This is a genomic window from Gardnerella sp. DNF00550 (assembly GCF_049262685.1).
Lineage (GTDB): Bacteria > Actinomycetota > Actinomycetes > Actinomycetales > Bifidobacteriaceae > Bifidobacterium > Bifidobacterium leopoldii.
Genome location: NZ_CP058397.1, coordinates 1,095,758 through 1,326,443, shown reverse-complemented (window position 1 = coordinate 1,326,443; position 230,686 = coordinate 1,095,758). Strand labels below are relative to the sequence as shown.

207 protein-coding genes, 10 tRNA genes and 3 pseudogenes (2 of these 220 cut by a window edge) are annotated in these 230,686 nt (G+C 43.2%); 180 read left to right on the top strand and 40 right to left on the bottom strand.

The window, feature by feature from the left end; all coding sequences use genetic code 11:
* Both HXT29_RS05355 and HXT29_RS05350 read left to right on the top strand, forming a co-directional pair.
* Positions 1 to 305, top strand: the end of a protein-coding gene (locus HXT29_RS05355; RefSeq protein ID WP_422118335.1) for an ABC transporter ATP-binding protein. 823 nt of this gene lie to the left of the window's left edge; 305 of the gene's 1,128 nt are visible here — the last part of the coding sequence; its start codon lies beyond the left edge, outside the window; the stop codon is at positions 303 to 305.
* 248 nt (positions 306 to 553) lie between these two features.
* A complete protein-coding gene (locus HXT29_RS05350) occupies positions 554 to 1,969 on the top strand; it encodes a DUF4032 domain-containing protein (protein ID WP_064621994.1) in 1,416 nt (471 codons plus the stop codon).
* Positions 1,970 to 2,122: 153 nt separating this feature from the next.
* On the opposite strand, the gene HXT29_RS05345 is transcribed toward HXT29_RS05350, so the two are convergent.
* Positions 2,123 to 2,195, bottom strand: a tRNA-Lys gene (locus HXT29_RS05345).
* A 71-nt stretch (positions 2,196 to 2,266) separates the two neighbouring features.
* Entirely contained in the window at positions 2,267 to 2,527 is a 261-nt protein-coding gene (locus HXT29_RS05340; RefSeq protein ID WP_004105832.1) for a glutaredoxin domain-containing protein, read from the bottom strand.
* Positions 2,528 to 2,714: 187 nt separating this feature from the next.
* Here HXT29_RS05340 and ftsY point away from each other — a divergent pair, with 187 nt between their 5' ends.
* The 6 genes from ftsY (at position 2,715) to HXT29_RS05310 (ending at position 11,383) form a co-directional block, all read left to right on the top strand.
* On the top strand, positions 2,715 to 3,896 hold the full coding sequence (ftsY, locus tag HXT29_RS05335; RefSeq protein WP_101885826.1) for a signal recognition particle-docking protein FtsY: 1,182 nt from the start codon (positions 2,715 to 2,717) through the stop codon (positions 3,894 to 3,896).
* 162 nt (positions 3,897 to 4,058) lie between these two features.
* Positions 4,059 to 5,840, top strand: a complete 1,782-nt coding sequence (locus HXT29_RS05330; protein ID WP_162720543.1) for an ammonium transporter — start codon at positions 4,059 to 4,061, stop codon at positions 5,838 to 5,840.
* A gap of 418 nt (positions 5,841 to 6,258) precedes the next feature.
* A complete protein-coding gene (locus HXT29_RS05325) occupies positions 6,259 to 7,620 on the top strand; it encodes an MATE family efflux transporter (protein WP_422118334.1) in 1,362 nt (453 codons plus the stop codon).
* A gap of 65 nt (positions 7,621 to 7,685) precedes the next feature.
* Entirely contained in the window at positions 7,686 to 9,146 is a 1,461-nt protein-coding gene (dnaB, locus tag HXT29_RS05320; RefSeq protein WP_422118333.1) for a replicative DNA helicase, read from the top strand.
* 15 nt (positions 9,147 to 9,161) lie between these two features.
* Positions 9,162 to 10,580, top strand: coding sequence for a Mur ligase family protein (locus HXT29_RS05315; protein WP_064340665.1), 1,419 nt, complete (start codon positions 9,162 to 9,164; stop codon positions 10,578 to 10,580).
* 5 nt (positions 10,581 to 10,585) lie between these two features.
* Entirely contained in the window at positions 10,586 to 11,383 is a 798-nt protein-coding gene (locus HXT29_RS05310) for a type 1 glutamine amidotransferase (protein ID WP_422118332.1), read from the top strand.
* A 126-nt stretch (positions 11,384 to 11,509) separates the two neighbouring features.
* Here HXT29_RS05310 and upp read toward each other — a convergent pair whose 3' ends face one another.
* The 4 genes from upp to HXT29_RS05290 all read right to left on the bottom strand — a co-directional run bounded on the left by upp (position 11,510) and on the right by HXT29_RS05290 (position 16,827).
* The gene (gene upp, locus HXT29_RS05305) at positions 11,510 to 12,148 is read right to left on the bottom strand and encodes a uracil phosphoribosyltransferase (protein ID WP_004119581.1); all 639 of its coding nucleotides are present in this window, start codon (positions 12,146 to 12,148) and stop codon (positions 11,510 to 11,512) included.
* Positions 12,149 to 12,439: 291 nt separating this feature from the next.
* Positions 12,440 to 13,093: a hypothetical protein gene (locus HXT29_RS05300; protein ID WP_032842423.1), complete on the bottom strand. Its 654-nt coding sequence runs from the start codon at positions 13,091 to 13,093 to the stop codon at positions 12,440 to 12,442.
* A gap of 46 nt (positions 13,094 to 13,139) precedes the next feature.
* Complete coding sequence (locus tag HXT29_RS05295; RefSeq protein ID WP_422118331.1) at positions 13,140 to 14,300, bottom strand: NUDIX hydrolase; 1,161 nt, start codon at positions 14,298 to 14,300, stop codon at positions 13,140 to 13,142.
* 289 nt (positions 14,301 to 14,589) lie between these two features.
* The gene (locus tag HXT29_RS05290) at positions 14,590 to 16,827 is read right to left on the bottom strand and encodes an RNA degradosome polyphosphate kinase (RefSeq protein WP_422118330.1); all 2,238 of its coding nucleotides are present in this window, start codon (positions 16,825 to 16,827) and stop codon (positions 14,590 to 14,592) included.
* A gap of 663 nt (positions 16,828 to 17,490) precedes the next feature.
* Here HXT29_RS05290 and HXT29_RS05285 point away from each other — a divergent pair.
* From HXT29_RS05285 to HXT29_RS05275, 3 genes are all read left to right on the top strand, one after another.
* The gene (locus HXT29_RS05285; RefSeq protein WP_032842372.1) at positions 17,491 to 18,222 is read left to right on the top strand and encodes an MIP/aquaporin family protein; all 732 of its coding nucleotides are present in this window, start codon (positions 17,491 to 17,493) and stop codon (positions 18,220 to 18,222) included.
* A gap of 150 nt (positions 18,223 to 18,372) precedes the next feature.
* Positions 18,373 to 19,422 carry a glutamyl-Q tRNA(Asp) synthetase gene (locus tag HXT29_RS05280; protein ID WP_422118329.1) on the top strand — a complete coding sequence of 350 codons (1,050 nt, stop codon included), beginning with the start codon at positions 18,373 to 18,375 and terminating at the stop codon, positions 19,420 to 19,422.
* 33 nt (positions 19,423 to 19,455) lie between these two features.
* Positions 19,456 to 20,256, top strand: coding sequence for a YggS family pyridoxal phosphate-dependent enzyme (locus HXT29_RS05275; RefSeq protein WP_422118328.1), 801 nt, complete (start codon positions 19,456 to 19,458; stop codon positions 20,254 to 20,256).
* A 38-nt stretch (positions 20,257 to 20,294) separates the two neighbouring features.
* Here the strand turns inward: HXT29_RS05275 and HXT29_RS05270 are convergent, their stop codons facing one another.
* Complete coding sequence (locus HXT29_RS05270; RefSeq protein WP_422118327.1) at positions 20,295 to 21,110, bottom strand: fumarylacetoacetate hydrolase family protein; 816 nt, start codon at positions 21,108 to 21,110, stop codon at positions 20,295 to 20,297.
* A gap of 315 nt (positions 21,111 to 21,425) precedes the next feature.
* Here HXT29_RS05270 and clpB point away from each other — a divergent pair, with 315 nt between their 5' ends.
* From clpB to HXT29_RS05240, 6 genes are all read left to right on the top strand, one after another.
* Entirely contained in the window at positions 21,426 to 24,020 is a 2,595-nt protein-coding gene (gene clpB / locus HXT29_RS05265) for an ATP-dependent chaperone ClpB (RefSeq protein WP_410295710.1), read from the top strand.
* Between the two features lie 144 nt (positions 24,021 to 24,164).
* The gene (gene rmuC, locus HXT29_RS05260) at positions 24,165 to 25,505 is read left to right on the top strand and encodes a DNA recombination protein RmuC (protein ID WP_004105862.1); all 1,341 of its coding nucleotides are present in this window, start codon (positions 24,165 to 24,167) and stop codon (positions 25,503 to 25,505) included.
* Positions 25,506 to 25,563: 58 nt separating this feature from the next.
* Complete coding sequence (locus HXT29_RS05255) at positions 25,564 to 26,493, top strand: hypothetical protein (RefSeq protein WP_174164305.1); 930 nt, start codon at positions 25,564 to 25,566, stop codon at positions 26,491 to 26,493.
* A gap of 57 nt (positions 26,494 to 26,550) precedes the next feature.
* Complete coding sequence (locus tag HXT29_RS05250; protein WP_116971232.1) at positions 26,551 to 27,357, top strand: TrmH family RNA methyltransferase; 807 nt, start codon at positions 26,551 to 26,553, stop codon at positions 27,355 to 27,357.
* Between the two features lie 145 nt (positions 27,358 to 27,502).
* Positions 27,503 to 28,495 carry an ABC transporter ATP-binding protein gene (locus HXT29_RS05245; RefSeq protein WP_004105867.1) on the top strand — a complete coding sequence of 331 codons (993 nt, stop codon included), beginning with the start codon at positions 27,503 to 27,505 and terminating at the stop codon, positions 28,493 to 28,495.
* On the top strand, positions 28,492 to 29,466 hold the full coding sequence (locus HXT29_RS05240) for an ABC transporter permease subunit (protein ID WP_004574206.1): 975 nt from the start codon (positions 28,492 to 28,494) through the stop codon (positions 29,464 to 29,466). Before HXT29_RS05245 ends, HXT29_RS05240 begins: the two co-directional genes overlap by 4 nt.
* A gap of 196 nt (positions 29,467 to 29,662) precedes the next feature.
* On the opposite strand, the gene HXT29_RS05235 is transcribed toward HXT29_RS05240, so the two are convergent.
* Both HXT29_RS05235 and vly read right to left on the bottom strand, forming a co-directional pair.
* On the bottom strand, positions 29,663 to 31,762 hold the full coding sequence (locus tag HXT29_RS05235; protein ID WP_422118326.1) for an ATP-binding cassette domain-containing protein: 2,100 nt from the start codon (positions 31,760 to 31,762) through the stop codon (positions 29,663 to 29,665).
* A gap of 138 nt (positions 31,763 to 31,900) precedes the next feature.
* Positions 31,901 to 33,451, bottom strand: coding sequence for a cholesterol-dependent cytolysin vaginolysin (gene vly, locus HXT29_RS05230; protein ID WP_004574203.1), 1,551 nt, complete (start codon positions 33,449 to 33,451; stop codon positions 31,901 to 31,903).
* Positions 33,452 to 33,951: 500 nt separating this feature from the next.
* On the opposite strand from vly, the gene gatC reads away from it, so the two are divergent.
* From gatC to rho, 7 genes are all read left to right on the top strand, one after another.
* Positions 33,952 to 34,248, top strand: coding sequence for an Asp-tRNA(Asn)/Glu-tRNA(Gln) amidotransferase subunit GatC (gatC, locus tag HXT29_RS05225; RefSeq protein WP_004105888.1), 297 nt, complete (start codon positions 33,952 to 33,954; stop codon positions 34,246 to 34,248).
* 3 nt (positions 34,249 to 34,251) lie between these two features.
* The gene (gene gatA / locus HXT29_RS05220; protein ID WP_004105890.1) at positions 34,252 to 35,793 is read left to right on the top strand and encodes an Asp-tRNA(Asn)/Glu-tRNA(Gln) amidotransferase subunit GatA; all 1,542 of its coding nucleotides are present in this window, start codon (positions 34,252 to 34,254) and stop codon (positions 35,791 to 35,793) included.
* A gap of 33 nt (positions 35,794 to 35,826) precedes the next feature.
* Positions 35,827 to 37,326: an Asp-tRNA(Asn)/Glu-tRNA(Gln) amidotransferase subunit GatB gene (gene gatB / locus HXT29_RS05215; RefSeq protein WP_064340578.1), complete on the top strand. Its 1,500-nt coding sequence runs from the start codon at positions 35,827 to 35,829 to the stop codon at positions 37,324 to 37,326.
* Positions 37,327 to 37,582: 256 nt separating this feature from the next.
* Entirely contained in the window at positions 37,583 to 38,491 is a 909-nt protein-coding gene (locus HXT29_RS05210) for a GNAT family N-acetyltransferase (protein ID WP_064340577.1), read from the top strand.
* Positions 38,491 to 38,805 (top strand): DUF2469 domain-containing protein, encoded by a 315-nt coding sequence (locus HXT29_RS05205; protein WP_004105898.1) that lies wholly within the window; start codon positions 38,491 to 38,493, stop codon positions 38,803 to 38,805. Before HXT29_RS05210 ends, HXT29_RS05205 begins: the two co-directional genes overlap by 1 nt.
* Before the next feature lie 91 nt (positions 38,806 to 38,896).
* Positions 38,897 to 40,516: an NAD(P)/FAD-dependent oxidoreductase gene (locus tag HXT29_RS05200; protein ID WP_032835339.1), complete on the top strand. Its 1,620-nt coding sequence runs from the start codon at positions 38,897 to 38,899 to the stop codon at positions 40,514 to 40,516.
* 339 nt (positions 40,517 to 40,855) lie between these two features.
* Complete coding sequence (rho, locus tag HXT29_RS05195) at positions 40,856 to 42,826, top strand: transcription termination factor Rho (RefSeq protein ID WP_004574201.1); 1,971 nt, start codon at positions 40,856 to 40,858, stop codon at positions 42,824 to 42,826.
* 96 nt (positions 42,827 to 42,922) lie between these two features.
* Here rho and HXT29_RS05190 read toward each other — a convergent pair whose 3' ends face one another.
* Positions 42,923 to 44,128 (bottom strand): pyridoxal phosphate-dependent aminotransferase, encoded by a 1,206-nt coding sequence (locus tag HXT29_RS05190; protein WP_415705762.1) that lies wholly within the window; start codon positions 44,126 to 44,128, stop codon positions 42,923 to 42,925.
* 282 nt (positions 44,129 to 44,410) lie between these two features.
* Here HXT29_RS05190 and HXT29_RS05185 point away from each other — a divergent pair, with 282 nt between their 5' ends.
* The 24 genes from HXT29_RS05185 to nucS all read left to right on the top strand — a co-directional run bounded on the left by HXT29_RS05185 (position 44,411) and on the right by nucS (position 67,567).
* Positions 44,411 to 44,872, top strand: coding sequence for an Lrp/AsnC family transcriptional regulator (locus HXT29_RS05185; protein WP_004105907.1), 462 nt, complete (start codon positions 44,411 to 44,413; stop codon positions 44,870 to 44,872).
* A gap of 5 nt (positions 44,873 to 44,877) precedes the next feature.
* Positions 44,878 to 45,219, top strand: a complete 342-nt coding sequence (locus tag HXT29_RS05180) for a chorismate mutase (protein ID WP_004574199.1) — start codon at positions 44,878 to 44,880, stop codon at positions 45,217 to 45,219.
* 147 nt (positions 45,220 to 45,366) lie between these two features.
* Positions 45,367 to 46,422 carry a class II fructose-bisphosphate aldolase gene (gene fbaA, locus HXT29_RS05175; protein WP_422111983.1) on the top strand — a complete coding sequence of 352 codons (1,056 nt, stop codon included), beginning with the start codon at positions 45,367 to 45,369 and terminating at the stop codon, positions 46,420 to 46,422.
* Between the two features lie 116 nt (positions 46,423 to 46,538).
* A complete protein-coding gene (locus tag HXT29_RS05170) occupies positions 46,539 to 47,840 on the top strand; it encodes an adenylosuccinate synthase (protein WP_421789090.1) in 1,302 nt (433 codons plus the stop codon).
* 68 nt (positions 47,841 to 47,908) lie between these two features.
* Complete coding sequence (locus tag HXT29_RS05165; protein WP_004105915.1) at positions 47,909 to 48,439, top strand: fluoride efflux transporter FluC; 531 nt, start codon at positions 47,909 to 47,911, stop codon at positions 48,437 to 48,439.
* Complete coding sequence (locus HXT29_RS05160; RefSeq protein ID WP_004574195.1) at positions 48,439 to 48,849, top strand: fluoride efflux transporter FluC; 411 nt, start codon at positions 48,439 to 48,441, stop codon at positions 48,847 to 48,849. Before HXT29_RS05165 ends, HXT29_RS05160 begins: the two co-directional genes overlap by 1 nt.
* Before the next feature lie 39 nt (positions 48,850 to 48,888).
* Entirely contained in the window at positions 48,889 to 50,256 is a 1,368-nt protein-coding gene (locus HXT29_RS05155; RefSeq protein WP_174191473.1) for a ClC family H(+)/Cl(-) exchange transporter, read from the top strand.
* 123 nt (positions 50,257 to 50,379) lie between these two features.
* The gene (locus tag HXT29_RS05150; RefSeq protein WP_101891389.1) at positions 50,380 to 51,555 is read left to right on the top strand and encodes an ATPase; all 1,176 of its coding nucleotides are present in this window, start codon (positions 50,380 to 50,382) and stop codon (positions 51,553 to 51,555) included.
* Entirely contained in the window at positions 51,542 to 52,618 is a 1,077-nt protein-coding gene (locus tag HXT29_RS05145; protein ID WP_112928849.1) for a CpaF family protein, read from the top strand. Before HXT29_RS05150 ends, HXT29_RS05145 begins: the two co-directional genes overlap by 14 nt.
* A gap of 29 nt (positions 52,619 to 52,647) precedes the next feature.
* Positions 52,648 to 53,223, top strand: a complete 576-nt coding sequence (locus HXT29_RS05140) for a type II secretion system F family protein (RefSeq protein ID WP_101885838.1) — start codon at positions 52,648 to 52,650, stop codon at positions 53,221 to 53,223.
* 3 nt (positions 53,224 to 53,226) lie between these two features.
* Positions 53,227 to 53,874, top strand: coding sequence for a type II secretion system F family protein (locus HXT29_RS05135; protein WP_004574190.1), 648 nt, complete (start codon positions 53,227 to 53,229; stop codon positions 53,872 to 53,874).
* A gap of 138 nt (positions 53,875 to 54,012) precedes the next feature.
* Entirely contained in the window at positions 54,013 to 54,288 is a 276-nt protein-coding gene (locus HXT29_RS05130) for a DUF4244 domain-containing protein (RefSeq protein ID WP_004574189.1), read from the top strand.
* A gap of 29 nt (positions 54,289 to 54,317) precedes the next feature.
* Complete coding sequence (locus HXT29_RS05125; RefSeq protein ID WP_032835337.1) at positions 54,318 to 54,698, top strand: TadE/TadG family type IV pilus assembly protein; 381 nt, start codon at positions 54,318 to 54,320, stop codon at positions 54,696 to 54,698.
* Positions 54,695 to 55,099 carry an Rv3654c family TadE-like protein gene (locus HXT29_RS05120; RefSeq protein WP_004574187.1) on the top strand — a complete coding sequence of 135 codons (405 nt, stop codon included), beginning with the start codon at positions 54,695 to 54,697 and terminating at the stop codon, positions 55,097 to 55,099. The genes HXT29_RS05125 and HXT29_RS05120 overlap by 4 nt, the downstream gene beginning before the upstream one ends.
* A gap of 105 nt (positions 55,100 to 55,204) precedes the next feature.
* On the top strand, positions 55,205 to 57,610 hold the full coding sequence (dnaX, locus tag HXT29_RS05115) for a DNA polymerase III subunit gamma/tau (protein WP_116971225.1): 2,406 nt from the start codon (positions 55,205 to 55,207) through the stop codon (positions 57,608 to 57,610).
* 6 nt (positions 57,611 to 57,616) lie between these two features.
* Positions 57,617 to 58,225 (top strand): recombination mediator RecR, encoded by a 609-nt coding sequence (gene recR / locus HXT29_RS05110; protein ID WP_004105782.1) that lies wholly within the window; start codon positions 57,617 to 57,619, stop codon positions 58,223 to 58,225.
* A 129-nt stretch (positions 58,226 to 58,354) separates the two neighbouring features.
* Positions 58,355 to 59,119 (top strand): aspartate kinase, encoded by a 765-nt coding sequence (locus HXT29_RS05105; RefSeq protein ID WP_116971224.1) that lies wholly within the window; start codon positions 58,355 to 58,357, stop codon positions 59,117 to 59,119.
* Positions 59,120 to 59,182: 63 nt separating this feature from the next.
* Complete coding sequence (locus HXT29_RS05100; RefSeq protein ID WP_004105778.1) at positions 59,183 to 59,752, top strand: ACT domain-containing protein; 570 nt, start codon at positions 59,183 to 59,185, stop codon at positions 59,750 to 59,752.
* A 93-nt stretch (positions 59,753 to 59,845) separates the two neighbouring features.
* Positions 59,846 to 60,913, top strand: a complete 1,068-nt coding sequence (locus HXT29_RS05095) for an aspartate-semialdehyde dehydrogenase (protein ID WP_422118325.1) — start codon at positions 59,846 to 59,848, stop codon at positions 60,911 to 60,913.
* 52 nt (positions 60,914 to 60,965) lie between these two features.
* On the top strand, positions 60,966 to 61,586 hold the full coding sequence (locus tag HXT29_RS05090; protein WP_004105772.1) for a DUF5701 family protein: 621 nt from the start codon (positions 60,966 to 60,968) through the stop codon (positions 61,584 to 61,586).
* Between the two features lie 109 nt (positions 61,587 to 61,695).
* Positions 61,696 to 62,397, top strand: a complete 702-nt coding sequence (locus HXT29_RS05085; RefSeq protein WP_004105770.1) for an ABC transporter ATP-binding protein — start codon at positions 61,696 to 61,698, stop codon at positions 62,395 to 62,397.
* A gap of 85 nt (positions 62,398 to 62,482) precedes the next feature.
* Positions 62,483 to 65,164 (top strand): ABC transporter permease, encoded by a 2,682-nt coding sequence (locus tag HXT29_RS05080; protein WP_415696298.1) that lies wholly within the window; start codon positions 62,483 to 62,485, stop codon positions 65,162 to 65,164.
* Positions 65,165 to 65,389: 225 nt separating this feature from the next.
* Positions 65,390 to 66,823, top strand: a complete 1,434-nt coding sequence (locus tag HXT29_RS05075) for an amino acid permease (RefSeq protein WP_100066591.1) — start codon at positions 65,390 to 65,392, stop codon at positions 66,821 to 66,823.
* Positions 66,824 to 66,859: 36 nt separating this feature from the next.
* Entirely contained in the window at positions 66,860 to 67,567 is a 708-nt protein-coding gene (nucS, locus tag HXT29_RS05070; RefSeq protein WP_004105764.1) for an endonuclease NucS, read from the top strand.
* A 97-nt stretch (positions 67,568 to 67,664) separates the two neighbouring features.
* On the opposite strand, the gene HXT29_RS05065 is transcribed toward nucS, so the two are convergent.
* Positions 67,665 to 68,651 (bottom strand): FKBP-type peptidyl-prolyl cis-trans isomerase, encoded by a 987-nt coding sequence (locus tag HXT29_RS05065; protein ID WP_064340281.1) that lies wholly within the window; start codon positions 68,649 to 68,651, stop codon positions 67,665 to 67,667.
* Between the two features lie 79 nt (positions 68,652 to 68,730).
* Here HXT29_RS05065 and HXT29_RS05060 point away from each other — a divergent pair, with 79 nt between their 5' ends.
* Genes HXT29_RS05060 through HXT29_RS05050 form a run of 3 tightly spaced genes read left to right on the top strand, consistent with a single transcriptional unit; the run spans position 68,731 to position 72,651 of the window.
* Positions 68,731 to 70,527 carry a hypothetical protein gene (locus HXT29_RS05060; RefSeq protein ID WP_415705767.1) on the top strand — a complete coding sequence of 599 codons (1,797 nt, stop codon included), beginning with the start codon at positions 68,731 to 68,733 and terminating at the stop codon, positions 70,525 to 70,527.
* A complete protein-coding gene (locus HXT29_RS05055) occupies positions 70,520 to 71,584 on the top strand; it encodes a hypothetical protein (RefSeq protein ID WP_254596775.1) in 1,065 nt (354 codons plus the stop codon). The genes HXT29_RS05060 and HXT29_RS05055 overlap by 8 nt, the downstream gene beginning before the upstream one ends.
* A 41-nt stretch (positions 71,585 to 71,625) precedes the next feature.
* Positions 71,626 to 72,651, top strand: a complete 1,026-nt coding sequence (locus HXT29_RS05050) for a tetratricopeptide repeat protein (protein ID WP_004574175.1) — start codon at positions 71,626 to 71,628, stop codon at positions 72,649 to 72,651.
* A 99-nt stretch (positions 72,652 to 72,750) separates the two neighbouring features.
* Here the strand turns inward: HXT29_RS05050 and HXT29_RS05045 are convergent.
* Positions 72,751 to 72,824, bottom strand: a tRNA-Met gene (locus tag HXT29_RS05045).
* 155 nt (positions 72,825 to 72,979) lie between these two features.
* Here HXT29_RS05045 and HXT29_RS05040 point away from each other — a divergent pair.
* The 20 genes from HXT29_RS05040 (at position 72,980) to HXT29_RS04945 (ending at position 92,966) form a co-directional block, all read left to right on the top strand.
* The gene (locus HXT29_RS05040; protein WP_422118324.1) at positions 72,980 to 74,011 is read left to right on the top strand and encodes a homoserine O-succinyltransferase; all 1,032 of its coding nucleotides are present in this window, start codon (positions 72,980 to 72,982) and stop codon (positions 74,009 to 74,011) included.
* 199 nt (positions 74,012 to 74,210) lie between these two features.
* The gene (gene atpB, locus HXT29_RS05035; protein ID WP_004105753.1) at positions 74,211 to 75,065 is read left to right on the top strand and encodes a F0F1 ATP synthase subunit A; all 855 of its coding nucleotides are present in this window, start codon (positions 74,211 to 74,213) and stop codon (positions 75,063 to 75,065) included.
* 100 nt (positions 75,066 to 75,165) lie between these two features.
* Positions 75,166 to 75,399: an ATP synthase F0 subunit C gene (gene atpE, locus HXT29_RS05030; RefSeq protein WP_004105752.1), complete on the top strand. Its 234-nt coding sequence runs from the start codon at positions 75,166 to 75,168 to the stop codon at positions 75,397 to 75,399.
* Between the two features lie 60 nt (positions 75,400 to 75,459).
* Positions 75,460 to 76,002 carry a F0F1 ATP synthase subunit B gene (locus tag HXT29_RS05025; protein ID WP_004105751.1) on the top strand — a complete coding sequence of 181 codons (543 nt, stop codon included), beginning with the start codon at positions 75,460 to 75,462 and terminating at the stop codon, positions 76,000 to 76,002.
* A gap of 98 nt (positions 76,003 to 76,100) precedes the next feature.
* Complete coding sequence (locus HXT29_RS05020) at positions 76,101 to 76,682, top strand: F0F1 ATP synthase subunit delta (RefSeq protein WP_004105743.1); 582 nt, start codon at positions 76,101 to 76,103, stop codon at positions 76,680 to 76,682.
* Between the two features lie 16 nt (positions 76,683 to 76,698).
* Positions 76,699 to 78,360: a F0F1 ATP synthase subunit alpha gene (gene atpA / locus HXT29_RS05015; RefSeq protein WP_415707394.1), complete on the top strand. Its 1,662-nt coding sequence runs from the start codon at positions 76,699 to 76,701 to the stop codon at positions 78,358 to 78,360.
* A gap of 3 nt (positions 78,361 to 78,363) precedes the next feature.
* Complete coding sequence (locus HXT29_RS05010) at positions 78,364 to 79,368, top strand: F0F1 ATP synthase subunit gamma (RefSeq protein ID WP_004574170.1); 1,005 nt, start codon at positions 78,364 to 78,366, stop codon at positions 79,366 to 79,368.
* Between the two features lie 6 nt (positions 79,369 to 79,374).
* Entirely contained in the window at positions 79,375 to 80,862 is a 1,488-nt protein-coding gene (gene atpD / locus HXT29_RS05005; RefSeq protein ID WP_004105740.1) for a F0F1 ATP synthase subunit beta, read from the top strand.
* Positions 80,863 to 80,864: 2 nt separating this feature from the next.
* Entirely contained in the window at positions 80,865 to 81,179 is a 315-nt protein-coding gene (locus tag HXT29_RS05000) for a F0F1 ATP synthase subunit epsilon (RefSeq protein ID WP_032835331.1), read from the top strand.
* 893 nt (positions 81,180 to 82,072) lie between these two features.
* Positions 82,073 to 82,258, top strand: coding sequence for an antitoxin VbhA family protein (locus HXT29_RS04995; RefSeq protein WP_004105736.1), 186 nt, complete (start codon positions 82,073 to 82,075; stop codon positions 82,256 to 82,258).
* A 20-nt stretch (positions 82,259 to 82,278) separates the two neighbouring features.
* A complete protein-coding gene (locus tag HXT29_RS04990) occupies positions 82,279 to 82,998 on the top strand; it encodes a Fic/DOC family protein (protein WP_415705771.1) in 720 nt (239 codons plus the stop codon).
* Positions 82,999 to 83,124: 126 nt separating this feature from the next.
* The gene (locus HXT29_RS04985) at positions 83,125 to 83,334 is read left to right on the top strand and encodes an ATP-binding protein (protein ID WP_004574165.1); all 210 of its coding nucleotides are present in this window, start codon (positions 83,125 to 83,127) and stop codon (positions 83,332 to 83,334) included.
* Positions 83,335 to 83,678: 344 nt separating this feature from the next.
* The gene (locus HXT29_RS04980) at positions 83,679 to 84,710 is read left to right on the top strand and encodes an FAD:protein FMN transferase (protein ID WP_422118323.1); all 1,032 of its coding nucleotides are present in this window, start codon (positions 83,679 to 83,681) and stop codon (positions 84,708 to 84,710) included.
* 256 nt (positions 84,711 to 84,966) lie between these two features.
* The gene (locus tag HXT29_RS04975) at positions 84,967 to 86,685 is read left to right on the top strand and encodes an FTR1 family iron permease (protein ID WP_112928856.1); all 1,719 of its coding nucleotides are present in this window, start codon (positions 84,967 to 84,969) and stop codon (positions 86,683 to 86,685) included.
* A gap of 95 nt (positions 86,686 to 86,780) precedes the next feature.
* The gene (locus tag HXT29_RS04970; protein ID WP_422118322.1) at positions 86,781 to 87,461 is read left to right on the top strand and encodes an iron transporter; all 681 of its coding nucleotides are present in this window, start codon (positions 86,781 to 86,783) and stop codon (positions 87,459 to 87,461) included.
* 72 nt (positions 87,462 to 87,533) lie between these two features.
* The gene (locus HXT29_RS04965; RefSeq protein ID WP_101885848.1) at positions 87,534 to 88,805 is read left to right on the top strand and encodes a DUF2318 domain-containing protein; all 1,272 of its coding nucleotides are present in this window, start codon (positions 87,534 to 87,536) and stop codon (positions 88,803 to 88,805) included.
* A gap of 12 nt (positions 88,806 to 88,817) precedes the next feature.
* Complete coding sequence (locus HXT29_RS04960) at positions 88,818 to 90,152, top strand: ABC transporter permease (protein ID WP_410297479.1); 1,335 nt, start codon at positions 88,818 to 88,820, stop codon at positions 90,150 to 90,152.
* Positions 90,142 to 91,425, top strand: a complete 1,284-nt coding sequence (locus HXT29_RS04955) for an FtsX-like permease family protein (RefSeq protein ID WP_422118321.1) — start codon at positions 90,142 to 90,144, stop codon at positions 91,423 to 91,425. The genes HXT29_RS04960 and HXT29_RS04955 overlap by 11 nt, the downstream gene beginning before the upstream one ends.
* Positions 91,426 to 91,475: 50 nt before the next feature.
* The gene (locus HXT29_RS04950) at positions 91,476 to 92,321 is read left to right on the top strand and encodes an ABC transporter ATP-binding protein (protein WP_004105693.1); all 846 of its coding nucleotides are present in this window, start codon (positions 91,476 to 91,478) and stop codon (positions 92,319 to 92,321) included.
* A 45-nt stretch (positions 92,322 to 92,366) separates the two neighbouring features.
* The gene (locus tag HXT29_RS04945; protein WP_410297148.1) at positions 92,367 to 92,966 is read left to right on the top strand and encodes an FMN-binding protein; all 600 of its coding nucleotides are present in this window, start codon (positions 92,367 to 92,369) and stop codon (positions 92,964 to 92,966) included.
* A gap of 56 nt (positions 92,967 to 93,022) precedes the next feature.
* On the opposite strand, the gene HXT29_RS04940 is transcribed toward HXT29_RS04945, so the two are convergent.
* Positions 93,023 to 93,634 carry a hypothetical protein gene (locus HXT29_RS04940; RefSeq protein WP_004105689.1) on the bottom strand — a complete coding sequence of 204 codons (612 nt, stop codon included), beginning with the start codon at positions 93,632 to 93,634 and terminating at the stop codon, positions 93,023 to 93,025.
* 193 nt (positions 93,635 to 93,827) lie between these two features.
* Between HXT29_RS04940 and HXT29_RS04935 the strand changes: the two genes are divergently transcribed.
* Both HXT29_RS04935 and HXT29_RS04930 read left to right on the top strand, forming a co-directional pair.
* Complete coding sequence (locus HXT29_RS04935) at positions 93,828 to 94,568, top strand: LuxR C-terminal-related transcriptional regulator (RefSeq protein ID WP_415705777.1); 741 nt, start codon at positions 93,828 to 93,830, stop codon at positions 94,566 to 94,568.
* A complete protein-coding gene (locus HXT29_RS04930; RefSeq protein WP_415705779.1) occupies positions 94,562 to 95,779 on the top strand; it encodes a histidine kinase in 1,218 nt (405 codons plus the stop codon). The genes HXT29_RS04935 and HXT29_RS04930 overlap by 7 nt, the downstream gene beginning before the upstream one ends.
* Before the next feature lie 81 nt (positions 95,780 to 95,860).
* On the opposite strand, the gene HXT29_RS04925 is transcribed toward HXT29_RS04930, so the two are convergent.
* The 5 genes from HXT29_RS04925 to HXT29_RS04905 form a co-directional block, all read right to left on the bottom strand.
* A complete protein-coding gene (locus HXT29_RS04925; protein WP_004105682.1) occupies positions 95,861 to 96,034 on the bottom strand; it encodes a hypothetical protein in 174 nt (57 codons plus the stop codon).
* Complete coding sequence (locus HXT29_RS04920) at positions 96,031 to 96,324, bottom strand: DUF2089 family protein (RefSeq protein WP_004110367.1); 294 nt, start codon at positions 96,322 to 96,324, stop codon at positions 96,031 to 96,033. The genes HXT29_RS04925 and HXT29_RS04920 overlap by 4 nt, the downstream gene beginning before the upstream one ends.
* A gap of 448 nt (positions 96,325 to 96,772) precedes the next feature.
* A complete protein-coding gene (locus HXT29_RS04915; RefSeq protein WP_101885855.1) occupies positions 96,773 to 97,945 on the bottom strand; it encodes an exodeoxyribonuclease V in 1,173 nt (390 codons plus the stop codon).
* Positions 97,946 to 97,979: 34 nt separating this feature from the next.
* A complete protein-coding gene (locus HXT29_RS04910; RefSeq protein WP_415705781.1) occupies positions 97,980 to 98,633 on the bottom strand; it encodes a LuxR C-terminal-related transcriptional regulator in 654 nt (217 codons plus the stop codon).
* Between the two features lie 34 nt (positions 98,634 to 98,667).
* Positions 98,668 to 99,129 carry a hypothetical protein gene (locus tag HXT29_RS04905; protein ID WP_004574152.1) on the bottom strand — a complete coding sequence of 154 codons (462 nt, stop codon included), beginning with the start codon at positions 99,127 to 99,129 and terminating at the stop codon, positions 98,668 to 98,670.
* 570 nt (positions 99,130 to 99,699) lie between these two features.
* On the opposite strand from HXT29_RS04905, the gene HXT29_RS04900 reads away from it, so the two are divergent.
* Together HXT29_RS04900 and HXT29_RS04895 are read left to right on the top strand one after the other, a co-directional pair.
* A complete protein-coding gene (locus HXT29_RS04900) occupies positions 99,700 to 99,912 on the top strand; it encodes a hypothetical protein (RefSeq protein WP_004105675.1) in 213 nt (70 codons plus the stop codon).
* A gap of 190 nt (positions 99,913 to 100,102) precedes the next feature.
* The gene (locus HXT29_RS04895) at positions 100,103 to 100,363 is read left to right on the top strand and encodes a hypothetical protein (protein WP_004105674.1); all 261 of its coding nucleotides are present in this window, start codon (positions 100,103 to 100,105) and stop codon (positions 100,361 to 100,363) included.
* Between the two features lie 177 nt (positions 100,364 to 100,540).
* Here the strand turns inward: HXT29_RS04895 and HXT29_RS04890 are convergent, their stop codons facing one another.
* The 5 genes from HXT29_RS04890 to nrdH all read right to left on the bottom strand — a co-directional run bounded on the left by HXT29_RS04890 (position 100,541) and on the right by nrdH (position 105,745).
* Positions 100,541 to 101,134, bottom strand: coding sequence for a hypothetical protein (locus tag HXT29_RS04890; protein WP_004105672.1), 594 nt, complete (start codon positions 101,132 to 101,134; stop codon positions 100,541 to 100,543).
* A 353-nt stretch (positions 101,135 to 101,487) separates the two neighbouring features.
* On the bottom strand, positions 101,488 to 102,582 hold the full coding sequence (gene nrdF / locus HXT29_RS04885) for a class 1b ribonucleoside-diphosphate reductase subunit beta (RefSeq protein WP_004105670.1): 1,095 nt from the start codon (positions 102,580 to 102,582) through the stop codon (positions 101,488 to 101,490).
* A 97-nt stretch (positions 102,583 to 102,679) separates the two neighbouring features.
* Positions 102,680 to 104,905 (bottom strand): class 1b ribonucleoside-diphosphate reductase subunit alpha, encoded by a 2,226-nt coding sequence (gene nrdE, locus HXT29_RS04880; protein ID WP_415705783.1) that lies wholly within the window; start codon positions 104,903 to 104,905, stop codon positions 102,680 to 102,682.
* 75 nt (positions 104,906 to 104,980) lie between these two features.
* Positions 104,981 to 105,481 carry a class Ib ribonucleoside-diphosphate reductase assembly flavoprotein NrdI gene (nrdI, locus tag HXT29_RS04875; protein ID WP_064621463.1) on the bottom strand — a complete coding sequence of 167 codons (501 nt, stop codon included), beginning with the start codon at positions 105,479 to 105,481 and terminating at the stop codon, positions 104,981 to 104,983.
* A gap of 3 nt (positions 105,482 to 105,484) precedes the next feature.
* The gene (gene nrdH, locus HXT29_RS04870; RefSeq protein ID WP_004574150.1) at positions 105,485 to 105,745 is read right to left on the bottom strand and encodes a glutaredoxin-like protein NrdH; all 261 of its coding nucleotides are present in this window, start codon (positions 105,743 to 105,745) and stop codon (positions 105,485 to 105,487) included.
* A 427-nt stretch (positions 105,746 to 106,172) separates the two neighbouring features.
* Here nrdH and gndA point away from each other — a divergent pair, with 427 nt between their 5' ends.
* The gene (gene gndA, locus HXT29_RS04865; RefSeq protein WP_004574149.1) at positions 106,173 to 107,627 is read left to right on the top strand and encodes an NADP-dependent phosphogluconate dehydrogenase; all 1,455 of its coding nucleotides are present in this window, start codon (positions 106,173 to 106,175) and stop codon (positions 107,625 to 107,627) included.
* 100 nt (positions 107,628 to 107,727) lie between these two features.
* Here the strand turns inward: gndA and pgl are convergent, their stop codons facing one another.
* From pgl to HXT29_RS04845, 4 genes are all read right to left on the bottom strand, one after another.
* Positions 107,728 to 108,552 carry a 6-phosphogluconolactonase gene (gene pgl, locus HXT29_RS04860; protein ID WP_004574148.1) on the bottom strand — a complete coding sequence of 275 codons (825 nt, stop codon included), beginning with the start codon at positions 108,550 to 108,552 and terminating at the stop codon, positions 107,728 to 107,730.
* 54 nt (positions 108,553 to 108,606) lie between these two features.
* A complete protein-coding gene (locus HXT29_RS04855) occupies positions 108,607 to 109,548 on the bottom strand; it encodes a glucose-6-phosphate dehydrogenase assembly protein OpcA (protein WP_004105661.1) in 942 nt (313 codons plus the stop codon).
* Complete coding sequence (gene zwf / locus HXT29_RS04850) at positions 109,545 to 111,125, bottom strand: glucose-6-phosphate dehydrogenase (protein ID WP_004105660.1); 1,581 nt, start codon at positions 111,123 to 111,125, stop codon at positions 109,545 to 109,547. Before zwf ends, HXT29_RS04855 begins: the two co-directional genes overlap by 4 nt.
* A gap of 103 nt (positions 111,126 to 111,228) precedes the next feature.
* Positions 111,229 to 113,637 (bottom strand): acyltransferase family protein, encoded by a 2,409-nt coding sequence (locus HXT29_RS04845; protein ID WP_112928861.1) that lies wholly within the window; start codon positions 113,635 to 113,637, stop codon positions 111,229 to 111,231.
* Between the two features lie 321 nt (positions 113,638 to 113,958).
* Between HXT29_RS04845 and HXT29_RS04840 the strand changes: the two genes are divergently transcribed.
* Positions 113,959 to 114,453, top strand: coding sequence for an inorganic diphosphatase (locus tag HXT29_RS04840; protein WP_004105658.1), 495 nt, complete (start codon positions 113,959 to 113,961; stop codon positions 114,451 to 114,453).
* A gap of 151 nt (positions 114,454 to 114,604) precedes the next feature.
* Here HXT29_RS04840 and HXT29_RS04835 read toward each other — a convergent pair whose 3' ends face one another.
* Positions 114,605 to 115,396: a hypothetical protein gene (locus HXT29_RS04835; RefSeq protein WP_004574144.1), complete on the bottom strand. Its 792-nt coding sequence runs from the start codon at positions 115,394 to 115,396 to the stop codon at positions 114,605 to 114,607.
* Positions 115,397 to 115,637: 241 nt separating this feature from the next.
* On the opposite strand from HXT29_RS04835, the gene HXT29_RS04830 reads away from it, so the two are divergent.
* The 8 genes from HXT29_RS04830 to HXT29_RS04795 all read left to right on the top strand — a co-directional run bounded on the left by HXT29_RS04830 (position 115,638) and on the right by HXT29_RS04795 (position 128,182).
* Positions 115,638 to 116,429, top strand: a complete 792-nt coding sequence (locus tag HXT29_RS04830) for a response regulator transcription factor (protein ID WP_032835323.1) — start codon at positions 115,638 to 115,640, stop codon at positions 116,427 to 116,429.
* 20 nt (positions 116,430 to 116,449) lie between these two features.
* Positions 116,450 to 117,103 carry an endonuclease III gene (gene nth, locus HXT29_RS04825; RefSeq protein WP_032835362.1) on the top strand — a complete coding sequence of 218 codons (654 nt, stop codon included), beginning with the start codon at positions 116,450 to 116,452 and terminating at the stop codon, positions 117,101 to 117,103.
* Between the two features lie 112 nt (positions 117,104 to 117,215).
* Entirely contained in the window at positions 117,216 to 118,721 is a 1,506-nt protein-coding gene (locus HXT29_RS04820) for an ABC transporter substrate-binding protein (RefSeq protein WP_422118468.1), read from the top strand.
* A gap of 48 nt (positions 118,722 to 118,769) precedes the next feature.
* Positions 118,770 to 121,535: a valine--tRNA ligase gene (gene valS / locus HXT29_RS04815; protein ID WP_116971206.1), complete on the top strand. Its 2,766-nt coding sequence runs from the start codon at positions 118,770 to 118,772 to the stop codon at positions 121,533 to 121,535.
* 130 nt (positions 121,536 to 121,665) lie between these two features.
* The gene (gene argS / locus HXT29_RS04810; RefSeq protein ID WP_004105648.1) at positions 121,666 to 123,462 is read left to right on the top strand and encodes an arginine--tRNA ligase; all 1,797 of its coding nucleotides are present in this window, start codon (positions 121,666 to 121,668) and stop codon (positions 123,460 to 123,462) included.
* Positions 123,463 to 123,718: 256 nt separating this feature from the next.
* A complete protein-coding gene (gene brnQ, locus HXT29_RS04805) occupies positions 123,719 to 125,200 on the top strand; it encodes a branched-chain amino acid transport system II carrier protein (RefSeq protein WP_174164266.1) in 1,482 nt (493 codons plus the stop codon).
* A gap of 555 nt (positions 125,201 to 125,755) precedes the next feature.
* Positions 125,756 to 126,505, top strand: a complete 750-nt coding sequence (locus HXT29_RS04800) for a hypothetical protein (RefSeq protein WP_004574138.1) — start codon at positions 125,756 to 125,758, stop codon at positions 126,503 to 126,505.
* A 12-nt stretch (positions 126,506 to 126,517) separates the two neighbouring features.
* Positions 126,518 to 128,182: an InlB B-repeat-containing protein gene (locus HXT29_RS04795; RefSeq protein ID WP_004574136.1), complete on the top strand. Its 1,665-nt coding sequence runs from the start codon at positions 126,518 to 126,520 to the stop codon at positions 128,180 to 128,182.
* A gap of 168 nt (positions 128,183 to 128,350) precedes the next feature.
* On the opposite strand, the gene HXT29_RS04790 is transcribed toward HXT29_RS04795, so the two are convergent.
* Positions 128,351 to 128,698: a phenylpyruvate tautomerase MIF-related protein gene (locus HXT29_RS04790; RefSeq protein ID WP_116431950.1), complete on the bottom strand. Its 348-nt coding sequence runs from the start codon at positions 128,696 to 128,698 to the stop codon at positions 128,351 to 128,353.
* A gap of 84 nt (positions 128,699 to 128,782) precedes the next feature.
* Between HXT29_RS04790 and HXT29_RS04785 the strand changes: the two genes are divergently transcribed.
* The 10 genes and pseudogenes from HXT29_RS04785 (at position 128,783) to HXT29_RS04740 (ending at position 140,526) form a co-directional block, all read left to right on the top strand.
* Complete coding sequence (locus tag HXT29_RS04785; RefSeq protein ID WP_033888629.1) at positions 128,783 to 129,289, top strand: GtrA family protein; 507 nt, start codon at positions 128,783 to 128,785, stop codon at positions 129,287 to 129,289.
* 34 nt (positions 129,290 to 129,323) lie between these two features.
* A complete protein-coding gene (locus tag HXT29_RS04780) occupies positions 129,324 to 130,028 on the top strand; it encodes a histidine phosphatase family protein (protein WP_422118320.1) in 705 nt (234 codons plus the stop codon).
* Positions 130,029 to 130,056: 28 nt separating this feature from the next.
* Complete coding sequence (locus HXT29_RS04775; protein ID WP_422118319.1) at positions 130,057 to 131,031, top strand: hypothetical protein; 975 nt, start codon at positions 130,057 to 130,059, stop codon at positions 131,029 to 131,031.
* 56 nt (positions 131,032 to 131,087) lie between these two features.
* A complete protein-coding gene (gene gltX / locus HXT29_RS04770; protein ID WP_004105625.1) occupies positions 131,088 to 132,650 on the top strand; it encodes a glutamate--tRNA ligase in 1,563 nt (520 codons plus the stop codon).
* Between the two features lie 190 nt (positions 132,651 to 132,840).
* Positions 132,841 to 132,913, top strand: a tRNA-Glu gene (locus tag HXT29_RS04765).
* A gap of 40 nt (positions 132,914 to 132,953) precedes the next feature.
* A tRNA-Gln gene (locus HXT29_RS04760) sits at positions 132,954 to 133,025 on the top strand.
* 549 nt (positions 133,026 to 133,574) lie between these two features.
* Entirely contained in the window at positions 133,575 to 134,867 is a 1,293-nt protein-coding gene (locus tag HXT29_RS04755; protein ID WP_004105623.1) for a metallophosphoesterase, read from the top strand.
* 91 nt (positions 134,868 to 134,958) lie between these two features.
* On the top strand, positions 134,959 to 136,320 hold the full coding sequence (gene murA, locus HXT29_RS04750) for a UDP-N-acetylglucosamine 1-carboxyvinyltransferase (RefSeq protein ID WP_004109784.1): 1,362 nt from the start codon (positions 134,959 to 134,961) through the stop codon (positions 136,318 to 136,320).
* Positions 136,321 to 136,471: 151 nt separating this feature from the next.
* Positions 136,472 to 138,423: pseudogene (locus HXT29_RS04745) on the top strand (serine/threonine protein kinase).
* A 27-nt stretch (positions 138,424 to 138,450) separates the two neighbouring features.
* Positions 138,451 to 140,526: a hypothetical protein gene (locus tag HXT29_RS04740; protein ID WP_422118318.1), complete on the top strand. Its 2,076-nt coding sequence runs from the start codon at positions 138,451 to 138,453 to the stop codon at positions 140,524 to 140,526.
* A 363-nt stretch (positions 140,527 to 140,889) separates the two neighbouring features.
* Here HXT29_RS04740 and HXT29_RS04735 read toward each other — a convergent pair.
* Together HXT29_RS04735 and HXT29_RS04730 are read right to left on the bottom strand one after the other, a co-directional pair.
* Positions 140,890 to 140,962, bottom strand: a tRNA-Ala gene (locus HXT29_RS04735).
* 115 nt (positions 140,963 to 141,077) lie between these two features.
* A complete protein-coding gene (locus HXT29_RS04730) occupies positions 141,078 to 141,764 on the bottom strand; it encodes a DedA family protein (RefSeq protein WP_004105614.1) in 687 nt (228 codons plus the stop codon).
* Between the two features lie 227 nt (positions 141,765 to 141,991).
* Between HXT29_RS04730 and HXT29_RS04725 the strand changes: the two genes are divergently transcribed.
* From HXT29_RS04725 to HXT29_RS04615, 23 genes are all read left to right on the top strand, one after another.
* Entirely contained in the window at positions 141,992 to 142,735 is a 744-nt protein-coding gene (locus HXT29_RS04725; RefSeq protein WP_112928870.1) for a teichoic acid transporter, read from the top strand.
* A 130-nt stretch (positions 142,736 to 142,865) separates the two neighbouring features.
* The gene (gene rpsO / locus HXT29_RS04720; protein ID WP_004109774.1) at positions 142,866 to 143,135 is read left to right on the top strand and encodes a 30S ribosomal protein S15; all 270 of its coding nucleotides are present in this window, start codon (positions 142,866 to 142,868) and stop codon (positions 143,133 to 143,135) included.
* Between the two features lie 364 nt (positions 143,136 to 143,499).
* Complete coding sequence (locus tag HXT29_RS04715; RefSeq protein ID WP_004105607.1) at positions 143,500 to 146,262, top strand: polyribonucleotide nucleotidyltransferase; 2,763 nt, start codon at positions 143,500 to 143,502, stop codon at positions 146,260 to 146,262.
* Positions 146,263 to 146,509: 247 nt separating this feature from the next.
* Positions 146,510 to 147,373 (top strand): aldo/keto reductase, encoded by an 864-nt coding sequence (locus tag HXT29_RS04710; RefSeq protein WP_064340693.1) that lies wholly within the window; start codon positions 146,510 to 146,512, stop codon positions 147,371 to 147,373.
* A gap of 14 nt (positions 147,374 to 147,387) precedes the next feature.
* A complete protein-coding gene (locus HXT29_RS04705) occupies positions 147,388 to 148,353 on the top strand; it encodes a polyphenol oxidase family protein (protein WP_004105603.1) in 966 nt (321 codons plus the stop codon).
* Positions 148,354 to 148,529: 176 nt separating this feature from the next.
* Positions 148,530 to 149,963: a hypothetical protein gene (locus HXT29_RS04700; protein ID WP_004574116.1), complete on the top strand. Its 1,434-nt coding sequence runs from the start codon at positions 148,530 to 148,532 to the stop codon at positions 149,961 to 149,963.
* Between the two features lie 111 nt (positions 149,964 to 150,074).
* Positions 150,075 to 151,409, top strand: a complete 1,335-nt coding sequence (locus HXT29_RS04695) for a C1 family peptidase (RefSeq protein ID WP_101885870.1) — start codon at positions 150,075 to 150,077, stop codon at positions 151,407 to 151,409.
* A gap of 266 nt (positions 151,410 to 151,675) precedes the next feature.
* Positions 151,676 to 152,857 (top strand): 3-deoxy-7-phosphoheptulonate synthase, encoded by a 1,182-nt coding sequence (locus tag HXT29_RS04690; RefSeq protein WP_004574114.1) that lies wholly within the window; start codon positions 151,676 to 151,678, stop codon positions 152,855 to 152,857.
* A gap of 113 nt (positions 152,858 to 152,970) precedes the next feature.
* Positions 152,971 to 153,468, top strand: coding sequence for a hypothetical protein (locus HXT29_RS04685; RefSeq protein WP_004105595.1), 498 nt, complete (start codon positions 152,971 to 152,973; stop codon positions 153,466 to 153,468).
* A complete protein-coding gene (gene mtnN / locus HXT29_RS04680; RefSeq protein WP_004105593.1) occupies positions 153,461 to 154,171 on the top strand; it encodes a 5'-methylthioadenosine/S-adenosylhomocysteine nucleosidase in 711 nt (236 codons plus the stop codon). The genes HXT29_RS04685 and mtnN overlap by 8 nt, the downstream gene beginning before the upstream one ends.
* Positions 154,172 to 154,377: 206 nt before the next feature.
* Positions 154,378 to 155,604: a phosphate ABC transporter substrate-binding protein PstS gene (pstS, locus tag HXT29_RS04675; protein ID WP_064340545.1), complete on the top strand. Its 1,227-nt coding sequence runs from the start codon at positions 154,378 to 154,380 to the stop codon at positions 155,602 to 155,604.
* Positions 155,605 to 155,710: 106 nt separating this feature from the next.
* Complete coding sequence (gene pstC, locus HXT29_RS04670) at positions 155,711 to 156,658, top strand: phosphate ABC transporter permease subunit PstC (protein ID WP_410295785.1); 948 nt, start codon at positions 155,711 to 155,713, stop codon at positions 156,656 to 156,658.
* Entirely contained in the window at positions 156,659 to 157,711 is a 1,053-nt protein-coding gene (pstA, locus tag HXT29_RS04665; protein WP_004574111.1) for a phosphate ABC transporter permease PstA, read from the top strand.
* A gap of 77 nt (positions 157,712 to 157,788) precedes the next feature.
* Positions 157,789 to 158,568, top strand: a complete 780-nt coding sequence (pstB, locus tag HXT29_RS04660; RefSeq protein ID WP_410294590.1) for a phosphate ABC transporter ATP-binding protein PstB — start codon at positions 157,789 to 157,791, stop codon at positions 158,566 to 158,568.
* A gap of 253 nt (positions 158,569 to 158,821) precedes the next feature.
* The gene (locus tag HXT29_RS04655; protein ID WP_004105579.1) at positions 158,822 to 160,225 is read left to right on the top strand and encodes an NCS2 family permease; all 1,404 of its coding nucleotides are present in this window, start codon (positions 158,822 to 158,824) and stop codon (positions 160,223 to 160,225) included.
* A gap of 391 nt (positions 160,226 to 160,616) precedes the next feature.
* A complete protein-coding gene (gene rplJ / locus HXT29_RS04650) occupies positions 160,617 to 161,138 on the top strand; it encodes a 50S ribosomal protein L10 (RefSeq protein ID WP_004105577.1) in 522 nt (173 codons plus the stop codon).
* 97 nt (positions 161,139 to 161,235) lie between these two features.
* Entirely contained in the window at positions 161,236 to 161,616 is a 381-nt protein-coding gene (rplL, locus tag HXT29_RS04645; RefSeq protein ID WP_004105575.1) for a 50S ribosomal protein L7/L12, read from the top strand.
* Between the two features lie 587 nt (positions 161,617 to 162,203).
* A complete protein-coding gene (locus HXT29_RS04640; protein WP_422118317.1) occupies positions 162,204 to 162,971 on the top strand; it encodes a hypothetical protein in 768 nt (255 codons plus the stop codon).
* A gap of 475 nt (positions 162,972 to 163,446) precedes the next feature.
* The gene (locus HXT29_RS04635) at positions 163,447 to 164,337 is read left to right on the top strand and encodes an Abi family protein (protein ID WP_422118316.1); all 891 of its coding nucleotides are present in this window, start codon (positions 163,447 to 163,449) and stop codon (positions 164,335 to 164,337) included.
* 533 nt (positions 164,338 to 164,870) lie between these two features.
* Positions 164,871 to 166,079: a hypothetical protein gene (locus tag HXT29_RS04630; RefSeq protein ID WP_004574108.1), complete on the top strand. Its 1,209-nt coding sequence runs from the start codon at positions 164,871 to 164,873 to the stop codon at positions 166,077 to 166,079.
* Positions 166,080 to 166,518: 439 nt separating this feature from the next.
* On the top strand, positions 166,519 to 167,859 hold the full coding sequence (locus HXT29_RS04625) for an FHA domain-containing protein (RefSeq protein WP_422118315.1): 1,341 nt from the start codon (positions 166,519 to 166,521) through the stop codon (positions 167,857 to 167,859).
* Positions 167,860 to 167,876: 17 nt separating this feature from the next.
* Positions 167,877 to 171,635, top strand: coding sequence for a helicase (locus HXT29_RS04620; RefSeq protein WP_422118314.1), 3,759 nt, complete (start codon positions 167,877 to 167,879; stop codon positions 171,633 to 171,635).
* Complete coding sequence (locus tag HXT29_RS04615; protein WP_004105564.1) at positions 171,632 to 171,835, top strand: hypothetical protein; 204 nt, start codon at positions 171,632 to 171,634, stop codon at positions 171,833 to 171,835. Before HXT29_RS04620 ends, HXT29_RS04615 begins: the two co-directional genes overlap by 4 nt.
* 121 nt (positions 171,836 to 171,956) lie before the next feature.
* Here the strand turns inward: HXT29_RS04615 and HXT29_RS04610 are convergent, their stop codons facing one another.
* Positions 171,957 to 172,736 carry a hypothetical protein gene (locus HXT29_RS04610; protein WP_422118313.1) on the bottom strand — a complete coding sequence of 260 codons (780 nt, stop codon included), beginning with the start codon at positions 172,734 to 172,736 and terminating at the stop codon, positions 171,957 to 171,959.
* 112 nt (positions 172,737 to 172,848) lie between these two features.
* Complete coding sequence (locus HXT29_RS04605) at positions 172,849 to 173,025, bottom strand: FmdB family zinc ribbon protein (RefSeq protein WP_004574103.1); 177 nt, start codon at positions 173,023 to 173,025, stop codon at positions 172,849 to 172,851.
* Between the two features lie 309 nt (positions 173,026 to 173,334).
* Here HXT29_RS04605 and HXT29_RS04600 point away from each other — a divergent pair, with 309 nt between their 5' ends.
* The 10 genes from HXT29_RS04600 (at position 173,335) to fdxA (ending at position 180,622) form a co-directional block, all read left to right on the top strand.
* Positions 173,335 to 174,417 carry a hypothetical protein gene (locus HXT29_RS04600; RefSeq protein ID WP_422118312.1) on the top strand — a complete coding sequence of 361 codons (1,083 nt, stop codon included), beginning with the start codon at positions 173,335 to 173,337 and terminating at the stop codon, positions 174,415 to 174,417.
* Between the two features lie 173 nt (positions 174,418 to 174,590).
* The gene (gene groES, locus HXT29_RS04595; protein ID WP_004114319.1) at positions 174,591 to 174,884 is read left to right on the top strand and encodes a co-chaperone GroES; all 294 of its coding nucleotides are present in this window, start codon (positions 174,591 to 174,593) and stop codon (positions 174,882 to 174,884) included.
* Positions 174,885 to 175,182: 298 nt separating this feature from the next.
* Complete coding sequence (hisC, locus tag HXT29_RS04590) at positions 175,183 to 176,280, top strand: histidinol-phosphate transaminase (protein ID WP_174164243.1); 1,098 nt, start codon at positions 175,183 to 175,185, stop codon at positions 176,278 to 176,280.
* Positions 176,281 to 176,391: 111 nt separating this feature from the next.
* Positions 176,392 to 176,473 (top strand) — tRNA-Tyr (locus HXT29_RS04585).
* 1 nt (position 176,474) lies between these two features.
* Positions 176,475 to 176,546: transfer RNA gene (locus HXT29_RS04580), tRNA-Thr, on the top strand.
* A 4-nt stretch (positions 176,547 to 176,550) separates the two neighbouring features.
* Positions 176,551 to 176,624 (top strand) — tRNA-Met (locus HXT29_RS04575).
* Positions 176,625 to 176,677: 53 nt separating this feature from the next.
* Entirely contained in the window at positions 176,678 to 176,848 is a 171-nt protein-coding gene (gene rpmG / locus HXT29_RS04570; protein WP_004105548.1) for a 50S ribosomal protein L33, read from the top strand.
* 124 nt (positions 176,849 to 176,972) lie between these two features.
* The gene (locus HXT29_RS04565; RefSeq protein WP_101885880.1) at positions 176,973 to 178,244 is read left to right on the top strand and encodes an FAD-binding protein; all 1,272 of its coding nucleotides are present in this window, start codon (positions 176,973 to 176,975) and stop codon (positions 178,242 to 178,244) included.
* Positions 178,245 to 178,534: 290 nt separating this feature from the next.
* Positions 178,535 to 180,166, top strand: a complete 1,632-nt coding sequence (locus HXT29_RS04560; RefSeq protein WP_064340729.1) for an APC family permease — start codon at positions 178,535 to 178,537, stop codon at positions 180,164 to 180,166.
* A gap of 123 nt (positions 180,167 to 180,289) precedes the next feature.
* The gene (gene fdxA / locus HXT29_RS04555; protein ID WP_004105541.1) at positions 180,290 to 180,622 is read left to right on the top strand and encodes a ferredoxin; all 333 of its coding nucleotides are present in this window, start codon (positions 180,290 to 180,292) and stop codon (positions 180,620 to 180,622) included.
* Between the two features lie 35 nt (positions 180,623 to 180,657).
* Here fdxA and dinB read toward each other — a convergent pair whose 3' ends face one another.
* Complete coding sequence (gene dinB, locus HXT29_RS04550; protein ID WP_032835315.1) at positions 180,658 to 181,968, bottom strand: DNA polymerase IV; 1,311 nt, start codon at positions 181,966 to 181,968, stop codon at positions 180,658 to 180,660.
* A gap of 109 nt (positions 181,969 to 182,077) precedes the next feature.
* Here dinB and HXT29_RS04545 point away from each other — a divergent pair, with 109 nt between their 5' ends.
* From HXT29_RS04545 to HXT29_RS04340, 42 genes are all read left to right on the top strand, one after another.
* Positions 182,078 to 183,010, top strand: a complete 933-nt coding sequence (locus HXT29_RS04545; RefSeq protein ID WP_004105538.1) for an EamA family transporter — start codon at positions 182,078 to 182,080, stop codon at positions 183,008 to 183,010.
* A 111-nt stretch (positions 183,011 to 183,121) separates the two neighbouring features.
* A tRNA-Ser gene (locus tag HXT29_RS04540) sits at positions 183,122 to 183,208 on the top strand.
* 295 nt (positions 183,209 to 183,503) lie between these two features.
* Positions 183,504 to 186,458 (top strand): peptidase, encoded by a 2,955-nt coding sequence (locus tag HXT29_RS04535; RefSeq protein ID WP_116971291.1) that lies wholly within the window; start codon positions 183,504 to 183,506, stop codon positions 186,456 to 186,458.
* Positions 186,459 to 186,640: 182 nt separating this feature from the next.
* Positions 186,641 to 186,934, top strand: a complete 294-nt coding sequence (locus HXT29_RS04530) for a metal-sensitive transcriptional regulator (protein ID WP_004574096.1) — start codon at positions 186,641 to 186,643, stop codon at positions 186,932 to 186,934.
* A gap of 15 nt (positions 186,935 to 186,949) precedes the next feature.
* Complete coding sequence (locus HXT29_RS04525) at positions 186,950 to 187,618, top strand: YigZ family protein (RefSeq protein WP_422118311.1); 669 nt, start codon at positions 186,950 to 186,952, stop codon at positions 187,616 to 187,618.
* 10 nt (positions 187,619 to 187,628) lie between these two features.
* The gene (locus HXT29_RS04520) at positions 187,629 to 188,255 is read left to right on the top strand and encodes a hypothetical protein (protein WP_004105530.1); all 627 of its coding nucleotides are present in this window, start codon (positions 187,629 to 187,631) and stop codon (positions 188,253 to 188,255) included.
* Positions 188,256 to 188,263: 8 nt separating this feature from the next.
* The gene (gene malQ, locus HXT29_RS04515) at positions 188,264 to 190,438 is read left to right on the top strand and encodes a 4-alpha-glucanotransferase (protein WP_100209130.1); all 2,175 of its coding nucleotides are present in this window, start codon (positions 188,264 to 188,266) and stop codon (positions 190,436 to 190,438) included.
* 268 nt (positions 190,439 to 190,706) lie between these two features.
* The gene (gene rplM / locus HXT29_RS04510) at positions 190,707 to 191,156 is read left to right on the top strand and encodes a 50S ribosomal protein L13 (protein ID WP_004574093.1); all 450 of its coding nucleotides are present in this window, start codon (positions 190,707 to 190,709) and stop codon (positions 191,154 to 191,156) included.
* A gap of 17 nt (positions 191,157 to 191,173) precedes the next feature.
* Positions 191,174 to 191,662, top strand: a complete 489-nt coding sequence (gene rpsI / locus HXT29_RS04505) for a 30S ribosomal protein S9 (RefSeq protein ID WP_004105525.1) — start codon at positions 191,174 to 191,176, stop codon at positions 191,660 to 191,662.
* 367 nt (positions 191,663 to 192,029) lie between these two features.
* On the top strand, positions 192,030 to 194,735 hold the full coding sequence (gene adhE, locus HXT29_RS04500) for a bifunctional acetaldehyde-CoA/alcohol dehydrogenase (RefSeq protein WP_004105523.1): 2,706 nt from the start codon (positions 192,030 to 192,032) through the stop codon (positions 194,733 to 194,735).
* Positions 194,736 to 195,057: 322 nt separating this feature from the next.
* The gene (rpsJ, locus tag HXT29_RS04495) at positions 195,058 to 195,366 is read left to right on the top strand and encodes a 30S ribosomal protein S10 (protein WP_003808013.1); all 309 of its coding nucleotides are present in this window, start codon (positions 195,058 to 195,060) and stop codon (positions 195,364 to 195,366) included.
* 16 nt (positions 195,367 to 195,382) lie between these two features.
* The gene (rplC, locus tag HXT29_RS04490; RefSeq protein WP_004105519.1) at positions 195,383 to 196,033 is read left to right on the top strand and encodes a 50S ribosomal protein L3; all 651 of its coding nucleotides are present in this window, start codon (positions 195,383 to 195,385) and stop codon (positions 196,031 to 196,033) included.
* Positions 196,034 to 196,038: 5 nt separating this feature from the next.
* A complete protein-coding gene (rplD, locus tag HXT29_RS04485; RefSeq protein WP_004105517.1) occupies positions 196,039 to 196,704 on the top strand; it encodes a 50S ribosomal protein L4 in 666 nt (221 codons plus the stop codon).
* 5 nt (positions 196,705 to 196,709) lie between these two features.
* Positions 196,710 to 197,006, top strand: a complete 297-nt coding sequence (gene rplW, locus HXT29_RS04480) for a 50S ribosomal protein L23 (RefSeq protein ID WP_004105515.1) — start codon at positions 196,710 to 196,712, stop codon at positions 197,004 to 197,006.
* 34 nt (positions 197,007 to 197,040) lie between these two features.
* Positions 197,041 to 197,871, top strand: a complete 831-nt coding sequence (rplB, locus tag HXT29_RS04475) for a 50S ribosomal protein L2 (protein ID WP_004574091.1) — start codon at positions 197,041 to 197,043, stop codon at positions 197,869 to 197,871.
* A gap of 15 nt (positions 197,872 to 197,886) precedes the next feature.
* A complete protein-coding gene (rpsS, locus tag HXT29_RS04470) occupies positions 197,887 to 198,165 on the top strand; it encodes a 30S ribosomal protein S19 (protein WP_004114357.1) in 279 nt (92 codons plus the stop codon).
* 16 nt (positions 198,166 to 198,181) lie between these two features.
* Positions 198,182 to 198,541: a 50S ribosomal protein L22 gene (gene rplV, locus HXT29_RS04465; RefSeq protein ID WP_004105510.1), complete on the top strand. Its 360-nt coding sequence runs from the start codon at positions 198,182 to 198,184 to the stop codon at positions 198,539 to 198,541.
* Between the two features lie 2 nt (positions 198,542 to 198,543).
* Complete coding sequence (gene rpsC, locus HXT29_RS04460) at positions 198,544 to 199,362, top strand: 30S ribosomal protein S3 (RefSeq protein ID WP_004574090.1); 819 nt, start codon at positions 198,544 to 198,546, stop codon at positions 199,360 to 199,362.
* Between the two features lie 4 nt (positions 199,363 to 199,366).
* Positions 199,367 to 199,786 carry a 50S ribosomal protein L16 gene (gene rplP, locus HXT29_RS04455; protein ID WP_004109684.1) on the top strand — a complete coding sequence of 140 codons (420 nt, stop codon included), beginning with the start codon at positions 199,367 to 199,369 and terminating at the stop codon, positions 199,784 to 199,786.
* On the top strand, positions 199,786 to 200,037 hold the full coding sequence (gene rpmC / locus HXT29_RS04450) for a 50S ribosomal protein L29 (protein WP_004105502.1): 252 nt from the start codon (positions 199,786 to 199,788) through the stop codon (positions 200,035 to 200,037). Before rplP ends, rpmC begins: the two co-directional genes overlap by 1 nt.
* A 2-nt stretch (positions 200,038 to 200,039) precedes the next feature.
* Entirely contained in the window at positions 200,040 to 200,306 is a 267-nt protein-coding gene (rpsQ, locus tag HXT29_RS04445; RefSeq protein WP_004114365.1) for a 30S ribosomal protein S17, read from the top strand.
* Between the two features lie 91 nt (positions 200,307 to 200,397).
* The gene (gene rplN, locus HXT29_RS04440; protein ID WP_004574089.1) at positions 200,398 to 200,766 is read left to right on the top strand and encodes a 50S ribosomal protein L14; all 369 of its coding nucleotides are present in this window, start codon (positions 200,398 to 200,400) and stop codon (positions 200,764 to 200,766) included.
* A gap of 1 nt (position 200,767) precedes the next feature.
* Positions 200,768 to 201,103, top strand: a complete 336-nt coding sequence (rplX, locus tag HXT29_RS04435; RefSeq protein ID WP_004105501.1) for a 50S ribosomal protein L24 — start codon at positions 200,768 to 200,770, stop codon at positions 201,101 to 201,103.
* Positions 201,100 to 201,672: a 50S ribosomal protein L5 gene (rplE, locus tag HXT29_RS04430; protein WP_004109679.1), complete on the top strand. Its 573-nt coding sequence runs from the start codon at positions 201,100 to 201,102 to the stop codon at positions 201,670 to 201,672. Before rplX ends, rplE begins: the two co-directional genes overlap by 4 nt.
* 1 nt (position 201,673) lies before the next feature.
* Positions 201,674 to 201,859 carry a type Z 30S ribosomal protein S14 gene (locus tag HXT29_RS04425; RefSeq protein WP_003808046.1) on the top strand — a complete coding sequence of 62 codons (186 nt, stop codon included), beginning with the start codon at positions 201,674 to 201,676 and terminating at the stop codon, positions 201,857 to 201,859.
* Between the two features lie 86 nt (positions 201,860 to 201,945).
* Complete coding sequence (rpsH, locus tag HXT29_RS04420) at positions 201,946 to 202,344, top strand: 30S ribosomal protein S8 (RefSeq protein ID WP_004105495.1); 399 nt, start codon at positions 201,946 to 201,948, stop codon at positions 202,342 to 202,344.
* Positions 202,345 to 202,360: 16 nt separating this feature from the next.
* Positions 202,361 to 202,900, top strand: coding sequence for a 50S ribosomal protein L6 (rplF, locus tag HXT29_RS04415; protein ID WP_004105494.1), 540 nt, complete (start codon positions 202,361 to 202,363; stop codon positions 202,898 to 202,900).
* A 1-nt stretch (position 202,901) separates the two neighbouring features.
* Positions 202,902 to 203,273 (top strand): 50S ribosomal protein L18, encoded by a 372-nt coding sequence (gene rplR, locus HXT29_RS04410; protein ID WP_004109670.1) that lies wholly within the window; start codon positions 202,902 to 202,904, stop codon positions 203,271 to 203,273.
* Positions 203,270 to 203,998, top strand: coding sequence for a 30S ribosomal protein S5 (gene rpsE / locus HXT29_RS04405; RefSeq protein ID WP_004574087.1), 729 nt, complete (start codon positions 203,270 to 203,272; stop codon positions 203,996 to 203,998). Before rplR ends, rpsE begins: the two co-directional genes overlap by 4 nt.
* Positions 203,998 to 204,180 (top strand): 50S ribosomal protein L30, encoded by a 183-nt coding sequence (rpmD, locus tag HXT29_RS04400; protein ID WP_004105491.1) that lies wholly within the window; start codon positions 203,998 to 204,000, stop codon positions 204,178 to 204,180. Before rpsE ends, rpmD begins: the two co-directional genes overlap by 1 nt.
* A gap of 2 nt (positions 204,181 to 204,182) precedes the next feature.
* Positions 204,183 to 204,638 carry a 50S ribosomal protein L15 gene (gene rplO / locus HXT29_RS04395; RefSeq protein WP_004105490.1) on the top strand — a complete coding sequence of 152 codons (456 nt, stop codon included), beginning with the start codon at positions 204,183 to 204,185 and terminating at the stop codon, positions 204,636 to 204,638.
* Between the two features lie 195 nt (positions 204,639 to 204,833).
* On the top strand, positions 204,834 to 206,177 hold the full coding sequence (secY, locus tag HXT29_RS04390; RefSeq protein ID WP_004574086.1) for a preprotein translocase subunit SecY: 1,344 nt from the start codon (positions 204,834 to 204,836) through the stop codon (positions 206,175 to 206,177).
* A gap of 28 nt (positions 206,178 to 206,205) precedes the next feature.
* Positions 206,206 to 206,766 carry an adenylate kinase gene (locus tag HXT29_RS04385; protein WP_004574085.1) on the top strand — a complete coding sequence of 187 codons (561 nt, stop codon included), beginning with the start codon at positions 206,206 to 206,208 and terminating at the stop codon, positions 206,764 to 206,766.
* 142 nt (positions 206,767 to 206,908) lie between these two features.
* Positions 206,909 to 207,127, top strand: a complete 219-nt coding sequence (gene infA, locus HXT29_RS04380; RefSeq protein WP_004105485.1) for a translation initiation factor IF-1 — start codon at positions 206,909 to 206,911, stop codon at positions 207,125 to 207,127.
* Positions 207,128 to 207,147: 20 nt separating this feature from the next.
* Positions 207,148 to 207,261, top strand: a complete 114-nt coding sequence (gene rpmJ / locus HXT29_RS04375) for a 50S ribosomal protein L36 (protein ID WP_003842636.1) — start codon at positions 207,148 to 207,150, stop codon at positions 207,259 to 207,261.
* A gap of 144 nt (positions 207,262 to 207,405) precedes the next feature.
* Positions 207,406 to 207,783 (top strand): 30S ribosomal protein S13, encoded by a 378-nt coding sequence (rpsM, locus tag HXT29_RS04370; RefSeq protein WP_004105472.1) that lies wholly within the window; start codon positions 207,406 to 207,408, stop codon positions 207,781 to 207,783.
* A gap of 83 nt (positions 207,784 to 207,866) precedes the next feature.
* Positions 207,867 to 208,265, top strand: coding sequence for a 30S ribosomal protein S11 (gene rpsK, locus HXT29_RS04365; protein ID WP_004105468.1), 399 nt, complete (start codon positions 207,867 to 207,869; stop codon positions 208,263 to 208,265).
* A gap of 79 nt (positions 208,266 to 208,344) precedes the next feature.
* Entirely contained in the window at positions 208,345 to 209,340 is a 996-nt protein-coding gene (locus tag HXT29_RS04360; protein WP_004574084.1) for a DNA-directed RNA polymerase subunit alpha, read from the top strand.
* A 77-nt stretch (positions 209,341 to 209,417) separates the two neighbouring features.
* Positions 209,418 to 209,852, top strand: a complete 435-nt coding sequence (gene rplQ, locus HXT29_RS04355) for a 50S ribosomal protein L17 (protein WP_004129014.1) — start codon at positions 209,418 to 209,420, stop codon at positions 209,850 to 209,852.
* A gap of 129 nt (positions 209,853 to 209,981) precedes the next feature.
* Positions 209,982 to 211,220, top strand: coding sequence for an Mbeg1-like protein (locus tag HXT29_RS04350; protein ID WP_004105456.1), 1,239 nt, complete (start codon positions 209,982 to 209,984; stop codon positions 211,218 to 211,220).
* Positions 211,221 to 211,248: 28 nt separating this feature from the next.
* Positions 211,249 to 212,154, top strand: coding sequence for a tRNA pseudouridine(38-40) synthase TruA (gene truA / locus HXT29_RS04345; RefSeq protein WP_421789152.1), 906 nt, complete (start codon positions 211,249 to 211,251; stop codon positions 212,152 to 212,154).
* 92 nt (positions 212,155 to 212,246) lie between these two features.
* Positions 212,247 to 212,332, top strand: a tRNA-Ser gene (locus HXT29_RS04340).
* Between the two features lie 269 nt (positions 212,333 to 212,601).
* Here the strand turns inward: HXT29_RS04340 and HXT29_RS04335 are convergent.
* Positions 212,602 to 213,603 (bottom strand): hypothetical protein, encoded by a 1,002-nt coding sequence (locus tag HXT29_RS04335; protein ID WP_004105452.1) that lies wholly within the window; start codon positions 213,601 to 213,603, stop codon positions 212,602 to 212,604.
* Positions 213,604 to 213,774: 171 nt separating this feature from the next.
* Between HXT29_RS04335 and nusA the strand changes: the two genes are divergently transcribed.
* The 6 genes and pseudogenes from nusA to ribF all read left to right on the top strand — a co-directional run bounded on the left by nusA (position 213,775) and on the right by ribF (position 221,044).
* The gene (gene nusA, locus HXT29_RS04330; RefSeq protein ID WP_004105450.1) at positions 213,775 to 214,857 is read left to right on the top strand and encodes a transcription termination factor NusA; all 1,083 of its coding nucleotides are present in this window, start codon (positions 213,775 to 213,777) and stop codon (positions 214,855 to 214,857) included.
* 319 nt (positions 214,858 to 215,176) lie between these two features.
* Positions 215,177 to 215,324 (top strand): annotated as a pseudogene (locus HXT29_RS04325) (translation initiation factor IF-2 N-terminal domain-containing protein); the annotation flags it as partial.
* 176 nt (positions 215,325 to 215,500) lie between these two features.
* Positions 215,501 to 218,032, top strand: a pseudogene (gene infB, locus HXT29_RS04320) (translation initiation factor IF-2); the annotation flags it as partial.
* A gap of 2 nt (positions 218,033 to 218,034) precedes the next feature.
* A complete protein-coding gene (rbfA, locus tag HXT29_RS04315) occupies positions 218,035 to 218,577 on the top strand; it encodes a 30S ribosome-binding factor RbfA (RefSeq protein ID WP_422118310.1) in 543 nt (180 codons plus the stop codon).
* Positions 218,578 to 218,625: 48 nt separating this feature from the next.
* On the top strand, positions 218,626 to 219,729 hold the full coding sequence (gene truB, locus HXT29_RS04310; protein ID WP_422118309.1) for a tRNA pseudouridine(55) synthase TruB: 1,104 nt from the start codon (positions 218,626 to 218,628) through the stop codon (positions 219,727 to 219,729).
* Positions 219,730 to 219,799: 70 nt separating this feature from the next.
* A complete protein-coding gene (gene ribF / locus HXT29_RS04305; protein ID WP_180946745.1) occupies positions 219,800 to 221,044 on the top strand; it encodes a riboflavin kinase in 1,245 nt (414 codons plus the stop codon).
* Between the two features lie 59 nt (positions 221,045 to 221,103).
* On the opposite strand, the gene radA is transcribed toward ribF, so the two are convergent.
* Positions 221,104 to 222,573 carry a DNA repair protein RadA gene (gene radA / locus HXT29_RS04300; RefSeq protein WP_422118308.1) on the bottom strand — a complete coding sequence of 490 codons (1,470 nt, stop codon included), beginning with the start codon at positions 222,571 to 222,573 and terminating at the stop codon, positions 221,104 to 221,106.
* A gap of 107 nt (positions 222,574 to 222,680) precedes the next feature.
* Here radA and HXT29_RS04295 point away from each other — a divergent pair, with 107 nt between their 5' ends.
* Entirely contained in the window at positions 222,681 to 223,337 is a 657-nt protein-coding gene (locus tag HXT29_RS04295) for a hypothetical protein (protein ID WP_422118307.1), read from the top strand.
* Positions 223,338 to 223,440: 103 nt separating this feature from the next.
* Positions 223,441 to 223,530: a 30S ribosomal protein bS22 gene (locus HXT29_RS04290; protein ID WP_004268639.1), complete on the top strand. Its 90-nt coding sequence runs from the start codon at positions 223,441 to 223,443 to the stop codon at positions 223,528 to 223,530.
* Between the two features lie 136 nt (positions 223,531 to 223,666).
* Here the strand turns inward: HXT29_RS04290 and rpiA are convergent, their stop codons facing one another.
* From rpiA to HXT29_RS04270, 4 genes are all read right to left on the bottom strand, one after another.
* Positions 223,667 to 224,365, bottom strand: a complete 699-nt coding sequence (gene rpiA, locus HXT29_RS04285) for a ribose-5-phosphate isomerase RpiA (RefSeq protein WP_004105437.1) — start codon at positions 224,363 to 224,365, stop codon at positions 223,667 to 223,669.
* Positions 224,366 to 224,503: 138 nt separating this feature from the next.
* Positions 224,504 to 225,622, bottom strand: a complete 1,119-nt coding sequence (locus HXT29_RS04280; protein WP_422118306.1) for a ribonuclease H family protein — start codon at positions 225,620 to 225,622, stop codon at positions 224,504 to 224,506.
* A 34-nt stretch (positions 225,623 to 225,656) separates the two neighbouring features.
* Complete coding sequence (pgm, locus tag HXT29_RS04275; protein ID WP_174191492.1) at positions 225,657 to 227,330, bottom strand: phosphoglucomutase (alpha-D-glucose-1,6-bisphosphate-dependent); 1,674 nt, start codon at positions 227,328 to 227,330, stop codon at positions 225,657 to 225,659.
* A 30-nt stretch (positions 227,331 to 227,360) separates the two neighbouring features.
* Positions 227,361 to 228,461: a diacylglycerol/lipid kinase family protein gene (locus HXT29_RS04270; RefSeq protein ID WP_004105433.1), complete on the bottom strand. Its 1,101-nt coding sequence runs from the start codon at positions 228,459 to 228,461 to the stop codon at positions 227,361 to 227,363.
* A gap of 382 nt (positions 228,462 to 228,843) precedes the next feature.
* On the opposite strand from HXT29_RS04270, the gene HXT29_RS04265 reads away from it, so the two are divergent.
* Both HXT29_RS04265 and HXT29_RS04260 read left to right on the top strand, forming a co-directional pair.
* Complete coding sequence (locus HXT29_RS04265; protein ID WP_112928497.1) at positions 228,844 to 230,661, top strand: L,D-transpeptidase; 1,818 nt, start codon at positions 228,844 to 228,846, stop codon at positions 230,659 to 230,661.
* A protein-coding gene (locus HXT29_RS04260; RefSeq protein WP_004105429.1) for an App1 family protein crosses the window boundary here: on the top strand, positions 230,658 to 230,686 show its 5' end (the start). Its footprint extends 1,456 nt past the window's final position; the window shows 29 of its 1,485 coding nt (coding positions 1–29); it begins with the start codon at positions 230,658 to 230,660; its stop codon lies off the right edge, out of view. The genes HXT29_RS04265 and HXT29_RS04260 overlap by 4 nt, the downstream gene beginning before the upstream one ends.

Sequence of the window (230,686 nt, the reverse complement as noted above, 5' to 3'; positions counted from 1 at the left end):
ACGGACAGATTATTGTTGGCTTCCGTCCAGAAGATGCAAGCTTGGCAACATCCGATGATCCAAATGCGTTCTCCTTGAAGGTAATGAACGTGGAAGATCTCGGTTCCGATGGCTATATCTACGGCAATATCATCACCGATGGTTCTCCTGAGGAAGCATCTACGATGATGTCTGATCAAAACAAGCTCACTACTATTCGCGTGAACCCACGTGCTCTTCCAAAGGTTGGCGACACCGTGAAGATCAAGATTGATCCATCTAAGATGCATCTGTTCGCACCTTCTACGGAGTTGCGTTTGAACTAAAAGTGTTGGTTTGCCTGCTTATATGAGCTAGTAAGCAAACTTTCGGTATAAGGTATAGCGGGGTTCGCAGTATGACGCGAACCCCGTTTTTGGCACAAAAAAGCAGCATAATAAGTGTGCAATAATACATCATTACAATGCATCGCTTATTATATATAGTTGTTATCAATAATTCGTCGGTGGTTGAGCTGTGTTTATCTGGAATGCAGTGATATCGTTGGCATGAGCTTGATTGGTAAATAAACTTTATGGAATGGAATGACGCTCCTCAATTAGACCCGCGTGCTGTGCAAGCAACTTCGGTATCTGCACAGGACGAGAATGCGTCGTCTCAAGAGCCGCAGGCACTGAAGATTACTGCGGCTAGTTCAGATCCAAAAATGTTTACACTGCCTTGGGAATTACCACTTTCTCAATGGCCTGCTGATTTATTCGTGAATTTGCCGCGTGGTATTTCTCGTCACGTTGTGCGATTTGTTCACGTTGGCGATGAAGTGTATGCAATGAAGGAAATTACTCGTCAAGTTGCAGAACGTGAGTATGAGCTTTTGCGTAGGCTTCGTAAACTTGAGTTGCCTACAGTTACTCCTATAGCTGTTGTTGCAGGACGCCATGACGCTAATGGTGAAAAGCTTGAGGCAATGTTAGTTACGAAACATTTAAAGTTCTCACTACCATATCGTGCATTATTTGCTCGTACGTTGCGTCCGGATACTGCAGAGCGCCTTATCGATGCGCTTGCTGTTCTTATGGTGCGCTTGCATCTTTCTGGCTTCTATTGGGGCGATGTATCGCTTTCCAACGTGCTGTTTTTGCGAGATGCAGATGCTTTTTCTGCATTCCTAGTTGACGCAGAAACTGGTGATTTGCATGGAAGTTTAACAGAAGGTCAACGAGAATACGATATCGATTTAGCTCGAACCAACATTATTGGTGAGCTTATGGATTTGAGCTCCGGTCAGCTTTTACCGACAGAAGTAGATGAAATCAGTATAGGCAATCGTCTAGTAGATCGCTATCATTCGCTTTGGAGTACGCTTACTGACGTTGATAAGTTCAGTCCTGATGAGATGTGGCGAATTGAACGTCGTGTTAATCGTCTAAATGAGCTTGGTTTCGATGTTGATGAGTTGGAGATGAAGACTTCAGAAGATGGTCGAAGGGTTTTGGTTCGACCTCGCGTTGTGGATGCTGGTTATGCTTCCCGCAAGCTTCTTCGTCTTACTGGATTGGACGTTCAAGAGAATCAGGCTCGAAGGCTTCTGAACGATTTGGATGCGTATCGCACTTCTACATGGCGTCAAGGTGAAGAGCTGGAAATCGTCGCAACTGATTGGATGCGTGAAATTTTCGAGCCAACAGTTCGTATGATTCCTCCTGAGTTCCGTTCGCAAATTGAACCAGCTCAGTTCTTCCATGAAGTGTTGGATCATCGTTGGTTTATGGCAGAAAAAGTTGGCCATGACGTTGCTATGCAAGATGCTGTAACTAGCTATATTAAGAACGTATTACCACAGTACAAAATGGATAAGCATGTTCTTGCTGCTATTAATGCAGATGCTGATTCTGGCGTTGTGGATGATGAATACACGTATTCTTCTCCAACACCTGTAGGTCACGATATAGTTGAAGATGATCAAGATGCTAGTGTTTGGGCGAGTTGAGTATTGCGTTATATAAGTAATTAGCTAATTCTCAACAAGTATGGCATTGATTGTCGTTTTTGATCTTAAGTGAATTTTTCGTAGGGGGAGCTTCGACTTCCCCGTTTTTTTATTGCAGTTTACTCGCTTACCCTAAATTTGGATATAAAAAAGTGCCCCCTGTGGGACTCGAACCCACAACCCAAGACTTAAAAGGACTCTGCTCTGCCAATTGAGCTAAAGGGGCAACAAATGCCAAGTATACTACATTCAATCGACGAAGTGAATATCGTGTGAACTTATGCGTGTTATATATATTTATTGCAGTATTCCGAGTGACTCCAGTTTTGCTTTTATTTGTGTTGCAGATGGCTCAACCATAAAAGTATTATCCGCAAAAGTAACAACTGGAATGTGCTTTTGATTGCTAATTTCAATCGCTTTTTCTTCAGCACCTTCTTCTGTTTCAATATCGTGCCAAACGAATGCCACACCATACTGGGTTAGCGCAGCTTTTGCGCGTTTGCAATCTCCACACCAATCTGCACCGTATACATTTACGGTAGGCTGATCTGACATAAAATCCTCCTTAATGATTTTGTGAATTCAAATTTTGCGTAATAATAGCTCGTGCTATTTATTACTACTTTTATTAGTGTAATAGATGCAGATGTACTTAAGCATATTGACGTTGAAGTGTGACAAAGATGAGAAAAAATAGTGAAATGTATTGCTAGTGTCCCTTGACTTTCATAGTCTTGATGTCATGAATATGGTTATGGATATGAACATGCTAATTTGGTTTGCGGCTGCGGCTGTTGTTATTGCCATCTTATTAGTAACAGTTGCAGTGATTTTGCGCATTCACAGCAATAGTCATGGACCAGTAATTCCTGAAAGCGTTGATAGTTCAATCGATACAGGCAAAACTAAAGCGCGTGGAACAAAAAAATCTGGAAAACAGATAGAAAGTAACATAGCTGTTATACCTAATGAAGAAGTAAAGTCTGAATTATTGCCAGAAAGTACTTCTTCGCGTATTAAACGTCTTCGCGAACGTTTGGCTCATAGTGCAAATCCATTTGGTCGTGCATTGTTTAATATCATAAGCAAGGACCATCTTTCGGAAGAAGATTGGGAAGATGTAGAAGATACTCTTCTTATGGCCGATGTTGGCTCTCGAGCTAGTGAAGAATTAGTAGAAGATCTACGCAAAGATGCACGCATTGCTGGTACTTCTAGTTCAGAAGATGTGCATTCAGCATTGCGTACGAAACTATTGAAAATAGTAGATGAAGACGCTGATCGACGCTTAAATGCAGATAAATCAGATGCGCATCATCCTAGCGTTATTATGATGGTCGGCGTTAATGGCACCGGTAAAACCACTACTGCTGGTAAATTAGCGCGATTGTTTATTGCCCAAAAACGTTCAGTAATGTTTGCTGCAGCAGATACTTTTCGTGCGGCTGCAGCTGATCAACTTGAAACTTGGGCGTCTGCAGTAAGCGTGCCAGTTGTTCGTGCAGATAAAGATGGTGCTGATCCTGCTTCTGTTGCTTTTATTGCTGCGAATAAGGCAAAAGAAGAACAAACTGATTTATTGATTGTAGATACTGCTGGTCGTTTGCAGAATAAAGCAAATTTAATGGAAGAGCTTGGCAAAATTCGTAGGGTTATAGAAAAAACTATGCCTGTTGATGAAGTATTGCTGGTATTGGATGCTACTACTGGTCAAAATGGCATGTCTCAAGCAAAAGTATTTGCTGAAGCTATTGGCATTACGGGCGTAGTCCTTACTAAGCTTGATGGTTCCGCTAAAGGTGGAATTGTTATAGCTGTACAGCGTGAACTTGGTGTGCCGGTTAAGCTAGTAGGTCTTGGCGAAGGACCAGATGATTTGGTCCCGTTTGATGCTCAAAGCTTCGTAGACGGTCTGCTCGCTTAATGCTGAGCATTGATGTAGCTGCATGAGTGGTAGTTGTTAATCTTCCGCTAAAGTCTTTATGAGTTTTGGCTATAAGAGTTTCTCGGTACAATAGTTATATAAAGTAATACTTAAGCTGCAATGATGTTATTGTTGCGCTGTTTCAAATAATTGAGGTGAAAAATGACCACAATGGATCCGCAATGGGCATTGTTGGCTGGCGCGTTGGTGTTTATTATTACGCCGGGTATTGCCCTGTTCTATGGAGGCCGTGAACGCGCTACTTCCATGGTGAATATGATGATGCTTTCAGCTGGCGCTATTGCTGTAACTACACTGGTTTGGACGCTGTGGGGATGGTCGTTAGCTTTTGCTGGCAAAGATATGGCTGGTGGTGTTATAGGTGATCCATTGAGTGGTTTGCTATTCCGTGATTCGATGGTGGCAGATCATGGTGTGTTTACGTCTATGGACGCAAATTCCGGATTATCTGGCGGCATTCCTGCAGCTTTTCGCTTAGCATGTGCTGTTGTTGCAGTAGCGCTTATTACTGGAGCTCTAGCCGGTCGAGTGCGTTACGCTATTTGGCTTATTTTCGTAGCTGTGTGGATTACTTTAGTATTCGCTCCGTTAGCGCATATGGTGTGCGGTGGTGGATTGCTTTCGCCTAATGGTGCTATTTCACAGGCGTTAGGTATTTCAGTGCATGACTTCGCGGGTGGCTCTATATTGCATATTGCTGCGGCTGTTTCGGCTTTTGCGATTGTTATGATCATTGGCGGACATGCTCACTTCCCTCTTAAGCGTTTTGTTTTGCATATTAAGAATGTTGCGCATACGAGTGGCAACGCTAATTCTGGAGCTACTAATTCGCGTAATCCTAAAAGTCGTTTATCGCGCGCATTGTGGGCTGATGTTGAGCATGCTAAAAATGCCGCTAGTGAGACTGTTGTCTCTCCAGTTGCTACAGTAACTGAAGTTGCTGCAGAATCCACTGCAACGCAGTCAGCAGTTGAAAATGGTGTTGCTGCTCGCCAACCGCATAATGTTCCTTTCGTTATGCTTGGCGTTTTCTTGATTTGGTTCGGTTGGCTTGGGTTAATGATTGGTTCTTCTGCAGGCGTTCCTGGAGTTGCAGGTTATGCTTGGGTGAGTTCCACAATAACTGCTTCTGCTTCAATGCTTGCCTGGGGTGTGACTGAACGTTTACACTCTGGATGCTTTACTGCTTTGGGAGCTGCGTCTGGTGTTATGGCTGGATTAGCTGCAAGTGCTGCAGCCGCGGATGTTATTGCTCCATTGTGGGCTTTAGTTTTGGGTGTTCTTTCTGGTGTTATTACTTCTCTAGTGACTCACTCTCGTACTTTTGTGCGCTACGATGGTGCCTTGCATGTAGTTAGCGTGAATGGTGTTGCTGCGCTTATTGGTGTGCTTGCAGTAGGCTTATTTGCTGATGGCTCTGGATTACTCGCTGTTGGTGATTGGCATCAGTTAGTTGCACAACTGTGCTTGATTGGGATTACGGTGCTTTATGCAGGTGCTGTAACTGCAGTGCTAGCTTTTGTTCTTGAAAAGCTTTTTGGATGGCGAATCTCGGAAGCTAAGGAACGTAAGGGCGTTGATTTAGCTGATCAAGGAGAGCGTGCTTACGATTTTTCTTCTATTGCACAAAGTCATGATGGCGCTGTAGTTGCTGTTGCAGATGATGATGCAAATAAAACTCAAATGGCTGTTCTTACTTCTGTTGATATTGATATGAGTGAAAACGAGGTTGAACAATCTGATTTTATGGTTGATCAATCTGAGGCAAATCCTGAGCAAGGCGATTCTGAGGTTGATGATACTAAATCTGAAGTTGAGCAGAAAGAGTCTTCTTCTGAAGAAGAGTCTGAAACTGTAGAAAAAGATAAATCAGCGCAGAATAATAAGAAAACAGGAAAACGAAATAATAGTGCTAAAGAATAGACGTATGTGCGTAAGCGCTATTGTTTAGCAACAAGTTCTAGTTATTTTGATATAAACCGCATGTCTTATCTAAGATATGCGGTTTTGTTATTTTTGCTAATTTAAAATCAAGTTTTTTAATGAATAACTTATTTTTAGTGAATAAGTTATTCATATGACACGCACGAATTGCTTGATGTGGATAAAAAAGACAAGTTATCCACATTTTAGGCGTGTCTACGTGGATATCACACAAATTTATCCACATAGTGGGGATAACATTGTGGATATCCTGCGGATAACTTTTTAAAATAATATTTTTATTTGCGATTTACGCATATTTGTGTTACTGCACTTGCAATTGTTTTTGCATAAAATTGTTAGCAATTGCAATCTTCTTTTATACAAGCGTGACAAAGTAGCGGTAGAATGAAGCATTATGACAAATCAAAAGTTGGACAACCAGAACAAAAAAGACGTATTACGCAATATTTGGCTACTAGCCGTACCAACTTTTGGACAGCTCATATCTGAGCCAGCATTTGTACTTATTGACACTGCTATTATTGGCCATATTGGCAAAAGTGCTCTAGCAGGTCTTTCTATCGGATCAACGGTACTTCTTACTACTACAGGTCTTTGCTTATTTTTGGCTTACAACACAACTTCACAGGTTGCGCGTCTTTTAGGCGCAGGTAAGCGTCGAGAAGGTTTTAGCATTGGCATGGATGGATTGTGGCTTGCATTATTGCTTGGCATAATTCTTACAGTCATACTTATTTTTGCCGCTGAACCGTTATGCTACGCAATAGGCGCGCGTGGCTCTACGTTGCAAAATGCTATTGTGTATACACAAATGGTTATGCCTGGATTGCCTGCGATGCTACTCGTATATGCAGCAAATGGCATATTTCGCGGTCTTTGCAACGTGCGCATAACATTATTTGCTGCTGTAAGTGGAGCTGTTCTAAATACAGTTCTCGATATAATCGCAGTATTTGGTCTCAACATGGGAATTGCTGGCTCTGGTATTGCAACAATGATTGCGCAATGGTATATGGGACTTGTTCTCACTATTCCTGCAATTATTTGGGCTACTCAAAGTGGTGCGCGTCTCAAACCGCATTTCCAGCATATTCTACATTCTGCTGGAACTGGTATGCCTTTGTTTGTTCGTACACTTGCATTGCGTGTGTGCATGGTAGCTACGGTTGTTACTGCGACTCATCTCGGTACCAATACTCTCGCTGCGTATCAGGTTGCTAATTCTTGCTGGAATTTTGTTATGAATATTTTAGATGCAATTGGTATTGCTGCGCAGACTATTGTTGCTGCAGCGCTAGGTGCAGGCTGTCGTAAGCGCGCAGGAATGATTACGCGTATTTGTGCTCAAGTGGGAGCTGTAAGCAGCGTAGGAGTCGGTTTATTCATGATTTTCGTGGGTTGGAGTTGCGCGCCACTATTTAGTCAGCATACAGATATTCAGTTTTTAATTTCTGTAGGTATGACAATATTAGGATTGTTCTTGCCTCTTGCTGGATGGATGTGGGCACTAGATGGCGTATTAATTGGCGCAGGCGATCACCGTTACTTAGCAAAAGCTTGCTCAGTAATGGCTGCCGTGTATTTAACATTTTTGGCGCTCACAAGCGTTTTTGATGTCGTCGTTGATGCTAATGACGTGGTAAGAACTATTACTTTATGGGTTGTTTTAAATGCTGTTTATATTGGGGGACGTGCAATAGGCAATAGTTTGCGCATAAGAAATGATACGTGGATGGATTCTGCGCTAAAAATGTAAATAAAGTTTTGTGTTAATACATTTACGTTTTTTCATAATACGTGCGCGCGTTTATACTCGTTTTTATGGCAGATAATGATATGTGGCAATCTACTAAAGGCAATGTTATCCGCGCAGGTAGCAATCGTGGTGGCAATGGTGACGCCTCTGCATATGGTTCTGGCGTTGCAAATCGTGGTGCCGAAGTAGGTGCTACGTTGTTTGATCGTGTGCCTCCTCACGATGCTGATGCAGAAATGGCTGTGCTTGGCGGAATGCTCATGAGCAAAGATGCTATTGGCGAAGTGTCTCAATTACTTGAAACATCAGATTTTTATTTACCGCAGCACCAAACAATTTACGATGCTATTCTTACGCTTTTCGCTGGCTCACAGCCTGTTGACATTGTGCTTGTAGCTAACGAATTAATGAAAGATGGAAATCTCGATAAAGTTGGCGGAGCTGACTATTTGCACAGCCTAGTAGCTTCTGTGCCAACAGCCGCAAACGCAATGTACTACGCAGATATTGTGCATCAAAATGCTGTTCTTCGTAACGTTATTACTGCTGGCACAAAAATTGCACAAATGGGCTATTCTGCTTCCGGAGCGCAAGCAGAAGATATTGTAAATCTTGCGCAATCAGAAGTGTATGAAATGAGCGCCGGTAAAGTGCGTCAAGATTACGTTGCTATTGGTCCAGTTTTGCAAAATACACTTGATCAGTTAGATAAAATGCAAAATCATGAACTTGAACAAGGTGTGCCGACTGGATTTAGAGATATTGACGAAGTTACGCAGGGTTTGCAGCCTGGTCAAATGATTGTTGTTGCTGGTCGTCCGGCTATGGGTAAGTCAACACTTGGCATTGATTTTGCGCGCTCAGCAGCACTACACCACAATATGACGTCTATTGTGTTCTCTCTAGAAATGAGCAAAGTGGAATTAGCTCAGCGCATTATTGCTGCAGAAACTAATATTCCGCTCGCTGCTATGCGAAGAGCGGAAGATATTACTCCAGATCGTTGGAATACTCTTAATACTTTTTGGACAAAAATGCAAAACGCCCCGCTTTTTATTGATGACAGTCCAAATATGAGCTTGATGGAGATTCGCGCAAAATGCCGCCGTTTGAAGCAAACAAATGATTTGAAGCTAGTAGTTATCGATTACCTTCAGCTGATGAGTTCTGGCAAGCGTGTGGAAAGTCGTCAGCAGGAAGTTTCGGAATTCTCGCGTGCGCTGAAGCTTCTTGCTAAAGAGCTTGAAGTGCCAGTTGTGGCTTTGAGCCAGCTTAATCGTGGACCGGAAATGCGAAACGACAAGAAACCACAGCTTTCAGATTTGCGCGAATCTGGTTCTATTGAGCAGGATGCTGACGTTGTGTTCCTAGTGCATCGCCCTGATTTTTACAATAAGGAAGATCGCCCAGGCGAAGCAGATATTATTATGGCAAAGCATCGTAACGGCCCTACTGACACGTTTAATCTTGCCTTCTTGGGTGCAACTTCCAAGTTCATGGATATGCCGCAAGACTACCAGCAATAAGGGGTGTGATTTAGTATGTCAAGCCGCGACCATGAATCGCATAAAAAGTTGCGCCAAAATTTGCATAAGCATTGGTACAGTTTTGCCATGCCTGCTGTAGGAAAGCTTGTTTGCGCTCTTTCTAGGGTGCTTCACCATGGCGGAAGCGCATTGCCTGGGAAAGTTATTGAGAGCCTCGATTCTGGCTTTTTAGCGCGCACTCTTGCCGCATTGCCGTACGGAATAGTGTTGATTTCTGGCACCAATGGCAAAACTACCACAACGCGTATGGTAACTTCTATGCTGCGCGACGCAGGACTTAACGTATTTACTAATCCAACCGGTTCAAACTTTACTAGAGGAGTAGTGGCAGCCCTTGCAAAAACAATGCCTGCTTTTGGCACAAAACTAAATGCGGATATTGCAGTTTTAGAGCTCGACGAAGCGTACGCAGTGCATTTTGTAAATCAAATCAAGCCTCGCTACTCTTTATTGCTAAACGTTATGCGAGATCAGCTTGACCGATTCGGCGAAATTGACACAACTGCAAAACTATTAAGCAACGTGGCTGAAGCAACCGAAGGAACGGTAGTGCTAAACCGTGAGGATCCACGTATTTGCGCGCTTGCAAAAGTTGTTCCTTCCGGGACTTGTGTGCGGTATTTTGGTTTGGATGACGCTGTAAAAAGCATGTTCCCGACGGATGATGATTTGCACAATAGTTCCGAAAAAAGCGAAAATTGCGAAGATGCTGCAGAAAGCAAGGCTAACAATCTTCCTAAAGCAGACGTTGTGCTTTCAAAAGTTGGAGACCATGAGGCTGAGTTTATACTTGATGGCAAGCGTAAAACCACATCTGTAAAACTTGACGGTGCTTACAATATTTTCAACGCTGCTGCTGCAGCAACAGTAGTTCGCGCTATCTTGGCGGACGCTGCAAAACAAAATTCTGCGCTGCAAAAATTTGATGACGATGCGCTTATGGAAGCGATTTCGCACGTAACTCCTGCTTTTGGTAGAGGCGAAGTAATTGAAGTTAATGGTGCTCCTGTTGAGCTTGTTTTAGTGAAGAATCCTATTGGTTTTAGGCTTGCAATCGCTTCGGATCATCCGCAAAATCACGATACTATGATTGCAATTTGTGACGAATATGCGGACGGTAGAGACATGAGCTGGCTGTGGGACGTTGATTTTGCAAGCTTTAGCGGCACTGGAGTTGAGTGCGTTTCTGGTACTCGCGCATGGGATATGGCTTTGCGTCTGCAATACGATAAAGTCTCGGCTCGCAATGTGAATACGGATTTGGAAGAAGATGCTAAAGCTTTTGTAAACGGCGATTTTAGTGGCAACGCTAAAAATGCTAAACGCATATATTGCACATATACTGCCATGCTTCGCGTGCGCGCGGCTTTAGCGCAACTTGCGGAAGTTAAAGACGTTGGAGTTGGGAAGTAATTGTCATGAATGGTTCCAGTGATATTAGTAAAGCAAATGCTACTTTTGAAAACGAAAATCGCGTGCTACATATTGTGTCGCTATATCCGAAAGACATGAATATTTACGGCGACTACGGCAATGTGCTTACGATTATGCGCCGAGCGGAATTGTACGGTTATAAGCCAGTGCTTCACGAGTACAATGTTGGCGATTTATGGCCAGAGCGCGTGGATATGATTCTTGGCGGCGGTGGTCAAGATCATGGGCAAAGCAGAGTTACTGAAGATTTATTTGCGCGCGCGGGCGCGATTCGTGAGCTTGCAAAAGATGGCGTTCCAATGCTTATGATTTGCGGACTTTACCAGCTTTTTGGAGAGTATTTTGAAACCGTTGAGGGTCAAAAGCTTAAAGGAATTGGAATACTTGGCGAGCATACGGTTGGTCAAGATGTGCGCATGATTGGAAATCTTGTGGAACATAGCGACGATTTTGGCGATATTGTTGGCTACGAGAACCATTCTGGGCGCACAAGTTTGGAAGATGGAACGCAGCCACTTGGCTCGGTTGATGGAGAAAATTGCGGTAATAATGGCAAGGATCACACGGAAGGAGCGCGCAAATACAATGTCATTGGAACGTATATGCACGGCTCAGTTTTGCCGAAGAATCCGCGTCTGGCTGACTTTTTAATCCGTACTGCTGCGCAAAATCGTTACGGCGAATTTTCGCCAAAGCAGACTGATTCTCAAATTGCAGAGCTTGCTAAATTAGACGAATTAGCCGATCGCGCTCGCGAAGTGGCCGTAACTCGTCCGCGGTAAAGAGATTTATCTGCGCAAAATTTGTCAACGCTAAACACAAAAGCCTGCTGAACTTGCAAAGTGTTGCAAAATCAGCAGGCTTTTTGTAGTTTTTGATTCTAGCTTTCGCTTGATTTGGTAAGTATATTAGTCAATCAAGCCATACAAGCGATCGCCGGCGTCGCCAAGACCTGGAACGATATAAGCTTTGTCGTTCAAATGCTCATCAACAGCGCAAACAACAACCTTAAAGTCAATAGAAGGATCAATCTCCTTCTCCAGGCGTTCCAAGCCTTCTGGAGCTGCCAAAATGTTAATAGCAGTAACGTCCTTAGCACCGCGCTCAGCCAAATAGTGTGTAGCAGCAATAAGAGTGCCACCAGTGGCAAGCATTGGGTCAAGAAGGAAGCACTGACGGCCAGTTAAATCTTCTGGTAAACGGTTGGCATAAGTGATGATATCGAGCGTCTGCTCGTCGCGCTTCATGCCAAGGAATCCAACCTCAGCGGTTGGAAGAAGGCGAGTCATGCCGTCGAGCATGCCAAGACCAGCGCGCAAAACCGGCACAACCATTGGGCGTGGGCGGTTCAAATGCTTGCCAGTCATCTTGCAAATAGGAGTTTCAATCTCGCGATCGCTAACTTCCAAATTGCGGGTTGCTTCGTATGCTTCGAGGGTTACCAATTCGGAAACCAACTCGCGGAAAATGTTAGAAGGTGTATTCTTATCTCGCAAAACGGTGAGCTTGTGGTCCACCAGCGGATGATGTAAAACATGAAGATCCATACCTTCTAGATTAGTGCAAGCATTGCACGTTAAGCTAGCGGCGTGCCGTTATTTTTGCGCGAAATATAAACAAATGTTGAGTAAAAATATATTTTATTTAAACTTATCTAACAAAATTAAAATCTAAAATTCAAAAACAGAAACGATACTGACTTGCGAAAGCGCCTGTCGGCGCAAACGCCGCTCGCAGCGGCAAAAAATGGAGCCCGGGGCTTAAGCACAAGTCAGCATCATTTTGAGTATACCTTGTTTTCTGTTTTCACGCGCCGCACAATTTTAATCGAAAATAATTTATTCCAACTTTCCTGCGCGCCACAATTTCGCTCCATGAGCAAAAGATAACGAGAGTGCGTGCATATTAGCGGATACGTGCAAAACTTTTGCAATTTTCTGCGTGTGTATTTTATTTTCCTGCTCGTCTAACTTTTCTGCGTAAACTCGCATTCCGCGTGCAATAATCGAAGTAAAAGCTGAAGATCGGTAAAGCGCTACAGCAAAATCGCCTGTAAAAGCACCGGAAAGAATAGAATCTGCAAGTCGTGCAATATCCTCTCCTGTAGGAGCTTCGTCAATTCCTGTAATAGCTGAAGCGCTCGTTGCTTCAGGCTCGCCAAAGCGCCAATACTCAGCGTAAGCTTCGCGCTGTTTTCGTAGCGACATGCGCAATAAATACAGTCGCCACAACATTCCAGGAAGAGACTCAGCCTCCGCGTGACTCCACAAATCTGCAATAACTTCAATGCCTTCATTCTCAACCAAATTCAGCACGCGCTCAACGATTTCCGGCGACTGCGTTTTATGAACGCGGTTAAGTAAAACAGCGGCTGAAGTGTGGCTAATTTCGTTTACAACCTGCGGATCTGTGCCACCTTCAATCTGCGCGAGCATCGCAGGATCCATTTGTGCAGGTCTGCTAGGACGGGCGGCTCCTGTGGGGCTTGGCATAAAAGCAGATCTGCTTGAATGAATAGAACTCGATTGTGAATTTAAACTAGTAGACACTTGGAAGAACCTTTTCAATATCGATAATGCGAGCGCCTTTAGGGGTATTAATTATGTGCAAAACTATTGCGCTTCCTGTAGGCATGTATGGAGATTTTTGGCTGAGTATGCGTTTGTGTGCTCTAGGTTTTGTTATTTCGCGCAAATAATCGAAGAAAGTGCCGATAACCGGGCGATGCAAGCATATGACTGTTGCATTGTTGGTTGTGCTTACATTGCTAGTTTCGCTTGTATTTTGTGTGTTGCACTCAAGATTTTGTATTTCGTTTATAAGCACAGACAATGTAGATTTTGGTTTTTTCTCGTGACAATCTTCTGTAAGTTCCGCAACCTGTTCGATAGAAAGCGAAGAGTCATGCGCAAAAGCCGCAACTGTTTCTAAGCAACGCTTCCAAGGAGACGATATGATTTTATTCGGCGCGTAGCAGGCAAGCTCGCGGCCTAAAGCGTATGAAGCGGCAGCACCTAGAGGCGTGATTGGTCGAGTCGCTTCGCTTCCTTGCCAAGTTTTTCGAGACTCAGCTTTTCCGTGACGCACTAAAAGCAACGTGCTATATTCTGCTTGACCTTCGTGTAGCTTCTCTAAGAAAGCATCTAGCACTTCGCGGTCACTATCGTGCGTAAGCTTTTTTCGTGCTTGAGAAGGAGTAAGCCATAACACATTGCCGATTTCAGTGGGTTTAGCAGGCTTAATTGGTCCGAAAGCAGGAAGACGCTTTGCTGCGGTTGGCTTATCGATTAAGCGCATCATCCAGTAGTGGATTCGCTTTATTACTTCCGGCTGAGAATTGCGATTTTGGTTGCTATTTGATGAGCTGTTCTTGGAAGATTTTTTGCCTTCGCGCTCAAGCGGATACTCTATTTTGGCGATGTGCGGACCTAGTGTGACTGAATATCCTGTTTCTTCTCCAACTTCGCGCACTGCTGTGTGGCGATGTGATTCTTTTGGCTCATTCTTTCCTTTTGGCCAGCTCCAATCGTCATATTTAGGACGGTAGACTAGGCAAAGCTCAAAATCATCGTCGCTAGACTTTATTGAGTCGCTGCTTGTTTTTGCCTCTCCACTTGCATTTGAGCTGTTTGTAGTATTGCGCTTGCGATAAATAATTCCGCCAGCTGCTTCAACGTATTGCGTCGTTACTGCACTCATATTCACTATTTTAGCGGTTTTCTTTCGCAACTTTTAGTTGTGCCGTAATCTTTTACTTTTGTCACAGTCATAACAGTAACAAATTGTTTTATAATCCTTAAATTTGCCAAAACTGACAAATAATTACTTAAAAAACTTCCTAAAACTGGCAAATGGTGCTGTAGAAGATTTCGACTATTGCTGGAACGCTTGAGATTTAGTCAGATTAGAAGTGGTAATAAACACAAAAAGAGCCAGAAACATGTTACTGAATCTGGCTCTTACTTATCGTTTATTTAGTTGCTTGCGATTAGTTCGCGCCGCGAGGCTTACGCGTGTGAGTATGAATCAAGTAAGCCTGGCTGTCAACGAGCGGACGACCTTCCTTATCGCGAGAATGCAAGGTATACGTGCCGTCACCATCCATCCACCACGAAACAGTAGAATCAGCCATTTGCAAATCAATGTACTGGATTAAAGCTTCAACCTGATCAGGCGCACTGATACGAACCAGCGTCTCAACGCGGCGGTCAAGATTGCGGTGCATTAAATCAGCCGAACCAATCCACACTTCTGGGCCGCTTGCAGGACCGTCGCCAATCTGCGGACCGCAAGAGTTAGCAAAAGCGTAAATGCGGCTGTGCTCAAGGAATCGACCAAGAATAGATCGAACGCGAATATTCTCGCTCAATCCCTCAATTCCAGGCTTAAGCGAGCAGATTCCGCGCTCAACGATATCAATCTTTACTCCAGCTTGCGAAGCACGATACAAAGCGTCAATAGTCTTCTCGTCAACCACAGAATTGACCTTAATCTTAATCCAAGCTTCCTTTCCAGCAAGAGCTGCAGCTTCCTCGCGCTGAATTCGCGCAATAATACCTGTGCGAACTGTACGAGGGGCAACAAGCAGGCGGTGGAAACTAGACTTCGGCGCGTAACCAGAAAGCTGGTTAAACAAGCGAGTCAAATCCTGACCGACTACAGGATCGCAAGTAAGCAATCCCAAATCTGTGTAAAGGCGAGCAGTTTTAGAATTATAATTACCTGTACCAACGTGGCAGTAGCGGCGCAACCCTTCTGCTTCTTGGCGGACCACGAGCGAAAGCTTGCAGTGAGTCTTCAAGCCAACAATGCCGTACACAACGTGAACGCCTGCGCGCTCAAGCTTACGAGCCCAAGCAATATTTGCGTCCTCGTCAAATCGTGCCTTAATCTCAACTAGCGCAAGTACCTGCTTGCCGGCGTGAGCTGCGTCAACAAGAGCATCGATAATCGGCGAATTGCTAGACGTTCGATACAAAGTCTGCTTAATTGCAAGCACTTTTGGATCCGCAGCAGCCTGCGCGAGGAATGCCTGTACAGAAGTAGAGAACGAATCGTAAGGATGATGCAACAAAATGTCATGCTCGCGAATAGAAGCGAAAATATCTTGCGCGTGGCTAGTTTCAACTTCCGCAATCTGACGGTTTGTAGTAGGAATGAACGGACGATACTTCAAATCAGGGCGGTCAAGCGCTTGCAATTCAAACAGTACCGTCATATCAAGCGGCGAAGGCAAGCGATATACTTCCTCAGGGCTTACGCGAAGCTGATTTGCAAGAAGCTGAGAAAGGAATGGGCTGGCCTCGTTAGAAATTTCCAAACGAATTGGCGGTCCAAAGCGGCGGCGAAGAAGTTCCTTCTCCATAGCGTTGAGCAAGTTTTCTGCGTCATCTTCCTCAACGTCAATATCTTCGTTACGCGTAACTCGGAATGAGCGGGCTTCCTTAATAATCATGCCTGGGAAAAGCGATTCCAAGTGTGCTGCAATCAGCTTTTCCATAGTAATGAAGCCGTAACGCTCTTCGCGACCTTCCTCGTCTGTTAAATCGTCAACTGGTACAAGGCGATTCAAATTATCTGGAATCTTTACACGAGCAAAATGCGACTTTCCAGAATTTGGATTTTCGACGATAACAGCCAAGTTAATAGACTTGCCGGAAATGTACGGGAATGGGTGAGCAGGATCCACTGCAAGAGGCGTAAGAACAGGGAAAACTTGCTTTTTGTAGTAATCAGACAAACGTGCTTTTTCTGATTCTGTAAGCTTATCCCAGCTGAGCAAAACAATGCGCTGTTTGGCAAGCTCGGGAAGAATGTGCTCAATAACATAGTGAGCGTGCTCATCTTGACGGCGGTGAGTTACCTCACTAATAGCGCGCAACTGCTGGCGAGGGCTTAAGCCGGATGCTGCAGTTACTGCTATTCCAGAATCTATTCTGCGCTTTAATCCTGCAACTCTAACCATAAAGAATTCGTCGAGATTTGACGCAAATATAGCAGCAAAATTAGCGCGTTCAAGAAGTGGCAAATCTGTATTCTGAGCCAACTCAAGCACGCGACGATTGAACTTCAACCAGCTTAATTCTCGGTCGAAGAAACGATCTTTTGGCAACGGTAGCTCACCCTCACGAGCTTCACGCTTTTCTGCCTTTTCATCTTCGGCGATATGCTCTGCAATTTGACCGCGCAGAATCGCCTTTGAGGGAGCGTCAAAAATTTGTACCATATTCTGTAATTGTATGCGTTGTAAGGGAAGTGCGCGAATGAGTGTCGATTTTATTTGCTTGCTTCGCGCTCGAAAAATATCTTGCGACACGCCGGAGTGTGTCTCATGCGAACGTAATTTAACATGATAACCTTTGCATGTTCACAGAAGGCCGCAAGAGTTACGATTTTTCGTGTGCAATTGAACAGTAGTGACAATATGTTAACAAAGGCTAATTTGCTCTTTACTATTAGGTAAAAAACGATGATAATAATAATTACAAAAACAAAAAAGAGATAGCGGTAACCCACAAAAGTGTATGGATATGAAATCCGTGGACGTTGGACGGGATATTTAAGACTTTAACCGTTGCAACGAGGATGTTGTGAAGATGAAACCGCAGATATTGTTTTTGTAGATAAGAGGCTCGCCAAAGTGGCGGGCCTCTTTTGATGTGAGGGCGATTTTACTATTTACGCAGACTGTCGCGCGTATAAGGGAAACTATCAAAGAATAAATGTTGGAATTCATTTTCTTAGCTTCTTTGAAAATGAGAATATATTGTGTTCCATGCTGTGCTAATCGCAATTGCGAGTTGTTGGACGATTGTTAAGTGACGAGTCGTTATTTATGCGCGTGATTACGTGTGTGGAGTTTGAAACAGGTAAGAAGGATCGAAGGACCATGCAACATTCGTTTATGGCAATGTTGGCTGCAGAATTTATTGGCACTGCTATTCTCATGATTTTCGGAAACGGTGCTGTAGCAAACGTTGAATTAAAAAATACTAAAGGGCACCATGCTGGCTGGCTAAATATTGCTATGGGCTACGGTTTTGGTGTTATGTTCCCAGTGCTCATGTTTGGCGGAATTTCCCACGCGCATATCAATCCTGCTATGACAATTGCGCAAGCTGTAAACGGCATGTTCCCATGGGCTAACGTTGTGCCTTATATTGTAGCTCAGCTTTTAGGTGCGCTGGTTGGTCAGCTTATTGTGTACGTAACGTATTTGCCACACTACAACGAAACTGAGGAGCCAGAAGCAATTCTTGGCACTTTCTGCACTACGGATGCGTATAACAACAAGCTTAACTACTTCCTTAACGAGTTCTTCGGCACACTTGTGCTTGTTCTGGCTGCTCTTTGCTGCCTTACCTCTCCATGGGGTGAGAAGAATTTGGCTGGCGCTTCAATCGTTGTCGGCTTCGTGGTTTGGGGTTTGGTGACTTCTATGGGCGGACCAACTGGTCCTGCTTTGAATCCTGCTCGTGATCTTATGCCGCGTTTACTTCACGCAATTTTGCCAATTCCGCACAAGGGATCTTCTCGCTGGGGTGAAGCGTGGATTCCAGTTATTGCTCCTATTGCCGGCGCAATCTTGGGTGTGGTTATGTATAAGTCGTTATTTGCATAAACATTGCTTTTAACTGTGCTTGATTGCGGTTGGTTGCGATTGTAAGAAGCGCGTAATGCTAGTATGAATGCGTTACGCGCTTTTTATTTTGTAAGCTTATGTTTTGCAAGTTTATGCTTATTAATTAAAGATATTAAGAAAGACTAAATCATGTTTTCGAAGTCAACTATTGCAATTGGTCGTTTTGCGCCTACTCCTTCCGGGCGTATGCATATTGGCAATATGGTAGCAATGTTGGCTGCGTGGCTCTCTGCAAAATCGCAAGGCGGACACATGCTTTTACGTCTGGAAGATCTTGATATTGCGCGCATGCCAAAGGATGCTAGCGCGCGAGTTATTGACGATTTGAAGTGGGCTGGGCTTGATTGGGTCGGCGAGCCGACTTATCAGCATGAACGCACCGCAATTTACCAAGAAGCTCTTGAGGCGCTAGAATCTTTGCAAGACGACGACGGAAAGTCGTTGATTTACCCTTGCTTTTGCTCGCGTTCCGATATTCGCGCGATTGCAGCTCCGCAAGAAGGCGACGGTTTTATACGCTACCCGGGTACGTGCAGAAATCTTCGCAAAACTGCGGAAGGTTTGGCGCAAATCGAAAAGCGTTTGCAAAATAATCAGCAACATTCTTTAAGGCTTGCTGTTCCCTCGGCTGATTCGAGGCAAGCAAATATTGATTTTGAAGACGCGATTTTTGGTGCGCAATCGTTTAACATTAATCGTGATTTGGGGGATATGGTGATTCGCCGAGCGGATGGCGTTTTTTCTTACCAGCTTGCGGTTGTTGTTGACGACGTGCTTTCGGGAGTAAATGATATTGTGCGCGGCCGCGATTTGCTTCGTTCGGCGGCGCTTCAAATTTGGATTGGTGAGCTGCTTGAAAAATCAGGATTTTTTGCGGCTCACGGTACGCATTATGTGCGTCCGCAATTTGCGCACTTGCCGCTAATTGATAACGCTCAAGGTGAGCGGCTTGCAAAAAGTAAGCACTCGCTAGACGTCGGTGCGCTTCGAGAATCTGGCTGGAGTGCCGAGCGCATGATTGGCTATTGTATGTATCTTCTGGGATACAAAAAGCATGGTCAAAATCAATCGGTAGATATGAGTGCTGCCGATGCGCTTGCGTTGTTTGAAAGCCTTGACACGCCGTGGGATTCTGTTCGCGCAAACCTAGCCGACAAATCCGTGCCCTTCCTCGACTAAACTATGTATTTAGATTGATAGATTGGGGCATAAATGGCATATATGACGCAAAAAGATTTAGCGAATACTGAGGTTGATTGTGTTCGTGCGCGTCAAATTGCCGACGGCGTGCACAGCGTGCAAGACGCCATTGCTCAAGCCGAATCGCATTATGGTCGCAAAGCTGAGTCGGTTACACTACTTGCCGCAACTAAAACGCGAGATGTTGGCGAAATCATGGCAGCGCTCAGAGCAGGAGTGCGAGTAATTGGGGAAAATCGCCCACAAGAAATCGTTGCAAAAGCCGAAATTTTACGCGCGGAAGCTGCTAGAGAAGGTTTAAGCGTTGGTGTAAACGGTGAAATTCCACTCTACTTAATCGGTCAGCTGCAAAGTAATAAAATAAATAAAGTTTTACCACTTGCAAATGGTATTCAGTCGGTTGACGGCATTGAACTTGCGCAAAAAATATCTACACGCACGCAAAATTTGGGACTTTGCACAGACGTTATGTTGGAAGTGAACGTTTCGGGAGAAGCTACAAAATCGGGGTGTGCGCCAGAACGCGCGATTGACGAAGCTCTCGCTGTATCTAGCTTGCCTGCGCTTAATTTGCGCGGATTTATGACGCTCGGAGCGCGCGTGGATGATGAAAAAATAGTGAGAAGCGGTTTCGCAAAATTGCGAGGAATTAGAGATTGTGTGAGTGAACAACTTGCGAAAGATTATGATGGAAACTCTGCAAAACTAGAGCTTTCGATGGGAATGTCTGGTGATTTTGCGTGGGCGATTGCCGAAGGTTCAACAATGGTTCGAATCGGTTCGGCAATCTTTGGCCCACGCGCATTCGTGTAGTTTTAAGTCAAAGTTTTAAGTCAAATTGATGATTTTAGTTACGCATGCACAATCACATTGCGCAGCGAACCAATGCCATCTACGTGCACGATAGCTTCGTCACCAGCGCGTAAAGTTCCAGCTGGGTATGGAGTTCCTGTCAAAATCACGTCTCCTGGAAGAAGCGTTGAGAAGCTTGAGATCGCAGCAATTTGCTCAGGAATACTGTGAATAAGTCGAGCTGTAGTGCCGTCGGCTTCTGGCACATTTTCACCATTAAGCGTAAATGAAATATGTGCATCGCGCCAATTTAGCTCGGTTGCAATCCAAGGTCCAAGTGGGCAGGAAGTGTCGAAGCCCTTTGCGCGCGTCCACATTGGGTCGCTACCTGCGCAATCTCGCAAAGTTACGTCATTTACGCAAGTAAAGCCAAAAACGTAATTCATTGCGGTATCTGCAGTCACATTTTTGGCGATTTTGCCCATAACAACTGCCACTTCTGGTTCAAAATTCATGTCGTTTGAGCAAGCAGGAATCACAATCGGATCGTCCGGACCAATTACAGAAGTGCTCGGCTTTGTAAAAATCACCATATCTGCGGCGGTATGCGATTCGGATGCAGGAGAAGCAGCGCGCTCGTCATCAGAACGCGTATCGTAATTTTTTGCCAATCCGTAAACTTTTGAAGGAATTACAGGCACAAGCAAGCGCACGCCATCCGCATCCAACGCGTAACGTTTACCAGTTGGCTTAACTCCTTGCGGACTTAAAGGATGTCCTTCAAGGGCTACTAAATAATCTTTACCGTCGGTTTCGTCTTTTTGGACGAAAGCGTATTGCGGAACTTCATTATACGAAAAACGTGCAATTATCATGTTTTTAAGATTACGACATATTTGCTACTTAATTAAGCATTGCTCGATACTTAACTAAACTTTGCTTACTACTTAATTAAATTATTTGTGTAAATTATTTGCGATTGAAAGTTCTTGAAAACAAAACTTGAGTCTAGTACACTCAAGTTTTAGGAATAAAGTTATAGGAAAATCTGTTATACGTATCAGATACATGAAAGTGAAAGCTCGTTAGAACTCAAAAGTATCGTCAAAAAGCTTGAAATTGCAATAAAAGTTGCAGCGATTTGACTTAACTGAAATGTGTTTTAGAGCTTTCGTGGAAATGAGGTAGATATGGAACAAAAGTTTACAACCTTAGCGCAAGACGCATTAAGCGACGCTGTGCAAAGTGCAGCGGCTGCTGGCAATGCGCAAGTTGACACTCTGCATTTGGCGGATGCTTTACTTCGCCAAGAGCAGGGCGTCGTTCGCGCGCTTATTGCTCAGGCGGGGGCGGACGCGCAACAAATCGGTGCTGAAATTCGTAATGCATTAGTGGCATTGCCTTCATCTACTGGTTCAACTACAACTAAGCCAGATGCAAGTCGTCAGCTTTTGGCTGCCTTAAGCCAGGCAGAAAAAGAAATGCGCGCAATGGGAGACGAATACGTTTCTACGGAACACATGCTTATTGGCATGGTTGCTAGCGAACCAAACGCTGTTGCGGATATTTTCAAAAAGCACAACGTTTCCGCAGACGTGTTGCGTAAGGCTGTGCCAACTGTGCGCGGTGGCGCAAAAGTGACAAGTCCGGATGCTGAAGGCAACTACAAAGCGCTCGAAAAGTATTCTGTTGATATGACTGCGCGCGCTCGCGAAGGAAAGCTCGACCCAGTAATTGGGCGCGATCAGGAAATTCGTCGCGTGATTCAGATTCTTTCTCGCCGCACGAAGAACAATCCTGTGCTAATTGGCGAGCCGGGCGTTGGAAAAACGGCAGTTGTAGAAGGATTGGCTCAGCGAATTGTGGCAGGAGATGTGCCTACGACTTTGCAAAACAAGCGTCTTATAAGCCTCGATTTGGCTTCGATGGTTGCAGGTTCGAAGTATCGCGGCGAGTTTGAGGAACGCTTAAAGGCAGTGTTGAAGGAAATTCAGCAATCGGACGGTCAAATTATTACGTTTATTGACGAAATTCACACTGTTGTTGGCGCAGGATCTGCAGAAGGTTCAATGGATGCTGGCAATATGCTTAAACCAATGCTTGCGCGCGGTGAGCTGCGCTTGGTTGGTGCAACTACGCTTAACGAGTATCGCGAGCATATTGAAAAGGATTCGGCGCTTGAACGCAGATTCCAGCAAGTGTTTGTTGGCGAGCCTTCTGTTGAAGACACGGTGACGATTTTGCGCGGACTTAAGCAACGTTACGAAGCACACCACAAGGTGACGATTAGTGACGATGCAATCGTAGCCGCAGCAACGCTTTCAAACCGCTATATTACTGGCAGACAACTTCCAGATAAGGCGATTGATTTGGTGGATGAAGCGGCAGCTCACTTGCGCATGGAGCTTGATTCACAGCCAGAAGAAATCGACGAATTGCAGCGCAAAGTTACGCGTCTTGAAATGGAAGAAATGCAATTAAAGAAAGCGGAAGATGCTGCTGCGCGCGAACGCTTAGAAAAGTTGCAGGAAGAATTAGCTAACTCGCGCGAAAAGCTTACTGGATTGAAAGCGCGTTGGGATGCGGAAAAGGCTGGCCATAACAAGGTTGGTGATTTGCGAGCGCAACTCGACGCTAAGCGCGTAGAAGCCGACAAATTCACGCGTGAAGGCAACTTGGAACAAGCAAGCCGTATTTTGTATGGCGAAATTCCAAGCATTCAAAAAGCTTTGGAAGAAGCGGAGTCTGAGGCCTCTAACGCTAAGAGTGAAGCGAAAGAGCCAATGGTTCCAGACCAGGTTGATGCTGATTCTATTGCAGGAGTTGTTAGCGAATGGACGGGCATTCCTGTTGGTCGCTTGATGCAAGGCGAAAATGAGAAGCTGCTCAACATGGAAAAGGAGCTTTCTAAGCGCGTTGTTGGCCAAAGCGAAGCAATCCAGGCTATAGCGGATGCTGTGCGCAGAAGTCGTGCTGGAATTGCAGACCCTAATCGCCCAACTGGTTCCTTCTTGTTCTTGGGTCCTACTGGCGTTGGTAAGACGGAGCTTGCTAAGGCTCTTGCCGACTTTTTGTTTGACGACGAGCGTGCAATGGTTCGCATTGATATGAGCGAGTACATGGAAAAGGCTTCCGTTTCGCGTCTAATCGGTGCTGCTCCTGGTTACATTGGCTATGAGGAAGGCGGCCAGCTTACTGAAGCTGTGCGTAGACGTCCGTATTCTGTAGTGCTTTTTGACGAAGTTGAGAAGGCGCATCCAGAAGTATTCGACGTTTTGTTGCAGGTTTTGGACGATGGTCGTTTGACTGACGGTCAGGGTAGAACGGTTGATTTTACGAATACGATTTTGATTATGACATCAAACTTGGGTTCGCAATTCCTTGTGCAAGAGGGCTTGGACGATGCTGCTAAACGTAAGGCTGTTATGAACGCTGTTCACGCTGAGTTTAAGCCAGAGTTCATCAACCGTTTGGATGAGCTTGTTATGTTCCATCCGTTGAGCCGCGAAGAGCTTGGTGGAATTGTGGATATTCAAGTTCGTCAAGTGGCTGCACGCTTGAGCGACCGCCGCATTAGCTTGGATGTGAGCGGTTCTGCTCGCGCTTGGCTTGCGGAGCATGGCTATGATCCAGTTTATGGTGCTCGTCCGTTGCGTAGATTGGTTCAAACGGAAATTGGCGATCAGCTTGCTCGATTGCTGCTTTCTGGCGATGTGCATGATGGCGCTCGCGTAGTTGCGGATTGTGAGAATACTAGCGACCATGTGACCCTAAAGATTGCGTAGTTCCTGCATTCTTCAATGTAGTCAAATAAAAAAGCGTGCTGTTTATTGGATTATTTTCCAGTAGACAGCACGCTATTTTGTATTAGGTAATGCACGTGTTTAATTATGTTTCAAAAGTCAACTCAATAGTGTTTAATAGAACGTATGTTCGATAATATTGTGATGTTTGTTTTGATGGTGGTTGCTGTTGTAATAACCGCCATTGTTGTGCTGGCTATTGTTAAGCACAACTCTGGAACGCAAGGCGCTAATGGCGTAAACCAACGCGAATTTAACGAATTGCGCTCGCAGTATGAACAAGCGCGCGCTCAAGCTCAAGAAAATGGTAATCAGGCTATACGGTATCGCACGCAAGCAGAGCAGCTTGCTGAGCGATTAAAGTTTGTTGAAGCAGAACTTGCTAAAGCGCAGCAAGCAGAGCAATTGCGAGTGAATCGCGAAGAACAATTGCGCGCAGAGCGAGAAGAACGCGAACGGTTAAATCGTGAAAAAACTTTGAAAGAACAAGGTAAAGTTTTGGAAGCGCTTGCTCCAGTAAAAGACAATCTCGAAGCATTGAAGAATAAAGTTTCGCAGATTGAAGAAGGGCGTAAACAAGAAATGGGTGTGCTGAGCACTCAGCTTAAAGGCTTAAGTGAGCAGCAAACAAGGCTTGACCGCGAAACAAGTTCGCTTTCTGCAGCATTGCGAAATAATAAGGTTCGCGGAGCTTGGGGCGAGGCTCAACTAAAGAATATTGTTGAATCTGCGGGCTTGCTTGAGCATGTTGATTTTGATACGCAGGTTGTTGTAACTGGAGTAAATGGCGAACAGCAGAGGCCAGATATGGTTGTGCATCTGCCAGGAGGCAAAACAATTCCAGTTGATGCAAAAGTTCCGTATGCGGATTATCAGCGTGCTTGTGAAATCCCAGATAACGCAAGTGACGAAGAATTAGCTAGAAGGAGCGAGCTTCTAAAAGCGCACGCTAAGGCTCTGCGAGAGCATGTTAGAGTATTAGGAGCTAAAGCGTATTGGCAGGCTTTTGAAACAGCACCAGACTTTGTAGTTGCATTTATTCCAAACGAAGCATTGCTTCAGGCGGCTCTTGAAGCGGATCCAACGCTTATGGATGATGCTTTTGCACAAAAAGTAGCACTCACTTCACCAGTTACTTTGTGGGCTGTGCTTAAGTCTGTTGCGTACGCATGGCAGCAGCAAAGTCTTACAGATGATGCAAAAGAACTTTTCGATTTATCTAGAGAATTGTACGATCGCTTTGCGGTTCTTGGAGAAAATGCTTCAAAACTTGGCGTATCTTTGGCAAGAACAGTTGCAGCTTACAATAAGTTTGCTTCCTCACTTGAGTCTAGAGTGTTGGTAACAGCGCGTAAACTTCAGAAGTTAGATCAAAGTAAGGTTATTGCTTCAATAGATCTTATAGATTCCGATAAAGCTGATGTTAAAGAGCTGAGCGCTCCAGAAGTATCAGTAGAAGATCGTTAAGCATAAAAACATCAAAGCGTCAAAAATTGGACAGCTCTAAATGCTAAGGAGTGCAAAAATGGCAGAATTACAAGAGGAACGCGCGGAACTTAAGCGCATGCTTTGTGCGGATATGAGTGCGAAACCATTTAGCGAACTGTTTTCTGTTACATTTGCTCAGCGCGGCTCTAAGCTGGTTGGAGATGTTCTTTTTGATGCAATTGAGAAAGCTGGGTATTCGTTAGAACGCGATGTTGACGCTATTGGTGCGTTAACTGCTGCTGCAGTGCCGATGGTTTTTGCGCTTATTCATGCTGCAGAACGTAAAGGAATTGCACTCGACGGCTTTGTTATGGATTTTGTTTTTCCTGCAACAAAAGGTCCGTCAGTTAAAGGCAAGCGAGTATTGTTACTTGACTCTTGGCTTTCTGAAAAATCGTATGTTCAAACTTCTTCGCTTGTTACTTTACGACACGGCAATGAATTAAGTCTTGATTTTGGCATTGTTCATCAGCAAGGCGCGCAAATTCTTGCTATAGTTGCATTAATTGGTGGTGTTGACGCCGACGAACAAGGCATGAGGCATCTTCAATTAGTAAATCCAATAAGTGAGGAGAGTACTAAAATGGCATTTGTTCAAGCTTTCGGTGAAGAAGAATTACGTGCAGATGCAGATCACGAAGATTGCTGCAACGACAATTGCTGTGGCGGCCATTGTGAGGTTAAATGCACGGGAGATTGTGCTAACGATGGTTGCACTGAGCCTTGCTGCGAAGATAACTGCTGCGGTGGCCATTGCAAAGTAGAGTGCACGGGAGATTGCGCTCATGACGGTTGCACTGAGCCTTGCTGTGAAGATAACTGCTGCGGTGGCCATTGCAAAGTAGAGTGCACGGGAGATTGCGCTCATGACGGTTGCACTGAGCCTTGCTGCGAAGACGATTGCTGTGGCGGTCATTGCAAGTCAGGTTGCACAGGCGATTGCGCAACTGACGGCTGCCAAGACTAGTTGTAATTACTAGCTGCCAATACTAAGCAAAAGTATTAAACGGAGCAAAACTCACACATGCACGAACCGAATCCAATTACTTTGGCTGCAAAAGCTTCCGATGAACCAGAATTTCGACCTATAGGAGTTGGCCCGTGGGAAGAAGAGCATCCAGGTGAGCCTCGTCCAGATAATCCAGAATCGCCAAATTACGATGCGCGGTTTAGCGCTGAATTACTAGACGAAGGTGACCAGCGCAACGTCCTAGACCGCTACCGATACTGGAAAGTAGAAGCTATAAAAGCGGATCTCGATTCTAAAGGACGCCACGAGTTTGAAGTAGCTGTAGAAAATTGGACTCACGATTTCAACATAGGCTCTATGGTTCGCACTGCAAATGCGTTTACAGCGAAAAAAGTGTATATTGTAGGGCCTCATAAATGGAATCGTAAAGGCTCGTTAATGACTGAGCTTTACCAATACGTTGAGTGCTGCCCAACTATTGAAACTCTAGTAACTAATTGGCGCGAAAATATAGTACGAGAAGCAGAAGAAGCGCATCAACTTTTGCTTAAAGCACAAGCAGAAGGCAACAAAGAAGCTGAAAAAATCGCAAATATAAAGGAACACGACGCTAAAAACGCGCGCGTTATAGCGCTCGATATTATTCCAGGTGCTGTTGCTATGGAAAACTACAAGTTTCCTAAACGTTGCCTTATGCTTTTTGGTGCAGAAGGTCCGGGTCTTTCTAAAAAAGCGTTAGAAATGGCGGATGACGTTGTTTATATTTCGCAATTTGGCTCTGTTCGCTCGCTAAACGCAGGAGCAGCTGCGGCTGTTTCCATGCACGCATGGATTGCGCAACATGCAGCACCAAATTGCTGAATCTTAATAAAATATTAATTAGAATTTCGGTAGCAGAATTTTGTCAGCAGAATCTCATCAGCAATATTAGTTAAAACGCAGTAGCTTGTACTCATAAACGCTTACATTTGATGTTTATTTTTTTTATTTGTGATATTGTTAATTTATGTTAGAATTTCAACATATTACAAAGCGTTTTGGTGCAAAGACAGCGCTTAACGATGTTTCTTTCGTCGCCGAAGACGGTAAAGTCACGGGCTTTTTAGGACCTAATGGCGCTGGTAAATCTACAACCATGCGTTGCGCGTTAAATCTTATTCATGCAAATAGTGGCACTTCTCTTATTGACGGCAAACCTTACGCAAAAATTGCATCCCCAATGACGGAAGTTGGCGCAGTTCTTGATGCAAAGTCTGCTCACAGAGGTCGAACGGCTTACAATCACCTGTATTCATTGGCTTTAACTCACGGAATATCAAAGAAACGTGTCGATGAAGTCATTGATATTACTGGTTTAACTAGCGTAAAAAATCGCAAGGCAGGTTCATTCTCGCTTGGCATGGGTCAGCGTCTTTCCATTGCTGCGGCTCTTTTAGCAGATCCACATAATCTCATACTTGACGAACCGGTTAATGGTTTGGATCCGGAAGGTGTTAAGTGGGTTCGCGAATTATGCAAGTATTATGCAAGCCAAGGTCGTGCAATACTACTTAGTTCTCACTTAATGAGCGAAGTCGCGCTTACTGCAGATAATCTTGTGATTATTGCGCACGGAGAAATTTTGGCGCGCACAACAGTACAAGATTTTGTTAATGCACATTCTCAGCATGCTATACGTTTAGTGACACCTGAAGGCGAAAAACTAAAGTCTGTGCTCACTCAGAATCATCCGGAATGTAAGATTTTGTCTGATAATCGCACACCTCAAGATGTTCAAGAGGGCGAACTTTTTAAGGTAACAGGTTGTGAGCTTAATCAACTTGCTCGCGAAATTGCAGATAATCAAATTATGGTTTACCAGCTAAATCAAGAGCATGCATCGCTTGAGGAAGCATATTTGGCTCTTACGCACGGCCAAGAGCAGTACGTAACAAAAGCATTGCCAAATGCTACTGCTGCGACTGGAACGCAATATGCGGATGGAGGAAATGCAAAATGAGTGAGCAAATTAATCAATCTGTTGATCAATCTGTTAATCAAGAAACAAGCAACTCTTACAAAACCGGCAGAAGCATGAACGCTCAGCATCTACGTCTTACATTTATGCACTCGCTTAAATCTGAGATGGTTAAGTTGCGTGGACTTGCATCAACCTGGTGGTGTATGGCATTGGCCATTGTTTTGCCTGTAATTTTCAGCTTTATTATCGCGATTGTGCAAAAAACAATATCTAAAGTTGACTTTACTAAACATGGTGCGTCTGCTGGCAAATCAAGCGGTGTAGTCACCATGGGGCCGAGCGATAAAAGCAGCCTCATTTCTTCTCAAGAAGGTATTTTCAACTTAGTTATTAGTTTTGCCTCTATATCTTTGATTATTATTGCGATTTTTGCAGTGCTTGCTATAACAGCTGAGCATTCCACAACTTCAATTCAAGCTTCGCTTACGTCTGTACCACGCAGGGGTATGTTCTTTACTGCTAAGTTTGTTGCAATCACAATCTACGTTTTTGTTGTGCAACTTATTGCAATGGCAGTTTCGTTAGTTGCTGCAGAATTAGCATTTATGGGTGAGAATATCTCAGGCTTGTCTGGAAGTAGAACATGGCAATTACCTCTTACTCTGTTCCTTGGCTCACCTGTAATTATGGTTGTTGTGGCAGCAATGGCGTACGGTTTCGGCATGATTTGCAAGTCAACTGCTGGCGGAATTATGTGCGTTATTGGAGCCGTGATGATTTTGCCTACTTTTGTTAGCATTATTATGATTACGAGCAATTTCGCGAAGTGGACTTCAATACTTATGCAGCTTTTGCCAGCCAAGGCTGTGAGCCGATTCTTAGGAACGGGCGAACAACTTCCGCCAGACGCAACTGCTTTCGAATGGTGGCAGTCCGGTTTAGTGGTTCTCGCTTGGGCTGTAGTCATGTACGCAATTGGCTACGTTATTGAAAAGCATCGCGATATTTAAACATAGTAAGTATAAATAAAAAATAAGCCCCGTTCGATTGCAATCATTACTGAGCAAACGAGCGGGGTTTATTTATTGCAACTTTTGCCGATACTAGTTTTAATTCTTTTTGCTAGAAGTAAAGCGCCCACTGCAAATAGCATAACGCCCCGAGCAACCATAGCAATAATAGATGGCACTAATTCTGGCACTAAGCTCATTGTGCATTTTCTTGAGAATCCTGATCGTTTTGTTTCTTTTTAGCAAATTGAGGATGAGCATACTCTGGCCCAATATATGAAGTATCAGGCAATGGTAGCTCGGTAGTAGGCTTAGCATACTGAGGTTGCGCATACTGCTGTTCACAATGCTGTGGTTCAGGATACTGATCTTGTTGCGCATACTGCTGCTCATAGTATGGTTGCTGACTGTATTGCGGATTGTAATATTGTGGCTGCGCGTACGGCTGTTGTCCGTACGGCTGTTGTGCATACGGCTGACCGTATTGGATTTGTTGCGGTTGCTCATATTGTTGTTGTGCATACTGATTTTGTTGCGCGTATGATTGTTGTGCGTACGGCTGCTGTGCGTACGGTTGTTGAGCGTACGGTTGTTGAGCGTACTGCTGATCGTATTGTATTTGTTGTGGCTGTTGAGCGTACGGTTGTTGCTCATATTGCTGTTGAGCATACGGTTGCTGTGCGTACGGCTGCTGAGCATACTGATTTTGTAAGTATTGTGGAGTCTCCTGCTGCGGTTGAATAGGTTGTGCCTTTTGAGCTGGCAAGTCAGTTTGAGAGGCTTCCTCTATTACGTTGGCGTGTAGCACAGGTGCAGGTTGTGGTTCAGTCTCAGGCTTGGCTTGAGGCTCAGGCTTGGCTTGTGGTTCAGGTTCAGGTTCAGGTTGTGGCTCGGGTTGTGGCTCAGGTGTTACTTGCACAGCAGTCTCAGGCGCTACCTTTGTTTCATGCTCTGTCATTTGCTGCGTATCAAGCTCAGGAAATACCTGTGCTTCAGGCTCAGTAGTCACATGCGTTTCAACCGCAATTGTTGCCTGAGGTTCAACTGCCTTAGGTTCTGCAACTGCTTGAGGTTCTTCCGCCAGCTGAGGCTTTACTTCTTCCTTTACTGCTGTCTCTACTTCTGCCTTTACTGCTGTCTCTACTTCTGCCTCCACAGTTGTATTCTCTGTTGTTAGTTGAGGTTCAGGAGTCAATTGTGGCTCAGGCTCATTTAACAATTGAGTATCTACTGCCGCATCTTGCGTTAATTGTTGTATTGAATTTAGCTGAGTCGTTTCATTGTTGACATTATTAGGGATGTGTTCCTGAGCATATGCTTCTGTAGAATTTTGGTATTTTTGTACATTGTTATAAACATATGGAGGTTTGGACACATATGCTGCGTTGTCTCCTATTGCCGCCATATACGCATCTTCGAGTGAAACACATTCTTTACTCAACTGATATGTAAGTAATTGTTTATCGTTAAAGAATTGCGCCAAATCTGCAATATTTGCATTATTTATAACGAAAGCTGCGCCTTCCTGTACGTCTTCGTTTTTGTGCTCAACTTGCATAATAGAGCATTCACTATGCTGCGATTGCATAATGTCAAATAGCTTTTCTGGTTCAGGAGTAACAACTCGTACAGTGTTCTGAGAATATGCAGTAAGCAAATCTGTCACGCTTGTTTTTTGTAGAATTTTACCATGTGCAATAATAACAAGATCGTCTGCAATAAGAGAAAGCTCACTAATGTTATTAGTGCTGATAAGTACCGCACCACCGCGTTCTGCATAGTATTTGCAGATATCGCGCATCCATCTAACTCCTTCAACGTCTAAGCCATAGAATGGATTATCGAGAATAAGATTATGAGGATCTGTGAGAAGTGCTGCAGCAATCTCAAGTCGTTTGCGCATGCCGGTTGACATTTCTTTAATTTTCATATTTTGTATAGAGTTGATTCCGGCAATATCCATAATCTCTGATACGCGCGTTTTTGGAATTTTGCAATACTTCGCGACGAATGTGAGCTTTTTTATAGCACTAGTATTTCTATAATTAGCTTTTAAATCTAATACTGTGCCGACTGTTTCTATTGGGGAATTAAGTTTTTTGTATGGGACGCCGTCGAATAATGCTTCACCTCCATTGGCTTTTATGAGTCCCAATGCGCAATATAGTGCAGTTGATTTTCCGGAACCGTTAGGTCCAACAAAACCTGTAACTTTACCATCTTCTGCTACAAAAGAAATATTATTTAGTACTTGCTGTTTTTTATAGTACTTAGATATATTTTGTATCTCTAACATAACTAAATCCTACTGCTAAAAATGTAATAAAAAAATCCTATTTGTGTAAAAAATTAAGGACTTCATCTCATAACTGGCTATAAGATAAAGTCCTTAATTTTTCAGTTTTATTTATTTATGCTCAATTGCAATATGAGTTCAGTCATTCTTTACAGTTTCAGCAACGCGAGGCCACAAGGTTGTGCCCCAGTTCTTGATTGTGCGCTGGCGAACCAACGGCAAATCAGTACGGTTGTACACTGTACGCCATGGTTCCCATACTAAGCCGGTCTTTTCTTCCAACTTAATGCGAAGATTGCGCACATTGCCCTTGAACTGAATCGTTGTGCTGAAGTGAGCGGTACGATACTTGCCGTTTCCTTCCCAAGCGCGAGAACGTACGTATGGAGTTCCGTCGATATCAGTGCCGTACTCATCCCAGTAGACGTAGTAGCGAGCTACATAAGCTCCACGGTGATCCAAGGTCAAATAACCGTCACGGTAAGCAGAAACCTTAGTCTCAACATAATCGCTGTTGCTCTGGAGAGTTGCTACTTCGTTATCTTTTACGAAGGAAGTAGTGTAAGCGATTGGAACAGCTGGGCTAGAGGTGCTCAAATTTGCACCTTCCTGAATCAAAGCCTTTAGCGTATCGATATTGCCGGTAATAACCTTTGCTGCACCGTTAGCGCTGCCGCCGAGAATCACTGCAGTAACAGAAGTATTCTGGAGAATGCGATGGAATTCGGTGTTTGGCTTGATTTCTACGCCCTTAATTGCTGCTTCTACTGCAGCCTGGAAATCAGTGCTCTTGCTGGTGGTATCGAACTTTACGTACATTGAGCGACCATAAGCTACGTTTGACACGTAAACTGGTGGACGTTTGCTGTCAACGCCACGGTTCTTCAAGCTTTCTGGCGTGGTGCATGGAGCAAAGAAATCTGCTGGGCTATCTGGAGCGTCGACGCTTACTGTGTAGTAAGTTTGCTTGAAGTTCACAATTTGAGTCTGCTTCTCACCCTTGTGTACCGCATCGAAATCAATCTTCAGCGGTACGCCAATCTTTGCAAAATCAGCACCAAACTTAGCCTTGAGCTGGTTCATGCTTTGTGCGCTTGCGGAATCATACTGCATACGAGCTGCTACATGATGGCTTGCTGCATATTGTGCATTCCATTTAGAAACTAAACCGTTAACTGCTGAAGTAACGGAGCTCTTGGTTGGATGTTGCACAGTTACAGCACTCTCGCCGCCGTGGAAGCCTGGCAAATCAATGCTCAAAGTTAATGGTGCGCGATTTGCTGAAATCAAGCTTGGCATGTTATCCATCAAATTCTGGTCAGCGCGGAATAATGCACCAGGATACACGCGATCATTGTTGGCCGAAGTTACCGACAAGTTTGACGTTGTATTGGTGATGTTCTTCTTCTGATGCTCAACAACAACGAATTCGCCGTTCTTGTTGAAGCTGTCGCTGGAGAATTTATTGTTAATTGTTTCGCCGTGACGTGCGAGAATATTTGTTTTATCGTAATGCAAATCCCACAAGTAGTTGTTCAGCGAGTCCTTGCTAGCTGCGCAAGATGCAGCTGGTGCAGAAGGCTTTGTGGAAGAATCTGCCATTGCTGGAACTGCTAAGCATTGTGGAATAATAGTCGCGCCCGCGAGCAACAACATTGCTGCATTACGGTAGAACTTTGTGCTCTTCATATGTATCCTTCGATTTTTATTAGATTTTATTTCAAATTATTTTTCAGTGAGATGCCGCAAAATACGTGCTTCAGTGCATATATATGCTTCAGTGCATCAGCTTCAGCTTCTCACATCACATGATTATTACACACTTTTTATTTATGCGATAATTGTTTAAAATAATTTTTTTAAGTTTCAAACAAAAGTTTAAATAATGCTGAAATACCAACACTTTTTGGTTACGTCAGTTTTGTTGTTTCGGCGTGTTGACAGATAAAATGAACGGATTTTACGTATTTTGATTCGTGATAATTTTGTGAAAATATATGCAAAATATTTGTGCAAGTATTATTTAGTGTTACGCATGCGCAATTTTTAATTGCTTCAGTCTTAAAAAATTAATTTGTAGTACTTTCTCAATAAAACAAAAATAATCAACAAATAACTCTCGTAAAGCTTTTATCCACATTGCTTTTTTCTACTAACGAAGGTCACGTATCACACATATAGTTGAGGTTATGCCTACATTCACACGCGAAGAAATTGAGCATTTGGGCGTTTTGTCCCAGATTGCTTTAAGCGACGAAGAAATCAGTCGCTTGCAAGGCGAATTAAACGTCATTGCAGAATCTATTAATAAAGTGCAGGAAGTTGCTGGCGAAGATGTGCCACCTACTGCAAATCCAGTGCCTTTGGAAGCTTATTTGCGTCCAGATGAGCCTGCTACACCTTTGACTCAAGAAGAAGCTCTTTCGGATGCTCCTAGAAGTGAGTCTGGCATGTTTGTAGCGCCTCGAATTTTGGGGGAGGAATAAAACATGACTAATACTCAAGATTTGGTAAAACTTTCTGCTGCCGATATGGCAAAGGCTGTAAAAGCTAAAGAAGTTTCTAGCCGTGAACTTGTTGAAGCTCACTTGGCAGTCATTGAATCTGCAGAGCCAGAAATTAAGGCATTTTTGCATGTTTCTGCAGATATTGCTCTCGAGCAGGCAGATGCTTTTGATGCTAAGAACGCTAAGGGTGAGACTGAAGGATTGCCTGAGTTGGCTGGTGTGCCAATTGCCATTAAAGACATGATTGTCACTAAGGGCATTCCTACTACTGCAGCATCGAAGATCCTCGAAGGCTGGGTTCCACCTTACGATGCTACTGTTATTGAAAAGCTCAAAGCAGCTGGCATGCCAATTCTTGGCAAGACTAATTTGGATGAGTTTGCTCAAGGTTCTTCTACAGAACATTCTGCTTATCAAACTACTTGCAATCCTTGGGATACTGAGCGTGTCCCTGGCGGTTCTGGCGGCGGCTCTGCAGCTGCTGTTGCTGCATTCGAAGCTCCTATTGCTTTGGGTACAGATACTGGTGGTTCTATTCGCCAGCCAGGTGCTTTAACTGGTACAGTCGGCGCAAAGCCAACTTACGGTGGTGTTAGCCGTTTTGGTGCAATCGCTATGGCAAGCTCTCTCGACCAGATTGGACCTGTTTCTCGTACCGTTCTTGATTCTGCGCTTTTGCAGGAAATTATCGGCGGTAACGATAGGCGCGATTCTACTTCTATTCCAGCTCCTGTTCCTCCAATGGCTCAAGCTGCTCGTGAGGGCGCTCGCCGTGATTTGAAGGGCTTGAAGGTTGGTTTAGTTAAGGAGCTTAGCGGTGAAGGCTTCCAGCCAGGCGTTGAAGCACGCTTTAATGAAGCTGTGCAATTGCTTAAGGATATGGGCGCAGAGGTTACGGAAGTTTCTTGCCCTCACTTCCCTTACTCTTTGGCTGCTTATTACATTATTATGCCTTCAGAAGTTAGCTCTAATTTGGCTCGCTACGACGGTATGCGCTACGGTTTGCGCGTCATGCCACCAGCAGACAAGCCTCAGACTGCTGCAAATATGATGGCTGCAACTCGTGAAGCTGGCTTTGGCGACGAAGTAAAGCGTCGTATTATTCTCGGCACTTACGCACTTTCCGCTGGCTACTACGATGCTTGGTATGGCTCTGCACAAAAAGTTCGTACGCTTATTATTCGCGATTTTGAAGAAGCGTTTAAGAAAGTAGATGTTCTTGTTTCTCCAACAAGCCCTACAACGGCATTTAAGTTTGGCGAGAAGATGGATGATCCACTTTCTATGTACATGAACGATATTGCTACAATTCCTGCAAACATGGCTGGAGTTCCTGCTTTGAGCCTCCCAGCTGGCTTAAGCGACGACGGTTTGCCTGTTGGCATTCAGATTATTGCTCCGCAATGCCACGATGAAAAGATGTACAAGCCTGCAGCAGCGTTGGAAGCAGCGCTCGAAGAGCAGTGGGGCGGTCCAATTTGGAAGTCGCTTAAAGCTGGTTGGCTCGATTCATTGGCTAAGTAAAGTGAAGTAAAGCTTAAGTAAGAAGGATATCTAATGGCTGAAAAACTTATGAAATATGCCGATGCTGTTGAGCAATTCGATCCAGTATTCGGTTTGGAAACTCACGTTGAGCTTTGCACTCGTACGAAGCTGTTCTGCCCAGCAGAAGTATCTTTTGGCGGTGAGCCAAATACTCAGCTAACTCCTGTAAGCCTTGGTTTGCCAGGCTCTTTGCCAGTTGTAAACAAGACTGCAGTTGATTATGCAATTAAGCTTGGTTTGGCTTTACATTGCGAAATTGCTGAGTGGAGCCAGTTCGCTCGTAAGAACTACTTCTACCCAGATATGCCTCGCGATTATCAGATCTCCCAGTACGATAAGCCTACTAATGGCAACGGTTACTTGGATGTTGAGCTGGAAGACGGCACCGTGTTCCGTGTGCCGATTGAACGTGCTCACATTGAGGATGATGCTGGTAAGAATACTCACGTTGGCGGCGCTGACGGCCGTATTGAAGGCGCAAATCACTCTTTGGTTGATTACAATCGTGCAGGTGTGCCTTTAATCGAGATTGTAACTAAGCCAATCGAAGGTGCAGGTAGCCGCGCTCCAGAAATTGCTGGTGCTTATATGCGTGCTATTCGCGATATTGTTCGCGCTCTCAACATCTCTCACGCTCGTATGGAGCAGGGCAATATGCGTGCTGACGTGAACGTTTCGCTCCGTCGCAAGCCAACCGATCCATTTGGTACGCGTTCAGAAACTAAGAATGTGAACACATTCCGCGGTATTGAAAAGACGCTGCAATATGAGATTCGTCGTCAGGCTGCTATTTTGAGCGAAGGCGGCGAGATTTTGCAGGAAACTCGTCACTGGGATGAGGCAACTCAGACCACTGCTGGTGGTCGTGTGAAGTCGGATGCTGACGATTATCGCTACTTCCCAGATCCTGATTTGGTTATGCTTCACATCACTAAAGAGCATATTGAGCGAATGAAGGCGCAAATGCCGGAAATGCCTCGTGAGCGCCGTAACCGTTTGCAAAGCGAATGGGGTATTAGCGATCTTGAAATGCGCGATATTTTGAACGCAGATGCTCTTGATTTGGTTGAAGAAACCGTTAAGGCTGGCGCAAGTGCGGCAGGTGCTAAGAAGTGGTGGCTTGGTGAGCTTGCTCGCGAAGCAAACACTCGTGGCGTGACTTTGGAAGAATTGCCTATTACTCCGCAAGATGTGGCTGAAGTTGAAAAGCTAATTGCAGACGGCAATCTTAACGATAAGCTCGCTAAGCAAACTGTTGCATGCGTTTTGGCTGGCGAGGGTAAGCCTGATGAAGTTGTTAAGAAGCACGGATTTAAGGTTATGAACGATGACGGTGCTTTGGAAGCTGCTGTTGACGCTGCTCTTGCTGCTGATCCTGAAGTTGCAGAAAAGCTTAAGGCTGGAAATATGAAGCCGATGGGTGCAATTATTGGTGCTGTTATGCGTGCAACTAAAGGTCAGGCTGATGCTAAGGCTGTTACTAAGATTGTGATGGCAAAAATCAAAGGCTGAAAAGTGCCGTAAAGGCTGAAAAATTTAATATTTGATAACGCTAATGTATAAACGTAAAAGCGTAATCAATATTCAAAAGTAAGTGCTGCGTACTTGCTGCATACTCAAATCAGATTTGTTTGTGTAGCAGGTGCGCAGAATTTACTATTTATCAACATTGCGAGGCATTTTTCGTCTTCTGGATTATCATATATTATGCGATGTGAGAATTATGCGAAGGGCTTAATTTTCAAAGGCACAATACAAGTAGGTGACTATGCAACAAACCAATGATGGTGTTATTAACTCTCGCGAGTTACCAAAATCTATAGTAATTCCTCAAATTCGTGGAGAGATGGCGCACCTTCGTCCAGCTACGTGCGATGATTTTCAAAGAATGGATGATTTGTGCGCATTTGATGGTGCTGCAGTTATTACTGGAAAGGATGCTAATTCAGAGCGTTCTATGGTTCATTCGTGGGTTGAAAGCTCTATGCAATGGACTAAAGATAGTCTTATTGGCGAAAATCCTTCTGAATCTTGTCGTTTTGCTGGCGATGTTCAGTTGCGTCACACTATTGCGTGGGCGATTGTTCCTGATGTTTTGGATGATTCAAATAACGCTTCCGGCGATATTATCGGCATGATTTTCCTTATAGATATTGACGGATGGTCTCGCAGTGCTCGAATTCAAGTTGTTTTAGGCAAAAATTATCGAGGAAGAGGCTATTCGCGCGACGCAATGCCTAGGGTTATGACTTATGCTTTTGCATCAGAGCCGACTGGTCTAGGGTTGCATAGAATTTGGGTAGGAGTTCCGGCAACTAATACTCGCTCACTTTCTGTATATCAATCTCTTGGATTTGTAAAAACCGGCACTGCGCGCGACGCATTATGGGATGCTCAAAATCAAAAATATCAAGATTTTGTTGTAATGGACACTCTTGTAGATGAATATGATGCCATTCGTTCGCTGGATGCGTTTGGTCTACACGTTATTGAAGAAAATCCTGGTGTAATCGAAGCTTTGAGCGCGCATGAACATTCTGTGGCTATACCTGTGCATCGTGATAATCTTGATGAAGCATGGCCGTACAATGCAAACGTCTCTGAAGGAAGTTCATCAAAAAAAGCTTGGTGGCGCATTATAGGTCGTGGACGCAAACGTAATACGGAAGGTAAGTAATGAGCGCCGAAGATCTCGACAACTATGAAACCGATGCAGAACTTGCGTTATATAAAGAATACCGTGATGTTATTAAGCTTTTTACTTATGTCGTAGAAACAGAGCGACGATTTTATTTAGCCAATAAAGTCGATTTTAATGTGCGTTCAGCAGGTCAGGATGTTTATTTTGATGTTCAACTTACAGACGCTTGGGTATGGGATGTTTACCGCCCTTCGCGTTTTGTTAAAAATGTCCGAATAGTAACTTTTAAAGATGTAAATGTTGAAGAAGTACAGAAAACAGACATTGACATTCCTGAATCTATCGCGTGATGCGCGTATGCTCAATAAGGATATATAGAAATTGCTTACCTAGCACGCAAAGTGTTTTCGTAAAAATTTGATGTATTAAGATGGAGGACAAGTGACGGATACACAATCCCCAAAGGAATCTGTGGTAATTATTGGTGGCGGTCCGGCAGGGTTGACGGCAGCCTGGGAACTCGTTAAGGATGGTGGATCTAGCCGCTACGACGTAACAGTGCTCGAAGCCACGCGTGAATTTGGCGGTATTTCGCGTACTGTGAAGTATAACGGCAATCGTATGGACATCGGCGGTCATCGTTTCTTCTCAAAAGATGACCGTATTATGCAATGGTGGCGTGAAATGCTGCCTCTCCAGGGTGCGCCTTCATATGATGATAAAAAGCTTGGTCGTCATCACGATTTGGAAGCAGGTGGACCTGATCCTGAAGTTGAAGATGAAGTGATGTTGAAGCGTCATCGCGTTTCTCGTATTTTCTGGAATCATCATTTCTTTGATTATCCAATTTCTCTTTCTGCAGCAACCTTGCGCTCTATGGGCTTTATTTTGACAATGAAAGTTGGCTTCAGCTATTTGTGGTCTATGATTCACAAATTGCCAGAAACTAATCTTGAGAATTTCTACATTAATCGTTTCGGCAAGAAACTTTATTCCATGTTCTTTGAGGGCTATACAGAGAAGCTTTGGGGTAGGCATCCAAGCCAGATTTCTGCCGATTGGGGTGCTCAGCGCGTTAAGGGTTTGAGCATTGTGGAAGTGTTGAAGAATGCTTTTTCCAAGCTTTTCCCTAAGAAAAAAGGCAAAAAGAAGGAAGTAGAGACCTCATTAATTGAGGAATTCTGGTATCCAAAGCTTGGTCCTGGTCAGTTATGGGAAACAGTTGAGCGCCGTTGCCGCGAAAACGGTGCTACTGTGCGCACAGACGCAAAGGTAGTTGCTATTAAGCAAGCAGACGGAAAGATTTCCAGTGTTGTAGTTGAAGATGCAAATGGAGAGCGTTCAGAATTGCACGCCGACCAGTTTATATCTTCTATGCCAATTAAGGATTTGGTAGCTGCTCTTGAGCAGGGTGCAGATGGTGACGAAAAGGCTGAAGTTCCAGCAGAAATGCAACGCGTTGCCAAGGGTTTGCCTTATCGCGATTTTGTGACTGTAGGCTTGCTTGTTAAGCGCGTGCGTCTGCGTAATACTACCACTATTCCAACGCTTGGTAATCCTCCTATTGTTCCTGATTGCTGGATTTACGTGCAGGATCCTGGATATAAAGTCGGACGTTTGCAAATCTTCAACAACTGGAGCCCATATCTCGTTAAGGATGTTGATAACACTGTTTGGATCGGTCTTGAGTACTTCTGCGAAGAAGGCGACGACTTCTGGAATATGAGTGATGATGATGCTCGTAAGATGGCTATTGACGAGTTGACTCGTATGCAGGTTATCAATGGTGAGGAAGACGTTCTTGATTCTCATCGTGAGCGAGTGCCAAAGGCATATCCTGCTTACTTTGACACATACGCTCAGATGCCTGAATTGATTGATTATCTTGATGGCTTCGGCAATTTGTATTGTGTTGGTCGCAATGGACAGCATCGTTATAATAACCAAGATCATTCAATGGCAACTGCTATTGAGGCTGTAGAAGATATCCGAACTGGAGAAACTTCTAAGAAGAACGTGTGGTCTGTTAACACTGAAAAGTCGTATCACGAAAAGAAGTAGTAATTAATTCTCGTATAAATTTGAGCGTTTGATTTTAAAGCGCAAATAATTTAGCGATATAGCGTCAATAATACTGGGTGTTACCCATATTATTGGCGCTTTTTGTTTATTCTAATATCGCTTTAAAAGCTTTATAAAAATTGTAATAAAAAATACTAAATACTATGGCGCGTCGCGTTGTACAGCGTCGTATAGCTGTAGTAGCATACATAATGTTCGTTGTTATGTACATATGAATTGTTATGAAATGGCAGCGAGTTCGTGACGGATTTTTCCGTAATCTTCCATGTAAAGACTTGCCGGGGCTCTATTCCGTGTGAGTTAAGGAAAGGTAAAATTGTGGCAACAGGCCAGAATCTTGAAAAAATGAAGCTTTCAGAATTGAAAGATCTTGCAAAACAGATGGGTTTGCGCGGAACATCTACAATGCGTAAGCCTGAGTTGGTGGCTACACTGACGGCTGCTCGTAATGGGGGAGAAGCGCCTGCAGGTGTAAGTGTTCGTGTTCCTCGTGATGTTGTAAATCCTAATAAAACTGCAGATACTAGTACAGATATAGAAGATGCTGGATCATCGAAAGACAATAGTGATTTAGAAGCATTAGAAGTTTTGGTTCCCAATGCTACTTCAGATCGTCGCTATAGAGACGAAGAAGATTTTGGGAATAAAAATTATCGACGCGATGCGAATCGTAATAATACATTCCAGCGTCGTCGTTCCTCAGAAGATCGTAATGATAATCGCGATCGTAGAGAAGATGGTATGGACTCGCATGAGTTGGATCAAATTTTGGCAACATTGCCTGGTGAAGATTCTCATGCAGAGGGTGAACCGCGTCGTCAGCGTGTAGCTTCTCGTGACTTTGATAGAGAAGAACAACAAAATCGTGCTGATCGTTTCCAGCGTCGTATGCGCGGTCGTGCACGTGATTACGATGAGTCTCGTTCAGATTATTCAGATCGGCAGAATCGTTCAGAACGCATGGATCGAGTAGAACGTGAAGATCGTGATGAACGTCGTGCTGAGCGTGGAGAACGTCAAGATCGTAACGATCGCAATGTTCGTCTTGATCGCGATGCACGTGATGCGCGCGATGCTCGCGAAGAGCATGATTTACGCGAGCCTCGTCGTGAAGAGCCTCAGGAAGAGCTCGTGCCAGTAGCTGGAATTGTTGATGTCTTAGAATCTTACGCATTCGTGCGCACTTCTGGTTATTTGCCTGGTCCTAACGATGTTTATGTTTCAATGAGCCAAATTAAAAAATATGGCTTACGTAAGGGTGATGCAGTTCAAGGCTCCATTCGTGCTCCTCGCGAAGGCGATCGTCGAAATCAGCGCCAAAAGTTTGTTCCTTTGCAAACAATCGATAGCATTAATGGAATGAGCGTTGAAGAAGCTCAGTCTCGACCGCAATTTGCTAAGTTGACGCCGTTATATCCGCAGGAGCGTTTGAAGCAAGAAACTACTCCGAATCGCATGTTGGGACGTGTTATTGATTTAGTTGCCCCAATTGGTAAAGGCCAGCGCGGTTTGATTGTGTCGCCACCAAAGGCTGGTAAAACCATTACTCTTCAGAATATTGCAAATGCAATTACTACAAATAATCCTGAAGTGCATCTTATGGTTGTGCTTGTAGATGAGCGCCCAGAAGAAGTTACCGACATGGAACGTACTGTGCAAGGCGAAGTGATTTCTTCTACATTCGATCGTCCTGCAACAGATCACACTACTGTTGCTGAGCTTGCTATTGAGCGCGCTAAGCGTTTGGTTGAGCTTGGCCAGGATGTTGTGGTTTTGCTTGATTCTATGACTCGTTTGGCTAGAGCTTACAATATTGCAGCTCCTGCTTCTGGTCGTATTCTTTCCGGTGGTGTTGATGCTCAAGCGTTGTACCCACCAAAGAAGTTCTTCGGTGCTGCTCGAAATATTGAAGACGGCGGCTCTTTGACGATTATTTCTTCTGCATTGGTTGAAACTGGCTCTAAGATGGATGAAGTAATCTTCGAAGAGTTTAAGGGCACTGGAAATATGGAATTGCGCTTGAGTAGAGATTTGGCTGATAAGCGTCTCTTCCCAGCGGTAGATATTAATGCTTCTGGAACTCGTCGCGAGGAGTTAATTACTCCAGCTGCAGATTTGCCAGTTATTTATCGTTTGCGCCGTCTCTTTGGTGGTCTTGAGGCAGAGCAAGCGTATCAGACTTTGATTCCTCGATTGAAGAAAACTGCTTCAAACCGTGATTTCTTAGCTGCTATAACTCAACAAACTGGCACTGCTACGAATAATTCTTCTTCTACGACTATTGCGTAGTTCTTATTTCGTAAGGAATTAAAATTATTGCCCTTTGGATTATCTACCAAGGGGCAATAATTTTATTTATATTTATATTTATTAATAACTAATATTTTATGCAGCATGTAAAGCTTGTTGCGCAAGTGCAAATTTGCTTATGCGCGCTACGCCTTCTTTAAGTTCTTCTGCTCTTCCAGCGTAAGATAGTCGCACGAATCCGCTTCCTTCTGCGCCAAAGGCTTCTCCTGGTACAACAGCAACTTTTTCTTCATCTAAAAGTTTTTTGCTAAATTCTTCTGAACTTAAACCAGTTGGTCGAACGTCAACAAAAACGTAGAATGCACCTTGAGGCTCTATAAGACGCAATGCATTGCAATTTGCCAATCCGTCTATAACAAGCTGACGTTTTGCGCGATATTCTTCTCTCATTTCGCGCACGTGATCTTGCGGACCTGTTAATGCAGCTACGCCGCCATATTGTGCGGTAGAATTTACAGAAGAATGCATCATTTCTGCAATTTTGCTGGTTTGCTCAATAACTTGACTTGGTGCAAGAATATATCCAATTCTCCAGCCTGTCATGGCGTAAGTTTTCGATAAACTTTCTACAATAATGGTTCGTTCGTGCATTCCTTCAGCTGCTGCAATAGATGGTGCTACAGCATTTCTGCAAGGTTCAGTTTCTGGATTGCTTGCGAATACGAATGGATGGTAGACTTCGTCAGAAATTACCCAAAGATCAAATTCTTGGCATAATTTTGCAATTTTTTCGAGTTCTTCTGCGGTTGTTACTGCACCGGTTGGGTTGCATGGAGAATTGATAATGATGGCTTTAGTGCGTGGTGATATAGCTTTGCGTATTTCTTCTGCATTAATATGCATTCCATGTTCTGGCTTAAGGGCTACAGTTACTGGAATTCCTTCGCACATTAGCACTTCTGCATCGTATGATGTGAAGTATGGAGATGGAATAATAACCTCATCTCCCGGATCTATTACTGATTTAATAGCTAAATATAATCCAATAGTAGCGCCGTCAACGGCTTGAATTTCTGTGTCTGCGTTGTAGTTTAAACCTTTTACTCTATTCGTATAATTTGCAGCTGCCTCGCGGAATTCTGGTATGCCTAAAACGTCTGTGTATTTTGTTTTTCCCTCTCGTAATGAGTTGCACGCGGCTTCAACAATGTGTGAGGAAGCAGTTTCGCCTGGTTCTCCTAGGCATAGTGAAATAGCGTCTGGTATTTGTTCTACACGGTCAAATACATCTCTAATACCTGAACGAGGTATTGAAATTGCATGTTTCGCTACTTTTGCCATGCTGTGCTCCTTTTTGATTGTTGGTTTTGATTTTATAAGAATAATCTTTAAAGGTTATAGGTTTCGTTTATACGCTTATTATGCGAATTGTACAACACTATTACGGCTGATGTTAAAAGAAAAAATTATTTTTAACGTAATAATTTGTATTTTTTATTATTTTTTGAATAAATTTGTTCTTTTTCTGTAAAAAATACTGTACCATAAAAGAGACTGCAATGTGGCGCTACATAGATTCGTTTTAGATTCTCAATTCAGCGTCGACTGGAGAATGGAGGACGTATGGCTGGAAATCCTCATAAAGCTGAAACTAGTATAGCTATGGATTCAACTGATGCAATCATTGTTGATATTCTCGAGCATGATGGCCGAGCGACGTTAACTCGTTTGGCTAAGGCTTCGGGTTTGTCTGTTTCTGCGGTTCAATCTCGAGTGCAAAAGCTTGAGCGTAAAGGTGTTATTACCGGTTATCGCGCGTTAATTGACTATGAGCGTCGTGGTTTACCTGTAAGTGCATTTGTGTCTGTTACGCCACTTGATTTTGGGCAGGAAGCTACAATACCTAACAAATTGCGTGATATTTCTGGTATTGAAGCTTGCTATTCGATTACTGGTAGTCCAAGTTTTATGCTGGTAGTGCGTGTTGCTACGCCAAGCAAATTGGAAGAACTTATTAATACCATTCATCGCATAGTCCCTGTCAGTACAGAAACAACTATGGTTCTGCAAACATATTTCGATTAAATAATATGTGTGATTTTTCTGAAACAACGGTTGACGCGCGCGATACATCTCTTACGACATGTTGCAAAGTTGCTGCCGAGGAGATTATTGTGTTGCGTCAATCTGTTGATAATTTTGATAATGCAATAATTGCGCTGCTTGCTGAGCGGTTTAAAACTACGAAACGAATTGGTGAGTTGAAGGCTGAAGCTGGATTTGCTCCTGAGGATTCTAAAAGAGAGCAGCAGCAAATAGAAAGTTTGCTAAATATTGCGGAAAATGCCGGATTAGATTCTTCGATTGCGTTGAAATATCACGAGTTTGTTGTTACTGAGGCTAAAAAACGTCATCAGCAAATGCAGTTTTGAGATTAGATGTTTCTGTTATTTTAATTGAGCTGAACTATAGAATCACAATCAGTTTGTAGATTTTGAAGATAGATTTTCGCATACCAGTATGTAATGTTTTTGTGCATATGCATAGCTATCTGAGTAATAAAGGCGGATAATACAAGTATGACTATTGCAACTGTTGAACGTTATGCGCATATGCTTGATGCTGCAAGTCGAGGTGGCTACGCATACCCTGCTATCAATGTTACTAGTACGCAAACTCTTAATGCAGCTTTGCAGGGGTTCGCTCAAGCTGAATCTGATGGCATTATTCAAGTTTCTGTCGGTGGTTCTGCTTATTTTTCAGGTCAATCTCTCAATAATCGTGTTGTTGGTTCAATAGCATTTGCAAAGTTTGCGCACGAAGTGGCAGCTCAATACCCTAATATTACTATTGCGCTTCATACAGATCATTGTGCTGAGCGATATTTAGATGGTTGGATTAAACCACTAATTTCTTATGAAACAGAACAAGTCAAAAAAGGCGAAGAGCCGTTATTCCAGTCGCATATGTGGGATGGTTCAACAGTGCCTTTGCAACATAATCTAGACGTTGCAGAACAGTTGCTTGACGCTTCGCAAAAATCTCGCACAATTCTTGAAATTGAGATTGGTGCTGTTGGCGGAGAAGAAGACGGGCATCGTGCTGATATTGACGAGAGATTGTATTCTACGCCTGAAGATGCTTTGCGTGTTGTAGATAAGCTTGGCTTGGGTGAACGTGGCAGGTATATGGCAGCGTTTACTTTTGGCAACGTTCATGGAGCCTATAAGCCTGGCGTTGTAAAACTGCATCCTAAATTATTGCAAGAAATCCAAAAAACTGTATATCAGAACTATCAAAATATTTGTGATACTCGCACCTTTGGCGCTTCTAAAAAGCCGTTCCTGCTGGTATTTCATGGCGGATCTGGTTCTACTGCTCAAGAAATTGCTGAAGCTGTGCGCTACGGCGTAATTAAAATGAATATAGATACTGACACTCAATATGCTTTTACTCGTGCAATTGCTGGTCACATGTTCAGTAATTATGACTCTGTTCTTAAAATAGACGGAGAAGTTGGCGAAAAGAAGTTATATGATCCTCGATCTTGGGGTCGTGAAGCCGAAAAAGCCATGGCTCAGCGTGTAGTAGAAGCTTGTGTGCAGTTAGGTTCTGCTGGTAAAGCACTGAAATAGTAAATTTTTTAATTTTATATATTTCTTTTTCTTATTCGGTAGTGGCATAGAGATAGTCTTAACAGGTAAGAATTGTGCTTATTTGAGCAGCGTTAGCTCAAAAATGGAGGTGCGGCATGCCTGGTATTGTGCTTATTGGAGCTCAATGGGGTGACGAAGGTAAAGGCAAAGCAACAGATTTAATTGGTTCAAAGGTTGATATTGTCGCACGTTTTAATGGCGGTAATAATGCCGGACACACTGTTGTTGTTGGCGATAAATCTTATGCATTACATTTACTTCCAAGCGGAATTATCAGCCCTAATGTTACGCCTGTAATTGGTAATGGTGTTGTTGTTGACCCAGAGGTATTGCTTGAAGAAATTGACGCTTTGGAATCTCGCGGTGTAGATTGCTCGCGCTTGCTTGTGAGCGAAGCCGCGCATGTTATTACTCCGTATCATCGAGTTATTGATAAAGTAACTGAGCGTTTCCTTGGTAAACACAAGATCGGCACGACTGGTCGTGGTATTGGACCTACTTACGCGGATAAAATTAATCGTGTTGGTATTCGAGTGCATGATTTATTTAATGCTGATCACTTGCGCGACAAAGTTGAAGCAAGTTTGCATCAAAAGAATCAAATGCTTATAAAACTTTATAATCAACATCCTATTGATATTGATGCAGTTACTGCTCAACTTGTGGAGCTTGGCAAACGCTTGAAGAAATATGTTGCTGATACTTCATTAGTATTGAATGAAGCAATGGATGAAGGCAAAACTGTGCTGTTTGAAGGTGGGCAAGCCACAATGCTTGACGTCGATCATGGCACTTATCCGTTTGTAACTTCTTCAAACCCTACTGCTGGTGGCGCTTGCACGGGTACTGGTGTTGGTCCTACTCGTATTACGCGCGTAATTGGAGTAGCGAAAGCGTATATTACTCGTGTTGGTGAAGGTCCATTCCCAACTGAACTTTTGGATGAGCAGGGTGACTGGTTGCGTGAGCAAGGCCATGAATATGGTGTTACAACTGGTCGTCCTCGTCGTTGTGGATGGTTTGATTCTGTAGTAAGCCGTTATGCAACTCGCGTAAATGGTTTGACGGATATTGTTCTTACTAAGCTTGACGTTTTGACTGGTTTGAAGGAAATCCCAGTTTGCGTGGCTTATGATGTGGCTTTGTCTGATGGAACAGTTCAGCGTATGGAAGAAATGCCTGTAGATCAATCACTATTTGCTTCTGCGAAACCAGTATACGAGATGCTTCCAGGCTGGAATGAGGATATTTCTCAAATCCATAAGTTTGAAGATTTGCCTCAAAATACGCAAAGTTATGTAAAGCGTTTGGAAGAGCTTTCTCATTGCCGTATTTCTGCTATTGGAACTGGTCCGCAGCGTGATCATATCATTAGTGTTCACTCACTAACTGACTGAAATTGTTTATTATTTTATGATCAACTTAGCAAAACGGCACTTCTCGATTGGGAGTGTCGTTTTGGTTTATGACGATAATTTCAAAAAGAGTGAAAATGAGTAAAATAAGCGGAAAAAATAAAAAAAATAATTGTCGATTATACTTTTTAGTTTTTATTGGTGGTACATGTGGAGCTTTCGTGCGCGCAGTAATTTCTTCTTATGCGCACACGATTCACCAAGTAGACGGACAATCATTTATATTTGGCCAGCTTACTTTAGGGACTTTTTTGTCAAATATGATTGCATGCTTTATTTTTGCTCTTGTTACTGCAATATCTGTTAAAGCTTTAACGCAAGAAAAGCAAACTTTGTATAAATATGCGCTAGGAACAGGCTTTTGTGGCGGATTGTCGACTATGTCTACTTTCGCGTTTGAAAGTGCAATGTCTTTTATGGCTCCACGCATGACGCTTGTTGTTTTGGGTATGCTTTTTTCGCTGCTTTTTGGCGTTTTTATGGCTTTTGTTGGTAATTGGGTTGGAGCAGGAATTGCGAATTGCATGAATAAAAAGCAAAGTCGATCTGTTGCAGAAGCTAATACTAAGGTGATGAAGTGATGAATTCTTTATACGTTTTTATTATGTTTATTTTGCCTTGCTTTTTTGGCGGTTTAGGTGCTGTTTTAAGATGCGCAATGACTAAAAAAATTTCAGCTGCTCATAAAAGCGAAGTTCCAGTTGCAACGCTATTTATCAATTGCGTTGCTTCATTTGCTATAGGTGTTGTGTCTAATGTTTTCATGGTTGCAGCTGCAATATGTGGAGTACGTTTTGCTTATTTGATGATTTTGGGATTTTTGGGTGGATTTTCCACGTTTTCTACTGCAATTTTTGAAGGTGTGGATCTTATTCAAAGAAAGCGCATAAAAGATGGAGTGTTCTTGCTTTTTGCAGAACTTATTGTTCCATTCTTTGCTGCTTCTGTTGGGTATATTGTTTCGCAAATATTGTTACTGCACGTAATTTAGTATTTAGAAGTTAAGTGTTGTGCGCAGAATCGAGTTGTAGTGAAGTTTAAGAATGCATTGAGCTTTTTAAGCAATAAGTTAAAGCAAATATCAAAAACTTTTTGCCAGCTTCGTTGGAAAGTAATATTAGCTGGGATATTTGTCGGCGCTGTTTCTGGTTCATTAGTAGCTTCTTACAGGCTTGGTATTGAATACGGTACGGATTTTGCGCGTTGGATGTATTTACAAATCCGGCATAACGCATGGTGGATTTTGCCATGTTTAATTTTTGCTGTAATTGCAGGTCTAATTATTGGCTGGATGAGTCGTAAAGAAAGTATGGCTTCTGGAAGTGGTATTCCTCAAGTCGTGGGGTATGTTAATCGCGGTTTGAATATGCGATGGCACACGATTCTGCCAGTGCGTTTTGTTGGCGGTTTACTTGGTTCTTTATTTGGATTGTCTCTTGGACGTGAAGGTCCATCTATTCAAATAGGTGCATGTGGTGCTCAGATGTTGTCTCGAATTTTCCGTAAAGGTAGGCGTGACGATATTAAAGAGCATTATGTGGTAACTGCTGGAGCTGCAGCCGGCTTATCTGCTGCGTTTTCTGCGCCACTTTCTGGAGTTATGTTTGCTATGGAGGAGATTCAGCACGGCTTAACTTCAATTGTTCTTATAGGAGCTGCTGCAGCTGCTTTATGTGCTGATTTTGTTTCGCAAACTTGTTTCGGATTGCGTCCAGTTCTTGATTTTGGTCAGATTCCAGATTTGCCGATGAACTTGCATATTTGGATTATTCCTCTTGGTATTTTTGCAGGTTTTGTAGGCTCGATAATGAATCGTTCGTTACTTGGTTTGCAAACATTATACGGATATTTGCCAAAGTGGATGCCTGTTGCTATTGCTTGCTTAATTGCAATATCAGTTGGCTTGTTCCTGCCTGAAGTTCTTGGTGGCGGATCTAATTTAGTGCGACTTTCTGAATATGGAAAAGCAAGTCTTGCAATGCTTTGTTTGCTATTTGTGGCAAAAATGTTGTTTACTTCTACAAGTTTTGGCTGTGGTGCTCCTGGCGGTATTTTTATGCCTATTCTTGCAGTAGGTGCGCTCGCAGGTGGTGTTGCTGCGCGCTGGATTACTAGCGTTTCAGCATTTGGCATTGATACAAAATTTGTATCTGTGTTTGCAGTTTGCGTTATGGCTGGTACGTTGTCTGCATCTGTAAAAGCTCCACTCACTTCGATTTTGCTTACTGTTGAAATGTCTGGAACTATGATTCATACGCTCCCAGTTGCAGCTTCTGCATTTATCGCATTGCTTATTTCAGATATTCTAAAAACTAAGCCAATTTATGGTGAGTTACTTGAACGCTATATGAAAGTTAATAAAGATTTAGTATTGCCATCTGTAAATTCTGTAAAATAGATGTTTTTATAGATAATTTTTGTGCAATATTTGCTTATTCTTAATATTTCCTGAGCTTTTAACCACATTGCATGAATATTGTTGAAAACTCATTGCTATATGCGTTTCAATAGGCGCATGAGTATGAATATGAGTGTAAACAATAAATCAATTGGCGTTAAGCAGATTGATAAGAATTATAACAATGGCGAAGCTGTAGGCGCATTTAGAGATGTTAAACGTTATGTTTATCCTCCTCAAGTTGCAGATAAATCTATATACGAATCTGTGTCTAATGGTGTAAAAATTGCGCCATGTATAGCTGACGATCATACTGTGATGACTCTTTTGCCTAAGAGTTCTCAAGATGTGGAGAGTTTTCAAAATACTGAACGCTCGCAAGATATTTCTATTAAGCATAAATCTCGTATGTTTAATAATGCTGAAGAAGATAATCTTATTGCGCGTGATTCTTTAGATCCATTGCCTAAAAATATTTTGGTTGGAATGTCTGCTGCAGATGGCATTGGGCTAAGCACTTCTCTATCTATTCTTTCTCGCTATATAAGTGAACAAGGCCATAGTGTTGCTCTTGTAGATGCTGATTTGACTCATGGCGGTTTAGACGTTCTGCTTGGTTTGGAATCAGATGAAGGTCGCAGGTTGCAAGAAGTTGATGCTCCCTTAGGTAGATGCGATGGCTATGTGTTGCGCAATGAGCTATTGCATTGGGATAATGTGGATGTTTTAGCATTTTCTCCATGGCATGGTAAATATCCTGAACCTTGGGTTTTAGAGGCTGCTATTAGAGGTCTAGCTGATGCTGTTGATGTAGTTATTGTAGATATAGGTTCTGGCGAGACTGCTATGAAGTCTTACCGTAATATTCCGCAATTTATTGACAGTGCAACTCTTGCTGCTGTTGAGCTATCTGTGCTTGATTTGGCAAGGTTTAGAGCGTTGCTGCAAAAATTAGATACTTTGTGTGATTCTGGCGTAAAGTTCAACAAATTTGCTGTTGTGGGATTGTCTCCTCGCGGTTTAACGCAAAAATCTTATGTTTTAAGTATCGATGAAGCTTCTGAATATCTATCAACTACATTTCTTGGTTCATTGCAACATGATGCTCGCATGCACACCGACATTATAGGGGGCTACGGTATTCGAAATGTGCCATCTTCAATGAAGGAAACCATGCAATGCATAAATAATTGGCTTATTGGAGATGTTATATCAAATACAAAAAATGCTGTAACTAAATATCGTCGTTCGCAATATCGTCGTTCGAAATATTCAAGAGGTAAATATGATCGTAAATAATATTCGTGATATCGATTTTGGAATTCTGCAGGAATTTGCCAATGACGTAAGAGTCACAGACATGGTTGTAAGCGAGTCTGGTCGTGTGTGGGTAGATTGTGGGCAAGGTCTTAAGGAACGCGCAACTCGAGTTCCGCTTAACAACCCTGCTTTGTTAAGAGAATATGCTGTATGGCTTTGTGCACAATTAGGCAAAAGACTGGATGATGCGTGTCCTATTGCTGATGCTTCAAGTACTTCTGGCATTCGCATACATGCTGTTTTAGCGCCACTTGTATCTCAAGGAGCAGCATTGTCAATTCGTTTTCCTTCAATTAATCGTTATGATCTTGTTTCTTTGAGTGATCAAGGCATGTTTCCAAAAGAATTGTCTTGTATTCTAAGCGTTCTAGTTAAAAAGCGAGCAAATATAATGATCACTGGAAGTACTGGATCTGGGAAAACCACACTTATGAAGGCTTTGTTGGCTGCTGCTGATTGCGAAGATCGTATTGTATCTGTTGAAGAAATTAGAGAGCTTGGCGAGTTGACACAAAATCATGTTTCGTTAAGTGCGCGAGAAGCTAATGTAGAAGGTGTAGGAGAAATTGGCTTATCTCAATTAGTAAAAGCAACATTGAGAATGCGTCCGGATCGCATTATTCTTGGTGAATGTCGTGGGGAAGAAATTGCTGATTTGTTGAGAGTGTTTACTTCCGGGCATAAGGGTGGAATGACAACTCTTCATGCAGATGAAATAGAAAAAGTTCCCGCTCGTCTTATGGCATTAGGGTTATTGGCTGGGTTGGAGCCTGCAGCTTTATGTGCTTTAGCTGCTGGAGCATTCGATGTTGTTATTCATGTAGAGAGATCCTCTAACGGGCGTCGAATGATCAAAGAACTCGGTATTTTGCAATACGCTTCTAGCGCTTCGTTGCTGTGCGGCGTTCCCGTTTTGCAATTATCTTGTGGAATTGACGGCAGTATTGTCATGAAATTTTTGCCTGCATGGGTTAAGTTTTCAAATTATTGGAATCTTCCCGAAAATATGACCAGCATATGTGTTGACAGTTCAAATAATTAGTAGTCGATTGTGTTGCTTGGAGCGTAAAAATGGATATTGAAGAAGTTCTTGCTGGAATGATTGCTGCATTACGTTCTGGTTCTACTTTTGCAATGATTGTTCACAGTGACTCTAAGTCTCAACAATGTATTTGCAGTAATGCAGTTAATACAAAAATTATTTATAAATGGCTTTATGAACGTTGTTTTCCAAAGAAGCGCAATATGAATAAGACTCAACGTCGTCAGCTTGAAAAACATATGCATACTGTTTCTGAAAGTCTTATGGCTTCATATGAATTGAGTAATACTCTTGGTTGCGCTATGGCAGAATGTGTGGAAGCTACGGCAGCGTCATATCATGCTCAGAAGCGTGCAGAAGATTTACGTGCTGACGTAGCTGCAATGCCAAAAGCAACAATAAAATTACTTACTGCTCTACCTATTTTGGCTCTTTTTGCTGGTGAATTACTAGGTGGGCACCCTATTTTGATGTTAATTACAACAGTAAATGGATGGATTTTATTAACAATAGGTGGAATATGTTATGGATTGGGTTTGGCGTGGGTTAGTTCTATGTTGCAAATATCTCAGCATGCAATGGATGCTGCTTCTCTGGAAGGATGATTTATGGAGTCCACAAAGCAGCTTTTGTTTATTGTTCCATTGTTTGTTGTAATTGTTTGGCAATGGGTGAGTTTGAAATTAGAGTGCGATTCATTAGATAATCGTATGCGCTTTAACAGTAAAATTATGCTATTTAAATACGAATGGCGTAATTCAAAAGTTTCATATGTAGATCCTCTTCTTGGTTTACATATGATTATTGTTTCACTTCGTAGTGGTGTTGCTATTACTAGGGCTCTTAGTGCTGTTGGGCAAGTGTTTCCTTGCGGTCAAGGCATGTGGCTTTGCTCTGTTTCCAATGCTTTACTTGCAGGAGATACGTGGCATGAAGCATGGTCTTCTACTTATACTAGACAAGATAATTTTGAATTAGAAAATAAATCAAAATTTACTAATCGTAAAAACTTAGATTCTTCAGAAATATTAGCTAGATGGTTAATGACATCTTTAAAAGAATCATGGTGTTATGGTTCATCTCCAGTTCCTGTATTGTCTGCACTTGCTCAACATTATGAGAGAAATATGGCCAATATTGCTAGACAAGAAAGTTCTAGGTTGTCTGTGCGATTGCTGCTTCCTGTTGGATTATGTTTTTTGCCGTCTTTTATATGCATAGGAATTTTGCCAACAGTTATGTCGCTTATGCGCTAGCTTTTTAAAAATAAATTTCTAGAAAAATAAATTAGCTTTTATCCACAATGCAATTTTTTTATTTTCATTCGCAAAACAAGTTGTAATAATATTTCTATCCGAAAATTTCGGATAGTTTGAAGTGAAAGGTACAAGATGATGGTTGGGATAATGCAAAAACTTGTTGCACGATGCTCTGTGTCTATGCTTCAAGTAAATGAACAATTAGTGAATATTGAGTCATGTTTGTGTCAAAAAAGAAAATTGTACGCTGACGGTCTTAAAAATAAGGATTCTGGAGCTGTAACAGCTGAATATGCAGTAGTTATTATTGCTGCCACTGGTTTTGCTGCACTGCTAGTTGCTATTTTGAAATCAGATACGGTTCGCACAACGTTGACAGATTTAGTTAAAAAAGCATTGAAAATCGGCTAACGGCATGCTTTAGCGGATGAAATGAGCTTATGATGCGGAAAGTTATTGTGTGCAAAAGGTTGTTGCGCAAAATTAGTGATTATGACAGAGGGACGGTAACTGCTGAATTTTCTATTGTTTTACCTTGTGCATTAATACTGTTATTTGTATTGATTGGCATAGGTAGAGCAGTTGTATGTACTATGAATTGTCATGATGCTGCTGCGCAAGTTGCGTATTATCTTGTGACTCATAAGGACGATAAAGCTGCCGCAAGTATCGTGCAGTCGGTCGCAGGTCAAGGAGCGTCGGTGAAAATAAGTCGTAGCAATAATATGGCGAATATTGTTGTTAAATGTCCTCTTATTCCTGATCCTCTTCATATTTTGCCGCCTCTAGTGGAAAGTCATGTAAGCCAGGTTTTAGTATGAGTAGGCGCAAGAATTTTGTGAAGCATTCAATAAATTTCATTCATAAGCGATGTAAGGGCATCGACTGCGGTTCTGGCACTATGCTTGGCATTATGCTAGTGATCGCAGTCTGCTCAATACTAGTGCTTTCTGCTATTTTATGTAATGTTCTCGGAGCTAAACATCAAGCTTATGCTGTTGCAACTTCTGCTGCTTTATCCGGTGCTTCTGCGTTGCAAAGGATGGAGGATAATGCGTGTGAGGTTGTTGCGCGTACTGTTGCTTCAAGCAATGCTTTTTTGAAATCTTGCAACTCTACTAGTAATGATGTAACTGTTCGTGTTTCTGTTGGGCTGAATATTCCATTTGCTTCTAACGTGGAAGTTTCTGCTAGAGCAGGACTAGAAGATTGCAATAAGTAGTAAGTAGCAAAAACGAATATAAATATCAGCAGTCGGGTGGCGGCTGCTGATAGTCTTAACTAAGATATATCGGGGAAATAGTTAGGTCGCGGTAGGTTAGGAAACATGGCACTTGCACTGTATCGTAGATATCGTCCTGACACGTTTGATGGTGTTATTGGGCAGGATCAGGTTACCATACCTTTGTCTAGAGCATTAGACCAAGGGAAAATAACGCATGCATATTTATTTTCTGGACCACGTGGATGCGGTAAAACAAGTTCTGCGCGAATTTTAGCTCGCTGCATTAATTGCGAAAAAGGACCAACTTCGCACCCATGCGGAGAGTGCCAAAGCTGTAAAGATTTAGCTACTGGCGGTGCAGGTTCTATCGACGTTGTAGAGATTGATGCTGCAAGCCATAACGGTGTCGATGATGCTAGAGAGTTGCGTGAGCGTGCTGGTTTCGCTCCTGCTCGTGACCGTTATAAGATTTTCATTCTCGACGAAGCTCATATGGTTACACAGCAAGGTTTTAATGCTTTGCTTAAGATTGTAGAAGAGCCTCCTGAGCATGTAATGTTTATTTTTGCTACCACTGAGCCGGATAAAGTTATTGGCACTATTCGCTCGCGTACACACCATTATCCTTTCAGACTTGTGCCTCCAGAGGTAATGTCTCCATATCTTGAAGATATTTGCAAAAAGGAAGGTATTCTGCCGCAGCCGGGAGTTCTTCGCCTTGTTATGCGCGTTGGTGCGGGATCAATGCGAGATACGTTATCTGTGCTCGATCAGCTTATGGTGGGTGCTGTTGATGGTTCAATTTCTTTGGATTCTGCGGTTGCTTTATTAGGTTTTACGCCTAATTCATTGATTAGCGAATTCATTGACGATCTTATTAATCATGATGGTGCTTCGATATACGATGTAGTTCGTCGCGTTATTGTTGGAGGTTACGATACTCGTAAGTTTGTAGAAGATTTATTAGGTAGAGTTCGTGATTTGTTGCTTATGGTATCTGCAGGTCCTAAAGCGGCTTCAAGCTTACTTAATGATGTTTCTCCAGAAGATTTGGAAATATTGAATAAGCAATCTGCAAGCATGACATTGCATGATTTAGCACGTATGGCTCAAACAATTAATGATGCTTTAAGTGCAATGGCTAGTGCAATTTCTCCTCGCATGAATTTGGAAATTTTAGTTGCTCGTTTGCTTGCAGACAGCGAAACTTCAAATACTGTTGCAACTAATTTGCGCATCAATAACGTGCAACAACAAAATATTTCCACTTCTAAGCAGAATATTCAAAATAAAGTATCTTCTGGTGCTCATTTCGTAGGTTCTACAAGCAATAAGAAATATGTTTCTGCAGATAGTGAGAATAATAGTACTTCAAATTCTTCACTACCTTCTGAAACTACAGCATCTCCTATTGCTAAAGCAGAAACGCAATCTGCTACAAACACAAAAGAAACGGAATCTAAAAAAGTGTTTTTGAATGATGCGCATAATGCTAATTCAAAGAATGATTCCATGGATACTGATGCAATGTGGGATAAAGTAGTTTCAAAATTGCCTGATGACGTACGTGAGTATGTAACTCGTGAGTATGTTCCTACAGTGCAACTTACTTCAGCACAATCAGGTCGACAGCGTCTTATTTTGACTTTTAATGAGCCTATGAGTCAACATGCGTTTGCGCTCGCAGTATGCACTACTTCTCCATATGATGGACAAAAAGTGCCAAAAGTAGTAATGAATGAAGTGCATGAGATATTTGGCACGCAAGTAATGATTGCTCCTGCACCAGTTGCTGCTAATGGTGAACAAGTAGAATCTGTTGCTCGAATGGATCCGCAGAAGCTTGCAAAAGTTAAGCGCGATATTTTATTGCGTAAAACAGGTATATCTGCTGGTTTTAGTAATAAAACTGATTCTGATAGCAGCGGAATAAATAAAAATCCTACTAAAAAAGAATCTTCGGGTTTTAGTGGCGCTGATGGCTCCGCAGCATCAGTAGCTTCTGAAAATACTGCGGATGAGTTAAGTGATGTTGCGAATGCGGATGATGATGTTTGGGCAGACATGTCGTCTATGCCTATGTCGGATGTGATTGCAATGCCAGAAAACTCTTCTTCTGAAGAGTCTTCTTCTAAAGACTCTTCTATTGAAGATGAGCCTATGAATCATGATGACGAGATTACAATACATAAGAGTTCGCATTCTCATAACCGAGATGAAGCTATTTCTGGTGTCTTGGATCAGGCTAAACTACAGTCTCAAGTTCAGAATGCAACTAATACTTCAGAATTGTCTGCTGAATCAATTCAGACTACTGTTTCTCCTACGAATGGAGCTACTGCTGACGAATGTTCAATGGACGATGCTTCATTAGAATCAGCAACATCTGTAAGCACTGATGAGCTTAAACAAATTTTTGAAGTTAAATCTGTTGAAGAATTTGCTTCTACTGATCCTAAAAATCCTAAAAATGCGATTATGAGCGTTAAGAAAAAGCAAGAGGAGTAGTTTACAGTGCATAATTCATCGTCATATGATGGAGCAATTGGTCGCTTAATTGAAGCATTTTCAAAGCTTCCAGGGATTGGACCTAAAGGCGCTCAGCGTATTGCGTTTTACTTACTTTCTTCCTCGGATAAAGATGTTCAAGAGCTAATAGACGCAATTAATAACATGAAAGAAAGTGTGCGTTTTTGTGATGTATGCGGAAACGTATGCGAGCAGAGTCCTTGCATAGTATGCGCAGATCCTCGGCGTGATCATAGCAAAATTTGCGTAGTTGAAGAACCTAAAGACATTATGAGTATTGAGCGAACTCATGAGTATTCAGGTGTTTATCATGTTCTTGGTGGTGCAATTAACCCAATGGCAAATGTTGGGCCTGGGGACTTAGCAATTACGCAATTACTTGAACGTCTTAAAGATGCAAAAGTTCAAGAAATTATTCTTGCGCTTGATCCTGATATAGAAGGTGAAGCGACTGTTACGTATTTGGCTCGATTGCTCGATCCTCTAGGAATTAAAGTTACTCGCTTGGCAAGTGGATTGCCTGTTGGTGGAGATTTAGAGTATGCGGATGAGATCACTTTAGGTCGTGCATTTTCTGGCCGTCAATCTGTGTAATTTTGAATATTGTTTTTATGTGCACAAATCATTATCAATAAATAGGGCATAGTTGGTAGTCTGATATCGAAGCCATTATTCGGCATATCCTGTGCGTTTATCAATATTGACATGAGCAAGGGGTAAAAATTGGCGCTTATCGTACAGAAATACGGTGGTTCTTCTGTAGCGGATACGGATTCCATACAACGTGTTGCCAAACGCATTCTTTCTACAAAAGCAGAAGGCAATGATGTTGCTGTTGTAGTTTCAGCGATGGGAGATACAACTGACGATTTAATTGATCAAGCAATGAGTGTAAATACTAATCCTCCTGCTCGCGAAATGGATATGCTTATGACAGCAGGCGAACGAATTTCTATGAGTTTGCTTGCAATGGCTATTCATGCTCAAGGATCTCATGCTTATTCTTTTACTGGTTCTCAAGCTGGATTTATGACAGATACTCAGTTCGGAGCTGCGCATATTCGTGCGGTTAAGCCTGATCGTGTCAGAAGAGCTCTTAGCAAAGGCAGTGTTGCAATTGTTGCCGGGTTCCAAGGAATTAACGAAGTTGGAGATGACACGACTCTCGGTAGAGGTGGTTCGGATACTTCCGCTGTAGCGCTTGCGGTTGCTTTAGGTGCTGATGTATGTGAGATTTACACGGATGTAGATGGAGTATTTACTGCAGACCCACGTATTGTGCCAACTGCAAAACGTATTCCTGTAATTGATTATGATTCAATGCTTGAAATGTCATCTTGCGGTTCGCGCGTGCTTGCTTTGCGTTGTGTTGAGTACGCTCAGCGTTTTGGCATGCCTCTTCATGTTAGAAGTTCATTCTCGCATAGGAACGGAACGCTTATAGTTCCAAATAATATTAATCCGAACGATTTGCCTAATCTGAGTTAGAAAATACAAAACTAAATATTAATAGATAATGTCAAATAATCTTCGAGCTTAAAGGCGGTAACAATGGTAAACCACGATATTCTTTCGACTATGGGCGATTTATTTCCTGATTTAGGTCCGGAAACTCCCGTTATTTCTGGCGTTGCTCATGATCGCAGTGAGGCAATGATTACGGTTCGCGGTATTCCAGATATTCCTGGTATGGCTGCGAAAGTATTTACAACTCTTGCAAAAGCAAATGTAAATATTGACATGATTGCGCAAGCAAGTGCTTCTACTGGTACAGCAGATATTTCTATTACTGCTCCAGGAGCGTCAATGGAAGCAGTCCGTAAAGTTCTAGAAGAAGCGCATGATGAATTGAAATTTACTTCTATGGATGTCGTTCCAGTAGTAGGAAAAGTAGCTGTTGTTGGCGTTGGTATGAAAACACATTCAGGTCTAGCTGCTACCTTCTTCACTGCGCTAAGTGAACATGGTATAAATACTTTGATGATTTCTACTTCGGAAATTCGTATTGCTGCCATGGTTCCTGTTGAACAAATTGATGAAGCTGTTCGTGCTTTGCATACTGCTTACGGTTTGGACGCAAGCCAAGTTGAAGCAGTAGTGTACGGCGGAAGCGGGCGCTGAAGCAATTTAAATTATTAAATTAACTAAATTATTTAAATTGTAGAATTGTAAAAACTGTAGAAATTATACGTACTTACTTTTAAGGGAGTCTCGATGACAATTATCAACGAAAAAGGCGTGAACGTGGCAGTACTTGGCGCAACTGGCCAAGTTGGTATGGTAATGCGTCGAGTGCTTGAAGAGCGTGATTTCCCAATAAAAGATTTACGTTTTATGGCTTCCGCTCATTCTGCTGGCACAGTTTTGCAATATCGTGGCAAAGACGTAGTCGTAGAAGATGTAGAAAAAGTAGATTTGCGCGGAATTGACATAGCTATTTTTTCTGCAGGCGGCGGAACTTCAAAAATTTGGGCTCCGAAATTCGCTGAAGCTGGCGCAATTGTAGTAGATAATTCTTCGCAATGGCGTATGCATAACGATGTGCCTTTGGTAGTTGCGGAAGTAAACCCTGAAGATTTAGATACTATTCCAAGAGGAATAGTAGCAAATCCAAATTGCACAACTATGGCTTGCATGCCTGTATTAAAGCCGCTTGCTGATGCTTTTGGATTAAAACGTTTAATAGTTTCGTCTTATCAAGCTGTTTCTGGCGCTGGTCGAGCCGGTGCTTTGCAACTCATGAATGAGGCTCAAGCTGCATTAAACCAAGGAGCAGATAAACTCGTTTTCGACGGTAGCGCAATAGATTTCCCTGAACCTACAAAAGTTGCTCGTACTATTGCTTTTAATGTAGTGCCTTTTATTGGTTCAATAGTTGATGACGGTTCTGAAGAAACTGACGAAGAACAAAAATTGCGCAATGAAAGCCGTAAGATTTTGCATTTGCCAAATCTTGCGGCCTCATGTACTTGTGTGCGCGTAGGTGTTTTCACTGGTCACGGCATGAGTGTAAACGCTGAGTTTGAGCATGATGTAACTCCAGACATGGCTCGCGAAGTATTGAGCAAGGCTGAAGGAGTTGAGCTTAACGATATTCCTACTCCTCAGCTAGCGGCAGGAAAGTCTGCAAGTTATGTTGGCAGAATTAGGCAAGACCAAGCGATCGATGGAAATAAGGGATTGGCACTTTTCATCACTAACGATAATTTGCGAAAAGGTGCTGCACTAAATGCTGTGCAATTGGCTGAAATTATTGCTAAAAAGCGTAATTCCCTAAACTAATTATGGTTATATTGCGCTCGCGATTATGTAAGATTTTGCGTAAACTGGAATTATGTCAATAGCATCTGAAGAAATACAGCAGCAACTCGATCGTATAGTGGCACTTGGATATCCAGATGTGGCTGATATGAGTGCCGATGCTTTTCGTAAGTTGGCAAATCCTATATTGTGTGCGCTTGAAAATAGTAGTTTAGGTGCGAATATTTTATTGGTTCCTACGCGTGAATTAGTTTCGCCTGAATCGTTGATTTCTCGTACGAGTATTAATCGCATGGCTGGATTCACAACTATGCCTCCGCGAGATATCATAAGTTTTCTTCCTAAAGACGGGTATGAGTTTCCTAAAGGCCCGTTCTATATAGTCGTCGATCCACATACTGGCTCATCGTATTTGAATCGAGAGCCTGATGTCGCTCGTAAGCTTATTGATTCTGATGAGCGTTTGCCTCTTACTCTTGAGGAAGGGCTTGCTATTGCAACACAGCATCCAGATTGGCTTGAAAGCAAGAATGGATTTAATTTGCTTGGTTCGCAAAGCGCAGATGGGCGTGTGCCAAGTATATGGATGAGTCAGTGTGCTCCGCGTTTAGGTGCTGTTTGGCCAAATTCTCGTCATACTTGGCTTGGTAATGCATATTGCATGGAAAGATGTGGAGTGTCGTCGCTGAAGTAAGTTAGCGAATTTTGCGCTCATTTAGTAGAATAGTACGAAATATAACGGTAGATAATACAAATAAAGAGAAGTTGAATTTTTATAGTTTCTCATATTGTGAAGGTGCATTGTGGCATATATAACTTTTGATCATGTAGTGAAAGAATACCCATCAGGTTCTGGTGCTGTGCGAGCTTTAGATGATGCCAGTTTTACTGCACAAAGCGGTGAGCTTACAGTAATCTTAGGTGCATCTGGCGCTGGAAAAACTACAGCATTAAATATTTTGGGCGGTATGGATACTGCGACAAGCGGTCGTGTTGTTGTTGGCGATTGCGATGTTACTAAGCTAAAAGGTCGTAATTTGGTTCGCTACCGCAGAGAAGACATTGGTTTTGTTTTTCAATTTTATAATTTAGTTCCAAATTTAACTGCTCTTGAAAACGTAGAGCTAGCTTCGCAAATTTGTGCAGATCATTTTGACCCTGCTCAAACGCTTATTGATGTTGGCTTGAAAGAAAGGCTTCATAATTTCCCAGCGCAACTTTCTGGCGGTGAGCAGCAACGCGTATCTATTGCGCGCGCTCTTGCTAAAAAACCTAAACTATTGCTATGTGACGAGCCTACTGGTGCTTTGGATTATGAAACAGGTAAGGCAGTATTGCAATTATTGCAAGATATTTGCCGAACTGAAGGCATGACAGTGCTGATTATTACTCATAATGCTGCCATTGCTCCGATGGCTCACAAAGTTGTTCGTTTCCGTTCTGGGAAAGTTGTAGACGAAACTGTGCAAGAACATCCTATGGCTATAGCCGATATTGAGTGGTGATTAGGTGGTTGTTATGCGGAAAGTAGCAGCAGTTTCAAAGCAATCTGATAATAAAAATGCCAATAATGGTGGTGAAGTTAAGCGCATGCATTCGTTGCTGCCAATAGTATTTATTAGCGCAATTAGAATGTGGGTTCGCGAATGGCGCCGCTTTTGCGTTCTTGCGGTTATTGCAATGCTTGGCGTTGCTGTTATGACTGGTATTTATGCAGGATGCAACGACATGTTTCTCGCTACTAACGATATGTATGCGAAATTGCATGCTTATGATTTGCAAATCGTATCTACTCTTGGTTTAACTAAAGACGATGTTGCAGCATTACGCGCGTTGCCAAGTGTGAGTGAAGTTGAAGCAGAGCGTTCTTGGAAAGCAACAGCGCACGCAACAGATGATGCAAAGTCTTCATACGCAATGAATTTCGTGCATTATGTAGAATCACAAAAAAATCTTAATCGCTTGCATTTGCTTAAGGGCAACATGCCTAAAAATAATAGTGAAGCTGTTGTAACTCAGCGATTTTTACACGATAGTGGATTGAGCATTGGCAATGTGATAGTAGTCAACGTGCAGCAAAATGCAGGCGTTGGAAGTCTTGGTTCTTCTAATTCAAAGTCTAAAACTTATCGTTTGCGCATAACTGGTAGCGTGCTAGATAGCAACGATTTAAACAATCCTGATGGCTATCAATCTAAAGCATTTCGTAACTCTGTGACGTCTAGATATCCAATATTTACTTCTGCTGCTCCTGATAACGTGACTAGCTTGCCGTATACAGCAATATCGGTGCGTTTGAATGATGCTCAACGTGTCAATGTTTTTTCTAAAGATTATCGTGGCATCGTCGACGATGCATCTGAACAGATTCAAGAACGCGTGCAATCTAAACGCGAAACAGCTCGACGTAATCAAATTATCGACAAACAAGTTAATTTAGAATTAAAAAATATTATTGCAAACGATCCCAGGCTTCAGCGCGCTCCAAATTTTGTTAAAGAGCAAGCAAAAAAGCAAATTCGTAAACAAATTAAATCAGAGATTCAAAAACGTGTTCCGCAAGCTCAATGGCATATATCTACTCGCATAGCTAACGATAGTTATGCGAGTTTGCGTTCTGACGTTGCTTCAATACAGTCACTTGGATACGCTTTCCCAGCAGTATTTCTTGTTGTAGCAATGATGATGAGTTTAACTGCTATGGCTCGTATGGTTGAAGAAGAGCGAGGGCTTATTGGCACATACTTAAGTTTGGGATACGGTCGTTCTACTGCAGTAACAAGACATGCTTTCTTCGCGATATTTGCGTGCTTTGTTGGCGGCGGAATTGGCGATATTATGGGTTTTCTTGCAATCCCTTCACTTTTACTAAAAATCTTGCGTGGTTTATACGCTGTGCCAGACGTTAGGTTGAAGTATGACTGGCTATATGGCTCTTTGTGTGTGCTAGCATTTGTGATTCCTGTTGCAATATGCACAATCGTTGTTAGTTGGCGAGAAACAAAGCAAGTTCCTGCAGCTTTGTTAAGACCAAAAGCTCCAAAAGCTGGTTCTCGCGTTCTTCTTGAAAGGTTGCCTTGGATTTGGAAGCGAATGAGTTTCTTAAATAAGGTTACCGTTCGCAATTTGGCGCGATTTAAAGGCAGATTGTGCATGACTATTGGTGGAGTTGCTGGTTGCACAGCGCTTATTGTTTGCGGTCTTGCTTTGAACGATACTGTTGCGACCTTGGGTATTCGCCAATACGAGGGAATTTATCGATACGATATGATTTCTATCTCGGCTCCAGGATCTTTCCAAAATATGAAGAAAAGCGTTGAGCAAGACAAGTCAAACAATAAAGTAGAAACTATACTTCCGGCTTATGTGGGCTCTGGAGAAATAGCTAAAAGCCAATCAAATAAGTCGAATAGTCGTCATGTTGAGGATGCGGAAAGCGTGCAGTTGATTGTTGTAAAAGACACAAAAGCTTTGTCTCATCTTGTAAATTTGCAGGATGTGAACAATAATTTGCAAACTATTAAACTTACGGATGAAGGTCCGTTGCTTTCTCAAAGCGCTGCTGCATCTCTGGACATTACTCGTGGTAGCGAAATTAATGTGACGAATACTAGTTTTAAACGTGCGAAGGTTAAAGTTAAAGCTATTGTTCGTAATCTTATCGGTTCTAATATTTACATGACTGAACGTTGCTACGAACGCTTATTTAATGGTGAAAACAGTAAGCTTCTGAAACATAATGCGTTAATTTTGCGTTTGCGCGGTAGCGATAATAATAAAATTAAATATGCTGACAAGGTTTCTGAACGTGACGGTGTGCTTGCTGTTATGAATATTACGCGTATGAAGCATGCTTTTAGTTTTGATCTTATGAATGCTGTTGTTGCTTTAATCGTAACTTTGGCTGCTGGCTTAGCTTTAGCTGTGCTTTTTACTCTTGCAAGTACTAATATTTCGGAACGTACTCGCGAAATGGCTACGCTGAAAGTTCTTGGTTTTTATCGTAGAGAAGTTCATTCCTATGTGCATAAAGAAATGCTTACCTTAACTGTTATCGGTATTGCAGTTGGATTGCCATTAGGAAGGCTTATTGCAGGATTGTTGACTAGCGCGCTTCGTATGCCGTCTTTGTATTTTGAAGTTGAAGTAGCTCCTTTAAGCTATTGCATTGCTGGCGTTGCAACACTAATTTTTGCGTTAATTGTGCAATGGGCTACCAACCCAGCTTTGGATCGCATAGATCCAGTAAGCTCACTTAAAAGTGTGGAATAGTTGCGCGAATTGTGGAATGCGTAATGAATAGTTAAGGGTTCCTATAAAATTAGAAATTCGTGGCTATTAAGGAACGGAGTTGTAATAATGAGTGAGACTGTGAATAGTGACATTAATGTAGGTTCTAAACAAACAGAATCTACAGAGACGCACAATAGCACATCTTCTCATAATCAATCTTCTAGCGTATCTGCGCAAGAAAATGCAAGTAGCAATACAAACCAAATGGAGCGTAGTCTTACCAAGCGTCATGTGCAATTTATTGCTATTGGCGGCACAATTGGAACAGGTTTGTTCCTTGGTTCTGGAAAATCAATTAGCTTAACAGGTCCGAGTATTGTATTCGTTTACATTATTGTGGGCTTGATTATGTTCCTGCTGATGCGTGGTATTGGTGAGCTAATGTACAAGGATCCAAACCAGCATACTTTTATTAGTTTTATTACGCGTTATCTTGGCAGAGGTTGGGGTAATTTTGCTGGATGGTCGTATTGGTTTGTGCTTGTACTTATTGGTATGAGCGAAATTACGGCAGTTAGTACGTATTGCGTCACATTCTTCCAAACTTTCGATATTGACGTAAGTCATTGGAAATGGCTTATAGAAGTAGTATTTTTAGCGGCTTTAGTGTGCATAAATTTGGTAGCTGTAAAGCTATTTGGGGAAACTGAGTTTTGGTTCTCAATGATTAAAATCACGCTAATTGTTGCTCTTATTGTTACAGCCGTAGTTATGGCTTTAGTTGGTTACCATTACTCTGCAGCTCCTTTGCATGGTGGCGTAATAAGTCCTGCTGGTCACGCTGGATTAGATAATATTTTCAACAATTTTTCGCTTATGCCAAACGGATGGCTTTCTTTCTTAATGAGCTTCCAAATGGTGTTTTATGCGTACCAGCTTATTGAGTTTGTTGGTGTGACTGTTTCGGAAACTAAGAATCCTCGTCAGGTTTTACCAAAGGCTATTAACGAGATTATTGTGCGCGTACTAGTTTTCTATGTTGGCGCTCTTATAGCGATTATGCTTATCGTGCCGTGGCAACAGTTTAAAGCTACGAATGCGGAAGGCGTATTTATGTCACCATTCATTATGGTGTTCCAATACGCAGGATTGCATTGGGCTTCTGCGCTTGTGTTCTTTGTGGTTATTACAGCTGCTTCTTCTGCGCTTAATTCTTTGCTGTATTCTGCTGGTCGCCACATGTATCAGATTGCGCTTGAGTCACCTTCGCCTCTTTTGGGTAAGTTGCGTAAGGTTTCACGCACGAAGGTTCCTGCTCGCGCGATTTTGTTCTCGTCTGCTTTGATTCTTCTTTCGCCAATTATTAATTCGATCCCTGGCATTCATGGTGCGTTTATTTTGTTTGCTTCGGCTTCTTCTGCAGTGATAATCATGATTTATATTTTGATTATGGTTACGCATCGTAAGTACCGTGAATCTGCTGATTTTATGCCAGACGGTTTCGTTATGCCGCATTATAAGCTTTTGAATTCTATTACTATAGCGTTCTTTGCTTTTGTGTATGTGACTTTGTTTATTAGTGACGATACACGAGCTTCTGCAATTGGTGGACTAGTGTGGCTCGTATTGTTCGGCGGATACTGCGCCTTACATCAGCATTGGCAGAATCGCGATTTAGCTGAAGCTTTGGGGAAGTAGGGTACTTCTTTACTTGATTTCTGTTATGCTTGCTGTGTGCGAATTATTGTTGCAGATTGCAGTGCAGAGTATACAGGTAGGTTAAATGCCACGCTTCCTTTAGCTAAGCGAGTGTTGCTTATTAAAGCAGATGGCAGCGTACTTATTTTTTCTGAGCTTGGTGCGTATAAACCTCTTAATTGGATGGTAGCTCCTTGTACTATGCGTGTTTTACGTAAAGAAGATAGCGGCGAATCCGATGCTGGCATTGTTGTAGATGGCTGTATTTTGCGTGTTGCTGCTGCTAAAAGCGATGATTTGCTTATGATTTCGCTTGAGCATGTTTATAGTGATAATACTTACGATTTGGGTGAGGATCCTGGCTTAGTTAAAGATGGTGTTGAGGATCATTTGCAACGTTACTTGGCTGAGCAGATTGAACGAATCGGCGATGGTGCCACGTTGGTGCGCCGTGAATATCCTACGGCTATCGGCCCAGTGGATATTATGGCTCAGGACGCGGATGGTGTACATGTCGCTATTGAGATTAAGCGGCATGGCGGTATCGACGGCGTTGAGCAACTTACGCGTTATTGTGAGTTGCTGAATAGAGATCCGTTACTTAAGCCGGTTAGAGGTATTTTTGCTGCGCAAACTATTAGTCCACAAGCCCGTGTTTTGGCTGAGGATCGTGGATTTACTTGCTTAATATTGGATTACGATGAAATGCGTGGAGTCGAGTCCAACGATCTTCGTCTGTTCTAAATATGTGTTCTAAATATGTAAAAACCCCTCGGGAAGGAGGGGTTTATTATTTATGAATCGCTAGTTAATTTTGTAACAGTTTGCAAAATTACAAATCTCACGAAGCATAAAGAATATCGACTACAAAGTACAGTGTGGCATTTGCAGGAATAGTTACGTTTCCGCGCGCATCCTTCTTTTCTTCTTTACCATAGCCATCTTCTGGTGGAATTACCAAAAGAACTTGGGAACCAACTTTCTTTCCAGTTAAGCCTTTAGTCCAACCAGGGATTACTCCTCCAGCAAGTTGGAAGTCTGCAGGTATGCCACGAAGCCAAGAAGAATCAAACTGATGAAGTTTGCCGTCTTTATCGGCAGTCCAACCAGTGTAATGAGCGGAAACTGTGTCTTTTGCAGTTACTTTTTTGCCGGTTCCTTCAATCAAAGTCTGAGAAACAAGCTTTCCGTCTGGAACGTAGTTATTTTTATCTAAGGTTGGTGCTCCAGATTTATCAAGAGTTACCTTCGGCAAATTTGCGGGAATATTCGTAACAGCTTTGCCTGTTGCTCTAGTTAGAGATTTTGATCGCGAAACCATTGTAAGAACCATAATATATGAAGGATTTTTGGCTCCTCCGCTTACGCCCAAAGCAATAGTCGTATTAATTTTTTTGCCCTTAATTAAAGCGTAATATGGTCGGCTTGTAGAGTTTTTATTAATGGAAATTGAGCAATCAACTTTGCCTTCTTTCCAAGTATTCATAAGCTCTTTGCCGGTTTTGGAGTCGAACACAATGCCCTGAGAGCATACGCGATCGCCTTCTTTAATTGTTTCTCCGTTGCCTCGTTGCAAAACGGCATAAGTATTTTGCTTTACTTTTACAGGCGTTTTCAGCGTTATTTTAGGCTTTTTGCCCAGCTCTCCCGATGCGCTTACGCCTTCCAGCAACTGCATTCCAGCTTTTTGAGCGTTTTCATCAGTTAAATTGTTATTGTCAGAATTTTCTCCGCATGAAGCAAGCACTACGCACATTGCTACTGCGCTAATAGTTGCGAAAGCGCGAAGTAAAAGAGATTTTTGTCCTAATGTTTTGATTTTTTTCATAGCCTCACATTACCGCTTGACGCTGATTTTTACATCAAAACATGCAAGTAATATTAAAAGACTGTAGAATGGTATCGTTATGACAAATATAGAAGATGCTTCTGATACAGAAGGACGACCAATGCGACGACCAATGCGACGGCTCACTTTGCGCAGTAAAATCATGCGCGGCGTTGTAGCTCCATTTTTTGCTTTGCTTGCAGTATTAAGTGTTGTTCTTGGTGTTGCCAACTCAACATTTTGGAAGCCTAGTAATGTGGTTATTGCGTACGCTAAAGTATCTGGAACTCGTTATATTGTCACTGATCCTGGTGTTTTGAATCTTGTAGATAACAGGGTTCGTATTAGTGTCGCTGCTTTGCATACGCGTAAGCCTATTTGTGTTGCTGTAGGTTTAACGAAAGACGTAAGAGGCTGGGTGGCAGGTTCTCCAGTACAAAGAATTACTGGTTTGCGTGATTGGAATAATCTTTCAGTTTCTGAAGTGTCTGGTAGAACCTCTGTGCAAGCGGGTGACTCTGTGGACATTAAGGATCCTGACGTAAAATTCCAAGAATCTAATTTATGGCCTATAGTTACATGCCAGCTTGGTTTAGCGAAATTGGCAATAAATACTGCAGATTATGTTCAATCTTCTGGTTCTGCGTCATACGATCATGCTGTTGCAAACGGCACAATGTCTAAATCAGGCACTCGCTCTAGTAAGTCAAATAGCTCTGATACTGCTTCTTCTGCACTGCGTTCGCAGGCTGCTAGACGTGTTTTGCTAATTGATTTGGGGGATAATGTACCGGAAGCTTCCATAGAATTGCGGTGGCGTCGTAATCAAATTCCAGATTTTGCAACGCCTTTATATTTTGTAGGAGCACTTTTTGCAGTATTAGCTATACTTTCTGCAACTATTTTTGCAATGGCTCCGCATCGTCGTCGTAATAAGCAATTAATAGCTAGCCGTTCAGGAGCGTTGGCAGTAAAGTCTGCACAGCGTGACGAAGTCACCTTTGCTGAGGCGATTTCTGGAACCATGTCTGGTATTTTTGGTCACAAACGACACAAGAAGGATTCTGGAAGTCACGCAAGGCATGGGGGTCATGCACGTCGTCGCAAAGATTCAATGCAAAGCGGCGACTCAAATGGTATGCAAACTCGAATTGCGTCTGCTTCTACAGCGGTTGCATCTACTGATTCTTTGGCTGAAACTACTGTTATTGCACAAGATGAAATGCTTGCGTTTGCCGCGCGCTTTATGCAGCAACATGACGATAATTCTTATTTAGATGACTTAGGCAATGTTGATGATGAATTTAATGATTTGCACAATCAGGATGCTGCGGCAAACGGGGAAGATTTAGCAAATGCGGAAGATATAGGAAATGCGAAATATTCTGGAAATTCAGCAGAATCAGCAAATTCAGAAAATAAGCAATATAAGCGGAATTCTCAGAATATTAAGACTCCGCGAAATAAGAAAAAATCTTACGAAAGCGCGTCGGATGGCAATAGTCTGAACGATCATAAGGATAAGCATCAGCAGCAAAATAAGTATGCACAGCAGAATAACAAGAGGCGTAACCGTCAGAACGATAGAAACAATGCTAATAATTCTGAAAAGTTTGCAAAGAAACGTTTAGAAACGGTCAAGCCTTCAGATAGTAATAGCAAGATTTCACATGAATCTAGTAAGAAAAAGCTTAATGATCACGAAAACTATCGCAACTCAGAATCAAACAAACGTCAAAATTCGTCTAAAAATAGCAACGATAAGCAGTCTCACATGAAACGAAATGGGTTTAGAGGAGACGGTGGTAACGGTCGTTACAGAAAAAATGGGAAAGGCTACCGCGGTAATTCTTCAAGTGAGCGAGGAAATGAGTAAAATGCGTAATACTAATGTCGATATTCACCGCGTAAACAGTAAAAATAGAGGCGTATTGCGCAACAACATAGTCACATTAATAGCATGTGTTGTATCAACGGTTATGGTAACCGGATTATCTGCTTGCGATGGGCAGGTGCCGAAACCTGCTGAAGCGCGTAGTAATCAAGAGTTGCCTAATGTGACTATGCTGCAAGAAAAAGATATCCGCTTGGGGTTGCTTCGCACTCTAGAAAAGGCAAACGACGAAAAAGATGTGGATTCATTATCTCAAGCAGTTTCTGGACCTGCTCTCGATATTCGCACGAGCGAGCTTACGATTGCAAACAAAACTGGAAACTTAGATCCTAAGACCACTATTCCGCGTGAAGCCGCGCAAACTATTGTGCCAACTAATTCTGGTTGGCCAAGAGATTTAATGACTATTACAACTACTACTAAAGATCAACAGTCAAAACGTTTGCTGGTTTTACGTCAACAGAGAGCGCGTTCGAATTATAAACTTTGGGCTGTTGCGCGCTTATTCCCTGGAGTGCATCTTCCTAAATTTGCTGTGCCAAGTATTGGTTCTTCAATGGGTAAATCTAATGATACTGGTTTGGTGATGACTCCAGATGAAGCGGTAGCTGCGTATGCAGACGTTTTACAAAATGGTGAAAACAGCAAGTACGCGAAGCATTTTGCTGACGATTATTTGCGTAAAAAGTTAGTTGAACTTTCTAAAGCAGTGCAAGCTGGAATGGAGCGAAATAAAGGCTCTCAAGAACAAATCTTTACACCAAATCTCAAACAAATAAGCATTATGCGTTCAAGCGATGGAAGCGATTTGGTTGTTGCGCGCATAGATTCTGTGTGGACTCGTAAAGCTGGTGAAGGGCGTGAATCTCGTCCTGCTTCTGATGAAGAAAAAGCATTATTTGGCGATGGTAAAGCAAAAGGTACTATGCGAGTAACTTACGTAAATGTTATTGCTCTAGTAGTTCCTCCAGCTAGTTCTCATATGAAGATTATTCCTGTTGGTGCTGAGCGTCAGCCTATTAAGGTAGAAGCTTTATAAATTTTGTAAGTACAATTTAGTGTGCTTGGAAAAGAGGAAAAATGGTGAGTAGTAAAGCGCAAGGCATGAATCCTGGCGGATTTTCGCTTGCTGGGGCTGTAGATTTAGAAGGCGTAAAGCGTCGCGTAGAAGCTCAAGCTAAGCAAGCTGCTAAAGCTGCATCGGGCTCTACTGGTTCTTCTGCTCCAAAAGCTGGCGGCTATGTAATCGATGTTAATGAGCAGTCTTTTCAGGCGATGGTGCAAACGTCTGTAAGTTTCCCAATTGTTATTTTGCTTTGGCAAGCTAATGACGAGGCCTATTATGATGTGGCACAGAAATTAGCGGATGCTGTTAACGCGCTTGACGGTCGTATGCAGTTAGCTCGTATCGACTCTGATGAAAGCCCAAGTATTGCTCAAGCATTGCAAGCGCAGCAGCTTCCTGCAATTTACGGTTTAATTGGCGGACGTCCTATGCCTATTGCGCAAGGTTTACCTAGCGACGAGGAATTACAGCAGATTTGTGGCACTATTTTGCCGCAATTGGTTCAGGTTGCTGAACGCTCTGGTGTTGCTGGAACTGCTCCTTTTGTGGAATCCTCGGTTGAGAAAAAGTCTGAAATGTCTAAAGACTCAGATCAAGATAGTTCCGGGAATAACTCTGTTGAGAATGTTCCGCCTGCTCATGAGCAAGCTCATTCGCTTGCTATGAAGGGTGATTATGAAGGTGCTGCACGCGAGTATGCAAAAGTAATGGAAGCAGATCCTCATGATGTGCTTGCATCGCGTGAACATGCAAAAGCTTTGTTGCTTTCGCGTAATACTAATACTGATGTTGCTGCGGTTAGAAAGGCTGCTGGCGATAATAAGGATGATTTAGATTCGCAGCTTGCAGTAGCAGATGTAGATATGATTGACGGTCATATTGATGACGCTTTTGGGCGACTGCTTGACTTCCTTGCATCTGGTCATAAGAGTGATGCGGATGCTATTCGTTCTCGTATGCTTGAGTATTTTGCCATACTTCCTGCAGATGATGAGCGTCTTGCGCGCGCTCGTCGCCGTCTTGCAATTCTTCTTTATTGATTATTGCGCGATGACGCTTTTGGGCGACTTATGTAGTATTAAACAAAAAAGCCAAGAACCACAACAATCGTGAGAAATTTGTGTGATTCTTGGCTTTAGTAGCGGGGCATGGATTTGAACCATGGACCTCTGGGTTATGAGCCCAGCGAGCTACCGAGCTGCTCCACCCCGCGTCGGCTACTTTTAGCAGCTCTATCTACGATAGGTGCAAATTTAAATTTGTCAACTTTCGGGCGTGTCTCGCTGTATTTGGTTAGAATTTTACGATTCGTGCACATGAGTGGCATAGACACAATAAACATAAACAAGTGTGGGGTATAATAAACACATGCCTATTAAGATTCCTGAAGGATTGCCAGCGCGAAGCATATTAGATGCTGAGCGAATTTTTGCATTGGAACGCCCAGAAGCAGAACAGCAGGATGTTCGACCACTTCGTTTGTTGATTTTGAATCTTATGCCCAAAAAAATCGAGACAGAAACTCAGCTTTTGAGACTCATCTCTAAGTCTCCTTTGCAAGTCGACGTCGATTTTATGAAAACTTCTACGCATGTATCGACACACGTTAGCGCTGATCATTTAGTAAAATTCTATGAAAATCTTGACGCACTTCGTAACAACTACTACGACGGATTTGTTGTGACGGGCGCTCCTGTTGAGCATATGGAATTTGAGGATGTCGATTACTGGCACGAATTTACGCAAATTCTTGACTGGGCATCAACACACGTCTTCTCAACAATGTATTTGTGCTGGGGCGCAATGGGTGCGCTTTACTATCGATATGGCGTAAAAAAGCATATTCTCAGCAAAAAAGTTTTTGGCGTGTTCCCGCAATATTTGCAGGATGAGTACTGTTTTCTTACAAATGGTTTTGATGAAATCGCTTTACAACCGCATTCTAGAATAGCGAGTGTTGATGTTGACAGCATTTCTGCAGATCAGCGTTTACAAATTCTTACGTATGGTCCCGAATCTGGTCCGGGCTTAGTTGCTACGCGTGATTTTTCTGAAGTTTTTGTGCTAGGACATTGGGAATATGGCAAAATGACTCTTGCGCAGGAATATGAGCGTGACATGTTAAAAGGTTTGAGCAACGTGCCATTTCCTTACAACTATTTCCCTCATGACGATCCAAAATTAGAGCCATTATTTTCTTGGCGCGCGCACGCGAATTTGCTTTGGCGCAACTGGCTTAATTGGGTGTACGAAACTACGCCTTACAATCTTTCTGATATTCCTCATTTAAGAACTGCTGGAAGGCTTGGAACTGAACGTTCTATAAGGCGTGAGCCGGCTTCTCCGCGCTCCGATAATTTTTATCCATTTGACGGCATTAAGTACGGTATGAACAAATAAATTTTGAAGTTGCGTAATTATGTACAAGCAAAGAGTACAATCAGCAATTAGATATATTTTTCGTTTCGTGCCCCGCGCCTTACGAAATATGAAACATATGATCTAGTTGATATATATGCCGCGAGAATGATTGAATTGAGTATGTGAGTGAGCGGCACTGAATTGAGGCGTGTGAACGGATTGCTATAAGGAGGCACTTATGGATGTGATGGTTGATGTTTTACAGAAGACCACGACTGTAGCTTCTACTGTAGCTTCGAATAAACCAGAGCTACCTGATATTAGTGAGTTTTTGCCTCCAGAGATTTTGTTCCAAGGCACTCCATTTGCCATGAACCGAATTGTTATGGTGCGTATTATTATGGCCGTAATCGTTATGATTATTTTTGGCATTGGAGCAGCTCGCGCAAAAGTGGTTCCAGGAAGATTCCAAAGCGTGCTAGAAATTCTAATGGACTTTGTGCGATTTAACATTGTGTACGAAATGATTGGCGAAGAGCGCGGCAAGCGTTATGTGCCAATGATAACAACTCTTTTTATAACAATATTTTTCTTTAATCTTTGCTCAGTTATTCCAGGCTTAAATATGGCTGCAACCGCAACTATTACAGGGCCATTAGTGTTTGCTCTTTGGGTTGTATGCCAATACTTAATAACTGGAATTAGAGAAAAAGGATTCCTAACGTTCTTCCGTGAATCCTTGTTCCCAGCAGGCGTGCCATGGCCAATTTACTTTATTCTTACGCCATTGCAGCTTCTGGAATTGTTGATTGTGCGACCACTTTCGCTTACAATCCGTTTGTTTGCGAATATGATTGCTGGCCATTTGCTGGTGGCCACTTGTCTAGTATTCACCAACTTCTTTGTGGTGGATTCCAGCAATAAACTCCTTGCCTTAGGCGGTGCATTATGGCTGCTTGGTGGCATTCTGTTTACAGTATTCGAAGTAATAGTCGCAGGCTTGCAGGCGTTTATTTTTACCGTTCTTGCATCTGTGTATATTTCGGAAAGTTACCCCGAGAAAGAAGAAAAATCTGCTGTTGCTATTGCATAAATAGGTAAAACTAATTAAAGCTAGTTAAAGCAAACAGATAAAACAGGTTTAATAATCTTAGGGTTTATAACTGGTTACTGTTCCTAAAGAAAGGAAACCAATGAATAGTATCATCGCTCTCGCAGGATTGACGGGCAACCTTAGCATTCTCGGCTTTGCCGTTGCTACTCTTTCCCCTGCTATCGGAATGGCAATGGTTGTATCCAAGGCTATGGAATCCACTGCACGCCAGCCAGAAGTCGGCAACCGTATTCAGTTGTTCATGTTTATTGGCTTGGCATTCATTGAGGTTCTGGGCTTGCTCGGATTCGTTGCCTACATTATGGGAAGCTGAACCGAACGAAACAACTCGTTCCAACGCATACAAGTGTTGAAAGAATAGAAAGGACAAGCCATGGCATATGCAGCCGAAACTAATAAACTGGCGTTGTTCTTGCCGGAGCCTTACGACGTTATATGGTCGCTGGTTGTTTTAGTTGTTCTTGCAGTGTTTTTCTACAAGTTCGTTATGCCTAAATTCCAGGCAATTCTTGATGAGCGTGCAGAAAAAATTGAAGGTGGAATGGCTAAGGCTGCTAATGTTCAGCGTGAAGCAGACGAGTTAAAGAGCCAGATTGAAAACGAACTTTCTCAAGCTCAAACTGATGCTGCAAATACTCGTGAAGAGGCTCGATCGGAAGCTTCAAAAATTATTGGCGAAGCTAGACAACGCGCTGAAAAGGATGCTGCGAAGATTATCAGTGAAGCACAGCATTCTATTGAGGCTCAGCATAAGCATGCCATGTCCAGCCTCCAAGGAGAAGTATCGGTTCTTGCAGCAGCTTTAGCTGGCAAGATTCTTGCATCCAAATTGGATGACGATACCGTCAGTTCCAAGATTATTGATCATGTGATCGATGAAGTTGGAGACACTAAAAATTCGGATCAAAGCAAGTAAAGTAATGTGCAAAACTGAATAATCGCAAAATAAAATTACGGTTATTTCGTTTTGTATTATTTGCGTTACTTCGTTTTTACAGAAACGAGGAGGTAAGAATGCCAGAAAAGGCAGCGCGAGTAAACGATAGTTTGTCGCGTTCTTCGCTTGCTCAGGCCATCTCAGATGCGCACGATGAAGCGCAGCGCATTTCGGACGAGCTTTCGTCAATGATGGACATGATTGATAAGTATCCTGAGCTTTCTGATGCGATTACTGATCCGAATAGGTCTTCGGAAGATAAGTCTCGCCTTATTGACGAGCTTATTGGAGGTAAGGCGCACCCTGTTGTATTGCGCATTATGCATTATCTAGTAGGAACTTGGCACGGAGGTGCCGAAAGTGGTAAAACAGGTAGCTTCGGCGGCGCTTGGTCAGGATTTGAGCGTGAAGCTGGAGAAACATTGGTTACAGTCACTACTGCTCAGCCGCTTACAGATAAGCAAATTAAGCGTTTGATTGAAATCTACAGCGATAAGTTGGGTCATCGTGCATACATTAACCCAATTGTGGATCCAAATGTGCTTGGTGGTATGCGTATACAAATCGGTGATCAAATAACCGATCGCACCATGTTGATGCAGCTTAAGCAGTTGCAGCGTTCTGCGCGAAATGGTGCTTGGACACAGGCAGTGAAGTAGTAAATTAAGGAGAATTATGGCGGAACTATCTATTGATCCCGCCCTGATACGCAAGGCACTCGACGGGTTCGTTGACTCGTATAAGCCTGCAGACATGCCAACGCAAGAAGTTGGCTATGTTGTTACGGCTGGTGACGGCATTGCGCACGTAGCTGGATTGTCCGGCTGCATGGCAAACGAGCTGCTCACATTCGAGAACGATACCTTGGGTCTTGCGTTCAACCTTGATGCACACGAAATCGGCGTTGTTATTCTCGGCGATTTTACAGGCATTGAGGAAGGGCAGGAAGTATACCGCACAGGCGAGGTGTTGTCTGTGCCGGTTGGTGACGCTTATCTTGGTCGTACCGTTGATCCGTTGGGTAATCCAATCGATGGTTTGGGTACGATTGAGTGCAATGAGCGTCGTATTCTTGAAGCCCAGGCTCCAGACGTTATTCACCGTCATCCAGTCGATGAACCATTGTCTACTGGTTTGAAGGCTATTGACGCAATGACGCCAATAGGTCGTGGTCAGCGCCAGTTGATTATTGGTGATCGTCAAACAGGTAAGACTGCAATCGCAATAGATACGATTATTAACCAGCGGGCTAACTGGGAAACTGGAGATCCAAAGAAACAGGTTCGCTGCATTTATGTAGCAATCGGTCAAAAGGGTTCCACTATTGCTTCAGTGCGTCAAAGCCTTGAAGAAGCAGGAGCTATGAAGTACACCACAATCGTGGCAAGCCCAGCTTCTGATTCTGCAGGTTTTAAATACATTGCACCTTACACTGGTTCTGCAATCGGTCAGCACTGGATGTACAACGGCAAACACGTTTTGATTGTTTTCGATGATTTGTCGAAACAAGCAGAAGCATACCGTTCAATTTCCCTGCTTTTGCGTCGTCCACCTGGGCGTGAAGCTTACCCAGGCGACGTGTTCTACTTGCACTCTCGTCTGCTTGAACGTTGTGCTAAGCTTTCTGACGATTTGGGTGGCGGTTCTATGACCGGTCTTCCAATTATCGAAACCAAGGCAAACGATGTTTCTGCATACATTCCAACCAACGTGATTTCTATCACCGATGGTCAGATCTTCTTGCAGTCTGATTTGTTCAACGCAGGTCAGCGTCCAGCAGTAGACGTTGGTATTTCCGTGTCTCGTGTTGGTGGCGCAGCTCAGGCTAAGGCTTTGAAGAAAGTCTCCGGCATGTTGAAGATTTCCTTGGCTCGTTACAAGTCTTTGGAATCCTTCGCAATGTTCGCTTCCGATTTGGATGCAGCCTCAAAGGCACAGCTTACTCGCGGTGCTCGTTTGACTGAGCTACTTAAGCAGAAGCAGTTCTCTCCTCGAGCAATGGAGCAAGAAGTTGTTTCTGTGTGGGCTGGTACTCATGGCAAGCTTGACGATATTCCTGTGAAGGATGTGTTGCGTTTCGAAAGCGAATTGTTGGATTACTTGGATAAAGGAACCGACATTTTGCAAGTAATTCGCGATACTGAAGACTTCACTAAGGAAACTGAAGCTAAGCTTGATGCAGCCATTGATGATTTCCGTAGGACGTTTAAGACATCTGCTGGCAAACCTTTGATTGTAAAGGATTCTTTGCCGCCGGCTGAAAACCCTGCTCCTGTTGAGAAGGAACAGCTTGTAGCTAAGCCAAAAGCAGACAGTCGCGAGCCTGAGGGGAAGTAGCGTATGTCCTCCCAACTTGCATTGAAATCGAGAATTATTTCCACACAGTCTTTGGGTAAAATCTTTAAGGCTCAGGAAATGATTGCGTCTTCTCATATCGCTAAAGCGCGAGATATTGCGCTTAATGCTAAGCCTTATAGTGACGCAATTTTCGATGCCGTGCAGGCGTTGGTAGCTCATCACGAAGCAAATATTAAGCATCCTATTTTTGGTAAAGAGCATGCCGGCAATCGTGTAGCAGTTTTGGCTCTTACTTCTGATCGTGGTATGGCAGGTGCGTTTACGTCTTCGATTATTCGTGAGACTGAAGCACTTCTTGCAAAACTCGATGCAGAAGGTAAGCATGCAGAACTGTACGTGTACGGTCGACGTGGTGCAACTTACTACAAGTATCGCAATCGCGATGTGGCAGGTACTTGGGAAGGTTCTACTGACCATCCTGACGTTACTATTGCTGAAAAGATTTCCGATACTTTAATGGACGCTTATATGACGCCGGAAGCGGAAGGCGGAGTTTCGGAACTGTATATTGTGTTCACTGAATTTATAAATATGGTGAGGCAAAAAGTTCGTACGTTACGCATGCTGCCAGTTGAGCTGGTTCCTTTGAAGGACGGTGAAGAGTTTTCTATGCATCGTCCTGACTATGAAGCAGCATCTGGTCCTTCAGCAGCGTTGTCGTCTACGAGCGCAGTTTCGGCTCGTGAAGAAGCAGTTAGCCGCAGTAATCCAGAAGCTGTGGAGTATTGCTTCGAACCAAGCCCGGATGAAGTATTGGATGCTGTTTTGCCGAAGTATATTCAGTCTCGTATTCACGAGTGCTTACTTACTTCTGCTGCTTCCGAAACGGCAAGCAGACAGAACGCTATGCATACGGCTACAGATAACGCCCGCAATTTGGTGGATGATTTGACAAGAAAGCTTAATGCTTCTCGTCAGGCATCCATTACTCAAGAACTTACCGAGATTATCGGCAGCGCTGATGCGCTGAATAATGAGGAGGATTAGGAGCATATGGCTGAAAATCAGACCACAGCGCCTCCAGAAGCTGAGCAGGAGGTCGATCCAACAGCTGGTCGCGTAACCCGCGTTCAGGGTTCCGTGATTGACGTTGAATTCCCGGTCGGCTATCTGCCGGATATTTACAATGCTCTCAAAGTCGATATTGCTACCGTTGGTAACACGGAAGGTGATACCGTTCACGAGATCACGCTGGAAGTTGAGCAGCACCTTGGTGATTCGACTGTGCGTGCAGTTGCGTTGAAGCCTACTGACGGTTTGGTTCGTGGTGCTTTAGTGCGAGATACTGGCGGTCCAATCTCTGTACCTGTTGGTGACGTTACTAAGGGTCACGTGTTCGATGTTACAGGCAACATTTTGAATGCTAAGCCTGGCGAGCACATTGAAGTAACTGAGCGTTGGCCAATTCACCGTAACCCACCTGCTTTTGATCAGCTTGAGTCTAAGACTCAGATGTTCGAAACTGGTATTAAGGTTATCGATTTGCTTACCCCTTACGTTCAGGGCGGTAAAATTGGTTTGTTCGGTGGTGCAGGCGTTGGTAAAACTGTGTTGATTCAGGAAATGATTCAGCGCGTTGCACAGAATCACGGTGGTGTGTCTGTGTTTGCTGGCGTTGGCGAACGTACCCGTGAAGGTAACGATTTGATTGGCGAAATGGCTGATGCTGGCGTTTTGGAGAAAACAGCGCTTGTCTTTGGTCAGATGGATGAGCCTCCTGGGACTCGTCTTCGTGTGCCTCTTACCGCTTTGACTATGGCTGAGTACTTCCGCGATGTGCAGAATCAGGATGTGTTGCTGTTCATCGATAACATATTCCGCTTTACTCAGGCTGGTTCTGAGGTGTCCACTTTGCTGGGTCGTATGCCTTCCGCAGTTGGTTACCAGCCAAACTTGGCAGATGAAATGGGTGCATTGCAGGAGCGTATTACTTCTACGCGCGGTCATTCCATTACGTCACTTCAGGCTATTTACGTGCCTGCAGATGATTACACCGATCCTGCACCTGCAACAACCTTTACGCACTTGGATGCAACTACTGAGCTTTCACGTGATATTGCAGCTAAGGGTATTTACCCGGCTGTGGATCCTTTGACTTCTACTTCTAGAATTTTGGATCCGCGTTACGTTGGTCAGGCTCATTATGATTGTGCAAACCGCGTTAAGGCTATTTTGCAGCGTAACAAGGAGCTTCAGGACATCATCGCTTTGATTGGTATCGATGAGCTTGGTGAGGAAGATAAGACTACTGTGAGCCGCGCTCGTAAGATTGAGCAGTTCCTTGGTCAGAACTTCTATGTGGCTGAAAAGTTCACTGGTCGTCCAGGTTCTTATGTGCCAGCAGACGAAACCATTGAGGCATTCACTCGCATTTGCGATGGTGTTTACGATGAGATTCCTGAGCAGGCATTCTCTGGTATTGGCGGCATTGATGATCTTGAGCGTCGTTGGCACGATATGCAGCAAGAGTTTGGTGCGTGATTATGTCGGAGAAGCAAGTAAAATCGCTGCACGTTAGTGTGGTGGCAGCCAGGCATCCTGTTTGGGAAGGTGACGCCAAGTTCGTGGTTATTCCTTCTGTGAATGGCGCTATGGGCGTGCTTCCTGGACATGAGGCTGTGCTTGCGTTGATTGATCACGGTTTTGTGAAGGTTGACGATTTGAAGGGTGTGCGTCACGTTTTTAAAGTGACAGACGGCTTCTTCTCTGTTGATTCTGATCATATTACTATTGCTGTTGAGCATAGTTGTAACGTTGATAAAGACGGCAACGTGCTGCCTAACGCTAAGGTGATTTAGGCTTACGTATAAGTGAAGTAAGCGAAAAGGCAGGAGTTTGGGTATCCCGAGCTCCTGCCTTTTGTTTTTGGCGCGCGTTGTAAAGTTTCTGACGTTTTTTGGTGTGTAGACGACTTTTTCTTTACTCGCGTGTAAAGTTTCTGCCGTTTTTCTGCTATTTCGCGACTGTTTCTTTACATGACTGTAAAGTTTCTGACGTTTTTTGGTGTGTAGACGACTTTTTCTTTACTCGCGTGTAAAGTTTCTGCCGCGCAGTGGTGCGAGGTTTGTTATGAGCTTTGGCTTAGTTTCGGTTTGAGCTTTGGTTTGGGTTTAGGCTTTGTTTCGGTTTGAGCTTTGGTTTGAGTTTAGGCTTTGGTTTGGGTTTTGGGATTGTGTTGGCGATAGTAGCAGTATCGCGCTCCAATTTGGGATCATCGTTAATTTTGTTTTCAGAATCGCAGTATGCAGTATTTTTCACTTTTGAAAATAGATGCGTATTTTCACTTTCAAAACTGTAATATTTTTTCACTTTTGAAAGTGAGTGCCTATTTGCGTTCGCGTTCGCTTATTTGTTTTCTTGCTTGCGTTCGCGCGAAGGCTCTTTTCTTTATGCATTTTCCGATTGCGTTCTGTTTTTTGTGTTTTGCGGCTTGTGCAAATATCATCTGACTTCGCAAAATTAAAAAATTTTCAAATTTGCGAAGTGGGATTTGCTTAGTTTTAAAGTGCGTAAATCATGTTGCACCGAAACTAGTGGCGTTATGTTGCCGATGCTGGATTCGTCAAATCGCAAAATGTGCTGTAAGTAAAATGTGTTGTAATTGAATATGCTGTAATCAAAATGTATTGCACATAGTAAAATAGTTAATAGTTGTTTTTGATTTGGGTGCGTGTGTTGGCAGGGAGAAGAAATGATTGATAAAGAAACGCAACGTAGGCGTCAAGAAAATTTGGGTCTTGCAATAGCTTCAGGCAGACTTGAAGGCAATTCGCCTTCAAAAGAGTTTCTTTATGACGCAAATCAATATGCTAAAGGTCTTATAACCAGTGACGAATTTGTTGCTAGAATGCGTTCTAGATATGGCGTAATGGATTAAGTTATTGGGTTGTGTGCGTCGTGGAAACAGTTTTTGACCCTTATCTTATTCCTCACACAAGGGTATTGAAGAACAAATCTAATATAAATAATCAGATTGAATTAGATAAATATGAGAACGATGCTGTTCTCACAAGATGTTCTATTTTGTACGAAAATTTGCCGCATGCTGAAGGAACTGTTAAGCAATTGCAGTGGATTCATCATTATCTTTTCCAGGATGTTTACGATTGGGCTGGTCAGATTCGCACTATTGACATGTCTAAAGGCGGTGGCGAGCCGTTTCATCCGCTTGAATATATGGGCGTTGGAATTCGCTACTGCGAGCAAACGCTTAAAAATGATAATTTATTACAAGGTTTATCTATTGACGAGTTTATTAGTAAGCTAAGCGTAAATTACAATAATTTTAATGTTTTACACCCATTTCGTGAGGGCAATGGTAGAACGCAACGCGTTTTTTGGGATATAGTTGCGCGAGATGCTGGATACCATTTCGATTGGGGATTAATAACGCAGCGTGTTAACGACGAAGCTTCGATCCAGGCTAAAGATACTAACAAGACAAAGCTTCTTGAAGATATGTTCCACATTATTACAAAGCCTTTGCAGGTTGAGCTTTTAGCTCAACAGCAGTTTGCTCATCTTGTTGAAGAAGAATACGAATACGCGCCGAATGTGGCTAGTGTTTTGCAAGATAAGGATTACGCTGCGTATAAAACGCGTTATGGTATAGATTGAATCTAGCAATTATGTATCGCTATAGTGTGCAATCTAAACTTGCAAAAATACAAAGTTTGAGTTATCAATAACTTAAACTCACGAAAAAGAAAAGTTTAGGTCATGAATGACTTAAACTTGTAAAAGGTGGATTTTGTTGCGACTTCTGCTTGCGAAAAGCTTTATATTCAAGTAACTGAAAGCATGATGGATGAGTCTATGCGCGAGCGAGAGTTAAAGCCGCTTCGGAAGATTCAGAATAATTATGAAAAGCTGGTTATTACTTTGAGTAAGGCTTTAGATGATGATTACGACGGCATTCGTGTTGAAAACATTGTTGATTGGTTGCTTAAGTAGCGTTGTTTATTTGTTTCTTAGCTAGTTGTTATGGGTATTCATTAAAACGCGTAAATCGTGCTACGCAGAAACGAGTTGCGTTATGTTGCCAGTGCCATAAATATTTCTATAATGCGTTTTTGCAAAAATTTTGGTATAGATGAATATTTTTTGCACGCTATGCCTTCATTTTGCCAGAATGTAGGTATAGGCGAATGTTTTTGTGTGCTATGCTGCTATTTTTTAAAAATGTCGGTATAGAATGAGACTGTCTGTAAACTATGTCGACATTTTGCTGTTTTTGTTGTTTTGTTGCGGATTTTGACGAGTAACAGAGAGTTTTGACTTAGGGATTGAAGCAAGCGATGTTTGAAAATGTTACTGCGATTGCGCGCGCGCTTGGAACGGGGATTATTATCTCTAGCAGCAAGCCGATTTCGCAGCGCGTGCAGAAGCGGATTCGCGCTTTTGTTGAAGAGTATGAATCGGTGCTTTCGCGCTTTCGTGAAGATTCGCTTGTTTCGCGTATGGCTTGTGCGGAGCATGGCGGCGATTTTGAGTTTCCGTCGTGGGCTGGGTCGCTTTTTGCAATTTACGACGAGTTTTACGATGCCACTCGCGGAGCTTTCGACGCTTGTATTGGCGCGGATCTGCTTGCGCTTGGCTACGATAATTCTGTGCAATTCGTTCCGGAATCTACTGTTAGCGCGAGCGAGAATAGTGGCAGTGTCAGCGGCAGCTGGAGCAAATATCGCCGCGCTTTGCCAGTTAAGTGGGCAGATATTTCTCGAGATGACAGCGGCACAACGCTTCACACAAATCAGCCAGTGCAGCTTGATTTTGGGGCAGCTGGGAAGGGTTATTTTGTAGATCTTGTAACGAATATTCTTAAAGACGAGCTTGGTGACGATTCGCTTTCGGATTGCGATTTTTTGGTAAATGCCGGCGGTGATATGCGCGCTTGCTTTAGCGATGAAGATTACCAAATAAAAGTTGCGCTGGAAAATCCTTTTGATACAACGCAAGCAGTTGGAGTGGCATCAATTGCAAGCGGAGCGTTGTGTGCTTCGTCTGCTGCAAGAAAGCGTTGGAAAGTAAAAGACGCAAATTGCCTTGCAGACAATGCTTTTGAGTCTAATTTAATTGCGACTCACTTAATCAACGCTTTAGATGGAACTCCTGCGCAAAAACTTTCTGCAAGCTGGGCGTATATTCCTGCTAAAACTTGCGCTTTTCCAACTGCTTATGCCGACGCGCTCGCAACTGCGCTTTTTGTTTCGCAAGAAAGCGATTTGCAAAAAATCGTGCAAACTACCGGCTCTGAGTTTGCTGTAATCTCGCCAAATTATGCGCTTCGCAAAACGGCCGCCTTTCCAGCGTATTTTTTTGCTGCATAATCGCAAAAAGATTGATAATTATCGTTATCAATATCATTTTTGTAATATTTGCGTGTTTTTTGCGTAGAACTATATCAATCTACATGATATGTCGATATTATGTACCTGTGGGGCCTTTGTAATGGCAAGTTTTAGTTGGGTGCGCTCAATTTGGGGTAGAGCGCGTAGATATGCAGAAATGCGTTAACGCAAAAGGCGTAAAACGCGTGAGAAGTGCGGAATCGCAAGAAGACGCGGAAGAACGCGAGGAGATGTTATGCGCGCGTATGTAAAAGTGCGCCGAATTATTCGTGACTCGGCTGCACTGATTCTGGCTGTGTGCATGTTGGTAGGTTGCATAGTGAGTTCGTTCGCTACAACTATTCCAGCTTTCGCAACAGATGCGGATCGTTCATATACTAGCTGGACAGAAGTTTCTAAAGCAATTAATAAAGAATTGCTACAAGGTCAATCAGAATACAATAGTGGCAATAATTCTGGAGCTGCAACTCGATTTGAAGCAGCATACAATTCCGTTTATGTTGCTTCTAACATGATTACGGTTGTGCGAGATGCAATCGGGCAGAATAAAGTTCAGGCACAAACTGATCAATTCCAGCAGCTACAAACGCTTGTATACCAGCAAAATCAAGGTTCACAAATAAGTGCTGTTTCAACGGCTCTTTCAGTGGATGTTGCACAAACTGCATCTAGTCTCGATGCCAACTTAAAAGTGGATAAGCCAAATGTTTATGCACAAAAGTTGCGTGCGCAAATTAAAGCAGAGCGCAAAAAGCTTGATGCTGCAAAAAAGAAAAACCTCGGGCGCAATGGTCGTACGTGGGGTCAAGTTGCTCGAGAAATGAACGTTATTCTCGACAAGTCTGTTGCAAAATACAAGTCTGCAAAAGGTAATAAAACTCAAGTAGCATCTGCAGTTGATTTAATTAATGAAGCCTATTACCAGTATTACGAAAAGCTTGGTTTCGAGAAGAACGTGATGAATGCAATAAGCGGAAGTCGCGTTTCGACTGTCGAGTATCAATTCAAAGAGTGCCGCCAAACAATGAACAACGGCGGAACTATTGAGCAAGCTAAAAAGTTCGTAACGGATCTTAAAGCGATGCTTATTGAAGACGCAGCAAAATTAGACAAAGGCGCATCTTCAAGCGCAAATCCATTTATGCAATTCATAACTAGCTCATTCGGTCAGGCTTTCGTAATTTTGCTTCGTGAAGGTTTGGAAGCGTTGCTAGTTGTTGCAGCAATTATTGCTTACCTTGTTAAATCCGGTCACAAGAATATGGTGAAGTATATTTACCTAGGTATTGCGGCTGGAATTGTGGCATCTCTTGCTGTAGCTGCACTATTCGGCTTGCTATTTAATGGTTCTGGTCCGCAGCAGGAGATTACGGAAGGCGTTGTTGCATTGTTCGCAATGCTTATGCTGCTTTACACGAGTAATTGGATGATTTCTAGATCTTCAGTGCAAGCATGGAATAAGTATATTAGTGAGCAAACAACGGCAGCAGTTTCTAAGGGAAGCTTGGTTTCTTTAGCGTTATTGAGTTTCCTTGCGGTGTTCCGCGAAGGTGCTGAAACTGTAATCTTCTATCAAGCAATCTTTGCAGTTTCAAACGGAGCTGACTCTATGATTTGGGGAGGCTTCATTTCCGCTGCTGCAGTTCTTGTAGTGATATTCTTGCTGATTCGTTTCGCATCTGTGCGCATACCAATTCGCCCATTCTTTACTGGAACAAGCGCTCTTATGTCTGTTCTCGTAGTAATTTTTGCGGGCGGTGGCGTGCACGCGTTAATCGAGGGCGATGCTCTCGAAGGAATGTATATTCAAGGCTTGCCAACTAACGATTGGCTTGGGTTCTATCCGTATGTTGAGACGATTGTTGCTCAAATTGTGGCAGCAATTGTTGTGATTTCACTGCTTTGCGTATCTATTGCGCGGAGTCGTGGGAAACGCGCGATAGAAAATAAATAAGCAAAACAACAAATAACCAACTAATAAATAATTAATAAACAACCAATAACAACAATTAAATAAAAGTAACTAACAACAAATACAGAAGGTTAGATATGAAGAATAATAAAATGACAGCAATTGCAGCTTTAGCTCTTGCTGGACTGCTTGCGCTCGCTGGATGCGGTTCCAATGGCAATTCAGCTAAAACTGATGCTAAGTCACAAGCAACCGAGCAGAAGTCTGATAACAAGTCTGATAACAAGTCTGATAACAAGTCTGATAACAAGTCTGATGACAAGGGCGGCGATAAGGGCTTTGAGGAGGTTCCAGTTGGTCCTCACCAAGATCAGAACATTGGACCTCTTACTATTGGTGCCGTGTACTTCCAGCCAGTTGATATGCTCCCAACCGGTATGGGTTTGAAGGCAAGTGAAGCAAGCTTCCACCTTGAAGCCGATATCCACGCTAACCAAAAAGGTACAAAGCTTGGCTACGGTAAGGGCGAGTTCATTCCAGATTTGACTGTGAATTATGAGATTGTCGATAAGGCAAGCGGTGAATCCGTTGGCAAGGGTACTTTTATGCAGATGAACGCTTCCGATGGCCCTCACTACGGTGCAAACGTTAAGCTTGACAAGGCTGGAAATTACAAGCTCGTGCTTTCTATTGAATCCCCAGAAAAGAAGGGTTGGATGCTTCATGTCGATCCTGCTACCGGCGTAACCGGTCGCTTCTGGACTGAGCCAATTAAGGCAACCTTCGACGATTGGAAGTACACTCCTCGTCAATGGTAGTGATAGCTAGTTAATAATTAGCGATTAATTAATAATTTTAGTAAATAATAAGTAATAGCAAAGGAGGGAGTTATGCTCAGACTGTTTGTGGCAGTTATGCCTGGGCTGCTCCCTCTTGCGCTACTCACAATGGGATTAAGCACATCGCTTACTGTTGGCGAGGGGCGAGATAAGCCTCTAAGCGCACGTTGGAGATTGTATGGGCTGTCTGCAGGCACAGTTGCAGCTCTTATTTTTGCTATACTTCGCGCATCTGTGGTAATTAATCAGCGAAACTTTATTAATATGCCGGCGTTGTGCATTGCAGTTCCGCTTGATATTGCTGCAATTATTGTGGTTATCTTTTCACACAAAATAGTAAGAAATTGGCGTAATTGCCCGCTTTTAATGCACATAAGTAACGCAATTGGTGCATGTTGCTTAGCGTTTACTGTGTTTTATGCTTTGCCAGATGTTATTTTGCAGCTTACTATTTTCGTAGATTCAAGCACTCCGCCTTTTACATCAGACATGTTGCTTCGCGCGCTTGGTTTTGTACTTGGCGTTATTGCTGCTATTTGCTTAAGCCTTATGGTTCGTTCTTTGCGCACTACATCTAACGCTATTTGCTTCAAAATTGCTGTAGTTTTAAGCATGATTATTTTGCTAGTGCAACACATAACTTCACTTTTGCAGATTATGCAAGGAAGCATTCTGCTTTATATGGATGACTTTTCTTTCAGCGTGCTTGTTTGGCTAATTAATAACGCTCCATTAATGATTATGGCGCAAATTAGCGTGTTCATGATTCCTGCTGCTGCATCCGTAATAATCGGCTTTAAAACGGCTGTAGTTGGTGAAAATGCTGCAGAAATTCGCACGAAGCGAGCGTTTAAAAGGAAATCTCGAAAGTCTGCGCTCGCAGCTCTTTTGGCTGCTATCACAGTAATACTTACGCTTACTGTAGGCGTATCTATTATGAATATTAAACCAACTCTTACGCCTCCAGAACCGTACGAATTGCACGATGGTGTTGCGACTATTAATTACGTTCAAGTTTCAGATGGTCATTTGCATCGCTTCCAATACAAAGCAAAAGACGGCACTGTTATGCGCTTTATAATCATTAAAAAGAATGGTGGAGCGTATGGCGTTGGCTTGGATGCTTGCGAAAACTGTGGAGATGCAGGCTACTATGAAAAAGACGGTAAGATTATTTGCCGTAAATGTGACGTAGCAATTAATTTGGCAACTATCGGTTTTAAAGGTGGTTGCAATCCGATTCCGTTCCCGTATAAGGCTGGGCATGGCAAAATCACAATTCATACTGCTGATTTAGACGTGCTCAGTTCGCATTTTAAGTAAGGGAGAGTTGCTATGTTTATGATGCGCATGGTTGCTCGATCTCTTGTGCGGCAATTGAAAAAGCGTGTGTTAATTGCTCTCGTAGTGTGCTTAAGTGCGTGCGTTAGTGTGTCAATGCTTAGCGTTGTGTATGACGTTGGAGACAAAATTAACGCAGAGCTCAGCTCGTACGGTTCGAATATTGTGGTTCAGCCAAAATCAAGTGCTGTTGTAAATGATTTGTATGCTTCTCGCGAGCAGATTGATACTAATGGTTCTGGGAGTTTAAAGGCTGCGGAAAGCCACGAGTCTACTGCTTCGCTAAAAGAATCTGATGCTGCAAAAATAAAAATGATTTTCTGGGCGTTTAATATCACTAATTTTGCGCCAAAAATAAAAGTTCACGCAAATCTTGAAGCGAAATCTTCTGGCGATTTGGTAGTGCCTATTATTGGAACTTGGTTTAATCGTAAGCTTGCGCTCGCTTCCGGGGAAACAACGGTTGTTGGTGTTAGGGGTTTGCGCTCTTGGTGGAAGATTAATGCAGGTCGTTGGGCAAAAGATAATAAATCTGAAGCAATGGTAGGTGCGCAGCTAGCTGAGCATTTGCACTTAAAAATTGGTCAGCGTTTGCGTTTGATTCGTGACGGGCGCGAGGTTTCGTTGCGCTTGGTTGGTGTATACGATTCTGGCGACGACGACAATAACGCAATCTACGCAAGTTCTAGTGATGCTCAAAGCCTTGCAAATAAACCGAATAAGGTTGATTCGATTGAAGTAAAGGCTCTTACTACTCCTGAAAATGATTTAGCGCGCAAGGCTGCTAAAAATCCGGCAGCGCTCAGCCAGGAAGAGTGGGAAACTTGGTATTGCACGGCTTACCCGAGTTCGATTACTTACCAAATTGAGGAGGTAATTCCTGGAGCTGTTGCAAAGCAGGTTCGTCAAGTTGCAGCTCTTCAGGGTAACGTATTAAATAAGACGCGCGCTGTTATGGTTTTGATGACTGCGTTGAGTTTAATTGCTGCGGCTGTTGCTGTGGCGAATCTTATGGCTGCTTCAATTTCTGAGCGTTCCGGTGAGCTTGCATTGCTTAAGGCTTTGGGTGCGCGTGATGGTGCTGTTGCTCGTCTTATGCTTATGGAAACTGCGGTTATTGCGTTTGGTGGAGCGTTACTCGGCATGGCTTTGGGATTTGCTGTTGCGCAGATTATTGGTTTCACAGTGTTCGGCTCTGCGATTTTGTTCCGACCGATGGTATTTGTTCTGGTATTCGTGCTGCTTGCGTTGACTGTGCTTGCGGCTGCAGGCTCGTCGATTCGTTCGATTTTGAGTGTGCGTCCTGCGGAGGTGCTTCATGGCAGGTAAATCTTATATGACTTCCAACAATTCTATGTTTATTACCATGCTATTTAGCGCGGTATTTCGTAGAAAATCGCGTGCTTTGATGGCTGTTATTGCAACGCTTGTTGGTGCTGCCACGCTGTTTTGTTTAGCTGCAATCTGCCTTGTTGTGCCTCAGCAAATGAGTGATGAAATGCGTGCGTATGGAGCGAATATTATCGTAACTCCAATTGAGGGCGAGTGGAAAAACGGTATTGATCGCGCAATGGTTTTGCACACAAATGATATGGTTCTTGCAAAAGGTGCTATGCGCTCTGCTACGTATCGTTACGAAAACGTGCGTATTAACGCAGCTCCGTATGTTTTAGCAGGAATAGACGTTCGTTCAGTAAAGTCGCTTAATAAGCATTGGAATGTAGACGGCTCTTGGCCTAGCAGTGGAAATGTTATGGTTGGGCGAGATGTAGCTCTTGTGATGGGCTTAAAAATAGGTTCTCGAATTGCGATTGCGTATAGATCCTCGGATAATACTGCCGGCTCGCATAAGCCAGCAGATAAATCTCTAGATAAGTCTGAAAATAAGTCTGCAGATAAGCCAGCGCAAAATTCATCTCAACAAAAGCTCGTTGAAGGCAGAGTCTCAACAGATATTATGGATACTCACGGCACAACTTTCCGAGTTTGTGGCATTTTGGACACAGGCGGCGCAGAGGATTCCATGTTATATGCGCTAAACGCAGATGTAAATTCTCTTACAGGAGTTAAGCGTGGTACGGATGTTATTGCTTACTCGTCTTCTGCTCCTAGTGTTGATGCTGTTGTGAGAAGTATTAACGACATGACTTCTATGCGTGTGCGCGCTCAGCAAGTTACTAAAGTTACTGCTGCTGATACGGGCATTATTACTATGTTGCGCAGCCTGTTCTGCATTGTGTCGCTAGTTGTTCTAGTGTTGATGATGGTTGGCGTGAGCACTACGATTTCTTCGATTGTGCAACAGCGTCGAAATGAAATTGGTTTGCGCAAAGCTTTGGGTGCGAGCGCACGGAGTATTGGCGTGGAGTTTACTGCTGAAGCTGGATTATATGGCTTCGTTGGTGGCGTTGCTGGTACCGCAGTAGGGTATGTGTTTGCACGTTTGCTTGCAGCAATGGTGTTCTCTAGAGATTTGGGCGTGAATTGGTGGCTTGTTGCGTTCTCGGTGGCGTTTAGCATTATTGCATCTTGCGTTGCTGCGTTGCCGCCTGTTTTGCGCGCTTCAAAGATCGATCCTGCGATTGTGCTTCGAGAAGAATAATTTTAAGCGTAAATTTAGAGATTGTTTAAGATTTGAGTTAAGGATTTAATATGACAGAGAATGTAGAAAATAAGTTGGAAGGCGCGGAGTCTAAGCCAAAAATGCTGTTGACTTTGGATCATATTTCCAAGATTTACGGATCTCTTCGCGCGGTTGACGATTTGTCGCTTACTGTGCCAGAAGGCGAGTGGCTTTCTATTGTTGGCTCGAGTGGCTCTGGCAAAACAACACTTATGAACATTATTGGCTGCATGGATTCGCCTTCCAAGGGTTCCGTGTCTTTGCAAGGTCGCAAACTTGAGGATTTGAATGCCGGTCAGCTTGCTGACGTTCGTAAAAACGTAATTGGCTTAGTTTTTCAAAAGTTTTATCTTGTGCCGCATTTAACGGCAGTTGAAAACGTGATGGTTGCGCAATACTATCATTCTGTTGTTGACGAAGCTCAGGCAATGGATGCTTTGGATCGAGTTGGCTTGAAGGACCGCGCTCACCATTTACCAAGCCAGCTTTCTGGCGGCGAGCAGCAGCGTGTGTGCGTTGCTCGCGCGCTTATTAACTGTCCGAAGTTGCTGCTTGCGGATGAGCCGACTGGTAATTTGGATGAAAAAAATGAGCAGATTGTGCTCGATTTGTTTAAGCAGCTGCACAATCAAGGGACTACGATTATTGTTGTAACTCACGATTCTCTGGTTGCTCAATGCGCGGATCGCGAAATTATGCTTAATCACGGTGTGCTTGTTGGTGAGCGTTGGAATAATGAGAGTGCGCGCAAAGCGTACGAGGCGATTGGTGGCAAGCCTGCGTTTACGAGTGCTCACGTTGATGAAAGTGTTGTGGAAGCTTTGCAAGACCATGAGCCTACTAAGTCGCCTAAATTAGCGAATTTAGATGATTAGTTGCGCAAGATTTTAAAATATACAAGATTTAAAGGCGATGATTTTATGATTTCAGATAATATGTTTCACGATGTTTCACGCGATGATTTGAAATCCAAAAAAGTTGCAAAAACCGTTGCTACGCTTGCAATTGTAGCTGCATCTTCTGCTATGTTGTCGGCTTGCGGTGAACCTAGTGCTGTGCCAATGAATGATGAGTTTGCAGGAAACTCTGGTCAAAGCTCGGATGATGGTGGTAATCCTTCTGGAAAGTACGATGCTGGCGCTCAGCAATCTAAGTCTTCAGCTCAAAGTGAAGATTCTGGGGATTCTAAAAACCAGTCTAAAACTGATACTGGCAATTACAAAGATGGTGACTACAAAATCAAATCCACGTATGGTCCGGTTTCAGAAGACAGTTTTGATGTACGCTTAAGCGTTGCAAATGGAAATGTTAGCGATGTGCAAATAACGCCTCATCCGTTTACGCCGATTTCAAGAGGTCATATGGATGCATTTTCAAAGGCTATACCTGGAAAAATTGTTGGAAAGTCGTTGAAAAATTTGCATATTTCGGTTGTTGCTGGAGCAAGTTGGACTAGCGATGCCTTCAACAAAGCGCTTGATGTTGCTCGCCAAGAGGCCTCAATTCAATCCGTGCAATAAATGTACTCAAAAGTTAGTGCTCAACGTAATGGTAGATTGCCAATAAGTTTAAATCCTTAAAAATCGCTTTTATCCGTAGGGTGACCTTGTGGGCGCTTTATGACTCGACACAAAATCACTAATGCTAAGACACCATTTGCAATTCCGTAGTAATAAATCCAAGGAACGTGAATAAGCCCACAAATAAAGCATGTAATAATATTTGTTAAATTATTTGAGTAATTGTTAAGTATTTGCTTATTTTGCAATTCGACTTTTTTGCGTTTTAGTGCGACAACTTTGTTTTCTTCGGCACTTTCGCTTTTGTCGTTTTCTGAGCCGTAGCTGTTTTTAACATTGTTGTCATAGTTATCGCAATTATCGCAGCTATCGTAATTTTCAGTATCGCAAGCCTTTTTGCTGCCTGTGCTCTTAAGTTCACTATCTCTACTTATACTGTTAGTGTTATCGCTATCAAGCTCAGCTATATTATTTGTGTTACTTGCATTTTCGCCTTCAAGAACATTCTTGCGCAAGAAAAAATATGCATAAGAATACATTGCAACAGAAAGAAGTCCTAAAACAAGCCACAAAACAAAAAAGCCAAAACTACGCATAAAAGCAGCTGCCGAGGCAAACGCCATCGCAGCTACTTCTGCGGAGTGCAATACTACTAATCGTTTTGTCATATAATCCTGCTGCAATCATTATTGAAAATGAGTTTTCAACGCAACCAAAAGTCGCATACTGTCACTTATTATAATCACATTTGACTTACATGCATTACTTGTAATCATTTCTTGCTACACAATTTGCTCTATTTTGTGCGCACTTATAAAGTAAAATATAAGAAAAGTAGCGTGAAATTGCAAGAAAGCCATTATGCCAAAAACGTATGCAATAGTAGATAACGATCCATTAGTTTTAGCGGTTATGCGAAACGTGCTCAGCAAGCTTTTGCCAAGCGAGTACGCGTGCAAATGGTGCGTAAAATCTGGAGCGCAAGCTTTGGAATACTGCCAAGTAGCAAAAACTACTCCGGATTATATTTTGATTGATATGTCAATGAAAGACATGTCTGGAGTAGACGTAATACGCGCAATTCGTGAGAAAAACAATAGCATTATTTTAATTGGTATGACTTCGTATGACTGCAGATCCTATGCTTCGTCAGTAGCGCAAGTTGGTGGGCAGGCAATGGTTGCTAAAGACAATTTCAAAGGTTTGGCAGAAGCTTTGCAATATTGCGATAATCAGCACGTGTATGGCTGCCGTTGCGTTAAAGACGTTGCTTACGATTTTGCTACACCGCAAGAATCTTTTATTAGGCTTTCTAAATCAAGATCGCGTAGCGTTTTGCCGCCTCAAGAACTAAAAATCATGGATCTGCTTGCTAAAGGCTACACAACGAATCAGATTGCGGCTCAACTTGGTCTTATGCCAAACACTATTAACACGCATATTCATAGAATTTACAAAAAATTGCATGTTTCTAACCGAGTGCAAGCAATATCCGCATTTGCTGCAATGCAAAATCGTGAGCAAAATAGCAATCTGTCGTATGCTTATAATTCGCCGCAGAATCATCCGAATTTTTTGCAAGAAACGGATAGTGCATGTTAATGAACACATTTTCGCGCGTTATTGAGTTGGTTAAAAGCTGGAAAATTCAGCGAACTTTATTCATAATATTGGCGATTCTTGTAGTATCAATGGACGTGCAATCTTGCAATACAGCTGGTTTGTGGCACAATCCATTACAATCTGCGTGCCAATACGTTTGGATGTTTGCAACTTTTCTTATGATTGCTTTTCCGCGTCAAATATCACTCGTAACTCCGATTTTTTATTGCGTAACGTTAGCAGTACCAGGCGTAAATGCAACTTGTGTGCTTTTTGCGCTGCTCGCTGGCATGCTTGTTGCAGGCTTTTACGATTCGTGGAAGTATTTGCTTTGCGCTTACATAGTTTCGCTTAATATTATGTACTTTGCAAAAATGGCGTACATTCCGCTTACTTTTCCTTGTTTTGTTCTTATTTCTATGATTTGTGGCTACGCTTTGCACAAATATTTGAACATGTTGGAAGAAAATAATCGCGCAAAAATGGATATTGTACGAAGTAAGTTCCAGTCTTATATTGCGTCTGTTGCGTTGCAATTGCATGACGATGTGAACAATGAGATTACTGATATTACGTTGCTTGCGACAGATGCTTTATATGTTGAGAACAATGAACATACAAAAGAATCGTTAGAGCAGATTATTGAACATTCGCGTAATGCACTTTCCAAAGCGAGACTTGTTATCAGCCTGCTTGAGCAAGCTGAACAAAAGTATGATGATTCTTTAGATTCAAATATTGCTAGTACGCAGTTTGTTTATGGTTCTAATAGCAATGATTGCATGAATTTGACTGATTTTTTATGCAATATTCGTGCGCGTTTACAGGCTGAACGGCAAATTTGTGAGCAGCTTGGGTACTATGGCTCTTTAATAGTGGTTGATAAAAGTTCGGGGAGTGGTGATTTTGCTGCATCTGCAACTGTTAGTACTGAAAAAGCTCAATGTGCTATTCGCATGTGCAGTGAGTTGCTTACTAATATTCGTAAGCATTGCAGTACTAGCGTTGACTTTTCTATGAACGTTACTGTTGATGAGCGAGAATGCAAAATAATGTGCATGAATTCGTTGTCGAATAAGTTTGGTGGAAGGCTTGTTTTTGGCAAAGGGTTACTATTCCACAAAAAATCTGTGGAACGTTTAGGTGGATCTTTAAACGCGCAAAAAGATGATGACACTTGGCTGGTCAATGTTGTTATTCCACTAAACTAGCAGCACTTAAACTCTCGAGTTATCGTGGCAGTTTTTGCGAATTTTGCAATTTTTGCCACGATAACGTGTGATTTTTGTGTTTTATAAGTCTTGTAATACAATTCTTTTATCTTCTGCAGACTGCTTAGATGACTTATCGTCTTTCTTAAGAGAATGCGCATATCGAATAAGACTTCTTGCAATAAAGAACACTAATACGCATATAACAAGTGCAATAAGAATGTCAATTATTGGACCAAATAATGCATAGCTCATGATTCATCCTTTCTTTTTCTATATTCGTTTATGAGTGTTCGAGCTGTGTCAACATCGTATTTATCGTCAATAGCAAGACTCTTTACTAAAAGAACGAACGGGTCTTCTGGTTCATTGTCGCTTATGCGCAGCTTTTCAATGAGTCGGTTAAGCCTGATTCTCATCGTTGGGTAAGAGACTTGATACATTTGCGACATTTCTTTTAACGATCCAGACGATAATACAAAGTTCTTTATAAACGACATATCTTCGTCTGTGAGATTAGCCATCCATTTTGGAATATGATCCATATCACCCCTTTCGTCAACCTATAAAACTTTAATTAAATTAAACTTTTATTAAAAATATTAAAGTTGTTGTATGAGTTTGTCAAGAATAAACATGAGAGATATGACACAAAGCGGCATTTTTATGTCGCCAAAATTGTCGCTTTGTCGCCAATGGATACAAAATTTAGTCATTTTGCTTAGAGCTAAGAACGTTCAATAAGTTTATAATTTCATCAAGTTCGCTTGAAAATGTTATTCCTTTTGTATAACTATATTTTTTAAGCAAGTTATCGTGGCAAAAATTGCAAATCTAACAAAAACTGCCACGATAACGTGTATGACATAGCAACGAAACAGCATTCTGCATTGCAAATTAACCGCTTACTTGCATCTTCTGTGCAAAGCTTCGTCCAAATACTCGATTAAAACGTGTCCAAATACTCGATTAAAGCGCAAGAAAGCACAATGACTATTTCTCTACATGAAGTGGAACATGTACATTAATAATCCACGAATCGCCATCTTCAATAACTTTAAAAGTTCCGCCAACTCGTTCCGCAAGCATCTTATGAAAACGCAGTCCATATCCTAATTGCAAGTTAGCAAGAACGCCTCGTTGCGCACTATTTATACACGTAATATGACATTCATGGTCATTAAGCATTACATTCATGGCGTATTCTTTAGGTTTTGCAGCATGCTTTTTTACATTCGCAAGCAGTTCTCGGCAAATATACTCAATCTGAGCACATTCTTCAAAAGGCAAATGTGCTGATCTCGAATTTTCAGTAGCTAAATCACTACTCAAATCAATGGAACCAATATAGCCAAGCTTTTCAAATGACTTTTGTTCACCGTCAAATAAAACACGTAAGCCTGTGCAAAAATCTTTATAACATGTAGTCGATTGCATAACATCGCCAGTGCCTGCAGTTGCAGCATTGTCAAGAAGAGAAATAATATTACGTGCTCTATGAACAGTTGTAGTAGCACGTTGAAGAATCTCTCGCGAATTTTCATGCTCTTGTTCATGAGTTGTTTGAGGTTCAATAGATTGTTGAGCCATCATCATAATGCTGGAAAGCTCATTAGTTACTTCATCGTGCATGCGAATTGCTGCAATAGTGGCATATTTTTGAAAAACGTTGTAACGCTGTGCAAATAACTGTTCCTGCTGTTGGTGAATAGTGGAAATATAGTATTTTACGATTGCGCTAGAAATAAGAGTGATAAGAAGCCACCACGCTAACACATAAGCGTTTTGAAAATCGCAGATAATAAAGAACCATGAAGAAACTCCGCAAGAAGAAAGCACAGTGTACCAAGGTTGAGTAATTACAGCTATTGCTAAACAAATCAATATGGTAAGCATCATAGATGAGTAGTTGATATTTGGCGCAATAATTACCAACGGCATCCAAATAAGCACAATAAAAGATGCTTTACGAGGCCATATTGCAATACATAAGCAGATTACAATCCATACTATTTCAACCGTAATTGCATGCCAATTAGAGTAGTAATGAAGATTATTATAGGAACAAATTTCAAGAATCAAAGTACAACTTATGATTGCGCCAATTCCAATTTTCTGCCAGGCATCATGCGGCAAAAAATTGATCATACGCGTTAATAATTTCATAACTACCTACTTTTACATGTTAATTTCTTACACGTTATATGTCATGCGAATATTTTGCGAGCGCAGCGAGCGCTTGCATACGACTTTTAACTTGAAGTTTTCCATAAATACGCCGTAAGTGCGTGTTGACTGTTGAAACTTTCACATTAAGCTGATCTGCAATCTCTTTCGTAGAAGATCCCTGTTTGCACAAGCGCATAATTTCCGATTCTTGAGGAGACAAAACTGAAGTCTTCGGAAGTTGAGAAATCATATTGAATGATTCTTGCGGAGTGTGAAAATAGTCAATATATTGTGGCAATTCTGGGCAACCGTAGCTTGTTGTGCGCGATTGAATAGCTGCAACTATGTCTGCTAAATTGTCTTTATGTACTAGCGCTTGACCACCCGACTTAGCAACTTGCAATACGTATTCATCCAGCATGTAGGAAGTAATGCCAATCAAAACAATATTGCTATTGCGCTCGCGAATTGCCTTAATTACATCAACACCACTCATTTCTCTCATTGACATATCTACTAAAAGTATGTCAGGAGTATTTTCTGTAACGCAACGATGAATAGCTTGTTTTGCAGAAAAACACATCCATGCACAAACAAAGTTTTCAGGCAAACGACTTTTCAGAAGAAGTTGCATATATCGCAATACAAGCGTGTCATTATCAACAATTGCGTAAGTAGTGTTCATACAATATATGGTATCTTGTTTTGGAATCCGCTTATCAAGAGATGTGCGATTGTATTGTTTTTCTCAAATTATCAAGATTGTACACATTAAAGTGCCATACGCTAGCACTTTCCGTTGGCACACTCCATTCTTCGGTTTTACCATTCGCAGTAAAGCGAATTATTTGAGTTGTTGGCTTATTTATAACTTCAAAATTAGTGAGTTGATTCCACGGAATGCGATGAAGATGCTTATCGTCTAATTTAGCTAGATTACCCGAGCCTAAAATGGTATTCGGATTAACAACAATAAACTCATTATTAGTGGCAGCAACAATACGCGCATCAACACTTTGCGCTACATAGAATAATTTAGGTAACAAAAATAGTTTGAGTAAATCTTTCCACCAAGGGTCGTATTTCATGGTAAATACATACGTCTTATCAACTGAAAGATTGTGATCTTTAAAGTACTTGACGATATCTTCTTCTCGTATACCGCGCAAAGGATTGGTCATAATAAGCACCTCCTTGTGATTCTTGTTTTGTAAATTACCAACATACTAACGTTCAAATTTTATCTACACAAATAGGCGTACTTATTTTTAACGATAGCGTTTTTAGAAAACTTTTTAAAACTTTTACGATTAGCAGTTTGTATGTTCTCAACAATCAACATTTAAGAACATTTCCGTTTTGGAACCATTCTTAAATAAAGACATATTTATGGAGTTATCGTGGCAAAAATTGCAAATCTAACAAAAACTGACACGATAACGGATGTGTTTGGGTTGATTTTTGCAGCATAAAAATTTCTACTGAGCCCAAAAATAACAATCACAAGTATTGCCAATTTTACTGTGTCACTAAATATAGTTACAGCTGATTACATGACAGTATTTTTTTATTACACTGAGAGCCATTGCACAATTTATTTGTACAGCAAAATAACGTTTTAAGGAAAGGAATTATGCGGTGAAGCGCTTAGCAAAGACAGTGTTAAAGAAACTCGGTGGTTCTGTTGGTATTGCATTTCAATTGGGTATTGCGCATGGCAATGTCGTGACCAGTGGGGTAGGTGAATCATTATGAAAAAGCAAATTTTGGCTTATTTTAAGCGACTTATCAAACGAGAAGCTACTTATATGCCGTTGACATTTATTGGCTTGCTTGGAATTTTTGCAATATTTAGTGGCAATACAATTGCTTACATTTCATCTCCAAATAGGTGGATTGAAACATTTGTTTTTACACTTATTGTTGCTTTTGCACGTGCCTTCATACCTGATGATCGTTATTGAACAATTTATTTCATAAAGATTAGCGAAATGCACACAGCACTTCGCTAATCTTCTATTTCATATTTTCTAAGTTATATTACGGTAGATTTTAATCCTATTTAGTTGTTTTTTATTTATCAGTAACTTTTTGGTTGCTGTCTAGGATGCTAATATGCAATATTCATAGATTACATTAAGAAGAAGGAATATCATGAGTCAAGATTTTGGAGTAAAAAATTGGAATCCATCTGCTGCAGCAAATACTAGTGACGATGACGATGAGCTTTCTGAAGAAGATTTTGATAAATTGGCTGCAGAGCTTGAGCAATTCTTTACCAAGTATGTAGTGTTAGAAAATAATAAGTTTGTAGTTCATGACGATGCGATTATTGCCGATGGTTATGGAGAATATTTAGAAGGCTTTCACATCTTAGCAGAAAAATTCACTGCTGGTCTTGAAGAGGACAGATAGCGTAAATTAACCACGATAACGCGTATAACATAGCGACTGTGCAATTAAAGTTATACGATACAGTCGCGTAATCAGTTAAAAAATATTGCCTGTTCATCAACGATATTGATTAACAGGCAATATTTTCAAAACAACAAAATTTGGCAAATAGCCTAAATTTTGTGGCTAAACCATTTACTATTTTGCTACGTCAAGAACTACTAAACGTTGTCCGCCATAAGTTCTGGCATCAAGACAGGTTTGAATAAAGTAAGCAGATTTAGGGAATTGCTCAACATATCCTTTGAACTGGCTTAACAATTTATCCGCGCTGCCTCCTCCTTCAAAGTCTTTATAATCTGCCACTTTATAGTCTTTGCCGTTTAATTTAACTGGTGTGCCCTTTTGAAGTTTCTTTAATAACATTCCTGAAGTATTTAAACGGTCGACGACCATGTAGTGACCAGTAATGACTTGGAACCAGTCGTCTTGAAGTGTCCAATGATAAAAAGCATCTTTCACGTAGGCCAACTTATCAGGATAAGCGTCCCAAATAACGGGTTTAGTTTCACCTAGTGCTTCAAAAGTTCCTTTTTCGCCTTTCACAAAAGCCTCAGGAACGTTCTTTTCTGAAGGTTTTTTGATTGATTTTGAATGTTTTTTAGTTGACTGATGGGTTATTTTCGTAGACGCTGAATTGTTTGCTTTGGAGCTACCGCAGGCCGCTAGCCCCACCAGCGAACTGAATAGCACTACAACACAAAGTACTTTTTTATAAGTCATTTTCCCCATAACTGACCTTCTTTCTTCGTATAGATGTGACTAACAACTGCTAGGCATCCTTATCAATTTGGATTCCAAACTTGAGCGCCTGCTCAGTTCAGCCCAAAACGCTTAGTTTAAACGGAGGATGAATTGATAGTCACTGCTGATTTTTGCATAAAGGGATTAACAAAACCAGTTTCTTTTCCATAGTGTACCATAAAGGCTGAGGGGGCTCATGTTACTTTCTAATTTTTCAGTTTTTATGTATACGATATTTTGGTTCAATAATTGACTTAGATAAATTAAATTGGTTAACTAATTAAATTAATTAGTTAACCAATCGAACAGTCAGTTAATCAAATAAACAATCAATTATGCGACTAGAAGTCCCAATCGTCGTCGTCGGTTTCAACAGACTTTCCCATGATGTAGCTGGAGCCAGAGCCGGAGAAGAAGTCGTGATTTTCGTCGGCAGCAGGAGATAGAGCTGCGAGAATTTCTGGGCTTACGTGAGTTTCTTCTTCGCTGTACTTAGCAGGATAGCCAAGATTCATCAAAGCCTTGTTAGCGTTATAACGAACGAAGTCAAAAACGTCATCGTGGAAGTCAAATCCTTCGTAAATCTGACCAGAATACTCAACTTCCAAATCGTACAAAGTATCGAGCAAGTTCATAGTGAACTTTTCAAGATTCTTCTTATCGTTCTCGCTTCTAAGCTCCAAACCGCGCTGGAACTTGTAACCAGAATAATAGCCGTGAATCGCCTTATCGCGCAAAATCAAACGAATCATATCGGCAGTGTTCATCATCTTTCCGCGAGAAGCAAAATAAAGCGGAAGGTAGAATCCCGCGTAAAGAAGAAGTGAAGAAAGCATAGTTGCAGCAATCTTGCGTTTAAGCGGATCTTCGCTCTCGTACTCGCAAAGCACAGTGGTGACGCGCTGCTGCAAAACATCGTTGCCAACAGCCCAACGGTAAGCTTCGTCAATTTCCTCGCTAGAGCAAAGAGTAGAGAAAATAGAGGAGTAGGAGCGCGCGTGAATCGACTGCATAAAAGCAATATTCGTGTAAATAGCCTGCTCGTGCTCAGTGCGAGCGTGCTCAATCTGGCAAAGCTCGCCAATAGTTGCCTGGCTAGTATCAAGCAAAGTCAAGCCCGTAAAAACGCGAGTAGTGGTCTTGCGTTCAAGATCGGTGAGGGAACGCCAAGAAGGAATATCGTTGCTCAGCGGCACTTTTTCAGGAAGCCAGAAGTTAGCAATAAGACGATTCCAAACGTCCAAATCCTTGTCGTCAACAATATTATTCCAATTAACTGGGCGTACACGCGATCCGTGATGGTAGCGGTACTGAGATGGTGTGATAGAAGCTGCCATCATAGCGTCATCTGCGATTACGCGATTTGTGCCGAAAGGCTTATCGAGGCTACTGCGCAATGCTGTTGGATCGAGCGCAGTTGTATCGAGTTCTGTCATAATTACTCCTGATCTTGTGTTTACGTTTTACAAAATTTTTAAGTTTTTTTATTTAATTTGGAAATATCTACGTAGCTAAAATTTTTATCACTACTACTTATAGTGTGCAGCTTACGCAACCTTCAATTTCCGTACCTTCCAAAGCTTTCTGGCGAATACGAATGTAGTAAAGAGTCTTAATGCCCTTGCGCCATGCGTAAATCTGAGCCTTATTCAAATCGCGAGTAGTCGTAGTGTCTGGGAAGAACAAAGTAAGCGACAATCCCTGATCCACATGCTGAGTTGCTTCAGCGTAAGTATCAATAATTGCCTTCCAGCCAATCTCGTAAGCATCCTTAAAGTACTGCATATTGTCGTTCGTCATGTATGCTGCAGGGTAGTAGACGCGACCAACTTTGCCCTCTTTACGAATCTCAATGCGAGAAGCAATTGGGTGGATTGAACTCGTGGAATGGTTGATGTAAGAGATTGAGCCAGTTGGAGGAACAGCCTGCAAATACTCGTTGTAAATGCCGTCGCGCAAAATCTCGTCGCGCAGTTGCTCCCAGTCTGAAACACTTGGAATCGCAACATTGAAACGAGCAAACAAATCGCGAACCGCTTGAGTGCGAGGCTCAAGAGAACGACTTCCATCAGTGTATTTATCGAAATAGTTGCCTTTTCCTGCAGGCTTAGCGTAGGCACTCGTTTTAAAGCTTGCAAAAGCGTGTCCGCGCTCTACAGCCAAAGCGTGAGAAGCCTTATAAGCGTGGTAAGCAACAGTCATAAAGTACATGTCTGTAAAGTCAAGAGCTTCCTCGCTTCCGTACTGCATGTGCTCGCGAGCAAGGAAACCGTGCAAATTCATTTGACCCAAGCCAATAGCGTGACCTTCTGCGTTTCCGCGACGAATCGAAGGTACAGAATCAATCGAAGTATGCTCAGAAACAGAAGTGAGCGCACGTACCGCCAAATCAACGCTTGCACCCAAGTCACCATCCATTGCCTTAGCAATATTAAGAGAGCCGAGATTGCAAGAAATGTCGCGGCCAACGTGACTATAAGATAAGTCAGCGTTATAAGTGCTTGCTTCCTGAGTTTGCAAAATCTCGGAGCACAAGTTGCTCATAGTAATGCGACCCTTAATAGGATTTGTGCGATTCACAGTATCCTCAAACAAAATGTAAGGGTAGCCAGACTCAAACTGAATTTCCGCAAGTGTCATAAAGAATTCGCGAGCGTCGATGTACTTCTTGTGAATGCGAGGATTTGCAACCATCTCGTCGTAATGTTCAGTAACAGAAATGTCTGCAAAAGGCTTGCCATATTCGCGCTCAACATCGTAAGGGCTAAACAAAGCCATCTTTTCTTTGCGCTTAGCAAGCTCAAAAGTAATATCTGGAATAACAACGCCTAAAGAAAGCGACTTAATACGAATCTTCTCGTCCGCGTTCTCGCGCTTAGTGTCGAGGAAACGCATAATATCTGGGTGGTGAGCGCTAATATACACAGCACCAGCGCCCTGACGAGCGCCAAGCTGATTAGCGTAAGAGAATGAATCTTCCAAAAGCTTCATAACAGGTACAACGCCACTCGACTGATTTTCGATGCGCTTAATAGGAGCGCCAAGCTCGCGCAAATTCGTAAGCAAAAGAGCCACGCCGCCGCCTCGTTTAGAAAGTTGCAAAGCAGAATTAATTCCGCGCGCAATAGACTCCATATTATCTTCCAAACGCACGAGGAAGCAGCTCACAGCCTCTCCGCGCTGAGCTTTACCAAGATTCAAGAACGTTGGAGTGGCTGGCTGGAAGCGACCTGCAAGCATTTCGTCCAAATAGTTGAGCGCTGCTTTTTCGTCGCCGTCTGCGAGTTCCAAAGCGACTGCAGCTGCGCGTTGAGCGAAGTTTTCCAAATACTGTTTGCCGTCGAAAGTCTTTAAAGCGTAAGAAGTGTAGAACTTAAAAGCACCTAAGAATGTGCCAAAAGTGTGGTGAGCGGCTTCTGCATGCTCGTAGAATTTATCGAGAAACTCATCGCTGTATTTGTTGAACACGTTGCCGTTGTAGTAATAGTTGTCAATCAAATAGTTCAAGCGTTCGCGAGTTGAAGCAAACTTCATGCTGTGTTCTTGCACGTAATCCGAAACGTAAAGCTTTTCTGCTTCCTGATCTTTATCAAACTGAATGCCTTTTTCTGGGTCAAAAAGACCGAGCATAGCGTTAAGAACGTGGTAGTCGCGGCTGTTGCGAATGCGCTCTGCTGTTGTGCTGGCAGTTGTGCTTGCAGAATCAGTGTGATCAAGATTAAGCGAAGTAGATTCGTTCATCGGATCTGTGCTATTCATGGGGTTTGTTCCTTTCTTCATGCGTTATTTTTGTTTTTCAAACGCTGTTTGTTTTGTTTCTTTTACTTATTTCGTTTATTTCGTTTGTTCTGTTTCTTTGAGTTGTTTTAAAAATCTCGGTATCCCATGCGCTACTTTTTCTATATCTTCTGCAGTTCCCGTGAGTTCAAACGAGTACATATTTGGGATTTTGCACTTTCCTGCAATTTGACCGCCTGCAGCGCAATATGCTTCTCCAAAATTTGTATTTCCGGAAGAAATTACCCCGCGAATAAACGAACGATTTTCGCGATTATTTAAGAATTTGCGAACTTGCATTGGTATTGCTTTCGCAATATTTCCACCGCCGTAAGTTGGAACAATCAAAACGTACGGTTCGCGCACGTTTAATTCCGGCTCTTTAGGGCGAAGTGGTATGCGGTACACGTTTACGTTATTGCTTGGAAAATCGCAATTTTGCACAAATCTTAACGTGTTTTCGGAAACTGAGGAAAAGTAGACTACAGCTCCGATTGATTCGCCTTGTGCGCGCGATTCAGGCTCGCTTTGTTGTGTTATATTTTCTTGCTCACACATTTCTTATGCTTCTTTTGCTGCCTCTGCGGAAGTTCCGAGTTTATCCGCAATTTGCGCAATTAGATCTGGACGGTACCCACTCCAGGATGCGTCGGGAGCAATGACTACTGGAGCTTGACGGTATCCGGCATTTCTTAACTGTTCGAGTGATTCAGGGCTTTTTGACAAGTCTACTGTTTCAAAGTTCACGCCAAGTTTTGTGAACTGTCGCTTAGTTGCATCACACTGTGGGCAATGAGGTTTAGTAAACACTGTGATAGTCATTTCAATCTCCTCTGGTGATGGGGGAATTTTGCAATTCCGTGTTGTATCGACAAAAGCCAAGTAGTTAGCTTACTCTGAATAAGCACTATTTATAGTGGTGTGTCGACTGTGTAAACACTATATATAGTTATTATTTAAAATAGCTAAAAATAGCGTGTTTGTAAGCGTGTCGTGTTTTATGAAGTGAATATGAGCTTAGTTTTAACGATTAAAAATGTAATCTATTTCACAGAATTTATATTTGGAACTACTTAACTTGCATATTGTTAAGCCTTGTGCATATCCGCCTATAAAATTATTAAGTGCGTTTCTTGAAGGGGCGTAACGCAAAATAAAAAGTTGTGCATTTTGTAGATAATGCAGATTGCTTGGGTGCGCAAAGCATGCGTGCAAATAACAAAACAAGTACAAGATAAGAGGTGTCATTATGACTCAAGCTCAGGCAAATATTGGTGTTGTTGGTTTGGCTGCCATGGGTTCGAATTTAGCGCGTAATCTTGCGCATCATGGAAATACAGTAGCTGTTTATAATCGTCATTATTCGCGCACTGAAACTTTAATGAATGAGCATGGCAGTGAAGGTGCTTTTGTGCCTTCAAAAACTGTTGAAGAATTTGTGGCTTCTCTAAAGCGTCCGCGCACCGCAATAATTATGGTAAAAGCTGGTGCTCCTACTGATGCTGTGATTGAAGAACTTGCAAATGCTATGGAGCCTGGAGATATTATCGTCGACGGCGGAAACTCTTATTTTGAAGATACGATTCGCAGAGAGCGTGACATTCGCGCGCGTGGTCTTCATTACGTTGGTTGCGGTGTTTCTGGCGGCGAAGAAGGTGCTTTGCGTGGTCCTTCGATGATGCCTGGTGGCACTGAGGAATCTTGGAAGACTCTTGGTCCTATTTTGAAGTCTATTGCTGCTGTTGCTGAAGGTGAGCCTTGCGTAACACATATTGGTACTGACGGCGCTGGTCATTTTGTGAAGATGGTTCACAATGGCATCGAGTACTCGGATATGCAGCTTATTGCCGAAAGCTACGATTTAATGCTTCGCGGCTTGGGCATGAAATCCGACGAAATTGCAGACGTGTTTAGCGAGTGGAATAAGGGCGAACTTGATTCTTATTTGATTGAGATTACGGCTGATGTGCTTCGCCAGAAGGATGCTAAAACTGGTAAGCCTTTGGTTGAGATGATGGTGGATCACGCTGGCATGAAGGGCACTGGTACTTGGACTGTACAGTCTGCGCTTTCTCTCGGAATACCAGTTACCGGTATTGCTGAAGCCGTGTTTGCTCGCGGACTTTCCAGCCAGGTTGCTTTGCGAGAAGCTGCTGAAAGCCAAGGTTTGACTGGTCCGGATGTGCATTTTGATTTGAACGATGCTGAGCGTAAGGCGTTTATTGAGGATATTCGCCAAGCTTTGTACGCTTCTAAGATTGTTTCTTATGCTCAGGGATTCGACGAGATTGCTGCTGCTGCAATTGAGCATGATTGGAAGATTGACCAGGCTGCGGTTGCTCGCATTTGGCGTGGTGGATGCATTATTCGCGCTCAGTTCTTGAACCGCGTTTCTGAGGCTTTTGAGTCCGGTGAAGCGAGCGTTTCTTTGCTTTTTGCACCGTACTTTAAGGATGCTATTGAAAAGTCGCAGGCTGCTTGGCGTCGTGTTATTGCGCGTGCAGTTGAGCACGGGGTTCCTGTGCCAGCATTCTCTAGCTTGCTTGCATACTACGATGGATTGCGTTCCAAGCGTTTGCCAGCTTCGCTTATTCAGGCTCAGCGTGATTTCTTCGGCGCTCACACTTACGGTCGCATTGACGAGCCAGGCGTATTCCACACTTTGTGGGCAGAGCCTAATCGCCCAGAAGTAAAGCAAGATTAAAACAAATAATATTTAGAGATAACAGACCTTTGCATTATTATGCAGAGGTCTGTTATTTATTGTTCTGAGTATTATGCATGTTGCTAGAAAGCTATACAAGTTACTTAATAGCAGCTTGCAAAGTTTCCGCGGTGGTTAGCCAAGAGATTTCGTCAGTTCCGTTTGCAAAAGACGCAGGATATTCTGGATTATTATCACCAGAAAGTACATTCATTAAAGCAGCGCCTTTTTCTACTCCGGCAGTCAAGAACCAAGTGCGGTGGCTGTGAGCCAGCACAGGAACTGTAAGAGACAATCGCATTGGCGGAAGTTTAGGGGAGTGATTTACTCCAACAACAATGCGATCGCGATTATTAACCTGCGGTAATCCTGGGAAAAGTGAAGCCATATGCGCATCCGGCCCCATGCCAAGAATTGCTAGATCAAACACTGGCTCTTTGCCAAGTATGCTCACGATTTCTTCCTCATAGTCGCGCGCTGCAGCGTCTAAAATAGCGTCATTTTCAGCGTCGCTGGCTGCTACAATTTCCTCCGCATTACGCTCATCTGCAGGCATTTCGTGAATATGAGATTCTGTCAAAGCTTTGTTAGAAGTAAGTAAGTTAAGAAACATTTCGCGAGCCTTGCGCGCATTGCGATCCTCGCTATCATAAGCTACGAAACGCTCATCTGCCCACCAAATATGCACTAAATTCCAATTAATTGCTGGTAAAAGCGGGTTATTAGCAAGCATTTGGAACATGCGTATTGAATCTGTGCCACCAGTAAGTAATAAATGAAATGGTTTATTGAGATTTTGCACATCATTCTGTGATTCCATAATAAGCGTTACTAGACGTTGGGCTGCAACGGCTGCAAGCACATCGCGATTATCGTATCCGTAAATACTTGCGTTATGTGCAAAAGTAACTTCATTATTTGTCATAGTTGTTCCTTTTATGCAATTAAAAATATTTCACGAATTGTTTCACGTAATGTTTCACGCATTTTCTGAAGGATTATCTCGCACCAGCTGCGCATAAATTTCGTCAGGATCAATGCGTCGCAATTCTTCGCTTAAGCAATCATCCAGAGTGCGAATAGGAAGCGCAATAGGTTGTGCAGCCTGTCCAGGCAGGCTAATCAAAGCTTGATCTCCGCCAGCAGGGCGAGTGAGTGACAATGTGCCATCCTTGCGTTCTAAAGTTACGGAAGTAATAGCTTGAGCTTCAGGATTTTCAACTATTTCTACAGGAACGTGCAAGCTACTCTTAATCCAAGCTGCTAGTAAATGCAGAGATACGTAATGAGTAGGACCCACAACCTTCGCGCTAAGAATAGGCAAATGTGGAGGTTGATCGAGCATAGAAGCAAGTAACGCGCGCCAAGGAGTTAAACGCGTCCAAGACAAATCTGCATCTTGCGGAGACCAGTTTTTACGCAAGTTTTGCACAGTTTTAAGAGTATCGTCTGCTCGCTGTGCGTCAGTAATTCTGCTACTTGCCATAGCTCCAAGCAAATCGTGAGCAGGATCTTCCGGAGCGTTTGTTGGCCACCATGCAACAACCGGTGCATCTGGCACAAGTAGTGGAATGACAAGCGTATCCGGATGACGAACTAAACCGTTGTGCGGATACAAAATAATAATTTCGCCAGCTCCAGCATCTGCCCCAAAACGTACTTGAGCATCGAGATTCGGCACAACCTCACCGCGCTCAGCAGCGTGCTCGCTAGACCAATCTCGAACCATTGCAATAACTCGGCAAGGATGCTCGCGGCTAGCTGTGTTTGCTGCATCAAGTGCATGCTCTAACTCTTTAAGAGTTGTATCAATAAGCAAAGTGAGCACTCGACCAGTAGCAGATTCGCCGCGCTCTTCGTGCAATTCGTCGATTTTTGCTGCAATTTTGCTTGTATTAGTATCAGGAAGGTTGATAATCATGGCAGCCTCCAATGGCGATTATCTCGAGCAAGCATAGCATCAGCTTCTGCTGGACCCCATGTTCCAGCGCGATATGGTTGCGGTTGTGTGCCAAGCGAACTCCAGAATTCCTCAATAGGGTCAAGAATTTTCCAACTTAAATCTACTTCTTGCGTAGTTGGGAATAGCGGTGGTTCGCCAAGAAGTACGTCAAGAATCAAGCGCTCGTAAGCTTCAGGGGAACTTTCAGTAAAAGAGCGTCCGTAACTAAAGTCCATAGAAACGTCTCGAACTTCCATAGCAGTTCCGCCAGGGACTTTCGCACCAAAGCGCATAGTAACGCCCTCGTCTGGTTGCACTCGAATCACAATAGCATTGCTACCAAGCTCTCGAACTGCAGTAGACTCAAACGGCAAATGCGGAGCACGCTTAAAAATAACAGCAATTTCCGTAACGCGCTTGCCTAAACGTTTTCCGGTTCGCAAGTAGAACGGAACTCCAGCCCAACGGCGAGTATCAACGTCAAGTCGCACTGCAGCGTACGTTTCAGTAGTGCTTTTAGGGTCGATTCCTTGCTCTTCCAAGTATCCAACAGCTTTGTAAGAGCCTTGCCATCCTGCTGCATACTGTCCTCGAGCAGTATTGGCAGCCAAGTCTTGAGGTAGTCGGATTGCGGATAGAACTTTCGTTTTTTCAGCAGTCAAATCGCTAGCGCGGAAACTTACAGGCTCTTCCATAGCAGTAAGCGCCATAAGTTGAAGCAAATGGTTCTGAATCACGTCACGTGCAGCACCGATTCCGTCGTAGTATCCGGCTCTTCCGCCAATGCCAATATCTTCAGCCATCGTAATTTGCACGTGATCGACGTAATTTGCGTTCCAAATCGGCTCATACATTGCGTTAGCAAAGCGGAAAGCCAGCAAATTTTGCACAGTTTCCTTGCCTAAATAATGGTCAATTCGGAACACAGAATTAGGATCAAAAACTTCAGAAACGACGCGATCCAATTCTCGTGCGCTCGCTAAATCGTGGCCAAAAGGCTTTTCAATAATTACGCGTCGCCAAGCATGCTCAGAAGAGTGCGAAAGACCTGATGCTGCAAGCTGTTGGGCAACAACTGGGAAGCTGGAAGGCGGAATAGACATGTAAAAAGCGTGATTTCCGCGAGTACCTCTGTCTCGATCAAGTTCGTTCACTGTTTTGCTTAAACGCTCAAACGCGGACGCATCGTCAAAGGTGCCGCGTACGAAACGTATGCCTTTAGCGAGATTAATCCAAGTTGACTCACGAAATGGCGTTCTGCAATGCTGCTCAATATTTTCGCGCACAAAGTTTACGAAATGTTCATCCGTCCAATCGCGTCTCGCAAAACCAGTTAAACCAAATCCTGGAGGCAAAAGCCCGCGATTAGCTAAATCATATACTGCTGGCATAAGTTTTTTGCGTGCTAAATCGCCAGTAATGCCAAAAATTACTAGGCTGCACGGACCCGCAATGCGAGCTAAACGCAAATCACGTGGATCGCGCAAAGGATTCGTCCAAGTAGATACGCTTTCCCCAGCGTCTTGCAAATCACGTAGTGTCCTCAACTCAGTCATAGATACTATCGTAATATTTCGTAGCTATTTTCACCACGCAAAACACAATTTATTATGCTTAATAACAGTATTAAAAAGTTTTAGCGCGTTATAACTCTAATTTTCAGCCGCCGCATACAGCTAAACGAATCATCTTCGCGTATTGTGGACCGCCAATTGGAGTTAAGTGAACTCCATCGTCAGTCAAATATTCCGAGTGACCATTACTCAAACCATGCCAGTCTATAATGCCAACATTATGATGAGTTGCTGCGAACTTGCGTAAGCTATCGTTCGTTGCATCCTGCCAAGGTTGCGGAACTCGTGTGGTAACGAAATAAACAGGTCTACCTTTTGCGACATCAACCATGTGTTGAAGCACGCTATCGTCATGAGGAGGACCGTTGGTTCCAAGAGCGAAAATCACCACATCTCCAGCGTGTTTTGCCGAAATATCTTTCTCGTATTCATCAGCTCCGTGGAAAATTTGTCTACTCACTTTTCCATCTATATAAGCGTTAGGCATAACTTGCATCAAATATGGTTTAGCGCCTTCAGTAATGGAATCTCCAACCATAGTTAAGTTTACGGAACAAGTATTGCGTCGTTTGTCGATCCGCGTATGAGTAGTAACAAGATTTCGTGGAACTTTTTCTGCAATAGGGAAGAGAATACGATACTTCGATGGTGTAGGTGGAAGAGACTGTTTTACTACATTCTTTTGCACACCTTTTGGAACTGCTTTTTCTTTTGTTTCTTGCTTAGAATTAGTTTTGTCAAAAGCAGTAGGTTTTTTATTTGACGATGAAGATTGCTCTACTTGTGCTGTCAATTCTGGGCGAAGCTGCATTGACCTATGCTTGGCTATATCCTGCCAATTTACTGGCAAGATAATTAACGACACAATAATTATGCAGCACAAAGTTAGTGAGACAGAGCGAATAAGCTTAAATAATTGTTGATCTTTTATTGGCTTTTCAAATAACTGATACAAGCATTCTGCAAGTGCAACTATTACTAGTGCTTGCAAGATTTGCTCTCCTGTAGAAATAGCAGTTGTTCTATTTGCTGGGTTGAATAATTCAAGAACAGGGAAGTGAACTAAATAAATTGCAAAAGAGCGTCTGCCGATATAGGCGAGTGGAGTCCATGCAAATATTCTTGAGCAAATATTATCAGTTTGCGTGCAAGACCATAGTATTAGTGTGCAAGCGGCTGCTGTTATTGTGTATCCGCCAAAAACAAATACTGAAGATGTGCCTTCTGCATACACGAAGCAGTAGCACAACACAATTGTTGCCAATAACCCAACGCAAGATCGCTGCCATGCACGAAGTGGATTATAAAAAACAGTTTTTGGCTTATTGAATGCGTTATTTGGAAGTTCTTGTATATCTGGAGTTACGCCATTATCTGATAAATCAATTTGTAATCCTTTACGCAAGTCAGCAGGTATTCCATCTTCAATAAACTCTTTTTCTTTATTTGCGCAGGATTTATCTGATTTTTTCGTTAGTGCTGAATTATCTACACTACTGTCTAACTTAACTGATGAAGCTAAGCTGACCGATATGTTCTTTTTGCCCATTAGCAAATGTAATGCATGAATAAGCCACGCGTGGAATGAATGTTTGACAAACCAAGCACCGTACATTGCTAGCATTGCACCCATTAAGAATTCTGATGCTCTCGTATCTAGAGAATAGTAGACGCGAGCTGGAGTTGTGTAATTGTTAAATAAGTAGGCAAAAGTAAAAGTAAGAATAGAAGAAAGTATGGCTAAGCCTGCTGTGATATACATGCGTATTAGCTTGCTACGCACGAATTTAATAAGTGCAGCAAGGATAATAGGCCATATAACAAAAGCCTGCATTAAAAGTCCGAGATACCAAAGATGTTTGATAGGAGAAGGTAGTCCGGACTGTTCAAAATATGAAAGTTTACGGGCAACATACATTATATTGCTAAAGAATCCGGAGCCTGAAAGAGCATCCGCTTGTAACTTTGGTAGTAGACTTGGCGAAAAAAGCCACATAATTGGTGCTGTTATAGCGATAATTCCAAGTGTTGACGGCCAAATTCTTTTTACGCGCTTTAGTAAATACTCCCAGTAATGCTTGATTCCTTGAGTATTTTTATTATTATCTCCGATATTTTTTGTATTTTTTGCGTTTTCATCTGCGTTTAAATAGCGCAGAACTGATCTCGTACAAAAATATCCTGCCAATACCAAAAATAGTGTTACTCCAAGGAATCCTCCCATAAGAAGGCTTGGACGCATATGAAAGCATACAATACCAATAATTGCTAAAGCTCTTAAACCGTCTATTGCTTTATTTCGCTTCGAAACAGTATTTGTAGGTAAAGTAGATGATTGTTTATTTTCAGCTTTTGCGCTATGAATAGTTTTTTCTACGGTATTATTTGCGTTTGCTGAAAGATTAGTTGAGGTCGTTTTACTAGCATTTTTTTCTGCAGGAACCTTCTTTGTTTTGAAGGATTGATCTGCTTGTGAAGCAGTGGAAGTGTTCACGCATCTCTTTTTTGTCATCTTGCCTACGCTTCGGTAACCATACTGGTATGTATGCAACATATCGTGTGTAAAACGTAGCAATAGTAACTGTGTATTAAGACACTTTTATAGCTTAAAGCGTGTCTTGTTGCTATGCCTAGGATGTGCTAGAAATATGTGATTTTATGCTACTTCTGTAAGTGATACAAAACGTTTATCATTTAACGAAATTTGTTAACAAAATTTTGTTTTATATGCTCTATTGCTGTCGTTCGTCGGTGCGCGCTAAAGTGAGATAGAACAGTTATATGAATTGTTATTAAAGTTATCAAAGGAGCCAATATGGCAGAAACTTTTAACGTTGTGGTAGAGATTCCACGCGGTTCTAAGAACAAGTATGAAGTGGATCACGAAACTGGTCGCGTATTCTTGGATCGCACCCTTTTCACAGCTATGGGTTATCCAGATGATTACGGTTATATTGATGGCACTTTGGGCGAAGATGGCGATCCACTTGACGCTCTTGTTATGATTCCAAATTCTGTGTTCCCAGGATGCGTTGTTGAGTGCCGCGCCGTTGGCTTGTATCACATGGTTGATGAAGCTGGCGGAGACGACAAGGTTTTGTGCGTTCCAGCAGACGTTCGTTTTGACGACATCAAGGATATCGATGACGTGAACGAGTATCATAAAGCTGAAATCAAGCACTTCTTCGAGCAGTACAAGGCTTTGGAGCCAGGTAAGGAAGTTCTTCCTGGTGACTTCTGGGCTGGTGTAGAGCAGGCTGAGAAGGAAATCGTCGCAGCTCGCAAGCGCTTGGAAGAAAGCGAAAAATAAGTTTCGCTTTTAATGAGTAAAACAATAAAGATTAAAAGCTAATAAATAAAACGTCGAAGACACATACCGTGTTTTTCGACGTTTTTATGTAAGTGCGTGCTGCTTTCAAAAGTAAATTAAAATGTAACGTTGCATACGCTTTTAAATAATTTTAAGCAGCTACTAGCATTCCAAGGCCTGCAATATACACGAGCATTCCTGAAAGCATTATTGGCAATATAGAAATGGCGATATCGTGCGAAACTATTCCAGTTTCGTATTCTTCATAATTGTTGCGAACCCACAAATATGAAAGTCCTGATAGCGCGATTAGCATAAATATGCACAGTACTATAACGAGTATTCCACCGTCTAAATTGCGAAGCGATGGCATAAAGCTAATAATTGACGGCAAAAATAGCCAACCCGGAAGTGCTGCACAAGCAATACTTGCAGTAAGCGTGTGCGAAAGATTTCGTACTAAATTTGTGCGATTCTCGCGCAGCATTTGCCTCAAGAATGTTACAAATGTTGCTGCTACAAGAATTAGAGCAAAAGATACAGCCCAGCGTTCGTAAGGGTGAATTGCAGCAATGAACTTACTCATCGACACAGTTTCGTTATCAATAATGACGCTTTTTGGTAGCCATCCCTTTAATACTCCGGTTGCAAACCATGTAGAAGCAATTCCTGCGCATAATGCAATAGCTCGGTCAATTACATTTCCGTGCAGTGGCCACAACGCTATAAATGTAAGCATTATGATAAGGCATAATATAAGTGTTATTTTTGCTGTTGCGATTGGCAATATTGCTGCAATTGCGAGAAGTACTACAACAAAAATTTGGCTTACAAACATCGCTAATGCGTTCATGCTAGGTATACGGGTATGTTTTTGAACATTTACGCAAGAATTATCATTTTTCTGCATCTTATTATTGCAGATACGTGTTTCATTGCTCATACACACTCCCTAGTGCTGTAAGTTTTATATTTATAAAGCGTAATATGTCCATAAAATATTAACAAATTACTTTGTTTATTTACTAATGTAGCCTATAACCTGCACTGCGCTTTATTGTGTTGATATTTTTTATCTTTAGAAGATGCAAGTGTTGCAGTTGTCGCTATTTTTCGCAGTATGGTTTACAATTCCTGTAAAGGCTGAATTTGCTACTACATCAATTGTTTGTTGGAGGCATCATATGACTGATATCACATTGATGACTTCGTGTGCTTCTCCTTCTTCAGTTTTACCTTCACTTACTTTGTTATCTCATAAAGTGCGTTTACTTTCTTTGGATACGTCAAGTTTGGCAAAACTGCCCGCACAAACCATTCTTTTGCTTGATGCGCGTGAGGATTTAGCTCTCGCTAAATCAATGTGTTCTTCTCTGCGTGTTGCAAATATTACGGTTCCTGTCATATTAGTTATAACTGAGGGTGGTTTTACTGTAGTAAATCCTTCGTGGAACATTTCTGATGTTGTGCTTACTAATGCTTCTCCGGCGGAAGTAGAGGGTCGTTTGCGTTTGGCTTCTTTGCAACACGGATCTTCTGATGATTTGTTTGTGCATTCGCAAGGCTCTGAAATTGATGATTCTTTCAATTCAGACAATGGAACTATGCGTTCTGGAGATCTTGTTGTAGATATGCGTAGCTACACAGTGAGTTTGCATGGTCATCCTGTTGATTTAGCTTATAAAGAATTTGAATTGCTGAAATACTTTGTGCAGCATCCGCGCAGGGTGTTTACTCGTGCTCATTTGTTGCAAGAAGTATGGGGTTACGACTACTACGGTGGCACTCGTACTGTAGACGTTCATATTCGTAGGCTTCGTGCAAAACTTGGTGTTGAATATGAACATCTAATTGGCACAGTGCGTAATGTTGGCTATCGCTTTGATCCTTCGGAGTCTGATGAGAATAGCGAAATTTCCGAAAGCAGTGTTGAAGATGATTCTGAAAATGATGCAGATAAGCAGTCTGCGCAATAATGATTTATCGAAGCTCTAATATGCGAGAATCAAAACAAGCGAAATTAGCTCGTATTTATGCAGAGTACGATTTATTGTGCAAAGAAATACCGGAGCCGAAGTGTGCATTAAATTTCAAAAATCCATTTGAGCTACTAATCGCTACTGTATTAAGCGCGCAAACTACGGATAAGCGCGTGAATATCGTGACGCCTGAACTCTTTTCTATTTTTCCCAACGCGAGTTCCTTAGCTGCTGCTCCTGTATCTCAAGTTGAGTCAATTATTTACCCTCTCGGATTTTATAGAGTAAAAGCACAGAATATTATTTCATTATCTGCATGTTTGCTTAATAATTTTTCTGGTATAGTGCCATCAAATATGGAAGATTTAATATCGTTGCCGGGTGTTGGTCGTAAAACTGCCAATGTTGTTCTTGGCAACGCATTTGGATTACCGGGGTTTCCTGTAGATACTCACGTAATACGTGTTACAGGTCGTCTTGGTTGGCGTAAGGTTCAGAATCGTCCAAATCCTGTTGCTATTGAGCGCGAAATAACTGCTTATTTTGCTCCTAAAGAGTGGACTAATCTTTCTCATAGACTTATTTTGCATGGCAGAAAAATTTGCACTGCTCGGAATCCAAAATGTGTTTCATGCCCTTTAAATACAACATGTCCGTCGGCAATTATTTAAAGCGTGTTGTTTCCAATTCAGATATTGATATAGACTGTAGGTTATGTCAAGAACAGGCAAATATGCGTATCGCACTTCCAGGTCAGCTCATGCTCGCACTAATGCAGACTGGATGCCATGGGTTGTGTTTGTAGTTGTGTCTGTAATAATGAGCGGCATTTTGTGGTGTGGATGGCAAATATACCAGGGTCATTCGCCTTTTGCTGCAATAATGCATCCAGCTAGTAACTCAGTGCTAAAAGTTGGTTTACGTACTGCTCCTGAATCTCTTGATATTAGAAACGACGACAGTGACGCTTTACAGCAAGCTTTAATTGGTAATGTTTACGAAACTCTTGTTAAACGTGGCGATGATAATAGTTTGCAACCAGATCTCGCGAAGTCATGGGATATTTCGAAAGACGGCTTAACATATCGTTTTAATTTGCGTCAAGGTGTGCGTTTCTCTAACGGTAGTGAGATGACTTCGACTTCCGTATTACAATCTTTGAAACAAGGCATCACAAATAATTATCCTGGTTATAGCGCACTTACAAATATTAAAACTGTTAATAATCCGGATGATTACACTTTAGTAATTACACTTAATAATCCAGATGCGTTACTTTTACGTCGTCTTGCTGGACGTGTTGGCATTGTCTATGACACAAAATCGATGATCGACTATGCAAGTGCTGCTCTTGGCACAGGTCCTTTCACTGTAAGTGACTACAATAAAGGCAATTCTTTAGTATTACTTCGCAACGATAAATATTGGGGAACCCCTGCTTCTTGTGCAAGTATTACTTTGCAATATTTCAATAGCGATACTGCTCTAGCTGAGGCAATGGAAAAGGGCAATATTCAAATGGCAGTTCCGCTTGAAGGTAACGAAAATAAGCGTCTTGCTGCTGTTGCTAATACGCAAATGGTAGAGGGTCAGAGCACAAGAGTGCGATTTATTGCAATAAATACAACAGTTTCATCGATTTTCTGCGATGAGCAGGCTCGTAAAGCTGCGAGATACGCTTTGAATGCGCAAACTGTACTTGCAGCTGATGGCAATGGTGGTGTTCCAGTAGGAGGACCTATTGATCCTCTTTCAACTGGTTATGAAGATTTAAATGGATTGTATCCTTATAATCCAGGCAAAGCTGCTCCCTTGTTCCATTACTTTAGCGCAAACTATTTAGGAACTATTAATTTTCTTGTTCCACAGGGCGAAGGTGGAGTTGGGCGCGAGCTTTCAAAACAGATTAGTTCCGTGAGCGGTTTTAAGGTCAATCTTGAAGAAGTTGATCAACAAACTATGCGTAAGCGTATTAGTGAAGGTAAGTATGATCTTGCGCTTACTACGAGCAATCGTACTTTAGATGAAGGCATGTTTGCAGAAAGCGGTTCTCCGTTCGTTTTGCAAGACGCGCGTGCTCAACAAGCTTGGGCCGATGCGGTTCATTCTAAGAATGCAAACGAATATGAGGCAAATGCTCGTGCATATGCGCGCGAAGTAAGCAATAATGCTGCAGCTCACTGGTTATATGCTCGAAAGAGCATTATGGCTGTAAAGTCTAATGTAAGCGGCTATACGAAAAATATGACGGATCAGCTTCTGCCATTGCAGAGCGTAGTGGTGAAATAGAAAAGCGTAAGATTTGCGTTGTCGCGCTGAGTTTCTAATATTCAGTTCATGAGTGAACAGGATAATAACACAGTAAAGCACGCACATTTAACGCCTCTTCCTAACAAAGTTGGCGTTGATGGTCTTGAAGACAAGTGGCGTAGCAATTGGGACGAAGCTAAAACTTACGCATTCCATAATTCTCGCGACCGTAAGGCCGTATATTCTATCGATACTCCACCTCCAACCGTTAGTGGCCACTTGCACGTAGGTCACGTATTCTCTTACACGCATACGGATGTCATTGCGCGATATAAGCGAATGCAAGGCTTTGACGTGTTCTACCCAATGGGTTGGGACGATAACGGCTTGCCAACAGAGCGCCGCGTACAAAATTATTACGGTGTGCGAGTGGATACTTCGTTGAAGTATGACCCTGATTTTAAGCCGCCTTTTGAAGGCACTGAAGGTAAGAAGATTGAAGCTAAAGATCAGGTTCCTGTAAGCCGACAGAACTTTATTGAGCTTTGTGAGCGTTTGACTTCTCAAGATGAGAAGCTTTTTGAAGCATTATGGCGCAGACTCGGGCTTTCTGTAGACTGGTCGCAAACTTATCACACTATTGGCGAGCAGCCTCGCCGAGTTGCACAAAAAGCATTCTTGCGCAATCTTGCTCGCGGAGAGGCTTATCAGAAGGATGCTCCTGGTTTGTGGGATGTGACTTTCCAGACTGCAGTTGCACAAGCAGAGCTTGAATCACGCGAATATCCTGGTTTCTACCATAAGATTGCGTTCCGTTTTGAAGATGGTACGCCAATTTATATTGAAACTACGCGTCCAGAATTGCTTGCTGCATGCACTTCTTTAATTGCAAATCCAGAAGATGAGCGTTACAAGAAGTACTTTGGTCAGGAAGTTTATTCGCCACTGTTTAAGGTGAAGGTTCCGATTTTGGCGCATTCTGCTGCTCAAATGGACAAGGGTGCTGGCATTGCAATGTGCTGTACTTTTGGTGACGTAACAGACGTTGAGTGGTGGCGCGATTTGAATTTGCCAACTCGACCAATTATTCAGCGTAACGGTCGCATCGTTATGACGACTCCTGATTGGATTACAGATGAATCCGGCCGTGAAATGTTCGAGAAAATTGCCGGCAAAACCACGTTCTCTGCTCGTAAGGAAATTGTTGAAGCTTTGCAAGCAGCTGGAGACATGGAAGGCGATCCAAAGCCAACAAAGCGTATGACGAACTTCTACGAAAAGGGCGATAAGCCTTTGGAAATCGTCACTTCTCGCCAGTGGTATTTAAAGAATGGTGGCACAGACGAAAAGTTGAATGCTGAGCTTATTGAGCGTGGCAAGGAACTTAACTTCCACCCAGACTTTATGCGCGTGCGCTATGAGAATTGGGTTCACGGTTTGAATGGTGACTGGCTTATCTCTCGCCAGCGCTTCTTCGGTGTGCCATTCCCACTGTGGTATCCAGTAAACGAAAATGGGGAAGTGGATTACGAGCATCCTTTGACGCCTAGCGAAGATCGTTTGCCAATCGATCCAACTATTGACGTTCCAGAAGGATTCGATGAATCGCAGCGAGACCAGCCAAATGGCTTTACTGCTGAGCAAGACATTATGGACACTTGGGCTACATCTTCCTTAACTCCACAAATTGTGACTCGTTGGGAAGAGCCAGGTGAGGAAAATCAAGCTCTGTTTAAGGCTACTTTCCCAATGGATTTGCGTCCACAAGGCCAGGATATTATTCGTACTTGGCTGTTTAGTACTGTTGATCGCGCACATCTTGAAAACGGCTGCTTGCCTTGGAAGCATGCTGCACTTTCTGGCTGGATTCTTGATCCTGACCATAAGAAGATGTCTAAATCTAAAGGCAACGTGGTTGTGCCAAATAAGCCAATTGAAGAGTTTGGTGCTGATGCTGTGCGCTACTGGGCAACTTCAGCAAAACTTGGCTTGGATGCAACTTACGACGAAGGCCAAATGAAGATTGGCCGACGCTTAGCGATTAAGCTTTTGAACGCTACAAAGTTTGCGCTCGCAATTGGTCGTGAAGATGATGAGCATCAGGTTCTTGAGTCTGCTAGTGCGGATTGGGATTTTGCAGACGTTACGGAAGTTTTGGATCGCTCTGTTATGGCAAAGCTCGCATCCGTTATTCGTACCGCAACTGATGCGCTTGAATCTTACGAGCATTCCAAGGCTTTGGAAGCAATCGAAACATTCTTCTGGGAGTTCTGCGACGACTATATTGAGCTTGCAAAGAATCGCGCTTACGGTACTGCAGAATCAACTGGACGCACTCCAAGCGAAGCTGCTGTAAAGTCTGCTCGCACAACTCTTGGCCTTGCACTCGATGCTTTGGCTCGCTTGCTTGCTCCTTACTTGCCTTACGCTACTGAAGAAGTGTGGAGCTGGATGCATGACGGCGAAGGCTCTGTGCATCGCGCTAGCTGGCCATGCGCTAAGGCGTATGAGGCTGCTGCAAACGGTGTTTCTGCAGATACTTTGGCTTACGCGGGTGAAGCTTTGGCTACTTTGCGCAAGATTAAGTCTGAAGCAAAAGTTTCTATGAAGACTCCTATTTTGCAAGTGACTTTGAACGTAGCAGAAAATGCTTACAAGGCTGTCGAGGAGACTTTGGATGACGTTGCTGAAGCTGGACGCGTTACTGGAGAAGTAAATCTTAACGCTGTTAAGGCAGCAGTTGCTGGAGATTCTTCTGATTCTGAATCTGATTCCGCGGAATCTGATGCAGCTAACGTAAACGTTTCTGTTGCTCAAAGCGAACTCGGCGAAGCTCCTGCAAAAAAGAAGTAGCTGTAAGTAGTTGCAAGTAATCGAAAATAATTAATCGCAAAACAAAAGCGCTGGAAGTCAATCTTCGACTCCAGCGCTTTTTGTGTATTGTAATCGCGAAGCATCGCGCGGTAACGCTAGACTGTAAACCATGAATCCAGAAAGCTTAAGTGAATTAATTGAAAAAATTGCTAAAGATTTAGTAGCAAGCGGTAAAGCTGGCAGTCTAACAGAAGATTTGATTCCTGCTGCCGAAAAACTTGCAGTTATGCGACCAAAGGATCGCGCACACGGTGATTGGGCTACGAATGTTGCTATGCAGCTTGCTAAAAAAGCTGGTATGAAGCCTAGTGATTTAGCCGAGCTTTTTGCTGAGAGTTTGCAAGAAGCGGAAGGTATTGCGTCTGTAGAAGTTGCAGGTCCTGGCTTTATTAACATAACGCTTGATTCTGCTTCTGCAGCGGCAGTCGTAGACGAGGTCTTAAAGCAAGGTGCTGATTTTGGCAAAAATACGCACTTAAGCGGCAAAACTTTGAATCTTGAGTTTGTTTCCGCAAACCCAACTGGTCCAATCCACATTGGTGGAACTCGCTGGGCTGCAGTTGGTGATTCCATGGCTCGAGTCTTGGAAGCGAACGGCGCAAAAGTTGTGCGTGAATACTACTTCAACGATCATGGCGAGCAAATTAACCGTTTTGCAAAGTCTTTAGTTGCTGCAGCTCATGGCGAAGAAACGCCTGCAGATGGTTACAAAGGCGCGTATATTAACGAAATCGCAGACGCTGTTATAAAAGAAGCGCAAGCAGACGGCGTTGATGTTCTTTCTTTGCCAAGAATTGATCTTGGAAAAGACGAGGAAGGTTTGCCTCTTGGCGAAGGCGATTCCGAGCAGCGCGAAGAGTTCCGCAAGCGCGCAGTGCCAATGATGTTTGCCGAAATCCGTAAGTCCATGCGCGATTTTCGTGTTGATTTCGACGTGTGGTTCCACGAAAACAGCCTGTACGAGGATGGCGAAGTTGAGCGTGCTATTGCAGATTTGCGTTCTCGCGGAGACATTTTTGAAAAAGATGGCGCAACTTGGTTCGAATCCACTAAGCATGGCGACGACAAAGATCGCGTAATTATTAAGTCTGACGGCAATTACGCTTACTTTGCTGCAGATATTGCGTACTATCGCAACAAGCGCCATCGCGAACAGAATCCTGCGGACGTAGCGATTTACATGCTTGGTGCGGATCATCACGGCTATATTGGCAGAATGATGGCAATGTGCGCGGCTTTTGGAGACAAGCCAGGCGAAAACATGCAGATTCTTATTGGTCAGCTTGTAAACGTTATGAAAGATGGCAAGCCTGTACGCATGAGCAAGCGCGCAGGAAACGTTATTACGATTGACGATTTAGTTGATGCAATTGGTGTTGATGCTTCACGCTACTCGCTTGCTCGCACAGATTACAATACGAGCGTTGATATTGATTTGGATTTGCTTGCTTCTCACAGCAACGATAATCCTGTGTATTACGTGCAATACGCTCACGCACGCAGCTGCAATGTGGCTCGCAATGCTGCGGACGCTGGAATTACGCAAGATGGTGCTGATTTAAGCTTGCTTAATACCGAGGCTGACGGCGAAGTGTTGGCTGCTTTGGCTCAATGGCCTGCTGCTTTGGCTCAAGCTGGCGATTTGCGCGCTCCTCACAGAGTTGCGCATTACCTTGAGGATTTGGCTGCAAGCTATCACAAGTGGTACAACCTTGAGCGCGTTGTGCCAATGGAGTTAACCGACCCTGAAAATCGTTTGCCAGAAGCCGAGCGTGAAGCTCAGCGCATTGCAAAGTGCCCAGAGCCAGCTCGTGCTGCAGCTCGCTTAAAGCTTAACGCTGCTGTGCGCACAGTTATTGCAACTGGTCTTGATTTGCTTGGAGTTTCTGCTCCAGAAAAGATGTGATTTTGCTTATTTTATATAAGATTTAGAGCAAAGCTATAGAGCATTTTTGATTACATAGGACGTTGGTGGTTTGCCAGCGTCCTTTTTATTTTTTATTAGAGACACGCACGAATTATAAGTTTCTATCGATTAAGTACATGCAATTTATTAATATACCCTCTAATATTATTTTCGCTTTAAATCCACAAAATTACAAAGTAAGAGATTTAGCTGAATAGTATATAAATACAAATTTATCCTTATGGGAGGTGTAAGCATGAGCGTCACAACACAAAGTGTCAGCACAGATAGTGCCCCGAAAAAAAGGAACTTGACCATTATTGAGTCCGCGTACGTGGCGGTCATGTTGTTTGGTATGTTCTTTGGCGCAGGAAACCTGATTTTCCCTGTGTTCCTTGGAGCTAATGCAGGAAACAATTCCGCTCCTGCAGCATTAGGCTTTATTATTACCGGCGTTGGTTTGCCATTGCTTGGTGTTACGGCTCTTGCGATGAGTCGCGCAAACGGTCTTTTTGAACTTTCTAGTAAGCCGAGCAAAAAATACGGCATGTTCTTTACCTGTGTGCTGTATTTAACAATCGGACCATTCTTTGCAATTCCTCGCTGCGCAACAACTTCGTACACTGTTGGTTTGGAGCGCGTTGTTCCACAAGACGGAAACGGTCAATTGTATTTGTTCTTGTTCTCTGTGGTTTTCTTCGCGTTAGCATTCTTCTTTGCTATGAAGCCTAGCGGAATACTTACATGGGTTGGTAAAGTTCTTACGCCGATATTCCTGGTTTTCTTAGGTATTCTGGTATTTACTGCACTGTTTTCTCCTGTAAGCGGCGCTTCTGCGGATGCTGCTCCTATAGGGAAGTATGTTAATGAATCATTCTTTACAGGATTCTTAGATGGCTACAATACAATGGATGCTTTAGCTAGCTTGGCTTTTGGCATTATAGTTGTTAGTACTATTCGATCCTTTGGCGTAAAAGACCCTAAAGATGTGGCAGTGAATACTGTGCGATCTGGATTCTTTAGCTGCTTGCTTATGGCGTTGATTTACGTCGCAATTGTTGTTGTCGGTGTGCGTAGCCGTGCACTGTTTAAGCCTGCTGAAAACGGTGGCGTAACTTTGGCGCAAGTTGCACGCTACCATCTTGGAAACGTTGGTTTGCTTGTTCTTGCTGCAACTGTTACTCTTGCATGCTTAAAGACGGCAGTTGGTTTAATTGTAAGCTGCTCGGAAACCTTCTCTAAGTTATTCCCTAAGGGTCCTAGCTATCGCGTTTGGTCTGTGTTGATTACGCTTGTTTCGTTTGGCCTTGCAAACTTTGGTTTGAGCACAATCATCGAATATGCAGTTCCAGTATTGATGTTCTTGTATCCACTGTCAATCGTATTGATTCTTTTGGCTTTGTGCGGTCGACTTTTTGGAAATTCCAAAGTCGTGTACGCTTGGACACTTGGTTTTACTGGTGTTGCAGCTGTATTTGACTTTTTGAATAGTTTGCCAACAGCTTTGCGCAACGCATTGCATATGAACGATATGTTGGTGGTTGCTCAAAACTGGTTGCCGTTCTCGGAATTTGGCATGGCTTGGGTTTGCCCTGCTGTTGTTGGATTTGTTGTTGGCTATGTCCGCATGGTTTTATTTGAAAACAAGGACATGGAAGAGGTGGCTCGTCTAGCTGCTGGTCCAGATCTTGAAGGCAGTGTTGCTAGTAGCGATGATTCTATTACTGATGAGTCATAGTCTTGTGCGTAATTCTCGAGAGTAATATTTACTTGTATTGAAAAAGCCTACAGTATGTTTTCGCGTACGGTAGGCTTTTGTTTTGGTTATTTGTTAAAAAAGATGCGCAAGTGTGACGATCAGTTAGCTGCCTACGTGGGGACAAATTGTCCCCTGGTGTATATTGGTGATAGCCTGCATGGTTTGAAGTTGTGTTAGGAAACGCTTGCAGGAAAGATTGATGTGATCTATATAGACGAGTAAGTAACGGATATACAATATATAAAGGCTAGTCAATATAGATTTTTTCTTGTACAATTAACATGAAAGAGATTAGCATAAAAGGTTGACAAGCCATGAAAAAACTGACAAAATCCTTGACAGACAGACAGACAGACAGACAGACAGACAGACAGACAGACAGACAGACAGACAGCATAGTTCTGTCTCTTTTCACGTAGACTTTTTTAATTGGCAGAAATACATGCCTGATGGATAGGTATGTGTTTCTGCCTATTTTTATTCAATTTTTCAAAACAATAAAAAGAACATTATTAGATTAATAAGGAGGAAAATATGAAAACATTAGTAAAAAAGACAATGGGTCTATTGATGGCAACATTAGTAGCATTTGGTGTAATGGCTGGAACTACACAGGCATTTGCGGCTGGAAGTAATGTAACAAGTGAATATGATCAAGTTGCAAAAGATAAGATTGTAGGAACAATTACTATAACAGATGCATTACAAAATGCAGGTAAGGATGTTAATAAAGACGGTAATCTTTACTATGAGGGTGTTGTTTCAGGATCTGTCGAAACAAGCGATCTGTTAGAAGGTGCATACCAAAAATATATTAAAGACTTTAAGGGGAAGACTGATTCTCATGGTAGAGCTTTTGAGAATTTGGTTATGTTTGATAAGGGACAAAATTTCCCAACAGCTAAATATACTGTCACTTTCCCTAAAAATTTCAACGTTAATTTAGAAAAGGTTTCTTGCTCTGCAAACACTTCTATGATTAGTGAAATCAAAAAATCATACGATAAAGACGCCAATTCGGTAACTTTTACTTTTAGTCTTGGAAACTGGAACGACTACAAGGGCTTCTTTAATCTATACGAAAATGAAAGAAAAGCAGGTATGACAGGGCATCCTATTTCTATCAGCATTCCATATTCTGTAGAAGTTAAAGACGATTCTGTTAAGAATTTAGGACAGATAACAGCTGAAGGCAAATGTGAATTATTTTATAAGAAGTTCATTTTCCAAAAGCAAATTGTTGATATTAAGACTAATAAGGCAACCGTTAATGTTGTGCGCTAATAGGAGTATTTTATGAAGAAAGTTTTAAGCATACTATTTTCAGCGTTGCTCCTTTCCACATTCTCATCGGGTGTAGCGCATGCGGAAGTGGCTGAAGATTTTAGCTCCATGAAATCAGGAAATACTTGGATTGAACTTGAAGAAGCGAATACAGATATTTTTGGCGATTCAAAAATTGCAGCCGTCCCTAAAGGTGTTTTGAAACCTGAAGGAACTAAAATTCGTGATGCAATTAAAAAAATAGGTGGTCAGGATGCTGTTGATCAAACTCAGTATTTTAGCTATTCAACAGGCATTCATTCAGATGATGGAAAACCTGCACTTTCTCCGCTTTTGAAGATGCTTAAAGAGTATAAGCCTGAAAGTGCAACGGATGATCCAGCTGTTCCGATGACAGATAATCCAATGTTTTATGGAGATCTTTCCTATAATGATGACACAACGTCAAAAAATGTAAAGATTTCTGCTGGTGATAATCTGTCAAGTTTGAAATTAACGCTCTCAAACATGAACTGGTTATCTCAGCCGATTTTCTCTGAACTTTCTGGTCATGACATGTATAGGAGCGAAAAGGCTAACGGAACATTACGCTTTTTAACGGATTCACAGCTTGTTTACACCATCAAGTTTCCTAAGGGATTTGATATATCTAAAGCAACGGCAACATCTGATGCATCTTCTGATTTGCTAACGCTCTCCACTTCTGTAAGCGGAGAAGTTAAAACCGGTATGACACTTACCGTTACGCTAAGAAGAAAAGGTGCTGGAGAAACGTTCTTAACGGAAGACCAATTTAAGAATGAGTTAAATTCTCTCAATACAATCTCTGTATCTATGAAGGATATAGCTATTACTAAAGATGCCGTGCAAGGTAAGAATGTTGTTACTGGTTCCATCGGTGGTTTCCTTGAGTATATGAATGTTGGAGGATCCACCTATGACGAAGTTAGACAGAATAAAGGTCTGACGTGGACATATATACATTACTTTGCAGCCCCTCAAGAAGCTAGCGGTAAAGATAGCAATTTAACTGCTAACGACAGTCAGTATAAAATCCAATATACATTTAATGTTGTTAAGCCTGCTCAAAGCACGGTTACTTTCAAGGACGGCGATAAGACGCATGCAACTGTGAAAGTGGAAACTGGTAAGGCTATTGATACTGATGCGTTGACTGATGAGTCTATGCCGAAGAATCCAACGAAGGCCGGTTATACCTTCAAGGAATGGAATACAAAGGAAGACGGTAAAGGTACTGCGTTTACGGGAGCAAGCATAGTTAATAGCGATATGACTGTGTATGCTATTTACACGAAAGATCCTGTACCAACTCCGGATCCAACTCCGAATCCTCCGGCACCAAATCCGGATCCAACTCCAAACCCACCAGCTCCAACACCGGAACCAACGCCTAATCCACCGACTCCGGAACTTAAGCCAAATCCTCAGACACCGGCTCCTGGGCCTGAAACGCAGCCAGAATCTACACCGACACCGGATTCTGAGCCTGAATCGCAGTCAGAATCTGTGTCAAATACTCCTGTAAAGAAGCATGGTGAAATTCCTAAGGCGGGTGAATCAACAACTCTTCCGTTCGCATTAACGGCATTAGGGCTTGGTGTTGCAGGCTTAGGAATTCTTCGCAAAAAGAGAATGATGAAAGAAAACATCAAGTAATTTTTGCCGATTGCCCTAACACCTATTGGGTGTGACAAAGCCTACCGTGCTTGTTTGCGGTAGGCTTTTGTTTAGGTTATTTGATGGAGATTTTATGCGACTTTCGACTTGCGATCAGAAGTTAGTTGCCTCGTGGGGACAAATTGTCCCAAGCTCGGAGGCTTGCGACTAGAAGTTGCCGCCGTTCCAACCCCAGTCAGTAGTTGCAGTGTAACGAATATAAGTGCGGTCTTGAGGTACGCCAAGCTCGCGCTCTAAAGCTGCCATAATCTGCTCAGTTAACTTTTCCCAAGCAGACCCTGGCACGCTGGAACCAAACACGTTCACCTCAACGTAAGCTGCAGGCTTAGTATTGTCTCCTGCAAAATAAATCGGCATATTGTCCTCGAATGGGCACATGAGCCAATGCTCGCTTTTTCCTGGAACTGCGCTAATTGCTTTGCCATAAGCAGCTTTTAATGCGTCGCGCTGGGCAGGTGTTGTGCTTACAGAAACGTGAGTATGAATAACTGGCATAATCGCTCCTTTGCTAAATTTAGTAAGCTTTATTACGTAACAATTATATGTTATTTGTTAGCAGCCGCGTGTTTAATGGATATTATGAAAAAGCTTATTGAACAGGTTGTAAAGTTTGGAATTGTGGGCATTATTGCCCTTATTATTGACGTTGCGCTACTCAATTTATTAATGCTTGCGCACTTAAATAATGTGGTTGCGGGTACGATTTCTTTCGTAATCTCACTTATCTTCAACTATATTGCCAGTATGAAATACGTCTTTAAACATCGTGAAGATATGGCAAAGTGGATGGAGCTTCTGATTTTTGTTATTTCCGCAGTTATAGGTTTGCTTATAAATGATTTGATTATTTGGGCTAGTACGTTAGGAATGGTTGAAAGCTTACGCGGATCTGCAGTATACGTTTTGCGCACAAATATAGGAAAACTTGTAGCTACTGTTGTTGTTGCTGTATGGAATTTTGTTATACGAAAGTGGCTGCTCGATGATACTAAATCTCAACAGCCTGGGTATGTTGCGCAAGAAGATACGAGTTTTGCTCACCGCTTGGGAATGTGGTCGCTTAATCATACAAAAAACCGCAAGTAATTGGTTTAATCTTTTAAACAGAAAGTAGAACGCAATGCCAGCTACGACAATTCATTTTGTGCGTCATGGAGAAGTTGATAATCCAAATCACGTGTTGTATGAGCGTCTTCCTGGATTTCATCTTTCGGCTCGCGGAGTGAGGATGGCGCAAGCTACAGCAAAATATATTGCCACTGTTCCACAAATGCGCGGAATTACTGCAATTTATTCGTCTCCTCTTGAGCGGACTCGTGAAACAGCGCGTGAAATCGAAAATGCTTTGCGCAAGATTGCAGATTCTTCCTATGTAAAAGCGCACTGTGACGAAGATTCTGTGCAATCTTCTGTGCAATCTCAAGAAAGCGACATTATTTTAGATAAACGCTTAATTGAAGCTGGAAATAATTTCCGCGGAAAACGCATAGGCTACGGTGAAGGCGCACTGTGGAAAAACGACAATTGGAAGCTTGTTGCGAATTTGTGGAAGCCAAGTTGGGGAGAAAGCTACCGCAGTATTGCTACTCGCGTTGGTGATTTTGCGCGCGAGCAGGTTCGTAAGCATCCTGGTGAGCAAATCGTTGCAGTTACTCATGAGTCGCCAATCTGGTCTTATAGACACCTACTGGAAACTGGTCATGCTGAACATAATATGCTTCTTCGTCACACGGCTTTAGCTTCGATTACTTCTGTTACTTACGATTGTGAGACTTTGCGTGTGCTTTCAATTACGTATGTTGATCCTGCTGGGCGAGTGAAGTAAGTAACATATAATGCGAAGGAGCATTGAAATGGTTGATTCTGTTGATTCTGTTGATTTGGTTAGTTCTGTCAAAGATTCTGAAGATGTTAAAAATAATGAAAAAAGTATGCTAATGCTGAATGATGCAGCGCAATCTGCCGCAAAACTAACAGAATTATGGCCATTGACGGAAGCGCGACACTTAGATAACGACGCAAAATATGCGGAAAATCTTGAGGTGCGCTCGATGCGAGCAATAGCACGAATACTCACGAATCTTGACGTTACCGTTCCGGATGCTGAATTTGTGTATGAAGGCGCGGATGAAATTCCTGGACGTCCGCAAGAAATAGTAGACGCGCTACTTGCTGCCGCCGATGCTTACGACAATATGGATTCATGCTATGAGCCTAACTATGATGAAGCAGAAGAAGAAATACTAGAAAATAGTAATAATATAAATTCTATTTTTAGTAAGATTGCATCTCATTCTGCCGAAGATTCTAATGCAATAAATGCAGCAGCCGATACGTTAAATGTTGAAGGTAATTGGAGTATTAACAATATCGACTTTGCAATTAATTATGCGAAACAAATGGTTTCTTGTTATGAAAATAAATCATTGGAAACGCAAAAAATTATTGTAGTTTTAAGCTTATTAACAAATCTAATTAAAAAAACTAACGAGATTTGCGAAACTTTACCAATCTTCTTATATATTAACGAAATATGTGAGTGTGCTGGTTTGCCGCGAATGATGTTCAAGGATGCTCAATGGCGTGAGATTGTTGATTGTGTGCGTAATTCTAGTGATAAGTGTAATTGTGATATAAGTGCGTTGGTCAATTTTATTTCGCCGCTGCTTATTTCAGAGTGGGAAAAGCATCGTGAAGACGTGCTGTGGGATCCTGAAGTTGCGAAGAAGCTCGCAAAAGAAGAGGATGATAGAAAGTCCCGCGAGGCTCTTGCTGCGAAGTTTGCGCACGTTGAGGGTAATAAAGAATCTACGCAGGCGCTTGATTAGTTTTTAGGTTGACTTATGTTTGATGCGAATGCTGCACGTCCGTAACGCGCGGCACAATGGAACCTATGACTGATATCGAGGAAACTCAAGAAGTTGCTAATAATGCAACAAAATCCGCAAAGCCTGAACTTCCAAAGAATGTTCGCGTGCGTTTTTGCCCTTCGCCAACCGGTACACCTCACGTAGGTATGGTTCGTACCGCGCTATTTAACTGGGCGGAGGCTCGCCATACTCACGGCAAATTGCTGTTCCGTATTGAAGATACCGATAATGAGCGCGATAGTGAGGAAAGCTACCAGCAGATTATTGAGGCTCTTCGTTGGCTCAATATTGATTGGGACGAGGGCATTGATGTTGGTGGAGGTAACGGACCGTATCGCCAGTCCCAGCGCATGGAAATTTATAAAGACGTAGCACAAAAGCTTTTTGAAGCAGGATACGCTTATGAATCCTTCTCTACTCCTGAAGAAATTAAGGAGCGTAATATTGCTGCTGGTCGTCCTGCTGAATTTGGTTACGATGGCTACGATCGCAATCTTACGGAAGAACAGAAGCAAGCTTTCCGCGACGAAGGTCGCAAACCTGCACTTCGCTTGAAGATGCCAAATGAAGACATTACTTTTAACGATTTAATTCGTGGCGAAATCACCTTTAAAGCTGGATCTGTTCCAGATTATGTGATTGTGCGCCCGAATGGCGATCCACTTTATACGCTTACAAACCCTGTTGACGATGCGTTAATGGATGTGAACGTTGTTTTGCGCGGTGAAGATATTCTTAGCTCCACGCCTCGTCAGATTGTGCTTTACCGTTACCTTATGGAGATGGGCATTGCTAAGGAAACTCCACTTTACGGCCATATGCCTTACGTTATGGGCGAAGGTAAGAAGAAGCTTTCCAAGAGAGACCCTGAGTCCAACTTGTTCTTGCATAGGGATAACGGATTTATTCCAGAAGGCTTACTGAACTACTTGGCTTTGCTTGGCTGGTCGATCGCTCCTGATCGTGACGTGTTCACTATGGACGAAATGATTGAAAAGTTCGATGTGCGAGACGTTAAGGCAAATCCTGCACACTTTGACTTAGACAAGGCGATTTCCATCAACGCTGAGCATATTCGTATGCTCGATCCGCAAGATTTCTTGAATCGTTCTGTGCCTTACTTGCATAAGGATGGCGTAGTTAGCGCAGATAATTGGGATGCGTTAACTGACCGTGAGCGTGAAGTACTCACAGCTGCAGCTCCTCTTGTACAGCCTCGCGTGCGTTTGCTTGGTGAAGTCGCTGGAATGGTTGGAAGCCTGTTAAGCGAAGATGGCTACATTGCTCCAGATGACGACGCTCGTAAACAGTTGAAGGAATCTGCAGGCGAGGTTCTTGACGCTGCGCTCGCTGCTTTGAAGGGTGTTGATGCCGCTGATTGGCACACTGATTCCTTGCATGAGCTTTTGAATAAGAAGCTTGTTGAGGAAGCTGGTTACAAGCCGCGCTTGGCATTTGGTCCTGTGCGAGTTGCACTTTCTGGCCGTCGCGTTTCTCCGCCACTGTTTGAGTCCATGGAAATCGTGGGCAAAGACGTGACTTTGGCGCGTTTAGCTGGATTGCGTGAGCATTTGTAAATCACCAATAATTTATAAGCTCAAATAAAATTTGAACAAGGTGGGAACGTGGCACTATTGCTACGTTCCCACCTTTTTATTTGTTTTATGTTTCGTTTAATATATTTTCGACACGCCGCGGTTGCGTATTGAGTTGTTATGTTGTAAAGTCGCTATTTGTTGCGTCAAGAGGCGTAGCTGATAAATGAAAGCCCCCGTCGTCTAGCGGTCTAGGACTACGCCCTCTCACGGCGCCAACACCGGTTCAAATCCGGTCGGGGGTACGAAGACGGAACGGTCCCAAGAGCCGCGAAGCCTGCCAATTGGGGTATGGTGTAATTGGCAACACAGGTGATTCTGGTTCATCCATTCTTGGTTCGAGTCCAGGTACCCCAGCGAATAGCTCTCGTAGAACGAGGGCTTTTTTGTTATCTATCTGTATTCCTGCGATTTGCCTCAGCGCGCGGCTGTTTCTTTACGCGGCTGTAAAGTTTTTGTCGGATTAAGGCGATGAAACGGCAGTTTCTTTACATGCGTGCTCAGTTTTTGCCGTTTACCGCGCTTGTACACGCTTATCCCGTTTACTACGCTTGCCGCACGCTTCTTATGCAGCCTTAAAATCAAAAACCCCGGTGCGTGACCGGGGTTAGAGAAAGAAGAGAAGAAGAGAGGTTTAAGTTATTAAAGTCAAATTCAACTACTTGCTTGTAGTTTATTTCCTTTTGATGTATATATAATAACCACCTTATGCTGAGTGCAGTAATGCGATTACCTGTGAATTGTCTGTGAATTTGTAACTATTTTACTGAAATTGCACGTTTTTATCGCTTTTGGGTTATTTCTTATCAGTATTTGCTTAATTTAGTATTTTTGAATGTAAATAATTTATGTAAACTTGCGAACAAAATTGAGTGAGTCGCGGCATATCTGCCGTATGCTTAAAGTATGACTGATTCTGCACAATCCGAAGCTAATGCATCTGCGGCACTTCCTTTATCTGTTTCGGCGCGTTTAGGACGTTTGCAGTTCCATCTTTCTGGTAAATTCCGAGTGCTTCAGTGTGCAGATGTTCAAGATGGGTTACGTATTTCACAAGACACCATTCGACTTATTGCTTCTGCTTGCGATGCTGTGCGACCAGATCTTGTAGTTTTTAGCGGAAACCAGATTGCAGGTTATGAAAAAGTATTTGCAAAAACTTTTCAGCGTAGACGCTGGCAGGAATCTTCCAATATTTCGTCTTCTGATAAGAAGCAATTGGTTGATAAAGTGCATGAATTCGTTGCTAAGTTAATGAAGCCACTAGAAGATCGCAGTATTCCATGGGTTGTTACTTATGGTAATCATGATTTCCAGTGCGGTCTAAATAATGAAGAGCTTGATAAGATATATCAAGATTTTCCATGTTGCATGAATCGTAGTGCTTCTAGTACATCTTCTGCAAGTGCTATGCAATCGACAAAATGTGTGTTGCCAAAGCAGATTATTTTTACATGCGAGCCTGGTACTTTTGCCTTGCCTGTTATGGATGAAAAGCATGAAAAGGTTGTTTTTTCAATAGTTTTAGTTGATTCTGGAGATTATGCTAAATCAGGCGGCTATGGTAGCCCTTCTAAAAAAACTATCGAGTTTATTTCTGGTCTTTCTTCTTATTTGCCTGAGCATATTTGCGTTTTTCAGCATTTTCCATTGCCGCAATATTATCGTGTTCTTCGCGAAGTTCCGCAAGAACTTGCTGCGCGCGAACATGCTATCGAGGGGTATCGTACTTTTGCTGGCCGCTATTATGCTCTTGACGAAAAACATGTTCTGCCAGATGGGTATTTAGGTGAAGGAATTAGCTGCCCTGACGTCGATAGTGGCGAATATGCTGCTTTGCTTGATGCCGGAGCTTTTGCGCTAATTGCCGGTCACGATCACCGCAATTCTTTCGCAGCTAAAGATCCCGAGAGTAATATGCTATTTGTTGCTACTCCTACATGTGGTTTTGGATCTTACGGTCCTGAACCTGCTAAAAGAGGCGTGCGCTTGCTCGAATTTGATATTCGTCATCCGTTTGAACCGCGTACGCAAATGCTTGAATTTGGGAATCTTGTTGGCAAACCTTCTTCCAAAAAAGCCTATACTTATGCTCTTACAGCTGAGTCTGAGCATGAATTGCCAGAAGTAGATTTATTGCGTAAACCATCATTGCTTACTAGATTGATTCGTCGATGGCGTCAACGATCTACGCGCTAATTTAATCAGTTTTAATAGATTGCATGAGCGCGTTGGCAAATATGCCGGTATTATAGTGAATAGTGTTTTAGCGCGAACGAAAGAGGTAAATGTGTCCGCACACAATACGGCTGAACAGAACAACAATAGTGGCATTGACGCTGCAGATGTGTTGCATGTAGAAGGTGGTAAGCCGCTTAATGGCACTATTAAAGTGCGTGGCGCAAAAAACTTTGTTAGCAAAGCTATGGTTGCAGCTTTGTTGGCACCAGGTAAGTCTGTTCTAAAAAACGTTCCTGAAATTCGCGATGTTCATGTAGTTTCTGATCTGTTGCGTTTGCATGGTGTTGACGTTGAGGTTAATGGGCCTGAAGGCATTGTGACAATTGATGCCACAAAAGTGCAGCTCGCAGATGTAGCTGACGTCGACACTCTTTCTGGTTCGTCTCGTATTCCAATTCTTTTTTCTGGTCCTCTTCTTCATCGTCTTGGAGAAGCGTTTATTCCTGCGCTTGGAGGATGCAATATTGGTGGTCGTCCAATTGATTTTCATCTTGAGACGTTGCGTAAACTTGGTGCAAATGTAGATAAAGATCATGAGGATGGTATACATATTACTGCACCTAATGGCTTACATGGCACTAAAATTCATTTGCCTTATCCTTCTGTCGGTGCAACCGAGCAGACTTTGCTTGCAGCGGTTCTTGCAGAAGGTCGTACAGAGCTTTCCGGAGCTGCAATTGAGCCAGAAATCATGGATTTGGTAGCCGTTTTGCAAAAGATGGGTGCGATTATTTCTGTAGACGTTGACCGTACTTTCCGTATTGAAGGAGTAAAAGAGCTTCAAGGATACACTCATACGTCATTAACTGATCGCATTGAAGCAGCTTCTTGGGCTTCTGCTGCTCTTGCAACACACGGAGATGTGTTTATTAAGGGCGCAACTCAGCCAGAAATGATGACTTTCTTAAACGTGTTCCGTAAAGTTGGCGGACAGTTTGATGTTACAGATAAAGGAATTCGTTTTTGGCATCCGGGTGGGGATTTGCATCCTGTTGCTATTGAAACCGATGTGCATCCTGGTTTTATGACTGATTGGCAGCAGCCTCTTGTTGTTGCGCTTACTCAAGCGAAGGGCTTGAGTATTGTGCATGAAACTGTTTATGAAAATCGTTTTGGCTTCACGAAGCCACTTGTGCAAATGGGAGCTATGATTCAGCTTTATCGTGAATGCTTAGGTTCGCTTCCTTGCAGGTTCCAGCAGCGCAATTACAAGCATTCTGCAGTTATTTTCGGACCTACTCCGTTGACAGGTCAAGATATTGACGTACCTGATTTGCGCGGAGGCTTTAGCCATTTGATTGCAGCTCTTACTGCTCAAGGTCCGTCGAATGTGCGCGGAATTTCGCTAATTGATCGAGGATATGCAGATTTTAGAGGCAAACTTTTAGCTTTGGGCGCTAATATCGACTGATATATTCTTCTACTTCTTCTACAAAACGTGAGTTTTGTAGGTTTATAAGCTTTTATCCACAATGCTATAAAAAGCTTTTTTACGCATAAATTTATCGGTACAGTAGTCGCAACTGTAATTCAATTACTCAAAAAATTAACTGAAATATTTGATGAGTAGTTGTAGTTTTCAATATTGCGGAGGCGTAACGATGGTTTGTGTAGGCGGACGCTATCAGCTGCTTGGTGAGCTGGGGCGTGGTGGCACTTCAACAGTCTTTCTTGCTGTTGACACCGTTTTGCACAAGCAATGGGCTGTTAAAGAAACGCTTCTGCAAGGAGACGAAGAGTATCAACAGCATATTATTCAATCCTTACGCGCTGAAGCGAATGTTTTAAAGGAATGCGATCATCCAGCTATTCCGCGAATTGTTGATTTTTTGAAGAAAATGGTAGAGCTTATGCTGTTCGCGATTATGTAAAGGGGCGTTCTTTAAAATCTATTGTAGAAGAATCTGGATTGCAAAATGTTGAAATTGTTCTTGATTTAGGTATGCAACTTTGCTCAATACTTTCTTATTTACATTCGCATTATCCGCCAATTATATACGGTGATCTTAAGCCTTCTCAGGTTATGATTTCAGAAGATGGCACAGTCCGTTTGATTGATTTTGGTGCTGCAACGCAATTATATGCAAACGGGGGAGTGCTTGATTTACGCACAATAGACCAGTGCGACGCTCGATTTGCTACTAATATTTTTACTGCTCCTGAAATTTTGAATGAAAACTCTGCAGCAACTACTTCAAGCGATGTGTATTCGATTGGAATGACATTGCGTTACGCATTATTACCAACTGAAGTGCCTAAAACAAACGTGCAATCTGCTGTACTATTGCCTCATGAGAATCGTGAAGTAGTAGAACAATTAGTGTCTGTGCTCGCAATAGCTACAGCTACTAAACCATCTCATAGATATAAAGATTGCGACGAAATGTTTTCTGCACTGGAAGCGTGTGAGCATACAGAAAAACATTCACAACAATGCGACACTTCTACGAATGTATTGCGACGCAAACAATGCAAAAATAGTTCTAAGCCTAGAAAAAAGCGCTATGCAATTACGGCATTAATTGTTGTAGTGCTAGTTTTTATAGTAATTTTATTCAACTGCTTAGGTTTATTTGTGGGGAATGCTTTTGTAAATCGAAATAAGCAATCTTTTAATGGTGAGCCAAGTAGTAAAAGAATTGAAGCAATACGCAAAAATAATAAAAGTTACGATTCTTACATGCAATTAGCTGAGCGTGAAAGCAATTCGGATATTGCGTGTCGATATATTTCTCATGCAATGCAAGTGCAAAATAGCATGCGCAATAAGAAATATATAAGCAAAATGTCATTTAAACCTCTCCAAATTTTATTGCAAATTCAACTTGCAGATCAGCAATGGAGTGTCAACGAAGAGCAATGTTTTGTTGGTTTGATTAATAAATACGAGCAAAACTTGCGTCCTGTAAATAAAGATTGGTCGAATATTTCTATAGAAATAGGCAAAGCGTATTGGTACTATTTTGCAGGATTTTCTGGAAAAGTTTCGCAAACAGAACGATTATCTCGTATGCGAGTAGCAAAAGTGTGGTTCCAAGAGGCTCAAAAATATGAGAAGGATGCGAATGAAACGTCTTCGCAAACTGTAGAAACTAATTCTGATGACATATCGCATACTGTTTCAAATCAAAAAATGTTAAGCGCGTACATCGCTATTTCTGACGCTTATGCGCAACTTGTTGATGTTTCTAAAGATTGTGCAAGCGTAGAAAGATATAAAAATTATGTGAATCAATTACAGCAGTTAATGCAAATTGTTGAGAAAGATCACGGAGACGTCTTATTCGTGGATACTGGAGAACTAGTTTTGCAATCAATTCATTCGTGGTTGCCAATGTTCCTAGAAAGTGGATCCAGTAAACAAGAAATTCAGCAAATGTGCGAAAAGGCAGAATATCTTCTTAAACAAGCGCATGTGTCAAATGATGAAGCTGTAAGTAGAAAGAAAAACGCAATCGACAGTGTCAAAAAAGTTCAAGACGAAATTAATCTAGCTTTTTTGCAAAAGAAATAAAAGAAATAATAAAAAAGGGGGGAATAAATGTGTAAACAAAGAAATTTGGGGGATATGTGTTTTTTCAAGCGACTTAAATGCGGTTGCGCTCGCATTGGTGTCTATATTGGGATTATTGCATTTATTAGTGTTGCTATAGTTGCTGCATTATTGCCACTTAATTCTATTGCGTATGCGAAAAACAGCTATAACGCAGCCAAAGGATTGCATATAGCAAATGTTTCTGTTATGACAAAACAGAAAACTGTTCGCACTCAAGGCGAGTACATGTTTACTAAACGTTCTGCTTCGCTACTTATAACTTTTGATGGATTGGACGCTTCGGAAATTAGGAACGCGCATAAAGCTACTGTTAGCGTTGGAAGATATCAAATAGTGAGTGCCAAAGCTGATTTAGCTAAGATTGAGGCGGTGTCGTCGCTAGTTAATATTCGTTATAAGATCCGACCTCGAGTATTAGGAATAGTAAGAGTTGAATTGCAAAAAGAAGGAATATATGATTTGCAAGATATCTCTATAAGACTTGCTGCTGTAACAATGCATCCTAAACGCATATGGGGAGGAGTTGACTCTAATCCTCATGTTTCAAAGCAAACTAACTATATTTCTAATGAAAATAGACTTTCTGGCAACAAATTGTGCTCTCGTAAGCCAATATTAAGCATTCCTGATTCAGTTCTGAATGCCTCAGATTTAACAAAAGATAACTCTTATAGCAAGCGTTCACGATATATTGTTATTGATAAAATTGCTCCTCGCTTGAGTGTTAGCTATGATAACAACGCATCGTATGAAGGCAAATATTTTCGTAATAATCGAGCTTCAAGAATATTAATACAGGATGATTCGTTCGTTTTCTCGTATTTGCTTCATGATTCTTATCCTATTGCGAAAGTTTTTGCTGATGGTAAACAGGTTATGGTACTTACAGCTAAAAGCTTTAAAAACGATGGCGTGCATACAAATATGTGGTATGCTGATGTTTCTTTTTCGGGGGATGCTTCTTGGAATGTTCGCTATTGTGTTGAAGATCTATCAGGTAATGTGAGTTCTTCTATCAGTAATAAATTCATTATTGATACGCTTGCGCCAACTGTTTCTATTACTGGAGTGCAACAAGGCGGAGCATATTCTCATGCTGTAGTTCCAATATTAGTTATAAAAGATCGTTGGTTAAAACCTGAAAGCGTAACGTATTCTCTGAGAAGAATGCGATATGCTAAGGAATTGCGTTCTTTTGTGCCTAGAAAAGCCGATTCGCAAAGCGTAAGTGTGCAATACGCAGGTTTTTATAATGGAATTCAAGACGATGATGTGTATCAACTTCAGTGGAGTGCTAAAGATTTAGTAGATCATGTTATTTCTGGTAAGTTGCAATTTTCTATAAATAGAAGCGGTTCATCATTTAGTATAGATAGTTCCACTAAAGCAATGAATCGTAAACAATTGCAAAATGCTAAAGATATTCATATTGAAGAACTCAATCCTAGCGGATTGGCAAGTCCTGCAAAAATTAGTGTTATGCAAGACGGTGTAGAGAAGATTTTGTCAAAACAGGATTTTTCTGTAAACAGTCGCATAGATCATGGCTGGCAACGATTGACTTACACTATTTTCAAACGGAATTTTGCCGATAATGCTCATTATCGTGTACGTGTTATGTCAGTAGACAAAGTAGGAAATCATTCTTGTAGCGAAAGTGCAGTTAGCAAAAAAGAAGGAATGTTGCAATTTGCACCAGCTTCCGTGCAATTTACAGTAGATAATCTTGCTCCAATCGCAACAGTGTTTGATATGCAAAATAATTCTACTTATCGCACTAATAAAGAAGGAAAAACTTTACGTATTAGTGCAAAAGATAACATAGCATTGCAATATGTAACAATCGATGTTGATGGTAAAACAAATCGCATTTGGAACGGTAAAGATGTGAATAAATCAGTTTTATCTACAAAACTAAAACCAGACGGTTTTACTCATGACGTATTAGTAAAAGCTGCAGATTATGCGGGAAATATAACAATTTTGCAATATAAAAATGTAAAAATTGTTTCTATTGCAAATAAGCTTGTAAAAAAATCTGAAGCAGATAAAAAAATCTAAAAATAGCGAGAGTAAAGACACTGATAGTTCTGATGATGGTTCAGATGATGGCTCCGACAATAGCTCCGATAACGATGATTGGATAGCTCGTTCGCAAGTGAAAAAATCGGAAAAATCTTTTGAAAATGCTGATTCCTTTAAACGAAACTCGGTAAATTATATAGGAATTGTGGCTTATATTTGTGCTGGAATTATAGCAATTCTTTGTGCTGTATTAGGAATTAGCATTATTTTTAAAAAGAAAATTAACGTAAGTAAGCTGTTTTAATAGTTTTAATGGTTTTGATAGTTTCGATAGATTTGATAGGCATTGTGCAAGAAAATAAAAAGCCCACTGCGGTGGAATGAATGCAGTGGGCTTAGTGGAGCTAATGGTAATCGAAACCACGACCTCTTCGATGCGAACGAAGCGCTCTACCAACTGAGCTATAGCCCCAATGTCTAAGACAAATCATCTTACGACAACTCTGCACACTGTACTACAAAGCTTGTATAAAAACAACATTTCTTGTAGTGCAGCGTGCTTGAGTGTCGTAAGTTAAAATACTAGTTTATTTGTTTTCTTTATTAAGTTTTGCTGTTTTCTTTGCTTTGTGTGCTTTGTATAAACCAATAAAAGTTGGCACAAGCGAAATAAGCAAAATTGCAACAATTACTAATTCAAAATTCTTCTGTACAAAATCAATCTTGCCGAAGAAATATCCAAGAAATGTGAAAAGCGACGACCAAATGAGACCGCCTAGTACAGAAAATGGTGTGAAGCGTATCCAACGCATTCCAGAAATTCCGGAAATAAACGGCATAAAAGTGCGTATGAATGGGAAGAATCTACCCAAGAATACTGCCAGCGGACCCCATTTATCAATCATTTTTTCGGTTTTTGCAACTCGTTCTGGAGTGAGCGCTTTTACTTTCCCAGATTCTACAATCTTTCGTCCGAAGAAATGACCAATAAAGTAATTGCACTGATCGCCAATAATTGGGGCTAGCCACACTACGGCAAGTAATAGTGGAAGTGGAAGCGCGCTATGACCTGTTTGAGCGTCAGGAGCTGCAAAAAAGCCTGCTGCAAAAAGAAGTGAATCTCCTGGGAGGAATGGGAAGAATACTACGCCTGTTTCAATAAAAACAATGAGAAAAATAAGGCCTAATGCTGGAGCTGTGCCCATTGCAATCCAACTTGCAATAGCTGAGCGTGGATCCTTGAGTAGGTTAACAATAAAATGAATAAATCCCATAATGTCCTGTCATAAATTTTGCGTATTTAGTGACGCTTGTTAATTAAAAATCAAGCGAAACAACTGTTATTTTGAGCCTAGCAGTCGCCATAAACGGTTGACACTTTTTGTGCACACGCTATCAGTTAATTGCGTTATAACATACAATAATAATTAGTAATGTAATGTTGCATGGTTAAAACTTGAGAAATTGCTTGGCGATTAAAGATTGGCAGGAGAAGTAACGCATGAAGTTAAATGATGAGCATGATGGTGAACATCCACAAAGTTTTGCTCCGCTAAGGCCTAGAAAACGTTCTGCTCGCGTAATCAATGCTAATGAAGTTCCGAAAAAGAATGATGATTCGAAAAGCAAAATTCCTGACGAATATTTAAACATTGGTTTGCCGGAAACAGACTTATCGATTGCTGATTTTTCTCGTAAGCATTCTAATCCAAAGAATTGGTGGATTTATTTTGGCGTTCTGCTTGTCGCTATTGTTATTCCGTATTGGATTGGTCGCACTATGGCAGCTCGTCATACTTCGTGGGTTATTTCGCATTGCTCTGGATTATCTTCACAAGGTGTTGTTTTTATTTCGTGGGTAATCACAGTGTCTGCTTTTACAAGTCTTGCCATGGCGTTAATTGACACTCATCGTTGGATTTGGCGGATAATGTTTGCTGTTTTTCTGGCTTTAGAACAACTTATTGCCGGATTATGCATGCTAAACATGAGCTTTTGGTATTCGACGTATGTGGTTTATGGTCACGCTTCAGGTTTAGCGAATGCGGCAAATCTTGGCATTATTTCTGCAGGTATTGGAGTAGCTGTATTTGCTGTCATTTTTGTTGGTTTGCTTGTCATTGTTCCTAAAACCTCGGCTTTGAATGTTCTTACGCGTAGTTGGGCGTCGTTCATAATGTTTTATGCAATTGAGGTTTTGGCAATATTAGCGGTTATTTTTGGTGGTTTTTTGACAGCAATGTAATATTTAGATTTTGCGAAAATAAGTTGTTTGCAAGTGGTTGTACAATAGACGTTTGGCGTGTAACGCCCGCGGATTGAGAGCGCTACAGCAGAAGGTTGTGGCACCGCGCAGTGATATTAAGGAGGACGCCGTGGCATTAACGGCTGAAGATAAGAAGAACATTATCAACGAATACGCGACGCACGAGGGTGACACGGGTTCCCCAGAAGTGCAGGTCGCTTTGCTTAGCAAGCGCATTGCTGACCTTACTGAGCACTTGAAGGAGCACAAGCACGATCATCATTCTCGTCGTGGTTTGTTGCTTATGGTTGGTGATCGTCGTCGTCTTCTCGATTACTTGAAGCGTGTTGATATCAACCGTTATCGTTCTTTGATTGAACGACTCGGCTTGCGTCGATAGTCTTATTGCCCGAGCTTAAGCTCGGGCTTTTGTATTATTTATACGTTTTGCTTAATTATTAAATACATAAATTGTTCACTCATGCGCAATATTTGGGGAAAGTGTAGTGGGCAATATTTAAAATTTATAATTAAAAAGTAATTTATAACTAAAAAGAATTAACAAATAATTCAACACATAATTGAAAATTGAAGCATAACTTAATACGGATGATTGAAGTAACCGAAACAAAAAACACTACGAAATATTGACGTAACGCAAGTGTTGCAAAGAGTGCAAATATTCGCATATAGGTAATAATGCGAAGTCGTCAATGTTATTACGCATGTTGGTTGATTAGGTAAGTTAAGAAAAGGAGGAACCCGTGGAGGGTCCCGAAATTAAGGCTGTAGAAGCCGTTATTGATAATGGTTCATTTGGTAAGCGTACGCTACGCTTTGAAACTGGTCGACTTGCTCAGCAAGCAGATGGTGCTGTTGCCGCATATTTGGATGACGATTCCATGATTTTGTCGACGACGACTGCAGGATCTAGCCCGAAGGAAAATTACGACTTCTTCCCATTGACTGTTGATGTGGAAGAAAAAATGTATGCTGCTGGAAAGATTCCAGGTTCGTTCTTCCGCCGTGAAGGTCGTCCTTCTAACGAAGCAACGTTGGCATGCCGTATTATTGATCGCCCGTTGCGTCCATTGTTCCCACACACTTTACGTAACGAAGTGCAAGTTGTTGAAACAATTTTGGCAATTAATCCAGATGATGCTTACGATGTTATTGCTTTGAATGCGGCGTCTGCATCTACTATGATTTCTGGCTTGCCATTTGAGGGTCCAGTTTCCGGCGTTCGTTTGGCTTTGATTGATGGCCAGTGGGTTGCTTTCCCACGTTGGAGTGAGCGCGAGCGTGCAGTATTTGAAATTGTTGTGGCTGGTCGTGTGATTGAAAATGGCGATGTTGCTATTGCAATGATTGAAGCTGGTGCTGGTAAGAATGCTTGGAATTTGATTTACAATGATGGTCAAACCAAGCCAGATGAGCAAGTTGTAGCCGGAGGTTTGGAAGCTGCAAAGCCATTTATTAAGGTTATTTGCGATGCTCAAAATGAGTTGAAGCGTATTGCAGCTAAGGAAACTAAGGAATTCCAACTCTTCCCAGAATATACTGACGAACTTTATGCTCGTATTGACGAGATTGCTCATGCTGATTTAAATGAAGCTCTTTCTATTGCTGAAAAGCTTCCTCGTCAAGATCGTATCGCTGAAATTAAAGAAGGCGTGCGTGCTGCAATCGCTGAAGAATTCACTGATATGGACGAAGCCGAAAAGGAAAAGGAACTCGGCAATGCGTTTAAAGAATTGCAGCGTCAAATTGTTCGCCGTCGTATTTTGACTGAAGATTATCGTATTGATGGTCGTGGTTTGCGCGATATTCGTACGCTTTCTGCAGAAGTTGATGTTGTGCCTCGCGTACACGGTTCTGCACTCTTCCAGCGTGGTGAAACCCAGATTTTGGGTGTGACTACTTTGAATATGCTTAAGATGGAGCAGCAGGTTGATGCGCTTTCTGGTCCACAGACTAAGCGTTATATGCACAACTACGAAATGCCTCCATACTCCACTGGTGAAACTGGTCGCGTTGGTTCTCCAAAGCGTCGTGAAATTGGTCACGGTGCTTTAGCTGAGAAGGCTTTGGTTCCAGTATTGCCTGGACGCGAAGAGTTCCCATACGCTATTCGTCAGGTGTCTGAAGCTATTGGTTCTAACGGTTCTACTTCTATGGGTTCCGTTTGCGCTTCTACGCTTTCTTTGCTTGCTGCTGGCGTGCCTTTGAAAGCTCCAGTTGCTGGTATTGCTATGGGCTTAGTTTCTGGCGATGTTGATGGAAAGCATATCTTTAAGACTTTGACTGATATTCTTGGTGCAGAAGATGCATTTGGTGATATGGACTTCAAGGTTGCTGGTACTTCCGAATTCATCACTGCTTTGCAGCTCGATACGAAGCTTGACGGTATTCCAGCTGATATTTTGGCTGCCGCTTTGCAGCAGGCACATGAAGCTCGTACAACGATTCTTGAAGTTATTAACGAGTGCATTGATTGCCCAGCTGAGATGAGCCCATTTGCTCCACGCATTATTACAACCACAATTCCTGTAGACAAGATTGGTGAAGTAATCGGACCTAAGGGCAAGATGATTAACCAAATTCAGGAAGAAACTGGTGCTGAAATCGCTATTGAAGATGACGGTACTGTTTACATTTCTTCTGAAGGCGGCGAAGCTGCTGAGAAAGCTAAGGGAATCATCGATTCTATTGCAAATCCTCGCGTGCCAAAAGCTGGTGAAACTTTTACAGGCAAGGTTGTTAAGACCACAAGTTTTGGAGCTTTTGTGAATTTGACTCCTGGAACTGACGGTTTGCTTCACATTTCACAGATTCGCAATTTAGCAAATGGTGAGCGCATTGACACTGTTGAAGATGTGCTGAAGGAAGGCGATAATGTTGAAGTTATCGTACAAAGCGTAGATGAGCGTGGCAAGATTTCTTTGGCTATTCCAGGTTTTGAAGATCAAGAATCTTCTGCTCCAGCGGTGCGTGAAAATCGTTCCCGCGGTTCTCGCGACGATCGCGATTCTCGTGATTCTCGTGGCGATTACCGTCGTTCTCGCCGTGACGATCGCGATAATCATGATCGTGCGGATCGTGCAGAGCGTCCTCGTCGCCGCATGCGCGATGATCGTGACGATCGAGATCGCATGGATCGAAATGACCGATACGCGGATCGCGATAACCGTTATGATGACCGCAGCACTCGTCGCGACGACCGTCGTGCAGATCGTGATGACCGTTATAGTGATAACGATTTTGATGAGCGTCCTCGTCGCCGCGTGCGCGATGATCGTGACGATCGTTACGAAAATCGCGACGATCGTGAAGAGCGTGCAGACCGTGACGACCGTGAAGATCGTTCAAATCGTCGAGATTCAGAAAATCGTCGCGTATCTGATCGAAAGCCGCGTTATGCAGCTGATGACGATCACTATGACGAGTATCGTTCGGCTCGTGAAGAGCGCGCAGAGCGTCCTCGTCGCCGCGTGCGTCGCGATTTTGATCCATTTGAGGAAGATTAATCGCGCAAATAGTATTAAAGCAAAATTATTGCTAGATACTAAGTAAAAAATAAATATTCGTAGAAATGCCTTCAAGCTGCGTTTGCGTTTGGAGGCATTTCTTTTAGATAGCTATTTAAATGTTTTATGTAATCTGTGCAATAAAATAAAATATAAAAAGTAGTAAAATATTGTGACTGCGTAAAGTAGCGTAATGCAATAATAAATACTTACGGAAAATATAAAACTTACAAAATAGGGGTGAAATATGGTCATGCATCGCGCATTAGGTTCGTTTGATACAACCGCTATTGGTTTTGGCGAAATGCCATTGACAATAGAAAATAATCTTGGTCACGATATGGGAATTAAGACAATTCACGCAGCTCTTGATGCAGGTTGTACGCATATTGACACAGCTTGGGCATATTACTGCTCTGGCGGCGAGGAACAAACTGGTGAAAAGCTTGTTCGTGAGGCTTTAGAAAGCTGGAAAGGCGACAAATCTTCTATTTTAGTTGCAACAAAAGTCGGTCACTTCCGTAACTTTACTGACGGACGACCAACGTGGGGTAAGGATGGTAAGCCAGAGCATTTGATTCGTCACGCTAAAGAGTCTGCAATGGCTTTAGGCGTTGACACTATTGACTTGCTTTACTTCCACAGGCCAGATCCGGAAGTTCCATACAATGAGTCTATTGAAGCAATGCAACAGTTGCTTGACGAAGGTGTGGCTCGAGAAATCGGTATTTCTAACGCTTCTGTAGAGCAAATCGATATTGCACGCAATATTTTAGGAGAAAAGCTAGTAGCAGTGCAAAATCAATATTCTCCAGTTCATTTAGAGAATGAAGATACGTTGCAATATTGTGAAAAGCTTGGAATTGCTTTTGTTTGCTGGAGTCCTCTTGGTGGATTCCGTCATCCTTATGACGAGCATCTTTTCGATCCATTCCGCAAAGTTGCAGAAAATCATGGCGTAAGCTATCAGCAAGTAGTTTTGGCTTGGGAACTAGCTAAAGGCGATCACATATTCGTAATTCCTGGAGCTCACAGACCAGCTACAATTTTAGATAGTTTGAAAGCTTCCGATTTGCAATTAAGCAATGAAGAATTGGCTTATTTAGGCTGAAAGAAAACAATAAAATGCAAGAAACAAGCGTAACTGGTATGCCGTTGCCTCACGAAGATGAGGACGGTACGCCAATTCCTGTGACTATTCCGGTGGCTTTAGGAACTCACACTCATGCAGTTTTTACTACTAGATTGGGTGGAATTTCTGAAGGCTCATTTGCTTCACTTAATTTAGGCGGACGCGCAGGAGATAGTGAGGAGGCTGTAGCAAGCAATCGCGCAGCTTTACAAAAAGCTTTGCAAGCTGACTTGTCGCTTGTTGCTCAAGTTCATAGCAGAGAAGTATTTGACGCAGATAGTGTAGTAGATTCATGGAATACTTCTTACGGCTTTGATGCAACAGGTTTTGCGGATTCGCAATTGAGAATTGAAGCAGATGCGCAAGTTTCAACTGCGTGCTCGCTTGCATTAGGAATGTTTGCTGCAGATTGTTTGCCAGTTTTACTTGCGGACGACGAAGCTGGAGTAATCGCTGCAGCGCATTGTGGGCGAAAAGGATTGATGGCTGGAGTGCTTGATGCTGTTATCGAAGCAATGTGCGAAAAGGGAGCTGAGCGTTCTCGTATAACAGCAGTGCTCGGTCCATGTATTTGTGGAGATTGCTACGAAGTTGGTGAGAGTATTGCGCGCGATTTTGAAAAACGTTACCCGCAAACTGTAACAAAAACTCGTTTCGGTGGAATCGGTATTGATATTGCTGAAGCTGCTCGCATTGATTTAGCACTCGCAGGAGTTGCGAATATTGTTGACGCTTTGCCGCGAGTTACAGCTGCAACGCAATATTTATCTGAAGATGAGGAATTGCGTACGATTTGCGAAGTAGATGGGGAAGGTGAATCTTTGCCAGAACGTTTGCAAAATTTGCAAAACCCAATGTGCACTTTGGAAAATCCACTCTGGTATTCTCATCGACGTGCTAGTTTAGCTGGAAAATCGCATGAAGGTAGACTTCTTGCTTTAGTAATTCGCGACAAATAATCACATATGCTATATAAACAGTACTGTATTTGAGCTAGGTAGTAAGTGCAGTTGTGTGAGCTTAGCAAAAACGTGCGCAACACACGAGTGTTTTTTGCTTGTAAGTGATAGCGTTGATTCTGATGGTGTAGCACAGCGTTTTGTGCAGCTGTGTGGGGGCTTGTGAAAGGAATATTATGGTGGCTGATTTATTCCCAACCGCGTTGCGTGGGTACGATAAAGACAAGGTAAATGAAGCATTTGCAAACTATGAGCGTACTATTTCTCGTCTGCGTGAACAAGTGCGTTCAAGTGATGAATCAATTTTGCAATTACAAGCGCAATTGCAAGAAGAAAAAAATAATGTAAAACGTGCCAAAAGCGGAAATACTTTTGCGTCTTTAGGTGCAAATGCGCAACAATTGCTGGCATCTGCAGAGCAAACTAGTTCTCAATTGCTTGAGCGCGCTAAGCAAGATGCTGCATCAATTAAAAAGAATGCACAAGCACAAGCCGGAACTTTGCTGAACAATGCAAAGCTGGATGCTGCACATTTAATGCAAGAAGCACAAACTAAAGCAGACACAATGCTTTCCAATGCCACGCAAAAGTCGACACAACTTATGCAAGCTGCGCAAGAAGATTCTGCACGTTTGCGCGATACTACTGCTAAAGATGTGCAAGCTCAAAAAGACGCTGCAGAATTAGCTTTACAAAACGCTCAAGAAGAACATACAAAGCGTATGGCTTCAGAGCGCGCGCAACAAGAAAGCAGTATTTCGCAACTTAAGTCGGAAGCTGCTCAAAAAATTGCTGAGCAGCGTGCGGCTGCAAACGAAGAGATTGCGCGTGCTAAGGCTGAAACAAACGATCAGATTGAATCTGCTCTCGCTGAAGCAAATAAAAAGCTTGCTGATATGCGCGAACACGCTTCGAAGATGATGGCTGACGCACAGCGCAAAGCTGGCGAAATTACGGATGCTGCTGCCGCTAAAGCTCAAGAAATTGCAGATGATGCTCAAGTTGAACGTACGCGTACGTTAAGCCAAGTTAGTGCAGAAGTTGAGCAGATTCGCGCAGATATTGCTGCTCAACAGGAGGAAGCTACAAAGAAAGTCAATGCCTTGCTTTCTGGCTTGAAAGAGAAAGAAAGTGCAGCTCAGGAAGAAGCAGATGCTTTGGTTGCTCGCGCAAAAACTGTTCATCAAGAAGCTGACGAATATGCAGCGCAAACGCATCAGGCTGCGGATAGTCAGGCTGCTGATATTGTGCGCAAAGCTATGCAGGAGGCGACTGCTCAGGTTGAAGAGCGTAGAGCTGCAGCACAACAAGAGCTTGATGGCATGACGACTCGATTAACCCAATTGCAGCATCGTGAGGCAACTATTACGCAGCGAGTTACGGAATTGCGCTCGCTGTTTGCGAATGCTTTCTCTGGATTTGATTTTGGAGATGCTCAACAAAACCAACAAGTTGCGCAAGCTTCTGACGATAATGAGGATTCGGCGAATGCTCAATCTTCTGCGGATGCGAAGCAGGCTCAGCGAGATGTTCAAGCTGCGTTGGCTGAATCTGAGGAAGCTAGTGAAGCTAACGAGTCTCAAGAAAACCAAGACACAGATAATCAATAAAGAAAATATTATAAAATTTGTAGATTGGCTTAAGTATCGTACGTTAGAATGTGCTGGTATTTGAATAAATATTTGAAATAAATATTGATAATTAACAGGAAAGGTAGCATTGTGACTGAAATCACTGCTCTAACTGATGAAAAATTACAAGGTTTGCGTGAGGATTTTGACGCAAATCCTTTAAACCGTTTAGCTATGAATGGTGTGACTGCTGCTGGTATTGATAAAGTCGCGCGTAATTATGATCGTGCGCGCTTATTGCAGCGTCGTTTTTCTACCATTGTTGATAACGGAGATGCAACACATCAGGATCGTTCTGGCCGTTGCTGGCTGTTTAGCTCGTTGAACGTGGCTCGTTTCATTGCGAAGAAATCCCTTGGATTGAAGGAATTTGAGTTTTCTCAGAACTACGCAATGTACTACGACAAGCTTGAGCGAATTAACTACTTCTTGAAGGATGTTGCTGCTTTGGTGCGTGCAGGTGAGCCTTCAGATTCTCGTTTGATTCAGCATTTGTTGCATGACGTTATGGGCGATGGCGGTCAGTGGACCATGGCTATGAACGTTTACAAGAAGTATGGTGCTGTTCCTAAGGATTTGTTCCCAGAAACCGCTTCTTCTAAGAATACTGGTGCTATGAATACGCAGTTGCGTGCGCTTTTGCATACTGCTGTTGCTCATATGTATGCGAATGCCACTGAAATTGATGAGATTATTGCGGATGCTACTGCTGCAGGTCACAGGATTTTGACAATTCACTTGGGTGAGCCACCTAAGAGCTTCGATTGGGAGTGGACTGATGGCGACGGCAAGTTCCATCGCGATGGTGAGATTACGCCAGTTGAGTTCTGGAAGAAGTACGTGAATGCTGGTCTTGAGGATTATGTGTGCTTGGTTGACGATCCTCGCGCTGAACATCCTAAGGGCAAGAAAATTGCTATTGAGCACTTGGGTAATGTTGCTGGCGGAGACGCAACCGAATATTTGAACGTGCCAAACCAGTTTATGAAGGATTGCGTGCGTAAGATTTTGGTTGAGAAGGGCATTCCAGTGTGGTTTGGTGCCGACTGCCATCCTATGATGGATCGCGAGAATGGCGCTTGGGCTACTGATTTGTTCGAGTATGGTCGCGTTTATGGCGTTGATTTTGATTTGGATAAGGAAGCGCGTGTGCGTTTTGCTGATTCTGCCATGAATCACGCTATGGCTTTTGCTGGTGTGGATGTTGCTGACGATGGCACTACTACTCGCCGCTGGCGCGTTGAGAACTCTTGGGGCACTGATATTGCAGATAAGGGTTACTTTACGATGAGTGACGATTGGTTTACTGAGTACGTGTATGAGGTTGCAGTGCCGAAGAATCTGCTTCCGGAAGAATATCGCAAAGCCCTAGAAGAACCAGCAATTGTTTTGCCGGCGTGGGATCCAATGGGCGCTTTGGCTTAGCTTAAGCGCATTGGGCGCTTAAGCTACTCCAAAGCGCCGCGCTCACTATTGCGAAAAGCACAGTGTGCTTTTCGCGTGAGCGCGGCGGTGCTTGCATCTTTATTCAAGATGCAAGCACCGACCACATCAAATGTGGTTGTGCTTTCAACGCAAGCTCGGCGGTGTTCTCGTCTTTATCTTAAGACGAGAACACCGACCACACCAAGTTAGGTTAACTCTTTGCGCAAGCGCGGCGGTGCGCGTTTTGTTTTATAGGATGGTGACAAATGTCTTCTGCAGCTGAGCAGCGTACTTCCCGCGCGGTAAAGAAGGAGGTTGAGGAGGGGCGCAACCCTCTTAACTCTGCGAAGTTCCAGCGCTGGGAGGACCAGGTTGGTGTGGATCGCATTATTAACCGCCGCGTGCTTGAGCTGGAGCCGCTGCCGACTCCTGCTCAGGTGCTTGGCGAGTTGCCATTGTCGTCGTATGCGCAGGATATTGTTGCGCAGTCGCGTGATGAGATTCGTGGCTGTTTGAATGGCGACGACGATCGCCTTCTTGTTATTGTGGGCCCGTGTTCTGTGCATGATCCTAAGGCTGCTCTTGATTATGCGAATCGTTTGGCTAAGTTGCGTTCGGAGCTCGAAGATGAGCTTCTTATTGTTATGCGCGTGTATTTTGAAAAGCCGCGCACAGCTCTTGGCTGGAAAGGTTTGATTAACGACCCGGATATTGATGGAACGCATGATATTCATAAGGGTTTGTTGCTTGCGCGTAAGACTTTGCTCGGCGTGTTGGATGCTGGTTTGGCTGCTGCTACTGAATTTTTGGAGCCGACTAGCCCTCAGTTTATTGCGGATGCTGTGAGCTGGGGTGCGATTGGTGCGCGTAATACGGAGTCTCAGATTCATCGTCAGCTTGCTAGTGGTCTTTCTATGCCGGTTGGTTTTAAGAATGCTACGGATGGTTCCGTTTCTGCGGCTGTAAATGGCTGCTTAGCTGCGAGCCAGCATCATACGTTCTTTGGTATTGATCATCTTGGTCGCGCTTGTGCTGTGCAGACTCTTGGCAACCCTGATTGTCACGTGGTTTTGCGCGGTTCTAGTAAAGGTCCTAATTATGATGCTGCGTCGGTTGCTTCTGCTGTTGCTTCGATTCGTTTGCGCTTGGGCACTGGTTGTATGGCTTCTAACGGCGTGGTTGTGGATTGTTCGCATGGTAATTCTGGCAAGGATGAGCGTCGCCAGATTGAGGTTGTGCGTGAGATTGCAGATCGTTTGGCTGATGGCGAGCAGGGTATTAAGGGCGTTATGATGGAGAGCTTCTTGCAGGGTGGCAATCAAGATCCTGCTCCTCTTAGCGAGCTTGAATACGGCAAGTCTATTACAGATCGTTGCATTTCTTGGGAAGATACTGCCAATTTGCTAAGAATTTTAGCTAAATCTGTAGCAACTCGCCGTAGAGCTTAGAGATTAGAGATTGTAGTAAGATAATCTCAATTAATTTCTACTTGGCTTATATTCCTTACTGTATTTGCCGCCTATTTTTGCATTATATTTTGCGTACAAGGGAGTGTGTTGAAATGTATAACAAAGACTTGAATAAAGCTAATAAAGCGAATAAAGGTTTTATGTGTAAAGCATTACCGGTGGTGCGTTATATATTGTTAGCTTTGATTTACAACGGTGTGCTTTTGTTGGCTCTTGCATGGTATCGTGGCACGCATAGCGCTGGGTATACGCTTGTTACGTTTTCTGCTTTGTGGTTTAGCGTTTTTATGCCGTTTGTAACTGGAATTGCTTTAATTGTTTTTGCTAGCGGATGGCGTCGCATTGTTGGTACTTTAGTTTGTGTGCTTCTTATAGCTGGATTTTTTGCTTTTCTTGCTTTGCAGGATCAAATTATTGCGTTTTTCAATGTTCCTGTTGTGAATCCTTGGTTTGATTTTACGTGCGGAGCATTGCTGAAGATTGCGACTTTGACTTTTGTTATTATGACTTTAGTATGCGTGTTTTTGGTTAAGAATAACGATAAATGCGTAAGTAGCGAAGTAAAAAAGGATGATTCTGCTAATGCCTAGTACTGAGAAAATTACGAAAGTCGCTGTTGTCGGTGCTTTAGAGGAAGAAGTTGCACATATTGCTAGCGCGCTTGAAAACGTGACTCACGATAAGTCTGCAAGTCTTGATGTATCTTGCGGCACTCTTGACTCGGCGAATGGCAGTAAAATCGAAGTTGCAGCTACGGTTGGCGGAATGGGCTTAGTAAATGCTGCTGCAACTGTGCAGTATCTTATTGACACATACAATCCTCAAGCTGTAATTTTTTCTGGAATTGCAGGAAATCTTAATAAAAATTTGCATACGAACGATGTTGTTCTTGGAAAGACTGTAAAATATCTCGATACTGATATGCGTCTAATCGGTCAGTGGAAGCCGTTTGCAAGCGAATTTCATTCGGATGATTACTTGCTTAAAGTAGCTAGCAATGTATTAACTGACATGAAAATCACGCATATTGCTGGAACGATTGCGTCCGGCGGATATTTTGTTGATTCGCAAGAAAAAGTTGCGGAAGTAATTGCAGCTACTAAAGCAGATGCAGTTGAAATGGAAGGTGCTGCTGTCTTGCATGTTGCTGCTCGTAATGACGTTCCTGCGCTTATTGTGCGCGCAATGAGTGATAATGCAGACACTGAATACGAAACTTTCCGCGCTTTCGATATTTCCGAATACGCGGACACTGCTGCAAAAATTACTGTAAATATAATTCGCAATTTGTGACATTTCGACACGCCGATGTAGTCGCCGACCTTCATTTTGCTTAGGTCGCGTCAAATATAACGCCAAATACCGCCGTTTTTGATACCCACTTTATTTTTGCCGGTGAGGTTTTACCCACCTGTTTACGATGGTTGCGTTAATAAAAAAAGATAGGGATTAATTAAGAAAATGCGCCCAATTCGCAATACGGCTATAGGAACGCGAAAATGTGGTGGGGCGCAAGGCAATTCTTCGCGAAAGGAAAGAAGAATATGCGTAACGATATGAATAAGTCAAATATGAATAAATTTAATATGAATAAAAGCGCACTTAAGTTCCGTAGTATTGCTGCTGCGGCGCTCACTTTCGGCTTGTGCGCAACTTGCGCTGCTTGCGGCGACAATAGTCCAGCGGGCAGCAACAACGCAACCGGAGCGCAGAATGCAAAAATTTCCGGCAATTTCCAAGGCTCGGGTGCTTCTTCCCAGCAGGTTGCAATGGAAGCGTGGATTGCAGGATTCCAATCTAAAAATCCGGGTGCAAAAATTGCCTACAATCCAACCGGTTCTGGTGCTGGTGTTACCACTTTTATGACAGGAGCCACGGCTTGGGCTGGTTCAGACAAAGCGTTGAGTAACGACGAAGTTGAAAAGTCTAAGTCGGTTTGTGCTCATGGAACTACGGCTTTCGACGTGCCTGTGTATGTTTCACCAATTGCGATTATTTTCAACCTTAAAGGTGTTTCTGATGCTGGCAAGCATATTAATTTGGACGCTTCGACGATTGCTAAAATTTTCGACGGAAAAATTACGCGCTGGAATGATGACGATATCAAGAAGCAGAATCCTAAGCTAAAGCTTCCAGACACCCCGATTACTGTTGTTCACCGCTCCGATAAGTCTGGCACAACGCAGAATTTCTTAAGCTATGTGAAGGATGCGGCTCCAGACGATTGGTCGCACGATCTTAGCGAAAACTGGCCAAATAGCGTCGGTCAAGGCGCAAAGGGAACTTCGGGCGTTGTATCTACTATTCGCATGGCGAATGGTGCGATTGGTTACGCTGATTTTTCACAGGTCGGTAAGCTCGGCACTGTTGCAGTGAAAGTGGGGGATACTTACAATGAGATTTCTCCGGAAGCTGCTTCTAAAACTTTAGCTGATTCTGAAATTGACGCAGACGCTTCTGCAAAATATCCTAATCGCGTTGTTATGAAAATTAATCACAATACGCAATCTAAGGGCGCTTATCCAATTGTGTTAGTTTCTTACGATATTGCTTGCCCGGTTTATAAAGATGCAGGAACTGCTCGATTTGTGAAGTCTTGGCTGAGCTACGTAACTAGCGCGGAAGGGCAGAATGCTGCTTCTTCTGCTGCTGGAACAGCTCCACTTCCACAAAATTTGGTAAGCAAAATTAACGCATCGATTAAGTCTGTTAAAACAGGAAAATAAAAACTTTACAAACTGGTATTATGAACGTATCGGTTATAAAGGAGAATGATTGAGTTCTACGAAAAATGCGAAAGCAGTCGCGAATAGTGCAAACGAAACTGCTAAAATTTCTGAGAGCAATAGAAAAAATTATGTTGGCACTCATCTTGCAGACCGTCTTTTTAAAGGCGTGGCTGCAGGCTGCGGCATGCTAATTTTGCTTGTTCTTACGGCAGTTGCAGTATTTCTGCTGTTTTGTGCTTTGCCGTTAATAAGTGGAAATCACGATCAAGTAAGTCATGTGTTTGCTGATTTTACTGGTGGTAAGGCACATGATTTTATAAGCTATGTGTCTCCGCTTATTTTTGGCACAGTGCTTATGTCTGCGCTCGCGCTGCTGTTCGCATTTTTTGTGGCAATTGGTATTGCTCTATTTATTTCTTATTATGCACCTAAAAAAATTGTTCTGCTTTTCAGTGGAGTAATTGATTTGCTTGCGGCAATTCCATCCGTAATCTATGGTTTGTGGGGCGGATTGGTTTTGGTTCCAGCTATGTATCCTTTCTGGGATTGGGTTTCTAAACTTTTTGGCTGGATTCCGTTATTTTCTGGTCCGGCGGCTAATCCTTCTCGTTCTGCTGCTACAGTTGCATTAGTTTTGGCTGTGATGATTTTGCCGATTATTACTTCTATGGCTCGCGATATTTTCCAGCAGGCTCCGCGTTTGCAGCAAGAAGGTGCGCTTGCGCTTGGCGCTACAAAGTGGGAGATGATTAGATTAGCGGTTCTGCCGTTTGCAAAGTCTGGTATTGTGTCGGCTTCTATGCTTGGGCTGGGTCGTGCTTTAGGCGAAACGATGGCAGTTTTGATGATTTTGTCTCCTGGATTTACTTTTGGTATCAATATTTTCAAGGCTTCTCAAAATCAAACTATCGCAGCAAATATTGCAGCGCAGTATCCGGAAGCAAACGGACTTGGCGTAAGTGCGCTTATTGCAACCGGCTTAGTTTTGTTCGTTATTTCTTTTGCAGTCAACTTTATTGCTCGCAAAATCACAGGAAAGGCGGGCGCATAAATGGGGAATCAAATTAATAATATTGAAGTGCTTAGCGAGAATACTTTTGCCGAAAAGTCTGTCGAAAGTTCTGTTGAGAATTCCGCAGAAAATTCCGCAGCTCCGGTTATTGACTTCAACAAATTCCGCCCAACTCGCTCACACATAGCTGCGCGCAAACGTAAAGACATGCTTATGCGCGTGCTGATTTTCTTATCTTTTGTTGTGGCACTTATTCCGCTTATTTCTTTGCTTTTAACAACCATTATTAATGGTATTAAGCGCTTGAATTTTGATTTTCTCACTCATAACATGACTTACGTTGTGGGCGGAAATGCTACTGGAACTGGCGGTTATGGCGGAATTTTGCACGCGATTATTGGAACTCTTGAAATAACGCTAGGAGCTATGGTTATTTCAATTCCGATTGGTTTAATGTGTGCTGTTTATTTGGTTGAGTATTCTCGCGGAAACAAAATTTCGCGCATAATTAATCTGCTTGTTGACGTTATGAGTGGTATTCCGTCTATTGTTGCTGGCTTGTTTGCGTTTTCAATGTTTGCTTTTCTTGCTGGCCCAGGTACAATCAATGGTTTTGAAGGATCTGTGGCTCTTTCTCTTCTTATGATTCCAACAGTTGTGAAGTCTTCTCAAGAAATGCTAAAAATTGTGCCTAACGATTTGCGCGAGGCATCTCTTGCTTTGGGAGTTACTCAGCAGCGCACAATTACAAAAATCGTTTTGCGCACTGCTCTTCCGGGAATTGTGTCTGGATGTATTCTTGCGGTTGCGCGCGTTATTGGTGAAACTGCGCCACTTCTTATGGCTTCAGGCTTTATTGCTTCAACGAATCTCAATTTATTTGACGGGCAAATGACGACTTTGCCGGTGTACGTTTACCAAGAATATTCCAAACTTTCTGCGAATTGCCCAGCTAATGCGCCGACTTCTTGCATAACGTCAATTCCGATGGAGCGCTCGTGGGCTGCAGCTTTAACGCTTATTGTGTTGGTGTTGTTGCTAAATATTTTGGGGCGAATTGTAGCTCGAGTGTTTTCTGTAAAAGCGAGATAAAGCGAAATAAAGTAAAGCAAAGCGAAGCGAAATAAAGCAAAGCAAAACGAATTAAATTTTTAGAAAGTGAGCATAAAATGGGTCAGCGAATTGATGTGAAGCATCTGAATATTTATTATGGCGATTTTCTTGCTGTAGAAGATGTGAATATTAATATTGAGCCAAATAAAGTGACGGCTTTTATCGGACCTTCCGGATGTGGAAAATCAACAGTTTTGCGCACCTTAGACCGCATGCACGAAATCACTCCGGGCGCGCGAGTAGAAGGACAGGTGCTTCTTGAAGGCCGCGATTTATATGGCAAAGATGTGGATCCTGTGGCTGTCCGCCGCGATGTTGGCATGGTTTTCCAGCGCCCAAATCCTTTCCCAACAATGTCTATTCGCGAAAACGTGCTTGCTGGAGTTCGTTTGAATAATCGTAAAATTGCTAAGAGTGATGCTGACGATTTAATTGAGTGGGCTTTGCGAGGCGCGAACTTGTGGAATGAAGTTAAGGATCGCTTAGATAAGCCGGGTATTGGTCTTTCTGGCGGTCAGCAGCAGCGACTTTGCATTGCTAGGGCTGTGGCTGTGCATCCGCAAGTTTTACTTATGGATGAGCCTTGCTCAGCTCTTGACCCTATTTCTACGTTGGCTGTAGAAGATTTGATTAATGAGCTTAAAAACGATTACACGATTGTGATCGTGACGCATAATATGCAACAGGCTGCGCGTGTTGCAGACTACACTGCATTCTTTAATTTGAAAGCTGTCGGGAAACCAGGTCATCTGGAATACTTCGCAGACACGACTACTATGTTCAACAATCCGCGCAACGCTGAAGCTGAGCGTTATATTTCCGGTCGTTTTGGCTGATTTGTTATATACTTTTTTGATTTCGGTGTATTTCCTTGGTCAGCACGTGCGCGTAAGGTCAGAGCTGTTCGGTTGTTCAAAGGTTTCGCAATTTTCATAATTTTATGTGAGATTTTGTGATGCCTTCGTTCATTCGACGAGTCGCAGTAACCTCTGCGTGAATGCCCAAATGTAATTGCGTACGCGATTGCTCAAGTGCTTTCGCCGCGCTTTTCTGGTCTTTTGCGCTTGTAAACCAAGGAACAGAGAGTTTATGGAAAAGTTCTTCCATCTCAAAGAAAACGGCACGAATGTATCAACGGAGATCACTGCAGGTCTCACTACATTCTTCGCAATGTCGTACATTATCATCGTAAATCCAAATGTATTAAAAGAAACTGGTATGCCATGGGGTGGCGTGTTCTTAGCAACAATTATTGCTGCTATTATTGGCACGCTTGTTATGGGCTTATTTGCTAACGTGCCTTATGCTCAGGCTGCTGGTATGGGCTTAAATGCATTCTTTACGTTCACAGTCGTAAAAGGCTTAGGCTTTAGTTGGCAGCATGCAATGTGCATGGTGTTCTTATGCGGTTTAATTAACATTATTATTACCGTTACTAAAATTCGTAAAATGATTATTCGTGCCATCCCGACTTCGTTACAACACGCAATCGGCGGTGGCATTGGTTTATTTGTGGCTTATGTTGGCATGGTGAACGTTGATTTGATTAAGTTCACTCCAAAGGATGACAAAGCTGCAAAAGTTGCGTCTCATTTTGGTGCAGCTCCTGCAATTCCAGGTCTTGCTGTTTTAAAGAACCCAGTATTGTGGTTGTTCCTCATTGGATTGCTTTTGGCAATCGTGCTTACTGTGTTGAATGTTCGTGGATCTTTGCTTATTTCCATTGTTGTTACTGCATTAATCGGTATTCCAATGGGACTTACAACCATGAGCAATTCTGTTTCAGTTTCAGAAGCTTTTAATAATTTGCCAACTACTTTCTGCGCAATATTTAGCGACAAAGGCTTCTCAACGCTGTTTGCAGACCCTTCGCGTGTTCCGCTTGTTTTGATAACGATTTTTGCATTCTCAATGTCTGATACTTTCGACACCTTGGGTACCTTCATTGGCACTGGTCGTCGTACAGGTATCTTCTCTGAGGCTGACGAAAAAGCTCTTGAAAACGGATCCGGTTTTAGTTCCAAGATGGATCGCGCTTTGTTCGCTGATTCCATCGCAACTTCTGTTGGTGCAATTTTCGGTACTTCTAATACCACTACTTATGTAGAGTCTGCTGCAGGTATTGGTGCTGGTGGTCGTACCGGTTTGACTTCCGTAGTTGTGTCTATTTGCTTCGCGCTTTCTATAGTGCTTGCTCCTGTAGTTTCCGCTGTTCCTGCTGCTGCAACTGCCGGTGTGCTTGTGGTTGTTGGTTGCATGATGGCAAGCTCTTTGAAGGAAATTGCTTGGGATGATATTTCTGAGGCAATTCCTGCATTCTTCGCTGCAGTGTTCATGGCATTCTCTTACAACATTTCTTATGGTATCGCCGCCGGCTTTATCATGTACTGCTTGGTGATGACTTGCAAGAAGCGTGCTAAAGAAGTTCATCCAATGCTTTGGATTGTTTCTTTGCTGTTCTTACTTGATTTTGTTGCTAATGCTGTGCTGTAAATGTGCATTTAATGTAAGGGTGCATTTTACAAGTAGTGAACTTGTGAAACAAAAAATATAAAAGTAAAAATTAAAAAATTAGAGGGTATGTAAATTACATGCCCTCTTTTTTATTTCTATAATATTTCTCTTGACATTGTCCTAACAGCGTATTAAAATTACCCAACGTAAACCACAGACCGTTGGTGGGATCGCGAGATTCCTGAAATTGATGTGTCATGCCAGCACAGGTTGAGCGAGGATTTATAGCGGATCTCGTTATGAGTCGAAAATTTAGCACGCTTTAGTGCTTCTTATGTTGCTCTGCCAGTGCGCAGGGCTTTTTTTATTGCCCTGTTTAATTAAGCTTGATGCGTTTCTTTCACCTACGGCCAATTTAGGAAGGAACGCCATGAAGAGGCCCGAAAAGGAAGCGGTAGTTGCCGAGCTTACGGAACTTTTCCGTAATGCAGACGCTATCTACCTCACCGAGTACCGCGGGCTTACCGTTCCGCAGATTTCTACTCTGCGCGAAAAGCTAGGCCGCGATACTTCCTACTCTGTGGCTAAGAACACGCTTGCTCGTATTGCTGCTAAGGAAGCGGGCATTGAAGGTCTCGACGAGCTTCTCGCCGGCCCAACTGCAGTCACCTTCGTTAAGGGTGATTTCATTGAGGCTGCTAAGACCTTGCGTGATTTTGCCAAAGAGAATAAAGCCCTCGTCATTAAGGGCGGTTTCGCAGATGGAACCGTTTACGATGCCGAAGGTGCAAAGCAGCTCGCCGACTTGAAGTCGCGCCCACAGTTGCTTTCCGAAATGGCCGGCGCGCTCAAGGGCACCATGTCCAAGGCCGCTTGCCTGTTCAACGCATTGCCAACCAAGGCAGTTCGTACAATCGACGCTTTGCGCGAGAAGCAGGAAAAGGCCGCTTGATTCCCTTGCAGCTTGCTGCATGAGACCAACCAAATATAAAAATGTTATGGTCGTAAGGCATAAAGTATGCCCGGCCAAGTAAGAAAGGAAGCCAATTATGGCTAAGCTCACTAACGAAGAGCTTCTTGAAGCTTTCGGTGAAATGACCCTCGTTGAGCTCTCTGAGTTCGTCAAGGCATTCGAAGATAAGTTTGATGTCGAAGCTGCTGCTCCTGTAGCCGCTGTTGCTGCTGCTCCAGCTGCTGCTGGTGCTGCTGAGGAAGAGAAGGACGAGTTTGACGTCGTTCTCACCGCTGCTGGCGATAAGAAGATTGCAGTCATCAAGGCTGTGCGTGCTTTGACCAGCCTCGGCTTGGCTGAAGCTAAGGCTCTCGTGGACGGCGCTCCAAAGGCTGTTCTCGAGAAGGCTAAGAAGGAAGATGCTGAGAAGGCTAAGGCTGCCCTCGAAGAGGCTGGCGCTTCCGTTGAACTTAAGTAGTTCTAACTTTTTGTTGCTTTGCGCGTAACGCAGTTTTATGCGTGTGTGCATAGTGAAAATTAGGCGGTAGGATTATTCCTGCCGCCTTTTTTGTTGCGTCCCAACCTTTTCTTTACTCGCGCGTAAAGTTTTTGCCGCTATTTCGCACGCAAACGACCTTTTATTTACACCGCTGTAAAGTTTTTGCCGCGTGCGATACGCGAGAAGCGGGTTGTCGGCGTGTCGCACAAGAGTGGCTATATTGCAACGGTTTTGCGGCTGGTTGGGGGAGTATTCAAGAGTTTCCTGAGAGTTTTCTGAGAAAAATCTTTAAAAACCTTGAAATTGACATTTTTACGAAAAATAACGCATAATACTGTATTTTTTATTCTTGAAAATAGTTTGACTGAAATATTTTTATAAAAATATGAATGTTTTTTGTTAATGAGTTGTGTGTTGGCTCTTGACTTTTTCGAACGGGGGGGGGTATGTTAATAGCAAACGCCGGTCGGTCCTAGTTTGACGGGCGTGTGTGGCTCCGTTTGGAGTTGCACAGCAAATTTTTCTTCGTGTACCTAGCACGAAGGAGAAGAAGAAAGGAAATTATTATGTTGAATAAGAAGGCTATCGCCGCATTTGCTGCTGGCGCCACCCTCCTCTCCGGTTTCGCTTTTGCTGCCCCAGCAATGGCTGATAGTGCGAATTTACCTCAAACAGCTATTGAGAATGCTAAGAAGCAGGAAAAGGCTAATGCAGCTGAGTTGGCTAAAAAAGTTGAAGAGAACAAAGCTAAGGAAAATAAGGCAGTTTTAGATAATCTCGATAAGTCCAAGGCTTTTGACAACTTCCTTAACGGTTCCGAAAAGGGAGACATTGTAAATGGTTCTTTGGGCACCTTGAATGGTCGTGGTGCTGCAGAGGTTTCAGCAGCTAGGTCCAAGGCTAATGAAGCTACTGCTGCTTTGAATGCTTTGAAGGCTAAGTGGGCTGATATGTTGGCTCAGGCTGATTATCTTGACGCTGAAGGTGAACATGAAGCTGCTGCTGCTTTGCGTAAGGCTTACTACACTAATGTTCCATTCTTAGATAGTATTTCTGCTGCTACTAAGAATGAGAAGGAAGCCAAGGATGAGCTTGCTAAAGCTGAGAAGGCTTACAAGGAAAGTAAGGAACGCTTTGCTAAGTTCTTGAACAATCTTGGTGGCAAGAAGGCTGATGTTAAGAAGTCTGATAAGAAGTCTGATAAGAAGGCTGCTGCTAAGACCCCAGTTGCTGCTGCTCCATTGGCTAAGACCGGTGCTGCTGTAGCTTTGGCTGCTGTTGCTGCTTCCGTGCTTGCTGGCATGGGTGCTGCTCTTCGCAAGATCCGTCACTAAGCTGTTAGCACATTAAGTGTGTTGATTGTTTAATGATTTGTGAGCGTGCTGTATGTAAGTGTGGTACGCTCACTTGTTAAATCTTTCACTCAACGTGCCGTAAATACTGTTCAGTGTTTTGCGGCGAGTTGCTTGTAGGCTGTTTCATAATTTTACTGTTTTGCCAGATCTCTTTCTTGACAGTGGGATTGTGGTGTGGCTTGTGAGTGTAACTGTTGAGTGTAAGGCTGGTTTATTTTTAGGGAGATAGGCCAGTTTATTAAGGGCTTGGGTTTAGTGCTTTTATTTGGTACTTATTCTCCGAGCCCTTTTCTTTGTATTTACGTACTTATTTACTTACTTGCTTACCTACCTATCTACTTAGGCACTTACTCTTTTTGCTTTTCCTATTCTTTCTTATACTTGAATCATTAAAGGAAAATAAATAGTTTTCTTAGTTATTTAGATTATTTTGCTTATGGATAGGTGGTGTTTCATGTTACAGACAGAGCAACTTATAGATAAGCTAAAAGGTAAGGGTGTTACTTTTCAAAAATGTACAATTAAGGATGTTATTTCATTTTTGAATGAGCATAATTATTATGTTAAGGTCACTGCCTATAAAACCAATTTTCATAAGCATAATGGTAAATATGTGGGTCTTGATTTTATGGCTCTAAAAGATTTATCTACTATTGATATGTATTTACGACGTTGGATTATTAGTGCAAGTCTTAGCGTGGAACATTCTTTAAAAGTTAATATATTAAAAAATATACAAGAAAAAAATATTGATGAATTCAGTATAGTAAGTGAATATATCGCAAAGTATCCACGCATTATAACAGAGCTTAATAACAGACGTTCTACTGCGTATGTAAAGACTATATTGGGTAAATATACTCACCCCAAGTATCCTATATATGTTTTTCTGGAAGTGATTCCATTTGGAGAATTTGTTAATTTTTATAAGTATTACTGTTCAAAGTATGAATATAATGAATTTAATTGTACATTGTTGGATAGCATAAGGAATATACGAAATGCTGCCGCTCATAGCAATTGTATTATTCATGATTTAACGAATAAAGATGGTTTTTACAATAGTTATTTAGCTTCTAGACTTGTTGAATTATTGCCTGATATAAGAAAAAGGACTATTCAAAACCGATTAAAAAATAACTGTGTGCAAGATTTTATTTCGCTGCTTATTGCGGTGGATGATGTTATAAAAAGTGAGGATTTGAAGAATCATTGTTTACAGGAAATCAAAGAATTGTTTGACGGTAGGATGATTAGTAATAGGGACTTGTATAAGTCATCTACATCAGTGCAACAGATGTATACTTTTTGTAAAGAGATTGTATATAATGTACAGCCATCATAGTAATTTATTAGATACGATTTGAAAACGAAAGTTTTGCGGGCGATGCATTTATGCGTCGCCCGATTTTTTTTTATTTGCTGGGTTATAGGCCAAGAAGCGGTATTGTTTTTGTATGAACGTAGAGGAACTGCCGCGCGCGTCATGTAAAAGTGGGTTGTTGGCGTGTCGCGGGGGAATGGCGGTTTTGCAACGGTTTTGCGGCTGGTTGGGGGAGTATTCAAGAGTTTCCTGAGAGTTTTCTGAGAAAAATCTTTAAAAACCTTGAAATTGACATTTTTACGAAAAATAATGCGTAATACTGTATTTTTTACTTTTAAAAATAGTTTGACTGAAATATTTCCGTAAAAATATAAATGTTTTTTGTTAATGAGTTGTGTGTTGGCTCTTGACTTTTTCGAACGGGGGGGGGGGGTATGTTAATAGCAAACGCCGGTCAGTCCTAGTTTGACGGGCGTGTGTGGCTCCGGTTGGAGTTACACAGCAAATTTTTCTTCGTGTACCTAGCACGAAGGAGAAGAAGAAAGGAAAATATTATGTTGAATAAGAAGGCTATCGCCGCATTCGCTGCTGGCGCCACCCTCCTCTCCGGTTTCGCTTTTGCTGCCCCAGCAATGGCTAATGTTAACGTTCCAGATTGCCCAGTAAATAGGGAAGAATGGAATCTTAAGAGCAAGAATGAGTCTATCGCTGCTCTAGCTCTTGATGAGTACAATACTGCTAAGGCTGCTATTCCAGCTGTTCCACAAGAGCCACAAGAGCCAACTAAGGCTGAAGTTAAGGCTTTGTACGAAGCTGATGGCAATGCTGGCAAGCTTAAGATGAAGACTCCTCTTCCTAATGGCACCAAGCCAGAAGATGCTGCAGCTGCTCAGACATATGTAAATCTGAAGAACAAGTATGTTGAAGACAAGGCAACCTACGATGCTAAGGTGACTGATGCTAATAATGCTCATGCCAAGTATCTCAAGGCTTTGGACAACGTTAATAACTGCTCTAACCCAGATCCAACTGAGGATCAGATTAAGAGGGCTCTTATTAACAAGGTTCGTCTTGCTAAGATGAACTTGGACAATAAGGATGATGAACTTGCTGTTGCTAAGAATAAGTTCAATGATGCTTATAAGGCTTTGGTTGCTGCTCTTGCTGAGTTCAATGCACGCGTGAATGCTTTCAATGATGCTCAGGAAAAGCTCAATGCATTCTTGACTTCTGGTACGAATGATTCTGCTACCGAGACTCGTTTGCGTGATGCTGTGGACCGCGCTAAGGCTCATCTTGTCCGTGCAATGAATGCTCTTGACAAGGCTACTGCCGACTATAATGCTGCTTTGGCTGCTGCCAAGGCTGCTGTAAAGGCTTATAATGAGGCTTTGGCTCTTTACAAGGCTGTTTACAATGAGGCTGTTGCTGCCGGTGTGAACCCATCTTTGTTGCCACCAGTTGTGACTTCTGATCCTTTGGCTCCAACATTCCCAGCTGTTCCTGGTTTGAAGCATGCTTATGCTTCTGCTATGAGCGGTAAGTTTGGTAAGGAAGTTCAGGCTGCTGCTAAGCAGGGTCAGAAGGGTAAGGATACCAAGGCTTCTGCTCAGCAGAACAACAATGCTAACGGTGCTGCCGCTGGTGCTAATGGTGCCGCTGCTGCTGGTTTAGCTAAGACTGGTGCTGCTGTAGCTATGGCTGCTGTTGCTGCTTCTGTGCTTGCTGGCATGGGTGCTGCTCTTCGCAAGATCCGTCACTAAGCTAAAAGCTGATTCAGCGATGAATCATTTGGGCTTTAGCTTATTGGTTGATTGCTGAGTCGGTTTTACTGTGAATTACTTAGTCTAGTGTGCTAAAAGGTGCGCTAGACTAAGTGCTTTTATAAAAATTTTGTGCTTGGCACGCTGTGTAGATCTTTTAGTTTTATACAGCAATTACTTGGTTTGCGTTTGCTTGTTGATATGGTTTGCCAAATTTCCTTTTTTACTATTGATTCAGGCTTCGTTAACCGATTAATGCTGAGCGCTTTGCGTTGTTGCTTTCCGCTAGGGACGGTTGGCAATATCGCAAGTTTCGAGGCTCGGGAGTTTCTTCCGAGCCTTTTGTTATTTTTATGCTTAAAATCAACAAATACTAGCGCAATATACACAAAGCATGACACAATAGTAGGTAGTATGTTTTTTGAAGGGAGCAGATCACGTGAGTGAGCGACAAACCGTGCAGCGCTGGATGATTACAGTTGGTGGTGTCGAGCAGGCACGTGTGGGTGCAGGTCAGTCTGTAGAGATTGGTCGAAAGCCTATACGCCCGTTGCGTGAAGATGGTTTCGCGCGCGTCGACATAGTAGATAACAAACGTTCTATGTCAAAGAGGCATGCGCTGCTAATTGTAGACATGCGAGGCGTGGCAACAATACGAGATTTGCATTCAACTAACGGTACGTATTTAGTCAGCGAAAATGGTGATTTGCTGCGTCTAGAGCCTGATGTTGATTTTCAGCTTCCAGATAACTTAATGCGCATGCAATTCGGTGATGTTCCTGTTGATTTTGTGCGTGTAGAAGAAGAATCTGCTGAAGTTGAAAAAGATAACGCAGTGCGTAATCTGTTCTCTTATGCTACAGATGAATCGCATGATGAGCCTGCAGCTTCAGATTTATCGGTAGACCAAATTCTTGATTTGCGCGCTGGTGAGCCAACAGGTGTTTTCCATGCTCAATCAGTTTCGCATCCTGGGTTGTCTTGGAAACAAGGCATGCAAAATCAAACTCAGCTCAATGATGATTCGCAAACAGATGTTGCTCCAATCAATCATGATGTAACTTTGCCTGTTATGCGAGAGCAGCAGGAGGCTCCTGTAGAGCCGCGTAATTTATTTGCAGATGCGCAAGCAATTCAGCAAGAAAGTGCGACTAAAGAAGAACCTTCTCAACAAGATTCTGTGGTTTCTGCAGTTGATTCGGTTTCTGCAGTTGATCAAGCTGATTCGGTTGCTCAGGTTTCTTCGGTTACGCCAGTTAATTCGGAAACAAATGTATTGCAAAACGAAAGTTCTCAAGAATTTCCAGTATCTCCATTAAAATCAACTGAAACTTTTGCTGAAAATATTGTCAATACTTCAGCTTTTAATAGTGCAAATACAGGTTCTAATAATCTCGATATTAACAGTTTTGGCTCTACAAATCTCGGTACTACAAGTCTCGACTCTAATAATCTCGATATTAACAATTCTGATGCGGAGTACACACCTGCATTTGAGCCAGGCTCCGTATTTGAAAAAGTATCAAAAGGCGAATTTGACTCTCAAGAAAATGTAGTGGAAGCCGGCGGATTCACGTCAAAAGAAGCTGAAGAAAGTAGTGATTTTTCAAAGCAATTTGAGATGGCGCAATATTCGCAGTTGCTTCCGTTCTTGGCTGCAAACACTGGGTTATACGATGACTTGTACGCGTGGCTCGCAGCTCAAGGTAATTCTGAAGTAGATGCTGCACTAGCTAGAAACAGCGGTTATAGTGCATATCGCAAAGCTATTGAACAGTAAGCAAGTAGGGTGGGAATATGAGTGATACAAACAACGTGGAGCAGGATTCGTCAGAGCAAGTTTTTACTGATGCAGTAGTTGAAAATACTACGTCAGAGGATGGTTCTTTAGAAGAATCTGGCTCTAATAATACGAACAGCGCTCGTACTAACGCTTTACAACATATAGTTGAGTGGAAGCAGCAATATCAGGCTCAGCTATCTCCTTCTCCACTAGAAGATATAACGCAACTTGCTGCTCAATTAGAGTTGACGCATGCTCATCCTTCCGGAATTGCGCAACTTTTTGCAAGCGGAAAAGTAACATTAAAATCTTTATTCCGGGACGCTGGAATGTTGCGAGCTGCTGGGCGAAGGCTAGATCGAGTTTTTGAAGATAGAGACGCAAAAGCGCACGAAAGTGGTGTTTCCGAGCTTTCTTTAATAGTCGGTGTTGCATCGTGGAATGGCAACCATGTGCCTGTTCTTACGTATCCTGTGAAAGTTGTTCGTGACACTAATCAAGATGAAACCTCCGCCACTATTTATTTCTCTGGAAGTGTTGGGCTGAACAATTCGCTTGTGTCGCGTTTAAGTGAGCGTGGTGTTCAACTTAGGGAAGATGTTTTATTCGACGGATCTCAATATGAAAGTGGAACGCCAGAAACTTCTGTAGTGTTTGATGCTATTTGTAAGCAAGCTCGCTCAGCTTTTCCAGATTTTGATATTGAGCGTGATATTATACTTGGCTGCTTCACAGATGCTGGTTCGCGTTTCGTAGCAGAAAGTGAACAAATTATTAACGCTTTGCAATCTGGCAATGTTGGGAATGCAATGATTGACGCTATGGCTGGCGATGATCGAGCTATTCATAAGCTTCAGTCTGCAAATAAGCCAGAATATAGTCCTTTCGACGCAGATCCTCATAGCGAATGCGAAGTTGGTGAAGTAGATAACGTTGTGCGTTATGCAGCGGAGCTTGTTGCTTCTGGAAACTCTCTGTTCGTGGATATTGATTCGGGATCGGATTCAGCTGCGATTGCTGCTGCGATTGCTTCTCGTTCTGTAATTGCAGGACGTTCTGTGTTGTATGTGCCTAATGTTGTTGAACAGCAGAGGCGTTTCCGTTACACGTTGAATACGCATGAAATTTCCTCATTAGCATTAGACGTTGCGGATGGTCATATTGCTAAGCATGTCGATGCGCAGTTGATTGCAGCAGTTGGCGCTAGACATAGTATTGCGACTTCACGATTTGAGCAGGTTGCAGATGAGTTGGTTGGAGTGCGTTCTCGCCTTACTCGTTATTTAGGTGATCTTCATGGTATCAACGAAACTTGGGGAGTATCTGCATATCAAACAATCCAGAATCTTGCAGCAATTGCAATGTTCCCAACCCATCCGTCTACGCATGTGCGTTTAGATGTTGCCGCAGCGCACGCTATGACCGGTCATATTGAGGAGTGGTCGAAGAAATTCCACCAAGCCGATGAACTTGGAGAGTTTAGGATAAATCCTGAAGATACTCCTTGGTTTGGCGCGTCGATATTTGACGAAAATGAAGCTATATCTGTATATCAGCGTGTTGTAGACGTGCTTCTTAAGCTTCTTCCAGCAACTCGAGAACAAGTTAAAAGCACTGTGCAAAGCTGTGGTTTCCCTGTGCCAACAACAGCTCGTGAGTGGAGTCGTCAAGTTACAGTTCTCAAAAATTTGCGACGTGTACTTGACGTATTCCAGCCTGAAATTTTTGAGCGCGATTTAGATGCAATGATTGAAGCGAGTAAGCCGAAAGCTCAGCGTAAAGCCGAAGGCACAATTATGGGCTTCTGGGAACGTAGACATCATGTTCGAGAAGCGCGCAGCTTGCTAAGAGTTGGAGCTAAAGTCGATGATTTGCATGAGGCATTAAAGATTGTTGCGCAGCAAGCAGCTCAGTGGCGTACTTTCGTGCCTCACGGCGGATGGCCTGTTTTGCCGCCAAAATTGGATGATATTGTAAATACTCAAGAATTATTAGCAAGGCATTTAGTTGCTCTTGATGCAGTGTTAGCAACAACTCTTAAGGGCGCAGATCTTGAAAATATTGAATTTGCGCAGCTCGAAGCTCGTTTGCAAGATTTACATGACGACAGAGCATCTCTAGATACTCTCCCTGGTCGTTGCAATTTGGAACGCGAGTTCAGCAAAGCGGGCTTATCTGATTTAGTCAGCGATTTGCGTCGTCGCAACGTTACAGGTAATGCAATTGACGGTGAGTTGCAATTAGCTTGGTGGACTACTGTTTTTGAAGATATCGTTAATTCTTCTGCAATTATTTCTCACCAAGATGGCTCAGCAATGCAAGATGCTTCTGATCGATTCGTGCAAGTTGATACAGAACATGTGCGTTCAATCGGTCCAATGGTTCAGCAAGAAGCTATGAGGCATTTGTGTGATTTATTGTTCTCGCATACGCAAGAAGCTAATCAGTTACATACTATGCTTGCCGGAAACCGTTCTGGAATTACTTTTAATAAATTATTGCGCAATTATGCGGAACTTGTTTTGGCTGCGAAACCAATACTTGTAGCTATGCCATCTACTCTTACTATGATGACTCCATTGAGACCTATTGCAGATACTGTAATAATTGATTCGGCATCTCATATATCAAATATTGAGTTGCTATCTATTTTGTCTCGTGCTCATCAAGTAGTAGTTTTAGCACATAAGCAAACAATAAGTTCTGAAAGCTTGCGTTCGCTTATTTCATTACTCCCATCTGTAACAGTAGTTTCTAGAGCAACAAGGCGCTCGCTTCGTTTAGCGCGATTCTTGGAAGAACATGGTTACGGAAAGTTGCGTCACGACGTTCCTGTTGAGCGTTTGCAAGGCAAAGTTCGTTTGCATCAAATTGAAGCAACTGGAGTTCCAGTAATGTCTTCTGGGCTTATTGAAAGCAGCCAGCGTGAAATTGATGAAGTAGTTGAGCTTATTCGTCAGCGCGCAAATACGTTTACGGTTGTTCCTTCAAGCTATGTGCTTGTCGTAGTTACGTTGACAAACGTGTTCCGTAGTCGTTTGGGAGCGGAGTTGAAGTCTTTGTCTATTAAAGACGAAAACATGGCTAGATTCTTGCGACATGTGAGACTTTTGGGCGTTAATGAAGCTTCTGGAGCAATAGCAACAGATGTAATTATGTCGCTTTGCTATGCAAAAACATCTCATGGCAGACTTCTTCAGCAGTTTGGATTGCTTGAAGAAGAAGGTGGAAGCAGTATGCTTCTTGACGCTTTGGCTCTAGCTCGTCGTCATCTAGATATTGTTAGTGCGTTTACATCTAAAGATATGGAAGATGAGCGTTTGCACCAAGATGGTCCAAAGCTTTTGAAGAGTCTTTTGCAATGGGCTGAGAAGTTAAGTGATAAGCCGCTTCGTCCAGAAGATGCTAACGATGTTGAAGCGCAAATTGCTGCAGAAGCTGCGCAAAGGAATGTGCTATTTACTGATTTAGCTGAGCGTATTCGCTCGCGTGGATTAAAAGTTGCAGTCAACTATGGCTTCGATAATGGCGTTAGAATTCCTCTAGTAGTTGGACTTGCTGATAAGCCATTTGCTGTTGCTGTGCTTACGGATGATGCACAATTTATGAGCGTGCAATCAACTCGTGAACGTCATCGCATGATTATTCAGGATTTGGAATCCTTGGGCTGGTCAGTTATGACAGTGTGGAGCGTTGGAGCTTTTGTCAATCCTGAAAAAGAGGTTGATCGTGTTGTTTCTCGTCTTGGGGAATTGTATGGTGACAACGAATGAGTAAATACGATCCCAATAGAAGATCTCCCCGCAGGTCAGTTAGGGTTGTTCGTGAAGGCTCAGAGCTTTTTGATGCCGATGGTGTTAAACTCGAGCCTTCTGACGAGCTTACTTTGCAACAGCGTAATCAAGACGACGATAATCGTATTTTAAGCGAATTGCCGCCTCACTGGGCGGTGTTTTCCGAGCGTATGAGTTGAGCTTGAAATACGCGAGAAGTAGCAGAATGATTTATTCTTGTTGCTGACTGGCTATTATCGTTAATTGCTAGTAATTACCGCTGATTTCTACTAATCGTGTACGTATTCCATGACGGCAATCTCATTGTGACAATTTCATGGCAACAATTGCCAAAGAGGGGTTTGCAGACTGAGCTTGTAATAATCGCAATGCATCTGCAGCAGGCATAGCAAGAGTGGTAGTATTCTGCTGATTTTGTGAAGCTTGAGTGCTTTGACTTATTTGCATCACCATAACATTATGAACTACGCTAACATAGCGTTCGTCAATTTCTGCAATATTGTTTTCTTCAATATCGTGGTTTTTGTTTTTATCGTTATTTGTCACAGTGTTGCTTTTGGATTTTTCGCTGTTGTGGATTTCTGCATTTTGGGAGTTAGAAATTTCTTCATCTTGTACCGGCTTGCTAAAAGCTAAATCGATTTTTTCGCCAGGAAGCAGCGTGTGATCTGCACTAGCTAAATGAATGGTAATAGAAGTGAATCCTTTTGGAATGCGCGGAATTTTACTTAATAGTGTTTGCAAAATTGGCATGCCTTTACGTATTTCGCATGTTGCAATAATAGAAGCATTCGCGCTTATATTATTGGATAGCGCTTGATTAAATACTTTATGCTTAGGCACTCGAACGTATGCAATATCGTTTACGCTAACGCGTGAACCTTGCTGAATATTGTGTTTAGCTACTGCTATGACTTGAGTTTCTTGTGAATCAATAATAGTTGACACGACGAGTAAAGCCATCATTCCAGCACATAGCACAATAATGATTTTCCGCACGAAAGCGCGTTGCCTTCGCTGCAATAACGCACTATTTTTTGCGTTATTTTGAGATTTAAATAAAGAAAAATTTATGCTCATACTTGCATTTTGAAATATAAAAAATGCAAGAGCAAGAAAAATTGCGCACTGTGGATAAAACCTATTAGCGCGCAATATTTAAACAATAATTAATATTTATAATTTTACAAAATCATTTATCGGTTCGATAAAAGCCTTTGCCTTTAAAGTTGATTGGAGGAGCGGAGTACACTTTGTGCACTGCATCTTTCCCGCACTGAGGGCAAATGGTAATAGGGTCATCTGAAAATGATTGATGTTCTGAAAAATCGTATCCGCATTGCTTGCAACGATAATGATAAGTAGGCAAAAGTCCCTCCGAAGTTACACGAGCACGTAAGTAGAAACTTACTGTTCCTCCACATATCCTAGTACATACTATGACAGTTATTATAGGTGTTAAATTTGCTTAGTGAATGATTGCGGCACAGCATATTGTGTGATGGTGCGCGCAATAATCCCACATTTTGGCGACACGCCGAAATGTTTATGTTGCTACACATCCTATGACTTCCTTATATTAATAGTTATGGGTTATGAATCGGTGAGTGCGGTACTCGTATTAGTCATCCTCGTAGCCTTATGGTTCGGGTGGTTGCCTAAACGCACGGTTAACGGCATGAAGTCTATGCTTGAACATCGCGAGGATAGGTTTTCACCAACACTTCATCTTGTAGGTGAGTGGAGTACTACGCGTATTTGCGACGGTACTAGTATGTTGGCAAAAGGGGCTTGTATGCAACCGACACAACAAAAACGAACATTAACTCCTGAATATATTGCGCGCATTCGCGCTGCTAGGCGTGCTGCGATACGCCGTCGTTGTGTGTTGGTAGTTGCGCTTGCTGTCTTGACTTTTGTCGTATTCTTAGCAGGATGCTCTGGTATATTTTCTCCAGTTTTTGCTCTTATTCCTGGAGCTATGTTGGCAGTAGTGCTTTATTTTGGAGCTCGTGCTTCTAAGCATGCTCGTGCTTGGGAGGCGCGTATTGCAACAATGCGCGCTGCTTCGAAACGCAAAGCCGATGATGAATTATGTGAACGCCGCAATAGTGCTGTTATACGTCAGTTGAAAGATTATTCTTCTGCATCTGATTCTGATTTTAATGGAGAAATCAACAGTAGTGATGCGATTTCTCAAAACGACAGTGCTGAGTATTCTGTATCTCAGACTGTAGTGCCTGTTCGAAATGGCGCATCTCGTGACAATACTGAAACTTCGGTTATGGAGCAGAGCGAAATTCGTGTTGCGTTACATCGTGCGGAGCAAGAGCGCAATGCAGCGTTGCGTGAGCGTTCGTATAAAGAAGAATCTGAATCTAAAGAATCTAATATCGTTGAAGCGGAAAATAAAGACGCATACGATTCTTCTAACGCTTCTGTGGCTTCGGAGCAAAACTATCAGTCTAATCAAGATTTAATTTCGTTCTCGCTTGATTCACAAACTAAGTCTGATTCAAGTAATGCTAATTTGGCATCTCGTACTCCAGAAAGTTTGGAAATTAAATCAACTAAGCAAGTAGTTAAAGCTGTACCAGTTGCTAACGCTGATAGTGCTGCTGCCGCTACTAATTTTGTTGCTGCAAACTCTTCTCAGTTCCACGAAAAAGAAAAAGTAAGCGAAGTGGATGCTCCAGAAAGTTCTGAAGACTCACTTGGTGTGGCAAATTTGCATGATGTTCTTGCTCGTCGCAATGCCTGATTTAAGAGTTTTCTAAAAATTTTCTTAAAAGATTAGCACTCGAGTTGTTAGAGTGCTAAATTCGCGCTATTATGAGGCACAGAGCGTAAGTGCGGTTGCGGACGTGATCGTCAGCCTCGTCGGATTGTTTCTTGCGTACGAAATTAATATCTCTTATGAAAGGGGTGGCAACAGTGTCGATTAAGCTCACACCGTTGGAGGATAAGATTATTGTTAAGCAAGCTCAAGCGGAAACTCAGACTGCTTCTGGCTTGTATATTCCAGATAATGCCAAGGAAAAGCCACAGCAGGGTGAAGTTCTTGCCGTAGGTCCTGGTCGTCGTGACGATAAGGGCGAGCGCATTCCTATGGATGTTAAGGTTGGAGACAAGGTTCTTTATTCCAAGTACGGTGGAACTGAAGTGCATTACGAAGGTGAGGACTACTTAATCGTGTCTTCTCGTGATGTGCTTGCGATTCTTGGCTAGTATTTAGCTGGTTGAAACAATAAAACTTACGCTGGAAATGACGGAAACGTTATTCCCAGCGTTTTTTATTGCGGTACGTAAGAATGTGCCGTGAAATATTTGGATAGCCGGCAGAAACTTTACGCGGTTGTAAGGTTTTGGTTGGATTTTGGCTTGGAAACGGCAGAAAGTTTACATGGCTGTAAAGTTTTGGTCGGATTAAGGCGATAAAGCGGCAGTTTCTTTACATGCTTGCGCAATTTTAGTCGGATTTTCGCTATTGCACAGTTAAGGTATGTGTAGAGTATGATGGAGAAGTATGACATACAAACACCGCAATATTGTAGATACAATTCCTAGCTACAAGCAGGGTAAGCCAGCTCCTAAATTGGACGGCATTCGTGCGTATAAGATTTCTAGTAACGAAAATCCTTATGAGCCTTTGCAAAGCGTAAAAGAAGCAATCTCAAATCGCGCGCTTAATGTAATAAACCGTTATCCTAATATGCGTGGCACAGAAGTTGTTGAAGAACTTGCTAAGCGTTTTGGTGTGACTGCAGACGAAGTAGTGCTTGGTTGCGGCTCTACGGAAGTTATTACGCAGCTTGTTGACTTGGTTGCAGGTCCGGGAGATGAGGTCATATATCCTTGGAGAAGCTTTGAAGCTTACCCGATTATTGTAACGGGAGCTGGTGCTACAAGCGTTCAGATTCCTAATCGTGCCGATGGTTCTCACGATGTTGACGCTATGATTGCAGCTATTAACGATCGCACGCGTTTGATTATTTTGAATAATCCTAATAATCCAACTTCTGCTTCACTTAGCGAGAAGGAAGCTCGCAAGGTGTTAGATGCTGTGCCAAGCGACGTTCTTGTACTTATTGACGAAGCTTATGTGCAGTTTAACACAGCAAAAGGCACTGCAAATGGCATAAAGCTGTACCATGAGTATCCAAATGTAGTTGTTGCTCAAACGTTCTCCAAGGCTTATGGATTGGCAGGTTTGCGCATTGGTTATGGTATTGCTCCGGCTGAAGTCGTAGACGGTATGCGTAAAGTTGCTGTGCCATTTGGTGTGTCTCAAATAGCGCAGGTCGCAGCTTTGGCTTCTTTGGAAGATGACGCAAGCAAGGAGATGAGTACTCGTGTTGCATCTCTTGTTGCTGAGCGCGAGCGCATTGTTGAAGCTTTACGCGGGCAAGGCTGGAATATTGAGGATGCGTACGCAAACTTCTTCTGGATGCCATTTGGGGCAGATACTGAGAAAGTAACAGAACATTTTATTGCTGCAGGATTGTCTGTTCGCGCTTTTGCTGGTGAAGGTATTCGCATTAGTATCGGCGAGCGCGAGGCTAATGACAGAGTTTTGACAGTTTGCGAAAATTTAAAAAAAGAGGGTTTTTCGCTAAATAACTAGCTTTTTTGCATAAAAGTTTTGCTTTCGGCGTGTCTTAATCTTGCATTAGTCGCGATTTCGTGGCAAAATAACAAAGTTGCCGTTTGAAGTTCACTTCTTACGGAGACTGCTGGCGGGTTTCCCAAGTGGTCAAAGGGAGCTGACTGTAAATCAGCCGCTTCGTGCTTCAGTGGTTCGAATCCACTACCCGCCACGCCTCGATAGCTCAGTGGTAGAGCACTTCCTTGGTAAGGAAGAGGTCGTGAGTCCGATTCTCACTCGAGGCTCTCTGGCGGGGTAGCTCAGCTGGCTAGAGCGTACGACTCATAATCGTAAGGTCAAGAGTTCGAGTCTCTTCCTCGCTACAACGGCCAGTAGGAGACTGGCTGGCCAATAATGAATTGTAGAGGTGAACGAAATGGCAAGCAAGAGCGCCGACATCCGTCCGGGCATTACGATGGCATGCACGGAGTGCAAAGAGCGTAATTACATCACGACGAAGAATCGTCGCAATACGCCTGATCGTCTTGAGTTGAACAAGTTCTGCCCACGCTGCGGCAAGCATACGCTTCATCGCGAGACTCGCTGAATTTTCAGCTTCCTGCGCTCACGATTTCGGCTTGTTTAAGCTTGTTGCTAGTTGCGCAGATTTTATTCTTATTACCCCGCTTAATGCGGGGTTTTTGTTATTTATTGCTGTTAATATTTAAACCATGAGTATGCAAGCATCTTTAGTAAATAATCCATCATTTGCAGATATAACAACTGTTGGCGTAGGTGGCAAAATTGCGCGTTTTATAGAGCCAAAAAGTCGCGTTGCTGTTATTGAAGCGGTAGAAGATGCTGATGAAGCTGGTTTGCCTTTATGTGTTATCGGTGGCGGCTCTAATATGCTTGTTAGCGATGAGGATTTCAACGGCGTTGTTGTGCGAGATGCTAGACGTGATATTCATGTGCTTGATGAAGCAGCACCTTCAGAAGATGGCATTGATTTGCAAAGTGGTGCTCATTTAGTGCATATCAATGCTGAAGCTGGTTGTAATTGGGATGATTTTGTTTCACATACGATTTCTCTTGGCTTAGAGGGTGTAGAAGGTCTTTCTGGCATACCTGGCACTGTTGGGGCTTCTGTTGTACAAAATATTGGCGCTTATGGTCAAGAAGTATCTCAAAGTGTTACTTCCGTAGAAGTTTGGGATCGCGAAACAAAATCAACTATGGAGTTGCAAAAGGATGCTTTAAATTTTGGGTATCGCACTTCATTGCTTAAAAAAAGCATGTACTCTTCAGTAGGAGTCCCTGCGGACTCGTATTTTCCCACTCCTCGTTACGTTGTACTGTCTGTTACTTTTTGTTTGAAGCATAATTCAACCGGCGTTGTTTCTCATTCGCAATTAGCTAATGCTTTGCACGTAGAATTAGGCGAGCGCATGCAAACAGCAGCAATACGTCGTGAAGTTTTGCGCGTTCGTGCTTCTAAAGGCATGCTTGAGGATGCTTCTCGTTACGATAAGCTGTGGATGCGTGGTACAAAGTGTGCTGAAGGTGTTGAATTTGCTTTGCGATTGCAAAGTGAAGACTATGTTACTGGTGAATTTTTAGAGGGCGATAATATTTACAGTGATCGTCATAGTTGCGGTAGTTTCTTTATGAATCCAATACTTAGTACTAGTGAAGCCGATACTTTGCCAGAAGATGCTCCTAAATTTGATGCAATTATGCAAGATGGATCGCATGGTATAAAAACTTCTGCAGCTTGGCTTATTGACCATGCTGGATTCCATAAGGGTTTTAGGCTTATAGAAAATGGGAAACCTTCGCCTGCAGGTCTTTCTTCATTGCATACTTTGGCGCTTACCAATCGTAATAATGCTTCTTGTGACGACATTGCAAATTTGGCAAAAACTATTATCCGTGGTGTGCAAAGTAAGTTTGGTGTAACGCTTATTCCTGAACCTGTTGTAATAAATATTTCTATAAACTGAAAATTTTACGAATATAATATGTTTTATGCAGTAATATATAAGTTTATTGTTTAAATTTTCACAAATAATAAAGGAACACACGGTAAAACTACCGTGTAAGCAATGTTTTGTGTAATATTTACCTACATTATCTATATAAATTTTTTATTTAATTACATTTACAGGAATAAATAAAGAAAATTAAGTAGAAATTTTATATAGGTGAAGTCGCAACTGTTTCGCAAATTTATTAATTCGCTTCTGATTGCGGCATACCTTTATACCTATACCTCAACGAAAGTGCGTTTATTATGCAAATATGGAGAAAAAAGTCTGTTGAACAGACTATCGCTGAGACTATGGATGGTGAACGCCATCTTAAACGTACATTAAATGCTTGGGATTTGGCAGTTATGGGTGTTGCTGTCGCTGTTGGTGCCGGTATTTTCTCTGTCGGCGCTCAGGCTGCAGCATTCCATGCTGGTCCTGCTGTAATTATTAGCTTTATTATTGCAGGCATTGTATGCGGTTCTGCTGCAATGTGCTACGCAGAATTTGCTTCAATGATCCCAGTTGCTGGATCTGCTTATACGTTTACATATACTACAGTTGGTGAGCTTATTGCTTGGATTATTGGCTGGGATATGATCCTAGAAATGCTGATGGCTGGCTCAGTAATTGCAAAGTATTGGGGCGTTTATCTTAACGATTTAATGAAGCTTTTCGGTTTGAATATGACCACCAGTTTTAACGTAGGTGGTTTCACTATTGATGTTGCTCCAATTATAATCGTTGCATTCTTTACAACTATGCTTGTCCTTGGAACTAAGCTTTCTGCACGCTTTGACGGCGCTTTAACAATCTTGAAGATTGGTATCGTTCTGTTCGTGGTTGTTGTGGGCTTCTTCTACATTAAAGCTTCCAACTTTACGCCATTTGTGCCACCTGCAACTGACGCTGCAAGTGTAAAGGGAATAGAAGTCTCTGGGGTTATGGCACAGCCTTTGTGGCAGTGGGTAACAGGCATGCAGCCAGCTGTTTATGGCGTTCCAGGTATTCTTTCTGGTGCTGCACTCGTGTTCTTCGCGTTTATTGGTTTTGATGTTGTGGCAACCACAGCAGAAGAAACTAAGGATCCACACAAGAACATTCCACGAGGCATTGGTCTTGGATTGTTTATTGTTACTGTTCTTTACATCCTCGTCGCAGTTGTAACAACTGGTATGGTTTCCTATAAGGATTTGGCAAAGCAAGCCGCTCCTTCGCTTTCTACAAGCTTCGAACTTGTGGGTGCTACTTGGGCTGCAAAGATTATTTCCCTCGGTATTGTTATTGGTTTAACAACCGTTGTGATGGTGCTTTTGCTTGGTCTTACGCGCATTATCTTCGCTGTTAGCCGCGATGGTCTGCTCCCACGCAGCTTCTCTAAAGTGAGCAAGCGTGGTATTCCTGCAAGACTTCAGATTGTTGCTGGTATTGTTGTGGCAGTCGTTGCTTCCACTCTCGATATTGGCATTCTTTCCGACATGGTGAACATTGGTACGCTTTCTGCATTCCTGCTTGTTTCTGCTGGTGTGCCGATTATGCGTATGCGCAGACCAGATTTGCACCGTTCATTTAGCGTTCCTGGTAATCCATGGCTTCCGCTGTTTGCAGCACTTTCTACATTCTGGCTCATGCTTAACTTGTCTGTGCTTACGTGGATTCGTTTTGCAGTGTGGCTAGCAATTGGTTTTGCGGTGTACTTCGGTTACTCTTACCGCAATTCTTTGCTTGGCAGGCAGTTGCGTAAAGCTAAGCAGCTCGGTGTTCCGGTTGAAACTTTGTTTGCTCAAGATGCCGCTGCTGCAGCGAAGGTAGCTGAAGGAGAAACAGAGGAGCAGGCTCGTGCAGAAGTTCAAGCTGAGGCGTCTGCTGCGGCCTCGCAAAATAATCAAAATTAATAAATTATTTATTTAGCAAGAAGTCGGCATACGATTATATTCGCATGCCGACTTCTTGTGTTATAGACTTTTCAAAAATGTTCTATAATAGAAAAGTTGCATAAAAGCAGAAAGGAGGGCATTATGCCATATGTAATCGCAGAGCCTTGCGTTGATGTAAAAGATAAAGCGTGTGTAGATGAATGCCCTGTAGACTGCATTTATGAAGGTGATCGAACGCTTTATATTAACCCGAACGAGTGTGTGGATTGTGGAGCTTGCGAACCGGCTTGCCCAGTAGAAGCTATTTTTTATGAAGATGATTTGCCAGAAGGCTGGGAGTGGTATCGCGATGCTGCGGTTGATTATTTCGACAAGCTCGGAGATTTGGGAGGAGCTACAGATGCTGGAGCTTCCGGATGGGATGAAGCTCGCGTTGCAGCCTTGCCTCCGCGTTCAGATAAAGCAAGTAATTAATCATTTGAAAAAGTATTGTTTAATGTGGCGCGAGTTCATAATCCAATATGAGCTGCGTTGTTGCCGTATTTTTTGCGAACGGCATCTAAAGCGTGTTCTGCGTGACGCAATCTAGTATTTTTATTCATTGCGGACATGCTGTTTTGTGTAGGATTTTTAGATTCGCGAGTATTTTCCTCCAGAATATCGTTTAGAGAAGGCTGAAGTGAAACCTTATTTGTTGGCACAAGATTATTCGCTGTAACACCAGCTAAACGAACTGGGCTTAAAAGCTTTGTATTATTGCCTCCAAGAATGTAATTATGCACAATTGGATTAGCTTTAGAAAGCAAAACAACGACATGCTCGTAAAACTCGTGTGTTGAATCAGTTGCGTTTTGCAAAGTAGAAGATCTAGTAACATAATGCAAGTCGCCAAAGCGTAGTTTTAACGTTATAGTGCGTGCCATAAGTTTTCTGTTTCGCAACTGTTGAGTTACTTCGCTGCAGCATTGCTGTAGTAATTGTTTAACAGCATTCTCGTCCGTGGTATCTGTATCAAGAGTTCGCTCACTTCCAATGGATTTTTCAGGGGTATGTGCAGTCACAGTGCGCTCGTCTATGCCCCTAACTGATTGATATATCATTCTTGCTAAGATTTGCGAACCTGTTATGCGAGTAAGCGTTGCTTCGTCAACATTTTTAAGCGACGTAACAGTAGATAAGCCCCAATCCTCAAGCTTATGTATTAAAGATGAGCCAATTCCTGGTATTGCGCGCAATGGCATTATTGATACAAAATCTTCATTGCATTTTTGCGGAATAAGAAGCATTCCATTAGGTTTTGCATTAGTGGAAGCCATTTTTGCAATAAGTTTATTGTTAGCAATACCAACTGAACATGTAATATGATACTTTTCAAATACTTCTTTTCGTACCCAAGTTCCAATATTTACAGGCGATTTCCACTGTAATAAAGCCGATTTAACATTCATATAGCATTCGTCAACAGAAACTTTTTCAACTTGATTAGTAATATGCAAAAAAATATTTTCAAAAATACTTTTGGAAACGTTTGAATAATAAGGAATGTCAACTGGCAAGAAAACTCCTTGTGGACAAAGATTTCTAGCTTTAACAACGGGCATAGCGGAATTAACGCCGTAAGCGCGCGCTTCGTAGCTTGCTGCAGAAACAACAGCACGATTGCCTGTGCCAATAATAAGCGGCTTTCCTTTAAGCTCCGGATGTCTTGCAACTTCTAAAGAAGCATAAAATGCATCCATGTCGACGTGAAGTATGTTACAACCTGAGGTGTCGTGCCCCCAATCACGTTTCGCTGCTTGTACTCTCGGTGCTGTACTCATAAGTTTATAATAGAACAAACGTTCGATTTTATGGAAAAAATTTGTGGATTAAACTAATGTTTTTGTAGAAAAGCGTATGTCGGATCAATATTCATGTAGGGTTGTTGCTATGAAGCAATTTGTCGTCAATCTTTTACATCGCATGCCTGTGCTGCTTATTATCGTCATTGAGGCTTCAATGGTGTATACAGCAACCTCTGTTGCAAAAGTAGCTTTTAGCCAATTGGATCCTCTGTATGCAGTGTGGTATCGCGTAGGATTTATGACATTGTTGCTTTTGGCTTGGAGAAGACCATTTTCTCGCAGCAAACGTAGTCTTTTGCCAAAAACGCTACGAGAATGGGGGATTGTTGCAGCTGTTGGCGTGTCGTTAGTTGCTATGAACACTATGTTCTATGTTGCTATTAGTTGCATGGCTGTTGGCGTTGCGGTAACCATAGAATTCATAGGCCCCTTGCTTGTAGCTGTTATTACAGGTCATGAATGGCGAGAGCGTGTGGGAATTGTGATTGCTGTTTGTGGCATTATGCTGTTAGCTAGCGCTTCTATACATAGTTCAGTAAGCCCACATTTTCTAATTGGGTTATTCGCCATTCTTGTTGGCGGTTCAATGTGGGGTCTATATATTGTTTCAGGTCGCATGTTGGCAAAAAGTTCACACGCTATTGATCGTGTAAGTGTTGCAGCTCTTATTGGTTGGCTGCTGCAGTCTGTTGTTCTTGCTGTCCCTGCAGTGCAGCATGTTATTTCGCCTAAACCAGAAGCTACTTGGGCTGCTCGCCCTGGTGGTTCTTTTGCTTTACTTGCGTTAATGTTGGTTATTGCAATATGCGCTTCTTTCTTCCCAACTTTGCTTGATCAGGTTTTATTGAAACGTGTTACTTCTGCAAAATACTCTGTTATGCAAGCGTTGTATCCTGCGATCGCGGTTATTATTGGAATGGGATTTGGTGAAATTCCAACATTGACTGATATTGCAGGAATAATTCTTGTTATGTTTGCTGTAGTTGTAACGTTTTCTGGAGATCATAATCCTGTGTAGCACTGGATATTGTTATATTAATGTTATCTTAAAGTGTGTCGCCAAGCTTGTTTACAGTCCTTAAGAGGTGCTATAGTGTCAATCTGTTGCTGTTATGTACAGTAAACAAGTGGAGTCATGCCTGAGTGGCCGATAGGGGCACCCTGCTAAGGTGTTAGTCGTGTAAGCGGCTCGAGAGTTCGAATCTCTCTGACTCCGCGGATTACTCCGGATTGCTTTTCGCGGTCCGGAGTTTTTGTTTTTTATCGATTGCGTATAGAAAACGTGCAGTATGCAATTAAAATACGCTTATTTTACACTTTGGAAATAAAAATAATATATCAAAAGAAAAAAATTGTGGATTTGTGGATAGCTCCGTAACCTTACTCAAGCTTTTAACCACAATAGTAAAAAAATATTTACTCATACTTTCTTTAAGCTCATAGTTGACTCATGAATGCTTATTAAAAGTGTTCAAAATAATATTTAAAGGGTTGGGCTAAAGGAGATTTTTATGAAAAAGTATGGAGGGAAGCATAATAGTGCTCGTAGCGATAACAATATGCGCGCTAGTATGAAACGTAAAACTATTCGTAGTCTGTCAGCATTTTTTGCTTCTATTTTTGTAATTCCTGCTATATTCTGCACGCAGTCAGCTTTAGGTTATTATGATGAACCTGGTGTATTTTATAAGGTTTCAGACAAAATAGAATGGCTTAAAGATCATACTCTTCGCACAAAGCTTGGTCCTACACCAAGTTATTGGGGCAAGAAACATATATCTTATTGTATTGAATCAAGTGTAGATTTTGGTCGCTCATCAGGTGATTGGAAGCAAGAACTCGACAAAGATTATCGCATTGCTGCAGAAATGATAAAAACTTCTAGTAATAATGACGATTTGCTTACTCAAACATCTATAGCTTTCGCAATGCACGATCATTTTGATCTTAAAAAAGATGAGTGGAAAAGAGCTGTAGATAATGGTTTTGAAAAAATCTCTACTGAGGATTTGAAAAAAACATCTAAGAAATTGTGGGAAGAAGCCGAAAATAATACTCCTATGAACTTAGAAGTTAATCAAGAGTATACTTCAGGAAAGCATGCTGGAGTTGTGCATGTAAGGGTGAAAAATATCAAGGGCTATGCTCTTAAAGATGTTCCTATTAGGCTTGAATCTGAAGATGCTTTAGTTGAGTTTAATGATGGTAAACAATCTGTTGAATTAAAGTCAAAAGATGAAGTAGTGAATATTCCTTGGAGTTCTAAGAGGAATGGTACTGCCATCGTTAAAATTGGATTTTTAGCTCCTAAAGCTGAAAGATATTATTCACCTGAATATCAAGACGAGATACGTTCCATAAACGATGCTGAATATAGTGAAAAACTTGCTTTCGGAGTAAAAGACAGTTTCCAGCCGACTCTTACTTCAAAAGTTGCAAAACATGAGCTGCATGTGGGCGAGAAGGTTGATAGCACGGTAACCAGTGGAGTGTTGGCAAAAGATAGTTGGTTAAATGGAGTTACTTTGCGTGCCCAAGGATATTATTTCGTTGGATCTGCTAAAGATATTTTGCAAATTAGGCAACGTAACAATGGCGAATCTGCAGTTCAATACCTGAAACGTATTAGAGCTTTGCCAGATTTGCGACAGGTTGCTGCAGCAAAAGCTGACTTTTCTAAAGCTAACGAAAGTGTGAATGCTAAGGCTAAACGCGCAAATGGCGATATTAGTGCATCAGATTTGAAGGAAGCTGAAGATTACAAAGTCGCTGATAATGAAGCTGGTCTTTTTGGCACATGGGTTTGGATTATTTCTCGTGATGCGCAGAAAAAAGAAGATGCAGATAAATTAGATGATGAAGTTGTGAAAGTATTTGGTTCTGCAGATTCTACTTCTGTATACCAAGCAACTATAAGTTCTGATGTTGTTACAAAGCAGAAAATTGTTGGTATTGGCACAGAAATTGTTAGTGAAATCACTGTAAGAGGTCTTCCGGAAACATATGGATCGTTTAAAGGTAATGAAACATATGGTTTTAATGCCGACAAGAAGGCACACATTCGCGTTTGGTGGGCTGGAGAAGGCAGTGAAAAAAGCACTAAAAAAGATAATGAAAAATATATGCCGGGATCTAAAGGTGAAGCAGCCGAGCAAGAGCCAAAAGAAGATGCGCATCATCATTTAATTGGTAATTGGGAGGTTCCAGCAGTAAATGGAGTTTATAAGGTTGGTAATGGAAGCATTACAATGCGCCCTATTGCTGGAGTCAATAAATCTTCTTCGGATCCGAAAGTTTTGAAAGATAATGTGCATATTCGCGCTAACAAAAATAGTGAGTCAGGATGGTATGTGTTTGTTTATGATTTTCCTGGTTCTTCGCGCGCTTTAGCTCATAAATCTGCGTATAACGGATTGTGGAGTCGTGCCTTAGTTGAACCGAATGTTTTAACTACTCCTGTATCTGTTACAACTAGAGTAAGCGATGAAAAGGTTAAGGCTGGTGAAAAGTTCCACGATAATGCTCGTATTACTGGCACGTTGCCAAAAGGCAGTTACGTAGTGTTTAGTGCATACGAGTATGAAGATGGTAAGGAAAATAAGAGCGATTGTGACGGAGCTAAATGTAACGATGCTAAGAATGGCGACGCTAAGAATAGTGAAACTAAAAATAGCGGTACAAAAAACAGTAATTCTGAAACTAAGGAAACTAAGGAAGCTAAAGAAACTAAAGAAACTAAGGAAACTGCAATATCTGTTGAAATTGAGAAAAAAATGCCTCAATCTCGCGTAAATATTACAGATAAGCAGGCTGAAGAAAGTAAGAAGTCTTCTATTTCTGTAAGTTCTGCAGATATTACATTAGATCATGAAGGAACTATTTATTGGAAAGCTGAAGTTTACGATGCTCAGGGTAATCCTTTAGCAACTCATGTATTGGGTGTAGAAGGAGAGACTGTGCAAGTTTCCGGCGGCGAGGATCGTTCTAAGAATGATAAGAATGATGGAAATGATGAGCATGATGCAAATGATGAGAAAAATGAAGAAACTTTGAGTAATGAAACTGATGGAAAAAATAGTAATGAAAATAAGGAGAATGGTAAAGAAAGCAAAGAAAAAGTAGAAGAAAATCATAGTAAAACTGGTAGTGATGAAACGGTTAACAGTGATGATTTAACTGATTCAAAAAATGATGGGAACGATCATACTTCCAATCAACATGTCGGTACGAATAGCAACGAAAATGCTAGTAAGAATTATGTTAATCAAAGTAATACAATTCCAACATCGCTTGCTGTTACTGGCGCTTCTTCGGTAACTGTGATACTTCTTGCTGTTATTATGTTAACCTTTGCTTCAGGTTTATCGTTAGGTCGTTTTTCAGCTATAGTTCCTAAACATGGGAGAATGTCTACTGGGGCACGGCATAGCGAAATTCCTCCAATGAGGCGTAGATTAGTGCAATAATATGTTTTGATATAGAATATTTGACGCGTTAGTCTATTGAGATCTTTTTGAAGTAGATTAACGCGTCATTTTGCAATAAATAATACGATGATGCATAATATAGATACAACGATTTATTGTATTAATTTGTATATGATGTTATAACCTTTGTGTGGTTATGTAATTGATAAATCGGAGTAATGATGAAAAGTTATGATATTGATAAAGAAAAACTGATAGTACGCATGCATCGAGTACAAGGTCAGCTTGCAGCAGTCAATACTATGATTGAAAACGATGCGAAGTGTCAAGATGTTCTTATGCAGCTTTCCGCTGCAACTGCTGCTTTACATTCTTTAGCAGTGATAGTGGCAAGGGAACATGTCAATAAAGAAATACATGAATCTGTAAAAATTGGTACCGAAGGAGGTGCCGATGCAGCAATGGAAGATATTTCTGGTATCATTGACAGGTTATTGCGTTACGAAAAAGCGTAGTATTGGTAGTATCTAGTGATTAATTCGCATAATATTCTGCACACTGTTCGTCAATTGCAATCGCAGCCTTTCGAGGCTTCTTTCGTAGAGAAAAAATCAGAGTTTATTGGATGTATTTGTCATATTGACAATCTTGACGATGCTGTGGAATTTATGCAATCAGTGCGTTTTAAGAATCCTAAAGCTCGTCATGTTGCTTATGCTGCAATTTGTGGCTCATCGAAAGCTCAATTGTGTGAGCGCATGAGTGACGATGGTGAGCCAACTGGGACAGCAGGAAAACCAATATTAGATGTACTTAGATCGTCAAATTTAACAGATTGTGTAGTAACAGTAACGCGATATTTTGGCGGTATTTTGCTTGGAGCTGGTGGTTTAACCAGAGCTTATGCGCGTGCGGCAAGTATGGCAGTAGAATCTGCGCAAATAGTTGATATTATTACGTGCACTCGTTTTACTTGCAAGTTGCAATATCAACAATTGCGAATGTTGCAGCATATTGTAAGCCAAATGGAAGGCATAATTGACAACGAAATTTATGGTGCTGAAATTTCTCTTAATATTGCTATTCCAACTTTAAAATCACAAGAATTTCTTGATATGGTTCAGAATGCTTTTTCTGGAAGCGTTGTGCCGGAAGCAGATGGTACTCTAAGTAATAAGCTGATAGATACTAAGCGTTAAAGGTGATTTCATGGAAAAGACTAATGAAAAAACAAACACTACTGACGATTCATCTTATGAACCTTTAACTGCTGTATATGAGCATTTACGACATAGCGAAGATTCAGCTGAGCTTCATGAATTTGCTAGGAGAGAATTACCGGATCGATCAGATCAAGCGGCATTTTCTAGAGCCACTTCCTTGCTTGAAGCAGTTGCAGGTAATATCAATACTCCAGAAGAAGACCGTATTTATTTAGCTACAGAAATGCCTTTTCCAAACATATTAGTGAAACTTTCTGAAGATTCTGCTGATAAAGTGCGTTTGGCTGTTGCTGAAAATAAAAATGCTAAAAATTGGTTAGTTGGAAGACTTACTAAAGATTCATGTAACGCAGTTCGAAATGCTGCATTATGCAATCCAAAAGCTTCTTGGAAAATGCGTTTAGAGGGTGCGCAATCGGATGGCATAAGTGCTGAAACATTGAAATATTTGGCCTCCCTTGGTGTTAGTGCAGAAGAAAACGCTCCAACTGTATTAGCTTCCATGGTACGAAGAGCTGTTGCGTTAAATCCTGGTGTTCCACAAAATGTGCTGCAAGAATTATGTAACGATAAATCTGAAGATGTATCATCAGCGGCGCGCAGTCGTTGCTAACGCGAATAATGGAGCGTATGGATAATACAACAGATGAAGAAGTAGCAATGAAGCCATTACACCGTCTTGCTGAATTAATGGGCGTTGGCGTGAGTTTTATTGGTTCAGATAATCAAAAACACGAGATTCAAGATAACGTATTAGTTTCGGTTTTAGGCGCATTAGGCGTGGACGCTTCGACCAATGAGGCAATAGAAAAATCTACAAACGACGTTTTAGCGTATCGACATGGACGCATTATTGCGCCAACTATTTTGCACACTGTTGGCAAATGTGATGAAGTTACAGTTAATACGGGAATATTAGAATACCCAGTTGCAACATTGACATTGGAAAATGGTGAACAATATAAAGGCGATTTAACTATTGTTCCTAACGAAAATGATGTTGCATACCCTGTAAATGGAAAATTTGTTGCAACATCTCTTATAAAAATTCCTGAAGATGTGCCAATGGGTTATCACACATTGCGTGTGACGGTTGGTGAGCGTCAAGAAGAGGCAACACTTATTAGTGCTCCAGAAAGCATTGATACGCTTAATTCCTTGGAACCAAATGGAGAACAGCTTTGGGGATGGATGGCGCAACTTTACTCAATCCGTTCTTCAAAGTCCTGGGGCGTTGGTGATTTTGCTGATTTGGCGACTCTTCTTACTGAAGCTAAGCAAAAAACTGGTGCTGACTTTGTGCTAATAAACCCAATGCATGCAGGTGAGCCTATAACTCCGCTTACTCCATCTCCATACCTGCCGGTTGCTCGAGGAATGGTAAATGTAACGTATATTCGCCCAGAAAGTATTCCTGAGTACGAAACGTTAAACGATAAAACTCGCAAAGAAATTGAAAAGCTTCATGGACAGGTTGAGCCGCTTAACAATGACGCGCAAATAATAGACCGTGATTCCATGTGGCGTGTAAAAATGCGTGCATTGTGGCTGATTTTCAAGGCTGGTATGTCTGAAACTCGCGCTCGCGTTTTTAATGAGTTTAAGCAGGAGATGGGTGACAGGCTTGAATCTTATGCTACTTGGTGCTTGTGCTATGACAAGTGGGGTGCTCCAAAGGGTGACGATTGCTGGGAGAGGACTCTTACTAAGGATTCTGATCAAGTTCGCGAATTAGCTAATCGTTTCCCAGATACTCTTGAGTTTTATCGTTGGCTTGAGTGGGTTGCTTTTACGCAATTGCATGATGCTCAAGTTGCTGCTCGTAACGCTGGTATGAAAATCGGCATTATGTCTGATATGGCTGTTGGCGTGCATCCTGCAGGATCTGAAGTTTGGTGGAATCCAGAGCGATTTGCTAACGGAGCTACTGTTGGTGCTCCGCCTGATTACTTCAATCAGCAAGGTCAAGATTGGTCTCAGCCACCTTTGCATCCATTTGAGCTTGAGCGTACTGGTTTTAAAACATACCGAGATATGGTTCATGGAATGTTTGCTTCAGCAGGCGCTGTTCGCATCGACCATATTCTTGGACTTTTCCGCTTATGGTGGATTCCAGAAGGTTCAGCTCCAAGTGGCGGTGCTTATGTTTACTACGATGCTGATATTATGCTTGGCATTTTGGCAATTGAAGCCGCTCGCGCTCACGGTGTAGTTGTTGGCGAAGATTTGGGTGTTTTGCCTGCAAATGCTTTGGAAGTGTTGCGCAAGAAGGCTGTGCTTGGTTGCACGGTTGAATGGTTCGAAGAGCGTGACGGCGAATTCCGCACTCCAGACAAGTGGCGCGAAATGACGCTTGCATCTGTAAATACGCATGATTTGCCTCCTGCTGCCGGCTATTTGCGCTATGAACAGGTTAATATTCGTGAGCGTTTGCACTTGCTTACTGGTTCTGTTGAAGAATTCCGCGCTGGCGCTGAGGCAGAGCATCGCGCTATGATGCGAATGTTGGTCAAAGGTGGTTATTTGGATGCTCAGTTGCTTGAAGATGAGGATGCTCATACTCAGGAGATTATTGAGGCATTGTATCGCGCTTTGAAGGATGCTCCTTCGCGTTTGCTTGCTGCTTCTTTGGTTGATGCAGTTGGAGAGTATCGTACGCAAAATCAGCCTGGAACGAATGACGAGTATCCAAATTGGCGTATTCCGTTAGCTGATGGTGAAGGCAATCCTGTGTCTTTGGACAATATGTTTGATTTGCCTAGAGTGCGGTCGCTTTCAGCAATTATGAACGCGTGACGTTTTGCGATTCGTTTTGCGATTCGTTTTGCGATTCGTTTTGCGATTCGTTTTGCGATTCGTCGCAGCCTTATATAAAATATACATTTGCAAGTAGTCGCCACTTGGCGATATACTTGCAGATTGTTGTGTTTCCCTAAGGGGTCCTTCAAAGCGCTTTTCCCACTCGCCATCGAGGACTTTCAGGGAGCCCACGGATTATGAGTAAAATATTTTCTATAAACCAAGAAAATATACGCTCGAAACACAATAGAGAAAAGGTACGATTGTGAAGACTTTCACACCGAAACCAGCAGATTTAACTCATGACTGGTACATCATCGATGCCACTGACGTGGTACTTGGTCGTTTGGCCTCTCAGGTAGCAATCTTGCTGCGTGGTAAGAATAAGCCAACGTTTGCTCCTCATGCTGATTCTGGCAATCACGTTATTATTATTAACGCTGAAAAGATTGCTTTGACTGGCAATAAGTTGAGCAAGGAACTGTATTCCCACTCTGGTCGTCCAGGCGGCCTTCGTCGTGATAGCTATGCAGAGCTTTTGGAGAGGAATCCAAAGCGTATTATCATGACTGCCGTTAAGGGCATGCTTCCAAAGAATCGTCTTGCTAAGGTGCAGCTTGACCGTCTTCGTGTGTTCACCGGCGCTGAGCATCCGCACACTTCGCAGAAGCCACAGGTCTTCGAGATCGCTCAGGTCTCTCAGCAGGCTAAGTGAGATCAAGGAGAATAGATATGGCAGAAAATAACAACTCCGCGGTTCTTGAGAACGAAGAAGAACTGACTAGTTACACCACTGAAACCAATGCTGGTGCAGGCACTGGTACTTCCGCCATCGAGCCAGGCTATGGCACTGGTCGTCGTAAGGAAGCTGTTGCTCGCGTGCGCTTGGTTCCTGGCTCCGGCAAGTGGACTATCAATGGTCGCACTTTGGAGGAGTACTTCCCATCTCGTTTGTTGCAGCGCGAAGTGAATTCACCAATCGTGTTGCTCAAGCTTGAAGGCAAGTTTGATGTTGTAGTCCTCGTTGACGGTGGTGGTACCACTGGTCAAGCTGGTGCTATTCGTTTGGGTGTTGCTCGTGCATTGAATGCTATCGATCGCGATGCAAACCGTGTTGCTTTGAAGAAGGCTGGCTTCTTGACCCGCGACGCTCGCGTTGTGGAACGCAAGAAGGCTGGTTTGCACAAGGCACGTCGTGCACCTCAGTTCTCGAAGCGTTAAGTTTCGCGAATTTATATTTGCAAATGGCTCCTGGTTTTGCTGGGAGCCATTTTTTGTATTTTTTATTATTTATTAAATTAAATTAAATTTGTTGAGTAAATGTTATAAATAGTGTGCAACTAGCCGTTAAAATTGACATTCTAGAAAAATTTATCTATTAATCGAACATAAATTATTACAAATAAGAACAAATAACGAACAATAGAGGATAAAGCTCGCTCATAAATAGCGCAACTCGCTTCAAAGATGCGAAAGTACAGCAAAGAGGCTAAATTGTGACTTGTATCACATATTTAGCGGTGAATACTAAATTAGTCTGCTCATAAGTCTATTGGTACCGCTGGTGGAACTATCGAGGAGGATACTCATGGTTGAGGCACAACACCAAGCCGAGACTGGCAAAACTGCTAGTGCTGATGACGTTGCGTTAGCTGCTCAAAATGAAGTTGATCAACTTGTTGAAAAAGCAACTGTCGCTTTGAATGAGTTTGAGAAGCTTAATCAGCAGCAAATCGATCATATTGTTGCTAAAGCTTCAGTGGCAGCGTTGAATAAACATTTGGTTCTTGCAAAGATGGCTGTCGATGAAACAGGTCGTGGCCTAGTAGAAGACAAAGCTACAAAAAATATCTTTGCATGCGAACATATTACGCATTATCTAGCAGGTCAAAAAACAGTTGGTATTATTCGCGAGGACGATGTTCTCGGAATTGACGAAATAGCTGAACCGGTTGGTATTGTTGCAGGCGTAACTCCAGTTACTAACCCAACTTCTACAGCTATTTTTAAGTCGCTTATTGCACTTAAGACTCGTTGTCCAATTATTTTTGGATTCCATCCTTTTGCGCAAAAGTGCTCTTCTGAAGCAGCTCGAATTGTTCGCGATGCTGCTGTGGCTGCTGGTGCGCCAAAAGATTGCATTCAGTGGATTGAACATCCTTCAATTGAAGCTACCGGTGCATTGATGAAACATCCAAAGATCGCAACTATTCTTGCAACAGGCGGTCCTGGAATGGTTAAGGCAGCATATTCTTCAGGAAAACCTGCTCTTGGTGTGGGTGCAGGAAATGCTCCTGCATATGTCGATAGTGACGTTGATATTGTGCGCGCTGCAAACGATTTGATTCTTTCAAAGCATTTTGATTACGGAATGATTTGTGCAACAGAGCAAGCAATTATTGCGCATAAGGATGTGTATGAGCCATTACTTCGCGAATTGAAGCGCAGGAAAGCATATTTTGTTAATGCTGACGAAAAAGCTAAGCTTGAACAATATATGTTTGGATGCACTGCATATTCTGGAAATACACCAAAACTTAATTCCGTTGTTCCTGGTAAGTCTCCGCAATATATTGCGCACGAAGCTGGATTTGAAATTCCAGATGATGCTGTGATTTTGGTTGCAGAGTGCAAAGAAGTTGGCGAAATGGAGCCGCTTACTATGGAAAAGCTCGCTCCTGTACACGCAATGCTTCGCGCAGAAAATAAGGAACAAGGCTTCAAGATGTGCGAGCAGATGCTTGTACATGGAGCTGGTCACACTGCTGTAATTCACACAAATAATCAAGATCTTGTGCGCGAATATGGTGTCCGCATGCATGCTTGCAGAATTGTTTGGAATTCTCCTGGATCTCTTGGTGGTGTTGGAGACATTTACAACGCGATTGCTCCTTCGCTTACTCTTGGATGCGGATCTTATGGTGGAAATTCCGTTTCTGGCAACGTACAAGCTATAAATCTTCTTAATATTAAGCGTATTGCACGAAGGAATAATAATATGCAATGGTTCAAGATTCCGGCTAAAACTTATTTTGAGCCGAATGCTATTCGTTATTTGAGGGATATGTACGGCGTTGAGCGCGCAGTTATTGTGTGCGATAAGGTTATGGAGCAACTTGGCGTAGTCGATAAGATTGTTGATCAGCTTCGTGCTCGAGATAATCGCGTTAGCTTCCGTATTATTGATTACGTTGAGCCTGAGCCAAGCGTTGAAACAGTTGAGCGTGGTGCAGCAATGATGCGTGACGAATTCCAGCCAGACACAATTATTGCTGTTGGTGGTGGTTCGCCAATGGATGCTTCTAAGATTATGTGGCTTATGTATGAGCATCCGGAGATTTCTTTCGCTGATTTGCGAGAAAAGTTCTTCGATATTCGTAAGCGCGCATTTAAGATTCCGCCTCTTGGCAGCAAAGCTAAACTTGTTTGCATACCAACTTCTTCCGGAACTGGTTCTGAAGTTACGCCTTACGCTGTTATTACAGATCACAAGACTGGATACAAGTATCCTATTACGGACTACGCTTTGACTCCAACGGTCGCAATAGTCGATCCTGTTTTGGCTCGTACGCAGCCGCGTCGATTGGCATGTGATTCTGGTTTTGATGCCTTAACTCATGCTATGGAAGCTTATGTTTCTGTTTACGCAAATGATTTTACGGATGCTATGGCTTTGCATGCTTCGAAACTTATTTGGGAAAATCTCAACGATTCTGTGAATTGCGAAGATTCTCAGCGTAAGGTTGAAGCGCAAGAAAAAATGCATAATGCAGCTACTATGGCTGGAATGGCGTTTGGTTCTGCATTCTTAGGAATGTGCCACGCTATGGCTCATACTATTGGTGCTTTGTGCCACGTTGTACACGGTCATACAAACGCAATTTTGCTGCCTTACGTTATTCGCTATAACGGTCAAATTCCGCAAGAGCCAACTAGCTGGCCAAAGTACAACCGCTATATTGCTCTTGAGAGATATCAGGAGATCGCTAAGAATCTCGGTGTAGATCCTGGTAAAACCCCTGAAGAAGGTGTTGAAAATCTTGCTCGTGCTGTTGAAGAGTATCGAAATGAAAAACTTGGAATGGACGCTTCGTTTAAGGCTTGTGGCGTAGACGAAGAGTACTACTGGTCGATACTTGACAATATTGGCATGCGTGCTTACGAAGATCAGTGTGCGCCTGCAAATCCTCGTATTCCGCAAATTGAGGATATGAAGGATATTGCTATTGCTGCATATTATGGTGTTTCTCAAGAAGAAGGCCATCGCATGCGTTTGGAGCGTGAAGCGGCGTAATTATTTGCGTATTTAGTTAATAATGGCAGAAGCTCAACTAATTGTAGTTTCTGCCATTTTTTGTTGGAAAATAGCCGACACGCCCGGTTTTTAATAATCGAAGGTTGATGGTTTAATTACTTAGTTGCCTGTTTTAAGGCTCGCATATTGTAATTAAAAAAAGCGAGCGCGGAAGCAAAAACTTTGAATCGAAATCTTTTTGTATGAATAGGTTTTTGATGCCGCGCACTGATGTGGAATTACCCTAGGGGTTTATTCTCGCCGGTGCCCTTGAATTCAGGTTGGTAAACAGTAAACGAATCGCTAGAAAGGGCGGACGGCAATGGCGGGACAGAAAATCCGCATCAGGCTTAAGTCCTATGACCATGAGGTCATCGACCAATCGGCGAAGAAAATCGTCGAGACGGTGACGAACGCGGGCGCCACAGTAGTGGGTCCGGTTCCTCTGCCGACCGAGAAGAACGTGTTTGTTGTTATCCGTTCTCCTCATAAATACAAGGATTCTCGCGAGCATTTCGAGATGCGCACTCATAAGCGCCTCATTGACATCGTAGATCCAACGCCAAAGGCTGTGGATTCTTTGATGCACATTGACCTGCCTGCGGATGTAAACATCGAGATCAAGCTGTAGGAAGGGGGAGAAAGTAATGTCGCAGAATAAGAATCGCACTGCATTGCTCGGCCGCAAGCTGGGTATGTCGCAGGTTTGGGATGAAAACGGCTTCTTCGTCCCCGTAACTCTGGTTGAAGTTGCTACTAACGTAGTTACCGCTGTAAAGACTGTAGAGTCTGACGGCTATTGCGCAGTACAGCTCGGTTATGGCCAGATTGATCCTACCAAGGTGACTAAGCCATTGGCTGGTCATTTTGCAAAGGCTGGTGTAACTCCTCGTCGTCACCTCGCTGAGGTGCGCACCGAGAACGCAGCAGATTATCAGCCAGGTCAGGAATTGACTGCTGAATTGTTCGCTGAGGGTTCTGAAGTAGATGTCACTGGCACTACCAAGGGTAAGGGCTTTGCTGGCACTATCAAGCGTTGGGGCTTCAAGTCCTATCGCCGTACTCACGGCTCGCACAAGAACGAACGTCGCCCAGGTTCTGTGGGCGCTTGCGCAACTCCAAGCCGCATTTTGAAGGGCAAGCGTATGGCTGGTCGCATGGGTCATGTGACTTCCACCGCGCTTAACCTCACAATCGTTTCTTCGGATGTCGAGAACGGCATTCTCGCTATTAAGGGCGCTGTTCCAGGTCCTAAGGGCGCAATCGTTCTCGTCCGTTCGGCAGTGAAGGGAGCCTGATAATTATGGCAAACGTAACTCTGAACGTCACTGATACTAAGGGCAATGCAAGCGGAACCGTTGAAGCTCCTGCTGAAATTTTCGGCATCTCCAACGAAGACGTTTTAGCTCACGGTCCACTGGTTCATCAGGTCGTAATCGCTCAGCTTGCTGCTGCTCGTCAGGGCACCCATGCTGTGAAGAATCGTGCTAATGTTTCCGGCGGCGGTAAGAAGCCATGGAAGCAGAAGGGCACCGGTCGTGCTCGCCAGGGTTCCATTCGTGCTCCTCAGTGGGTACATGGTGGCGTTGTTCACGGTCCAGTTCCTCGTAAGTACGATCAGCGCACCCCGAAGAAGATGAAGGCAGCTGCTCTTCGCTACGTTCTTTCGGATCGTGCAAATGCTGGACGTATTGCTGTAGTTGACTTTGGTATTAAGGATGTTCCATCCACCAAGACAGCTGTTGCAGCACTTACTCCTGTGACCAATAACCAATTCACTACTGTTGTTCTTTCTCGTGAGAACATCAATGAGTGGATGTCTGTACGCAACATTCCAACTGTTCACGTGATCTTCGCTGATCAGCTCAACACTTACGATGTTGTTACAGCTCAGTACGTCGTCTTCTCCAAGGAAGGCTTCGAAGCCTTCGTTGCTGCTAAGACCGAGCCTGTCGTTAAGGAGGCCTGATTTAAATGGTCGCAGTCCATAACCCAGCACATGACGTAATTCTTAAGCCAGTTGTTTCTGAAAAAAGTTACGCAGCTTCTGATCGTGGTCAGTACACTTTCGTAGTGGCTCCAGATGCTAACAAGGTTCAGATCAAGCAGGCTATCGAAGAAATCTTCAAGGTCAAGGTGACAAACGTTAACACTTTGAACCGCGCTGGCAAGTTGAAGCGCTCTCGCACCGGTTTCGGCCGTCGTGTGAACCAGAAGCGTGCTATTGTCACCGTGGCTGAAGGTCAAACGATTGACATCTTTGGTAACTGAAGGCTAGCCGAGAAAAGTAAAGGAATACTATATTATGGCTATCCGCGTTTATAAGCCGACGACTGCAGGCCGTCGTAACGCTTCGGTTTCGGATTTTGCCGAGATCACGCGTTCTACGCCTGAAAAGTCGCTGGTACGCAAACTCAGCAAGACTGGTGGTCGTAACTCTTACGGCCGCATGACTTCTCGCCATCGCGGCGGCGGTCACAAGCGTCAGTATCGTCTCATCGACTTCAAGCGTTGGGACAAGGATGGCGTGCCAGCAAAGGTCGCTCATATTGAGTATGACCCTAATCGTTCCGCTCGCATCGCTTTGTTGCATTACGCAGACGGTGAGAAGCGTTACATTATCGCTCCTGAAGGCGTTGCCCAGGGTGATGTTATTGAGACCGGCGCTCAGGCTGATATTAAGCCAGGCAACAACCTGCCTCTGAAGAATATCCCAACCGGTACCGTGGTTCACGCAATTGAACTTCGTCCACTTGGTGGTGCGAAGATTGCTCGTTCCGCTGGTGCCGCTGTTCAGCTCGTCGCTAAGGATGGTGCTTATGCGCAGTTGCGTATGCCGTCTGGCGAAATTCGTAACGTGGACGCTCGTTGCCGCGCTACTGTTGGCGAAGTAGGTAACTCCGATCACGCCAATATCGAGCTTGGTAAGGCAGGTCGCGCACGTTGGCTTGGTCGTAGACCAATCACCCGAGGCGAATCCATGAACCCTGTGGACCATCCACATGGTGGTCGCACCCGTGGTGGTAAGCCACCAGTTTCTCCATGGGGCAAGGGCGAGGTTCGTACACGTCGTCCAAAGAAGGCTTCGAACAAGATGATTGTTCGTCGTCGCCCGAATGGTAAGAACCGCAAGTAAGGGAGTGTCGAATAGATGACTCGTAGCATCAAGAAGGGCCCTTTCGTCGACGCCCACTTGCAGAAGAAAGTCGACGAGCAAAACGACAAGGGTACGCACAATGTCATTAAGACTTGGTCGCGTCGTTCGATGATCACTCCTGATTTCATTGGACACACCTTTGCCGTACATGATGGCCGCAAGCATGTGCCGGTATTCGTTACCGAAGCCATGGTTGGTCATAAGCTCGGTGAGTTCGCCCCGACCAAGACCTTTAAGGGTCACGTGAAGGACGACAAAAAGGCACGCCGCTAAAGGAGAGTTAGGACACATGGAAGCTAAAGCAATCGCTCGTCACGTCCGCGTGACGCCGCGCAAGGCTCGCCGCATGGTCGACCTCATCCGAGGCAAGCGTGCAAGCGAAGCTATTACCATTTTGAAGTTTGCTCCTCAGGACGCATCATTGCCGGTGCGCAAGGTTCTTGAAAGCGCGATCGCTAACGCTCGCGTTAAGGCTGAAAAAGCCGGTGAACCATTCCGTGAGCAGGACTTGGTCATCAAGGAAACCTATGTGGACGAGGGTGTAACGCTTAAGCGTTTCCGTGCTCGTGCACAGGGTCGCGCTGCGCGCATTAACAAGCGCACAAGCCATATCACTGTTATCGTCTCGCTTAAGGAAGGAGCCCGCTAAAGATGGGTCAGAAGATCAATCCTTTCGGCTATCGCCTGGGCATCACCGAGAATCATCGCTCTAAGTGGTTCTCTGACTCCAACAAAGCTGGCGAGCGTTATCGTGACTTCGTCCTTGAGGATGACAAGATTCGCAAGGAAATGAGCCATGACCTCGAGCGTGCTGGCGTATCTCGTATCGTTATCGAGCGCACTCGTGATCGCGTTCGTGTAGATATTCACACTGCTCGTCCGGGTATTATCATCGGTCGTCGTGGCGCTGAAGCTGAGCGCGTTCGCGCAAAGCTCGAGAAGCTCACAGGCAAGCAAGTACAGCTCAACATCTTCGAAGTGAAGAATGCTGCACTTGACGCTCAGTTGGTTGCTCAGGGAATTGCGGAGCAGTTGACAAACCGTGTTACATTCCGTCGTGCTATGCGTAAGGCACAGCAAGATGCAATGCGTGCAGGTGCCAAGGGTATCCGTATCAAGCTCTCCGGTCGCCTTGGTGGCGCCGAAATGAGCCGCTCTGAGTTCTATCGCGAGGGTCGCGTTCCACTGCAGACTCTTCGTGCCTTGATTGATTACGGCTTCTTTGAAGCTAAGACCACATACGGCCGTATCGGCGTAAAGGTCTGGATCTACAAGGGTGATATGACCGAGCGTGAGTTCGAAGAGCAGCAGGCTCAGCAGGGTAAGCGTGAAGGTCGTCGTGGTGGCGATCGTCGTCCACGTCGTGGCGCACGTCCTGCTAACCAGCAGAAGGCTGCTGAAGCACAGGCTGAAAAGCCAGCTGAAGCTGCAGCTGCTGAAGCTCCTGCCGCAACGGAAACGAAGGAGTGAGCAGATGCTTATCCCAAAGAGGACTAAATATCGTAAGCAGCACCGTCCTACCCGTAGCGGCATGTCTAAGGGTGGCACCGAGATCGCTTTCGGCGATTTTGGTATTCAGGCGCTGGCTCCGGCTTACATCACTAACCGACAGATCGAGGCAGCTCGTATCGCAATGACTCGCTACATTAAGCGTGGCGGTCGTGTGTGGATTACGATCTTCCCAGATCGTCCATTAACCAAGCACCCGCTTGGTGCGCGAATGGGTTCCGGTAAGGGTGCTCCAGAATTCTGGATTGCCAACATCCACCCAGGACGCGTAATGTTCGAGATCGGTGGTGTTTCTGAGGACATCGCTCGCGAGGCTTTGCGCCGCGCTATCGATAAGCTCCCAATGAAATGCCGTGTTATTGCGCGTGAAGGCGGTGACATCTGATGCCAGTCGGAACTGCAGACTACACCATCAAGAATTTGAACGAGAAGACAAATGCTGAGATCGAAGGCTTCTTGAAGAAGTCTAAGGAAGAGCTATTTAACTTGCGCTTCCAGGCAGCAACTGGTCAACTCGAAAACAGCGCTCGCCTCAAGGCGGTCAAGCACGACATTGCCAGGATGTATACTATCCTGCGTGAGCGTGAACTCGGCATCAGCCAAGAGCCTGGCGCCACTGAGGTCAAGGAGAAGTAAGCATGGCTGAGAACCAAGAGCGCAACTTCCGCAAGGTTCGTCGCGGCTACGTCGTGTCCGAGGCCATGGACAAGACAATCGCCGTTGAGCTGGAGCAGCGTTCGACACACCCGCTTTACGGTAAAGTCGTTCGCTCCACCCGCAAGGTCAAAGCCCATGATGAACACAATGAGGCACATATTGGCGACCTCGTGAGTATTATGGAAACTCGGCCACTGAGCAAGACCAAGCGTTGGCGTCTCGACTCGATTATCGAGCGCGCCAAGTAAACAAGTTCGGCAAGGCTCCGCGCTTCACCTGTGTCTGCTACTGTGGTAGACACAGGTGAGTGGGGAGAACCAGCTCGGCTAAGGAGAATCAATGATTCAGCAGGAAACGCGGCTTCATGTCGCCGACAACACGGGTGCTAAGGAGTTACTTGCCATCCGCGTGCTCGGTGGATCGAAGCGACGCTATGCCGGCATCGGCGACATCATCGTCGCCTCCGTCAAGGACGCGATCCCTGGCGGGTCGGTCAAGAAAGGCGACGTAGTTAAGGCTGTCGTCGTCCGTACTGTCAAGGAACATCGCCGTGTCGATGGTTCCTATATTAAGTTCGATGAGAACGCCGCCGTAATTCTCGGCTCCGGTCGTGAACCAAAAGGCACTCGTATCTTCGGACCAGTCGGTCGTGAATTGCGCGATCAGCGCTTCATGAAGATTGTGTCCCTTGCTCCGGAGGTGATCTGATATGGTAGCCAAGATTAAGTCCGGCGACCAGGTGAAGGTCATTCGCGGCAAGGATCGCGGTAAGGAAGGCAAAGTAGTTCGTGTACTAGCCGATGACCGTTTGATCGTAGAAGGCGTTCAGGTCGTTAAGAAGCACGTTCGCGCCACCCAGCAGGGTCAGCAGGCGGGCATTGTTTCGGTTGAGGCTCCAATCCATCGCTCTAATGTGATGGTTATTGATCCAGAGACCAAGCAGCCTACACGCGTTGGCGTGATTGTTAAGCAAGAGGCTCGTGACGGCAAGGTTAAGACCGTGCGCGTGCGTGTCGCCAAGAAGTCCGGAAAGGAGCTGGCATGACCGATACTACAGTTGAGTTGCCGGCAACTCCGCGCTTAAAGCAACAATACAAGGATGAAATCGTACCAGCCTTGGAGAAAGAATTCGGCCACACTAATCCTATGCAGGTGGCTCGCGTGCAGAAGGTTGTCGTCTCTATGGGCGTCGGCGCTGCAGCTCGTGATTCTAAGCTCATCGAAGGTGCGATTAAGGATCTCACTTTGATTGCCGGCCAGAAGCCAAAGGTAACTAAGGCAAAGAAGTCTGTCGCTCAGTTCCATTTGCGCGAAGGTCAGGCTATCGGTGCTTACGTAACTCTTCGTGGCGATCGTATGTGGGAATTCTTGGATCGTTTGCTCACTCTGGCTTTGCCTCGTATCCGCGATTTCCGTGGTATCAATGGCAACCAGTTTGACGGTCAGGGTAATTACAACTTTGGTCTTACGGAACAGTCTATGTTCCATGAGATCGATCCTGACTCGATTGATCATCAGCGTGGTATGGACATCACCGTGGTGACTACCACCAAGGACGATGTGGAGGCCAAGTCTTTGCTTAAGCACCTCGGTTTCCCATTCAAGGAGAACTGAAATGGCAAAAACCGCTCTGAAAAACAAGGCGGCCGCCAAGCCGAAGTTCAAGGTACGCGCTTATACGCGTTGCCAGGTTTGTGGTCGTCCTCACTCCGTGTATCGCAAGTTCGGTCTGTGCCGCATCTGCCTTCGTGAGAAGGCTCATCGCGGTGAGTTGCCGGGTGTTACGAAGTCCAGTTGGTAAATATCGACGCTGAAGGTCCACTGCTTGAAGACAAAGTTCTCATATAGAGGCGGTGGAAACCACGGCGAGAAAGGGCGTTAGCCCACATGACAATGACAGATCCAATCGCAGACATGTTGACACGTCTGCGTAATGCGAGCGCGGCAAAGCACGATACCGTGGAAATGCCGTACTCCAAATTCAAGGCGAATATCGCCGAGATTCTGAAGCACGAAGGCTATATTAAGGACTTCGCTGCTAAGGAAGCTAAGGTTGGACAGACGTTGGAAATTACGTTGAAGTATGGCTCCAATGGCCAGCGTTCTATCCAAGGCATCAAGCGCATTTCTAAGCCAGGCTTGCGTCGTTACGCAAAGTCTGATGCTTTGCCAATGCCTCTTGGTGGCCTCGGTATTGCTATTATCTCGACCAGCTCGGGATTGTTGACTCAGAAGGAATGCCTCGATCGAGGCATTGGCGGCGAAATCGTCGCCTACGTATGGTGAGAAAGGAGAGCTGAAGATGGCATCGCATATTGGTAAGCTCCCCGTCGACATTCCTGCAGGCGTGGAAGTAAAGATTGAAGGTCAGTCCTTCAGCGTCAAAGGCGCTAAGGGTTCTGATTCTTATGAAATTCCAGAGGGAATCACCGCAGCAGTCGCTGACAATCAGATTGTTCTGACTCCAGTTGACGATTTGCGCCCAACTCGTGCAAAGCATGGTTTGGCTCGCGCAATTGTTGCTTCTATGGTGAAGGGTGTGCATGACGGCTACACCAAGACTTTGGATATTGTCGGTACCGGTTATCGTGCAGTGATGAAGGGCAAGGGCATTGAGTTCTCGCTCGGTTATTCTCACACTATTACCGTTCAACCACCGGCAGGTATTGAGTTCGAGTTGCCAAATCCTAACCAGGTAATCGTAAAGGGCACCGATAAGCAGACTGTTGGTCAGGTTGCTGCTAACATTCGTAAGCTTCGTGCTCCAGAACCTTACAAGGGTAAGGGTATTAAGTACACCGATGAACGTATCCTGCGCAAGGCTGGAAAGGCTGGTAAGTGATATGAGCGTTAAGATTTTCGGTAAGGGTACCAAAGTCGCACGTTTGCGTCGTCACGCCCGTCTTCGTAAGCACATTGCCGGCACATCTGAACGTCCTCGTTTAGTTGTTTCCCGTTCTAACCGTCATATGGTTGCTCAGATTGTGGATGATACCAAGGGAATTACTTTGGTAAGCGCTTCCACTTTGACTGCTGACTTCGCTGGTTTCACTGGCACGAAGACTGAAGCTGCAACCAAGGTTGGCGAATTAGTAGCGGCTAAGGCGAAGGAAGCGGGTATCACCGCTGTAGTCTTCGACCGTGGCGGTAACAAATATCATGGTCGCGTCGCAGCAGTGGCTGAAGGCGCCCGTCAGGGAGGTCTGGCACTGTGAGCGACAACGAAAAGGAAACCCAAGTGGCTGAAGAAACTCAGAACACTCAGGCATCCGCTGAGGAGCGTAACGATGATCGTCGTTCTCGCCGTAACAAGGGCGAGGGTAAACGCGGCGAACGTCGTAATCGTCGTGAAGAAAACCGTGGCGAAGAGCTTCTGGATCGCGTAGTTACTATTAACCGTGTTTCCAAGACCCACAAGGGTGGTCGTACCTTTAGCTTTGCAGCACTTGTTGTTGTTGGCGACGGTAAGGGCACTGTTGGTGTTGGTTACGGCAAGTCTCGCGAAGTTCCAGCTGCTATTGCTAAGGGTCAGCTTGACGCTAAGAAGCATATGTTCACTGTTCCACGCATTCGTGGTACCGTCACTCATCCAGTGCTCGGTCACGATGCTGCTGGTACTGTGTTGCTCCGTCCAGCTGCTCCAGGTACTGGTGTAATTGCTGGTGGTGCTGTGCGCGCTGTTATGGAATGCGCCGGCATTACGGACATCCTCACCAAGTCCATGGGCTCTGCAACTGCTGTAAACGTAGTGCGTGCTACTGTGGACGCTTTGAAGAAGCTCGAAGAGCCAGAAGAGATTTCTGCTCGTCGTGGTCTTTCTCTTGAGGAAGTCGCTCCTGATGCTTTGCTCCGTGAGCGTGCTGCCGGCATTGCCGAAGCTCGCAAGGCTCGCGAAGAAGCTCAGGCCGCCAAGGCATCTGAAGCAAAGGATGGTGAGTGATGTCAAATTTGAAGATCACTCTGGTGCATGGTTTAGTTCATACAACTGAGCGCCAGCGCGCGAATGTTCATACGCTCGGCCTTCATAAGATTGGTCACAGCGTAGTTCGCGAGGACACCCCCGTCAATCGTGGCTTGGTTATGGCCGTTCGCCACTTGGTGAGCGTCGAGGAGGTCGACTGATTATGGCTAACGAAGAACCAATGCTGCATATGCACACGTTGCGTCCAGCTCCAGGAGCTAAGAAGGATCGCATCCGTGTAGGTCGTGGTGAAGGCTCTAAGGGTAAGACCTCAGGTCGTGGTGATAAGGGCACAAAGAAGCGTTATCAGGTTCGTCCTGGCTTCGAAGGTGGCCAGCTCCCACTGTACATGCGCTTGCCTAAGTTGCGTGGCTTCAAGAGTCCTTTCAAGAAGGAATTCCAAGTCGTCAACGTTGCAGATCTTGCTGAACTTTTCCCAAAGGGTGGCGAGGTTACTGTAGCTGACCTTATTACTAAGGGCGCTGTACGTGATGGCTATCCTGTAAAGGTTCTTGGTGATGGTGAATTGACTGTTGCCTTGACTCTTAAGGGTATGAAAGCTTCTGCTTCTGCTAAGGCAAAGGTTGAGGCTGCCGGCGGCTCCATCAGCGAAGAGTAGTTAAAGGCTACTTAAAGCTTGATGCAGTTATAAATCTGTGATAGTCCCTCTAGCATTGTCTAGAGGGACTATTTTTATCACCAAAACTCACCAATAACCTATTTCAGTAGGTACCGTGGGTTAAACTATTGCCTCAGAGTTTGTTTTTTGCACTGTTGCGCCTAGGAGTGCGCGAAAAAAGGGAGGAAGACCCAGGTGAAAACGTTAATCCAGGCCTTCAGGACGAAGGAGTTGAGGAACAAGATCCTCTTCGTCTTCGCTATGATAATTATTTATCGTATTGGTTCATTTATTCCGATTCCGGGTGTGGACTATAAAGTTGTGCATGCTTGCACTGTTAAATTAGCTTCATCGAGCGAGAACTTTATTGGGTTAGTTAACTTGTTCTCAGGTGGCTCGCTGTTGCAGCTTTCTATTTTTGCTTTGGGAGTTATGCCTTACATCACTGCTTCCATTGTGATTCAGCTTTTGCGCGTGGTTATTCCTCGCTTTGAAGCTCTTCATAAGGAAGGTCAGTCTGGAGAAACAAAGCTTACGCAGTACACGCGTTATCTAACTATTGGATTGGCAATTTTGCAATCTACTACGATTTTGGTAACAGCACGTACGGGTGCTTTGTTTAATTATCAGTGCGGAAATAATATTATTCCAGACGGAAGCATGTGGAGCCTTATTGTCATGGTTTTGATCATGACTGGCGGTACTGGTCTTATTATGTGGATGGCAGAACTCATCACCGATAAGGGTATCGGTCAAGGCATGTCTGTCTTAATCTTTATGTCTATTTGCTCTGGCTTCTTGCCAAAGCTTTGGGAAATTGGTTGGGGCACCAACGGTTCTAATGGCGATTGGAATAAGTTCGCTATTGTTGGTGGCGTTTTGATTGTTATCCTCATATTTGTTGACTTTGTTGAGCTTGCTCAACGTCGTATTCCTGTGCAGTATACGCGCCGCATGATTGGCCGAAAAATGTATGGTGGCTCTTCGACTTATTTGCCATTAAAGGTGAATATGAGTGGTGTTATTCCACCAATCTTTGCTTCGTCAATTCTTGCTGTTCCTACTCTTATTGCCCAGTTTGGAGATAAGAGCAAGGCTTGGGTGAATTGGATTGAAGCTAATTTGGCTAATTCCACTTCTGCTTGGTATATTGCGTTTTACACAGTAATGATTGTGTTCTTCTGCTTCTTCTACACAGAGATTACTTTTAATCCTGATGAGACTGCAGATAACATGAAAGAGTATGGTGGCTTCATACCAGGTATTCGTGCTGGTAGTGCTACAAGTCATTATCTTAGCTATGTTATGAACAGGTTGAATACTGTCGGTGCTATTTATTTGCTCTTTGTTGCATTGATTCCTACCGTTTTGATTATGGCTTTGCATTTGAATACAAAATTGCCATTCGGTGGTACAACAATTTTGATTATTGCTGGCGTTGGTTTGGATACGTTGCGTCAAGCAAAGGCTCAGACTGAACAATTCCAGTATGCTGGTTTCTTGTTCAAGCATGATGAGCAAAAGCAAGTATCTAAGTAACTACAGTTAGCGAGCCAAGGAGATGAATATGCGATTACTAATTATGGGTCCACAGGGCGTTGGAAAAGGCACTCAGGCCGCTTTGTTAAGTGAGCATTATGGCATTCCAGCGATTTCTACTGGTGATATTTTCCGCTATAACCTTAAGAATCATACTGAGCTTGGAAAACAGGTTCAGGGATATCTTGACAAGGGCGAGTTGGTTCCAGATGAGCTAACTAACAACATTGTTAAGGATCGTCTTGCTCAAGATGATGCAAAGAGTGGTTGGATTCTCGACGGTTATCCTCGCAACGCTTCTCAGGTTCAAGCTTTAGATCGTATGTTGGAAGAGCTTGGCACTCCTCTTGATCACGTTGTGGCTCTCGAGGCTGAGCGCGATGTTTTGCTCGAACGCATGCAAAAGCGTGCAGTGGAGCAAGGCCGTTCTGACGATACTCCAGAAGTAATTGCTAAGCGTTTGGAAACGTATGAGAAAGAAACAGCTCCATTGCTTGATATTTATGATAGCCGCGGTCAGTTGGTTGAAGTAGATGGCGTTGGAGATATTAAGGAAATCAATAATCGCATTGTTGAATCACTTAATTAAGTAGTGCGTTTTTAAATTTAAAAAGTAAGATGCGTTCTATTCGACACGCCGAGTGTTGAATGGGACGCATTTACTGTATTATAGAAGATTGGCGTGTCTTCGGATGCGCAAAGTAGTATGCCCAAGGAACGGAACGAGGCTCATGGCAAAAGACGGTGTGATTGAAGTCGAAGGCACGGTAGTAGAAGCACTACCAAATGCGATGTTTCGCGTTCAGCTTGAGAATGAGCACATTGTTTTAGCTACGATCTCTGGTAAGATGCGTAAAAATTATATTCGCATTCTTCCTCAGGATCGTGTAGTGCTAGAGATGAGCCCTTACGATCTGAATCGTGGGCGTATTACGTACCGTTATAAGTAAGGTACAAGCAAAGGAAAACCATGAAGGTCAGCCCTAGCGTGAAGAGGATCTGCGAAAACTGCCGCGTGATCCGCCGTCACGGCCGCGTCATGGTGATCTGCATTAACCCACGTCATAAGCAGCGTCAGGGCTGAGCAGATTTCCATCGCGGAATACAAAGAATAAGGCGCTAAGTCACAGCAGAAGCTGAACCCTGGGTGCGCAGGCCCAGGCCGCATTTAATTTCTATTAATGCGGAAGACTTGGTGCACGACCTGCGTAACAGTAAAGGAATTACAATGGCACGTCTTGCCGGAGTAGATATTCCCAATGAGAAGCGCATTGAGATTGCCCTCACCTACATTTTTGGTGTTGGTCGTACTCGCGCTAAGGAAACGCTTGCCGCGACCGGTGTTAATCCGGACACTCGCGTCAAGGATCTTACGGATGAACAGCTGATCACCTTGCGTGATTATCTTGAGGCCAATTACAAGATTGAAGGCGATTTGCGTCGTGAGATCGACGCTGACATCCGTCGTAAGATTCAGATCAACTGCTATCAAGGCCAGCGTCATCGCAAGGGTCTTCCTGTGCGTGGTCAGCGTACCAAGACTAATGCTCGTACTCGCAAGGGTCCGAAGCGTACTGTCGCCGGGAAGAAGAAGGCCACCCGATAGTAGTCGGTGGTCGGCTCTAGGCCACGGATATATTTCCATCGTCTAGACATACCAACTCATTCGTCATTAGGAAACGAGGGTCAATGGCAGCTGCAAAGCAAGCCTCGCGCAAGCCGCGTCGCCGGGACCGCAAGTCGGTGCCGGTTGGGCAGGCGCATATTAAATCAACATTCAATAACACGATTATCTCCATTACCGATCCATCCGGTGCAGTCCTTTCTTGGGCTTCCGGCGGTGATGTCGGCTTTAAGGGTTCCCGTAAGTCGACTCCTTACGCTGCAGGTATGGCTGCTGAGTCTGCCGCACGCAAGGCAATGGAGCATGGCCTCAAGAAGGTCGACGTGTTTGTTAAGGGTCCAGGTTCCGGTCGTGAAACCGCTATCCGTTCCCTCCAGTCCGCGGGTCTCGAAGTTGGTTCTATTACCGACGTTACCCCGCAAGCGCATAACGGCGTACGTCCACCAAAGCGTCGCCGCGTCTGAGCACTCTTACGAATCCATCCATCCAACCCGCTTATGGGCGGCGAGTGCACCACCGACCAGAAGCTGAAAGGATACCAAAGTGCTTATCGCACAGCGTCCGACACTTACCGAGGAATCACTGAATCCCCAGCGTTCTCGCTTTACTATTGAGCCGCTGGAACCAGGTTTTGGCTACACTCTCGGCAATTCGCTGCGTCGTACCTTGTTAAGCTCTATTCCAGGTGCTGCCGTTACTTCGGTTCGCATCTCTGGAGCTCTGCATGAGTTTACGACTCTGCCAGGTGTTGAAGAAGATGTCACTGAAATTCTGCTGAACATCAAGGGCATCGTGCTCACGAGTGAGTACGACGAGCCTGTAGTGATGTATTTGCGCAAGAATGGTAAAGGTGAAGCCACTGCTGGAGATATTACTCCTCCAGCCGGTGTTACTATTGCTAACCCTGACTTGCATATTGCTACACTCGCAGAAGATGGTGAACTTGAAATTGAGTTTACTGTTGAACGCGGTCGCGGCTACGTGCCAGCTCAGATGAACAAGCAGGAGAACAGCGAAATCGGCCGCATTCCTGTGGATTCGATCTACTCACCAGTTTTGAAGGTGAGCTATAAGGTCGAAGCTACCCGCGTGGAACAGCGCACGGACTTCGATAAGCTCATCCTGGATGTGGAAACCAAGCCAGCTATTACACCGCGTGATGCAGTTGCATCTGCAGGCTCGACTTTAGTTGAGCTTTTCGGTCTTTGCCGTGAGCTTAACGTTGATGCTGAAGGTGTTGAAGTTGGTCCAGCGCCAACTCATGATGAAGCTGATTCTCAGTTGGCTATACCGATTGAAGATATGAATTTTACTCAGCGTAGCTATAATTGCTTGAAGCGTGAGGGTATTCATACAGTCGGCGAACTGGTAGTTCACACTGAGCAGGATTTGCTCGATATTCGTAATTTCGGCATGAAATCCATCGATGAAGTTAAAGAGAAGTTGCAGGCAATGGGTCTGTCTTTGAAGGCTTCACCGATTGGCTTCGACGCCAATAATCTCGAAGGTGGCACTTTCTTCTCGCCTGAAGACGAGTAAGTTCCGCCTGCAATCGTCGTAACGTTCGGATGTTCGGGTTGATGCCCACCTGAGCGATGCGACAATAAGGAGTAATAATGCCTACACCGAAACAAGGCCCTCGTCTGGCTTCTAGCCCGGCTCATGAGCGCCTGATGCTGGCCAATATGGCGACCAGCCTCTTCCAGCACGGTCGTATCGTAACGACGTTGCCAAAGGCAAAGCGTCTTCGTCCGCTTGCTGAGCGTTTGATTTCATTCGCTAAGCGTGGCGATTTACATTCGCGTCGTCGTGTGTTGCGTGTAATTCGCAACAAGTCCGTGGTTCACGTGCTTTTCACTCAGATTGCTGAGCAGATGAAGCAGCGTGAAGGTGGTTACACCCGCATCGTGAAGATTGCTCCACGTCGTGGTGATACCGCTCCTCAGGCAATTATTGAGCTCGTGACTGAGCCAGTAAGCCCAAAGAAGGCTGTTGTGAAGGAAGCTGAAGCAGCTACTAAGGTTGCAGCTAAAGAAGAAGCTGCCGAGTAGTTTATATTCCAGCTTTACGCATCGGTAAAGTGAATCTTAAAGCAAGCGTTTAATCGCTTCTTAAAGAATTGCTAAGACGAGTCGAGGTTAGTTCCTCGGCTCGTTTTTTATTTGTATTATTATTAAGTTATGCCGAATATTATTGATTTGTTGCGCAACGATTTCTCTACCTTCGCTCAGCGCAAGTTTAATGCCGTGGATGCGCTGATTTTGTGCGAGCTATCTTATATAAATATGCCAACTTCCGTGCCAAAATATTGCGATAATCCAAAGAATATTTCGACTGTATCTATTAACGAATTGCTTAGAATAGAAGACTATTCGTCAATGTTTGCTTCTGGGGCTCCTAAAGTAGATAAATTCCGTAGGAAGCTGCTTCTTGCTGTCGCTTCCAGCCCTAGGTATAGGGGAATTCGCGTAGGGGAGTATCTTGAGAGGTTTGATGAATCAAATATTGACGAATCATTAGAACAGCAGTTTGCTGGAGTTACTTTTGATCTTAGCAATTGCGAGGGGATTGATAATCCTCATACTCTTGTTGTTGCGTATCGTGGCACTGATAATACGCTTGTTGGGTGGAAAGAAGATTTCAACATGGCTTTCCGCTGCCCAGTGCCAGCGCAAGAATCTGCTGCTGAATATTTGACTTCTGTAGCGCAAAGATATAGCAAACGTTATTCTAATAAAAACTTCTTTAATAAACTTTTTGCGAACAAACTTTTTGCCCGCTTTTCAAAATCTTCCGTAGACTTGCAAAATAATAATTCAAATATTATTGTTGTCGGTCATTCAAAAGGTGGGAACATGGCTGCTTATGCGGCTATGCGCTTAGATGCTACAAGTCAAAAACTAGGTGACCTTGTATCAAAAATTTATTCTATGGACGGCCCTGGTTTTGCGTCTGATGTAGTGGATACAAGCGTTTTTGCGAATGTTTCAAGTCGTATTGAAAAAGTAGTTCCGCAGTCTGCTTTTATTGGACTGATTATGGATACTGGGGTGCCGTATAAAGTCACGACTGCCGATTCTATTGGCTTAATGCAACATTTTGGCATGTATTGGCAAGTTAAGAATGGCGATTTTGATTACTGCGATTGCGTAACGCCGCGCGCGCTGGCAGTTTCTAAGGCAGCGAACGAGTGGATGATGAATTTGCCGTTTGAAGAGCGCAAGCGCAGGATTGACGCTGTTTATAAGATTTTTAGTAATTTGGGTTACCCAACTTTTGATGAAATGTCTTTGCATTGGTCGGAAGTTGTTCCTAAATTATTGAAGGTTGCGATGCATATGGATTCAAAGACTCATGAGCTGATTCGTAGTGTTATGAGCGCTTTTGCGCTTGTGGGCGGTTCGGATAAGAAAAGCTAGTGTAAAGTCTGTTTGGAAAGGTTTTTAAATGCGACTTCGCTTGGATTTGGCTTATGACGGCGGCGGATTTTATGGTTGGGCTAAGCAGCCTACTTTGCGCACTGTTCAAGGTGATATTGAAGCAGCATTGCATATGGTTTTGCGTGTCCCGGAAAATGATCCTACTGAATCGTTGCGTCTTACTGTTGCTGGTCGTACGGATACTGGCGTTCACGCATCTCATCAAGTGTGTCATTTAGATATTTCAGATGAAACATTGCAACGTTGCATAGGGCATACTGGTTTAGATGGTGTTAGTGCGTTGGAGTATAGGCTGAGGCACGTTCTTGCGCAGGATATTGTTATACACAAGGTTAGTGTTGCGCCTTATGGCTTTGATGCTAGATTTTCTGCGCTAGAGCGCACATATGTGTATCGTATTGCTGATGGGTATTGCAAAGCTAAATATGATCCTCGTATGCGCGGCTTTGTTTTGCGTTTTGATTCAGAGCTTGATATTGATGCTATGAATCAGGCTGCGCGTCTTATGGTTGGTTTGCATGATTTTGGCTCATTTGCTAAGCCGAATCCTGGCGGAACTACTATTCGCAAAGTTAAGCAGGCTCGATGGCACAGAGTTGGGTCAAAGGATGCGCAGAATAGTACTGGATTTGTTCTTCCTATTGAACAAAGTTTGCTTGAATTTACTATTGTCGCTGATGCTTTTGCGCACAATATGGTGCGTTCTCTTGTGCAAGCTTGTGTGCAAATTGGTTGTGGAAAGCGTTCTCTTGATTGGTTTGAGGAAAAGATTAATGTTCCTCTTCGTGAAGGCTCGACGGGTCCAATTGATCCTCATGGATTGACATTGGAATATGTAGCTTATCCTCCTGATGAGGAGCTTGCTTCTCGCGCTGAAAAAATTCGCGCTCGCCGTGATTCGTCTGAGTTATAACGTTTCAACGCACCATGGATTTTATATTCGCGGCATGGTTTACAATTGAAAAGTTGCGTTTGTGCGCGCTTGCAGTGCGACAAATCGCAAGTGGATGAATGTCCGAGCGGTCTAAGGAGCACGCCTCGAAAGCGTGTGAGGGTAAACTCCTCCGCGAGTTCGAATCTCGCTTCATCCGCGAATTAACCAAGCCTAAAGCTGTAAATTGCTTTAGGCTTTTTTAATTCGCCGAGCTTGCGTCAATAAAGACGCAGGCAGGGCAGACTAGTGTATTTCCGCGCAAGCTCAGCAGCAAGCGCGTAATCCGCGCGAACTTTCTCTCGCGTTTGGAGCGTTTTGTTTTGGAAATTGCTCCAAACGTGCGCAACTTATCTCGCGTTTGAAGTCAAGTCCTGTTTTGTGTGTAAAGGGGAATGCCGTATAGGCTAAAAGCACTAAGTTTAAGTTTTACTTCAAAATAAGTTTTGCATCAGTAGGATACCCAAGCTCATAAGCTCTTAACAGTCTAGATGTGATTAATTGCACAATTGCATTTTTAAGAGTTTGTTGGGCGCGCATTACAGAATCGTTATCATCGCTTTTTGCAGTAACGTTATTCTCGGATGCATTATTATTTTTTGACGTAATCGTTATTATTTGATTAAAAGCAGCTAGTTCTTCTCTAGCGCAATCCATGTAAGCTATAGCGGTAATCGGCAGATCTTTTCCGTTTACTGAATCATGTGTTTTTCCGCTTTCTAACGTCTCTTGAGGAATATCGTAAACTTTTTTGCGCAAGTCTGTTCCTTCTCCTGCAGCTCGCATAAGAGTTTGAGCATTTGTCGACGCCATATCGCTGTATTCCAATGCAATATTTTGCTCTTTTCGCGCTGCTAGTGTCTGTAAAATAAAAGCAAGTTTGTCTTCAGCTTCTGCAGCTTGAGCCAAGGGCTGATGTGTCCATTTGAAGTTTTTGTAATGATTTATTACTTCGATAAGATTCGCGTATGAATCGTGCTCCATTTGTTGCGCTGTTGTAGTTTTTGTATTTTCTGAGCTTTCGTTTCCGCTTTTATTGCTTACATTATTTGAATTTTCGTCACTATTTTTCTTTGAAAGCATTTCCCATTGAGCTTGCGTGCTGTATACAATGCTTTCGCTTAATCTTCCTGGGCATTGCTGAGCGACAGTTTTCCAATATTTCGCTGCGGTTTCAAAATCCTTAAGGGATGTGTTATTCTGGTTCTTTTTGATTTCGCGCTGCCTTTTTTGCGCAAGCCTGTATGCTTTAGCACATGCATTTTCTGGAGCTGCTGTGTGAACTGTATGCTCGACATGAATGTTTTGCAATGTTCCGCAAGCGGTTAAGAGTGGAGATATTAAAACGCATATAAGAAGCACGAGTGCTCTGGCAATACTGCGTTTTACTTGTTTGTGCATATCATTTAACAAAACATAAAGTGTCTGCATAATCTACTAAAATAGCCACTGACTGTGACCAATATCGATTTATTAATTTGGTATTTGTTCTAAGTCTGTAACAATTAAAGCTAACTGTTGTTAGAAGAAAAAAATAAGTGTGCTCTAATAGTTACAATTAATAATCATAAATTAATGCGTTATAACGAGAGGACGTGCGCGATGGAATTGGATTTGGCGGGAATGCATCAGCTTGCGGCACAGCAGGGGATTAATGCCGAGGAGCTGGACGAGGCGCTCGCCGAGGCCTTGCGTCTTGCGTATATGAAAACCGCTCATCCTGCAAAGCATGTGCGAGTTGAATTGGACGAACGTGCAGGTTCGTTCACTGTGTGGGCTAGGGATGAAATTCCTGGTAAACCTACTGAAGATAACCCGTATCCAGCCCCAACGCTGGGAGAGGAGTATGACGATACTCCACGTGATTTTGGTCGTTTAGCTGCTGCGACGGCTCGTCAAGTTATTAGTCAAATTTTCCGTAAAGCTGAAGATGACCGCGTATTTGGTGCGTTTTCTGGTCAAAAAGGCAAGCTTATTAACGGCATCATTCAACAAGACGCAAAAGATAACACTAACATCCACGTTGCTGTTGGAGACGTTGAAGCTATTTTGCCGCGTCGCGAGCAGGTTCCAGGTGAACGTTACCGCCATGGCGAGCGTATTCGCGTATATGTTGTAAATGTTGCTCGCGGTCTGCGTGGTCCAGAAATTGTTGTTTCACGTTCACATCCTGAATTAGTTCGTCGTCTTTTTGAGCGAGAAGTGCCGGAACTTGTTTCTGGAGCAGTTTCTATTATGTCGATTGCGCGTGAAGCCGGTGCTCGCACAAAGATTGCTGTTAGAGCTAATACTGAAGGTGTGAATCCAAAGGGTGCTTTAATTGGTCCTGGCGGTTCACGCGTGCGTGCTGTAATGGAAAACTTGGGTCAAGAGAAGATTGATATTGTGGATTGGTCGTCTGATCCAGCAAAGTTTGTTGCTGCTGCTCTTTCGCCTGCTACTGCTACACAAGTGCAAGTAGTGAGTGAAAAGAATCAAACTGCAGTTGCTTTTATTCATGATGCTCAGCTTTCTCTTGCTATTGGTAAAGAAGGTCAGAACGCTCGTTTGGCTGCAAAGTTGACTGGTTGGAAGATTGGTATTGAGTCTGCGGAAGAGCATGCTAAGAAGGTTGCTGCAGCTCAAGCACAAAATGCTCAGCCTGCTTCAGTTGATTTGAATAATAACGCATCTGCTGCTGAATAGATTGTTAATTGAGAAGTGCTAAATATTTTTTAGATTGATATTTCCGCAATGTTTAGCACTTCTTGATTGTTTATTTTGCTAGTGGTGTGCAAATAAAGTAGTCTCTCGTGCAGCGTTTGGCGACACTCGAGCCAATCCAACGTTTCGAGTATGCTAAAAGCTGGAATCTGGGCGAAAGGCAATCGCCATCGTCCGGCGGGAGACGAGGTATAAGATCATGGTCGCACGATGATATATCGCACGATAATAAATAATAAGCTCGCAATAATGTAAAGTGGTCGCGTGTACTAGCGCTGCCACAGACAGAGGAGAACACTGAGTGGTTAAAAAGCGCGTGTATGAACTGGCCAAAGAATTTGGTGTAGACAGTAAAACCGTGTTGGAGCGTTTGAAGAGCATGGGTGAATTTGTTAAGTCTGCTTCTTCAACAGTTGAGGCTCCAGTAGTCCGTCGTTTGCAAACAGCGTTAGCATCTGACGGAAATAAGTCCGAAAAGGCATCTAGTGCAAGTAAGCCTGCTGCGCCAAAAGCTAAGCCTCAAGCTAAGCCGCAGGCTAAACCTCAAGCTAAAGATTCGTCACACAGTGATTCTGTAGCTGGCTCTTCTGCTAACCAGCCTGTGCATAACACAGCTTCTCATTTTGCTCCAAAGCCGGGTGCAAATCATACTCGTTCAAACAATACTTCGCGTTCTAATGCGTCTGCCGGCGAAAATAGAAAAAATGATCGCCGCAATGATAATCGCGGCGAATCGCGACAGCAAGCTCAAGGTCAATCTCACTCAGATCGTTCACAGATGCCTCCTCGCCCTCGTCCGCACCAGAATGCACAAGGTGCAGGTGCATCTGCTCCACGTCCTGGTAATAATCCGTTTAGCCGTAAGCAAGGTATGCGTGCTCCTACACCTGGAGATATTCCACGTCCTCATCCGATGTCTCGTCCTGGCGCTGAAAATGGCCGCGGTGGTCGTCCGGGTCAAGGTGGCTCTGGAGCTCAAGGTTCGCGTGGTGAACGTGCAGAACGCGGTGGTCGCTCACGTGGCGGTCGCTCTGGTCAAGGTGGCGCACGCTCATCGCAGTGGTCGGGTCAGCGTCGCGGTCAAGGTGGCGCAGGTGCAGGCTCCGGTGCATCTTCTCGCCCATCTGCAGAATCTCGTTTTGCGTCTCAAGGAGCTAGTTTCCAGGCTGCTGCAGCGGGCGCACCTAATGGTGGTCCATCGCGTAGTGGCGGTCGCGGTCGTGCAGGAGCTGCAGGCGCATTCGGTCGTCAAGGTGGTAAATCTTCTAAGGCTCGTAAGAATCGCTTAGCGAAACGTCGTGAATACGAAGAGCTTAAAGCACCAGTGATTGGCGGTGTGCGTATTCCTTCTGGTAACGGCGCTACGATTCGCTTGCGTCAAGGCGCAACTCTTTCTGATTTGGCAGAAAAGATCGATGTAAATCCAGCAGCTTTGGTAACTGTTCTCTTCCACTTGGGTGAGATGGCAACAGCTACACAATCTTTGGATGAGTCGACATTCCAAATTTTGGGTGAAGAAATTGGCTGGAATATCAGCATTGTTTCTGCTGAAGAAGAAGATAAAGAGCTTTTGCAGCAGTTTGACATCGATTTGGACGAAGAAGAGCTGCAAGAAGATGACGATTTGCAGTCTCGTCCGCCTGTAGTAACAGTTATGGGTCACGTCGATCACGGTAAAACTCGCTTGCTTGATACCATTCGTAAGTCGAATGTTATCGATCGCGAAGCAGGTGGCATTACTCAGCGCATCGGTGCTTATCAAGTAACTGTAAATCTTGAAGGAAAGCCTCGTAAGATTACGTTCCTCGATACTCCAGGCCACGAAGCGTTTACTGCTATGCGTGCTCGCGGTGCTGAGCTTACAGACGTTGCAATTCTTGTTGTTGCAGCAGACGACGGCGTGATGCCTCAGACTGTTGAAGCTATTAACCACGCTCAAGCTGCTCATGTGCCAATTGTTGTGGCTGTGAACAAGATTGATGTTGAAGATGCTAACCCAGATAAGGTTCGCGGTCAGCTTACAGAATACGGTTTAGTTGCTGAAGATTACGGTGGAGACACCATGTTTGTGGATATTTCTGCAAAGCAGGGCACGAACGTCGATAAGCTTCTTGAAGCTGTGTTGTTGACTGCTGACGCTGAGCTTGATCCTAAAGCAAATCCAAATATGGATGCTCGCGGTGCAACTATCGAAGCTCGACTCGATAAGGGTCGTGGTGCTGTTGCTACTGTTCTTGTGCAGCAAGGTACTCTTCACGTCGGTGATTCTATTGTTGCTGGCACTTCTTATGGTCGTGTGCGCGCTATGCTCGACGAGAACGGCAAGCATTTGCAGGATGCGGCTCCTTCCACTCCTGTTCAGGTGCTTGGTTTGACCTCTGTTCCAACCGCTGGCGACTTGTTCTTGGTTACTTCGGACGACCGTTCTGCTCGTCAAATTGCTGAAAAGCGCGCAGCTACAGAGCGTGCAGCTCAGCTTGCTAAGCGTCGCAAGGTTGTGTCTCTTGAAAGCCTTAAGGAACAGTTCGCTAAGTCTGAAGTTGACATGCTGAACATCGTTATTAAGGGCGATTCTTCTGGTTCTGTTGAAGCTTTGGAAGATTCCTTGATGAAGATTGAGGTCTCTGAGGAAGTTGGCATCCAGGTTATTCACCGCGGTGTTGGTGCAATTACTCAGAATGATGTGAACTTGGCAACTGTCGATAAGGCTGTGATTATTGGATTCAACGTGCGTCCAAACCGTCAGGTTGCTGATTTGGCTGAGCGTGAAGGCGTGGAAGTTAAGTACTACTCGGTTATTTACAAGGCAATCGAAGATATCGAAGCTGCTTTGAAGGGTATGCTTAAGCCAGAATTTGAAGAGGTTGTCACTTCTCACTCTGAGATTCGCGAAATCTTCCGTTCTTCCAAGTTCGGCAATATTGCTGGTGTTATGGTTCAAGATGGCGAAGTCAAGCGCGGTACGAAGTGCCGTATTTTGCGCGACGGCGTTGCTACAGTCAACGACTTGGAGATTTCCAGCTTGCGTAGGTTTAAGGATGACGTGCAATCCGTTAGCGAAGGTTATGAAGCTGGTATTAATCTCGGCAGCTTTAATGACATTGAGCTTGGCGATATAATCGAAACCTTTGAAATGAAGCAGATTGAGCGCAAGTAATTATGGCAGGAACGAATCCTAGAGCTGCACGTATTGCAGCATTAATTCAGCGCGTAATCGCTTCCAATATGGAATCGCATTTGCATGATAAGCGTTTGGCGAGTGTAACTATTACGGAAGTGCGCGTTACGAACGATTTGCAAATTGCAAAGGTTTACTGGACTCAACTTGGTCACGAAGGCAAAGAGCAGGGCGAGCGTCAGCGTGCAGCACAAGCTTTGCAGCAGGCTCACGGTCGACTGCGCTCTTTGGTCGGTGCAAAAGCTGGATTGCGTTTGACTCCTCAATTGCAATTTATTTATGACGAAGTGCCGTCTGAAGCGCACGAAATTGAGGATATTCTTGTTGCAGCTCGTCATCGTGATGAAGAATTAGCTAAGTTGCGTGAAAATGCTAAGTATGCTGGCGATGTCGATCCGTATAAGAAGCCACGCGAAGTTGAAGAATCTGACGATGATTTCGATGACGACGACGATTTTGACGACGACGATGACTTTGAAGAGGGCGACTTTGAAGACACGTCTGAATCGTCTGACAACAATTAAATCTCAAAGCAAACTCAATGTGAATCGTATAGTAGCTAGATTTAACTTATGTGCATACCAGATTCAGGATTACTGCTTGTAGATAAGCCTCAGGGCGTTACAAGTCACGATATTGTTGCATGCGCTCGTCATTTGTTGCATACAAAACGAGTTGGGCACGCAGGAACGCTTGATCCTATGGCAACAGGATTGCTAATCATAGGTTTTGGCAACGCAACGCGACTTTTAAATTACATGTTGGGGCATGATAAAACCTATGAAGCAGTAATCCGCTTAGGAGAAGCAACTACTACTGATGATGCAGAAGGTGAAATTCTTCCGGATGACGCATTAAATATAGGTCCGGGGGTTCACGTCGCTAATAAAGACATGTCTTTTGAAAAGTCACTGTCTTTTGAGCGAATTAAGCAAGTTGTTAGCGAAAATTTAGTAGGCAAAATTATGCAAGCTCCTACTGCTTTTTCTGCTATTAAAATTAATGGTCAACGCGCTTATGATTTAGCGCGCGAAGGAAAATCAGTAGAGATTGCTCCTAGAGAGATATTTGTTAGTGATTTTTCAGTGAGTAATCCTCGAATTGCTAGGGGAGTGAGTGGGAAACTCGTATGCGATATATCTGCAAAAGTTTCTTGCAGTAGTGGAACATATATTCGCGCTTTAGCTCGTGATTTAGGTCGCTTACTAGGAGTTGGTGGACATCTTACTCAGCTTCGTCGCACTAGCGTTGGTGATTTTTCGGTTACTGATTCGCGAGTTCTTAAACTTCGCTCGCAAATGCGAGAATTTACTGATCGCAATGGAGTATTGCAGCATCGCTCAAAAGCAGTTCCTAGTGACGATTTTGACGCAAATAATATGCTTCCTAAAATTTGCTTAAATATGATGGATGCAGCTTCGCATTCGCTTCCAACTTTAAGCATTGATGAGAATCAAGCTAAAGACTTACGTTTTGGGCGCTGGATTGAGCTTAAATCTGGCATAAATTACGAAAATTATCCTGCAATAGCGTACGTTTCAAACGCAAATACTGAGGAATGTGACGTTGTTGCAGTAGTTGAATTGACAAAAAATATAAAAAGTAATCAAATCAAACCAATTGTGGTATTTCCGGCAAGCGAGAAGACTGGTAAACTAGATAAGTATTTAAAATAACGAATTGCGTATTTTGCGTATTTTGCGTAGTTTGCTTGAGTAATGCTTGAACGCGGATAGTAAGGATATCATGAAGGTCATCGACATTCGACCAGATGCCAACGGCATGATTAATTGGCCAACGTTAAGTGCAGAGCGTAAAGCGGTTGTTACCATTGGCGTATTCGACGGTATGCACAAAGGTCATCGCGAGGTTATTCGTCGTACTGTGGATCTTGCGCATCGTCATGGAGCGTTTTCAGTAGTGATTATGTTTGATCCGCGTCCAAGCGTAGTGCATGCTAATCCTGATTTATACGATGATTTTGGCGACGTTAATTCTAAACTTCCGGGCGATCCGGATGCTCTTACAAGCGTGCGTCAACGTTTGCGCGTGATGTCACAGTTGGATGTTGATCATGTTGTGATTGTGCGCTACAGCCTTGCTTTTGCTGCAAAATCGTACCGTTTCTTCTTAGGTCAGCTCGTTGGAAAGCTTGGTATGCGAGCATTAGTTCTTGGCTCTGATGCTGCGCTTGGTGCTCGTCGTGCTGGTGATATCAAAGCAATTCGTGAGTTGTCTCAAGCAACTGGAGTTTTTGAGCTTATTGAAGTAGAGGATTTGGGTCCAGATGACGTTCGCGTGCCTGATCCTATTGTTCGTGAAGTTCCACAGGAGCCTGGAGATCCTAAAGATCCTTCTGAGGGCATGAATAAAGCTGAATATCGTGCTTGGAGTAAGAGCATGCCAAATAAGAAAGTGCGTGCTTGGAGTTCTACAAATGTGCGCTGGATGTTGGCTACTGGTCGAGTCAAAGAAGCGCGTGAAATTTTGGATCAGCCGCATCGCGTTGAAGGAACAGTAGTTCATGGAGACGAGCGTGGGCGCGAGATTGGATTCCCAACAGTAAATCTTGGCGAAAAAATTGAAGGCTATGTGCCAGTTGATGGCGTGTATGCAGGCTGGGTTGTTGATTTAGATGCTGACAATAAGAACGATGTCAGACCATCGAAAAATGCTGTTCCAGATGTGAGTGTTTTGCGTCGTGATGAGCTTCATTTAGGCGTTCATTCTCCGTGGCGTTGGCCTGCTGCGATTTCTATTGGAACTAAGCCAACATTTAATAAAGATGGCGAAGAAGATGCAGAGCGCACTGTTGAAGCTTACGGATTGTTCGACGATTGGAAAGACTTGTACGGGCATCGCGTTTGCATTGAGTTTGCTAGTTTCTTGCGTCCGCAACAGGCTTTTGACTCAGTTGACGCGCTAAAAGATATGCTCAAAGCTAATGTTGAGCAAGTGCGCGAGATTACAGATGCTGAAGCTGAAGTCTGATTTTGATATTTGCGCTTAGTTGTTTTTAGTTGCGATTATTTTTGCTAGCTGCGTTTAGCTTATAGCCCAAGTGCTTTTAACGCTTCTCGCACTGTACTAACTTCAATAATTTCTAATCCTGGAATACTAACGCTTTTCCGCATATGGCAAACTATTGCGCGCTTATATCCTATTCGCGCAGCCTCGCGCAATCGCGGCTCTATTCTTGGCACTGGGCGAACTTGACCGGTTAAGCTCATCTCGCCAATTGCGCAAGTTTTAGGAGTTACTGCTTTCCCGGCAGCAGCGCTAGCTAAAGCTGCTACGATTGCCAAGTCGCAAGACGGCTCTTTTGCCAACGCTCCTGCAATAGTAGATACGTACAAATCTTTTGCAAGCAAATTAACGTTTCCGTGACGATACAAAACTGCTGTAAGCATTGCAAGACGGTTAGAATCAACACCAGAAACTGCACGGCGAGGGGTGGGCAGAGCCGATTGCGTTACAAGTGCTTGTATTTCAATCGGCAGACTTCTGTGTCCTTCAAGTGTAAAAGTGACGCAAGTTCCGTCGTTTGTGCCATCTTGCGCATTTTTACTTTGATTATCGTTTTCTGTAGAAGACAAAAACAGTCCGGAAGGATCCGGCACTTCCTCAATTCCTTCACCGCTCATATCGAAGCAGCCAACTTCGTCTGTAGGCCCAAAGCGATTCTTTACAGCTCTTAGCATGCGTAGCGCTGTTTGTGTATCGCCCTCAAATTGACATACTGTGTCTACTAAATGCTCAAGCGTACGCGGCCCTGCTATTGAACCATCTTTTGTAACGTGCCCAACTAAAAGTATCGGAATATTGTTAGTTTTAGCGACGTCTATAAGTGCGCTCGCAACTTCTCTAACTTGTGTAGAACCGCCTGTAATGCCATCTACTTCTTGTGCGGAAATCGTTTGTGCAGAATCGACAATAGCAAGAGTAGGGTGATGCGTTTCAATAAGATCTAATACAGTGTCAAGATCGCCTGTTGTTGCAAGTAATAAATAATCGTTTACAGCGTTAATTCTAGACGCGCGCAATTTAACTTGTGCTGCTGATTCCTCGCCGGAAATATACAATACAGGGGGAGTGTTGCTTTCTTTTGATCGTTTAGATACGTAAGCTGCTGTTTTTAGAAGTAGTGTTGATTTTCCGATACCTGGCTCTCCTGCTATAAGAGTTACGGAGCCTGGCACAAGTCCTCCGCCTAATACGCGATCGAATTCGCTAAAACCAGTGTGAATGCGCATTGCGTCGTCTGCTTGAATTTCATTAATTGGTTGTGCGGATGTTGCTGAATCGAGAGTTGAATGTGCGATATTGCGATTAGAAGTAGTTATGCCATCCGGTGAATAGGTGCGCGATGTACGTGTTGTACGAGATAATCCGCTAACTCGCGCCTCTCTAAACTCGTTCACTGTGCCCCATTCGCCACATTCAGGGCAGCGACCGTACCATTTTGAGCCGCTCCAACCGCATTCGGAGCATAAATAGTGAAGAGTAGATTTACTAGCCATATCTCGACGCTATACGCTTTATTAGACAATCATATTTTGTATTTGTTTTTGATTGTAAAGCGCTTTTGCGTACTAAAAGCGTCATCGCGATGTGACATAATGCAAGTATGTCGAAATCGAATGCTTCAAGTATGAATGCTTCAAAGATGGGTGCGTTGAATATGAATTCCTCAAGTGTCAATAATTCATCACACAGCAAGTTATTAGTTGTGTTGACTTCAGCTGCAGTAATTGTGGTTTTGGCTCTAATTTCAGCATTTATGTGGCCAGGTTGGGCATTGAATCACGAAAATATTGCGAGCAAAAATCATATGGTAATGCCTAAAACGCCTTCTATACCATCGAAACCTTTGCCAGCATCTTCTACGGCATTGCTTAAGGCTATGCCTGATAGCGTACTTGATTTCGCTCGTGTTGACGCTATACCTAGTGCAACTTGGACTGAATCGTCGCCTTTGGAGGAATATTCTGTTAAGTACTCAACTGGTCAGCCAGATGGGGAAGTGTCTGTAACTGTTGCTCAATGGTCGAATCGCGATTCTGCGAACAAGCAGTATGAAGCGTTAGTTGATGGACTTAAGGGTTCTGATATCGCAAGTGGAAAAATTCAAGTTTCTGGCAAGACTTCCGGTAGCTATGTGTTGCGAAATGATGAAAATGATAAATCACAGGCTAGTGCATTGTGGCAGAACGATACCGCTGTTTTTGAAGTGAACGGCGCAAAGCAAGCAGTAGAGCGTTTTTATCACAGATTCCCAATGTAAATGTTGTAAAAAATGATGTTCTTTGTAATATCACTCCACAAAGTCGTTAAAACGGTGTAACATTAGGCAAGTTGCACACTTTACATAGGAATGGAGGCTTCAGATGGGTTCTGTCATCAAGAAGCGCCGCAAGCGGATGAGCAAGAAGAAGCACCGCAAACTGCTGCGTAAGACTCGTCACCAGCGCAAGTAATTTTCTTACTATGCGTTGATGCGTGTCTGAACGTTTAGGCACGTAAGACTTTTTTGAAGCGTCGGTTTTTCCGGCGCTTTTTATATACAAAAAAGTAGAGCCCGCGTTTGCGGACTCTACTTTTCGATTAGTTTCGCTACTTATTTGGGTTTGTAAGCGTGCGAGGACCGTTTGGATCGCCAACAATCACCGTGTCAACCATATTCAAGAACAAGCCGTGTTCCACAACGCCAACAGTTTCAATCAAATCTTTCGCCAACTCCTGCGGATGCTCAATGCGCTCCATATGCAAATCAACCACGAAGTTGTTCTCGTCGGTGCGCACTTCCTTGCCGTCTGCATCAAGACGCAAAACTGGCTTATATCCGCGCTTTTCGAACTTACGAATCACCTGCGCGGAGCCAAACGGAATCACCTCAACAGGAAGTGGGAACTTGCCAATCGTGTCGACTACTTTGCTTGCGTCAACAATCCACACAATGCGGTCGGAATTAATAGCCACAATCTTTTCCCAAAGAAGAGCTGCGCCGCCGCCTTTAATTCCGTTGAAATTCTTGTCAACCTCATCAGAACCATCGATTGTAACGTCAATGTGATCCACTTCGTTAATGTCGAGAATCTTAATGCCGTAGCCCTCTGCCTGCTCTTGTGTGCGACGAGAAGTGGTGACTCCTGTGAAGCTCAAGCCTTCTTCCTTAACTCTGCGGCCAAGCTCGTCAACTAAGAAACGCACTGTAGAGCCGGTGCCAAGACCAACCATCATTCCATTCTTTACAATCTTTGCGGCTTCAATGCCTGCTGCTTTTTTAAGCGCATCTTGTTGTGCTTTATCCATTATCCCTGCTTTCTTGTTTTTGTTATTCCCGAGTTCGCCGATGAACTTCCATCGCTATTTGCGGGAGAGGCTTTGTGTTTTTATGCGTGCCTCATTTTCGTACATTTCCATATTAGTCTGCGTGCAGATTTTTATGATTTATTTACTCGCCTGATTTAGGTAGAAGGCAGTTGGAGATAAATGCAAGGTGCCGTCGGGCTCTACGTAGCCGCTTACGTTGATTGTGCCGGAAATAAAACGCGCCTCGCCGTTAAAGCTTGGGCTTGTGTTTGGCGGGGGAGTAAACTGCAGCACGCCAGAAACACTTAATCCTTGAACTGGTTTAGATGTAGTTTGCGTAACATTTTGCTCTGTTTTTGGAACTTCTTGAACAATAGTTATAGCGTCTTGCTGGTGCATATCTTGTTTATTTTCTATTGATAGTGCATCTTTTTCGCTATTTTCTAACGTTTCACGCTTTGTTTCACGCATTTGTTCAGGCTTCGTTTCACATGCTGCTTCTTGCGCTTGTTTGCGTGCTGATTCATTTACAGATTCAGTTAGATCACTAGCATTTTTACTATTTTGTGCAGAAAAATCAGGATTAATATCTTCGCCAACTGTGCGTTCAAGATGATATTCTGCATTGGAAATTTTGCCATCTAAAAGCATTTTCGCATCACTTGGCACATTCGTACCTTTTGCATATTCAGAAGCAAGAAGCGACTTCCAGCCTTCTAAAGGCAAGTATCCGTCCTTCAAACCATTTCGGCAATCTTCCGCATATCCGCGCGCTAGTGTATCAACTTTTTCGTTTCCTTCGTTTCCTGCGTGACCCTTAACCCACACGAATTTTACGGCGCCTTCGCGCTTAGTAATTTCCGCGTCGATTGCTCGAATCAGCTCGGCATTTTTAACAGGTTCATTTTTAGAGTTTTTCCAACCGTTCTTTTTCCATCCGTGAATCCACGTAGTTGCGCAGTTTATAGCGTATTGTGAATCACTTTCGATTGTGAGCGGCTCACTTCCAGGATGTGCTCGTAAAGCTTCCAAAACTGCGCATAATTCGCCAATTTGATTTGTGCCATTAGTTGCGCCTCCAGCATCTGCATTGCCTGTGTGATGGTGTTCGTTAGAGCTACCAGACTCGTCAATGTGATCTGCCCACGCCCAACCCATTGAACCGTTTGGGTTTCCGAGCGCGGAACCGTCTGTTGAAACAACAATCATGACAAAACCTTTCAAAAATGCGCCGGCTGCAGATTGCAACCAGCGCAATTAGTAGATTCTTTATTTACGCAAGATTATTACGTTACGCTAAAGCCTTGTCGACTACAGCAGTAGCTTCCTCAAGCACCTTGTCAAGTGCTTCTGGAGAAACGAAGGATTCTGCGTAAACCTTGTAAATATTCTCGGTACCAGATGGGCGAGCAGCGAACCAGTTGTTCTTAGTCGTCACCTTCAAGCCGCCAATCTTTGCGCCGTTTCCAGGAGCTTCCGTAAGCTTTGCGGTAATATCTTCGCCAGCAAGCTTAGTTGCTTCAACGTCGCTGCCGCTCAAAGCTGCGAACTTCTGCTTTTGCTCAAGAGTTGTCGGCGTATCGACGCGCTTATACCAGCTTTCGCCAAAGCGAGCAACCTGATCCTGGTGAAGCTGAGCTGGGTTCTTGCCAGTCTTTGCAGTAATTTCCGCAGCGAGTAAATCAGGAATCAAACCATCCTTATCGGTGGTCCACACGCGACCATCTTTGCGCAAGAAGCTCATGCCGGAGCTTTCCTCTCCGCCGAAAGCAACTTCGCCGCTAAAGAGTGGGTCAACGAACCACTTGAATCCAACTGGAACTTCCACAAGCTTTGCGTTAATAGAAGCAGCCACGCGGTCGATCAAGGAAGAAGACACAAGCGTCTTGCCGATAGCAGTATTCTTTGGCCAATCCGGACGAGCACCGCCGAACAAATACTCCACGCATACCGCAATGTAATGGTTCGGGTTCATAACGCCCCAGTTAGGGCACACAATACCGTGGCGGTCAGCATCTGGATCGGTGCCGCCAACCAAATCGTACTTATCCCAAGCGCCAGCGTTAAGCTGATCAACTAAGCCCTTCATTGCGTAAGGGGAGCTTGGATCCATACGAATCTTGCCATCGTGGTCAATAGTCATGAATCGCCAAGTTGGATCAACTTCTGGACGCACAACGCCGATGTTCAAACCGTACTTTTCGTTCATAAGTGGCCAGTAGTTTACGCTTGCGCCGCCGAGTGGGTCAATTCCCAAACGCACGCCGCTAGAGCGAATCACATCGAAATCGATTACATTAGCCAAATCGCTAACGTAGTGTTCGCGGTAATCGAAGCCTTCAACCAAATCAGACTTGATTGCTTCCTCGAAAGGTACGCGCTTTACGGACTTGTAATTGTCGAGCAATTCGTTTGCGCGAGCTGCAATTGCGTTAGTTACTTCCGCAGGTGCAGGGCCGCCTGTTACAGGATCGTACTTAAAACCACCGTCGGTTGGTGGGTTGTGCGAAGGGGTGACGACAATGCCGTCAGCCAAGCCGTTGCCGCTAAAACGCTGAGTGCCGTCGGCTGCGCGATTATGAGTCAAAATAGCCTGAGAAACAACAGGAGTTGGCACGAAGTCGCCGCGAGAATCCACGCGAACGTGAACTCCGTTAGCAACCAAAACCTCAATAGCGGTTTTTTGAGCAGGCTCAGAAAGAGCGTGCGTATCGCGACCAATATAAAGAGGACCAGTTACGCCAGCTTTCTTGCGATATTCAGCAATAGCTTGCGTAATTGCCACAATATGAGCTTCGTTAAACGAAGTTTTCAAAGCAGAACCACGGTGACCGGACGTGCCGAAAATCACGCGCTGTTCTGGAATGTTGGAATTTGGAACTTCATCATAGTAAGCGCCAACCAAAGCGTCGACGTCGACTAGATCTTCTGGGGTGGCGGGCATTCCCGCATTTTTTGCTACCATAATTTTTTATTTTGCCACAGCGCTTGTATTTTATTTATTTTCTGGCACTCTTACGCACAATGCTTGCTTGTCAACAGTGAAGCGCAAATGTTTCGTATATCCCAAAATGTCGCCGTCTACTTGCACTGGAGCAGATTTTTCTAATTGCACTTCTGCGCTAAAACCTTGCGTTTGGTCAATTCTCGAGCCTGCAGAAAGCGAATCCTGCTGGAGTGCGCGCCCTGTTAGCGTTTGGTGTATTACTCCTCGGAACAAATTAGCCCAACCAATTAAACCGCCAGAAGTGTCAATAATCTCAAAATCAAGCACACCATCGTCGTATGCTGCTTCTGGCATAAGCGAAAACATAGGAATTTGACCGCAATTTCCAGCCATAAGTGTGCGGAAAGTCAATCCTTTTAGCACACTTTCGTCGCCATTTGAACGCTGTAAGGTAACGGTTGCGCGATATTTTGGCATAAACAAATGCTTTACACCAGAGACAAAATAAGCAAGCCAACTAATATTCTTTTTTAAGTTTGGATCAGTGTCGTCAATCATTAACGCGTCAAAACCAATGCCTGCAATAATTAAGAATGCGTGTCCATGATCTTCTTCTGGATTGTCGAGAATCGTTACGCGCCCAACGTCAACCTGCCTAGAACCGTGAGAAGTTGCAACACGCAGCGCAGCATCCACGTCGTTTACTGGAATTCCCATATTTCTAGCAAAAAGATTGCCAGTTCCAATAGGAATAATTCCCATCGCATGACCTTTACCGCTTACTGCGCTCGCAACAGTACGAACCGTGCCATCTCCGCCGACTGCTACTACTACATTAGCTCCATTTGAAAGTGCTTCTAAAGCGCATTCGCGCCCATCTTTATCTAACTGTGTATCAATAATTTCGTAGGTTAAATTGCGTTCTTTGCAATAATTTTTAATACTTTCGCGATACGATTCCGCTTGTGGTTTTGAAGGATTAAGTATGAATGCGTAATGCACTGAGTCGCCGTGTCGTTGAGCAAGTTTTTCTGCCAAATGATGACGTTTTAAAGCGCGCGAAACAATCATGATGACGAATGGTGCGAGTACAAGCGCGAATACAATCATCATAAGAGCAATAGTCGCTTGAATAGGCATAGTTGGCATACTTCCTATTCTTGCACATTATTTTTTCTACAATACTAAATTTTGCGGCATATTGCGAATATTTACGTTTTTTACACATTTGTGTAGTATTTATTGTTTTTATAAATATCGTTTATTGCTTGTATTAGATGTTTATTAGTTACTCATTAGGTGTCGGCTAGTTGCTAGTTAATTGTGCATTTTGCTGCTTTTGCTTGTTCTTTGCTCGTTTTTTAACGTGTATTATTCGCATTAATTCTGTACTAAATATTTAGCTAGTTATATAGCTAGTTATGTAACCAGTTATGCTCTCATGTTTCGCTAATACTAATTTCGTGCGTCGCTAGTGGTAAACTGTGCAAGCGTGTCTGTCGCATACAATTATTGAGCAGAGGTTTTGAATATGGCTGAATTACAGCAAAATTTTGAGGGAGATGAATCCTTCAATATTACATCTAGTAATATGCCTGATGATGCTAGTGACGATACTGTTGCTTTTATGCAGGTTCCTCAAAGTCATGTAGAAGATCAAATGGCTGATAATTCTGTTAATTATGAGGGAACTCTTGCTGATAATTTAGGCGAAGTCGCCGATGAAGAAGATACTTCTGGAGACATTGTTGACGATATCGTTGAAGATATTGCCGGTAATAAGAAGAATGTGTTTGGCAATAATGCTACATCTTATGGCATGTATGCAAATGCAACTCCTGCCGATTCAACTGCAACCGATTCATTTAGAGTAGTAGAGCCGAAAGCAAAGAAACATCGTGCGAACCGTTCCGCATTGGCGTTGATGTATTCGCTTCTTATTTTTGTTATTTTGTTAGCTGCAGCATTTTTTGCACTTCATTTGTATTTCAACAATCGAGTTGCTCCAGGTGTTGATTTTGGTGATGCTTCTATTACGCGCAATCTCACTGGCTATCAGGAAGATTCTGTAAGCAAGACTGTTCAGAATGCTGTGGATCATAGCGAATTAGTAATTAGTGACGATCAAGGCAATAGTGTTGATGCAGATTTGAGTCAACTTGGTGTCAAGATTGATAAGAACGCAACTGTAAAAGCTATTATGAATGCTAAGCGAGATAATTTATTTACTCGTATTATGCCTTGGGTTCATCAAACCGTGAGCTTGAAAGCTGTACGTGATGATTCTGCTTTGGATTCGTACTTATTGCATAAGTTTATTCGTGAGAAGGATCGCGCTGTACCTTATAGTGCAGTTTTCGACAAGGATTCTGAATCTTACAAGGTAGAGGATGGTATACCTGGTCGCACTATAGAAACTATGTCTGTTCGTGAAGCAGTAAAAAAGTTAATTGCTCACCCTGGTAAAACAGTAAAAGTTTCTGTTACATCTCGACGCACTGACGCTCCTATTAAGCTTGATGCAGCGCAGAAACTTGTAGATGATTTAAATAAACTTCTTGAGAAAAAAATCACGTTTAATAACGGTGACGGTAAAGATTTTACGGTTCCAAAAGAAGCGATTGCGTCTTGGATCAGTATAAAAGCAGATACGACTCGCCGTAAGCTTTCTTACACAATTGATGCAGATAAAGCAGATTATTATTTGTCTCAAGTTCTTCCAAAAGAGCTTAATCAGCAAAAGATTAATCAGGAAGATGCAGTCAATAAAGAAGGCAAGTTTATTTTCACAACACTTAAAGGTTCTAATGGTGTTGAAATTAGCTATTCCGATAGTATTGCGAAAAAGGCTGTAGAATCTTTGCGCAATGGCAATGATTTCAAGATGTCTGTTCCTTCAAAAATCACTAAGTTTACCGTTGAAAAGAAGCTTGTTGAAATGCGCATTGTTGTTGACAAAACAACCCAAACGGCTTCTGTTTATAGGAATGATGAACTTGTAAAAACATTCCCTGTTTGCACAGGTAAGCGCGGTGCCGATGATTCAGCTTCTGGTACATTCTTTATTTACTTGCGTTATGCTTCACAAGATATGCGCGGTAGGAATGGCGATGGCTCTCCTTACTTCTCTCCTGGAGTGCGTTGGGTTAGCTATTACCATGGTGGAGAAGGTTTCCACACTGCTTCTTGGAATTATAAGGGTATTGCAACTGGCGATGCTGCAAATCACGGCTCTCATGGTTGCATAAACATGTATGAGCAGGATGCTCGCTGGATTTTTGAAAATTGCCCACGTGGCACTATTGTGCAAATTGTTGGCACGACTCCGGATGGTCCGGTACGCGAATGAGCGAATCTGTGGGTAACTCACTTAA

Excerpts from the sequence above, each read along its gene's own strand:
- HXT29_RS05350 (WP_064621994.1), top strand. The coding sequence starts at position 554 with ATGGAATGGAATGACGCTCCTCAATTAGACCCGCGTGCTGTGCAAGCA.
- HXT29_RS05340 (WP_004105832.1), bottom strand. The coding sequence starts at position 2,527 with ATGTCAGATCAGCCTACCGTAAATGTATACGGTGCAGATTGGTGTGGA.
- ftsY (WP_101885826.1), top strand. The coding sequence starts at position 2,715 with ATGAATATGGTTATGGATATGAACATGCTAATTTGGTTTGCGGCTGCG.
- HXT29_RS05330 (WP_162720543.1), top strand. The coding sequence starts at position 4,059 with ATGACCACAATGGATCCGCAATGGGCATTGTTGGCTGGCGCGTTGGTG.
- HXT29_RS05325 (WP_422118334.1), top strand. The coding sequence starts at position 6,259 with ATGACAAATCAAAAGTTGGACAACCAGAACAAAAAAGACGTATTACGC.
- dnaB (WP_422118333.1), top strand. The coding sequence starts at position 7,686 with ATGGCAGATAATGATATGTGGCAATCTACTAAAGGCAATGTTATCCGC.
- HXT29_RS05315 (WP_064340665.1), top strand. The coding sequence starts at position 9,162 with ATGTCAAGCCGCGACCATGAATCGCATAAAAAGTTGCGCCAAAATTTG.
- HXT29_RS05310 (WP_422118332.1), top strand. The coding sequence starts at position 10,586 with ATGAATGGTTCCAGTGATATTAGTAAAGCAAATGCTACTTTTGAAAAC.
- upp (WP_004119581.1), bottom strand. The coding sequence starts at position 12,148 with ATGGATCTTCATGTTTTACATCATCCGCTGGTGGACCACAAGCTCACC.
- HXT29_RS05300 (WP_032842423.1), bottom strand. The coding sequence starts at position 13,093 with ATGCCAAGCCCCACAGGAGCCGCCCGTCCTAGCAGACCTGCACAAATG.
- HXT29_RS05295 (WP_422118331.1), bottom strand. The coding sequence starts at position 14,300 with ATGAGTGCAGTAACGACGCAATACGTTGAAGCAGCTGGCGGAATTATT.
- HXT29_RS05290 (WP_422118330.1), bottom strand. The coding sequence starts at position 16,827 with ATGGTACAAATTTTTGACGCTCCCTCAAAGGCGATTCTGCGCGGTCAA.
- HXT29_RS05285 (WP_032842372.1), top strand. The coding sequence starts at position 17,491 with ATGCAACATTCGTTTATGGCAATGTTGGCTGCAGAATTTATTGGCACT.
- HXT29_RS05280 (WP_422118329.1), top strand. The coding sequence starts at position 18,373 with ATGTTTTCGAAGTCAACTATTGCAATTGGTCGTTTTGCGCCTACTCCT.
- HXT29_RS05275 (WP_422118328.1), top strand. The coding sequence starts at position 19,456 with ATGGCATATATGACGCAAAAAGATTTAGCGAATACTGAGGTTGATTGT.
- HXT29_RS05270 (WP_422118327.1), bottom strand. The coding sequence starts at position 21,110 with ATGATAATTGCACGTTTTTCGTATAATGAAGTTCCGCAATACGCTTTC.
- clpB (WP_410295710.1), top strand. The coding sequence starts at position 21,426 with ATGGAACAAAAGTTTACAACCTTAGCGCAAGACGCATTAAGCGACGCT.
- rmuC (WP_004105862.1), top strand. The coding sequence starts at position 24,165 with ATGTTCGATAATATTGTGATGTTTGTTTTGATGGTGGTTGCTGTTGTA.
- HXT29_RS05255 (WP_174164305.1), top strand. The coding sequence starts at position 25,564 with ATGGCAGAATTACAAGAGGAACGCGCGGAACTTAAGCGCATGCTTTGT.
- HXT29_RS05250 (WP_116971232.1), top strand. The coding sequence starts at position 26,551 with ATGCACGAACCGAATCCAATTACTTTGGCTGCAAAAGCTTCCGATGAA.
- HXT29_RS05245 (WP_004105867.1), top strand. The coding sequence starts at position 27,503 with ATGTTAGAATTTCAACATATTACAAAGCGTTTTGGTGCAAAGACAGCG.
- HXT29_RS05240 (WP_004574206.1), top strand. The coding sequence starts at position 28,492 with ATGAGTGAGCAAATTAATCAATCTGTTGATCAATCTGTTAATCAAGAA.
- HXT29_RS05235 (WP_422118326.1), bottom strand. The coding sequence starts at position 31,762 with ATGTTAGAGATACAAAATATATCTAAGTACTATAAAAAACAGCAAGTA.
- vly (WP_004574203.1), bottom strand. The coding sequence starts at position 33,451 with ATGAAGAGCACAAAGTTCTACCGTAATGCAGCAATGTTGTTGCTCGCG.
- gatC (WP_004105888.1), top strand. The coding sequence starts at position 33,952 with ATGCCTACATTCACACGCGAAGAAATTGAGCATTTGGGCGTTTTGTCC.
- gatA (WP_004105890.1), top strand. The coding sequence starts at position 34,252 with ATGACTAATACTCAAGATTTGGTAAAACTTTCTGCTGCCGATATGGCA.
- gatB (WP_064340578.1), top strand. The coding sequence starts at position 35,827 with ATGGCTGAAAAACTTATGAAATATGCCGATGCTGTTGAGCAATTCGAT.
- HXT29_RS05210 (WP_064340577.1), top strand. The coding sequence starts at position 37,583 with ATGCAACAAACCAATGATGGTGTTATTAACTCTCGCGAGTTACCAAAA.
- HXT29_RS05205 (WP_004105898.1), top strand. The coding sequence starts at position 38,491 with ATGAGCGCCGAAGATCTCGACAACTATGAAACCGATGCAGAACTTGCG.
- HXT29_RS05190 (WP_415705762.1), bottom strand. The coding sequence starts at position 44,128 with ATGGCAAAAGTAGCGAAACATGCAATTTCAATACCTCGTTCAGGTATT.
- HXT29_RS05185 (WP_004105907.1), top strand. The coding sequence starts at position 44,411 with ATGGCTGGAAATCCTCATAAAGCTGAAACTAGTATAGCTATGGATTCA.
- HXT29_RS05180 (WP_004574199.1), top strand. The coding sequence starts at position 44,878 with ATGTGTGATTTTTCTGAAACAACGGTTGACGCGCGCGATACATCTCTT.
- fbaA (WP_422111983.1), top strand. The coding sequence starts at position 45,367 with ATGACTATTGCAACTGTTGAACGTTATGCGCATATGCTTGATGCTGCA.
- HXT29_RS05170 (WP_421789090.1), top strand. The coding sequence starts at position 46,539 with ATGCCTGGTATTGTGCTTATTGGAGCTCAATGGGGTGACGAAGGTAAA.
- HXT29_RS05165 (WP_004105915.1), top strand. The coding sequence starts at position 47,909 with ATGACGATAATTTCAAAAAGAGTGAAAATGAGTAAAATAAGCGGAAAA.
- HXT29_RS05160 (WP_004574195.1), top strand. The coding sequence starts at position 48,439 with ATGAATTCTTTATACGTTTTTATTATGTTTATTTTGCCTTGCTTTTTT.
- HXT29_RS05150 (WP_101891389.1), top strand. The coding sequence starts at position 50,380 with ATGAATATGAGTGTAAACAATAAATCAATTGGCGTTAAGCAGATTGAT.
- HXT29_RS05145 (WP_112928849.1), top strand. The coding sequence starts at position 51,542 with ATGATCGTAAATAATATTCGTGATATCGATTTTGGAATTCTGCAGGAA.
- HXT29_RS05140 (WP_101885838.1), top strand. The coding sequence starts at position 52,648 with ATGGATATTGAAGAAGTTCTTGCTGGAATGATTGCTGCATTACGTTCT.
- HXT29_RS05135 (WP_004574190.1), top strand. The coding sequence starts at position 53,227 with ATGGAGTCCACAAAGCAGCTTTTGTTTATTGTTCCATTGTTTGTTGTA.
- HXT29_RS05130 (WP_004574189.1), top strand. The coding sequence starts at position 54,013 with ATGGTTGGGATAATGCAAAAACTTGTTGCACGATGCTCTGTGTCTATG.
- HXT29_RS05125 (WP_032835337.1), top strand. The coding sequence starts at position 54,318 with ATGATGCGGAAAGTTATTGTGTGCAAAAGGTTGTTGCGCAAAATTAGT.
- HXT29_RS05120 (WP_004574187.1), top strand. The coding sequence starts at position 54,695 with ATGAGTAGGCGCAAGAATTTTGTGAAGCATTCAATAAATTTCATTCAT.
- dnaX (WP_116971225.1), top strand. The coding sequence starts at position 55,205 with ATGGCACTTGCACTGTATCGTAGATATCGTCCTGACACGTTTGATGGT.
- HXT29_RS05100 (WP_004105778.1), top strand. The coding sequence starts at position 59,183 with ATGGTAAACCACGATATTCTTTCGACTATGGGCGATTTATTTCCTGAT.
- HXT29_RS05095 (WP_422118325.1), top strand. The coding sequence starts at position 59,846 with ATGACAATTATCAACGAAAAAGGCGTGAACGTGGCAGTACTTGGCGCA.
- HXT29_RS05090 (WP_004105772.1), top strand. The coding sequence starts at position 60,966 with ATGTCAATAGCATCTGAAGAAATACAGCAGCAACTCGATCGTATAGTG.
- HXT29_RS05080 (WP_415696298.1), top strand. The coding sequence starts at position 62,483 with ATGCATTCGTTGCTGCCAATAGTATTTATTAGCGCAATTAGAATGTGG.
- HXT29_RS05075 (WP_100066591.1), top strand. The coding sequence starts at position 65,390 with ATGGAGCGTAGTCTTACCAAGCGTCATGTGCAATTTATTGCTATTGGC.
- HXT29_RS05065 (WP_064340281.1), bottom strand. The coding sequence starts at position 68,651 with ATGAAAAAAATCAAAACATTAGGACAAAAATCTCTTTTACTTCGCGCT.
- HXT29_RS05060 (WP_415705767.1), top strand. The coding sequence starts at position 68,731 with ATGACAAATATAGAAGATGCTTCTGATACAGAAGGACGACCAATGCGA.
- HXT29_RS05055 (WP_254596775.1), top strand. The coding sequence starts at position 70,520 with ATGAGTAAAATGCGTAATACTAATGTCGATATTCACCGCGTAAACAGT.
- HXT29_RS05050 (WP_004574175.1), top strand. The coding sequence starts at position 71,626 with ATGGTGAGTAGTAAAGCGCAAGGCATGAATCCTGGCGGATTTTCGCTT.
- HXT29_RS05040 (WP_422118324.1), top strand. The coding sequence starts at position 72,980 with ATGCCTATTAAGATTCCTGAAGGATTGCCAGCGCGAAGCATATTAGAT.
- atpB (WP_004105753.1), top strand. The coding sequence starts at position 74,211 with ATGGATGTGATGGTTGATGTTTTACAGAAGACCACGACTGTAGCTTCT.
- atpE (WP_004105752.1), top strand. The coding sequence starts at position 75,166 with ATGAATAGTATCATCGCTCTCGCAGGATTGACGGGCAACCTTAGCATT.
- HXT29_RS05025 (WP_004105751.1), top strand. The coding sequence starts at position 75,460 with ATGGCATATGCAGCCGAAACTAATAAACTGGCGTTGTTCTTGCCGGAG.
- HXT29_RS05020 (WP_004105743.1), top strand. The coding sequence starts at position 76,101 with ATGCCAGAAAAGGCAGCGCGAGTAAACGATAGTTTGTCGCGTTCTTCG.
- atpA (WP_415707394.1), top strand. The coding sequence starts at position 76,699 with ATGGCGGAACTATCTATTGATCCCGCCCTGATACGCAAGGCACTCGAC.
- HXT29_RS05010 (WP_004574170.1), top strand. The coding sequence starts at position 78,364 with ATGTCCTCCCAACTTGCATTGAAATCGAGAATTATTTCCACACAGTCT.
- atpD (WP_004105740.1), top strand. The coding sequence starts at position 79,375 with ATGGCTGAAAATCAGACCACAGCGCCTCCAGAAGCTGAGCAGGAGGTC.
- HXT29_RS05000 (WP_032835331.1), top strand. The coding sequence starts at position 80,865 with ATGTCGGAGAAGCAAGTAAAATCGCTGCACGTTAGTGTGGTGGCAGCC.
- HXT29_RS04995 (WP_004105736.1), top strand. The coding sequence starts at position 82,073 with ATGATTGATAAAGAAACGCAACGTAGGCGTCAAGAAAATTTGGGTCTT.
- HXT29_RS04980 (WP_422118323.1), top strand. The coding sequence starts at position 83,679 with ATGTTTGAAAATGTTACTGCGATTGCGCGCGCGCTTGGAACGGGGATT.
- HXT29_RS04975 (WP_112928856.1), top strand. The coding sequence starts at position 84,967 with ATGCGCGCGTATGTAAAAGTGCGCCGAATTATTCGTGACTCGGCTGCA.
- HXT29_RS04970 (WP_422118322.1), top strand. The coding sequence starts at position 86,781 with ATGAAGAATAATAAAATGACAGCAATTGCAGCTTTAGCTCTTGCTGGA.
- HXT29_RS04965 (WP_101885848.1), top strand. The coding sequence starts at position 87,534 with ATGCTCAGACTGTTTGTGGCAGTTATGCCTGGGCTGCTCCCTCTTGCG.
- HXT29_RS04960 (WP_410297479.1), top strand. The coding sequence starts at position 88,818 with ATGTTTATGATGCGCATGGTTGCTCGATCTCTTGTGCGGCAATTGAAA.
- HXT29_RS04955 (WP_422118321.1), top strand. The coding sequence starts at position 90,142 with ATGGCAGGTAAATCTTATATGACTTCCAACAATTCTATGTTTATTACC.
- HXT29_RS04950 (WP_004105693.1), top strand. The coding sequence starts at position 91,476 with ATGACAGAGAATGTAGAAAATAAGTTGGAAGGCGCGGAGTCTAAGCCA.
- HXT29_RS04945 (WP_410297148.1), top strand. The coding sequence starts at position 92,367 with ATGATTTCAGATAATATGTTTCACGATGTTTCACGCGATGATTTGAAA.
- HXT29_RS04940 (WP_004105689.1), bottom strand. The coding sequence starts at position 93,634 with ATGACAAAACGATTAGTAGTATTGCACTCCGCAGAAGTAGCTGCGATG.
- HXT29_RS04935 (WP_415705777.1), top strand. The coding sequence starts at position 93,828 with ATGCCAAAAACGTATGCAATAGTAGATAACGATCCATTAGTTTTAGCG.
- HXT29_RS04930 (WP_415705779.1), top strand. The coding sequence starts at position 94,562 with ATGTTAATGAACACATTTTCGCGCGTTATTGAGTTGGTTAAAAGCTGG.
- HXT29_RS04925 (WP_004105682.1), bottom strand. The coding sequence starts at position 96,034 with ATGAGCTATGCATTATTTGGTCCAATAATTGACATTCTTATTGCACTT.
- HXT29_RS04920 (WP_004110367.1), bottom strand. The coding sequence starts at position 96,324 with ATGGATCATATTCCAAAATGGATGGCTAATCTCACAGACGAAGATATG.
- HXT29_RS04915 (WP_101885855.1), bottom strand. The coding sequence starts at position 97,945 with ATGAAATTATTAACGCGTATGATCAATTTTTTGCCGCATGATGCCTGG.
- HXT29_RS04910 (WP_415705781.1), bottom strand. The coding sequence starts at position 98,633 with ATGAACACTACTTACGCAATTGTTGATAATGACACGCTTGTATTGCGA.
- HXT29_RS04905 (WP_004574152.1), bottom strand. The coding sequence starts at position 99,129 with ATGACCAATCCTTTGCGCGGTATACGAGAAGAAGATATCGTCAAGTAC.
- HXT29_RS04900 (WP_004105675.1), top strand. The coding sequence starts at position 99,700 with ATGAAAAAGCAAATTTTGGCTTATTTTAAGCGACTTATCAAACGAGAA.
- HXT29_RS04895 (WP_004105674.1), top strand. The coding sequence starts at position 100,103 with ATGAGTCAAGATTTTGGAGTAAAAAATTGGAATCCATCTGCTGCAGCA.
- HXT29_RS04890 (WP_004105672.1), bottom strand. The coding sequence starts at position 101,134 with ATGGGGAAAATGACTTATAAAAAAGTACTTTGTGTTGTAGTGCTATTC.
- nrdF (WP_004105670.1), bottom strand. The coding sequence starts at position 102,582 with ATGACAGAACTCGATACAACTGCGCTCGATCCAACAGCATTGCGCAGT.
- nrdE (WP_415705783.1), bottom strand. The coding sequence starts at position 104,905 with ATGAATAGCACAGATCCGATGAACGAATCTACTTCGCTTAATCTTGAT.
- nrdI (WP_064621463.1), bottom strand. The coding sequence starts at position 105,481 with ATGTGTGAGCAAGAAAATATAACACAACAAAGCGAGCCTGAATCGCGC.
- nrdH (WP_004574150.1), bottom strand. The coding sequence starts at position 105,745 with ATGACTATCACAGTGTTTACTAAACCTCATTGCCCACAGTGTGATGCA.
- gndA (WP_004574149.1), top strand. The coding sequence starts at position 106,173 with ATGACTCAAGCTCAGGCAAATATTGGTGTTGTTGGTTTGGCTGCCATG.
- pgl (WP_004574148.1), bottom strand. The coding sequence starts at position 108,552 with ATGACAAATAATGAAGTTACTTTTGCACATAACGCAAGTATTTACGGA.
- HXT29_RS04855 (WP_004105661.1), bottom strand. The coding sequence starts at position 109,548 with ATGATTATCAACCTTCCTGATACTAATACAAGCAAAATTGCAGCAAAA.
- zwf (WP_004105660.1), bottom strand. The coding sequence starts at position 111,125 with ATGACTGAGTTGAGGACACTACGTGATTTGCAAGACGCTGGGGAAAGC.
- HXT29_RS04840 (WP_004105658.1), top strand. The coding sequence starts at position 113,959 with ATGGCAGAAACTTTTAACGTTGTGGTAGAGATTCCACGCGGTTCTAAG.
- HXT29_RS04835 (WP_004574144.1), bottom strand. The coding sequence starts at position 115,396 with ATGAGCAATGAAACACGTATCTGCAATAATAAGATGCAGAAAAATGAT.
- HXT29_RS04830 (WP_032835323.1), top strand. The coding sequence starts at position 115,638 with ATGACTGATATCACATTGATGACTTCGTGTGCTTCTCCTTCTTCAGTT.
- nth (WP_032835362.1), top strand. The coding sequence starts at position 116,450 with ATGCGAGAATCAAAACAAGCGAAATTAGCTCGTATTTATGCAGAGTAC.
- HXT29_RS04820 (WP_422118468.1), top strand. The coding sequence starts at position 117,216 with ATGCCATGGGTTGTGTTTGTAGTTGTGTCTGTAATAATGAGCGGCATT.
- valS (WP_116971206.1), top strand. The coding sequence starts at position 118,770 with ATGAGTGAACAGGATAATAACACAGTAAAGCACGCACATTTAACGCCT.
- argS (WP_004105648.1), top strand. The coding sequence starts at position 121,666 with ATGAATCCAGAAAGCTTAAGTGAATTAATTGAAAAAATTGCTAAAGAT.
- brnQ (WP_174164266.1), top strand. The coding sequence starts at position 123,719 with ATGAGCGTCACAACACAAAGTGTCAGCACAGATAGTGCCCCGAAAAAA.
- HXT29_RS04800 (WP_004574138.1), top strand. The coding sequence starts at position 125,756 with ATGAAAACATTAGTAAAAAAGACAATGGGTCTATTGATGGCAACATTA.
- HXT29_RS04795 (WP_004574136.1), top strand. The coding sequence starts at position 126,518 with ATGAAGAAAGTTTTAAGCATACTATTTTCAGCGTTGCTCCTTTCCACA.
- HXT29_RS04790 (WP_116431950.1), bottom strand. The coding sequence starts at position 128,698 with ATGCCAGTTATTCATACTCACGTTTCTGTAAGCACAACACCTGCCCAG.
- HXT29_RS04785 (WP_033888629.1), top strand. The coding sequence starts at position 128,783 with ATGAAAAAGCTTATTGAACAGGTTGTAAAGTTTGGAATTGTGGGCATT.
- HXT29_RS04780 (WP_422118320.1), top strand. The coding sequence starts at position 129,324 with ATGCCAGCTACGACAATTCATTTTGTGCGTCATGGAGAAGTTGATAAT.
- HXT29_RS04775 (WP_422118319.1), top strand. The coding sequence starts at position 130,057 with ATGGTTGATTCTGTTGATTCTGTTGATTTGGTTAGTTCTGTCAAAGAT.
- gltX (WP_004105625.1), top strand. The coding sequence starts at position 131,088 with ATGGAACCTATGACTGATATCGAGGAAACTCAAGAAGTTGCTAATAAT.
- HXT29_RS04755 (WP_004105623.1), top strand. The coding sequence starts at position 133,575 with ATGACTGATTCTGCACAATCCGAAGCTAATGCATCTGCGGCACTTCCT.
- HXT29_RS04740 (WP_422118318.1), top strand. The coding sequence starts at position 138,451 with ATGTGTAAACAAAGAAATTTGGGGGATATGTGTTTTTTCAAGCGACTT.
- HXT29_RS04730 (WP_004105614.1), bottom strand. The coding sequence starts at position 141,764 with ATGGGATTTATTCATTTTATTGTTAACCTACTCAAGGATCCACGCTCA.
- HXT29_RS04725 (WP_112928870.1), top strand. The coding sequence starts at position 141,992 with ATGAAGTTAAATGATGAGCATGATGGTGAACATCCACAAAGTTTTGCT.
- HXT29_RS04710 (WP_064340693.1), top strand. The coding sequence starts at position 146,510 with ATGGTCATGCATCGCGCATTAGGTTCGTTTGATACAACCGCTATTGGT.
- HXT29_RS04705 (WP_004105603.1), top strand. The coding sequence starts at position 147,388 with ATGCAAGAAACAAGCGTAACTGGTATGCCGTTGCCTCACGAAGATGAG.
- HXT29_RS04700 (WP_004574116.1), top strand. The coding sequence starts at position 148,530 with ATGGTGGCTGATTTATTCCCAACCGCGTTGCGTGGGTACGATAAAGAC.
- HXT29_RS04690 (WP_004574114.1), top strand. The coding sequence starts at position 151,676 with ATGTCTTCTGCAGCTGAGCAGCGTACTTCCCGCGCGGTAAAGAAGGAG.
- HXT29_RS04685 (WP_004105595.1), top strand. The coding sequence starts at position 152,971 with ATGTATAACAAAGACTTGAATAAAGCTAATAAAGCGAATAAAGGTTTT.
- mtnN (WP_004105593.1), top strand. The coding sequence starts at position 153,461 with ATGCCTAGTACTGAGAAAATTACGAAAGTCGCTGTTGTCGGTGCTTTA.
- pstS (WP_064340545.1), top strand. The coding sequence starts at position 154,378 with ATGTGGTGGGGCGCAAGGCAATTCTTCGCGAAAGGAAAGAAGAATATG.
- pstA (WP_004574111.1), top strand. The coding sequence starts at position 156,659 with ATGGGGAATCAAATTAATAATATTGAAGTGCTTAGCGAGAATACTTTT.
- pstB (WP_410294590.1), top strand. The coding sequence starts at position 157,789 with ATGGGTCAGCGAATTGATGTGAAGCATCTGAATATTTATTATGGCGAT.
- HXT29_RS04655 (WP_004105579.1), top strand. The coding sequence starts at position 158,822 with ATGGAAAAGTTCTTCCATCTCAAAGAAAACGGCACGAATGTATCAACG.
- rplJ (WP_004105577.1), top strand. The coding sequence starts at position 160,617 with ATGAAGAGGCCCGAAAAGGAAGCGGTAGTTGCCGAGCTTACGGAACTT.
- rplL (WP_004105575.1), top strand. The coding sequence starts at position 161,236 with ATGGCTAAGCTCACTAACGAAGAGCTTCTTGAAGCTTTCGGTGAAATG.
- HXT29_RS04640 (WP_422118317.1), top strand. The coding sequence starts at position 162,204 with ATGTTGAATAAGAAGGCTATCGCCGCATTTGCTGCTGGCGCCACCCTC.
- HXT29_RS04635 (WP_422118316.1), top strand. The coding sequence starts at position 163,447 with ATGTTACAGACAGAGCAACTTATAGATAAGCTAAAAGGTAAGGGTGTT.
- HXT29_RS04630 (WP_004574108.1), top strand. The coding sequence starts at position 164,871 with ATGTTGAATAAGAAGGCTATCGCCGCATTCGCTGCTGGCGCCACCCTC.
- HXT29_RS04620 (WP_422118314.1), top strand. The coding sequence starts at position 167,877 with ATGAGTGATACAAACAACGTGGAGCAGGATTCGTCAGAGCAAGTTTTT.
- HXT29_RS04615 (WP_004105564.1), top strand. The coding sequence starts at position 171,632 with ATGAGTAAATACGATCCCAATAGAAGATCTCCCCGCAGGTCAGTTAGG.
- HXT29_RS04610 (WP_422118313.1), bottom strand. The coding sequence starts at position 172,736 with ATGAGCATAAATTTTTCTTTATTTAAATCTCAAAATAACGCAAAAAAT.
- HXT29_RS04600 (WP_422118312.1), top strand. The coding sequence starts at position 173,335 with ATGAAGTCTATGCTTGAACATCGCGAGGATAGGTTTTCACCAACACTT.
- hisC (WP_174164243.1), top strand. The coding sequence starts at position 175,183 with ATGACATACAAACACCGCAATATTGTAGATACAATTCCTAGCTACAAG.
- rpmG (WP_004105548.1), top strand. The coding sequence starts at position 176,678 with ATGGCAAGCAAGAGCGCCGACATCCGTCCGGGCATTACGATGGCATGC.
- HXT29_RS04565 (WP_101885880.1), top strand. The coding sequence starts at position 176,973 with ATGAGTATGCAAGCATCTTTAGTAAATAATCCATCATTTGCAGATATA.
- HXT29_RS04560 (WP_064340729.1), top strand. The coding sequence starts at position 178,535 with ATGCAAATATGGAGAAAAAAGTCTGTTGAACAGACTATCGCTGAGACT.
- fdxA (WP_004105541.1), top strand. The coding sequence starts at position 180,290 with ATGCCATATGTAATCGCAGAGCCTTGCGTTGATGTAAAAGATAAAGCG.
- dinB (WP_032835315.1), bottom strand. The coding sequence starts at position 181,968 with ATGAGTACAGCACCGAGAGTACAAGCAGCGAAACGTGATTGGGGGCAC.
- HXT29_RS04545 (WP_004105538.1), top strand. The coding sequence starts at position 182,078 with ATGAAGCAATTTGTCGTCAATCTTTTACATCGCATGCCTGTGCTGCTT.
- HXT29_RS04535 (WP_116971291.1), top strand. The coding sequence starts at position 183,504 with ATGAAAAAGTATGGAGGGAAGCATAATAGTGCTCGTAGCGATAACAAT.
- HXT29_RS04530 (WP_004574096.1), top strand. The coding sequence starts at position 186,641 with ATGAAAAGTTATGATATTGATAAAGAAAAACTGATAGTACGCATGCAT.
- HXT29_RS04520 (WP_004105530.1), top strand. The coding sequence starts at position 187,629 with ATGGAAAAGACTAATGAAAAAACAAACACTACTGACGATTCATCTTAT.
- malQ (WP_100209130.1), top strand. The coding sequence starts at position 188,264 with ATGGAGCGTATGGATAATACAACAGATGAAGAAGTAGCAATGAAGCCA.
- rpsI (WP_004105525.1), top strand. The coding sequence starts at position 191,174 with ATGGCAGAAAATAACAACTCCGCGGTTCTTGAGAACGAAGAAGAACTG.
- adhE (WP_004105523.1), top strand. The coding sequence starts at position 192,030 with ATGGTTGAGGCACAACACCAAGCCGAGACTGGCAAAACTGCTAGTGCT.
- rpsJ (WP_003808013.1), top strand. The coding sequence starts at position 195,058 with ATGGCGGGACAGAAAATCCGCATCAGGCTTAAGTCCTATGACCATGAG.
- rplC (WP_004105519.1), top strand. The coding sequence starts at position 195,383 with ATGTCGCAGAATAAGAATCGCACTGCATTGCTCGGCCGCAAGCTGGGT.
- rplD (WP_004105517.1), top strand. The coding sequence starts at position 196,039 with ATGGCAAACGTAACTCTGAACGTCACTGATACTAAGGGCAATGCAAGC.
- rplW (WP_004105515.1), top strand. The coding sequence starts at position 196,710 with ATGGTCGCAGTCCATAACCCAGCACATGACGTAATTCTTAAGCCAGTT.
- rplB (WP_004574091.1), top strand. The coding sequence starts at position 197,041 with ATGGCTATCCGCGTTTATAAGCCGACGACTGCAGGCCGTCGTAACGCT.
- rpsS (WP_004114357.1), top strand. The coding sequence starts at position 197,887 with ATGACTCGTAGCATCAAGAAGGGCCCTTTCGTCGACGCCCACTTGCAG.
- rplV (WP_004105510.1), top strand. The coding sequence starts at position 198,182 with ATGGAAGCTAAAGCAATCGCTCGTCACGTCCGCGTGACGCCGCGCAAG.
- rpsC (WP_004574090.1), top strand. The coding sequence starts at position 198,544 with ATGGGTCAGAAGATCAATCCTTTCGGCTATCGCCTGGGCATCACCGAG.
- rplP (WP_004109684.1), top strand. The coding sequence starts at position 199,367 with ATGCTTATCCCAAAGAGGACTAAATATCGTAAGCAGCACCGTCCTACC.
- rpmC (WP_004105502.1), top strand. The coding sequence starts at position 199,786 with ATGCCAGTCGGAACTGCAGACTACACCATCAAGAATTTGAACGAGAAG.
- rpsQ (WP_004114365.1), top strand. The coding sequence starts at position 200,040 with ATGGCTGAGAACCAAGAGCGCAACTTCCGCAAGGTTCGTCGCGGCTAC.
- rplN (WP_004574089.1), top strand. The coding sequence starts at position 200,398 with ATGATTCAGCAGGAAACGCGGCTTCATGTCGCCGACAACACGGGTGCT.
- rplX (WP_004105501.1), top strand. The coding sequence starts at position 200,768 with ATGGTAGCCAAGATTAAGTCCGGCGACCAGGTGAAGGTCATTCGCGGC.
- rplE (WP_004109679.1), top strand. The coding sequence starts at position 201,100 with ATGACCGATACTACAGTTGAGTTGCCGGCAACTCCGCGCTTAAAGCAA.
- HXT29_RS04425 (WP_003808046.1), top strand. The coding sequence starts at position 201,674 with ATGGCAAAAACCGCTCTGAAAAACAAGGCGGCCGCCAAGCCGAAGTTC.
- rpsH (WP_004105495.1), top strand. The coding sequence starts at position 201,946 with ATGACAATGACAGATCCAATCGCAGACATGTTGACACGTCTGCGTAAT.
- rplF (WP_004105494.1), top strand. The coding sequence starts at position 202,361 with ATGGCATCGCATATTGGTAAGCTCCCCGTCGACATTCCTGCAGGCGTG.
- rplR (WP_004109670.1), top strand. The coding sequence starts at position 202,902 with ATGAGCGTTAAGATTTTCGGTAAGGGTACCAAAGTCGCACGTTTGCGT.
- rpmD (WP_004105491.1), top strand. The coding sequence starts at position 203,998 with ATGTCAAATTTGAAGATCACTCTGGTGCATGGTTTAGTTCATACAACT.
- rplO (WP_004105490.1), top strand. The coding sequence starts at position 204,183 with ATGGCTAACGAAGAACCAATGCTGCATATGCACACGTTGCGTCCAGCT.
- HXT29_RS04385 (WP_004574085.1), top strand. The coding sequence starts at position 206,206 with ATGCGATTACTAATTATGGGTCCACAGGGCGTTGGAAAAGGCACTCAG.
- infA (WP_004105485.1), top strand. The coding sequence starts at position 206,909 with ATGGCAAAAGACGGTGTGATTGAAGTCGAAGGCACGGTAGTAGAAGCA.
- rpmJ (WP_003842636.1), top strand. The coding sequence starts at position 207,148 with ATGAAGGTCAGCCCTAGCGTGAAGAGGATCTGCGAAAACTGCCGCGTG.
- rpsM (WP_004105472.1), top strand. The coding sequence starts at position 207,406 with ATGGCACGTCTTGCCGGAGTAGATATTCCCAATGAGAAGCGCATTGAG.
- rpsK (WP_004105468.1), top strand. The coding sequence starts at position 207,867 with ATGGCAGCTGCAAAGCAAGCCTCGCGCAAGCCGCGTCGCCGGGACCGC.
- rplQ (WP_004129014.1), top strand. The coding sequence starts at position 209,418 with ATGCCTACACCGAAACAAGGCCCTCGTCTGGCTTCTAGCCCGGCTCAT.
- HXT29_RS04350 (WP_004105456.1), top strand. The coding sequence starts at position 209,982 with ATGCCGAATATTATTGATTTGTTGCGCAACGATTTCTCTACCTTCGCT.
- truA (WP_421789152.1), top strand. The coding sequence starts at position 211,249 with ATGCGACTTCGCTTGGATTTGGCTTATGACGGCGGCGGATTTTATGGT.
- HXT29_RS04335 (WP_004105452.1), bottom strand. The coding sequence starts at position 213,603 with ATGCAGACACTTTATGTTTTGTTAAATGATATGCACAAACAAGTAAAA.
- nusA (WP_004105450.1), top strand. The coding sequence starts at position 213,775 with ATGGAATTGGATTTGGCGGGAATGCATCAGCTTGCGGCACAGCAGGGG.
- rbfA (WP_422118310.1), top strand. The coding sequence starts at position 218,035 with ATGGCAGGAACGAATCCTAGAGCTGCACGTATTGCAGCATTAATTCAG.
- truB (WP_422118309.1), top strand. The coding sequence starts at position 218,626 with ATGTGCATACCAGATTCAGGATTACTGCTTGTAGATAAGCCTCAGGGC.
- ribF (WP_180946745.1), top strand. The coding sequence starts at position 219,800 with ATGAAGGTCATCGACATTCGACCAGATGCCAACGGCATGATTAATTGG.
- radA (WP_422118308.1), bottom strand. The coding sequence starts at position 222,573 with ATGGCTAGTAAATCTACTCTTCACTATTTATGCTCCGAATGCGGTTGG.
- HXT29_RS04295 (WP_422118307.1), top strand. The coding sequence starts at position 222,681 with ATGTCGAAATCGAATGCTTCAAGTATGAATGCTTCAAAGATGGGTGCG.
- HXT29_RS04290 (WP_004268639.1), top strand. The coding sequence starts at position 223,441 with ATGGGTTCTGTCATCAAGAAGCGCCGCAAGCGGATGAGCAAGAAGAAG.
- rpiA (WP_004105437.1), bottom strand. The coding sequence starts at position 224,365 with ATGGATAAAGCACAACAAGATGCGCTTAAAAAAGCAGCAGGCATTGAA.
- pgm (WP_174191492.1), bottom strand. The coding sequence starts at position 227,330 with ATGGTAGCAAAAAATGCGGGAATGCCCGCCACCCCAGAAGATCTAGTC.
- HXT29_RS04270 (WP_004105433.1), bottom strand. The coding sequence starts at position 228,461 with ATGCCAACTATGCCTATTCAAGCGACTATTGCTCTTATGATGATTGTA.
- HXT29_RS04265 (WP_112928497.1), top strand. The coding sequence starts at position 228,844 with ATGGCTGAATTACAGCAAAATTTTGAGGGAGATGAATCCTTCAATATT.